Origin of the sequence: Paenibacillus xylanexedens, from assembly GCF_001908275.1 — a bacterium.
GTDB classification, from domain to species: Bacteria; Bacillota; Bacilli; order Paenibacillales; family Paenibacillaceae; genus Paenibacillus; species Paenibacillus xylanexedens_A.
In genome coordinates this window covers 4,902,078-5,132,763 of sequence record NZ_CP018620.1, presented here as the reverse complement: position 1 = coordinate 5,132,763, position 230,686 = coordinate 4,902,078, and the positions used below count along the sequence as shown (strand labels likewise).

Annotated in this window: 180 protein-coding genes, 3 pseudogenes and 1 other annotated feature (1 of these 184 running past the window's edge); of the genes and pseudogenes, 140 read left to right on the top strand and 43 right to left on the bottom strand. The window is 44.4% G+C overall.

Going from position 1 to position 230,686, the window contains the following annotated elements; genetic code table 11:
- The 6 genes from BS614_RS22320 to BS614_RS22295 form a co-directional block, all read left to right on the top strand.
- On the top strand, positions 1 to 668 hold the 3' portion of the coding sequence (locus tag BS614_RS22320) for an acetate/propionate family kinase (RefSeq protein WP_036671987.1). The gene continues 538 nt to the left of window position 1, outside the view; the window shows 668 of its 1,206 coding nt (coding positions 539-1,206); the start codon falls outside the window, past its left edge; it ends in the stop codon at positions 666 to 668.
- Positions 669 to 769: 101 nt separating this feature from the next.
- Positions 770 to 2,065 (top strand): asparagine--tRNA ligase, encoded by a 1,296-nt coding sequence (gene asnS, locus BS614_RS22315; protein WP_074095616.1) that lies wholly within the window; start codon positions 770 to 772, stop codon positions 2,063 to 2,065.
- A gap of 20 nt (positions 2,066 to 2,085) precedes the next feature.
- Positions 2,086 to 2,790: a DnaD domain-containing protein gene (locus BS614_RS22310; RefSeq protein WP_081745877.1), complete on the top strand. Its 705-nt coding sequence runs from the start codon at positions 2,086 to 2,088 to the stop codon at positions 2,788 to 2,790.
- A gap of 247 nt (positions 2,791 to 3,037) precedes the next feature.
- Complete coding sequence (locus tag BS614_RS22305; protein ID WP_235193861.1) at positions 3,038 to 3,538, top strand: RNA polymerase sigma factor; 501 nt, start codon at positions 3,038 to 3,040, stop codon at positions 3,536 to 3,538.
- Positions 3,531 to 3,983: a hypothetical protein gene (locus BS614_RS22300; protein ID WP_047843538.1), complete on the top strand. Its 453-nt coding sequence runs from the start codon at positions 3,531 to 3,533 to the stop codon at positions 3,981 to 3,983. The genes BS614_RS22305 and BS614_RS22300 overlap by 8 nt, the downstream gene beginning before the upstream one ends.
- 28 nt (positions 3,984 to 4,011) lie before the next feature.
- Positions 4,012 to 5,313: a multi-tm2 domain protein gene (locus BS614_RS22295; RefSeq protein WP_084174683.1), complete on the top strand. Its 1,302-nt coding sequence runs from the start codon at positions 4,012 to 4,014 to the stop codon at positions 5,311 to 5,313.
- 301 nt (positions 5,314 to 5,614) lie between these two features.
- Here BS614_RS22295 and BS614_RS22290 read toward each other — a convergent pair whose 3' ends face one another.
- From BS614_RS22290 to BS614_RS22260, 7 genes are all read right to left on the bottom strand, one after another.
- Positions 5,615 to 6,268: a methylthioribulose 1-phosphate dehydratase gene (locus tag BS614_RS22290; protein WP_074095614.1), complete on the bottom strand. Its 654-nt coding sequence runs from the start codon at positions 6,266 to 6,268 to the stop codon at positions 5,615 to 5,617.
- A gap of 3 nt (positions 6,269 to 6,271) precedes the next feature.
- Positions 6,272 to 6,949 (bottom strand): 2-hydroxy-3-keto-5-methylthiopentenyl-1-phosphate phosphatase, encoded by a 678-nt coding sequence (locus BS614_RS22285; protein WP_074095613.1) that lies wholly within the window; start codon positions 6,947 to 6,949, stop codon positions 6,272 to 6,274.
- Positions 6,946 to 8,169, bottom strand: a complete 1,224-nt coding sequence (locus BS614_RS22280) for a 2,3-diketo-5-methylthiopentyl-1-phosphate enolase (protein ID WP_074095612.1) — start codon at positions 8,167 to 8,169, stop codon at positions 6,946 to 6,948. The genes BS614_RS22285 and BS614_RS22280 overlap by 4 nt, the downstream gene beginning before the upstream one ends.
- Positions 8,166 to 9,026: a pyrroline-5-carboxylate reductase gene (gene proC / locus BS614_RS22275; RefSeq protein WP_036671976.1), complete on the bottom strand. Its 861-nt coding sequence runs from the start codon at positions 9,024 to 9,026 to the stop codon at positions 8,166 to 8,168. The genes BS614_RS22280 and proC overlap by 4 nt, the downstream gene beginning before the upstream one ends.
- A gap of 36 nt (positions 9,027 to 9,062) precedes the next feature.
- A complete protein-coding gene (locus BS614_RS22270; protein WP_074095611.1) occupies positions 9,063 to 10,310 on the bottom strand; it encodes a glutamate-5-semialdehyde dehydrogenase in 1,248 nt (415 codons plus the stop codon).
- 238 nt (positions 10,311 to 10,548) lie between these two features.
- Positions 10,549 to 11,652, bottom strand: coding sequence for a glutamate 5-kinase (gene proB, locus BS614_RS22265; protein WP_074095610.1), 1,104 nt, complete (start codon positions 11,650 to 11,652; stop codon positions 10,549 to 10,551).
- Between the two features lie 361 nt (positions 11,653 to 12,013).
- Entirely contained in the window at positions 12,014 to 13,222 is a 1,209-nt protein-coding gene (locus tag BS614_RS22260; protein ID WP_074095609.1) for a pyridoxal phosphate-dependent aminotransferase, read from the bottom strand.
- A gap of 260 nt (positions 13,223 to 13,482) precedes the next feature.
- Between BS614_RS22260 and BS614_RS22255 the strand changes: the two genes are divergently transcribed.
- The 3 genes from BS614_RS22255 to BS614_RS22245 all read left to right on the top strand — a co-directional run bounded on the left by BS614_RS22255 (position 13,483) and on the right by BS614_RS22245 (position 17,198).
- Complete coding sequence (locus tag BS614_RS22255; protein ID WP_074095608.1) at positions 13,483 to 14,478, top strand: ABC transporter substrate-binding protein; 996 nt, start codon at positions 13,483 to 13,485, stop codon at positions 14,476 to 14,478.
- Positions 14,479 to 14,680: 202 nt separating this feature from the next.
- Positions 14,681 to 16,303 carry an ABC transporter substrate-binding protein gene (locus tag BS614_RS22250; protein ID WP_074095607.1) on the top strand — a complete coding sequence of 541 codons (1,623 nt, stop codon included), beginning with the start codon at positions 14,681 to 14,683 and terminating at the stop codon, positions 16,301 to 16,303.
- A gap of 73 nt (positions 16,304 to 16,376) precedes the next feature.
- Positions 16,377 to 17,198, top strand: a complete 822-nt coding sequence (locus BS614_RS22245; RefSeq protein ID WP_074095606.1) for a carbon-nitrogen family hydrolase — start codon at positions 16,377 to 16,379, stop codon at positions 17,196 to 17,198.
- 511 nt (positions 17,199 to 17,709) lie between these two features.
- On the opposite strand, the gene BS614_RS22240 is transcribed toward BS614_RS22245, so the two are convergent.
- Complete coding sequence (locus tag BS614_RS22240) at positions 17,710 to 18,630, bottom strand: LysR family transcriptional regulator (protein WP_074096955.1); 921 nt, start codon at positions 18,628 to 18,630, stop codon at positions 17,710 to 17,712.
- Positions 18,631 to 18,989: 359 nt separating this feature from the next.
- Here BS614_RS22240 and BS614_RS22235 point away from each other — a divergent pair, with 359 nt between their 5' ends.
- The 28 genes from BS614_RS22235 (at position 18,990) to BS614_RS22100 (ending at position 59,455) form a co-directional block, all read left to right on the top strand.
- Positions 18,990 to 20,888: a beta-glucoside-specific PTS transporter subunit IIABC gene (locus BS614_RS22235; RefSeq protein ID WP_074095605.1), complete on the top strand. Its 1,899-nt coding sequence runs from the start codon at positions 18,990 to 18,992 to the stop codon at positions 20,886 to 20,888.
- A 36-nt stretch (positions 20,889 to 20,924) separates the two neighbouring features.
- The gene (gene licT / locus BS614_RS22230; RefSeq protein WP_074095604.1) at positions 20,925 to 21,764 is read left to right on the top strand and encodes a BglG family transcription antiterminator LicT; all 840 of its coding nucleotides are present in this window, start codon (positions 20,925 to 20,927) and stop codon (positions 21,762 to 21,764) included.
- A gap of 45 nt (positions 21,765 to 21,809) precedes the next feature.
- Positions 21,810 to 23,267, top strand: a complete 1,458-nt coding sequence (locus tag BS614_RS22225; protein ID WP_074095603.1) for a glycoside hydrolase family 1 protein — start codon at positions 21,810 to 21,812, stop codon at positions 23,265 to 23,267.
- Positions 23,268 to 23,638: 371 nt separating this feature from the next.
- On the top strand, positions 23,639 to 25,060 hold the full coding sequence (gene leuC, locus BS614_RS22220; RefSeq protein WP_074095602.1) for a 3-isopropylmalate dehydratase large subunit: 1,422 nt from the start codon (positions 23,639 to 23,641) through the stop codon (positions 25,058 to 25,060).
- Positions 25,061 to 25,091: 31 nt separating this feature from the next.
- Complete coding sequence (gene leuD, locus BS614_RS22215) at positions 25,092 to 25,694, top strand: 3-isopropylmalate dehydratase small subunit (protein WP_036607574.1); 603 nt, start codon at positions 25,092 to 25,094, stop codon at positions 25,692 to 25,694.
- 494 nt (positions 25,695 to 26,188) lie between these two features.
- Positions 26,189 to 27,595, top strand: a complete 1,407-nt coding sequence (locus BS614_RS22210; RefSeq protein WP_074095601.1) for an N-acetylmuramoyl-L-alanine amidase family protein — start codon at positions 26,189 to 26,191, stop codon at positions 27,593 to 27,595.
- 258 nt (positions 27,596 to 27,853) lie between these two features.
- Complete coding sequence (locus tag BS614_RS22205; RefSeq protein ID WP_074095600.1) at positions 27,854 to 29,263, top strand: N-acetylmuramoyl-L-alanine amidase family protein; 1,410 nt, start codon at positions 27,854 to 27,856, stop codon at positions 29,261 to 29,263.
- A gap of 35 nt (positions 29,264 to 29,298) precedes the next feature.
- Positions 29,299 to 29,976 carry a GerMN domain-containing protein gene (locus BS614_RS22200; protein WP_074095599.1) on the top strand — a complete coding sequence of 226 codons (678 nt, stop codon included), beginning with the start codon at positions 29,299 to 29,301 and terminating at the stop codon, positions 29,974 to 29,976.
- Positions 29,977 to 30,048: 72 nt separating this feature from the next.
- The gene (locus BS614_RS22195) at positions 30,049 to 32,787 is read left to right on the top strand and encodes an S-layer homology domain-containing protein (protein WP_074095598.1); all 2,739 of its coding nucleotides are present in this window, start codon (positions 30,049 to 30,051) and stop codon (positions 32,785 to 32,787) included.
- Between the two features lie 163 nt (positions 32,788 to 32,950).
- Positions 32,951 to 33,646 carry an endonuclease III gene (gene nth, locus BS614_RS22190; protein ID WP_036607558.1) on the top strand — a complete coding sequence of 232 codons (696 nt, stop codon included), beginning with the start codon at positions 32,951 to 32,953 and terminating at the stop codon, positions 33,644 to 33,646.
- A 23-nt stretch (positions 33,647 to 33,669) separates the two neighbouring features.
- Positions 33,670 to 33,942: a hypothetical protein gene (locus tag BS614_RS22185; RefSeq protein WP_017687779.1), complete on the top strand. Its 273-nt coding sequence runs from the start codon at positions 33,670 to 33,672 to the stop codon at positions 33,940 to 33,942.
- A 308-nt stretch (positions 33,943 to 34,250) separates the two neighbouring features.
- Positions 34,251 to 37,937 (top strand): dynamin family protein, encoded by a 3,687-nt coding sequence (locus BS614_RS22180; RefSeq protein WP_074095597.1) that lies wholly within the window; start codon positions 34,251 to 34,253, stop codon positions 37,935 to 37,937.
- Between the two features lie 324 nt (positions 37,938 to 38,261).
- Positions 38,262 to 40,034: an ABC transporter ATP-binding protein gene (locus tag BS614_RS22175; protein ID WP_074095596.1), complete on the top strand. Its 1,773-nt coding sequence runs from the start codon at positions 38,262 to 38,264 to the stop codon at positions 40,032 to 40,034.
- Complete coding sequence (locus tag BS614_RS22170; protein WP_036613270.1) at positions 40,031 to 41,881, top strand: ABC transporter ATP-binding protein; 1,851 nt, start codon at positions 40,031 to 40,033, stop codon at positions 41,879 to 41,881. Before BS614_RS22175 ends, BS614_RS22170 begins: the two co-directional genes overlap by 4 nt.
- 210 nt (positions 41,882 to 42,091) lie before the next feature.
- A complete protein-coding gene (locus BS614_RS22165) occupies positions 42,092 to 43,732 on the top strand; it encodes an AraC family transcriptional regulator (protein WP_074095595.1) in 1,641 nt (546 codons plus the stop codon).
- Positions 43,733 to 43,863: 131 nt separating this feature from the next.
- Complete coding sequence (locus BS614_RS22160; protein WP_074095594.1) at positions 43,864 to 44,853, top strand: ABC transporter substrate-binding protein; 990 nt, start codon at positions 43,864 to 43,866, stop codon at positions 44,851 to 44,853.
- Positions 44,854 to 44,915: 62 nt separating this feature from the next.
- A complete protein-coding gene (locus BS614_RS22155) occupies positions 44,916 to 45,938 on the top strand; it encodes an NAD(P)/FAD-dependent oxidoreductase (RefSeq protein ID WP_074095593.1) in 1,023 nt (340 codons plus the stop codon).
- A 252-nt stretch (positions 45,939 to 46,190) separates the two neighbouring features.
- Positions 46,191 to 47,378: a formate-dependent phosphoribosylglycinamide formyltransferase gene (gene purT / locus BS614_RS22150; RefSeq protein ID WP_047843517.1), complete on the top strand. Its 1,188-nt coding sequence runs from the start codon at positions 46,191 to 46,193 to the stop codon at positions 47,376 to 47,378.
- Entirely contained in the window at positions 47,368 to 47,826 is a 459-nt protein-coding gene (locus tag BS614_RS22145; protein WP_017687788.1) for a GNAT family N-acetyltransferase, read from the top strand. The genes purT and BS614_RS22145 overlap by 11 nt, the downstream gene beginning before the upstream one ends.
- A 280-nt stretch (positions 47,827 to 48,106) precedes the next feature.
- Positions 48,107 to 48,913: a CAP domain-containing protein gene (locus tag BS614_RS22140; protein WP_084174679.1), complete on the top strand. Its 807-nt coding sequence runs from the start codon at positions 48,107 to 48,109 to the stop codon at positions 48,911 to 48,913.
- Positions 48,914 to 49,205: 292 nt separating this feature from the next.
- Positions 49,206 to 50,078 carry a GDSL-type esterase/lipase family protein gene (locus BS614_RS22135; RefSeq protein ID WP_305955651.1) on the top strand — a complete coding sequence of 291 codons (873 nt, stop codon included), beginning with the start codon at positions 49,206 to 49,208 and terminating at the stop codon, positions 50,076 to 50,078.
- Entirely contained in the window at positions 50,078 to 51,043 is a 966-nt protein-coding gene (locus BS614_RS22130) for an ABC transporter ATP-binding protein (protein ID WP_074095591.1), read from the top strand. Before BS614_RS22135 ends, BS614_RS22130 begins: the two co-directional genes overlap by 1 nt.
- Positions 51,036 to 52,025: an ABC transporter permease gene (locus BS614_RS22125; RefSeq protein ID WP_036613298.1), complete on the top strand. Its 990-nt coding sequence runs from the start codon at positions 51,036 to 51,038 to the stop codon at positions 52,023 to 52,025. The genes BS614_RS22130 and BS614_RS22125 overlap by 8 nt, the downstream gene beginning before the upstream one ends.
- Before the next feature lie 76 nt (positions 52,026 to 52,101).
- Positions 52,102 to 54,081, top strand: a complete 1,980-nt coding sequence (parE, locus tag BS614_RS22120) for a DNA topoisomerase IV subunit B (protein ID WP_036613300.1) — start codon at positions 52,102 to 52,104, stop codon at positions 54,079 to 54,081.
- Between the two features lie 12 nt (positions 54,082 to 54,093).
- Entirely contained in the window at positions 54,094 to 56,556 is a 2,463-nt protein-coding gene (gyrA, locus tag BS614_RS22115) for a DNA gyrase subunit A (RefSeq protein ID WP_047843513.1), read from the top strand.
- Positions 56,557 to 56,784: 228 nt separating this feature from the next.
- Positions 56,785 to 57,225 (top strand): MarR family winged helix-turn-helix transcriptional regulator, encoded by a 441-nt coding sequence (locus BS614_RS22110; protein ID WP_036613306.1) that lies wholly within the window; start codon positions 56,785 to 56,787, stop codon positions 57,223 to 57,225.
- Positions 57,226 to 57,500: 275 nt separating this feature from the next.
- A complete protein-coding gene (locus BS614_RS22105; protein ID WP_036613308.1) occupies positions 57,501 to 57,947 on the top strand; it encodes a MarR family winged helix-turn-helix transcriptional regulator in 447 nt (148 codons plus the stop codon).
- Positions 57,944 to 59,455 (top strand): DHA2 family efflux MFS transporter permease subunit, encoded by a 1,512-nt coding sequence (locus tag BS614_RS22100; RefSeq protein WP_047843512.1) that lies wholly within the window; start codon positions 57,944 to 57,946, stop codon positions 59,453 to 59,455. The genes BS614_RS22105 and BS614_RS22100 overlap by 4 nt, the downstream gene beginning before the upstream one ends.
- A 105-nt stretch (positions 59,456 to 59,560) precedes the next feature.
- Here BS614_RS22100 and BS614_RS22095 read toward each other — a convergent pair whose 3' ends face one another.
- From BS614_RS22095 to BS614_RS22085, 3 genes are all read right to left on the bottom strand, one after another.
- Positions 59,561 to 59,905: an MGMT family protein gene (locus BS614_RS22095; RefSeq protein ID WP_036613313.1), complete on the bottom strand. Its 345-nt coding sequence runs from the start codon at positions 59,903 to 59,905 to the stop codon at positions 59,561 to 59,563.
- A gap of 117 nt (positions 59,906 to 60,022) precedes the next feature.
- Complete coding sequence (locus tag BS614_RS22090) at positions 60,023 to 60,754, bottom strand: RluA family pseudouridine synthase (RefSeq protein WP_074095590.1); 732 nt, start codon at positions 60,752 to 60,754, stop codon at positions 60,023 to 60,025.
- 2 nt (positions 60,755 to 60,756) lie between these two features.
- Entirely contained in the window at positions 60,757 to 61,620 is an 864-nt protein-coding gene (locus BS614_RS22085; RefSeq protein WP_017687801.1) for a class I SAM-dependent methyltransferase, read from the bottom strand.
- Positions 61,621 to 61,913: 293 nt separating this feature from the next.
- Here BS614_RS22085 and BS614_RS22080 point away from each other — a divergent pair, with 293 nt between their 5' ends.
- Genes BS614_RS22080 through BS614_RS22070 form a run of 3 tightly spaced genes read left to right on the top strand, consistent with a single transcriptional unit; the run spans position 61,914 to position 63,797 of the window.
- A complete protein-coding gene (locus tag BS614_RS22080) occupies positions 61,914 to 62,366 on the top strand; it encodes a flavodoxin (protein WP_017687802.1) in 453 nt (150 codons plus the stop codon).
- 5 nt (positions 62,367 to 62,371) lie between these two features.
- The gene (locus BS614_RS22075; protein ID WP_074095589.1) at positions 62,372 to 63,178 is read left to right on the top strand and encodes a hypothetical protein; all 807 of its coding nucleotides are present in this window, start codon (positions 62,372 to 62,374) and stop codon (positions 63,176 to 63,178) included.
- Positions 63,179 to 63,230: 52 nt separating this feature from the next.
- Positions 63,231 to 63,797 carry a nitroreductase family protein gene (locus tag BS614_RS22070; RefSeq protein WP_074095588.1) on the top strand — a complete coding sequence of 189 codons (567 nt, stop codon included), beginning with the start codon at positions 63,231 to 63,233 and terminating at the stop codon, positions 63,795 to 63,797.
- 19 nt (positions 63,798 to 63,816) lie between these two features.
- On the opposite strand, the gene BS614_RS22065 is transcribed toward BS614_RS22070, so the two are convergent.
- Together BS614_RS22065 and BS614_RS22060 are read right to left on the bottom strand one after the other, a co-directional pair.
- A complete protein-coding gene (locus BS614_RS22065; protein WP_074095587.1) occupies positions 63,817 to 65,274 on the bottom strand; it encodes a 4-hydroxyphenylacetate 3-hydroxylase family protein in 1,458 nt (485 codons plus the stop codon).
- 202 nt (positions 65,275 to 65,476) lie between these two features.
- A complete protein-coding gene (locus tag BS614_RS22060; protein WP_074095586.1) occupies positions 65,477 to 65,629 on the bottom strand; it encodes a DUF1540 domain-containing protein in 153 nt (50 codons plus the stop codon).
- Positions 65,630 to 66,191: 562 nt separating this feature from the next.
- Between BS614_RS22060 and BS614_RS22055 the strand changes: the two genes are divergently transcribed.
- The gene (locus tag BS614_RS22055) at positions 66,192 to 67,004 is read left to right on the top strand and encodes an AAA family ATPase (protein WP_074095585.1); all 813 of its coding nucleotides are present in this window, start codon (positions 66,192 to 66,194) and stop codon (positions 67,002 to 67,004) included.
- A 103-nt stretch (positions 67,005 to 67,107) separates the two neighbouring features.
- Here BS614_RS22055 and BS614_RS22050 read toward each other — a convergent pair whose 3' ends face one another.
- Both BS614_RS22050 and BS614_RS22045 read right to left on the bottom strand, forming a co-directional pair.
- Positions 67,108 to 68,574 carry a HAMP domain-containing sensor histidine kinase gene (locus tag BS614_RS22050; RefSeq protein WP_074095584.1) on the bottom strand — a complete coding sequence of 489 codons (1,467 nt, stop codon included), beginning with the start codon at positions 68,572 to 68,574 and terminating at the stop codon, positions 67,108 to 67,110.
- Positions 68,559 to 69,245 carry a response regulator transcription factor gene (locus BS614_RS22045; protein WP_036613325.1) on the bottom strand — a complete coding sequence of 229 codons (687 nt, stop codon included), beginning with the start codon at positions 69,243 to 69,245 and terminating at the stop codon, positions 68,559 to 68,561. Before BS614_RS22045 ends, BS614_RS22050 begins: the two co-directional genes overlap by 16 nt.
- Before the next feature lie 192 nt (positions 69,246 to 69,437).
- Here BS614_RS22045 and BS614_RS22040 point away from each other — a divergent pair, with 192 nt between their 5' ends.
- From BS614_RS22040 to BS614_RS22000, 9 genes are all read left to right on the top strand, one after another.
- The gene (locus BS614_RS22040; protein ID WP_074095583.1) at positions 69,438 to 70,154 is read left to right on the top strand and encodes a YceI family protein; all 717 of its coding nucleotides are present in this window, start codon (positions 69,438 to 69,440) and stop codon (positions 70,152 to 70,154) included.
- 257 nt (positions 70,155 to 70,411) lie between these two features.
- Positions 70,412 to 74,788 (top strand): glycosyl hydrolase 53 family protein, encoded by a 4,377-nt coding sequence (locus tag BS614_RS22035; RefSeq protein ID WP_074095582.1) that lies wholly within the window; start codon positions 70,412 to 70,414, stop codon positions 74,786 to 74,788.
- A gap of 456 nt (positions 74,789 to 75,244) precedes the next feature.
- Positions 75,245 to 76,288, top strand: coding sequence for an SPFH domain-containing protein (locus BS614_RS22030; RefSeq protein ID WP_074095581.1), 1,044 nt, complete (start codon positions 75,245 to 75,247; stop codon positions 76,286 to 76,288).
- 71 nt (positions 76,289 to 76,359) lie between these two features.
- Complete coding sequence (locus tag BS614_RS22025) at positions 76,360 to 77,334, top strand: diacylglycerol kinase catalytic domain-containing protein (RefSeq protein WP_074096952.1); 975 nt, start codon at positions 76,360 to 76,362, stop codon at positions 77,332 to 77,334.
- 83 nt (positions 77,335 to 77,417) lie between these two features.
- Positions 77,418 to 78,131 carry a response regulator transcription factor gene (locus tag BS614_RS22020; protein WP_074095580.1) on the top strand — a complete coding sequence of 238 codons (714 nt, stop codon included), beginning with the start codon at positions 77,418 to 77,420 and terminating at the stop codon, positions 78,129 to 78,131.
- Positions 78,128 to 79,126 (top strand): sensor histidine kinase, encoded by a 999-nt coding sequence (locus tag BS614_RS22015; RefSeq protein WP_074095579.1) that lies wholly within the window; start codon positions 78,128 to 78,130, stop codon positions 79,124 to 79,126. The genes BS614_RS22020 and BS614_RS22015 overlap by 4 nt, the downstream gene beginning before the upstream one ends.
- 189 nt (positions 79,127 to 79,315) lie before the next feature.
- A complete protein-coding gene (locus BS614_RS22010; RefSeq protein WP_017687815.1) occupies positions 79,316 to 80,086 on the top strand; it encodes an ABC transporter ATP-binding protein in 771 nt (256 codons plus the stop codon).
- Positions 80,061 to 82,019, top strand: a complete 1,959-nt coding sequence (locus tag BS614_RS22005; protein ID WP_074095578.1) for an ABC transporter permease — start codon at positions 80,061 to 80,063, stop codon at positions 82,017 to 82,019. The genes BS614_RS22010 and BS614_RS22005 overlap by 26 nt, the downstream gene beginning before the upstream one ends.
- Positions 82,020 to 82,161: 142 nt before the next feature.
- On the top strand, positions 82,162 to 82,503 hold the full coding sequence (locus BS614_RS22000; RefSeq protein WP_074095577.1) for a cupin domain-containing protein: 342 nt from the start codon (positions 82,162 to 82,164) through the stop codon (positions 82,501 to 82,503).
- Between the two features lie 25 nt (positions 82,504 to 82,528).
- On the opposite strand, the gene BS614_RS21995 is transcribed toward BS614_RS22000, so the two are convergent.
- Positions 82,529 to 83,230, bottom strand: coding sequence for a Crp/Fnr family transcriptional regulator (locus BS614_RS21995; RefSeq protein ID WP_074095576.1), 702 nt, complete (start codon positions 83,228 to 83,230; stop codon positions 82,529 to 82,531).
- A gap of 177 nt (positions 83,231 to 83,407) precedes the next feature.
- On the opposite strand from BS614_RS21995, the gene BS614_RS21990 reads away from it, so the two are divergent.
- Entirely contained in the window at positions 83,408 to 84,130 is a 723-nt protein-coding gene (locus BS614_RS21990; protein ID WP_017687819.1) for a ZIP family metal transporter, read from the top strand.
- A 130-nt stretch (positions 84,131 to 84,260) separates the two neighbouring features.
- On the opposite strand, the gene BS614_RS21985 is transcribed toward BS614_RS21990, so the two are convergent.
- Complete coding sequence (locus tag BS614_RS21985; RefSeq protein WP_074095575.1) at positions 84,261 to 84,962, bottom strand: Crp/Fnr family transcriptional regulator; 702 nt, start codon at positions 84,960 to 84,962, stop codon at positions 84,261 to 84,263.
- Between the two features lie 570 nt (positions 84,963 to 85,532).
- On the opposite strand from BS614_RS21985, the gene BS614_RS21980 reads away from it, so the two are divergent.
- The 7 genes from BS614_RS21980 (at position 85,533) to BS614_RS21950 (ending at position 90,449) form a co-directional block, all read left to right on the top strand.
- A complete protein-coding gene (locus BS614_RS21980) occupies positions 85,533 to 85,928 on the top strand; it encodes a hypothetical protein (protein WP_244898180.1) in 396 nt (131 codons plus the stop codon).
- A gap of 128 nt (positions 85,929 to 86,056) precedes the next feature.
- Positions 86,057 to 86,707 (top strand): hypothetical protein, encoded by a 651-nt coding sequence (locus BS614_RS21975; protein WP_074095574.1) that lies wholly within the window; start codon positions 86,057 to 86,059, stop codon positions 86,705 to 86,707.
- Positions 86,704 to 87,264, top strand: coding sequence for a hypothetical protein (locus tag BS614_RS21970; protein WP_074095573.1), 561 nt, complete (start codon positions 86,704 to 86,706; stop codon positions 87,262 to 87,264). The genes BS614_RS21975 and BS614_RS21970 overlap by 4 nt, the downstream gene beginning before the upstream one ends.
- Before the next feature lie 45 nt (positions 87,265 to 87,309).
- Positions 87,310 to 88,044 (top strand): SMI1/KNR4 family protein, encoded by a 735-nt coding sequence (locus BS614_RS21965; protein WP_074095572.1) that lies wholly within the window; start codon positions 87,310 to 87,312, stop codon positions 88,042 to 88,044.
- 21 nt (positions 88,045 to 88,065) lie between these two features.
- Positions 88,066 to 89,367: a hypothetical protein gene (locus BS614_RS21960; protein ID WP_074095571.1), complete on the top strand. Its 1,302-nt coding sequence runs from the start codon at positions 88,066 to 88,068 to the stop codon at positions 89,365 to 89,367.
- Complete coding sequence (locus tag BS614_RS21955) at positions 89,337 to 89,822, top strand: hypothetical protein (RefSeq protein WP_425320260.1); 486 nt, start codon at positions 89,337 to 89,339, stop codon at positions 89,820 to 89,822. The genes BS614_RS21960 and BS614_RS21955 overlap by 31 nt, the downstream gene beginning before the upstream one ends.
- Before the next feature lie 21 nt (positions 89,823 to 89,843).
- A complete protein-coding gene (locus BS614_RS21950; RefSeq protein WP_244898179.1) occupies positions 89,844 to 90,449 on the top strand; it encodes an SMI1/KNR4 family protein in 606 nt (201 codons plus the stop codon).
- A gap of 91 nt (positions 90,450 to 90,540) precedes the next feature.
- Here BS614_RS21950 and BS614_RS21945 read toward each other — a convergent pair whose 3' ends face one another.
- Positions 90,541 to 90,858, bottom strand: coding sequence for a hypothetical protein (locus BS614_RS21945; RefSeq protein WP_074095569.1), 318 nt, complete (start codon positions 90,856 to 90,858; stop codon positions 90,541 to 90,543).
- A gap of 115 nt (positions 90,859 to 90,973) precedes the next feature.
- Between BS614_RS21945 and BS614_RS21940 the strand changes: the two genes are divergently transcribed.
- Together BS614_RS21940 and BS614_RS21935 are read left to right on the top strand one after the other, a co-directional pair.
- Positions 90,974 to 91,960: a leucine-rich repeat domain-containing protein gene (locus tag BS614_RS21940; protein WP_074095568.1), complete on the top strand. Its 987-nt coding sequence runs from the start codon at positions 90,974 to 90,976 to the stop codon at positions 91,958 to 91,960.
- Between the two features lie 215 nt (positions 91,961 to 92,175).
- Complete coding sequence (locus BS614_RS21935; protein ID WP_074095567.1) at positions 92,176 to 92,985, top strand: cupin domain-containing protein; 810 nt, start codon at positions 92,176 to 92,178, stop codon at positions 92,983 to 92,985.
- 696 nt (positions 92,986 to 93,681) lie between these two features.
- Here the strand turns inward: BS614_RS21935 and BS614_RS21930 are convergent.
- Complete coding sequence (locus BS614_RS21930) at positions 93,682 to 94,728, bottom strand: aromatic ring-hydroxylating oxygenase subunit alpha (protein ID WP_084174677.1); 1,047 nt, start codon at positions 94,726 to 94,728, stop codon at positions 93,682 to 93,684.
- Positions 94,729 to 95,136: 408 nt separating this feature from the next.
- Between BS614_RS21930 and BS614_RS21925 the strand changes: the two genes are divergently transcribed.
- Together BS614_RS21925 and BS614_RS21920 are read left to right on the top strand one after the other, a co-directional pair.
- On the top strand, positions 95,137 to 95,583 hold the full coding sequence (locus BS614_RS21925) for a carboxymuconolactone decarboxylase family protein (RefSeq protein ID WP_074095566.1): 447 nt from the start codon (positions 95,137 to 95,139) through the stop codon (positions 95,581 to 95,583).
- A 32-nt stretch (positions 95,584 to 95,615) separates the two neighbouring features.
- Positions 95,616 to 96,551, top strand: a complete 936-nt coding sequence (locus BS614_RS21920; RefSeq protein WP_074095565.1) for a sigma-70 family RNA polymerase sigma factor — start codon at positions 95,616 to 95,618, stop codon at positions 96,549 to 96,551.
- Between the two features lie 100 nt (positions 96,552 to 96,651).
- On the opposite strand, the gene BS614_RS21915 is transcribed toward BS614_RS21920, so the two are convergent.
- On the bottom strand, positions 96,652 to 97,605 hold the full coding sequence (locus BS614_RS21915; protein WP_074095564.1) for a hypothetical protein: 954 nt from the start codon (positions 97,603 to 97,605) through the stop codon (positions 96,652 to 96,654).
- A gap of 241 nt (positions 97,606 to 97,846) precedes the next feature.
- Positions 97,847 to 98,488, bottom strand: a complete 642-nt coding sequence (locus tag BS614_RS21910; protein WP_074096949.1) for a spore coat protein — start codon at positions 98,486 to 98,488, stop codon at positions 97,847 to 97,849.
- A gap of 139 nt (positions 98,489 to 98,627) precedes the next feature.
- Between BS614_RS21910 and BS614_RS21905 the strand changes: the two genes are divergently transcribed.
- The 3 genes from BS614_RS21905 to BS614_RS21895 all read left to right on the top strand — a co-directional run bounded on the left by BS614_RS21905 (position 98,628) and on the right by BS614_RS21895 (position 101,184).
- Positions 98,628 to 99,164, top strand: a complete 537-nt coding sequence (locus tag BS614_RS21905; protein WP_074095563.1) for a hypothetical protein — start codon at positions 98,628 to 98,630, stop codon at positions 99,162 to 99,164.
- 29 nt (positions 99,165 to 99,193) lie between these two features.
- Positions 99,194 to 99,922: a DUF1361 domain-containing protein gene (locus tag BS614_RS21900; RefSeq protein WP_074095562.1), complete on the top strand. Its 729-nt coding sequence runs from the start codon at positions 99,194 to 99,196 to the stop codon at positions 99,920 to 99,922.
- A gap of 389 nt (positions 99,923 to 100,311) precedes the next feature.
- Complete coding sequence (locus BS614_RS21895) at positions 100,312 to 101,184, top strand: serine hydrolase domain-containing protein (RefSeq protein ID WP_244898178.1); 873 nt, start codon at positions 100,312 to 100,314, stop codon at positions 101,182 to 101,184.
- An 83-nt stretch (positions 101,185 to 101,267) separates the two neighbouring features.
- Here the strand turns inward: BS614_RS21895 and BS614_RS21890 are convergent, their stop codons facing one another.
- Positions 101,268 to 102,248 (bottom strand): serine hydrolase domain-containing protein, encoded by a 981-nt coding sequence (locus BS614_RS21890; RefSeq protein WP_074095561.1) that lies wholly within the window; start codon positions 102,246 to 102,248, stop codon positions 101,268 to 101,270.
- Between the two features lie 255 nt (positions 102,249 to 102,503).
- Here BS614_RS21890 and BS614_RS21885 point away from each other — a divergent pair, with 255 nt between their 5' ends.
- The 6 genes from BS614_RS21885 to BS614_RS21860 all read left to right on the top strand — a co-directional run bounded on the left by BS614_RS21885 (position 102,504) and on the right by BS614_RS21860 (position 107,652).
- Positions 102,504 to 102,773: a DUF6809 family protein gene (locus tag BS614_RS21885; RefSeq protein WP_074095560.1), complete on the top strand. Its 270-nt coding sequence runs from the start codon at positions 102,504 to 102,506 to the stop codon at positions 102,771 to 102,773.
- A 284-nt stretch (positions 102,774 to 103,057) separates the two neighbouring features.
- Positions 103,058 to 104,365, top strand: coding sequence for an SPFH domain-containing protein (locus tag BS614_RS21880; RefSeq protein ID WP_074095559.1), 1,308 nt, complete (start codon positions 103,058 to 103,060; stop codon positions 104,363 to 104,365).
- Positions 104,365 to 105,108 carry a hypothetical protein gene (locus BS614_RS21875; RefSeq protein WP_157116169.1) on the top strand — a complete coding sequence of 248 codons (744 nt, stop codon included), beginning with the start codon at positions 104,365 to 104,367 and terminating at the stop codon, positions 105,106 to 105,108. The genes BS614_RS21880 and BS614_RS21875 overlap by 1 nt, the downstream gene beginning before the upstream one ends.
- 18 nt (positions 105,109 to 105,126) lie before the next feature.
- Positions 105,127 to 105,498: a DUF3784 domain-containing protein gene (locus BS614_RS21870; RefSeq protein ID WP_074095557.1), complete on the top strand. Its 372-nt coding sequence runs from the start codon at positions 105,127 to 105,129 to the stop codon at positions 105,496 to 105,498.
- Between the two features lie 20 nt (positions 105,499 to 105,518).
- Positions 105,519 to 106,010, top strand: coding sequence for a hypothetical protein (locus BS614_RS21865; RefSeq protein ID WP_074095556.1), 492 nt, complete (start codon positions 105,519 to 105,521; stop codon positions 106,008 to 106,010).
- 289 nt (positions 106,011 to 106,299) lie between these two features.
- Positions 106,300 to 107,652: a glucoamylase family protein gene (locus tag BS614_RS21860; RefSeq protein ID WP_074095555.1), complete on the top strand. Its 1,353-nt coding sequence runs from the start codon at positions 106,300 to 106,302 to the stop codon at positions 107,650 to 107,652.
- Between the two features lie 181 nt (positions 107,653 to 107,833).
- Here the strand turns inward: BS614_RS21860 and BS614_RS21855 are convergent, their stop codons facing one another.
- Together BS614_RS21855 and BS614_RS21850 are read right to left on the bottom strand one after the other, a co-directional pair.
- Positions 107,834 to 107,986, bottom strand: a complete 153-nt coding sequence (locus BS614_RS21855; protein ID WP_244898352.1) for a TetR family transcriptional regulator C-terminal domain-containing protein — start codon at positions 107,984 to 107,986, stop codon at positions 107,834 to 107,836.
- 319 nt (positions 107,987 to 108,305) lie between these two features.
- Complete coding sequence (locus BS614_RS21850) at positions 108,306 to 109,844, bottom strand: hypothetical protein (protein WP_074095554.1); 1,539 nt, start codon at positions 109,842 to 109,844, stop codon at positions 108,306 to 108,308.
- A gap of 161 nt (positions 109,845 to 110,005) precedes the next feature.
- Between BS614_RS21850 and BS614_RS21845 the strand changes: the two genes are divergently transcribed.
- The 7 genes from BS614_RS21845 (at position 110,006) to BS614_RS21815 (ending at position 118,113) form a co-directional block, all read left to right on the top strand.
- Complete coding sequence (locus BS614_RS21845) at positions 110,006 to 110,812, top strand: helix-turn-helix transcriptional regulator (RefSeq protein WP_074095553.1); 807 nt, start codon at positions 110,006 to 110,008, stop codon at positions 110,810 to 110,812.
- 135 nt (positions 110,813 to 110,947) lie between these two features.
- A complete protein-coding gene (locus BS614_RS21840) occupies positions 110,948 to 111,904 on the top strand; it encodes an aldo/keto reductase (RefSeq protein ID WP_074095552.1) in 957 nt (318 codons plus the stop codon).
- A 137-nt stretch (positions 111,905 to 112,041) separates the two neighbouring features.
- Entirely contained in the window at positions 112,042 to 112,638 is a 597-nt protein-coding gene (locus BS614_RS21835) for a cupin domain-containing protein (protein ID WP_074095551.1), read from the top strand.
- A gap of 177 nt (positions 112,639 to 112,815) precedes the next feature.
- Positions 112,816 to 113,496, top strand: a complete 681-nt coding sequence (locus BS614_RS21830) for a hypothetical protein (protein ID WP_074095550.1) — start codon at positions 112,816 to 112,818, stop codon at positions 113,494 to 113,496.
- Between the two features lie 547 nt (positions 113,497 to 114,043).
- Positions 114,044 to 115,633, top strand: a complete 1,590-nt coding sequence (locus BS614_RS21825) for a methyl-accepting chemotaxis protein (RefSeq protein ID WP_074095549.1) — start codon at positions 114,044 to 114,046, stop codon at positions 115,631 to 115,633.
- 24 nt (positions 115,634 to 115,657) lie between these two features.
- Positions 115,658 to 116,083 carry a chemotaxis protein CheW gene (locus BS614_RS21820; protein WP_017687852.1) on the top strand — a complete coding sequence of 142 codons (426 nt, stop codon included), beginning with the start codon at positions 115,658 to 115,660 and terminating at the stop codon, positions 116,081 to 116,083.
- A 14-nt stretch (positions 116,084 to 116,097) separates the two neighbouring features.
- On the top strand, positions 116,098 to 118,113 hold the full coding sequence (locus BS614_RS21815; protein WP_074095548.1) for a chemotaxis protein CheA: 2,016 nt from the start codon (positions 116,098 to 116,100) through the stop codon (positions 118,111 to 118,113).
- A gap of 98 nt (positions 118,114 to 118,211) precedes the next feature.
- On the opposite strand, the gene BS614_RS21810 is transcribed toward BS614_RS21815, so the two are convergent.
- Positions 118,212 to 119,096, bottom strand: a complete 885-nt coding sequence (locus BS614_RS21810) for a LysR family transcriptional regulator (protein ID WP_036672843.1) — start codon at positions 119,094 to 119,096, stop codon at positions 118,212 to 118,214.
- 112 nt (positions 119,097 to 119,208) lie between these two features.
- Between BS614_RS21810 and zwf the strand changes: the two genes are divergently transcribed.
- The 4 genes from zwf (at position 119,209) to BS614_RS21790 (ending at position 124,263) form a co-directional block, all read left to right on the top strand.
- Complete coding sequence (zwf, locus tag BS614_RS21805; protein WP_074095547.1) at positions 119,209 to 120,732, top strand: glucose-6-phosphate dehydrogenase; 1,524 nt, start codon at positions 119,209 to 119,211, stop codon at positions 120,730 to 120,732.
- 36 nt (positions 120,733 to 120,768) lie between these two features.
- Entirely contained in the window at positions 120,769 to 121,434 is a 666-nt protein-coding gene (fsa, locus tag BS614_RS21800) for a fructose-6-phosphate aldolase (protein ID WP_036613461.1), read from the top strand.
- 60 nt (positions 121,435 to 121,494) lie between these two features.
- Entirely contained in the window at positions 121,495 to 122,913 is a 1,419-nt protein-coding gene (gene gndA, locus BS614_RS21795; RefSeq protein ID WP_036672842.1) for an NADP-dependent phosphogluconate dehydrogenase, read from the top strand.
- A gap of 246 nt (positions 122,914 to 123,159) precedes the next feature.
- Complete coding sequence (locus tag BS614_RS21790; protein ID WP_074095546.1) at positions 123,160 to 124,263, top strand: metallophosphoesterase; 1,104 nt, start codon at positions 123,160 to 123,162, stop codon at positions 124,261 to 124,263.
- A 169-nt stretch (positions 124,264 to 124,432) separates the two neighbouring features.
- Here the strand turns inward: BS614_RS21790 and BS614_RS21785 are convergent, their stop codons facing one another.
- Complete coding sequence (locus BS614_RS21785; protein WP_074095545.1) at positions 124,433 to 125,455, bottom strand: hypothetical protein; 1,023 nt, start codon at positions 125,453 to 125,455, stop codon at positions 124,433 to 124,435.
- A gap of 272 nt (positions 125,456 to 125,727) precedes the next feature.
- Between BS614_RS21785 and licT (BS614_RS21780) the strand changes: the two genes are divergently transcribed.
- The 4 genes from licT (BS614_RS21780) (at position 125,728) to BS614_RS21765 (ending at position 130,885) form a co-directional block, all read left to right on the top strand.
- Positions 125,728 to 126,582, top strand: coding sequence for a BglG family transcription antiterminator LicT (gene licT / locus BS614_RS21780; protein ID WP_036613466.1), 855 nt, complete (start codon positions 125,728 to 125,730; stop codon positions 126,580 to 126,582).
- Between the two features lie 132 nt (positions 126,583 to 126,714).
- Complete coding sequence (locus BS614_RS21775; protein WP_074095544.1) at positions 126,715 to 128,637, top strand: beta-glucoside-specific PTS transporter subunit IIABC; 1,923 nt, start codon at positions 126,715 to 126,717, stop codon at positions 128,635 to 128,637.
- Between the two features lie 49 nt (positions 128,638 to 128,686).
- A complete protein-coding gene (locus BS614_RS21770; protein WP_017687861.1) occupies positions 128,687 to 130,150 on the top strand; it encodes a glycoside hydrolase family 1 protein in 1,464 nt (487 codons plus the stop codon).
- A gap of 168 nt (positions 130,151 to 130,318) precedes the next feature.
- On the top strand, positions 130,319 to 130,885 hold the full coding sequence (locus tag BS614_RS21765; RefSeq protein WP_036613472.1) for a 5' nucleotidase, NT5C type: 567 nt from the start codon (positions 130,319 to 130,321) through the stop codon (positions 130,883 to 130,885).
- Between the two features lie 9 nt (positions 130,886 to 130,894).
- Here the strand turns inward: BS614_RS21765 and BS614_RS21760 are convergent, their stop codons facing one another.
- Positions 130,895 to 131,779 (bottom strand): helix-turn-helix transcriptional regulator, encoded by an 885-nt coding sequence (locus BS614_RS21760; RefSeq protein WP_084174671.1) that lies wholly within the window; start codon positions 131,777 to 131,779, stop codon positions 130,895 to 130,897.
- Positions 131,780 to 131,913: 134 nt separating this feature from the next.
- Here BS614_RS21760 and BS614_RS21755 point away from each other — a divergent pair, with 134 nt between their 5' ends.
- From BS614_RS21755 to BS614_RS21705, 11 genes are all read left to right on the top strand, one after another.
- The gene (locus tag BS614_RS21755) at positions 131,914 to 134,634 is read left to right on the top strand and encodes an alpha-L-rhamnosidase (protein WP_074095543.1); all 2,721 of its coding nucleotides are present in this window, start codon (positions 131,914 to 131,916) and stop codon (positions 134,632 to 134,634) included.
- Positions 134,635 to 134,749: 115 nt separating this feature from the next.
- Positions 134,750 to 135,223: a putative immunity protein gene (locus tag BS614_RS21750; RefSeq protein WP_074095542.1), complete on the top strand. Its 474-nt coding sequence runs from the start codon at positions 134,750 to 134,752 to the stop codon at positions 135,221 to 135,223.
- Positions 135,198 to 135,737 (top strand): GNAT family N-acetyltransferase, encoded by a 540-nt coding sequence (locus BS614_RS21745; RefSeq protein ID WP_074095541.1) that lies wholly within the window; start codon positions 135,198 to 135,200, stop codon positions 135,735 to 135,737. Before BS614_RS21750 ends, BS614_RS21745 begins: the two co-directional genes overlap by 26 nt.
- Positions 135,738 to 135,877: 140 nt before the next feature.
- Complete coding sequence (locus BS614_RS21740; RefSeq protein ID WP_074095540.1) at positions 135,878 to 136,966, top strand: acyltransferase; 1,089 nt, start codon at positions 135,878 to 135,880, stop codon at positions 136,964 to 136,966.
- Between the two features lie 165 nt (positions 136,967 to 137,131).
- Complete coding sequence (locus tag BS614_RS21735; RefSeq protein WP_074095539.1) at positions 137,132 to 137,692, top strand: DEAD/DEAH box helicase family protein; 561 nt, start codon at positions 137,132 to 137,134, stop codon at positions 137,690 to 137,692.
- Between the two features lie 57 nt (positions 137,693 to 137,749).
- Complete coding sequence (locus BS614_RS21730; protein WP_074095538.1) at positions 137,750 to 138,055, top strand: hypothetical protein; 306 nt, start codon at positions 137,750 to 137,752, stop codon at positions 138,053 to 138,055.
- Positions 138,056 to 138,279: 224 nt separating this feature from the next.
- Positions 138,280 to 139,122 (top strand): BglG family transcription antiterminator LicT, encoded by an 843-nt coding sequence (gene licT / locus BS614_RS21725; RefSeq protein WP_074095537.1) that lies wholly within the window; start codon positions 138,280 to 138,282, stop codon positions 139,120 to 139,122.
- A 167-nt stretch (positions 139,123 to 139,289) separates the two neighbouring features.
- Positions 139,290 to 141,227, top strand: a complete 1,938-nt coding sequence (locus BS614_RS21720) for a beta-glucoside-specific PTS transporter subunit IIABC (RefSeq protein ID WP_074095536.1) — start codon at positions 139,290 to 139,292, stop codon at positions 141,225 to 141,227.
- Positions 141,228 to 141,671: 444 nt separating this feature from the next.
- The gene (locus BS614_RS21715) at positions 141,672 to 143,585 is read left to right on the top strand and encodes a beta-glucoside-specific PTS transporter subunit IIABC (RefSeq protein WP_074095535.1); all 1,914 of its coding nucleotides are present in this window, start codon (positions 141,672 to 141,674) and stop codon (positions 143,583 to 143,585) included.
- Between the two features lie 34 nt (positions 143,586 to 143,619).
- Positions 143,620 to 145,062 carry a 6-phospho-beta-glucosidase gene (locus tag BS614_RS21710; RefSeq protein ID WP_074095534.1) on the top strand — a complete coding sequence of 481 codons (1,443 nt, stop codon included), beginning with the start codon at positions 143,620 to 143,622 and terminating at the stop codon, positions 145,060 to 145,062.
- Between the two features lie 314 nt (positions 145,063 to 145,376).
- Positions 145,377 to 145,775, top strand: a complete 399-nt coding sequence (locus BS614_RS21705) for a RidA family protein (protein ID WP_074095533.1) — start codon at positions 145,377 to 145,379, stop codon at positions 145,773 to 145,775.
- Positions 145,776 to 145,896: 121 nt separating this feature from the next.
- Here the strand turns inward: BS614_RS21705 and BS614_RS21700 are convergent, their stop codons facing one another.
- Positions 145,897 to 147,054: a S8 family peptidase gene (locus tag BS614_RS21700; RefSeq protein WP_074095532.1), complete on the bottom strand. Its 1,158-nt coding sequence runs from the start codon at positions 147,052 to 147,054 to the stop codon at positions 145,897 to 145,899.
- 211 nt (positions 147,055 to 147,265) lie between these two features.
- Here BS614_RS21700 and BS614_RS21695 point away from each other — a divergent pair, with 211 nt between their 5' ends.
- The 9 genes from BS614_RS21695 (at position 147,266) to BS614_RS21655 (ending at position 175,218) form a co-directional block, all read left to right on the top strand.
- Positions 147,266 to 147,796, top strand: coding sequence for a GNAT family N-acetyltransferase (locus BS614_RS21695; protein WP_244898177.1), 531 nt, complete (start codon positions 147,266 to 147,268; stop codon positions 147,794 to 147,796).
- A 114-nt stretch (positions 147,797 to 147,910) separates the two neighbouring features.
- Positions 147,911 to 148,768 (top strand): Cof-type HAD-IIB family hydrolase, encoded by an 858-nt coding sequence (locus tag BS614_RS21690; RefSeq protein WP_047843448.1) that lies wholly within the window; start codon positions 147,911 to 147,913, stop codon positions 148,766 to 148,768.
- Positions 148,769 to 148,945: 177 nt separating this feature from the next.
- The gene (locus BS614_RS21685) at positions 148,946 to 150,211 is read left to right on the top strand and encodes a YncE family protein (protein ID WP_074095531.1); all 1,266 of its coding nucleotides are present in this window, start codon (positions 148,946 to 148,948) and stop codon (positions 150,209 to 150,211) included.
- 18 nt (positions 150,212 to 150,229) lie between these two features.
- On the top strand, positions 150,230 to 150,451 hold the full coding sequence (locus BS614_RS21680) for a hypothetical protein (protein ID WP_074095530.1): 222 nt from the start codon (positions 150,230 to 150,232) through the stop codon (positions 150,449 to 150,451).
- A 324-nt stretch (positions 150,452 to 150,775) separates the two neighbouring features.
- Positions 150,776 to 151,981 (top strand): ACP S-malonyltransferase, encoded by a 1,206-nt coding sequence (fabD, locus tag BS614_RS21675; protein WP_074095529.1) that lies wholly within the window; start codon positions 150,776 to 150,778, stop codon positions 151,979 to 151,981.
- Between the two features lie 273 nt (positions 151,982 to 152,254).
- Positions 152,255 to 164,143, top strand: a complete 11,889-nt coding sequence (locus BS614_RS21670; RefSeq protein ID WP_074095528.1) for a non-ribosomal peptide synthetase — start codon at positions 152,255 to 152,257, stop codon at positions 164,141 to 164,143.
- 35 nt (positions 164,144 to 164,178) lie between these two features.
- Positions 164,179 to 174,000 (top strand): non-ribosomal peptide synthetase, encoded by a 9,822-nt coding sequence (locus BS614_RS21665; protein WP_074095527.1) that lies wholly within the window; start codon positions 164,179 to 164,181, stop codon positions 173,998 to 174,000.
- 526 nt (positions 174,001 to 174,526) lie between these two features.
- The gene (locus BS614_RS21660; protein ID WP_084174667.1) at positions 174,527 to 174,925 is read left to right on the top strand and encodes a hypothetical protein; all 399 of its coding nucleotides are present in this window, start codon (positions 174,527 to 174,529) and stop codon (positions 174,923 to 174,925) included.
- A 110-nt stretch (positions 174,926 to 175,035) separates the two neighbouring features.
- Entirely contained in the window at positions 175,036 to 175,218 is a 183-nt protein-coding gene (locus tag BS614_RS21655) for a YjfB family protein (protein WP_017687885.1), read from the top strand.
- 143 nt (positions 175,219 to 175,361) lie between these two features.
- On the opposite strand, the gene BS614_RS21650 is transcribed toward BS614_RS21655, so the two are convergent.
- A complete protein-coding gene (locus tag BS614_RS21650) occupies positions 175,362 to 175,949 on the bottom strand; it encodes an HAD family hydrolase (RefSeq protein ID WP_244898176.1) in 588 nt (195 codons plus the stop codon).
- Between the two features lie 41 nt (positions 175,950 to 175,990).
- Between BS614_RS21650 and BS614_RS21645 the strand changes: the two are divergent.
- Positions 175,991 to 176,560, top strand: a pseudogene (locus BS614_RS21645) (HAD hydrolase family protein); the annotation flags it as partial.
- A gap of 56 nt (positions 176,561 to 176,616) precedes the next feature.
- On the opposite strand, the gene BS614_RS21640 reads toward BS614_RS21645, so the two are convergent.
- The gene (locus BS614_RS21640; protein WP_074095525.1) at positions 176,617 to 177,723 is read right to left on the bottom strand and encodes a hypothetical protein; all 1,107 of its coding nucleotides are present in this window, start codon (positions 177,721 to 177,723) and stop codon (positions 176,617 to 176,619) included.
- 164 nt (positions 177,724 to 177,887) lie between these two features.
- Here BS614_RS21640 and BS614_RS21635 point away from each other — a divergent pair, with 164 nt between their 5' ends.
- Entirely contained in the window at positions 177,888 to 178,070 is a 183-nt protein-coding gene (locus BS614_RS21635) for a YjfB family protein (protein ID WP_036613510.1), read from the top strand.
- Positions 178,071 to 178,213: 143 nt separating this feature from the next.
- Here BS614_RS21635 and BS614_RS21630 read toward each other — a convergent pair whose 3' ends face one another.
- From BS614_RS21630 to BS614_RS21610, 5 genes are all read right to left on the bottom strand, one after another.
- Positions 178,214 to 178,951 (bottom strand): HAD family hydrolase, encoded by a 738-nt coding sequence (locus BS614_RS21630; RefSeq protein ID WP_074095524.1) that lies wholly within the window; start codon positions 178,949 to 178,951, stop codon positions 178,214 to 178,216.
- A gap of 71 nt (positions 178,952 to 179,022) precedes the next feature.
- Complete coding sequence (locus BS614_RS21625) at positions 179,023 to 180,072, bottom strand: zinc-dependent alcohol dehydrogenase (protein ID WP_074095523.1); 1,050 nt, start codon at positions 180,070 to 180,072, stop codon at positions 179,023 to 179,025.
- A gap of 276 nt (positions 180,073 to 180,348) precedes the next feature.
- A complete protein-coding gene (locus tag BS614_RS21620) occupies positions 180,349 to 181,587 on the bottom strand; it encodes an aspartate aminotransferase family protein (RefSeq protein WP_074095522.1) in 1,239 nt (412 codons plus the stop codon).
- 89 nt (positions 181,588 to 181,676) lie between these two features.
- Complete coding sequence (locus tag BS614_RS21615) at positions 181,677 to 182,885, bottom strand: MFS transporter (RefSeq protein WP_074095521.1); 1,209 nt, start codon at positions 182,883 to 182,885, stop codon at positions 181,677 to 181,679.
- Between the two features lie 349 nt (positions 182,886 to 183,234).
- Entirely contained in the window at positions 183,235 to 183,867 is a 633-nt protein-coding gene (locus BS614_RS21610) for a hypothetical protein (RefSeq protein ID WP_074095520.1), read from the bottom strand.
- A gap of 204 nt (positions 183,868 to 184,071) precedes the next feature.
- Here BS614_RS21610 and BS614_RS21605 point away from each other — a divergent pair, with 204 nt between their 5' ends.
- Complete coding sequence (locus tag BS614_RS21605) at positions 184,072 to 184,773, top strand: pseudouridine synthase (RefSeq protein WP_074095519.1); 702 nt, start codon at positions 184,072 to 184,074, stop codon at positions 184,771 to 184,773.
- Between the two features lie 71 nt (positions 184,774 to 184,844).
- Here the strand turns inward: BS614_RS21605 and BS614_RS21600 are convergent, their stop codons facing one another.
- From BS614_RS21600 to BS614_RS21590, 3 genes are all read right to left on the bottom strand, one after another.
- Positions 184,845 to 185,783: a DMT family transporter gene (locus BS614_RS21600; RefSeq protein ID WP_074095518.1), complete on the bottom strand. Its 939-nt coding sequence runs from the start codon at positions 185,781 to 185,783 to the stop codon at positions 184,845 to 184,847.
- On the bottom strand, positions 185,780 to 186,631 hold the full coding sequence (locus tag BS614_RS21595) for an AraC family ligand binding domain-containing protein (RefSeq protein WP_074095517.1): 852 nt from the start codon (positions 186,629 to 186,631) through the stop codon (positions 185,780 to 185,782). Before BS614_RS21595 ends, BS614_RS21600 begins: the two co-directional genes overlap by 4 nt.
- Before the next feature lie 219 nt (positions 186,632 to 186,850).
- Positions 186,851 to 187,981: an NADH:flavin oxidoreductase gene (locus BS614_RS21590; RefSeq protein ID WP_157116162.1), complete on the bottom strand. Its 1,131-nt coding sequence runs from the start codon at positions 187,979 to 187,981 to the stop codon at positions 186,851 to 186,853.
- Positions 187,982 to 188,189: 208 nt separating this feature from the next.
- Between BS614_RS21590 and BS614_RS21585 the strand changes: the two genes are divergently transcribed.
- The 8 genes and pseudogenes from BS614_RS21585 to tyrS all read left to right on the top strand — a co-directional run bounded on the left by BS614_RS21585 (position 188,190) and on the right by tyrS (position 196,142).
- Positions 188,190 to 188,771 (top strand): TetR/AcrR family transcriptional regulator, encoded by a 582-nt coding sequence (locus BS614_RS21585; RefSeq protein WP_074095515.1) that lies wholly within the window; start codon positions 188,190 to 188,192, stop codon positions 188,769 to 188,771.
- Positions 188,772 to 188,826: 55 nt separating this feature from the next.
- Positions 188,827 to 189,126, top strand: coding sequence for a Dabb family protein (locus tag BS614_RS21580; protein WP_074095514.1), 300 nt, complete (start codon positions 188,827 to 188,829; stop codon positions 189,124 to 189,126).
- Between the two features lie 46 nt (positions 189,127 to 189,172).
- Positions 189,173 to 189,951, top strand: a pseudogene (locus tag BS614_RS32625) (NRDE family protein).
- Between the two features lie 312 nt (positions 189,952 to 190,263).
- Positions 190,264 to 191,580 (top strand): nucleobase:cation symporter-2 family protein, encoded by a 1,317-nt coding sequence (locus BS614_RS21570; RefSeq protein WP_074095513.1) that lies wholly within the window; start codon positions 190,264 to 190,266, stop codon positions 191,578 to 191,580.
- Between the two features lie 315 nt (positions 191,581 to 191,895).
- Positions 191,896 to 193,365 carry a protein adenylyltransferase SelO gene (locus BS614_RS21565; protein WP_074095512.1) on the top strand — a complete coding sequence of 490 codons (1,470 nt, stop codon included), beginning with the start codon at positions 191,896 to 191,898 and terminating at the stop codon, positions 193,363 to 193,365.
- Positions 193,366 to 193,524: 159 nt separating this feature from the next.
- Positions 193,525 to 193,977: an Imm63 family immunity protein gene (locus BS614_RS21560; RefSeq protein ID WP_074095511.1), complete on the top strand. Its 453-nt coding sequence runs from the start codon at positions 193,525 to 193,527 to the stop codon at positions 193,975 to 193,977.
- Between the two features lie 10 nt (positions 193,978 to 193,987).
- The gene (locus BS614_RS21555; protein WP_074095510.1) at positions 193,988 to 194,437 is read left to right on the top strand and encodes a DMP19 family protein; all 450 of its coding nucleotides are present in this window, start codon (positions 193,988 to 193,990) and stop codon (positions 194,435 to 194,437) included.
- A 98-nt stretch (positions 194,438 to 194,535) separates the two neighbouring features.
- Positions 194,536 to 194,763, top strand: a binding site (T-box leader).
- 116 nt (positions 194,764 to 194,879) lie between these two features.
- The gene (gene tyrS, locus BS614_RS21550) at positions 194,880 to 196,142 is read left to right on the top strand and encodes a tyrosine--tRNA ligase (protein WP_036613950.1); all 1,263 of its coding nucleotides are present in this window, start codon (positions 194,880 to 194,882) and stop codon (positions 196,140 to 196,142) included.
- A 153-nt stretch (positions 196,143 to 196,295) separates the two neighbouring features.
- On the opposite strand, the gene BS614_RS21545 is transcribed toward tyrS, so the two are convergent.
- From BS614_RS21545 to BS614_RS21530, 4 genes are all read right to left on the bottom strand, one after another.
- Positions 196,296 to 196,574 carry a YxcD family protein gene (locus BS614_RS21545; RefSeq protein WP_017687903.1) on the bottom strand — a complete coding sequence of 93 codons (279 nt, stop codon included), beginning with the start codon at positions 196,572 to 196,574 and terminating at the stop codon, positions 196,296 to 196,298.
- 5 nt (positions 196,575 to 196,579) lie between these two features.
- Positions 196,580 to 197,077: a hypothetical protein gene (locus BS614_RS21540; RefSeq protein WP_036613538.1), complete on the bottom strand. Its 498-nt coding sequence runs from the start codon at positions 197,075 to 197,077 to the stop codon at positions 196,580 to 196,582.
- A gap of 98 nt (positions 197,078 to 197,175) precedes the next feature.
- Positions 197,176 to 197,742: a PadR family transcriptional regulator gene (locus BS614_RS21535; protein ID WP_036613540.1), complete on the bottom strand. Its 567-nt coding sequence runs from the start codon at positions 197,740 to 197,742 to the stop codon at positions 197,176 to 197,178.
- Positions 197,743 to 197,915: 173 nt separating this feature from the next.
- Positions 197,916 to 198,491 (bottom strand): beta-class carbonic anhydrase, encoded by a 576-nt coding sequence (locus tag BS614_RS21530; protein WP_036613541.1) that lies wholly within the window; start codon positions 198,489 to 198,491, stop codon positions 197,916 to 197,918.
- 350 nt (positions 198,492 to 198,841) lie between these two features.
- Here BS614_RS21530 and BS614_RS21525 point away from each other — a divergent pair, with 350 nt between their 5' ends.
- The 20 genes from BS614_RS21525 (at position 198,842) to glnA (ending at position 223,705) form a co-directional block, all read left to right on the top strand.
- Positions 198,842 to 200,356, top strand: coding sequence for a carboxypeptidase M32 (locus tag BS614_RS21525; RefSeq protein WP_074095509.1), 1,515 nt, complete (start codon positions 198,842 to 198,844; stop codon positions 200,354 to 200,356).
- Positions 200,357 to 200,528: 172 nt separating this feature from the next.
- Complete coding sequence (locus tag BS614_RS21520; protein WP_074095508.1) at positions 200,529 to 201,533, top strand: ABC transporter substrate-binding protein; 1,005 nt, start codon at positions 200,529 to 200,531, stop codon at positions 201,531 to 201,533.
- 29 nt (positions 201,534 to 201,562) lie between these two features.
- Entirely contained in the window at positions 201,563 to 202,357 is a 795-nt protein-coding gene (locus BS614_RS21515; RefSeq protein ID WP_074095507.1) for an ABC transporter ATP-binding protein, read from the top strand.
- Between the two features lie 38 nt (positions 202,358 to 202,395).
- Positions 202,396 to 203,187 carry an ABC transporter permease gene (locus BS614_RS21510; protein ID WP_370511416.1) on the top strand — a complete coding sequence of 264 codons (792 nt, stop codon included), beginning with the start codon at positions 202,396 to 202,398 and terminating at the stop codon, positions 203,185 to 203,187.
- Positions 203,188 to 203,254: 67 nt separating this feature from the next.
- Positions 203,255 to 203,404, top strand: a complete 150-nt coding sequence (locus BS614_RS31860) for a hypothetical protein (protein WP_167544411.1) — start codon at positions 203,255 to 203,257, stop codon at positions 203,402 to 203,404.
- Positions 203,405 to 203,536: 132 nt separating this feature from the next.
- Positions 203,537 to 204,514: an aromatic acid exporter family protein gene (locus BS614_RS21505; RefSeq protein ID WP_036613548.1), complete on the top strand. Its 978-nt coding sequence runs from the start codon at positions 203,537 to 203,539 to the stop codon at positions 204,512 to 204,514.
- Between the two features lie 75 nt (positions 204,515 to 204,589).
- Positions 204,590 to 205,150, top strand: coding sequence for an outer spore coat protein CotE (locus BS614_RS21500; RefSeq protein ID WP_017687912.1), 561 nt, complete (start codon positions 204,590 to 204,592; stop codon positions 205,148 to 205,150).
- Between the two features lie 201 nt (positions 205,151 to 205,351).
- Entirely contained in the window at positions 205,352 to 206,602 is a 1,251-nt protein-coding gene (locus tag BS614_RS21495; protein ID WP_244898175.1) for a putative amidoligase domain-containing protein, read from the top strand.
- A gap of 207 nt (positions 206,603 to 206,809) precedes the next feature.
- Positions 206,810 to 209,614, top strand: a complete 2,805-nt coding sequence (gene mutS, locus BS614_RS21490; RefSeq protein WP_157116160.1) for a DNA mismatch repair protein MutS — start codon at positions 206,810 to 206,812, stop codon at positions 209,612 to 209,614.
- Between the two features lie 21 nt (positions 209,615 to 209,635).
- A complete protein-coding gene (gene mutL / locus BS614_RS21485) occupies positions 209,636 to 211,870 on the top strand; it encodes a DNA mismatch repair endonuclease MutL (protein WP_074095505.1) in 2,235 nt (744 codons plus the stop codon).
- A 17-nt stretch (positions 211,871 to 211,887) separates the two neighbouring features.
- Positions 211,888 to 212,673: a class I SAM-dependent methyltransferase gene (locus BS614_RS21480; RefSeq protein WP_036672760.1), complete on the top strand. Its 786-nt coding sequence runs from the start codon at positions 211,888 to 211,890 to the stop codon at positions 212,671 to 212,673.
- On the top strand, positions 212,654 to 213,610 hold the full coding sequence (miaA, locus tag BS614_RS21475; RefSeq protein WP_074095504.1) for a tRNA (adenosine(37)-N6)-dimethylallyltransferase MiaA: 957 nt from the start codon (positions 212,654 to 212,656) through the stop codon (positions 213,608 to 213,610). The genes BS614_RS21480 and miaA overlap by 20 nt, the downstream gene beginning before the upstream one ends.
- A 373-nt stretch (positions 213,611 to 213,983) precedes the next feature.
- On the top strand, positions 213,984 to 214,226 hold the full coding sequence (gene hfq, locus BS614_RS21470) for an RNA chaperone Hfq (protein WP_017687918.1): 243 nt from the start codon (positions 213,984 to 213,986) through the stop codon (positions 214,224 to 214,226).
- A 170-nt stretch (positions 214,227 to 214,396) separates the two neighbouring features.
- On the top strand, positions 214,397 to 217,057 hold the full coding sequence (locus tag BS614_RS21465) for a PBP1A family penicillin-binding protein (protein ID WP_074095503.1): 2,661 nt from the start codon (positions 214,397 to 214,399) through the stop codon (positions 217,055 to 217,057).
- Positions 217,058 to 217,358: 301 nt separating this feature from the next.
- The gene (locus BS614_RS21460) at positions 217,359 to 217,922 is read left to right on the top strand and encodes a ribonuclease FAU-1 family protein (protein ID WP_036672757.1); all 564 of its coding nucleotides are present in this window, start codon (positions 217,359 to 217,361) and stop codon (positions 217,920 to 217,922) included.
- A gap of 109 nt (positions 217,923 to 218,031) precedes the next feature.
- Positions 218,032 to 219,003: an AAA family ATPase gene (locus BS614_RS21455; protein WP_074095502.1), complete on the top strand. Its 972-nt coding sequence runs from the start codon at positions 218,032 to 218,034 to the stop codon at positions 219,001 to 219,003.
- A 124-nt stretch (positions 219,004 to 219,127) separates the two neighbouring features.
- Positions 219,128 to 220,414, top strand: coding sequence for a GTPase HflX (hflX, locus tag BS614_RS21450; RefSeq protein WP_074095501.1), 1,287 nt, complete (start codon positions 219,128 to 219,130; stop codon positions 220,412 to 220,414).
- 83 nt (positions 220,415 to 220,497) lie between these two features.
- Positions 220,498 to 221,751, top strand: coding sequence for a methionine gamma-lyase family protein (locus BS614_RS21445; protein ID WP_074095500.1), 1,254 nt, complete (start codon positions 220,498 to 220,500; stop codon positions 221,749 to 221,751).
- An 82-nt stretch (positions 221,752 to 221,833) separates the two neighbouring features.
- Positions 221,834 to 222,247: a MerR family transcriptional regulator gene (locus BS614_RS21440; protein ID WP_017687924.1), complete on the top strand. Its 414-nt coding sequence runs from the start codon at positions 221,834 to 221,836 to the stop codon at positions 222,245 to 222,247.
- Between the two features lie 129 nt (positions 222,248 to 222,376).
- Entirely contained in the window at positions 222,377 to 223,705 is a 1,329-nt protein-coding gene (gene glnA, locus BS614_RS21435) for a type I glutamate--ammonia ligase (RefSeq protein ID WP_036613569.1), read from the top strand.
- Positions 223,706 to 223,810: 105 nt separating this feature from the next.
- Here the strand turns inward: glnA and BS614_RS21430 are convergent.
- A pseudogene (locus BS614_RS21430) lies at positions 223,811 to 224,906 on the bottom strand (tyrosine-type recombinase/integrase).
- Between the two features lie 1,371 nt (positions 224,907 to 226,277).
- Here BS614_RS21430 and BS614_RS21420 point away from each other — a divergent pair.
- The 3 genes from BS614_RS21420 to BS614_RS32205 all read left to right on the top strand — a co-directional run bounded on the left by BS614_RS21420 (position 226,278) and on the right by BS614_RS32205 (position 229,239).
- Positions 226,278 to 227,297, top strand: a complete 1,020-nt coding sequence (locus tag BS614_RS21420) for a phosphotransferase enzyme family protein (RefSeq protein WP_074095499.1) — start codon at positions 226,278 to 226,280, stop codon at positions 227,295 to 227,297.
- A gap of 613 nt (positions 227,298 to 227,910) precedes the next feature.
- A complete protein-coding gene (locus tag BS614_RS21415; protein ID WP_074095498.1) occupies positions 227,911 to 228,156 on the top strand; it encodes a peptidase G2 autoproteolytic cleavage domain-containing protein in 246 nt (81 codons plus the stop codon).
- Positions 228,157 to 228,993: 837 nt separating this feature from the next.
- Positions 228,994 to 229,239, top strand: a complete 246-nt coding sequence (locus BS614_RS32205; protein WP_074095497.1) for a hypothetical protein — start codon at positions 228,994 to 228,996, stop codon at positions 229,237 to 229,239.
- Positions 229,240 to 230,686: the final 1,447 nt, after the last annotated feature.

Below are 230,686 nucleotides of genomic sequence, written 5' to 3'. Positions count from 1 at the left end.
ATGGTACTTCCCATGATTTCGTAAGCAAGGCAGCTGCTGAATATCTGGATCGTCCAGTGGAAGATCTGAAAATTATCACTTGTCACGTCGGTAACGGCGGTAGTGTAACAGCAGTTAAAGGTGGCGTATCCGTTGATACTTCGATGGGTATGACTCCGCTTGAAGGATTGATGATGGGAACGCGTTCTGGTGACCTTGACCCAGCCATCGTACCTTATGTAATGAACAAGGAAGAACTGAGCGTAAGCGAAGTGAACTCTATGTTGAACAAACACAGTGGATTGCTTGCGATCTCCGGAATCAGCAGTGACATGCGTGAGATTACGGAAGGTATGGAGAATGGCGATGCCAACTCCACGCTTGCTTTTGAAATGTACGAATACCGTCTGCGTAAATACATCGGCTCATATGCAGCTGCAATGAACGGTGTAGACGTGATTGTCTTTACGGCTGGTGTAGGTGAGAACTCCGTTGTACTTCGCCAAAAAGTATGTGAGCAACTCACTTATCTGGGTGTTGAACTGGATGAAGCTTTGAATGCCATTCGTTCTGGTGAACCACGCCGGATTACAACAGCGAACTCCAAAGTGGAAGTTCTCGTTGTGCCAACAAACGAAGAATTGGTAATTGCACGTGATACACACCGAATCGTATTGAATTCTCAGTAATCTAACTGTAAAGTAAATATAGAATGACAAGGAAGTGCAGAGGACAGGCATAAGCCTGCCCGCTGCATTTTCAAATTCAGGAACCAAGGGGAGATATGGGCATGAATACGAATTGTGTAATTCGTAATGTGAACGAGCATGTGGGCGAAACCGTAACAATCGGTGCCTGGATTAACAACAAACGTTCCAGCGGTAAAATTCAGTTTTTGCAGCTACGTGATGGAACCGGATATATCCAAGGGGTTGTTGTGAAAAGTGAAGTTAGTGAAGAGATCTGGAACAATGCCAAGAGCCTGACTCAAGAAAGCTCTTTGTATGTTACAGGTATTATTCGTGAAGAACCTCGCAGTGCGTCCGGTTACGAGATGACTGTTACAGGGGTTGAGATCATTCACCTGACTGAAAACTATCCAATTACGCCTAAAGAGCATGGTGTCGATTTCTTGATGGATCATCGTCATCTGTGGCTTCGTTCTACGAAGCAACGTGCTGTTATGGTGATTCGTGCAGAGATTATTCGCGCTGTTCAGCAGTTCTTTGATGGTAACGGATTCACACAAGTTGATCCTCCGATTTTGACACCATCGTCTGCGGAAGGAACAACGAACCTGTTCCACATCAAATACTTTGATGAAGATGCTTATCTGACACAAAGTGGTCAATTGTATATGGAAGCCGCAGCTATGGCTCTGGGCAAAGTATATTCATTTGGTCCAACATTCCGCGCAGAGAAGTCCAAAACACGTCGTCACTTGATTGAGTTCTGGATGATTGAGCCGGAAATGGCATTTGTAGATCACGAGGAAAGTCTGCGCGTACAAGAGAAATTTATCGCTCATGTCGTTCAATCCGTGGTGAAAAACTGCCGTACTGAACTGGAATCTATCGGTCGTGACGTATCCAAACTCGAAGGCATCGTAGCTCCATTCCCGCGTATTACGTATGATGAAGCGATTGAATTCCTGCATGGACAAGGCTTTGATATTCCTTGGGGAGAAGACTTCGGTGCACCACACGAAACAGCAATTGCTGAGAAGTACAATACACCTGTCTTTATCACGCATTACCCTGCTGGAATCAAGGCATTCTATATGAAACCAGATCCGAATCGTCCAGAAGTTGTTCTCTGTGCTGATATGATTGCACCAGAAGGCTACGGAGAGATTATTGGCGGTTCGCAGCGTATCGATGATCCGGAATTGATGCAACAACGTTTTGAGGAGCACAATCTCTCGGATGAAGCTTACCAATGGTATCTGGATTTGCGTAAATACGGATCGGTTCCTCACTCCGGTTTCGGTCTGGGATTGGAGCGGACGGTAGCATGGATCTGTGGATTGGATCATGTACGTGAAACAATCGCATTCCCACGTATGCTCTATCGTCTGTACCCTTAATGCTTAACCGAGGAGCGTCTATGGAAGACACCACATCCAAAGCTTGGTTGGATGGAGCAGCTTATGGCATGACATCGGGTACAGCCCATCTGCCGTATGCCTTGTTACGTTTTTATCACCAGCTTGGCCTATCAGATGCAGAAGTGCTTCTTCTGATTCAACTGCTAGGGTTCCGTCAGGCAGAGTTCAATGAGTTTCCCACGCTTGAAGAGCTTGCGGCGCGCATGGGACTTGCACCTGAAGGCATTGCCAGAATGTTGCAACGTCTGATGAGGGATGGGTATATTGCTATTGACGAGCACCGTGACGAAGAACGGGACATCCAGTACGAGCGATATGATTTACATGGATTATATGCCAAGCTTGCAGCGTGCACTGCTGAAGAAGTAGCCGCATTCCGTGCGGAGCAGCAGAGTAGCAATACAGCACGTCAAGATTCGAACAGTGTTCAAAAAGAAGAGGAAGAACGGAACATGTTCTCCATCTTTGAAAAAGAATTTGGACGTCCGCTCTCTCCAATGGAGTGCGAGACGATATCCGGCTGGTTGGATCAGGACCGTTATCAAGAGGAATTGATTCTAATGGCTCTGAAGGAAGCGGTTTTTGCAGGCAAAGTACATTTCCGGTATATCGATCGAATTCTGCTTGAGTGGAGTCGCAATCGTGTCAAGACCGTTCAAGACGCGAAGGCGTACACGCAGCGGTTTCGTAATGGTGGACGTTAATTCCAGCGTAGGCAGGGATAAGAAACAGGCCAGAAGTCATTCTGTGCCTGTTTTTTTTGGATTAAAGATTGGATGAGTGATCAGCAACATCAACCTTTCAGGCAATGATTTCATTTTGTTTTACAAAAATTTGATAGATCACGCAGGGGTTAACACACAAGCTGTCGTCTATTGTATTGGAGAGGAGGGGAGAGTTATTGATGAAGCGCGCGTAATCGAACAAATCCGTCAAGGAGATACATCCCAGATGCGTACTCTGATTGATAAGTATAGCCAGCATGTATATCATGTGGCCTATTCCGTACTCAGGAACGATCAGGAAGCACAGGATGCAGCTCAGGAGGCGTTCATACAGATGTATAAATCTCTCCCCGACTACCGTTCTGAAGGTTTCAAAACGTGGTTAACCCGAATTGCCTTTCACAAAGCGATTGATGCCAAACGCAAGCTGGGCAGACGAACTGCTGAGGATCTGGGTGGAGAAGAAAAAATAATCAATATGCCCGGACGGGATGAAGACGTTCTTACCCGTCTCGTTCGTGAAGAACGTCAGGATAAACTTCGCGAACGAATTAATCAGTTGCCTGCTCAGCATCGTGACATTATCACTGCGTATTATCTAAGCGAAAAAAATTATGAGCAGATTGCCAGTGATGCACAGGTAGCTGTGAAGACTGTGGAATCCCGATTGTATCGTGCCCGGCAGTGGATTCGAAAAAATTGGAAGGAGGATGAATGGCGTGAGTAAACAGGAGAAGTATACCGCTGCGCAATGGACTGATTATATTGAAGGCCATATGAGTGAAACTCAAGCGAACCAGATGGAACAGCTTCTGATGGAAGATCCGGATGCGATGGACATCTATCTGGAAGCGCTTGGTATCCACGGAGAACTGCCTCCGCTACATGACCCAACAGGGTTTGCGGATTCAGTCATGCATCGGATTGAGGGCATTCAATCACCCAAGGTACAACGCAAATCCCGTGCTGGACGAAACCGGCGCTGGCTTGATCATAAAGTGTTCCATTACGCGGTAGCGGCCTGTTTGACATTGATCTTCCTCTCGTCTGGACTTTTTGACAAGGTAGCACCATATCACAAGTTCCAGGATGGCGACCACAGAGGGTCATTTACCGAGAAATGGACGGAGGCAGCCACTTCATGGCTGGATAACCTCAAGCCTAAACCATAAATAGTTTCGCATTGCCTGAAAAGAAAGGATGACGACTGTGCACTCAGATCGTAACAAATTACTCGCATTTCTATTAAACCTGATACCAGGTCTTGGTTTCATGTATTGGGGACGGGCTGCAAGGGCTGTGATCTATCCATTGCTTTTCTTCGGAACAGCTGTTGGCTCATTCATGTTAGCCATGGTCACTAATGAACAAGATTTATTGATTTTCGGTGCACTTTTTGCTGCTTTCTTCTGGGGGATCAGCATGCTGGATATGGTTATTGTTCTGCTCCGTACACCTTCTGCCCGAGAAGCACATTATAGGGGATACGGTGCGGCTTATGGAGCACCTCCACACCAAGGGGCAGCCTACCAGGGAGCATACATGGGTCAGCAAGGGCCTATGGAGCAGATGAATGAAGATGAGCTACATCAACATCCAGGTGGTGAATATGGCCATCCTGAGGGGCCCTATGGTCAACCCATGTATCGAAAAGGCAGTGAGGGTGAACGATTCTTCACCATTTTGCTCTCATTTGTTCCAGGATTGGGACATCTTCACCTGGGATTGTTGCATCGTGGGTTGTCCTTCCTGATGGCGTTCTTTGGTTCATTTGCCATGATGGTTTTTGTAGCTTCGATCACCAATGAATCGGTATTTTTAATGTTCTTACTCATTCTGCCTGTAATATGGGTATACTGCATGTTTGATGCGGTGCAGCACGTTCACCGTAAGCAGGCTGGTGAGGTGTTGCAGGATCGGACATTATTCGAAGAATTGGAGATGGGCAGAGTAGCCGGACGACGTAGCAAAGTGCTTGCAACGCTGCTATCCGCTTTTCCAGGTGCAGGTCATCTATATCTTGGATTGCAGAAAAGAGGCATGCAATTGATGTTCCTGTTCTTGGGCAGCATCTATGTTCTGGACCTGCTTCACTTATCTGTGTTTCTGTTCATGATTCCACTGGTCTGGTTCTACAGCTTCTTTGACGGGCTCCAGTGCTCCAGTCGTTATGGACGCGAGCCTTTGGTTGATCAACCAATCTTCAAGGACTGGGCTCGCCATCAGCGTCTGATTGGATTCGGAATTGCCGCGCTGGGTCTATATTACCTGACGATCCGACTTGTCATTCCACAGCTGAATGAGCTCTTCCCAAATGCATTTATGACATACGAGATCCGTTCCTATTTGAACACCGTCATCGTATCCTTGCTGCTCATTTTTGGCGGCTTGAAACTGCTGTTTGGCAAGCAACGGGGGACGGGTATCCAAAGTGCTACTCATCGAAATGATGAGGGAGCAGACAGTCTCTTTTTATTCAAGGATCGGGATGATCGACTGTAGAGTGACCTAAAGATTATTTACACTGACACTACGATGACAGAGCAACCTTCTAATCGCTGTTATCCCCAGATTTTATCGATTCCATTTTCCAAAGGTTAAAATCCGGGGATAAAGGCGAACGCTTCGCTTTTTTAGATTTTCTCTGTCCTCTCCGTTATCGTGTAAATGATTAGTTCAACTTATGTAGCACATACATGTGTGCAAATAAATCATCCCTCAACATAAAAACACGCCAAGGGCTATGTATATCAGCCTCTGGCGTGTTTTTGGTTGTGCAGCTTTGATTTCGAATAAATGTTTGCTATTTCGTAGCACCCTTCAGCAGAAGTTGACGGTACATCACTTCGAACAGGAACTCGAACGCTTCCAGATGACGTTTCGCTTCAAAAGCATCCTTGCCCCACGCATATATGCCGTGGTTACGCAGCAAAATTCCTGGTACGTTGGCATCAAGTACACCTGGCACCAATTCAGCGATAGATGGAATATCTGCAAAGTTAGGCAGGACGGGTACACGAATCTCCGCATTTTCTTCCCAGATGTTGAAAGCCTTGATCAATTCAATTCCTTGAATCGGTACGTGTCCATTTGCTCCAAAGAATTCACTGATCAGGTTGTTAAACACAGTATGCACGTGGAATACAGCACCACAACCGGTCAAACGATAGATTTCACAATGAATCAACGTTTCGGCACTTGGTTTCAACGTTGTTGTCTCAATTGCTTTGCCGAGTTTGTCCACAAAAAGGAAGTCTTCCGGTGTGCGAAGAGATTTGTCTTTGCCTGAGGCGGTAACCGCAAAATAAAATTGCTCCGGGTCAAAGTCTCCTACACGCATCGACAGATTGCCACTTGTTCCGGGGAACCAGTTACGACTGGCAAACAACGCTTTAATATCAGCCAGTTCTTCAAGGACCTGACGTTTGTGTTCCAATGTAATCTTTTCAAAACCCATCGTTTACAGCACTCCTTGTGTTTGCTTCTGTTTCATATCTTCGATGATATCGTAAAAGGTAACGAATGGCACATGGTCCACACCAAGTTCAATACATTTGTCCGTCAAAATGGAGCGAGAGTAGACGAGATCGGCAATTTTGGCACCTTCAAAATCCGTCAAACTGTCTCCAATGAGAATTCGATTATATTGATCTTCCGGGAAGGTACGAATCACGGTTGTTTTGCACATGCCGCAGCCGTTTTCACAAGGAGGCTGGCAGGGATTCGGCCATTCAATCTTAATGGTTTCACCCGAGAAGTCAGCTCCGTTGCAATAGACATGATCCTGCGGGATATGAAATGGTGCGAGTAACGGTTCAATGAAAAAGTCCATACCACCGCTGGTCACATTGAATTCGATCCCTTCGCTGCGAACGTAGTCAAGAAACTCGCTGAATCCTTCACGGATCCCCGCTTGTCCAAGCACAAATTCTACAATTTCATCTTTCTGCGATGCAGGCAACAGAGCAAACATGGCTCCAACACCTTCACGCAGCGAGATTTTTTGCTCAATCGTATCTTTCATAATCGCTTCAATGCCTTCAGGCTTGAAATGTTTCATGATCGCTACGATGTTGTCCGAGAGCGTAATCGTACCGTCAAAGTCACAGAAAATGACTGTTTTTTTATCACTTCTCATCGTTCGCCACCCCATAGGTCCAATGCGCTTTTCAGCTCCGGATGCTCGGTTGCATATTGCGCGAGTGGGATGGAACGCTGAGCTGCCTCAATGGCTTGCAGGAATGCACGTCCGCCTGCCTCAGTGCCCATAGGATGTCCATGAATACCGCCACCAGCATTAACGATGACATCTGTACCAAAGTCGCGCAAAATTAGTGGTACAAGGCCTGGATGGATGCCGGCTGAAGGCACTGGCATACTGGTTCGTACAGGCAGATCAGCTGTCAGTAATTGCTCCGTGATCGCCATGTTTTCTTCCTTCGGCATCGTTACAGATCCATAAGGAGAAGGGAAGAGCACCAGATCGGCACCCGCAAGTCGCATCAGCTGGCCAAGTACAACCGAAGCCGAGATGCCGTAATGTGGTGAAGGATACAGTGCACCTGCAAGAGCAGGGTGAGCCATAATCGGCACATTAATATCTGGATCACTGCTGAGTTCATGCAGGACATCATATCCGTATGACAATACGTTGAACAATAATGCATTTGCTCCAGCGCCAATGGCACGTTCAGCTTGTTGCTTCAGACGAGATGTAGGTCCTGTAAGATTGGTTGCATACAGAAGTTTCTTGCCCGTCTCCTGGCGTGCCTGTTCGGCAGCTTTCATGCAGACCTCGACTCTTTTTTCGATAGGTGTCAATTTATTTTCGAACAGAATCTCATCGTCCTTGATCAGATCAACGCCACCAAGAGCCTGACGAATAAATTGTTCACGCAGTTCATCTGCATTTAGCCCAATAACTGACTTGAAGATACTCATTAACAGTGGACGATCATGAACACCAAGCAGATCACGAACACCATTCAGTCCAAACTTGGGTCCCGGGAATGCGCTGAGGAAGCTATCCGAGAAACCAAGCTTTGTTAATTTGATCCGGCCATCCATTGAGATTTTGCCAAAGACCGTCACGAGCAGGGCAGGGATATCACGACTGAAGTTAACATCAGGATATCCGATAGTAATATCGGCGTAACGCTCACCCGCAGCCATGCCTTCAGCTTCATTTACTTCTACGCTGATTACTTCACCCAGATGTTTTTGCATCGCTTCACGCTGGGCTTGTGGCAACTCAGTCCAGCTACCAACGGTCATGCCGATCGCGATGGACTGAGCTTTCTTGCGAAAGTCTGCATGATCATCATGCAGACGATATGTGGCTGTGCACATGTTATTCATTTTAAATCCCCTTCCAAAGCAGCTCCCATCTCCCGTGAGCGCTCTGCACAGCGGTTGACGGCTGCGATTACATTTTCAAAGAAATCTCCTTCGTCCAGCGTCTTCAGTGCTGCCTGTGTTGCCCCTCCCGGGGATGTCACATCACTACGAAGCTTCATCGGTTCCAAACCGGTTTGTTGTACCATACGTGACGCGCCCAGCACTGTCTGAACAGTGAGATCACGAGATTGCTGGCTGGATAATCCACCGCGAATACCTGCGGCAATCATGGCCTCCATTAAATAGTATACATAAGCAGGGCCGCTTCCGGAAATCCCTGTGAGCACTTCGAGTTTATCTTCAGGTACGATGGTCACGATACCAACCGCTTCAAACATGGTCATCACCGTACTACGCTGTTCATCCGTAATCTCCGCAGAGAAGGCAAGCCCGGTTGCACCGAGTCCAATGGTACTGGATGTGTTCGGCATGGTTCTCGCGATCGGTTGTTTACGACCAAGCAAGGACTGCATCGTGCGGATTGATAATCCGGCAATGACAGATACGATCAGTTGATCAGGTGATAACAGCGGACCAAGCTCGCGTAGCGCTGCGGCAGCATCTTTGGGTTTCATACAGAGTACAATGACCGGAGTGGAGGCAAGGTGATCCAAGGATTGCGAGGCAGTTCCGGTATGTACAGCATAACGGGTGCTGAGCTCCTCCTGACGTTTCTGGTTGCTGCGGTTCAGCATCGTAATATCCTGAGGACGAACGACTAGGCGGGAGATCAGTCCGCGCACGATGGCTTCAGCCATCGCGCCTGCTCCGTGGAAAGTAATCTTCTGTTGTAGTAACGTCTGTTGCTCTTGACTCATATTTATCGTTCCTCCTATATAACTGTTGCTGGGATATTATTGACGAATCTGTCCATTGCCTGTAATCCGATATTTGGTTGATGTCAGTGCTGGTAGTCCCATCGGTCCACGTGCATGCAGTTTCTGGGTACTGATTCCGATTTCGGCTCCATAGCCAAATTCAAACCCGTCGGTGAAACGTGTGGACGCATTGTGATAGACGGCTGCTGCATCCACATCATGCATGAAGCGCTCTGCATGGGCTGTATTCCGGGTAACGATACACTCGGAATGTTTGGTTCCGTAATGTGCGATGTGCTGCATCGCTTCGTCCAGGTTCTCGACCACCCGGATATTTAAAATATAGTCGTTGTACTCGGTCGCATAGTCTTCCTCGGTTGCCTCAAGGGCAGAAGGAACAAGACGGCGCACCGTGTCGCAACCTTTCAAGACCACACTGGCCTCACGGAATTGCTCGGCAAGAGCAGGCAGATGTTCTTCCGCATATGCGGCATGCAACAGCAACGTTTCCATGGAATTACATACGGATGGACGTTGTGCCTTGGCATTGATGGCAATTTCGGCTGCCATAACTGGATCGGCTGATTCATCCACATAGGTATGGCAGATGCCCGCCCCAGTTTCGATGACAGGTACCGTTGCATTGGCAACCACATTACGAATGAGGGAAGCACCGCCGCGTGGAATGATAACGTCCAGCAGTCCGTTCAACTTAAGCATCTCATCTACGGAAGCACGATCTGCATCTTCAACCAGTTGCAAAGCATCAGCAGGCATGTCTGTCGTTGTGAGTGCCTGATGCAGCACCTCCACAATTTTACGATTGGAGGACAGGGCAGAGGAACCGCCGCGCAGAAGCACTGCATTACCTGTTTTGAGACATAATCCGGCTGCGTCTACAGTTACATTAGGACGAGCTTCATAGATGATGCCAATCAGGCCAATCGGCACTCTTAATTTTTCAACATGTAATCCGTTTGGACGGGTAAATGTCTCTAACACTTCGCCGACTGGATCAGGCAGATCTGCAATCTGACGTAACCCTTCAGCAATGCCTGCGATCCGCTCCTTATTAAGGGCGAGTCGATCAAGCATAGATTCCGGCGTGCCTTGTTCTCTGCCGCGTGCCAGATCTTCGGCGTTTGCCGTAATGATGGAATCTGTTTCCTTAATCAAGGCATCTGCCATGACACGCAGGGCCGTATTTTTCTGTTCTGTATTCAATCGGTTCAGCTGTGGAACCGAGGCTTGGGCTTTGCTGGCTTTTTCTCTCACTTCACTCATCGTAATTCCTCCTCATATATATAAAGTTAAAATTTTAACCACATGTTGGACTAAAGATTATTCACACAGACACTACGATGACAGAATAACCTTCCAATCGCTGTTATCCCCAGATTTTTTCGATTCCCTTTTCTAAAGGGAAAATCCGGTGATAAAGGCGAACGCTACGCTTTTTCAGGTTTTTTCTGTCCTCTCCGTTACGTGTAAATGATTAGTTTAACACTATATTGCTTCATGTTTATTTTAACGTAATCCATTCGTCTCTATGAATAACCTCAAGTCTGTGGATGCTAGCGAGTTGTTTCATCACTTCGCCACTGGGAAGTCCGGCAATGAGTCGAAGCTGGTCATCATCATAATTGACAATACCGCGACCGAGCAAGGTTTCATCCATTCCAATGACCTCTACGACGTCTCCTGCATGGAATGTTCCCAGTACCCGCTTGACCCCTACAGGTAGAAGACTGTGCCCCCCATGGACAAGTGCCTCTTCAGCACCATCATCGACAACGACTGTACCCAGCGGAGTAGACATGAAGCCAAGCCACTGCTTTTTACGGGATAACGAGGCGAGTCGTGTCTCAAAGTAAGTTCCTTTGCCCGTGCCATCAACCGCCTGCTGCATATCTCCTGGTTCTTTCACACTTCCCACGAATACAGGTACGCCTCCACGTGTAGCAACCTTGGCTGCATCTACTTTGGATCGCATTCCGCCTGTACCAACCGATGAACCTGAACCACCGGCAAAAGCATAGATCTCCGCCGTTATCTCGGGGATACGGTCGTAACGCACGGCAGAAGGATCTTTACGCGGATCTGCGGTGTACAGGCCGTTGGTATCCGTAAGAATAATTAGATGTTGTGCCTTCACCAGGTTTGCAACCAATGCGGACAACAGATCGTTATCACCAAACTTCAATTCGTCCACCGATACTGTATCATTCTCATTGAAAATCGGAATCACTCGCTGTTTGAGCAGTTCCTCCACGGTCATGCCTGCATTACCCATACGTTTACGACTGTGAAAGTCTGTACGAGTTAACAGAATTTGCGCCGTAGTAACGCGGTGCGCTGCAAAAGCCTGTTGATATGCCTGCATCAATAATGCCTGCCCAACGGCCGCTGCAGCTTGTTTCTCATGCAACTGTTTAGGCCGCTGAGGGTAACCGATCTCCCGGAATCCGGCCGCTACCGCTCCTGAGGTGACCAGAAGTACTTCATGGCCCTGATCAGCCAATGCTGCAATTTCTCCGGCAAAAAAGGTGATCGAACTGCGATCCAGACCGCCTTCTTCCGTTGTAAGCGAGCTGCTTCCAATCTTAACTACAATACGTGAAGTCATGGTTTCACTTCCTTAAACATGATTAATAAGTGCTTCTGGAGCAGGCTTTAGCGGGTACAAAAAAAACTCCCGCCCTTTAGTTAAAAAGGACGAAAGTTCGTTACTTCCGCGGTACCACCTTTATTGATGATTAGATCATCCGGCTTCATGCCCTGTAACAGAAGGCACTGTCCTGCACGTAACAGGCCGCTCAGGGGTAGGTTTCAGAGAAGAGCCGCGGTAAATTCTTTCAGCAGGGTGGAATTTACTCTCTGGGCGCGACTGATATTCTCTTACTGGTCCCGTCATCACGTTTCGTTCAATATTTCTTATAACATACCATGGAAACTTGGCATATGCAAAGGGGTTATCGTCCTGTAAATTACTTGAATAAATTCAGCTTGCCAATCCGCTGGGCAGCTTCGCGTAATCGGTTTTCATCACTTAACAGTCCCGCGCGCACATAGCCTTCGCCATGCGAACCAAAACCAATACCTGGGGCTACGGCTACCTTGGCTTCTCGCAGTAACAAGTCTGCAAATGAAGCGGAGGTATAACCAGCAGGTACAGGTAACCAGCTGAAGAATGAACCCGCTGGTTTCGAAGCTTGCCAGCCTATCGAGGAAAGAGCGTCATAAAATGCATTACGACGCGATTCGTAGCGTGAAACCAGTGAGGCTACACATTCCTGTGAGCCAGTAAGTGCTTCCGTTGCCGCAGCCTGAATTCCACCGAAGAGACTGACATAGATATGATCTTGAAGCAGATTGATTTTAGAGACAATCTCTGCATTACCAAGCGCGAATCCAACACGCCATCCAGCCATATTGTACGTTTTGGATAACGTATAGAACTCAATGCCCACTTCTTTGGCACCAGGGGCTTGCAGGAAACTTACGGGACGATGTCCGTCAAATCCAATCGCACCGTAAGCAAAATCGCTGGCAACAACGATTTGATTTTGAATGGCAAATTCAACCGTATCTTCGTAGAACGAAAGGGGTGCCGTTGCCGACGTTGGGTTGTTGGGATAGTTCAGGAACATCAGCTTGGCTTTCTCCCGATCTTCGGCTGTAACAGCTTCGTAATCCGGCAGGAATGCATTGGACTCGAGCAAAGGCATAAATGACATGTTTGCTTTGGCGAGCGCAACACCAGACCAGTAATCCGGGTAGCCCGGATCTGGAACGAGAACGGTGTCGCCGGGGTTAAGCAGGACCTGAGGTAACTGAACCAATCCGGTTTTGCCCCCGAACAGAATGGCTACTTCAGTCTCGGGGTCCAGATCAACGTTGTAATCTTCCTTATAACGTTTGGCGACAGCTTCCTTCAGGAAAGAGTGCCCTCTAAAAGGGGAGTATTTGTGGTAGAGGGGATTCTCAGCCGACTCCTGCAGTGTTTTCACAATATGAGGTGGTGTAGGTGTATCCGGGTTCCCCTGACCCAGATTGATCACGTCATGTCCACTTGCGATTTCACGATTTACATTTTGAACAAGGGTAGCAAAAAATTGCGTTGGCAGCTGTGTCATCACATCAGAAGTCGGTATCTTAAAAGCTGAACGAGCAGATGTATGGTCTGATTGGGTCATTATATTCATCACTCCGGTTATTAATAATGGCAAATAGTTCTCATTAATTTATCACGTCAATCCCGAGCTGTATAGAGGGAAATCCACTTGAATATACAGTACATAGGAGCAAAGAGCGGAGTATTGTACAAAACTGAAAGTGCTCATTTCGTTTTGTCCATTGAGCTGAGAGAAGCCATGTTTTATGATAATATCCGATAATGATAATCAATATCATTAATTTCTAGCACAACGCACATGATACAGGGGGAGAAATAGAAATGAAAAAAGGCATACGAAATACGGGAGTATTATTAACGATCACATGGTTATCCATCCTGCTACTGGCTTGTGGAAATCAGGCTGCAACACCTGCTGCTGGCGCAGATGATTCCAAAGCAGCCACAGAAACGACAGAGACCACGACTGCAACGGAAGAAACGAATGAGGGCGAGACCCGGATATTCAAAGACTGGACAGGCCATGAAGTTGAGATTCCTGTAAATCCGAAGCGAGTTATCTATCATGGAGAAGTTACAGGGGATCTGCTCGCGCTTGGTGTTGTTCCTGTCGGCATACTTCGTCAAGAGGGAACCGTATTTGATGATCAGGTTGCTCAGGCAGAAGATGTAGGATTTCCGATCAGTGTGGAAAAGGCGTTAGACCTGAATCCCGATCTGATTATTTTTTCCAACAGTGACGAGGCTCAATATGATCAGATCGCAAAGGTCGCACCCACGGTTACATTTGATTCATTTGGTTTAATAGAAGATCGCATGCGTATCCTTGGCGATTTGTTGAATAAGAAGCAAGAAGCGGAGGAATGGGTTACAGCTCATCAAAAAGCGACGGAAGAGATGTGGACGCAACTTCATGAGAACGGATTAAAAGAAGGGGAGACCGCTTCGGTATTCACCATGTATCCCGGGAATCGTCTGTTTGTCATGGCAGGTGCAGGATTGCCACAGTTGTTATACGGAAAAGACGGGCTGAAGCCAACCGCGGAAATCCAGAAAGTATTGGATGAAGACATGGGATTTGTAGAGATTTCGACTGAAAAATTATCTGAATTTGCCGGTGATCGGATATTTATTCTGGATCCTGTGACCGACGATGCGAAGCAATCCACCAAGGAATTGCTGGATAGTACAATCTGGAAGAACCTGCCTGCGGTGAAAGAAGGAAAAGTATATCGTTTTAATATCGTAAAAGCTTCTAGTGATGCCCTTTCCAGGGAGTGGCTGTTACAGGAGCTGCCAAAACAGATGATTCAATAATGGTGATGAGCCAATAAGGCACCAGTAACACCTTTGAGTAATGCAGTTATAAAAAAGTGAAAGGGGCCTTCAACATTTCGTTGAACGCTCTTTTTTGCTGACTAACCTCATATCTGGATTATTAACAATCTCTCGCTTATAATCAGACCATACAGAATGATTGATAATTATTCTCATTTCAGAAAAAACGAGGTGAACCGACATGCAGGCTTTGGATGCCGATGGGGGAGCGTTGTTCTTTTCAGCATTCATGTTTCGGCTGGATCATCTGGTACGTCGAATTGAACCACCTGAACAGGTGATGCTGGAAGTTGCTTGCGAGAAACATGCCTTCCTGATCTGCGAAGAAGGGGATGGGCGTTTATATATAGGGCATGAACAGTTTCCGTTTACTACGGGATGTGTTTATCCGCTTTCTCCGGGAGAGGGGTACCAGATTGAACATCGTAATAACTCGGAATTGAAATATATCATAATGGCTTTTGATGTTATTCATGTGTTGACGGGTGATCCCGAGCTCTTTACCCGCCCTGTATTTGAGCGCAGAAACCAATTGAATGGTTATCCCTATGCTCCGTTAAGTGGGCTGTTGGAGCAGATGTATGTCATTCGGAATTATAAAACAGATGCTGAATACAGTCATCTGAATGCACAGTTCCAAAAATGGATGGAGATGATCATTACCCGGTACACTTCTCCAAAGACGGAACAGAGTATGGAGGCAAGACTACACAGTACGATTCAGTATGTGGACGACCATTATGCTGAAGAAATCACTGTACAGAAACTGGCACGTCTTGCGGAAATCAGACCTGTACAATATACGCTCCTTTTCAGACAACTCACGGGTCACAAGCCGCTCGATTATGTGAATCATGTTCGCATCAAACATGCCAAGGACTGGCTTCGCAAATCAGATGAACCACTTCGGGATATAGCGAGCCGTGTGGGGTTTAAGGATGAGTATTATTTCAGCAGGCGTTTTCGCCAAATGACCGGATTATCTCCTCGTCAATATGACAGATCGATTCAGCAGCAGACGTTAGTACAAGATTGGTTGGGTCATGATGTGAATATTCCAGTAAACCCGAAGCGAATTATGTATTACGGAGATTCCGCTGGGGATCTGCTGGTGCTGGGCATTCAATTGTTGGAAGATCGGACATATGACGCGGTCGCTCCGGTTAATGTGGAAGCAGCTGTTATCATGAAGCCGGATGTGATTATTTTGGATAGCAGCAATGAACAGCAGTACGAACAACTTCACCGGATTGCACCGACGATTGCTTTCAATTCTCATGCCACGTTGGAAGAACGAATGCGCAGATTGGGCAGCTGGTTTGGCAGACAACCGCAGGCTGAACAATGGCTAACCTCTTATGCGGAGCGTACTGAGCAGATGTGGGCGAAGATCCATACTGTGATTGAAGAGGGGGAAACGGCATCCGTATTTACATACCATCGGGGTGCACGATTATTTGTTATGGGCAATATCGGTCTGGCGCCTATGTTATATCATCCAATGGGATTCAGGCCAGTTACCAAAGTGAAGGAAGCACTTGCGGCAGGCAGAGCCTATAAGGAAATTTCGGCTGAAGCGGTATGTCAGTACGCGGGAGATCATGTGTTTGTTATGCTGCCTGAGGAAGTTGTGGCAAGACAGGCTACAGAGATGCTGATGAAAAGTCCCAGTTGGCGGGCCCTTCCGGCTGTGCAGAATGGTCGGGTATACCCTGTGGAGGAGTCAACTTGGAATGTGGGTGATGCACTCACGAGTGATCGATTGTTGACCCTGCTCCCTGAGTTGTTGTGTGCAAGTTCATAATAAAAACAGGCTTGCAGTCCTCAAGAGGATCAAGCTATGATAGCAGGTATTACGGTTCAGAGGAGTGCTTGTCATGACAGAAAAACAACAGGGAGAAATGCGTGTAGCCCTGATTCAGGGCGATATTCAACTCGGAGACCCTGAGGCCAATCATAAACATATGCAGATGTTGCTTAAGCGTGCGGTAGAACAATATCCGGATCTGGGGCTGGCTGTTTTACCTGAGATGTGGAATACCGGATACGCTTTGACTCAAATTCATGAACTCGCTGACCCGGAAGGCCAGAAATCTCGGGAATGGCTGTCTGCTTTTGCTCAAAAACATCAAATTTCCATCGTTGGCGGTTCGATTGCCGAGAAACGGGATGGTCAAATATACAATACAATGTACGCTTATGATCGTGAAGGAAAACAGGTAACACGATACGATAAATTACATTTGTTCCGTCTGATGGACGAGGAGAAATATTTACAGCCTGGTGCGGAACCTGAAATTTTTGAATTGCAGAACGGTCTTACAGCGGGTGCTTCGATCTGTTATGACATCCGGTTCCCGGAGCTTGCCCGCACCCTTGCTTTGAATGGTGCCAAGGCATTGATTGTACCCGCCGAATGGCCGAAACCTCGTCTGCACCACTGGCGTACGTTGCTTACCGCACGAGCGATTGAGAATCAGATGTATGTGATCGCCTGTAACCGTGTAGGTAAAGGGGGAGAGACCGAATTTTTCGGACATTCCCTCATCATTGATCCTTGGGGTGAGATTGTGGCTGAAGGTGGCGAAGGGGAAGAGATCGTGACCGGAATTATTCGTCCATCTCTGGTAGATGAGGTTCGCGGACGGATTCCCGTATTTGAAGACCGTCGACCTGGCGTGTATTTTGGCGGAAAATAAAAACTGAAATAAAATTCTTCAGAAAAAGTGTTTATTCTTCCAGGACGCGGGTAATGATAACTATCCCGTCACCAAGGAGGATGATCAATCAATGGACAACCATGTGAAAGATACGCTCAGGAGACTGGAACAGGATAACACAAGGGAAGATCACTTAAGGGCATTCTTAGAGAATGGAGCAGGAGGGCTATCACCCCCTGATTCAACTGTTCAGGACTAAGGCCGTGTAATGAATCAGCAAAACAGGCTGACAAGCGATCGTAATTTGCGTAAATAAACCGCCAGACATGAAGTTTTCTTATGTACGTTTCTACGTTAACATTATAAATTAGCATTGAAGCTAAACAACTTAACAAGCAACATTGTACTGTAACCAGTTACTGTGATTGCAATGTAAGAACTCTATCCTGCGGATGCGGGAAACGAGTATATGACAAAGGCTTGGCCCATAAGGGTCAAGCCTTTGTTTTGTTTCAGTACGAAATGTACCCATACCCATAGGAGCAATTCCTTAGTCTCCCTTTGACAGTTCGGCCACGGTTTGTTGAAACGTATGGATGAATGCTTCGGCTGCCTTCGACAGCACTCTGCCTTGACGATAAGCCACAACAAGTGTTCTGCTGGGAGTAGGATCAGCAAGTGGCACATACACAGGCACGAACTCACTGCGCGGCGCACGGGCAATAAAGCGTGGAACCAGGGTAATACCCATACCTGTGGCGACCAGCGACTGAACGGTTTCAATATTGGTGCTTTCAAACACAACTTGGGGATCAAAACCAGCCTGCTCACAGAGATCAAATGTAAGTTTGCGGAAACCCTGTCCTTTTTTCAATACAACAAACGGTTCATCACGAAGCTCTTCAATTCGCACAGGAATCGGATGCTCCGGATCTGCCCTGCGTGCCAAAGGGTGATTCGGGGGAACTGCCAGATCAATCTTTTCCTCTCCAATGGCAACGTAGGCGAGACTTGGCTCTTGTAAAGGAAGAGATAACAGACTGAGATCTGCTTTGCCGCTTGCTGTCAATTTCTCAAGCGTAAGCCCGGAGTCTTCCAACAAGGTGACTTCAATCTCGGGATACGCTTGTTGAAACGCAGGAAGCACGTGTGGGAGCAGGTGTGATCCCGTGATCGGCATGCTGCCTACAACGACTTTACCTTTGCGAAGCTGGGAGATATCGGACATTTCCTGACGCAATAGCTCCACGGCATCTACGATCTTCTGGGCTTGCTCGACAAACGTAACACCCGCATGGGTTAACTCCACGGTACTTGTATTACGCTGAAACAGCAGCACACCCAATTCTTTTTCCAATTTGGATAATTGCTGGCTTAATGAAGGCTGGGCAATATGCAGCTTCTCTGCTGCCCGGGAGAAATTGCGTTCGGCCGCAATTTGCAGCGTATATTGAAGTTGTCTGAATTCCATCGTCATTGGTCATTCCTTTCGTTATGCCACCATTATATCATTACAGATGAAGAAATCATTAATTTCGCTTAACCGCTTGCACTCCATCAGAAGAGTTGATATACTGATTTTGAAAACGCTTAATAAGAATCACTTACCCGGGTAAAACAAAATCAACGTTTTCATGTGTAGCAGTTTCAAGTGTTAACAGAACCATTTCAAATGTTCATAGTCTTTTTCGTTCATATAATTGAATAACATTCATCCAACGATGGCGTGTTACTGTTCGGCAGGCAAGACCTAGATTGGGTGGGAAGAGTTTCTCTTTTCCTACCCTTTTTAGGTCTTTTTTTGTTCCCATCAAGAAACGGAGGTGCACCATGAATCACAAACAATTAGCCCAATCGATTATGGAGCTGGTCGGTGGCAATGATAATATCAACACGTTAATTCATTGCTCTACCAGGCTCAGACTTACCCTGAAGAATCCGGATATGGCGAAGACCCAAGAAATTAAGAGCCTTGATGGTGTTATTGGCGCAGTGAATAGCGGCGGACAATATCAGGTTATTATCGGTAATGACGTCGCGTACGTCTACAATGAACTTGCCAAGATGATGGATACTCGGCAATCAAACGAAATTCAGGAGAAACAAAAAGCGGATTATAGCCCCAAAGGTCTGTTTAATACTTTTGCCAGTGTCATTGCAGGCATTTTCCAACCTATTATCCCAGCCATTGCTGCCTCGGGCATGCTTAAGGCACTTTTGCTACTGGCGACCGTGACCGGCCTGATGTCTAAAGAGAGCCAGACATATACCGTTTTGAGTGTCATGTCTGATGCTGCCTTTTACTTTCTTCCGATTCTACTGGCCTATTCCAGTGCAAATAGATTTAAAACAAACCCCTTTGTTGCCGTTCTGTTTGGTGGAATCATGTTACACCCGAATATGATTGGTCTGCTTGGCGGTGAAGATCCGGTGTCCTTTATTGGCATACCTGTTGCATCCGTTCAATATGCGACATCCGTGGTACCAATTATTTTAACGGTCTGGTTCATGTCTTACATTGAAAAGTTCGCCAACAAGATCTCACCAGGACCGGTCAAAATTTTCCTTAAACCTTTGATTGTTATTCTCATTGTTGCTCCAGTTGCCCTGATTGTACTTGGACCTCTGGGGATGTATCTCGGAACGGGAATGTCCAACCTGATCTATTGGATTCAGGATAAGATTGGATGGTTGACCGTTGTCATTATGGCTATACTGATGCCTCTGATTGTCATGTTCGGTATGCATAAAGTATTTTATCCCATTATTTTCGCAGCCTTGGCTTCACCTGGATATGAAACACTGGTGCTGGTCGCGATGCTGGCATCCAATATGGCGCAGGGAGCAGGCGCACTGGCGGTGTCATTCAAAACCAAAGACATCAAGCTGAAACAAGTCGCTTTGTCTGCAGGAATTTCAGGTGTATTCGGTATCACGGAACCTGCTCTGTACGGTGTACATTTAAGGCTCAAGAAAACGCTGTTTGCCTGCATGATCGGCGCCGGAGTCGCTGGGTTGTTCGCAGGTATTGTGAATCTCAAGGCATATGCTGCCGTGGGTCCGGGGATTGCATCTATGCCTATGTTTATCAGTGAAGATCATATGAATATTATCTATGCGATTATTACCATGCTGATCTCTGCCATTGTCGCGTTTGTCGCCGTATATGTCATTGGATTTCAGGATGTTGTTCCAACAGCAGTGTCGATAGCAGGCAGTCCTACAAACAAAGCGAGAGGCGAATCTGAAATCCAGCCATCCACAGGGATCAAATCGAAAAAGATCGTTTTTGCTCCATTGGAAGGTAAAGTTCTGCCATTAAGAGAGGTGAAGGACGAGGCCTTCTCGCAAGAAGCCATGGGACAAGGTATGGCCATTCAGCCAAGTGTTGGCAAGGTGTTTGCTCCGTTCGATGGTACCGTTGAGACGGTGTTCCGTACCAAACATTCCATCGGTCTGAGATCGGTAGAAGGTGTAGAACTTCTGATTCATGTCGGATTGGATACGGTGAAACTGAAAGGCCAGCATTTTGATGTAAAAGTGAACGAAGGAGAACAGATCTCTCATGGTCAGCTCCTGATCGAATTTGATCTTGAAGCTATACAAGCCGCAGGATATGACACGACGACCCCTGTAATTGTGACCAATTCATCAGATTATCTGGAGATACTGGGCAATGAAACTGCGGCGACAACAGGACCGGGGAAACCATTAATTACGGTGTTATAACTCGCTGAAATATGAATGAAAGGCAGGCAGCCTGATATGGAAGTCATAAAAATACTGAATTCGAGCATTGTTCTTGCCAGACGTGTTGAGGATGACAAGGAAATTATTGTGATGGGAAAGGGCATCGGCTACAGGAGCAAACCGGGAGATGTCGTGGGCGAGGATGAGATCGAGAAGATCTATGTCCTTGAAAATGAAACGATCTCTTCGGATCTCACCGCTCTGATGAAGGAAACGCCAAAAGAATATCTGATTCTGGCTGACGAAATCATCTCCCATGCCAAACATACATTGTCCCGCCATCTGAGTGATCATCTCTATGTCGCATTAACGGATCATCTGTATATGGCCATGAAGCGATTCAAGGACAATATGACGATCCAGAACCGAATGTTGTGGGAAGTGAAAAAGTTCTATCCGCAGGAGTTCAGCATCGGGTTGCATGGTCTGTCTCTCATTCAAAAACAGCTTGGACTTTCCCTGCCTGAAGAGGAAGCGGCGAATATTGCCTTTCATCTCGTTAATGCGCAGCAGAATGATGACAATATGAATCAGGTCATGATGATGACCAATACCGTCAAGGATGTACTCAATATTATCAAAATTCACTATCACGTGGAGCTGGATACACACAGCATCAACTATTCACGCTTTTTGACCCATTTGCAGTTTTTCATTCAACGGCTTTTTGAACATAAAACGTTAAACACGCAGGATCATGAGCTCTTTGAGCAGATCGCGAATAAATATCCGCAGGAGGAAGCCTGCGTATTGCTAATCAAGGATTATATTGAAGCTCGGTTTGAACATACGATCTCCAATGAAGAGATGATGTATTTGATTATTCATATCAATCGGGTCATGAGTCGCAATTGAGCAAGAATCAAAGAGTTACAGAGATAATCCAAGGAGGAATACACAATGACCAATACAACAAGAACGTTTCCAGAAGATTTTCTATGGGGAGGAGCGATTGCTGCCAATCAGGCAGAAGGAGCGTGGAATGTGGATGGCAAAGGTCTGTCTACAGCCGACATTGCTATCTATCGAAAAGGTGTGGCTAAGAGTGAGTATAAAAAACATAATGCGATCAATGAAGAACAGATCAAAACTGCGATGGAGTCTACCTCGGACAGAGAATATCCGAAACGCAGAGGCATTGATTTCTACCACCGCTATGAGGAGGATCTGGCCCTGTTTGGGGAGATGGGTCTCAAAACGTTGCGCTTATCTATTGCTTGGACCCGAATTTTCCCGAATGGCAACGAAACAGAGCCGAATGAAGCCGGTTTGCAGTTCTATGACCGCGTTATTGATGGCATGCTGAAACAAGGGATTGAACCATTAATTACGTTGTCGCATTATGAGATGCCGTTGTATCTGGTGAATCACCATGGTGGATGGACGGATCGGAAAGTTGTCGAGTATTTTGTTCACTTTTGTAAAACCGTGTTCACCCGTTATAAGGACAAAGTGAAGTACTGGATTACATTTAATGAAATTGACAGCATTGTTCGTCATCCGTTTACGAGTGGTGGTATTGTGCCGGAGCGTTTCGAAAATGTGGAGCAGGCTGTATATCAGGGGTTGCACCATCAATTTGTAGCGAGTGCGCTCGCAGTGAAATACTGTCATGAGATCATTCCCGGTTCCCAGATCGGATGTATGCTTACCAAACTGACAACGTACGCTCATACATGTAATCCCGAAGACGTACTTGTTGCTTCCCGGGATAATCAATTCAATCTTATGTTCACGGATGTACAGGTGCGTGGAGCGTATCCGTACTTTACGAAGAGATTTTTTGCCGAAAAAGGGATTAACCTGGATATGCTTGAGGGGGATGAAGAGATTCTGAAAGTACACACTGTGGACTTTATCTCATTCAGTTATTATATGTCCCTCGTATCAAGTGTGGATGGCGACCGATTGGAGCAGGTGAGTGGCAATACAACTGGAGGGGTGAAGAACCCGTATCTGCAAACGAATGATTGGGGCTGGCAGATTGACCCGGTAGGTCTGCGTATCTCACTGAATGAACTGTATAGTCGTTACGAGGTGCCTTTGTTTATCGTTGAAAATGGAATTGGAGCGGTAGACACGATTGAAGCGGATGGTAGCATTCAGGATGATTATCGTATTGATTATTTCCGCTCTCACATTGAACAGATGCATGAGGCGATTCTGGACGGTGTTGAACTGCTCGGCTATACCAGTTGGGGAGTAATTGATCTGATTAGTTATTCTTCTTCAGAGATGGAGAAACGATATGGCTTTATTTATGTAGATCAGGATAATGACGGCAATGGAACACTGGAGAGAAAACGCAAGAAGAGTTTCTATTGGTACAAAGATGTGATCGCGAATAACGGTTTGTAATACAGTAGTCGGACAAGCACTCTCATAGAAGGCGTTGATATGATAATTTTCATTTCATAACAGAAACTAGCAAAGCAGCTCTGGATTCAGGGCTGTTTTTTTATGTTCTAGATAAAAAGCATTGACAGCGAAGCAGCGGAAACGTAGTATAAGAATTATCTGATAATGATAATTGTTATCAATTGAAACCTCTGCGATGAGCAGTGGTTTATTTGTCTTTCTCTCATTATAGGTTAAACCTATTACATCTATAGATATTATATCTTGGAACAATGAAGGACAGGGTGATATATTTATGTCATTCAAGAGCTTCACTTTTTAAAGAAAACAGAGGCTCTTCCAAGGACCGAACTTATAATGAGGTGAAAATGATGAGTAAAAAAACGATGTTTGAGAAAATTTGGGAAAATCACGTAATTCATCAAGAAGAAGGAAAACCAAGCATTCTGTATATCGATCTGCATCTGGTGCACGAAGTAACTTCTCCACAGGCATTTGAAGGTCTTCGTCTGAGCGGACGTAAAGTTCGTCGCCCTGAACTGACATTTGCAACAATGGACCACAACGTTCCAACGAAAGACCGTTTCAACATTACAGATCCTATCTCCAAACAACAAATTGATACACTTTCGCAAAACTGCCGTGATTTCGGCGTGAAATTGTATGATCTGGACACGATTGATCAAGGCGTTGTACACGTTATGGGACCTGAACTGGGTCTGACTCACCCGGGTAAAACGATTGTATGTGGTGACAGTCACACGTCCACACACGGTGCGTTTGGCGCACTGGCATTCGGAATCGGAACAAGTGAAGTTGAGCACGTTATGGCAACTCAATGTTTGCAACAAGCAAAAGCCAAAACGATGGAAGTTCGTTTTGTCGGCAAACGTAACCCGGGTGTAACCGCAAAAGACATGATCCTCGCAGTCATCGCCAAATACGGTACAGACTTTGCAACAGGTTATGTTATTGAGTACACAGGCGAATCCATCCGTGAGTTGAGCATGGAAGAGCGTATGACGGTCTGCAACATGTCCATCGAAGGTGGAGCAAGAGCAGGATTGATCGCTCCGGATGAAACAACATTTGAATATCTGCGTGGACGTGAATACGTACCAGCGGATGCCAAATTCGACGAAGCTGTAGCAGGTTGGAAACAACTTGTAACAGATGAAGGTGCCGAGTTCGACCATATGGTTGAAATCGATGTGGAGACATTGATTCCGCAAGTAACTTGGGGAACAAGCCCAGGTATGGGAACCGACATTTCTTCGAAAGTTCCTGTTCCGGCTGAATTGCCTACAGAAAACGAACGCAAAGCGGCTGAAAAAGCGCTTGAATATATGGGACTTGAACCGGGAACACCAATCGCCGAGATTCCAATTGATTATGTATTTATCGGTTCTTGCACCAATGGACGGATCGAAGATCTGCGTGCAGCAGCACAAGTGGCTAAAGGTCACACGGTATCCAGTCAGGTTACAGCAATTGTTGTACCAGGCTCAGGACGTGTTAAAATTCAGGCTGAACAAGAAGGTTTGGATAAAATCTTTACGGAAGCTGGTTTTGAATGGCGTGATGCGGGATGCAGTATGTGTCTGGCAATGAACCCGGATGTATTGAAGCCAGGACAACGTTGTGCTTCGACGTCCAACCGTAACTTTGAAGGACGCCAAGGGCGCGGAGGACGTACGCATCTGGTATCTCCGGCAATGGCAGCAGCAGCAGCGGTTAAGGGTCACTTTGTGGACGTACGGGACTGGAATTTCAAAACAGAAGCAGCGATCTAATCTATAACAGACAGAAGGGAGAACGTTTAATATGGAAGAATTCAAAACATTACAAGGCATCGTTGCACCGGTAGACCGGGTCAATGTAGATACAGACGCAATCATTCCAAAACAGTTCCTGAAACGGATTGAGCGTACCGGATTTGGACAATTTTTGTTCTATGAATGGCGTTTCGATGAAGAGGGCAACAATAATGCTTCCTTCGAAATGAACAAACCTCGTTATGAAGGGGCATCCATCCTGATCTCACGTGCCAACTTTGGCTGTGGATCTTCCCGTGAGCATGCGCCATGGGCGATTTTGGACTATGGATTCCGTTGTGTCATCGCTCCATCTTATGCAGACATCTTCTATAATAACTGCTTTAAGAACGGAATCTTGCCAATCAAGTTGTCAGAAGAGCAAGTTGAAGACTTGTTCCAACGTACAGCGACACATGAAGGCTATGAGATGAATGTAAATCTGGAAAACAAAACGATTACTGATGCATACGGACTGCATATCGATTTTGATCTGGATGAGCACCGTCGTCAATTCCTGTTGCAAGGATTGGATGATATCGGTCTGACTCTTCAACATGATGATGAAATCGCTGCTTACGAACAACGCCACGCGGCAAAACTGTTCGGTTAATCGTTAAATTATTGCATAGCAAAAAGCTTCTGCCTCGCCCAAGGGACCTTGTTCCCATCGGTGAGACAGAAGCTTTTTGTAGTTTCAGAAGCTAAATTAGCTTGATAAGTAGCTATACATAGAACTCCTGAATTTTCTTGGCCGAATACTTCAATAATCCCTGTCATCTTCAGTTCTCTGGATCATTTTTTTTGCAATACTTCCTGTTCCGATATATGTATATTTTGAAGTTGCATTAATAGATGGAATATCGTCAATTTATGACATCATTGATACGGAATCCATATACATTCATGTAAAAGAGATTATGTTCTTGAATGTGATCTGCTTTTTAATCTTATTTCCGACTGAATATGACAACGTTGTAACCGGATGAAGGGACAATATCTGATAAACTGATTAGTAGATTATGGAAGGTTACATATTGTCATTGATGTTACGCTGCAGAGAATCAGGTCGGATGTTCAAAAGACAAAAAGAATGGTGGATGAGGTATGAAAAAATGGTCGGCAGCAGTCGTTTTTCTTCTGTTCCTATGTTTATTCCCAGTCATGGCCCATGCAGACACCACTCCCTCGATTGTACTCGACGGTGTAACCATTAACCAGCAGACGGGTGCACCTGCAGAGAATATCGGGAAAACGGTCATGGTTCCAATTCGAATTGTATCCGAGAACCTGGGTTATAAGGTGAAGTGGGAGAAGGAAACTCAGTCAGTCCAGGTTCAAAAAGGAAACAGTACGATTCAAATGACAGCTGGCAAAGATGCAGCTACAGTGAATGGAAACGTGGTGAACTTGGATTCGCCCCCACTGATCAAACAGGGAACTACGCTTGTTCCGTTACGCTTTGTTGGGGAAGGCATGGGTCTGCGTGTTGGCTGGGACAATGGAACCAAGACAGTAAGCCTATTTAGTATTCCTCCCGTAGTTGAAACGGAAGGTGACAGTGACCCCGTCGAGGCACCTGTCCCGGATGGTTTGACAGAACTTCAAGGCATCAGCTACAGCGGAGATCGCTTGATTGTAGCAACAAACGGTAATATTAGCCCCAAAGTATCCAGTATTAATGGGCCAGACCGAATTATTGTTGATCTGCCTTCAGCGACATTTTCTGAGAAATTCATTCAGGGACAAGCCTCTAACCCGGATGGCAGTGGACAGATTCTCGTTACGGATTCATCAATAGTTTCCAAAGTTCGGTATGCCATGTTCAGTAAATCGCCTTCTACCGTGCGTGTCGTTCTGGATCTGAATCAGACGGCTACAGCCAAATGGTCTGTTGGAGATAATAATGTCTTGCTCGTTGACCTGACAGCCACGAGTGGAGAACCGACAAGCCAACCGGCAGTACCTACCAATGATGGTAAAACGATTGTGGTCATTGATCCGGGACATGGTGGTCGTCAATCGGGTGCAGTGAGCCTGTCAGGAGCTTATGAGAAGGATTTCAATCTGGCTGTAGGGCTGAAGGTACAGGCAATCCTTCAAAAATACTCAAATATTCAAACGGTCATTACACGCCAGGATGATACAGAACTTTCGCTCAAACAGCGTGTGGATATTGCTGAATTGAATCAGGCAGATGTTTTTGTATCCATTCATGGAAACAAATTCACTACACCGGTACCAAACGGCATTGAAACGCTCTACAGTCGTAAAGAAAGCAAAACTTTGGCTGACACTCTTCACAAATATGTGTTACCGGTAACAGGACTCAAGGATCGTGGGGTTAAAACGGCTAGTCTGCATGTGACGCGTGAAACAACCATGCCTGCTGTGTTACTTGAACTTGGTTTTTTAAGTAACCCTACAGATGAAGCAGTCATGCTCACGGAAGAATACCAGGACAAATGTGCACAGGCGATTGTGGACGGAATTGTTGAATTTTTGGGACTGTAAATTGAATTGTGCGCAAATATGAAGGTTAGGGTATTACGTTGTTTAGAGATGTATATTTGATAAATAAGGAAAAAAGAAGACATTAAAATGTAAAAAAAGCTTGATCTGACAACGTTTTTTTTCTGTTATGTTGGAATATATTCGCAACTTTTGAGAGCGAGGGGCGTCTAATAGGTGTCTGGTAATGCCCAAGCGGTCAGTCGGAGTTGGAAAATGACAACATGCGGCAAAAAAATATGAGAATGGTAGGGGTGAAGGATGAAGAAGTTCGGTTTTTTGGTACTGTTATTTGTCTTTGGGCTCGTATTCCCGGGCTATAGTCACGCAGCAACAGACACGAAAATTATCCTAGACGGAAAAGAAATCGTACAGCCATCGGATACAAAAGCGGAAATTATCAACAGCAAGGTGATGGTTCCGATCCGGGTTGTGTCCGAAAATCTTGGATATAGCGTGGAGTGGAAGCAGCAAACTCAAACAGTGACTATTAGCAAAGACAACACTGCCATGCAGATGATTGTTGGACAGAAGACGGCAACGGTGAACGGCAGTAACGTAAACTTGGATGCCCCGCCACTCGTGAAAAATGGTACTACGCTCGTACCTCTCCGATTTATTGGTGAGGAAATGGGTCTTAAGGTGGGTTGGAACAATACCACGAAGACGGTAACATTAGTTACCCAGAATTCAGGTTCCGGAAACGGGACAACCACACCTCCGAACTCTGGCAATGAAGGCGGAGGATCGGATCAAGAAGGTCTTGTACTGGTGAACGGCATCAGCTTCAGCGACAACCGCTTCATGATTGCAACAAGCGGAAGTACGAAGCCGAACGTCTTCACGATGACAGGACCAGATCGAATCGTTATAGACTTGCCGAATACCGCATTTGCTGATTCGTTCAGTGAAGGACAGGCTCTAGACAGCAACCAGAATGGACAACTCGTCGTTAGCGGCTATCCGGATGTGTCGAAGATTCGTTACTCGTTATACAGCAACAGTCCATCTACAATTCGTTTTGTAATCGATCTGTCCAGTTCAAAAGGGTACAGTGTGCAAAATGATTCCGGACTGGTTATGATTAACCTCGACAATCAAAGTGGTACACCTGCCCCTCCAGTTGGTAATAATGGCAAAACAGTTGTCGTTATCGATGCAGGTCACGGAGATCAGGATCCTGGGGCAATCGGTGTAACTGGTAAACGCGAAAAAGACTTCAATCTGGCAATGGCTCTGAAAGTGGAAGCCTTGTTGAAAAAAGAATCCAAAATTGACGTTGTGTTAACGCGCAGCGATGATACATTTTTGGCATTGAAAGAACGTGTGAAGATTGCACAAGACATAAAAGCGGATATTTTCATCTCCATTCATGCTAACAGTGGCCCTGCTGCTGCGAACGGTGTAGAGACATTCTATACACGCTCCAACAGCAAAGCACTTGCTACAGTGATGCACAAGTATCTTTTACAGTCTTCCGGACTGAAAGATCGTGGAGTGAAAACGGCAAGTCTCCATGTGACCCGTGAAACGACAATGCCAGCAGTTCTGCTGGAAGGTGGATTCCTTAGCAATAAGAGCGACGAAGCAGCTCTGTTCACTGAGAGTTTCCAGAACAGTGTTGCCAAAGGGATTGTTGCAGGAATCAAGGAGTATCTGGGAATTAAATAAGGGACAAGCCCTTATGTTGAGGAGGCGGAGTTAGAATGAACAAGAAAATATGGATTGCAGCCTTGCTGGTAACGGTTATGGCAGTTGCTGCTGGATGTGGAAGCAAGCCAACAGCTGCTCCGAATCAGACGCAAGGCGCAGGAACTGAAAACAATGTGACCGAGGTTGAAGGCGAAACAATTACCGAACCGGTAACTGCTGAGCCTGAAGAGAATACAACGCCTACAGAATCGACGGAAGGCAGTTCGGAGGAAGCGACTACAACTACTCCGCCAAGCGAAACGTCTACGGAGAAGCCGGCAACTTCCGAAAGTAATGAAAAGAAAACGATCACTGTATTCTATACGGATGAAGAAGAACTGGAGTTGCACAAAGCTTCGGCAGAGATTTCATACGCATCGGATGATGCCAAATATAAAGCTGCCTTTGAATCACTGCAACAGAGCAAAGACGCTAAACTTGTTCCGCTGTGGTCTAAAGAAATTGAATTGAAGTCTGTTCAGTTCAAGGATGGAGCTCTTACGCTGGATATTCATATGCCAGATACGGCACGTCTTGGAGCAGGTGGAGAATCTTATGCGCTGGATGCTCTAAAACAAACGTTCTTCCAGTTTGATGAAGTAAAATCACTTGATTTACTGGTGGATGGTCAGCAGACAGAGAGTCTGATGGGCCATGTGGATCTTGAACATCCAATGACAAGATCCGAATAGGCTGTACAGCATACTGTTGTACCGTGAATCCACGGAATATGGGTCGTTTTACATGAGAGAGGGGAATCATAGGTGACTTTTAAATATAACCATACATCACACTCTAAAAAAGTAGTATCAGCCGTGCTTGCAGGCATGATGGCCCTTAGCGCCGGCGGAGCTGCCATGGCAGCAGAATCAACAGAAACGGGGCAGGGTCAGACTGCTGCAATAACAAATACGGCTGCACCAACTGGTTTGTTCAGTGACATCAAGGTCGGATACTGGGCTGAGAAACATGTGTACAAACTGGCATATCAAGGCATTCTTCTCGGTAACAACGGCCTGTTCCGTCCAGGAGACGCGGTAACACAGCAAGAAGCTGTAACGATGGCAATCCGTTTTATGAATCAAGAGGGCCAGTTGAATACCGACACGGCTGCGGCATTACCGACAAACATGGAAGTGGGAAATTATTTCAAGCCATATGTCGCGCTGGCACTTCAACTGGGACTGATTGACAAAACGGAAGAATCAACAGTGGATGTATCCAAGACCTCCTGGGGTCAAAAGCCGGCTTCACGGGAATGGATTACGAAATTGTTAATCCGTTCATTGGACAAGGATGCTGAAGCAAAGGCACAAAATAATCAATCTACCGGATTTGCTGATAATGCAAGTATTTCCGAAAGTGGTAAAGGTTATGTCAATCTGGCTGTTAGCCTGGATCTGGCCAAAGGTGTGGAAGGCAACAAATTCAATCCAACTGGTTCCGTAACCCGTGCTCAACTGGCTACCTTCTTCAGTCGTGGTGAATCGTTAACGGATACAAAATACCCGAACACATCCACGGGTTATGTGACAGGATTGAAAGATGGGCAGATCACGCTGGTTGTGGACGGCAAAGCCGTTAACTTCGCAGTGAACAGCAGTACGCCTTACTTTACGAAAGACAGTGAAACTCGTGCTTCCGCCACAGATGTGAAGCTGTATACGAAAGTTATGGTTGTAGGTTCTGCAGGTGGGGCTTCCTATGTGGAAGTTGTTGATGCTACACCGCAGGTGGAAAGTGTTGAAGGTACATTCGCACGTTCATTGTCTGGTAATAAAATTGGTATCTTTGTGGGCGAGAATTACGAAACGTACAGTTATGATGAGGCAACTGCATTCATCGATCAGAATGGTAATGCAATCAAACTGTCCGATATTACGGCAGATAGCATCATCGAAGTACTGCGTGAGACGTTCTCGACTGACAAAAAAACAGTTGCTATTCGTGTGAAATCCGGCATTGTTAACAAGAGTGACAATGGCGTAATCGCTGAAGTGTCTACCTCTGGCAAAACAATTAAGTTTGTTAATGCAGCGGGCAATACAGAGCAATATACGTATAATGACAATCTGATTATTCGTTACCAGGACCGCATTCTCTCTCTGGCAGAGCTTAAAGCAGGCAGTGCCGTGAAATATACCGTGAAAGACAGCATCGTGCAAACGATCGAGTTGTCTCAAGGTGTGGAGCAATCTGTGCGTGGAACACTGGTTGAGATCGGTGGTAACCAATCCACGTTAACGTTCAAACGTGAAGGGGGTTCCCTTGAGGCGAAACTGCTGACTGAAAAGCCGGAAGTCATTATTAATGGCATTCAGGATGCAACGCTGAATGATCTTATCACGGATGCAACGAACGGGGATCAGGTGGAGTTGACATTGAACTCTGACGACCAGGTAACGCGTATTCAGGTGATTGGACGTCAAATGGAACCTATGAACGGGGTAACGGTTGTGTCTTACAACAGTAAAACAAAGTTACTTACCGTGTTAGATAACAACAAAAAACCGTTTGTATTTACATTGGATGAGAAAACCAAGCTGGATTATAATACAACCAAACCTACACTGGCTGGTCTGGAGTCACTCTTAAATGATGGTCGCAAATTGGATCTGACCTATGTGGGAACACGTGCATTGTCCGTTAAAGTGATTTACAAGTATGAAGGTACGATCAGCAACATTGATACTTCTGGCAAGAAAATCAGCTTGTTGTCTGGTAATCAGACAATTACAGTGCCTTATTCTACGGTTCCTACAGTTGAGATTTATAACAAATCCGGCGCAAGTCTGGGAGATTTAAAAATTGGTGACAAAGTTACCGTAACGCTTGGAGCAAATCAGGATGTCGTGCAGAAGGTTGCACTGAACACTGTGGCTCAATTCGAAGTGGTGGCCTTGGAAGCAAATAGTCGTATTCGAGTAAAATCCGATCTGTTGACAAGTCAGTTCTACGTGGATCAAGCGGTACTGACAGGAGAGAGTGGTCAGACGATCACGCCTTCACAACTGACAGCAGGTAACCTGATTAATGTAACGTTTGAAGGAGCTACGCCAAAAGCGGTTCAAGTCGTGAAGCGTACGCTGGCTGAAGTTACAGCAGTGGATGCTTCATCTGTAACGCTCAAACAGTTTAACGGCCAGACTGAAACCGTGCCTGTTAGCGGTTCTGTTAAAGTCGTAAAATCTGGCTCCACATTAACTTCATTGACTAGTCTTACGGTCGGAGATCGTGTGGAAATGACAAAAGATACGGATAATTCCACACGCTTCAGAGTATTAACTGTCATGAGCAAACAATTCTGGTCTTATGATGGCGTTGGTAACCAGATTTTGGTTAAACGGGAAACGACAGCAGACACGAACTATCGTTTTGCACTCGGATCAAGTGTATTTGTTCACCAGGGTGACAATACTTTAAGCGTGCAATCTCTCAGAGATAATGATAATATTGTATTGTATCTCCTGAACAATGTTATTCTGGAGATTCAAAAACAGTAATCGTTTCTTTTCGAGGATCAAAAGAATGACCGTCTTGATACGGGATCTTTCCCGCATCAAGACGTTTTTTTTGCAAGCTTTTTGAGGTCCCCGCAAAGTACTCGGATGAAGCTTCGAAGTAAGGCTCCGCAGCGTGGAGTCATTTTGTGGGAGGTAGCTCTTCATGAATGCAGCGACGGTTAGACATATACTCGAAACTATGGAAGCAATGTTTCCTGATGCACATTGCGAATTAAATCACAGCAATGCATTTGAATTGACGGTAGCTGTCCTTTTGTCTGCCCAGTGCACCGATGAAACGGTTAACAAGGTAACCGCAGATTTGTTCCAGAAGTACAGAAGCCCTGCAGATTATCTGGCAGTTCCTCTCGAAGAGTTGGAACAGGATATTCGGCGAATTGGTTTGTACCGGAACAAGGCCAAGCATATTCAGAACATGTGCCGAATTTTAATAGAGCAGTATGGCGGTGATGTACCGCAGGAACATGATCAGCTTGTGACGCTACCAGGTGTCGGGCGGAAAACCGCGAATGTAGTTGTTTCCAATGCGTTTGGAGTACCGGCAATTGCGGTAGATACTCATGTTGAACGTGTATCCAAGCGGCTGGCGCTTGCAGGTTGGGATGACTCCGTACTTGAAGTCGAAAAGAAACTAATGAAGCGCGTACCCCGGGACGAGTGGACTTTAACTCACCACCGGTTTATATTTTTTGGACGCTACCATTGCAAGGCACAGAACCCTGCGTGTCATATCTGTCCATTGCTGGACATATGCAGGGAAGGGAAAAAACGTATGAAAACGTCCCAAATCAGGAAAGATAAGGAACGTGTCACCACCCGAAAACGAAAAATAAATTAATGAGCAGAAAAGGATGAATAATCATGAAATGCATTTCCGTGTACACTGACAATTTTGAGGCCTTCTCCGATATCTTTGAACAAATCGTTGAACAGGAAATGGCTGAAAATGAAGAAAAAGAAGTAGAAGGCATCACAGTAAGCCACTCTGGCGACGTGCCTGAACATTATCTGGAGCGTATGTCCGTTAAACCAGAAGTTGTTGTTATGAGAGACAAAGGCAGAGACATTACAATTCTGCAACATGGACAAGTATTTGAAATCTTGCTGCCTTCCATGGAGAACGCAGTTTCATAAGAAGTGATTACACTATTGGTTCTGTTGTATTAATGTCATGAGGATCGTTGTGGTTAAGGTGATCGCATCGCATTCATGCAACAGACCCTTGGCGTAAGCATTTGCTAAATACCGAGTATAAAACGTATTACAGATAAAACCGACTTGTTCGGTTTTATTTTTTTTAGATTATAGAACTTATACGTTCATTTATGTATATTCAATTCCAACCGTTCAAATTCAAACTTGATAATGTTAAAATAAATGTTGTAAAAGAGATAGACGTCGAAACGGATGTCAAATTAGAGGAGCCAGGGGGAAGGCCAGTCATGTCCAGAACAGATTACCCAAAAGAAATGGCCAAACCTCTGCTTCCGCTGCGTGAAGCGATGGAGCAGACAGGGGACCATACGGCTGTACAGGCTATAACGGATTTAATCAGCAAGGCGGAAATGAAACATCTGACGATTGCGTTCTGTGGTCATTTCTCTGCAGGCAAATCGAGTCTCATCAACAGTTTATGCGGTAAGCGGGTGCTGCCTTCAAGTCCCGTTCCAACAAGTGCAAATGTGGTATCCATACGTAATGGTAAGCCAAGAGCGCTTATTTATACTACTCCAAACGTAAGCGCTGACAATGGGGCAGGAACACTTGAAGTTTCTCCAGAGGAATTGGAGGCGTATTGCAAAAATGGTGGAGCTTACAGCTCAATTGAGGTATGGGATGATATTCCGCTGCTGAAAGATGATGCTGTCCTGCTGGATACACCAGGTGTGGATTCAACAGATCGCGGACATAGTCTCGCAACCCATTCCGCGCTCCATCTGGCGGATGTGGTGTTCTATGTCATGGACTATAACCATGTCCAGTCCGAGACAAACCTTTCATTTGCCAAGAGTCTGTCGGATTGGGGCAAACCGTTGTTTTTGATCGTGAACCAGATCGACAAGCATCGTGAGCGTGAGCTCTCTTTTGACCAATATACCGAAGGTGTCGAAGCTATATTTGCGGCCTGGGAAGTCAGATATGACGGACTGTTGTTTACTTCCCTACGCGACAAGCAGCATCGCTACAACCAGTGGGATGTGCTTCCGGAACTCATTGGACACATGATGCAAGAGAAGGAAGCGTTAATTACGCACAGTTTGGCAAGTTCGGCCAGTCATGTAACGGAGCAACACCTGACGAGAGAAGCGGAGAAACGTGAAGACGAAGAGAATTCCCTGCTGGATGAGATTGGTGGCAAGGAAGGAATTGAACGCTTGGAACGAGAGCTGGAGCTTCTCGATCAACAAGCAGCAGACATTCGTAACGGGCCTTCGCGAGTGCGTGAGAAATTCCGGGCGGAGCTTGAACCTCTTCTGGCTAATGCAAATCTTACTCCTGCGGATATTCGTGCGTCGGCTGCTGCCTATTTGGAGAGCCGCAAACCAGGTTTCAGGGTAGGTTTATTGTTCTCAGGTGGAAAAACCGAGCAGGAGAAACAACGTCGTGCTTCTGAGCTGGTCAGACTGTTACAGGATCAGGCTTCCGGACAAGTGGAGGTACATATTCGTACGATGCTTAGACAGCTGGGTGAATCCCATCAGCTATGGGGAGCGGAGTGGGAGCAGGCGCTCAATACGGAGCTGCCTGCTGTAGATGAAGCACTATTGGAGATGAAACGCAGTGTCAGTGCAGAGGTATCTCCAGAATATGTGATTCAGTTCAGTAAAGATGTGCGGGGCGAGATTGAGGCCCGCTATCGCAAGTCGGCCATGATGCTGGCCGACCGCATGCTGGAAGCGCTGGGCGCGCGAGGCGAAGCCGCGCTTCAGGCGCTGGACGCCAGCCGCGCAGCGCTGCTGGCGCAATCCGCGGCGGCGGCGCGCTACACGGCGCTCCAGCGCAGCGCCGCCGCCGAGGCAGCAGGGCTGCGCAGCCTGCTGCCCGATGCGGGCCCCCTCCCCTCCGGGCTATTGCCGGAGGTGAAGGGCCCGCACGTGCCCGCGGTGCCTGAACCGGGCGAAGCATCCGGTTCGCATACGGGCACGTCAACGTCTGTGGCTGCGCAGCCACAGACGCCAGAGGCACCGCCGCAGCAGCGGGCAGTCGCAGCGGCGGTGCCTGGGCCATCGGCGGCGGCTGGCGCTGAACGCCGCCGACGCCTGGACGCAGCAGCGGCACGGCTTGAAGCCGCTGCTGCGCTGGTGGAGCCGTACCCCGCCATGGGGTCGGCGGTACGGGATCTGCGTGCACGTGCGGCTTCGCTTGCGGGCGGCACGTTCACTCTGGCACTGTTCGGAGCATTCAGCGCCGGCAAATCCTCCTTCGCCAACGCGTTGCTGGGCGAAGCTGTACTACCGGTCTCGCCGCATCCAACAACAGCGGCGATTAACCGGATCATGGCTCCTGCCGGGGGCGCGGAGCATGGAACAGCCCGGGTCCGGATGAAGACCCGGGACGCCTTCCAGGAAGATCTTGGCTATTCCTTCCGATTGCTCGGACTGGGTGAGCCTGGAGCGGAGTGGCAGAAGCGAGTACGCTCCCTCTCACCACAGGATGTGCATCCGGCGGGGCGCCCGCATTACAGCTTTTTGCAGGCAGCGGCAGCCGGCTGGGAAGAAACAGCGGACCAGCTGGGTCAGGATGTGCTGGTGGATCTGGACGGTTATCGTAACTTTGTCGCTAACGAGAAAAAGTCCTGTTTTGTAGACAGTATCGATCTCTACTACAGTTGCGATGTGACTGAACAAGGCATTGTATTGGTGGACACACCAGGAGCGGACTCCGTGAATGCTCGTCATACGGGTGTAACCTTCAATTATATGAAGAATGCGGATGCCCTCATTTTTGTAACGTATTACAACCATGCTTTCTCACAAGGAGATCGCCAGTTCCTGAATCAGTTGGGACGTGTTAAGGATAGTTCTGCCATGGATCAGATGTTCTTTGTTGTGAATGCCAGTGACTTGTCTTCCTCTGAGGAAGAACTGGAGCAGGTTCTTGATCATGTGAGCACCCAACTGCGCAGTAATGGAATTCGGGCACCACGACTCTTCCCGGTATCCAGCATACTGGCGATGGAAGGCAAGATGGCAGGTGATTCGAAGCTGCTTGAGCAATCTGGTTTTATCCGTTTTGAGGAAGAGTTCAACCAATTTGCAGGCAGAGAATTAGCCGATCTTGCTGTAGGTGGAGCTTCCGAAGAGATGGCACGTGTCATTCAGCGGCTGAAGAAACGCGCGGAAGATGCGGCTCAGGGGGAGGAAGTATTGCAGCAGCGGCGGGATGAACTGGAGACGATCCAGGGACAGTCACGCCAGCGCATACAGCAACTTGCAGCAAGATCCATGAAGGAAGAATTGTCACAGGAAACAGCAGAATTGCTCTTCCATGTGCGGCAGCGACTTGCCTATCGCCTTGGTCTATTCATGGCAGAAGCATTCCATCCATCTGTACTTCGGGAGGATCGGGGCAATCTGAAGATGGCTTTTGCAGCCTGTGGACGTGAACTGTTGCGCATGATTGCGATTGAACTGGAGCAGGAACTGCTTGCTACCACGCTCAGACTTGAACAGGCAGGTCAGACCTGGCTGATGAAGCAAGTTACGGATTGTATAGACGAGGTGAGGCAGTTATCTGGAGGCGTGGATGTGTCACTGCCACTGAACGAACGCTGGAGCACACCTGTGCTTGAAGAAGTTCGTCTGGAAGAACCGTCTGGATGGAAAAGCTATTTGAATTATTTCCGCAATCCGAAACAGTTCTTCGAAAGGGATGGACGTCAGCGGTTACAAGAGGCACTTGATCCTGTCCTCAAACAGATGATCATTGAAGTTCTTCCTGCTGCGCAAGACAAGTTGATTCAGTTTTATGACAACCAGCTCTGTCAATCATTGCAACACCAATCCCGTCAGTTGGAGGAACGTCTGGACGAGGCGGTAAGTGGAATTCAAGATACACTGGAGAGCGGAATTCCGGCGGAGCAATGGACCGGCTTGTCTAACCAACTGGAACAGATTGAACGCAGTTAAAATCACGGCATAACACGTATTCTCTGGAAGTCTTTGTAAAACAAAATGAATGATACAGCAACACATTGAAAATGTTGCGAAAATCAACCCAAAAAGGCCCCTGCCGAAAAGGCATATAGGGAGCCTTTTTTTGGTACGAACAACCTGAAATAAAGAGAATATTCAAACATTTGATTGAAAGGTGGGTATTTACCTTCGTTAATGCGTCAATAAGCTGAAAGCAGGCAGAATATGGTCTGTTATTCGCTTTGCCGCGAATGGGGTACGGTGATAAACTTCATAAATGTTCATAGTATTTTTGAACGACATAAGAGGAGGAGAAACATGGATGTTCTTAGGCAACTGCAAACCTTTTTTTGGGAAAAGCGAACGTATTTATTTGTATCAATCTTGTTCCTCGCCTTAGCGACCGCACTTGGGTTGGTGTATCCGTACATGCTAAGGATACTGATTGATGACATCATTGTTCCGCGAACTTTTGAAGACGTTCCCATAATTGCCTTGACTGTGTTAGGTGTAGTTATTTTGAAAGCGGGAATGCAGTTTTTACACGGCTTTTATGGAGGACGCTTGGGTAACTTCCTGGCGTACAGACTTCGTAATGCTTGTTACGAAAAGCTTCAATTTTTATCCTTCCGTTATTATGATACGGCCAAGACAGGTGATCTGATGTCCCGCCTCACGGGAGATTTGGAAGCCATCCGTAACTTTATCGGATTTGGTTTCGCCCAGATTCTTAACATGGTTTTCATGGTCGTATTCGGCGCAATCATGATGATGACCATGAGTTGGCAGCTTACGCTGTTCACACTCATATGCATCCCATTACTTGCCTTCGTTGCGCTGAGATTCGAATCCAAAATTCACCCTGCGTTTCAGGAGATGCGGCTGGCGCTCAGTTCACTGACAACAGCGGTACAGGAGAATATTACTGGCGTACGTACGGTAAAATCCTTTGCACGTGAGCCTTATGAAGTGGAGAAATTCTCCATACGTAATGAGCGTTACAAGACAAATCAGATTCATGCCGCAACATTGTGGAGTCGTTATTTTCCGATCATGGAGATTCTTGCTTCTGTGAGCATCGTGCTGTTGCTGGTGATCGGTGGAAGAATGGTTATACAGAAGACGCTGACACTCGGTGAACTCGTTGCCTTTTTCAGTTTGATCTGGTACATAATCGGTCCAATGTGGAACCTTGGGTTCCATATCAACAACTATACGCAATCCAAAGCTTCAGGTGAACGGGTGCTCGAACTGCTCAATACGCCAGTGGACGTGGAAGAAACGCAAGATCCGGTCATTGTGGAAGCAGACCAGGTGAACGGTCATGTGACATTTGAATCCGTTACCTTTGCCTACGGCAACAAAATGCCAGCGGTAACCGATATTAATTTTGACGCTGCACCCGGTTCTGTAATCGGTTTCCTCGGGGGAACAGGGTCAGGTAAATCGACCATCATTCAGCTTCTAATGCGTGCATATAACGTGAACTCGGGAACGATCAAGCTGGATGGCAAAAACATCAAAGATATAGGTATTCGCAGTTTGCGGAGTCAGATCGCTTCTGTCTTCCAGGAAACATTCCTGTTCTCATCCAGTATTCGCAATAATATTTCCTACGGACTTAAGAATGTCACCATGGATGAGATTATCCGTGCAGCCAAGCTGGCCAAGGCTCATGACTTCATTATGGAGTTCCCGGATGGATATGACACGGTGGTTGGTGAACGCGGCATGGGATTATCGGGTGGACAGAAACAGCGGATCGCGATTGCAAGGGCTTTGCTGAAAAATCCGAAAATTCTGGTACTTGATGATGCAACCAGCGCCGTGGACATGGAGACGGAACATGAGATTCAGTCCGGTTTCCAGGAAGTTATGCGCGGCAGAACGACATTTATTATTGCACACCGGATATCTTCACTACGACATGCAGATGAGATTCTGGTGCTCGATGAAGGCCGTGTGGTACAACGTGGCAAACATACCGAACTCATTGAAGTGCCTGGACCATATCAGGATGTTTATAAAATTCAATATGCAGATTATATTGCCCGCGGTAAGCGGGAGGCTGGGGAGCAGGTGAATTCATGAGTGCCGAAACGATAGCAGACAGGCGCGAGGCAAAAGTGGCCTCAGAGAAGAAACTGAATGAACGATTTGTGTATCAGGATGATGAAATTATTGAAAAACCGTTTAACTGGAAAGAATTCGGACGTTTATTTGCATACATGAAACCTTATGCAAAACAATTGTTACCACTCGTTATTCTAATGATGATCTTGGGTACCATTACGAAATTGTCCGTACCGTTTCTGATCAGTCTGGCAATTGACCGGGCCATCGCACCGGCAACAGGGTTGCCAAGTATGACTATGCTGTATCTTATCGCAGGCTCCATATTTGTGTTGTATCTCATTCAATGGGCTGCCAATACGTACCGGATCAAACTGACCAACATTATCGGGCAGCGCGTTATTTATGATCTTCGCTCGGATCTGTTCAAGCATATCCAGAAGCTGTCCTTTAACTTTTTTGACAAAAGACCGGCAGGTTCGGTACTGGTTCGTGTTACGAATGACATTAACTCCCTTCAGGATCTATTCACCAACGGTGCAGTTAACGTCATGATCGACTGCGTACAGTTGCTCGGGATCATTGTGATCTTGCTGTTGATTAACTGGAAACTAGGTCTTGCCGTGATCATTACGGTACCGATCATGTTTATCATCTCGACCAAGCTGCGGGTGCTGATCCGCCGTGCTTGGCAGGATGTGCGTATGAAGAACTCTCGGATTAACTCCCACTTGAATGAATCCATTCAAGGGATTCGAGTGACTCAGGCTTACACACAGGAAAAAGAGAACATGAAATATTTTGACAACATGAACCTGTCCAGCAAAAAGTCATGGGATAGAGCATCAGCGATGAACCAGGGCTTTGGACCGCTGATTGAGATTACCGGCGGATTTGGTACATTAATCCTTTTCTGGTTTGGTGCTTACCTGATTCAGGAAGGTCAGTTGACCGTGGGATTACTTGTTGCTTTTGCCAACTATGTCGGCAACTTCTGGGACCCAATCAACCGTCTGGGTCAGATGTACAATCAGTTGCTGGTTGCGATGGCATCATCGGAGCGTATCTTCGAATTCATGGATGAAAAACCAAGTATTGCGGATAAACCAGGTGCCAAGCCACTACCTTCTATTAAGGGAGATATCGCATTCGAAAATGTGGTGTTCGAATACGAGAAGGGCAGACAGGCGCTGAAAGGAATCAGCTTCTCGGCGGCTGCGGGACAATCGATTGCACTTGTTGGTCATACGGGCTCAGGTAAAAGTACGATCATCAATCTGATCAGTCGTTTCTATGATATATCTGGCGGACGTCTCACCATTGACGGACAGGATGTGCGGGATGTAACGGTAGAGAGTTTACGCAGCCAGATCAGCATTGTATTACAGGATACCTTCATCTTCTCGGGGACGATTCGTGACAATATTCGATTTGGACGATTGGATGCAACCAATGAAGAGGTGGAGGACGCAGCCAAAGCAGTTAATGCACATGAGTTCATCATGAAGCTGCCTGGCGGATATGATACTGAAGTAGAGGAACGCGGGAACGTATTATCCATGGGACAGCGACAACTGTTATCCTTTGCCCGTGCGCTGCTTGCTGATCCGCGCATACTGATCCTGGATGAAGCTACAGCCAGTATTGATACGGAGACAGAGCTCAAAATCCAGGAAGCGTTGAAGGTGCTGTTGCAGGGAAGAACGTCCTTTATGGTCGCTCACCGTCTCTCAACGATCCGGAATGCAGATAACATTATCGTCCTGGATCATGGTGAAATTAAAGAAGAGGGCAACCATGAGCAGCTTATCCAAAAACAAGGCGTCTATAATGGATTAATAGAAGCTCAATACAGATTTTTGTGATGAAACCTTCGGACGCCTGTGAAGCGTCTGAACACATATGAACTTATAACACTCTGGCGTTCTATAGCCTGATCCTTCAATAATAAGTGCATCTTATTCATTGAAGACAGGTTAGAGGATAGCCGGAGTGTTTTTTTTATTCGTTAGTGTGGTATGTTATATTTTTGAAGAATGAAATCAATACAATCGTTCATGGCTGGAGGGAGATCAATGCAGATGGACAACAACGAAATAAATTCAAAGCATTTGGATCACCTGGATCATATGAATTTTAGGCTCCTTCACGTGAATTATACGAGTGATCCTGCGACGGAGTGGCTTCTGAGGAAACACTTCATTGAAACATACATGTTATTATTTGTAGCCAGTGGGCAAGGGTGGTTAAAGATAGATGGCAGTTTCATTGAATTAAAGGCGGGCGGACTGTATGTAGGCTTCCCGGGGCAACTGGTTGAGGCAAATGTGCATTCGTTGGATGAACGAGGCGTGTATCACATGAGTTTTGATGTTATGTATGCACGGGAGCAGGAGGGTGGAACAGCCCTGGAAATGATGAAGCAACTTTTACGTAATGAAGTGAATGGCGAGGTCAGCTCATCTTCACCCGTTGCTGTTGGCGTGATCTGTCAGATGATTTACCACCACACGTTGAAGAAGGATGGTTTGCAAAGGTACTATGGTCAGATTCGTTTTCAGGAACTATTGTATACCATGTTTTACGACGTGGCCTTTACCGAAAAAACGGACCTGGCTTCACCAATTGAACATGTCAAAGGTTACATGGAGCAGAATTATTCGAAGAGATTAACCATTGAGGAACTAGCAAATGTGGCACGAATGAGCCCTCGACACTTCATGCGTTTATTCAAGAAAAGGTATGGTTATAGTCCAGTGGACTATTTAACGCTATACCGAATTAAACAAGCCCAGATCTTAATGAGAAATGATCACAGTTATCGACTCAAGGATGTGGCATCGTACGTGGGTTATCAGGATGAGACGTATTTCCGGCGTAAATTCAAGCAAATCTCTGGCATTCCACCAGCAGCGTTTATACGTAATAGCAAACAAAAAATTGCTGCAGTTCATTCTGTGAGCATTGGTATACTGCTTGCATTGCAGATCATTCCCTGTGCAGCGCCGGCAAGTCATCCGTGGACATACTATTACCGACGTAAATATGAAACGGACAAAGTTATGCCACTCCCAGAGAGTGAGACAATCTGGCTGGAACAGCTTCGATTAGTTAAACCTGATTATATTATTACTGTCGGGACGGAGTCTGAGGATTTGCAAAGACAGCTTCATTCCATTGCTCCTGTGTGTGACCTCCCGTGGGAAAAAGGCGATTGGAGAGAACATTTGAGATATGTTGCAAGCTTTTTGGACAGGTCGGATATTGCAGAGGTATGGCTTCAAAGATATGAAGAGAAGGCAACGACCATAAAGGACCAGCTTGAGGATTTCATACGAATAGACAGATTAGTTGTACTCAAAGTTTATGGTGAAGCGTTGCAGATGTTAGGCCCAAGGAGCATTGCTTCCGTTTTTTACGTTGATATGCAAATGGAGGGTCCCGAAGGAGTTGAGACTTATTGGGAACGGGGCACAGTAACCATTAGGGAGTTGTCTGTTCTCAACGTGGAAAGAATATTACTGATTGTGGGTGATGATGAGACATCGAGGCAGACATGGTCTGCTGTGCGTAAGTCTGAAGAATGGCTTGCGTTGTTAGCGGTACAGAATGGCAGAATGGATATGCTTTTGTCGAGCGTCCTGCTGGATTACACTGCGTTCACCCATGAGCTTATGTTGGATGAAATATTAAAGTTATGGCAAGATCGTCCATAGCAAAAAGTCTGAATAGTCAATATCATACCTGAACATATTTTAATATACTTACTCCTATATCAAATGATAATGATAATTATTATTAATTAGACGTTGTCATAACTAAATGCCATATAGGGGGTACATAAAGAATGAGATTCAGATGGTTAACGGTACTATGCACCATGATGTTGGTGCTCATTATTTCGGCTTGCGGTGCAGCAGGCAACGAAGCATCCTCGAGCGAGGGTCAAGAAGCGGGTACCGCCAATTCTTCAACAACAGAAACAAGTCAGGTAAAAAAAGTGACTACGGAAATGGGAGAAGTTGAAATTCCGGCGAACCCACAAAAAATAGTTGGTTTGTCCGTTGTATATCCAGAATTTTTATATTCACTTGGCATCGTACCCATCGCTGTACAGAACTACCATGAGGATTTTCCTTCTTACTTGCAAGAGCCATTCGCAAACACGATGAAAATGGGAATAGGAAGAACGCCTAACTTTGAAGCCCTCATGGAGGCAGATCCGGATTTAATTATCGCTCCTGACTGGTGGTCCAAAAAGGACTATGATCAGCTTACTCTGATTGCACCTACCGTACTTTTGCCACAGCGTGATGATTGGCGCGATGAACTGCGGGATATGGCCAAAATTCTGGACAAAGAAGAACAGGCAGAAAAGGTGATTCAGGATTTGGTGGATAAGGAGAAGGTAGCTGCTGCCAAATTGGATAAGCTGATTGGTGAGGAGACTGTTCTCTACATTAGAGTGATGGAAAAAGAAATCGTACTTCATGGGGAGAACCTTGACCGAGGAAACTTTGTCCATAAACGATTGGGAATGAATCCACTTCCTAATTTCCCGAAAGATCAAACTGCCATGTCCGTATCCTTGGAAGTACTGCCTGAATACGACGCAGATCATCTGATCGTTCAGCTGGATGATGAGACTAATCCGGAAATTAAAAAGAAATTTGAAGATATGTTATCTTCATCGTTATGGAAAAATCTGAAAGCAGTCAAGCAGGACCACGTCTATATGGTGGGTGGCAAGGAATGGTTCAATCTGGGAATGTCTCCACTTGCCGATGAATATGTCATTGATGATATTGTTGCTGCTTTTGAAGCAAAAAACAAATAAAGCAAACGGGTAAAGTTACATGTATCTCGAATTCATAACTAAATTAACAAGGTGTGTTTAAAATGAATGAAGAAGATATCTATGATGTAGCCATCGTCGGAGGAGGACCGGCGGGATTATATGCGGCCTTTTATGCCGGGATGCGTGATATGAGAGTTAAGATCATTGACGGCAAAGACCAACTTGGTGGTTTTCTGCATACCTATTCCGAAAAAACTATTTGGGATGTGGGTGGCCTGCCACCAATGAAGTGTTCAAAGTTGATTGAGTATCTGGTTCAGCAGGCGAATACCTTTAATCCAACGGTTGAATTGAATTGCAAAGTAGATCGGTTCGCTCGACTGGACAACGAGATTTTGGCTCTGTATACTGCTGAAGGCGACATACACTATACGCGTACAATCATTGTTGCAGTGGGCCGCGGTATCGCAGAAATTCAGAAATTGGAGCTTCAGGAGCCGATTCAATGTGAGTATGAAAATCTTCATTACACCGTGCAAAATCCAGAACATTTTTCCGGGAAGCGTGTGCTCATTTCAGGAGGAGGCAACAGTGCAGTAGATTGGGCAATTGAACTTGCTCAACTTGCACGGAGCGTAGTGGTCGTCCACCGAAAAAATGAGTTTCGTGCAATGGAACGCAATGTTAGCGAGATGAACAATGTAACGGATGTCAGAACACCATATAGCATCACACGGCTTCATAATCATGGTGAACGTATCCATCAGGTTGTAATTACGCATATGGAGAGTCAGGAAAATGTATTGTTAGATGTGGATGAAGTCGTAGTTAGTCATGGATATAAAAGCAATTTAAGTGATCTTGCCAGTTGTGGCTTAGAAATGGACGATGGAATGGTTCTAATGAGTCACCATGCACAGACGAGTCTGCCGGGTGTTTTTGCTGCAGGGGATTGTGCAACTCACGATAGCAAAGTCAGACTTATTGCCGGAGCCTTCAACGATGCGATTTTAGCTGTAAATAGTGCGAAACAATATATGACGCCAGACGCACCCAAAATGGCCTATGTTTCTTCCCATAATGAAATCTTCAGAGAAAAAAATCGACAAATCCCAAGTCTTTAAACTTGGGATTTGTTTGCGTATTTCGATTCGTTGGAGTATTGAAGTCTGCTCTTTTAACATTTCCTTAATTTTGGGAGGAATGGAAGGAGTATCGAATCTGTGAGCAGTAATTGTAAAATTTGATCGAAAAAACACAAAAAATCTTGTAAAATTCACAAGAAAAATAGGGAGCACTCTTGCAATCTTTAACCAAAACCCCGAAAATAGAGAGACAGATATAGAAGATTTCTCTTTGGGAGGATTGGAAAGAACATGTGGGGTGCTCCTTTTACGGCTCAAGCCAAAAAAATGCTGCTACTAGGCAGTGGAGAATTGGGAAAAGAGGTCGTTATTGAGGCCCAACGACTGGGAGTAGAGACGATCGCTGTTGATCGTTATGAGAACGCACCTGCAATGCAGGTCGCGCACCGGTCTTACTGCATCGACATGCTGGATGCCGAAGCTTTGAAACAATTGATCCGTAAAGAAAAACCTCATTACATCGTACCTGAGATTGAAGCTATTGCAACAGAAGCTTTACTGGAGCTTGAGGAAGAGGGATTTTGTGTAGTACCTACTGCCCGAGCTGCACGTCTAACGATGGATCGCGAAGGCATCCGTCGGCTTGCAGCCGAACAATTGAAACTTCCGACAGCTGATTACCTTTTTGCGGACAACCTGGAACAACTTCAGGAAGCCGTACGTGAGCTTGGCACACCTTGTGTCATTAAACCATTAATGAGTTCTTCCGGCAAAGGGCAGAGTGTATGCCGAACACCGGGCGACGTGGAGGATTGCTGGAACATTGCTCTTTCGGGGGCTCGTGGCAAATCCGTTCGTGTTATTGTGGAGAGCTTTGTGCAATTTGACAGTGAGATTACATTACTTACCGTTAGGTCTGTATCAGGCACCGTATTTTGTCCTCCGATTGGTCATATTCAGAAGGATGGGGATTATGTCGAATCCTGGCAGCCTCATGCAATGACTCCTGAGCAATGGCAGCAAGCTTGTCATATTGCCAAATCCGTCACGGATGAACTTGGCGGGTATGGACTGTTTGGAGTGGAATTGTTCCTCACATCGGATGGTGTTGTGTTCAGCGAGGTATCTCCTCGTCCACATGACACAGGTATGGTTACAATGGTGACGCAAGACAGTTCCGAGTTTGCGCTGCATGTACGTGCAATTCTTGGTTTTCCGGTCACAGGTGTACATCTGTTGACACCGGGAGCTTCAGCAACGCTGAAGGCTAATGATGAAACATCTGACTTTACTGTAGGCGGGATTGAAGAAGCACTGGCTCTTCCTCGTACTCAGATTCGTGTATTTGGCAAACCTGAGACCAAAGTAGGACGCCGAATGGCTGTAGCTTTAAGTGCTGGTCAAGATGTGGAAGAAGCTCGTAAAACAGCGGTGCAAGCCGCTAATATGCTGAAAGTGGAGGTAAATCATGTCCAATAATGTTGAGGCCCCTGTACTGATGATCCGAGAGTGTGAACTACGAGATGCTGAAGCGGTAACGGGACTGATGCGAGAGGTCAGCTATCCGACAACAACCAATGTCATGAAAGAACGTATTGAATGTTTGGAAACCAATCCAAACGCATGCATGCTTGTTGCCGAAGTGGATGAACAAATTATTGGTGTGATTGGCTTGCAATGTGTGCAAAGTCATGCCTATCCAGAACCTGCCGCACAAATTACTTCCCTGATTGTAGGTCAAGAACATCGTGGTGGTGGGATTGGCCGTCGTCTGATGGCTCGTGCCGAAGATTGGGGCAGACAGCAAGGTGGTAAACAACTGTTTGTCACGGGTGCAAACCGTGAAGTGACTTCAACAACGTACTCTTTTTATGAGCACATTGGTTTTCAGAAAAGAGGTTATCGGTTCAGTAAAGTTCTTCTATAGTATAAAAAAAGTTTCTTCTATTGCATGGAAATTCTCATGATATCCTGATCTGCACAATCTGGTGTGGTGAATGATAAATAGATGTTGAAGCGACATTCGACTAGCATTTTTAGTCCGAATGTCTTTTTTTTATGCTTTTGTAAAATCTGTAACATTCTAAAAAATGACAAAAAAGTTACTTTTCCATATTTTATAGGTTCACAATCTCCTGTCGAATTGATATACTGATAGAGTATTAATTACAAAGTTGTAATAACTAATCTTAAGGAGATGAATGAATTTGAAAAAGAAATGGATGAAAACTGTCGTAACGAGTAGTCTGACAGCCGTACTGGCCGTAGGGGTAATGCTTCCTGCTTCCGCGTCTGCTGCAGATTCAACATATAAGACTATCACAACGTACAAAATTACAAGCACAGACAGCTTGAAAGCTTACATTGAGAAATGGCTCAAACAAAATGGATACACCGTATCCGAGGGGCAAATTGTAGAGAAACCTGCTACGCAGCCTGATCAAACGACGAAACCTGCTGAGCCGACAACAAAACCAACTCAACCAACAACAAAACCTGCTGAGCCTACAACTAAGCCTGAGCAACCGACTAAACCAACACAACCAGCTCAAGAAGAAAAACCGGAAACTACACCGGCTAAAGATCCTTCAAACACGGGTAACACTGGTAACAATACAAGTAATAATGGTAGCGAAAGCACACAATCCGACTTTGCTACTCAAGTTGTAAAACTTGTGAACGCTGAGCGTGCTAAAGCAGGTCTGAACGCACTGACTTCAGATGCACTTCTGGACAAAGTAGCTGTTGCTAAAGTAAAAGATATGAGTAACAACAACTATTTTGATCACCAGTCACCTACGTATGGTTCTCCGTTTGATATGATGAAACAATTCGGAGTAACTTACAGCTATGCAGGTGAGAACATTGCCCAAGGACAAAAAACACCACAGGAAGTGGTTACAGCTTGGATGAATAGTGAAGGTCACCGTGCCAATATTCTGAGCAAAAACTTTACGCATATCGGTGTAGGTTTCTACAACGGATACTGGGCACAAGAGTTTATCGGTAAGTAATCGATTTATAATGAAGAAAGTATGATTTTCTTTTCCACAAGGTTATGCCAGTACACAGTTCATATCTGTGTATGGCATAACCTTTTTTCCGTAAAATGACATATAAAAAATGAATTCTGCGAATGCAGCGCCAAAGTTTGCAAATTAACGACAGAACATTTATGTTATTTAGGAATAGCATCATCAGGGCGTGTCTGAAAACTCCGAAGTAAGCGGATTTTCAGACACGCCTTAATGTAAAGTCATTATAAATTATAAAGCACCCGGACTGGTGTACATGAGTGGAGATGTGATGATGAAAAAGAAAAAAAGCCTGGATTCAGCACCATGGATCTGGAGAACTGTCAGTACAGTATCCATCTTGGCAACTTTGTTGTTGTTATTTGGATTTGGTTACGCCATAAAAGACGTGATTTTCCCCGAGGGAGATTCCGCATTAACTACAGGCCAGGAGGCAACTGCTCCATCTAAGGATATCGAGGGGGAACCGGCTGTCGTGGAAGATGGCAAGATTCGGATGGCCGTCATCGGTGATTCTCTGGCAAGAGGCACGGGCGATGATGAAGGACTCGGTTTTGTGAGACGTGCAGGGAATCTGCTTAAAGATAAAGGATATGACGTTCAGGTTCTTAATAATCTGGGTGTAAACGGTTTGAGAACAGATGCTTTATTGGAAAAACTCGATGAGCAAGGCGTACGTTACGTCTTACAACAATCCAATTTTATCTTGCTCTCGATCGGCGCAAATGATTTGTTCCAGGGAGGACAAGTTCTACAGGGGGAAGATCCGCCAACAGCAGAGCAGCTGGCAGCGGCTTTGCCGGAAACGTCGAAGCGCCTTCAAGAGATATTGAAGAAAGTAAAAGAAATTAATCCCGATGCGCAGATTGCGTACATAGGGTTGTACAATCCATTTGGCGATGTGAAGGAACTGGAGAAGCCAGGTAATGCAGTGGTAGCTGCATGGAACGATGCTGCACTGGCTATTTTGAACAATGAGGACAAGATGACACTGGTCCCTACATTCGATTTGTTTGAAAATCATCTGGGGGAGTATCTCTCGTCAGATCATTTCCATCCCAACGGACAAGGTTATGAGCAAATTGCAGTTCGGATTGCACAGGAATTCCAGGCAGATACACCGGCAGAAGGGAGCGGAAATTAATGACAGAGCAACTGTATGATTCCGTCCTATCCGTACAGAATCTGAAAAAGCGGATCGGACGCAAATGGATCATTAAGGACGTTACATTTGACGTAAAACCTGGTGAAATCTTCGGATTTCTCGGTCCCAACGGTGCCGGCAAAACAACTACGATACGGATGCTGGTCGATCTGATCAAACCAACAGAAGGAAAAATTAAAGTTTGTGGTTATGATGTGAATCGGGACCCTGAGCGTGCTTTGAAGTATGTAGGCTCCATTGTTGAAAATCCGGAGGTATATACATATCTGACAGGGTGGGAGAACCTGGAGCATTTCGCTCGCATGCAACCAGGTGTGGACAATGAACGAATTCAGGAAGTTGTAGATATTGTGCGTCTGGATCAGCGGATTCACGATAAAGTCAGAACGTACTCATTGGGTATGCGTCAACGGCTCGGTATTGCACAAGCGCTGCTTGGGCGACCGCGTCTGCTTATTCTGGATGAACCGACAAATGGTCTTGATCCAAAAGGGATTAAGGAACTTCGTGTCTTTATTAAGCAACTTGCCAGCGAAGGTATGGCTGTATTTGTCAGCAGTCACTTGTTAAGTGAGATCCAGCTTCTCTGTGACAGAGTAGCCATTATCAGTGCTGGGCGTGTGCTTGCCGTTGGAGGTGTAAGCGAACTGATTGAAGATCATTCGAAGTTGGCTATATGGCATGTTTCACCACTGGAGCAAGGCAAAAAAATGTTGCAGGATGCAGGCATTGCTCTGGTAGGTCGACCTGCGGATGTGATGGATGATACCATTGTTGCGGGCCTTGGTCCCAACGCTGTGGTTGCCGAGATGCACGAAGATCGAATTCCTGATATGGTGCAACAGATGGTTCAAGCTGGTATACAGGTTGAAGGGGTACAGCGGATTCAGCCTACGCTTGAACAACTATTCTTAAAAATGACAGAAGGTGAATCCATTGAGTAATATCATGCCGCTGATCCGCAATGAAACGATTAAGATGGTGAAGAAAAAACGGCTTTATATTATATTTATTGTACTTGCGGTCCTCGTACCGATGTTTACGTATGCCCAGATGAAATCTGCGGAGAATAATCGCGACAAGTTTGGCGGCGATTGGCGTCTTGAACTGCAACAGGCCATCACAGACAATCAAAATTCGCTCGGTAGCGATCGGGTACCTGAAGAGTACAAAAAATATAGAACAGTATATATCCAGCAGATGCAGTATTATCTTGAGAATGACATCAATCCCAAAGAACCGGGCGGTGTCACCTTTACGCGGGAGTTCATGAACAACGCGGTTGGATTGTTTATTCCACTGTTAATCATGGCTATTGCTTCAGATCTTGTTTCTGGTGAACGTACGACAGGTACGATTAAAATGCTTTTAACGCGTCCGGTTAGACGCTGGAAAGTGCTTTTGAGTAAATTAATTACGCTGATTATGTTTGTTTCGATCATAGTGGTATCAGCCTACATTATATGTTATGTCATATCGGGTGCGGTCTTTGGTTATAAAGGCTTCAACATGCCAATCTTCACAGGATTCAAAGTTGTGGGAACAGATGTCGATATGTCGGCAGTGCATGCTGTAGACCAGTGGCTGTACATGCTCATGCAGGCAGGACTGATCTGGTTTGTGAGTGTAATTGTGGCTATGCTTGCATTTATGGTATCTGTGCTTGTGCGCAGTACTGCTGCAAGTATTGTTATAATGATGGCCGCTTTGATTGCAGGAACAATCTTGACGAGTATGGCAGCGTCCTGGCAGACCGCGAAGTATTTGTTCATGGTTAACCTCGAACTTCCGAATTATTTGTCTGGCGGGTTACCTCCAATCGAGGGTATGAATTTAGGTTTTTCCCTTATTGTGCTTAGTGTTTGGGGCATTGCTTCACTCATTGTGTCATTCCTTGTCTTTACGAAACGGGATATCTTGAATTAAAATGGACAAGGATAAGAAAACATCTGTTTGCATTTTAGGCATTTTTTTAGTTGCAAGTTAAGAAGGGGGAGCATGAATGGTCGAGCAAATCGATATGTCGGCAGGTTCGACAGGCGGAGGACAGGGGTCTTCAGGCTACGACGCGGACGACATTCAAGTACTTGAAGGGTTGGTAGCGGTACGGAAACGGCCGGGGATGTACATCGGCAGCACCAGCACTTCGGGTCTACATCATTTGGTATGGGAAATTGTCGACAACGCTGTCGACGAACATCTCGCCAAATTCTGCTCCAAAATCGATATCACGCTGCATAAGGACGGTTCTATTACGGTTCAGGATAACGGAAGGGGAATTCCGACAGGTATACATAAAACAGGGATTCCTACTCCCCAGGTCGTGTTTACGATTTTGCACGCAGGCGGAAAGTTCGGTGGATCAGGATACAAAAAATCAGGCGGTTTGCACGGTGTAGGTGCGTCAGTTACTAACGCATTGTCCGAGTGGCTTGAAGTCGAGATTTTCCGTGATGGCAAGATTCATCGTCAGCGATTCGAGTATTGGAAGGACAAAAAAGGGATTGAACATGTCGGTGAACCGGTCTCCGGTCTCGAAGTGTTGGGCAATACCAATCGGACAGGTACAAAAGTTACATTTAAACCGGATATTCGGGTGTTCCAGAGCGGTATTCAATTTAATTATGATACATTGGCAGAACGTCTTCAGGAGATTGCTTTTCTGAATTCGGGTCTGAGAATTGTGCTCAAGGATGAACGTTCGGGCAATCAGGATGAATACATGTATGAAGGTGGAGCAAGCCAGTTTGTTGCTTTTCTTAACGAAAATAAAGATGTGCTGCATGATGTTATTCACTTCTATGCGGAGAAGGATGACATTGAAGTCGAAGTGGCAATCCAGTATAACGCAGGTTATACCGAAACGCTGGCTTCGTTCGTGAACTCGATCTCTACTCGGGGTGGCGGTACACATGAGACCGGATTCAGGGCTGCGTACACTCGTGTAATGAATGACTACGCGCGGCGTACCAGCATGATTAAGGAAAAAGATAAAAACCTCGAAGGCAATGATTTGCGTGAAGGTATGATGGCCGTCATCAGTGTCAAGATGTCAGAGGTTGAGTTCGTAGGTCAGACCAAGGATCAGCTCGGCAGCGCTTCCGCTCGAAGTGCAGTGGATTCGGTCGTGTCCGAGAATATTCAACGTTTCCTGGAAGAAAACCCGCAGGTAGCGCAAACGTTAATTCGCAAAGCGGTTCAAGCCTCCAGAGCCAGAGAAGCAGCCCGCAAAGCACGTGATGATATGCGCACAGGCAAGAAACGTAGTGAAAGTTCCAACCTGAACGGCAAACTAACGCCGGCGCAATCAAAGGATTTTACCCGAAATGAGTTGTTTATTGTTGAAGGGGATTCCGCAGGTGGTTCCGCCAAACAGGGACGTGACTCGAAGATTCAGGCTATTCTGCCGCTCAAGGGAAAACCGCTCAATCCGGAAAAATCAAAGCTGGCCGACATTCTCAAAAATGAAGAATACCGCGCCATTACAGCGGCGATCGGGGCGGGCATAGGAACCGAATTTGCAGTTGAAGACAGCAATTATTCCAAAATTATCATTATGACCGATGCGGATACGGACGGTGCACATATTCAGGTGCTGCTGTTGACCTTCTTTTATCGTTATATGAAGCCTTTAATTGATGCAGGCAAAGTATATATTGCTCAGCCGCCATTGTACAAACTTACTCGTAAGTCTGGTAAGCTTGCGAGTGTTCGATATGCATGGACGGATGAAGAACTGGCGAATTATATGAAGGAATTCGGTAATAATGTTGAGCTTCAACGTTATAAAGGTCTAGGTGAGATGAATCCGGATCAACTGTGGGAGACAACAATGAATCCGGAAACTCGTGCGATGCTGAAGGTACAGATTGTTGATGCAGCAAAAGCAGAACGTCGTGTATCTACGCTCATGGGTGATAAGGTTGATCCGCGAAAACGCTGGATCGTAGAGAACGTCGACTTTACAGAGTACGAAGAATAGAAGGTGCTTGGAATGAGTCCATCAGAACAATTTATGCCGGCCTTTCTCGAAGAGGTCGTTGGAGACCGTTTCGGTCGCTACTCCAAATATATTATTCAGGATCGAGCCATTCCGGATGTCCGGGATGGGTTGAAGCCAGTACAACGGCGTATTCTATACGCCATGTACGATTCAGGCAATACGCCTGACAAGACTTACCGCAAGTCTGCCAAAACCGTTGGGGACGTAATGGGTAATTATCATCCACATGGTGACTCATCCATCTATGAGGGCATGGTACGGATGGCTCAGCCATGGAAAATGGGCCATATGCTCGTGGATGGTCATGGTAACTGGGGATCACAGGATGATGACCCGGCAGCGGCGATGCGGTATACGGAGGCCCGTTTGTCGCCCATCGCGATGGAGATGCTTCGCGATATCGAGAAACGGACGGTTCTGTTTAAGGATAATTTTGATAATACGGCCAAAGAACCGGTTGTATTGCCATCCCGTTATCCGAACTTGCTGGTTAATGGTGTCAGCGGTATTTCCTCCGGATTTGCAACGGAGATTCCTCCACACAATTTACGTGAAGTCATTGATGCTTCGATCGCTGTGATGGAGAAACCGTCGATTGAGCTGGACGAAATCATGATGTTTATGAAGGGTCCTGACTTTCCAACAGGCGGATTGATTATGGGCGGTGACGGCATTCTGGATGCCTATCGCACAGGTAAGGGACGGATCTATATCCGGTCCAAAACCGAGATTGAAAACATGCGCGGTGGCAAACAGCAGATCGTCATTACCGAAATTCCTTATCAGGTCGTGAAGTCTCGTCTGGTTACAGCGATGGAGAACATCCGACTTGAGAAGAAGGTTGAAGGTATTGCCGAAGTGCGTGATGAGAGCGGACGTGAAGGTCTGCGAATCGTGGTTGAGTTGAAAAAAGAAGCGGACGCACAAGGTATTTTGGCTTATTTGCTGAAGAAAACCGACCTGCAGGTCACCTATAATTTCAATATGGTTGCGATTGTGAATAAAGCACCTCACCAATTAGGATTGAAATCGATCCTCGAGGCTTACATTGCCCATCAGCGGGAGGTTGTAACATTCCGTACCCGGTTTGAGCTGGAGAAGGCGCAAGACCGTGCGCATGTGCTCGAGGGCTTGGTAAAAGCACTTAACATCCTTGATGAGGTCATTGCGGCTATCAAAGCGTCGAAGAACCGTCAAGATGCCCAAAACAACCTGATGTGGATGTTTGGATTCACGGAACGCCAAGCGGATTCCATCCTTACATTGCAATTGTACCGTTTGACGAATCTGGAGATCAATTCTCTGGAGAAGGAACTCGGTGAACTGATGAAAAAGATTGCACAATTACAATCCATTCTGGATAGTGACCGCAAGCTCATCGGAGTCATCCGCAAGGAATTGATGGAGATTCGTGAGAAATACGGCATAGACCGTCGTTCTGCGATCCAGGGTGAAGTGGAAGAACTTAAGGTTAATCTCGAAGTACTTGTGAATGCGGAAGATGTATTTGTTACGTTATCCAAAGAGGGATATGTGAAACGTACAGGCATGCAGTCCTTTACACGTTCTGGTGGTGAACGGAGCGGAAGTGGAGTAAAAGATGGCGATTATATCGCTCAGGTTCTGGAAGTAAATACGCTTGAGAACTTGCTTGTCTTTACGAGGAAAGGTCAGTACTTCCTGTTACCTGTTCACCAGGTACCTGAATTCAAGTGGAAAGATCCAGGCACAGCCATTGTGAATGTCATTCCCCTTGCGAAAGATGATCGTATTGCAAGTGTGCTTGCTGTGAAATCCTTTGAAGAGCCAAACCACAGTCTGGTCTTCGTTACGCGAAGAGGACAGGTGAAACGAACGGAGCTGAAGGATTACGTTACCAAGCGTTCCGGTGCAGTTGCGGCTTGTAAAGTGGGCAAGGACGATGAAGTGTTATCTGTACATCTAAGTACAGGTGGTCAAGATATTATGTTGATTACAAAAGAAGCCATGGCGATTCGTTTCCGAGAGGATGAGGTTAATCCAATGGGACGTGTATCCGGTGGTGTTCGTGGTATTCAGTTAAGAGATACAGATGAAGTTGTATCGGCTCTATGGGTAGAAGGAGATGAAGGTGAAGTTGCCGTGTTGTCCGATCTGGGATATGGTAAACGATCATTACTTCTGGATTACGCTATACAGAGCCGTGGAGGCAAGGGGCTTGCCACATTCGAGTTCAAAGAAGGCAAACGTGTGAAACCGAATGGTAGCCGTATTGTTGGAGCGTTTTATTGCAAAGAGCAACGTAAGATCACTGTCATGACTAAAGAAGGCCAAGTGTTCCCGATCTCTTCGGAAGGTGTTCCGATCACAGAGCGCAAACATATTGGCAAACTGATCGTTCATGTGGACAAACAGGACGAGATCGTTGAACTTCTAAGGGACTTCAATGAAAATCAACCAGCATCATCTTCATAAAAACAAACAAACGAGACTTTTCGCAGAACAGCTAATCCTGTCATGCGAGGAGTCTTTTTTTGTTGTTCGAAGGCGGATTAGAAGAGGGCATTCATGCGAAGTTTAACAACCTTCGTCGATTACGGTCGATCGCTAGGAAATTGAAAAAAGGCAGCAGGAATGCGGCTTTGGAGCGCGAAAACTTAAGCAGGTGAAGTGATAACCGGTTGCAGAGAGGAGCGATGGAAGATGTATAATTCCGATTTTGCCAAGTGCTGGTCCAGGTTGACCAAAGATTATAAATTGCATATGGATCAAGAGCTGGCACCCTCATTAACGGAGGCTCAGCTGGCTGTTCTGGAGGTACTTGAAGACCATCAGAAGATGAAACCTTCGGATCTGATTCCTTATCTGTCGACTACGCCAGCTGCTGTAACCATGCTGCTCGATCGAATGGAGAAGAATGATCTGATTCGCAGGAATCGGGATAATCAGGATCGACGCATTGTGTGGGTATCTCTGTCAGAGAAAGGAAGAATGGAGACAGAGCGGGGAATCACCATCCGGAATGAATTCATGAACTCTGTTCTCAGTAACATTTCGATGCACAATCAGCAATTGCTGGTATATCTGTTAGGCAAAATGACAACACCCAAGACCAAAGAGCCTGCCTTATCTACTTCGGTATGATACCATGCTGATTCTTCTGAATAACCATAGGAGTGCCTGCTCGTTTCATGCAGGAGCCCTATGGTTATTTTATTTACAAATTACATATGCTACACACTGTGTCCAGGTTAGTTGGGTAAAGGCATGGATGTAACACAGTTAGTATGTCCTAATATTATTTTTGTGAATTCATATGTAAAGAGTTGACTATGTAAATATTTTTGTTATAATAAATAATTGTTCCCCTGATATTTCGTGTACGAAATATTATATTCCAAAAGTAAAAGGGTGAAACAATGACTGATACGTATGAAGTATTCTATATTATTAATTCGTTCCGCCAAGTGAATCAAATGCTTTTTCGAGCATTTTGGAATGAAAACAAGGAGATCGAGCTGACTTCGATTCAGTTTATGGTGTTATCCATTCTGAGGGAGCGTCCTTCCATTGGCATCAACGAAGTGGCTGAGCTATGCCATATGGGCAGCAGTTCCATGAGTGCTGTTGTGGAGCGGCTCGTCAAAGGCGAGTATATCGTTCGGACACGTTCGGATGCTGACCGCCGATCCGTTAAGCTTCAGATTACGGATAAAGGGGAACAGGCCCAACAGGAAACGCACCATTTGTGGATGGAAAGAGTGTCACCCATTCTGGATATATCGAAGGAAGACCTTGAGCACCTACTTAGAATTCATAGTCAAATGATTGAAAAGTTAGAAGGAAGAGAGATGAACAACATATGAGTACGACTACTGCTGCAGCTCCATCCTCAGCGATGGACAACATCAAGAAAGGCCCTATTGTAGCGGCATTGTTAATTGGTGCCTTTGTGGCATTCCTGAACCAAACCCTGATGAACGTAGCGCTTCCTAAAATCATGGAAGACCTCGCGATCAATGCAAACAAAGCCCAATGGTTAACTACGGGTTATATGCTCGTCAACGGTGTACTGATTCCGGTTACGGCATATCTGATTGCCAAATTTTCAACACGTCAAATTTTCATTACAGCCATGACTCTATTTACCATAGGAACGTTAGTCTGTGGTCTTAGTCCAACCTTCACCATTCTGATGGTAGGTCGTGTTATTCAAGCGGCAGGTGCAGGTATCCTGATGCCTCTCATGACCGTTGTATTCCTGACCATCTTCCCAATCGAGAAGCGTGGTCAGGCCATGGGAACCATGGGGATCGCGATGATTCTGGCCCCTGCGATTGGGCCTACACTTTCAGGTTATGTGGTTGAGCATTATTCCTGGAGATTGTTGTTCTACATCATCTTGCCATTCTCTATAATTGCAACGGCAATTGGTATTGCTTTTGTCAAAAACGTAACACGTCAATCCAGACCTAAACTGGATTATCCAGGCGTTATTTTATCTACACTAGGTTTTGGTAGTTTGCTCTACGGATTCAGTGATGCGGGTACCGATGGATGGGGCAGTGCAATTGTCATTGGATGTCTCGTCGTAGGTGCGATATCCCTGATTCTGTTCGTTATTCGTCAACTGACAACAGATCATCCGCTCCTTGAGTTCCGTATTTTCAAGTACAACATGTATACATTAACAACGATTATCAATATGCTCGTGACAATGGCGATGTTTGCAGGTATGATCCTGCTCCCTATTTTCCTGCAAAACATTCGTGGATTCTCACCAATCGAATCAGGACTTCTGATGATGCCCGGTGCGATATTGATGGGGATTATGTCTCCAATTACAGGTCGCATATTTGATAAAGTGGGCGCACGCTGGCTTTCGGTTGCAGGTCTTGCCATTACGGCAATTACAACTTTTGGACTGAGTCGTCTGGCAATCGATACTACCTACGGCTACATGATGTTTATCTACACGGCTCGTATGTTCGGTATGTCGATGCTGATGATGCCAATCCAGACAGCAGGTCTGAATCAACTGCCTCAACGTCTGAACGCACATGGTACAGCGATGTCCAATACATTGCGTACAGTTGCCGGTGCGATCGGTACAGCCATTCTGGTTACTATCATGAGTAGTAAGCTCAAAACACATCTGGCGGATGCAGTGGCTGCTGGCCAAGTTGACCCTAATAATAAGACAGCGATGTTAGCAGCTACAGCAGATGCAACGATTTACGGCGTTAACTATGCATTCATCGTGGCTACCGGAATGACCGTGGTTGCTTTGATCATGGCGTTCTTTATTCGGAAAACAAAACCAGCTGTTGAGCCTGTTACTGTAGAACAGGAAAAAGCGACGGCTACAGCATAACGAATATCAGATAAAACCAAAAAGAGAACTCTAGCAGTCGAAGGGGTAACCCTAACTGCCTGAGTTCTCTTTTTTTGGTGTGCGCGATAGAGGAGAGTACTTTTATTATTCGGGCTGGATCGTTGGATCGATAAGAAATACAGGATCGGGCTCATGACCGAACTGTTTGAGATTAATGGTTCCGTTCAGTTGAAACTCCACACCTTCGCTAATCAGTTCTGTTTCCTGCATCATGCGCGAGTGTTCGTCCGGTATGGAGATTTCTCCTTTTGCATTGACGACACGGTGCCAGGGCAGACGTTCCTTGCGGCTCATCGAGTGCAGAATACGTACGACTTGTCTCGCGGCTCTTGGACTCCCGGCATGGGCTGCAATCTGACCGTAAGTCATCACTTTACCTTCGGGAATCGCCGCGATGATCGCAACGACTTGTTTGGTAAACGGGGTCATCATAATGTCTCCTCTCTGTATCTTAGGTATATAGCTGAAAATATAAGAAAACGTGTCGTTCAGATACAGAATCTGAACGACACGTTGTATGGACAGATGTAACCTGATCCTGTGCACTTATAGAGGTTGTCCAAAAGCTTTTTGGTACACGGCAGCTGGCCATTCTGCCCAGGGGAATTCTCTTGCAGGCAAAGATTGCAGAATAACTTCTTCCTTAGTAACTGGATGAGGAAAAGCAGCAATCGCAGACCATAGAGCAATCTGCTGGCCGGGTTTATTCACGCTTGCGCCGTACTTCTGATCCCCATACAGAGGGCAGCCGATTTCTTTCATTTGCACCCGAATCTGATGAGATCTGCCGGTGTGCAGTTCGATATGGACGAGGCTGTAACGGTCTGTCTCGCCGATAACACGGTAATCCAGAACGGCATCCTTACCGCCAGCCGTACCTTTAGGTACAACAGTAACGGTATTTGTTCGTGCATCTTTCAGGAGCGTGTGTTTTAACGTTCCCTGCTGTGCAGGCAACTTGCCATGTACAACAGCCGCATATATTTTACGGAAATGACGTCCCCGCACAGTCTCGGACAATCTCGAAGCTGCTTTGGAAGTCTTGGCAAAAATCATTGCCCCTCCAACAGGACGATCAAGTCGGTGTACTAACCCGAGATAAACATTGCCAGGTTTGTTGTATCGTTCTTTCAGATCCTGCTTCAGCAATGTAAGCAAATCCGGATCACCTGATGAATCTTCCTGGGTAGGTACATTGACCGGCTTCGTAATACCTAACAGATGGTTGTCTTCGAACAGAATCGGAATTGCATCGTGATCATGCCGATGTTCTGACATGATTAAGACTCCCAACGGCCCAGAATACCACAAGGCAGATCCAGACCACTGCGTGTGATTGGCAGACCAATCTCACCTGCTGTAATGTCACCACCGTACTGAGCAGACATCGTCATGGTCAACATGTTGCGCAGAACCGTAGAGGAAATGCCCGTAGTGTAGGAGTTAACCAGCATGAATAATGGATTATCCGACAAGATCGTCATACATGACTTCAGGAAAGGATATAGGTTCTCTTCCAGTTTCCATGTCTCTCCATTAGGGCCTCGGCCATATGAAGGAGGGTCCATAATAATGGCGTCGTAACGATTTCCGCGACGTTGTTCCCGTTGTACGAATTTAAATACATCATCTGTAATAAAACGAACAGGGCGATCAGCCAGTCCGGATAATTGAACATTTTCCTTGGCCCATTGAACCATGCCTTTAGCTGCATCCACATGCACAACAGAAGCGCCTGCGTAAGCTGCGGCTACCGTTGCTCCGCCTGTATAGGCAAACAGGTTCAAGACAGAAATAGGGCGTCCTGCATTGGAGATTTTATCCATCATCCAGCTCCAGTTGGCGGCTTGTTCAGGGAACAGACCAGTGTGCTTAAAGCTGGTAGGTTTAATGTGGAATTTCAGGTTTTCGTATCCGATCGTCCAACGCTCGGGAATGGGCTTTTTCATATCCCAGTTACCGCCACCGGAAGAGCTGCGATGATAGTGACCATGCACCTGACGCCATTCATTGGTTTCTTGCTCAAGGGGCCAGATAATCTGTGGATCGGGTCTGCGTAAAATCACATCTCCCCAACGCTCCAGTTTCTCGCCGCCTCCTGTATCGATTACTTCATAGTCCTTCCAATTCTTAGCTACGTACATAATGATTTATCCATCCTTCAAAAGTCATTTGGATACTATTGTACAACAAAAAAGGGCTTGTACGCCAGTTGGGGGACGGGATCATTGGAGGAAGCTATTACATCTGACGTTAAAGGATGAAGTATTTTAGCTGTGTTGATATCCGAGGTGCGCCATATACTGAAAATCAAAGATAACCAAAAATTTAATTTGACAATGATAATCATTATCACATATGATTTTGTTAATCCAAAATTCATTCTTTCTTCATAGAGAGAATATAACATGATCAAATTAAAGTGAGGGAAAAATAGATGGCTAAATTGTTAGTGGCTTATGCGAGCATGACAGGAAATACAGAAGAAATTGCAGAACTGATTGTGGAAGGAATTACACAGGGAGGCCACGAGGCAGACCTGAAATCCGTAACGGATTGTAATGCATCTGATGTATTGGACTATGACGGATTCATGATCGGTGTGTACACCTGGGGAGATGGGGAGTTGCCGGATGAATTCCTTGATTTCTATGAGGAGCTGGATGAGCTTGACCTGAGTGGTAAGAGGGCTGCGGTGTTTGGTAGTGGTGACACCTCGTATGAGCAGTTCTGCGGTGCAGTTGATCTCGCGGCTGCCAAGCTGCAAGAGCGTGGGGCGGAGGTATCTCCAGAGATGTTGAAAATTGAATATAGTCCGCTTGAGCAGGAGAAAGAAACATGCCGTGACTTTGGCAAACGCTTCGCTGCTGCCGGATTACAGGTGTCCTAAAGATCATGTTAAGACATAATGTTCAGGCAGCGATGCCAGTCGGAAGGAATGACCTTCCTGAACGTCTGCTTGAAGATTACAGATTGGAAGAAATGCTGCGCAGCCCACACCGATTCATCCGCCCTGAACCAGTGTCTGAGCAGCGTCTTCCACTGCAATGGAGGCACCGTGTACAATATGCGGTGAGCCATGCGGTCAATGCCTTTTACAGTCTCGACCCCGATGTTCGCAAAGAGGTACCCGTACAGTATTTACTTGAGAAGTGGTGGCCCAGAAAGACGGATGGTTTCGAATCTGTTCTCCATTACTGGGATGTGAAGAACAAGATTACGGATGAATTGTCACTCGCCATTGCAATGAACGATGATCTGAAGCATCCAGCCATTCTTTTTGAACAGTGGAGAACGGAGTTACCTTCATTATCCATGCATTTATCGATGATATTCCAGGCGGCCTGGCAACCAGAAGGCTGGGATTCGCTGCTTATTCAGAAATATATGGTTGTCCATGATCCAAACGTAGTTGAGGCGTTTCAGCATATGGTCAGTGCATTCTGCTGGGAAGCCTTCGGAAAATTACCGGGTATGATCGAGATATACTGCTTGTTGGAAGGACGCAAAATCAGGTACATCCCTGGACGCCAGTCTCTGATACGTTCCATGGACTACATTCGCTTGATACGTGACAGCATGCCGCAAGCAGAGGTGGTGGAGTCAGAACAGTTTACGACGCGTGATAAAGCGCGCATACACGAAGAGGTAGATCGCTGGAGAACGGAAGCCATTGAACCGAAAAAAACATGGTTGATGTGAAGACAGTTGAAGGATAACGATATATCATGCAGATAGAGGAGGGGAAGTTGCCATGTCTACCGGTCTAAGTCAAGATATAAGCAGCAGCAAGAGACGTGCAGGAACTTGCGAATTCAGTCCGTTGCCAGTACCCCAGTCGGTTATACGAAAGTTGCTTGATGAAGCAGATCCTTCATTATATGTAATGAGTTCAGAACCTTGGAGGTTTATGTTGTTTGCAGGCGAAGGACGACAGCTTTATCTGGAAGCGGTCAGACAGAGCTATCCACCCCATCTGGCTGATCGCTACGGCGATTGGGCTACATATCAATACACGGAAGCAATCCCTACCCATCTGGTTGTCGTGGCGCCTAGAAATGCCCGTGAGGATGATCTTCTGCCGGCCAAAGCCTGGAGCAAACGTTTTAGTATTCTGGCTGCGGAACAGGGTTTGAATGCGGTCTGGAAGATCAATGATTATCAACAACATCCTGTGTTTATGAATTTGATGGGTCTGACAAGTGAAGAGAAGGTGCTGGGGGTATTCCATATCGGTTACGGAGACCAGCCTGCATTGCGGGATATGGATGCAAGCAGACCAGCCTCTGAACTGATGACGGTCTATGACCATCTGGTATAAAAATGATTCATTGGTTCTCTTATTTGTTGGTGTTGAATAGAAAATCACGAACGAGCTGACGATTCGTCTGATCTTTGTTGTAGACGGAGAACAACCGATTGGATACCGTAAGGACATTGCCAAAAAAGAATCGTTCGAATTGGGTCTGTCTGCCCCCGAATGATCCAGCCCCAAGCTCCCAGATCAGTCGGAACAGAGCGTTGCGTTCGTGAGAAGCCATATCGTTCCCTTTCAGATATATATTCAGTGAAGGAGCGACATCGGATTGAAACTCTTCTTCCTGAGGGATCATAATCACCCCGCTCGAACCCAAGAGTTGCAAAATTTCAATCATCTCAGGATAAAGTTTCGGAAAAAGGAGATTGGCTGCCATCAATGGTTTGGGTGCAGGTAATACAAATCCTCTTCCGTCTGGTATTGCACCTGCCTCCGCGGCCAAAGCCAATGCTTTTAACGATTCAAGACCTGCGAACACACGTGCAGATTTCTCTATAACATGTGCTTCCGTATTCAGATCCAGCGTATCCGTGAGAAGCTGGATTGTACCGAGAACAAATTCCGTCTTGGCTATATAACGACACAATACCTGATGACCTGCATGAATATGAAAGTTGCTACCACTGAAGAGACGCGAGGACATTTCCTCACTTCCTGCAAAAAATATCCGTTCATGCGGAACGAGCACCCGGTCAAAGATGACGATATTGTCCATTTCTTCATATCTGGAACTCAGAGGATAGTTGGTGTGAGATTCGGCTGCGTAAGTATCCCTGCATACCAGAGTGATTCCCGGAAGATCATTAGGGACAGCAAAAGAGAATGCAAATGGATTTTCGTCATCAAATGGGGCGGGAGAAGGTGACGGATAGACAAAAATCTCATCCGAAGTGGCAGCTTGTGTAGCCATCATGAATGCACCGCTAATAATGAGGCCTTCCTCGGTGCGATCTACGACCTTTGCGGCGATAGCATCCTCAGTAGCATCCAATTGCCCTGAGATTTTGCTGGCATATGGCTGAATGAAGGCATGGGATAACGTGATATCATGATCACGGCAGTATGCATAATAATTTTTGAGATTTTCTGCATATTGGGGAGATAATTCGTTCAGGAGATCGGCACCTGTGTAAAAGGACATTATGGCTGTATTCATGTAATCGGGTGAGCGACCAAGAAAGCCATGATGGACATTTGCCCAGATATTCATCCCTTCCCGTCGTTTACGGAGGTCATCGGCACTCGTTGGAGGCAGGAAGGATATGCCCACAGGTTTGCCGTCTGCCGGGGAGGCATACGTCATCTTTTCCGCAAATTGAGGATCAGATTGTAGATCATACATGTACATCTGAGTCTCCATTAAACCAGCAAATGCTACATGTTCAGAGCGTTTTCCAGTAATAAGATTACCTTTGTACCAGCAAGGGACGGACTGTGCATCAATTCGTTCGCGATACTGTGTGCCACTTTTAACAGGCATTGTTATTCACCTCTTGGTTCTAATCGTTCATGGGCATACTGACTTCTTACGTAGTGTACGTAGGTCATCTGTCCAATGTGCATTGAAGAGGTGAGAAGGATTTTTACAGAATAGGGCTTGATAATAATTATCATTCTTGTTACAATAGACAAAGAAAAAAGGAACCGGTAAGGGCTCCTTTAAGTGGATCAATTGAAATTACTTATTTTACTTCAAAAGTCTTGCAGTCTGTTTCAGCAGACTGACTTGCTTCTTTGGAACTGTGACTCACAATGTAGATCGAAGAAGCGTTACATTTGTTCTCTTGAGCCCAGTGACGACAGGAATTAACTTCACACAATACGTCTTTTGCCATGATTGTTAACCTCACTTTAATTGGATTACAGTCGTTGGTATAAAGAATCCGGATATAACAAGTTGCCGCTTGCGAATCTGGAAAATTTTTGCTCTCGTGAAATTCGGAGGGCTTTTTTGCGTTATACACAACGATGCATACTTAGAATAGCAAATTTAATTGAAGCTTGCAACCAAATGCCCCCATCTGTGGCAAAATAGTGGACGTGCTGTGGTTATCTTTGCAAAAAGACAGTATTATGTTATTATTTAATAGTAATAATTACGATTAAAAGTCTAATTGATTCTATATAAATTGAACTAAACATTTACACGAAAACGGAGAGGACAGAAAGAACCTGAAGGAGCGGAGCTAAAAGCTTTTGGAAAAAAAGCTGCATCGGAAGCATATACTTCGCCTTTATCCCCGGATTTCCCCTCTAGGGAAATAATCAAAAAATCTGGGGATAACAGCGATCGGAAGGTTGATCTGTCAACGAAGTGGTCAGTGTAAATATTCATTAGTTCAACTTATATAACTTGAATCATGGACTGAAACCATAAATGAAGGAGCATGTGAATACATGAGCAAAATGAACCATATGAACCGGATTCCCCGAGCAAAAGGGATCGATATGGCCGCTTTTTACACGCCAAAAGAGTGCAGGCGCAAAGCCCAGCATATTGTATTTTCCGCTGAAAATGAGCGTATCATTAACGAATTCATAACCATTCTGGGCATGAAAGAGAAGTTCAGAGAGCATGATGTATCAATCCCCAACAAAATGGTCATGTTCGGGCCTCCCGGTACAGGGAAAACATTAACGGCATCACATCTAGCGGAGCGCCTTGATCTGCCATTGGTTCTTGTGAGATTAGATGCGATCATTCATAGCCATCTTGGGGAGACGGGGAGTAACGTACGTAAGTTATTCGAATATGCACGAATGAATCCCTGTGTGTTATTTCTGGACGAATTTGATGCCATAGGCCGGACACGTGAGAGCAATGATGAAGTAAAAGAGATGGCGCGTGTCGTCAATACGTTGTTGCAGTGTCTGGACGAATTCGATGGGGACAGCATTCTGGTGGCTGCAACCAATCTGGAGACCCAACTGGATCATGCCATCTGGCGGCGGTTTGATACCAAGATGACCTACGGTATGCCTGATGATTCAAGTCGTAGATTGTATATCAGCAAGTTGGTGGGGGCATTTGAACAGGAGACCCGGCTGGAAGATTACATATGTGAACGCTTGGCAGGGTGCAGTTATGCGGATATAGAGCAGATTGTTTTGAAAGCAAAGCGGAAAGCGATCATTACCAGTAGTGTACTTCATAAGCAACTGATCTCGGATGCTTACGATGAATACAGACCACGTGTATTAGAGTGTTGATTGCTTCGTTTTAAATAGTTTGGATAAAGCAACAAGGAACAACATTGAAATAGCCCAGTCTCCTGAATGGAGTTCTGGGCTATTTCAATGTTAGCGTGATGCGTTATACTTTAACGGTTGCTCCGTATGCTTTTTCTGTATTGATGGCTTCTTGTGTTGCAGTCCAGCGTGGCAGGCTTAATCTGAACATGCTGCCTTCCGGGCTGCTGGAGACAAGTGTCAGTTCACCGCCCTGTTCCTGAGCGAGTAGGCGGCTATATGTTAATCCTAGACCCAGACCACGGTTACGACGTTTTTTGAGTTCTCCACGATAGAACCGTTCGAAGATTTTGGGTTGTTCTTCGGCTGCGATGCCTGTGCCGTGATCCTTAACATCAACGTACAGCATCTGTTCTTCTGCGTGTAGATAAATATCGAAGACAGCCTTTTGTTCAGGAGCTGTGGCATGAAGTGCGTTATTGAGCAGATTAACAATGATCTGCTGAATGCGCAGAGCATCCCCCATGGTAAAGAAGTTGACTGGAGGGGAGTGCAGCTGAACCTCTGGCATTTTGTCCTCATAGGCAATCTTCCACTGATAGATGATCTCACCGACCAACAGTTTCAGATCCGTCCGTTCCTTGCGAACGGCAACACTTCCTGCAGCCATGGCGTTATAGTCAAGCAAATCTGCGACCATTCGCTCCATGCGTTCAGATTCCTTCAAAGCGATATCCAAAAATTCTTTACCTTCCTGTGGACTCACGACATCGTCACGTACTGCCATAACGAGCCCCTTGATGGAAGTTACCGGTGTCTTGAGTTCATGACTTACTCCTGCCAGCGAAAGTGTACGCCATTCTTCGAGTTGTCGGAGACGAGTCGCCATATCTCGGAATGAATTTACAAGTTCATTGATCTCACGTTCTCGTGTATTCAAGTCAAGGCTCACATCATAATTTCCACCTCGAATCTGCTCAGCGGCATAGGCGACCTGACGAATAGGTCTGGATAACTTATTGGACAGGAGATAGATTGTAAGCCATCCACAGAGGATTAGTCCTCCGAGGATTAGAGCCACGAGCCATATCGTCTCTGGACCAAATGTAATGGATTGTTTGGACTGCATGACCCATACTTTACCCAAGGTTTGATCGCCTTCGGATATGTTGACCGTTACACCTGCATATTTGTTGTTTCGCGGTTCAAGATAGTCGTCTGACAGTCGATAATGCACATCTTTTTGCTCCATTTTAGGCTGGGAAAAGATCAATTGATTGTTATTGTCCAAGATCATGACACAAAAATAATGATCTGTATTAAATAGTTTCTCTCGCTTGGTTACCAGTCTGTCAAGATCGGGTGGAACACGAAGTATATTATTTTCACTGGTCACATGATCGGCAATCTCCAGACCAAGCAGTTCTGCGGTTTTGAGGCTTTTCTCAATGGAAGTTGTTCGAATCCAGTAGAGTGCCCCTGCCGCAATAATCGTGAAACCAATGCACAAAATGAGAAAATATCGCAGTGTCCAGTGTGACAGAATGGATATCGTCCGTTTGTTTTTTTTCTGTTTCAGTTGGCGATCCAAAATTGATACCCCATTCCTCGCAACGTCCGAATTTCTCCCGTCTCTGGCGACCAGTGGGAGAGGGCTTGACGAAGTCGTTTAATCGACAGATCCACAGCACGGTCACTGCCATCATAGTCCATCCCCCATACCTGTTCAATAAGATGATCTCTGGTAAATGTACGATTCGGATAATCGGACAGGAAGAACAGTAACGACAGGTCACGAGGTGTGAGTGCAACCTCTGCACCGTTCAGCAGCACCTGCTTGGCAGCAAGATCAATGACGAGATTTCCAAAGGAACGCTTCTCTTCGCCACCAGAGGTCCAATGTGGATTACGGCGCAACACCGCATTAACTCTGGCGACCACTTCTTCCGGTACAAAAGGTTTGCTCATATAATCGTCAGCACCGGCATTTAGTCCGTTGAGACGGTCTGAAATGTCATCCAGTGCAGTAAGCATGATCACGGGACAAGCACTTTTTTCACGAATAATCCGCAGCAGATCCCATCCGTCCATTCCTGGCAGCATCACATCAAGTAATACCAGGGAAGGCGTTACGGTATCAAAAAGGGTAAGTGCAGTCGGTCCATCTGCTGCATGATGAACTTCAAATTCTGCTTTTCTCAGATAAGCAGCCAGTACTCGTGCAATAGCTTGCTCATCCTCGACGATAAGTATGGATTTCAAAAAAAGCGTTCTCCTTTCGCTGAGTAAACTTGTACTGATTTTACATGAGCTAGAGCGTAAAGCCAATCCTGTATTACGGATTTGAAAAAAATATGGGACTTGTCTTATCTTGACTTCTTCCTGACACATTCAATTGATATGATTCACTCCAACAAGCAACCTAAACAATAATATACTGGAGGAAACATACAGATGAACAAGAAAGCAAAAGCATGGCTTATTACAGGTGTGGCGGCGGTTGCCGTAATTGGTGGCGGTGGTTACTATCTCGCAAATAGCTACTTGGGGAACAACGTGGAGATTGAACAGGTGCTTCCTGCCAGCACAGCAACTTCCACAACAACTGTAGATAGCACAGGAACGGCTGTAGCCAATGAAACTGCAGGAGCAGAGCAACTGAACGGAGACTGGAACATCAGCGAAGGTTCCAAAGTATACTTCTCCGTAACCACTTCACAGGAGACGGTTAATTTTGTGGACGAGCAGGTAACAGGGAATTGGACAATTAATGTAGACGATGCTTCTCAGATGAAGGCAGAAGGACAGATCGAGATGGACGGCATTGATTCCGGGAATGGACAGCGTGATGGTCACGTGAAGCAAGCGGATTTCTTCGACATTGCTACGTATCCACAGGCAACTTTTACAGCGACTTCATTTGAAGGGGTACCTGCGGAATGGCCTGTCGGTCAAACGGTTGATATCAAAATGAATGGTACGATTACGGTTAAAGGTATTGAAAAAGAAGTAACTTTTGACGCAAAAGCTGCTTATGAGAATAACGAAGTATTGTTGTCGGCGACATCGATGGTAACGTTTGAAGATTTCGGAATGGAAAATCCACACTCCGTTGTGCTCTCAACTGAAAATGATATCCAGGTACAGCTTGAATTGAAACTTTCTAAATAAGTGTAACAATGATCATATACCTGAAAATCTGTTCTGTTCTGCCTTACGGTAGACGGACAGATTTTTTTGTTTCTCTTGCAAAATAGTGTGATTAATATAGCTCAAATGTAACTGTCACAGGATCATATTGTTAAAATAACTGCTGTTTCCTTTGGATTATGCCGTGTCGCCTATCACTATTAAGCGCTTACAATGAGGAGGATTCATAACATTCATTGATCCATGCACAATCAAACACAAAAAGGGGGAGATCAAGAGTGAACAAAAGGTACATAAGCGGGTGTCTGGTGTTACTGATGCTATTCTGTGATCTGGGACTGATGGTTCGTCCAGCGGCTGCAGAAGATGCAAAAGTCAACGTGGCACTTAACAAGCAGGTTACGGTAAGCACAGAATATTTGGAGTGGGGGAGTAAGAAGGAGCACTTGGTTGATGGTAAAAGTGACACGCATTGGGCTGCTAAGGCTGGAGTGACAACGGAACAACCACAGTGGGTCATGATTGATCTGGGTGAGGCCTACAATCTGTCCGGAGCGGAAATAACGTGGAGAGAAAACACGGTTGTGAAATATATGGTAGAAACATCTGCTGACCAGCAGGCATGGACCAAAGTTGTTGATCAAAGTGAAAATGCCGATCCTAAACAGATCGCTGATCTGACGTTTGAGCAGAATGATGTACGATACATCAGACTGAACATCTCCTTTTACAAGGGTGAGGGAGTTTGGCCGGAAATATTGGAGTTCAAAGTGTGGGGAGAAGCAGAAGGAACTGAACCAGCCAATATTAAAGGATATGATGAGATCGAAGTGAGAACGGTGACCAGAAGTGCGCCAATTCTGCCCAACGAGGTAAAGGCACAGTTCCAGAATGGAAAATCGGGTATGGTACCTGTGACATGGGATAATATCGACCCTTTGGAATACGCCTCTGCGGGCAATTTTACGGTTACAGGGGTTGTATATGGTGCGCCTCCAGAGCCTCAGCTTAAAGCTAAGGTGATCGTTGAGGGGTATCGTGCAGACTATGTTAGAGGTGTCGATATTTCCACGTTGACTGCCATTGAGGACAAAGGTGGCAAATACGTGGACAGCAACGGTACAGAGCGTGATTTGCTCGATATTCTCAAGGATCGCGGTGTCAATTACGTGCGTCTTCGTCTGTGGAATGATCCACAGAAATCAGGGGGATACAACGACAAGGACGATGTCATTCGTTTGGCCAAGCGAGTGAAGAAAAAAGGTATGAAGATCTTGCTGGATTTCCATTACTCCGATGAGTGGGCGCACCCAGGCCAGCAGCTTCGTCCCAAAGCTTGGGAAGGTCTTTCCCCTGAAGAGCTGAAGCAGGCCGTATACAACTATACGTATGAAGTTGTGGGAGACATGAAAGCAGAGGGCGCCATGCCTGATATGGTGCAGATCGGTAACGAGATCAACAGTGGTGTTCTGAACGGCTTGAGCAGCGACGTGGATTTTAAGCAAAATGTTGCGTTGCTGAAAAGCGGAATTGATGCTGTACGTGCAGTAGAAGGAGAAATCACCGATAACGCGGATAAGGTGAAGATTATGATCCATCTGGCTGAAGGTGGCAAGGTGGATACGTTCAAATGGTACTTTAAAGAGTTAAGGGATGGCGGACTGGAATATGACATTATCGGACTATCGTATTACCCGTTCTGGCATGGGACGTTTGCTGATGTACAGAAAACGATGAATAAAGTGTCAGTCGAGTTTGGCAAAGATGTCATTATCGCTGAAACGTCCTATCCGTTTTCCTACAAAAACGGGGACGCTCATGGAAATATCATCGGATCGGACGAAGCGCTTCATGTAGGGGGAGCAGACTTCCCCGCAACCGTTCAAGGTCAATATGATGCCATCGCTGGCATTATGGACATGATTGCGAACGTGCCAGGAAATCATGGCGCAGGTTTCTTCTACTGGGAGCCAGCGTGGATTCCGGCGGGAGTAGGCTGGATTGCATCCGAAGGTAATGCATGGGAGAACCAAGCGATGTTTGACTACGATGAATTTCCGGCCAACGGCGGGCATTCGTATGAAGGCAGAGCGTTATGGTCCCTTGATGTGTACAAACGTGGATTGGGTCTTCTGCCCGCAGACCGCCAGCAACTTGATGCGGCACTTACACGAGCCGAATCATTGGTACAGACTGATTTTACTCCGGGAAGCTGGGTGACTCTGGCTCCGGCAATCTCGACAGCGAATGATGTATACGAACAGGCATACACGCCGGGCGGGGTGACTCAAGCAGATACAGATGCAGCGACAGCAGCATTGGAACGTGTGATGCAGCAGATGCAGGTTATCGCCCCGCAGCTTGACGAGCTCAGAGCTAAAATAGCGGAAGCGCGTACGTATCTGCAGACTGACTGGTCTGCGGCCACTTGGGCGGTATTGACCAAAGCGCTGGAAGGCGCTGATCAGGTCTTGAATGATCCAAGAGCAACACAGACGGATGCGAATACAGCGGTTAAACGTTTGCATGATGCCATTCAAGGTCTATCCAATGTGGACAAAACACAACTGCACCAGTACATTCAACAAATGCAGCAGCAGACTAAATCTTCCTATACACGCCGGAGCTGGTCTGTATTGGAACAGTCTTTGCAGGCAGCGATCCAGGTCCGAGATAACAATGCTGTTGTCCAGTCTGAGGTGAATTCAGCACTGAGTACGTTGAAACAAGCCTTTACTAATCTGGTCTCTCTGGAGGCTTTAACAACGGGGAAAACGGCAACGGCTTCAAGTAGTGCAGGGACTGGAGGCAACCAAGCCAACTCTCCTGAAGGTGCAATTGACAACAATCCGAACACTTCATGGGGAACAGACCAGAGTAAGGATAGCTGGTGGCAAGTGGATTTGGGTCAGGTTGCTAACCTCCGCAAAATCGAAATGTCGATGTGGAGTGGCGGTATCAAATATACGATCGAAGTGTCCAACGATAACAAAAATTTTGTGAAAGTAGTGGACACCACAAGTGATGTTGTTGTATCGACCGCACCTAGCCATGTACTTCCAGAAGGCACGGAGGGACGTTATATTCGAGTAACAATTAAAACAGGTCCCACATGGGTAGGATTCATGGAATTTGAAGCTTACGGTACGTTCCCGGCGGACAAATCTGCACTGCAAACTACTGTAGATACCGCTGAGAAATTAAAACAAACCGAATACACGACATCAAGCTGGAATGTATTCAGTAAGGCACTTTCTGAAGCGAAGGCATTCATTCTGGATGTTGAATCTTCAACGCAAGATGTAAGCAATGCGGATCGTGCGTTACAAGATGCTGTGAGTAAGCTTGTACGTCAAGATGTAACACCTGGCCCTGGCCAGCCATCACAACCAAGTGAACCATCACAACCGTCCAACCCGGGAACAGCCCCTTCAACGGGGAATCCGGCTGTAACAACACCGGCTGAACCTGGTACTGTACCAGAGAAGGGTTCGATCACGGTAAAAGGAACAGCAACCGGGGATGAAAAGTATTCTATTCGTCCAGATGTATCTCAATTAACTCACGCACTGCAATCCATGGATGCAGGAAATCGTACGTTGAAACTGGTTGCAGATGTACCCGACACAGCCAAGACAGTCACATTCCAGTTGGCTGCAAGTCAACTGGCAGCATGGATTCGTTCGGAGGAAGTGAAATCCCTGGATGTAGTCGTAGGACAGACTACCGTTCGTGTTCCTCTAAAATCACTCCCGCTAACTATTGCGGAGAGTGCGGGAACGTTCGACATCGTAGTGGCAAAAGGATCGACAGATACACTGTCCATATCGCAAAAAGCAGCGATCGGTGATCATGCAATTGTTGATGTGAATTTGTTAATGAACAATAAGCCATTGCAATGGACAAACAGAGCGGTTGAAGTTGCTCTATCCAATGTGGAGCAACCTAAAAAGAATGATGTAGTTATGGTTGTACATTCCATATCCACAAGTGGAGAAATGAAACCTGTTACGTATTCCAAGTACGATGACAAGACCAAAACGATGACGTTCAAACCGCTGGAATCCAGCAGTTATGTCATTGCAGAAATTGAAGTGCTGTTACTTGATCTGCAAAATCACAATTGGGCTCTCCAAGAAGTGCAGAACCTATATGGTAAAGGGATTATTACGGGGATGAGCGCAACTCGTTTTGCCCCACAAGGTGAACTGACCAGAGCACAATTTTTGCAAATGATTATTAAAGGTATTGGTGATACACGCCAGCCGGATCCTTCTATTTCGGTCCCAACAGATGTGAAGGAAGGGCAGTGGTATGCCGATTCAGTACGACTTGGAATTGAAATGAACATTATTCAAGGCCGAGCAGATGGAAGCTTTGGAGCGAATGAACGTATTTCACGAGAAGATATGGCCGTTATGCTGAACAGAGCACTGAAGGTTGTGCAGCGTGAGGATGCGACCAATTCTGCACAAGGAAATATGGTGTTTGTAGACAATGCTGAGATCGCCGGATATGCAAAAGAAGCTGTAGCCTCGATGCAACAACTTGGACTGCTAAATGGCATGCCTGATGGCACGTTTGCTCCGAAAGAAACAGCGAACCGTGCACAGGGAGCTGTTGCAGTCGCTAGGCTGATGGAACAACTGTATTAGAGGTAGTTCAAAAAGCCCGCTTTTGATTATGAAGGGTGATGCTTGATGGCATTATCAACACTCATGAATAGAAAATAACGAAGCAGGTAAAGAGATCGGATCATAGGATTCGGTCTCTTTATTTTTTGTGAAAAGAGATTATATAAGTTTAACTATTGATTTACACGATAACGGAGAGGACAGAAAAAACTGAAAAAGCGAAGCGTTCGCCTTTATCACCGGATTTTCCCTTTAGAAAAGGGAATCGAAAAAATATGGGGATAACAGCGATTAGAAGGTTATTCTGTCATCGGAGTGTCAGTGTAAATAATCTTTAGTTCAACTTATATAGAACGGACCCGCTTTCTTTAAATAGGCATATAAACATTTTGTTAATGTCGTATTGACAATATCGAATTCATTTGTTATCATTTCGATAATATCAAAACGACAATATCAAGAAATGGGGAATGAGCCATGTTTGGATTCCGATTTGCGAAATTTCAACCCAGTGAATATGTCATGAAAGTGAAAAATGGTGAGGTACAACGTCAAGGTGTAGGATTGTCCTTCTATTATTATGAGCCGACCACATCGGTAGTGGTTCTACCCGTGTCCTCGGTGGATGTACCATTCATGTTTGAAGAGATTACGGCGGATTATCAGACCGTTACTGTGCAAGGGCAGTTAAGCTATCGAATAGTGGATTATTTGAAAATAACCCAGAGCCTAAATTACACGTACAATTTGCGCAAGAATCGGTATATTTCCGACGACCCCGGCAAGCTGGATCAACGGGTGATCACCACAGCCAAAGTACTGACCAAGAAACATCTGGAACAAATGCCGCTGAAAGAAGCTATTCAATTCAGTGAACGGCTGGCGAGCAGCATGAAACGCGAAGTTGTGCAAAGTGAAGAGTTGGAGAAACTGGGCGTTGAGTTGATGAGTCTATCGATACTTGCCATTCTGCCTAATAAAGAGACGATGCGTGCATTGGAAGCACAAGCGCGGGAAGAGATTTTGCGTCAGGCAGATGAAGCGCTCTATGTGCGTCGCAATGCCTCCATTGAACAGGAAAGACGAGTGAAAGAGAACGAACTGAACACCGAAATTGCCGTAGAGACAAAAAAACAGCAAATTCGTGAGACCCAATTGCAGACAGAACGCTCGGTGAAACAGAAACAAAATGAGATGGAGCAGGAGCAGCTTCAGTTTAATACAGCGATGGAGGAACGTAAGCAGCAACTGATTGAGTTAACCATTGCCAATCACAATGCCGAAGCAGATGCTAAAGCGTATGAGATTGCTGCCGTGATGAACTCATTGCAAAATGTACAGCCAAATGTACTGCAAGCAATGGCAAACATGGGCATGAATTCTGATAAGCTGATCGCACTAGCGTTCCAGGAACTGGCTGAAAATGCAGGCAAGATTGGGCAACTTAATATCTCGCCAGATCTGTTGCAGGGATTGATGTCTCCTGTGCAGGGCAGAGATCAGGGAGGTCGAGCGAGATGAGATTAGGAAGAAGAGAGCAAGCAGAGCAGGCAGGGAAATCTGTACGTCAGCAGACTGCGGCAGATGATCGAATGAGCGAACATAAACTGATTCTGGTGAAGCGCCGGACCAGACTGGAAGAGCTGGTGGTTCGATATAACACGGTGCAACAAGCGCAGTTCTATATTGAACGTCTGGGAGCAGATTTCAGTGATTATATGGAGGAAGACCGTCGTTATCGGTTATCCGTACAGCAGGCGCAGCAGCAACTGGGACAATTGGGTCGTGTACAGACCATTGATCGAGAACATGTGCCCAATTTTATCTTTGGAGAGCAGGATATCGTGGTCGTGGTCGGACAGGATGGGCTTGTAGCCAACACCCTCAAATACGTAACCGAGCAGCCGCTCATTGGTATGAACCCGGACCCGATGCGGTGGGATGGCGTGTTATTACCTTTTACCGTAGAGGATCTCAGCTTCATTGTTCCTGATGTCATTCGAAAGCAACGAACCTTGAAAGAAGTCACTCTCGCCAAAGTAGAACTCAATGATGGACAGTATCTATATGGTGTGAATGATCTGTTCATTGGTCGGAAGACGCATGTATCGGCACGTTATGAAGTGCGTTTGGGTTCATCCGCAGAACAACAATCCTCCAGTGGTATCATTGTATCCACAGGCATGGGATCAACAGGCTGGTTCAAAAGTGTGCTGGCGGGAGCCACCGGGATTGTTGGGTCAGCTGCATGGCAGAACATGAATTCCGAAGCTGAGGTAGCTACAGCATCCGCATCCATTCATGGAAGCAGGCAAGAGTTGAATCATTTTAACTGGGATGCGCCTTACTTATATTTTTCAGTACGTGAACCGTTTCCGAGCCGAACGACAGCGGCCAATCTGGTGTTTGGACAGATTCATTCGAAGCAGCCATTGCACATTGTATCCCAGATGCCAGAGGATGGTGTGATTTTCAGTGATGGGGTCGAGCAGGATTTTCTTGAGTTTAATTCAGGGGTGGAAGCTATCATTGGTTTGGCAGAGAAGAGGGGGCGTCTCGTGGTCTAAACCTTTATTTTCAAGCCGTTTCCGACTAGAATGGGTAACTAGATGTGATACACTGACGTCAGGAAACGGAAAGAGGGTTAACGATGCAGTCGATATTGTTGGTTGAAGATGATGCCAAGTTAGCAGGATTGCTGGCGGCTTATCTGACCCGAAATGGATTCCAGGTACAGGTCACCGATGATTTTCGTCATGTACTGGATGAATTTGTGGAAGTGAAGCCGGACCTTGTGCTGATGGATGTGAATTTGCCTCAATATGATGGATACTATTGGTGCAGGCAGATACGCACACATTCCATATGTCCCATTTTATTCATATCGGCTCGTGATAGTGGTATGGATCAGATTATGGCGTTGGAACATGGAGCGGATGATTATATTACGAAACCTTTTCAATATGAAGTCGTTCTTGCCAAAGTCCGTAGTCAGCTACGCAGAGCCTATGGTTCTTACGCTGCTGTTCAACAGGAAATAACAGTGACGAATGGTCCCATGATCCTTTATCCTGAGCGATTTGTATTGGAATATGAGGAGCGTTCTACCGAGCTGACACAGAAGGAAGCGATACTGGTGGAAGCGCTGATGGCGAAGGCAGGGCGAGTTGTCAGCCGAGAAAAATTGCTAGAACAGATGTGGGAAGATCAGCATTTTATTGATGATAATACGTTGAATGTCTATATTACACGTGTTCGCCGGAAGTTGAAGGAGCTGGGTGCAGAAGAGATTTTGGAGACGGTTCGCGGAGCGGGTTATCGTGTGTTGGATCTGGGTTCATCCGCACAGGGAAAAGGGAAATGAGACTTTTCCTGAAAGACCACCAGATGTTAGTCGGATTTTATGTGTTACAGATGCTGCTGGTTCCGTGTGTCTACTGGCTCTCTGGTGAGGGCCGTCCGATGAAGATTGTTCTCTATGGCATGCTGATCAGTATCGTGGTATTGATGGTTTATCTGGTCACTCGTTACTTCCAGTTGCGAGCATATTACCGTCTACTTCAACAACCACGTAAACTTGTAAACGAGCCTTTCCAAACGCTTGGAAATTCGGTCGTGGCGGAAGCCATCCAGGAATTATTACATGAACTGGAGCGTAATCGGCAGAACGAGATGGGTCAGTTACGTACCAGTAAGGAACAGCAGGTGGTATTCATGAATCGCTGGGTTCATCAGATGAAGACACCCTTGTCCATTATCCAACTGACCTTGGAAGATGTAGAAGATGAGACGGCGGGCAGTATTCAGGATGAGCTGGATAAGCTGCGCAAAGGACTTGAAATGGTCTTGCATTCATCAAGGCTTGAACAGTTTGAAGGGGATTTTCGTGTGGAGCTGTTGTCTTTGCAAGAAGTGCTTCGGAGCAGTATAGCGGAGAACCGACGTTTGTTTATACGCAGAGGCATTACGCCGGATATCCGTATGGAGGGCGACCTTCAGATATACAGTGATTCCAAGTGGCTGCGGTTCATGTTCACCCAGATTTTGACCAATGCCGTGAACTATTCCGATAGCAAATCAGGCAAAAAAGTGATCATTACAGGCTATAAAAAGGAAGAGCGTACAATCCTGGACATTCAGGATGAGGGAATCGGCATCTCGTCCGAGGATATTCATCGCGTGTTTAATCCCTATTTTACAGGTGAACGGGGCAGACAATACCATGAATCTACGGGAATGGGATTATATCTGGTTCGTGAGATCAGTGCCCGCCTGGATAACCGTGTCGAGTTGTTTTCGGAGCCAAATGAGGGAACGTTGGTCAGATTCAGCTGGATTCAATCGAAATATCCGAAGTAAAAAGTGCTTTGCCCATGGGCGAGGTGCTTTTTTTAATGCACAGAAGTGTCATAGAGAAGGCAGGGGAACAGAACCTTAAACGCGTTGTAAGGGAAGTTTAAGGTAATTCGATAGCACCGTTATGGGAGGTCAGTTAGGATAAGAATAGAATTAACGTATAAAGAATGATGAATTAGGAGGGAATTACGCATGGAAATGTTACAGGTATCAGGACTGAACAAAGTATATCAGGGCAAAGTGCAGACTCAAGCCCTTAGTGATATTCATCTGACAATCAAGCAAGGTGAGTTTGTGGGTATTATGGGCCCGTCGGGCAGCGGCAAAACGACATTGTTAAACATGGTCTCCACCATTGATGAACCCAGCTCGGGCAAGGTGCTGATTAATGGCATGAACCCGTTTGATATGAAAAAGAAAGAACTTGCCATGTTCCGGCGTCGGGAACTCGGATTCGTCTTTCAGGATTTCAATCTGTTGGACACACTGACGGTTGCTGAGAATATTGTACTTCCATTGACACTGGACAAGGTCAAACTAAAGGAGATGGAGAGCAGACTACATCGCATTACAGCGAAGCTCGGGATTGATCACATTCTGGATAAACGAGTCTACGAAATTTCGGGCGGACAGCGACAGCGGACAGCTATTGCGAGATCCATGATTAATATGCCTTCGATTGTTTTGGCGGATGAACCAACCGGTGCCCTGGATTCTACGTCATCCCAAGCGGTCATGGAGTCACTTGAACAGATTAACCAGCAGGAGAAAACGACCATTATGTTGGTCACACATGACCCGCTTGCGGCAAGTTATTGCAACCGCATCGTGTTCATCAAGGACGGAAAACTGGCAGCCGAGGTACACCGCGGAGATAATCGACAGACGTTTTTCCAGCGGATCATTGATACTTTATCCTTCTGGGGAGGGAATTCACATGAGCTTTCCTCAGTTCGCGTTTAACAATATTCGCCGGAATGGGCGAGCGTATATTGCTTTTTTTCTAAGTAGTGTGTTTATGGTCATGATCTTCTTCGCTTATGCGGTGTTCATTTATCATCCGTATGTGACAGAGTTGCCAATGGGTGACACAACCGCTACGGGGATGCAGATCGCTTCGGTTATCGTGTATGTGTTTGCATTTTTCTTTGTTATGTATTCCATCAGTGCTTTTCTCAAATCACGGAACAAAGAGTTTGGCATTCTGACCATACTTGGTGCAGAACCCGCACAGATTCGGAGATTGGTCATTTTGGAAAACATGTTGATCGGCTGCCTGTCCATCATTGCCGGTATCGGCGGAGGTATGTTGTTGTCCAAGTTGTTCCTGATGTTAACCACTCGTTTTATCGGGATGGATGATCTGCCCTTTTATTTTCCCGTGAAAGCGATTCTGATTACGATCGGGGCCTTTCTGTTATTATTTTTCTGCATTTCACTTTTCACATTGGTTTTTATCGGAAACAAACGGACGTTAGAACTTCTAACGGGAACCAACAAACCTAAAAAAGAGCCCAAAGCTTCATGGTTCTTCTCACTTTTGGGTTTTGCATTACTTACAGTAGGTTTTGTAGTACTCCGCAGCGGGTTAAATGGCGGAACAATCATGCTTGCAGCAGTAACAGGGATAGCGGGAACGTATTTTTTCTACTCTCAACTGTCTGTTCTGATCATTCGCTTATTGAAACGTAATCGTAAAACCGTATGGCAGGGTACACGTCTGTTATGGATCTCAGAGATGAGTTATAAAATGAAGGATAATGCCCGCATGCTCTTTATGGTGACCGTGGTGATTGCGATTGCTTCAATGAGTGCAGTTGTAATTTTGTCACTGGATCAGGAGAACCGGGAACAATTTACGAACAATGATTTTCCAATTCAATACAACGTATTCAGACCAACAGAACAATTGGATATGAGCGCTATTGATTCGAAACTTGAAGCCGCAGGCTTGGATTATCAACAGATATATCTGGAATATTTGTGGTCCTCTGCAGATCAGAGTGCTGTCTCGGTTATGCCGCTTAGTCACTACAACCAATACAATCTGACACAAGGGAGAAAGATGTTCCAATTGGATACCGGATCCGCCTTATTTGTGGATACCCGCAATGAGAAGGATCAGGGTCAGATCGAGCGCAACAGATTTCGTAATTATGCGAAGGGAGACAAGTTGACGTTGAATCTGAACGATAGCCCACTGGAAGCTCGGGTTACGGATACAGATATCGATCCACAGTTTGGAACCCTACTCTATGCTACAGGTGTAGTTGTCCTCCCGGATGAGAAGTATGAAGAGATTGCTCAACAGATCAAAGAAAATATGATATCTGGTAAATATCTGTATCAGATCCCTGCATGGGGCCATGCTGTACCTGATCGCCACTCTTCGGAAGCCATGGTTAGCGATCAGCTTCTATCCTCCGCGGATTCCATTCGAAGCAGCAACGCTTCAACGGATAACCACTCTGGATATCTGAGTACGCGGTACGGTGATTTTGAAAGATTCAGACAGGCTACAGCACTCTTCACCTTTCTGGGCATATTTATCGGATTAATCTTCTCGATCTCTTCTGCAAGCTTTTTGTATTTCAGACTGCATACCGATCTTGAAGCGGATGGAAAGATGGTGCATTCTCTTTCGAAAATGGGTCTCAGTTTCCAGGAAATGAAACGATCATCCACCGTTCAGATTGCCATCCTGTTCTTCTTACCGATCGGGGTAGCTATCATTGAAACTTTGGTCGTGGTTAAGCCATTTCTTACTGAATTCGGTATTACCAATTATACGATGCCGGTGTTGACTGTTTTTGGTGCCTTTGTCCTTGCACAGACGTTTTATTTCATCATTATACGTTCGAGATATATCGCTTCTCTGCGCAAAATGATGGTGTAACCATCTTAGAAACAAACGGTCATAAGGACCGACCATGATTTGTTCATTGCCCGCATTTCTTGATTCAGATCAAGGAAACGCGGGCTTTCTTGCGATAAGATGAATGTATTCACAGATTATATTATCGAGGAGGACGATTATCATGAGTATTACGTCATTGCAAGAAGTCAAAACATTCAGTGAGGACCGTTTCACGAAACGGGTTTTATTCCAACAGGGTGGTGGAGTGACCTTTGTACTTCATTTTCTGCCAGGTCAGCAGCTTCCCGTTCATAAACATCCGGGCACAGACGTTATTCTGCTGGTAGTCGAAGGTACAGGCACACTTATTCTGGATGAAAAAGAACAAGCGGTGAAACAAGAGGATGTGATCCATTGCGGCGGTGAAGTAGAGTTCGCATTCCATAATACAGGAGATCAGGAGGTTCGTTTGTTCGTGGTGTTAAACAAAGTGCCAGCAGCATCCTATGCAAAGGACATCTAACATCTAATATCGGGGTGCAGGGTGGTCACGTATCCCTTTGTTCCTTCAAAGCTTGCAAATCATGAATGATGATCCGGCTGCGATCCACTTCGAGCAAGTTCTCTTTGGTAAGCTGGTTTAGAAGCCGATTCGCTGTTTCTCTTGTAGTTCCAATGGAATTGGCAAACTCCTGATGTGTCATGGGCAGGTTGATGATAATCTGGTCTCCATGCATTTGTCCGTGCTGATCTGCGAGCATGAGAAGGAAGGAAAGTACACGATTGCGTACATCCTGACCGGAAAGCACCTGCAATTTATCCTGTAATTCTCTTATTTTGTCACCGAGTACACGCATAATTTTGATCGCAATTGAAGGTGTGCTCAGCATTAATCGTTCGAAAAGTCGGACAGGTATGGCTAGTAGTTCGGTAGGGGTAATGGCTTCTGCGGTAGCCGGGTAAGGGTGCGCATTAAAAAAGCCGGTGTGTGGGAACATATCTCCTGTTTTGAGGAAAGAGACAATCTGTTCATGCCCGTTCTCATCTGTTTTATAAGCCTTTACAATGCCGGTACGGATAAAAAAGACAGCTTCTTTTTCGCTTCCTTCGCTGAAAATAACCGATTTCTTCTGAATGCTTCTGGAAATGGCGATATCTTCGACTTGTTTTAATTCCTCGGGGCTAAGGTCCTGAAAGATGGGGAACTGTTGTAGAAACTCTGCTGTTGTATCTTTGTTTACCCTACTCATGAGAATCTTTCCTCTCTGTGTTCATAGATCTTAACGACGACATTATTTCATCATAACGTGATTTTTAAACACATCAGGTGATATAGATCACCGTAAAGCCACATCACTGTTTTTGATTACTCAACCTGGGTTAATGGAATGATAGAATATGATTAAACAAGAGAGGGGTCGGCCCGGATGTGGACTGCATTCATGTGGGGCGGCATCTCTGCCTCAGCGGTTGTCATTGGCGCACTCGCAGCCTTGTTTCTGAAGATTCCCAAACGAGTCATTGGATGGATCATGGCTTTTGGGACAGGAACATTAATTGGTGCAGCGACCTTTGAACTTCTCGGAGATGCGCTGAATGATGGAGGAATAATACCTACCGCCATTGGATTTACGGCGGGTGCCGTCGTGTACACGCTGTTTGACTTGCTCGTTTCTGCAAAGGGAGGGGCGGGGCGTAAACGTTCGGCAAAGTCGGGAGACTCGAACCAAAGCGGGCTTGGGATCTTTGCAGGAACAGTAATGGATGCTATCCCGGAATCCATCATGCTTGGTGCCAGCTTGCTGGCCGGTAACGGTGTCAGTGTGGTCCTGGTAGTATCGATCTTTGTCAGCAACATTCCTGAAGGTCTGTCCAGTACGGTTGGACTACAGGGCAAGTATAGTCGTGGCAAAATCATATTAATGTGGCTTAGTGTACTATTGATCTCCGCGATTGCAGCACTGGGTGGATATCTGTTTCTGGAGCAGCTTCCAGAGGAGATGGGTGCAGCGATTGGTGCATTTGCAGGTGGCGGAATCATTGCCATGATCTGCTCGACGATGATGCCAGAAGCCTTTGAAGAGGGCGGACCTGTTGTAGGTTTAATTGCATCCATGGGATTGCTTGTGTCGCTGTTGTTGGATCTGTAGATGACAGAATAAGCTTCCGATCTATGAGTTGAATTTATATAAAAAGAGTATCCGAACAGCGTGATTTCTGATCGGATACTCTTTTTTTGCCAAAACAGCTTCCTCGCATCCACAAGCTTTCTTACCCAGTTCATTGGCTTCCGGCAGGCGATTCAATTTTTTCCCTAAGCAGCTCCAATTGCAGAATAAGGATACAGTTTCCTGTAACCTGAAGCAGTCCCTGAGTTTGCATCATGGCAAGTTTACGACTAAGTGTTTCGGGTGTGATCCCGAGTAACAGAGCCATATCTTTTTTGAAAACAGGCAAGCGGATCTCATGTTTTGCATGATTTCGGGTATGGAAATACAAAAGCAACTTGGCAATCTTCTGTTCCGTTGTCATCGCACTTAGCGAGCTGTTCCATTCATCTGTTTCACGGAGCAACTTGGTAATGGCAAGCAGGAAATGATAAGCAAGCTTTGGATCATGTTCAAGTAATTGGTCAAAGTCATGCTTACTGATAGAGCAGATGGCTGAAGGCTCCAGAACTTCGGCGTTCGCGGCATGTGGTTTTTGGTGTAACAGGGAATCTTGTCCGAAGAAATCTCCGGGAAACAGAAACCGACTAATATGTTCCTTGCCATTTTCATTGTATTTGGATAACTTCACACATCCCTGATGAACCACATAAAGCGTATCTGAGCGTTCTCCCTCCTTGACGACAACTTCGCCTTTGTTATATATGCGGGTATGCAGAAGGGAGATCAACAAGGCAGCTTCGGATGGATCAAGATGCTGGAACAGAGATACTTTGGAGAAACAGGCATCCTTCGCTTCGTGTGTACAGATCATCGTTTAATCACCTCGAATTGTTCAGGATAGGTATAGCCATTATCTATTGTCATGTCTCATTGAGACATTGGGGTTCCACCGTGATTAGTGCCATCCTTGGTCACACGGAGAACATAGTTGCACAACCTTTACTCAAGTGATGTTTTTCACAATTCACAATTCACAATTCAAAAAGCACATAACCTTTAATCCATTTCGTTGATTAGGGAGTGTCTGAAAACTCCGAAGGAAGCAGATTTTGCTGAATTTTCGTTCCAAGCAAGGAAGTTTTCCGCAGGCGTGCCGGGGCTCGTCAAGGGGAAGTGACGCAGCATGGGGCGAAAAGGCGGTAAAAGATGCCCTTCAGCGAGTTTTGAGACACTTCCTAGTAATAGATTAAGGTATAGAAGCAGGTACGGGTGTGATGAGGCATACACTTGGGTATGTCGTATTAGAGGTATTTCCAACATTGTTCCTTCTATTCTTGTGCTGAGGAACGGAGTTTCATATAATTTTAGAGAGATGGATTGGTAAATGTTGAGTATTCTGACGCGGTGTGTGTCATAGTTTCAGAAGAAGGGTGGATACAGGATGAAACGTTTCGAAGATGAAGGTGCGTATAAGTATAGTTTCTATTCGGTTCTTCGACGGGGAAAGCGGATTGATGTGAAATGTCCCAAATGCGGTGGGCACGCTTCGATTGATCAACGGAATGGTCAAATGGGATGGAAGTGTTTCGAATGTTACGCTCAAGCTTTTGAAGAACTAGTGTATCAATATAACGCCAAGGGGAACTGTGCTATATATGAACGTTGGTTTAACGTGGAAGTCATAGACGAGAAGAAGGCGTCTCACCGATCAACGCATGTGGAATGTCCGCATTGTGGTTCTGTTAATCAGGAGCATCTGAATTATCTCATCGCTTATGTTTCCGCAGATCTGCGTGAGAAACCCTGGAAATATGCCTTTAAGAACAGCTTCACATAGTATTCCGGATTATATTAAGGATGCGAAGAACAGGGATATGGTTGTGCGTACACTGTCGAAGCTTCAGCATAAGATTGGAAGAGACTGAAAGCGAAGATGAAGCACTAAAGCTGCAAGGGAGAGAAGACATGAAACTACGAGTTAAACTTAGTATTTTTGCAATCATTCTGGGTATGTTGATGATTCCGGCTTATTTTATTTTACAGACTTATGGCATATTTCAAAAACAGACAGTCTTATCTGACTATGCTCTCGCCGTTGATGTTAATGGCAAGTCCTACGGAGCCGGGCTGCTTATTAACAGTTATGCAGCGATGGATAAAGAAGAGGATAACCGTCAGTTTTATTACCGGATCGACATGAGTCATATCGAATACCTGTTTAATCTGGCCTATCAGGAGTATGAAGTGAAGCCGGGTGGGGACAATCCGTATCTGGCTGGTACTGTAAACTATCAACATATGGACCATAATTATGTGCAGACCGAGAGACAGTATGAGAACGCCAATGATTTCACAACGGTATTAAATCTGTATGATCAGGATGGGCAGGTGATCTACACCTACGATAATACCGGCAAAGCGGATAACGAACTGGTGAAGTCCATCATTCATCAGGGAATGAGCCGTAATAGTGGCGGTAGTAGCGAAGCTGCCCGCGATCCGTATATCAATATTACGGCGTTATTTCGCGCCAAGCTTAACATTGATGTGAAACTGACGGTGGATGAGGAACACAAAGTGGTTACTATTCGAATGAACAAATCGGAGGCGAGATGATGAATGCGTATGGTGTACAGCACGGACCTTCTTATCTGGAAGGATTAATTAGGAAGGAAGAGGACATAAAGTCCGATGAAGTGGAGTGGAAAGGCAAACTTCAATCGAGTGACGGACATGATAAATTCCATATTTTTTATTATGGTGACTTGACGGAAGATGATCTGATTACCTGGCATGATTCGACACCGTTTCTTGTATATGCGGAGCATACCGTCACGGGTGAACGCTACCTGATCATTGATGCCGCTAAGCACGGATATGATGCCATGTTATGTGAGACTTATTCGGAAGAAGCACTACATGACAGACCCCTTCGTCCTTACCTGGATGTTGAAGGAGAGGATATCTTTGAGGTAGAGTTGACGGCTTACTACAATGTGCCTTGGGATGAAGAGTTTGGCGAAGATGTAGATGAAAATGGTGCATATGAACTGATTACGGGAGAACGCATGCATTTTGATCAGGTCAAGCGTGATGGATACGATGCCTTTGCCATTCGCATTCTGAATCGTAAAGGAGTATGGACTGAAATTGTACAGGAAGAATTGGCTTAGATCCTGAAAATGAATGAACCAAACTGAGATGGGAGATGTCGACTAATGTATATTGTATCCCGTGTACTTAAGCCGGTTCCAACAGAGGAATTGGATCACTTTGAACAACAGCACGCCATCTCGCTACCTTTGTCATACCGGACCTGGATTGAACAATATGGGGAAGGTACATACACGGGATGGATGAATGTGCAGAGACCGGACCCGGAAGTGCTGAAGCCTTTTGTTGAATATGATTTTTGGATACATACGGATGATTCGCCTATAAGTCAGCAGCAACTTGAGCAGTGCATCTCCATCGGCAGTTCTGTAGATGGAGATTTCCTTGCTGTTCATCCGGAAGTTGAGGGGCTGTTGTGGCTACCGCGTCATGATGAGAATATCACCTTATGGACATGCACGGAGACTGAATTTGGCGAAACGCTGGACCGGATCTATTGTGGGTATTACCATCAGGATAAACCGATAACACCACTATTCTTTGAGCCGTGGAATGAGTTGCGGAAACATACGTTTTACCATTTTTCAGGAACAGAACAGGGAAGCTCCATGAAGGAACTCGCCGATATATGCAAAACAGAATTTAAGTGGGATGTTGTGTTGGAGAATGAGTACATGTGCAAGATGTTCATGGTGTCGATGGGAGGATATTTACGATTTAACTATGCAACTGGGAGAGAAGTTGCCCTTTTCTATGAAGAAAAGAATGGTGCGGAGGAGGCGACGGATAACGAAATCAGTTTGTTCTTGCAGGCACATCATTGCACGGCATATGAATAGGGTTAGAGTGGAGGGGAACAGATGAGTTGGTTAAAGGAAGACATTTCGGAACAATGGCGCAATGAAGGCAAGCGTTATGCAAGGGATGTCAATGCATTTGTACGGAAAGGCATGGAGGGAGAGCAACCAGATGAATCCGAGCTGAAGGGAGACTCCAGAAGCGGAATGAGTACTGAAGTATTCCATATGGTGAGACAGGCCAATCTCCACGGTGATGTGGAGGTGCTTCGACATGAGCTACCCGCAGCGACGTGGCCATTGAACGAGGCGTTTCAGGCTTCCATGCAAGCGGTCAAAGTTGTAGGTTATCTGAACGAGGAAACGATTGTATGTCATACGGGGATTTTCACGGAGAATAGTCAGATATATACGATGGATCAGCACGGATGGCAGTTGATCTCTCCATATACTTTTGCAGGTTGTTCATCGGATGGACTTGACTTTGCGCTTGCAGGACGGGATGGGATTCGTATTATTCGTCAGCCAGATCGCAGGTTGGAAGGACAGGAGATAGCGACATATCAATGGGAAGATATTCAAGCCCGGATACAGTCGGCATTACCTCGGATTGAATCACTTGCGGACTGTGAGCATCCCGAACGGACACTTGAAGGACTTATACCTATGGATGAAGGCAGAGCATTACTTATACATTCAAGATACGGGATATATCTCGTCACACAAGCCCAGGTGACCTTGCTTCATCCCGATCTGGCAGAGATCGAAGAGTATGAGCTAGAGGATACACAGATAGATATGGGACATGCAGCTGTATCAAGGGATGGTAGATGGATTGCCTATGGCAGCCAAGGAAGCAATCATATGGTGATGGACCGTCGGCTGAACAAGACATACTCTCTCTATCCAGAATCGAGCTACCCTCATTATGCAGCATTCACCAGTAATAACCAGACCGTCTGGTTTAACGCATGTCATTTCTATAACGGGGTCACGATACAGGTCCCGCTGGAATCAATCGCAGGCAACGAGACGAAGGAAGATTGGCCAGTGATGGATGAGAATGCACGAGTGTATGCAGCGGTGGAAATAGAGGCAGGCATGGTGCTTGGAGATGCATATGGTTATCTGTATTGTGTGAATAACAAGGGAGAGGAAGTATGGCGCCATTTTGTGGGTAGTACGATCTATTCTCTCGCCGTATCACCAGAGCAGTCCAAGCTGACAGTTGGTACATATGGTGGCATGCTGCATGTGCTTGATCTTCGTTCCAAAGAAATGGACGAGTACGGGATCGGTACAGGCACTCTTCGGGAGTTGGAGCGATATGTGTTGTGGCGTGGAGAAGAACCTCTGCGCTGGTAAGTTCGTATTACAACCTGCAAAGGGGTGAAGGAATGGAACGTGAAGAGGCTGTAACGTTATTAAAATGTCATTCCTTTTCCTATGATGATCTGAGTCATCCCAAGATGGAGAACGGTTTTATTGGCAGTCTGCGACCCTTTCGTGGACATTTAATTGAGGAGAATTTTCATGAGTTGATGGAGATACTGCGGGTTCTGGCACCAGAACTTGCACGGCCTTCATTGGATCGGGAAGTCATGGCAGGTCTATGGGGAATTACTCATATGGCACGTGCCTGGGCCGTTGAACCTGAGGGTATGCTTCGCAGCAACAACCTCATTTCCGACGAACAGGTAGCATTGATGGAACAATGGCTTAATTTGTTATCTTACGCAGTCATTATTCTGATTGAAGGCGGCGGTGAGGAAGAAGCGTTTTGGGGATATCATCAATATCTACAAGAAGTGAAGAACTGAGTTAGGGGAGGTGTGGTGAGATTGGAGCCGAATGTGTCATTAAACGTGCTAATGGACGAGCTGAATCGCTTGCTGGGTGAGAAAATTCAGGATCAAGAGATTCGACAATTGTTTGAAAAATATCAACATCGGGAAGGTGCATCCGAGGAAAGTCTGGATCTATTTGAAAAGGAGTATGGCGTCCGGCTGCCTGGCGATTTTCGTGCCTTTTACCAAGGCAAAGACGGCAGTGGTTACGGGTTGCATGTGCTGTACCCGGGTGATGCCGAGAAGGGCCGATGTACACCCTTTTATCTGATGTCATTGGAAGAGATTCGAGAGATCAAACAATACTTCTGTGAAGTGGATGAGAAGCTTGAAGAGTATTATTCTGCCGAAGAGATCAGCCAGCTGGACCCGGAGATCAAACCATACCTTTTCCATAAACCATGGATTCCTTTTGCAACAATTGCAGGTGGTTCACTGTATCTGATGCTCGATTTTGATCCAACGGCGGAAGGCACGTATGGGCAGATTATTATGTACGTGCACGATCCGGACTTTGTTTATTACCTTACACCTACCTTCACGGATCTCCTCAGCATGTCGAACCGTAATCTGAAGATGATGGATGAGATTACCTATTAAAATCCTGCACGATTAGACAATTCCTTCAATAATAAAGAAGCTGCCGAAGCAGCTCCTTTATCTGAACAAGTACTTTGAATGAGTCTAATGATTACCACTGGAAGAAACGATGTCCGTGAAATCCTCCACCTGGAGGTCCTCCGTGTCCACCGGGACCACCCGGCCCGCCTCCATGAGGTCCGCCGGGATAGCCACCTCCTGGGAAATGACCAGGGTGTCCACCGGGGTAACCACCGCCGGGATATCCACCATGCCACCAAGGACCACCGATCGGAAATGGCAGTGGAACAGGAACGATGGGCGGGTATGGATAGGGATAAGGGTAAGGATACGGTGGGGGTGGCGGATAATAAGGGTAAGGATAACCCGCAGGTTGCGGGGATGATACTGAACCAGGGCCGTATGCCATGTAACAAGCCTCCAATAACTGGATTGATGATATCAGCCTATGCCCCAGTGGTTTCAGATGATACAGCAGATTGAAGATTAATGAATAATGAATAATGAGTAATGAGGGGGAACATATGGTAGCCGTAGCTTTTCACACTGATCCAAGAGGAACTGCCTATGAACTGTTGATTGACGAATTGATCGAGAAGGCAGATCGTTTTATGCTGGTTGATAGAAAGTATGCTGAGGAAGCTACACCTGAAAGAGTTACTACAGTGTTACGGAGATTGGATCCGTATTTGATTGAGAACAGTACGATGGAAGAAATGATGATGAAAAGTGGCGCCATGTATTCAGAGGGGATTTATTACATATATCGTTGCACGCCGGAATCAGGGCAGATCCTCAAGGAGGAAGCCAACCGCTTTCATGACTGGTTATATCCCTCAATGCCAGATGATCTTTGTTTTTTGAACGAGGATGGAAGTGACTACTTCTACACTGTTGCTCATGAGAATATGTATGGCATGCATATTACACAAGAAGAAGCAATTGAGCTAATGGAGCGAATCACTGGGTTATTTTTTAGATTAGATCGACATCAAGACATTCATTGCTTACTGGACGATGCGATTAGACATCAGACGGATGTGCTGAATATTAGTTCACATTACTTGAAAGAGATTCCGGAACGAATTCGGGAATTAAAGCACTTGAAACGTTTGACGATTTTTGAGCAGGATGTTTATACGCTTCCTCCAGCCCTTTTCGAACTGACATCATTGGAAGAATTGGAGATCATGACGGCGGATTTGGAAGGTATTCACCAAGACATTGGAAAATTGAAACAACTTCGAGAGCTTAGAATTTATTGCGGCAGTTCTTATCATGTTCCTACCGGGTGGAAGCCAAAGGAGAAGTCGGATCTTGGTCTGAAACATATTCCAGCTGAGATTGGTGAATTAAGTGAACTCGTATCTCTGGATATAGGGTACTCTGGTATTCGTGAGCTTCCGTCTGAACTGGAGAAGTTGAAGAAACTACGTTATTTGAGTGTAACTAATGGTTTAATTGATGGAACGCCAGACATGGTCAAGCGAAAAATTGGCTTCAGAGTGTAAATTTGAACAGTACTCCATTAGGGATTAGTTGGGAGGACATCCCTGACGAAGCAGAACTTTAATAGCCAATGAGCCCTGCTCTCGGGATGTCCGAGTCAGGGATATTTGTTATGCGATGAGAACTTGGCGGAAATGGGCTCACGTATCTGGGCGCTGGGCATAAGCTGGCATATAGGTTATGACCTAAACCGAGAGCGAAGGGCAGGCGTTTTATTTTGGCAACCTCATACATGGATTACACTTTACCAACCACCGAATTTACTTACGATTTGAGCAATAACCCGTTATTCAAGAAGGATGAGAACAACTATATTAACTCTCTTTCCATCAAACAGTTAAACACACTAGGCAATACTTCTTTACTGGATATTTTCCTCAATACAGGAAATGTGGTTGAACCACATACACATCCGAATGCAACCGAGTTGGTATACTGCATCAGCGGTGCGGCAGTTGTTTCCCTCATTAATCCATTTACCAACGAGCTGCTTCATTTCCCGATTACTCCGGGGCAGGTGGCTAACGTTCCTCAAGGCTGGTGGCACTATGAAGTGGCTACTGCAGATCATACGCACTTACTCGCAATCTTTGATGCTCCTGTTCCTGAAGCGATATTTGGCTCAGACACCTTACGTCTTACACCTGCAAAACTTTTGGCTTATACGTACTGTCTGGATGAGAAAAAAGTTCAAGAAGCACTTGCTCCCATTCAAAAAACAGTGATTATTGGCCCGCCGGCAGATTGCCAGCCTTCAACTTCTCCTGCCTCTAACGGTGCTCCAAATATGAATCATCAGCCTTACGTAATGCCTAATGTACAACCAAATGTACAACCAAACATGCAACCCAACACACAACCCAATGTACAACCAAACATGCAGCCCAACAACCAACCAAACATGCAACCTTACGTGAACCGTCTTCCGTACTGGGGCACTTGGGTTGATCCACGTATTATTCATGAGCCGGGCTGTCCGTATTATAGAGAGCTTCCTATGAATACGAATAATCAAGAGGACAGATGACGGTCATGAGGCGAGGTTTATCTAATACACATAAGTATTTCAGTTAAATTAGGTATAGCAAAAGAAGCGTCCGCAAAGGAACGCTTCTTTTGTTGATTAAAGTTGTCTTCAAACCTGCTGAAAGCCGATGCATACCTGAACGTGTCCGGAGCATGGAGTGCTAACGAATCGTAGGCGTCTTAATCAAGGATTTAAGGCGCGCCCAAAAATCTAAAGAATCTGAGACGTGTTATATCAGAATAAACAGCCGTATGAAGTGTTTTTATCGGGGAATTTAGGGAAATAACGAGTCTGAGGTTCCTTACAATTTTAAATGAGGACCTAGAGGCCAAATAAGATGTCCTGAGTTCCTAAGAACATTTTCAACCCATTCCCCAGAGACCGCAGGATAGTACTTCAAGACTTTTTAGGCGCGACATCCATCATCGATAGCTTGCCTGAGATTGAAGAACACCTACATAAGTTCAACTAAACATTTACACGATAGCGGAGAGGGCAGAAATAACTTGAAGAAGCGGAGCGTTCGCCTAAAAGCTTTCTAAAAGAAAGCTACATCGAAAGCATACGCTATCACCGGATTTTCCCTATGAAAAAATGGAATAAAAAAATCTGGGGATAACAGCGATCGTAGAGTTATTCTGCCATCGGAGTGCCAGTGTAAATATATTCATTAGTTGAACTTATATATGATTTAATTTACGATGTGTAATTTCGTCCCAAGCCAAGCTCCGTTAATAATTGACGATAAGCAATCGAAGTACGGTCTGCGGGAATATGGGCCTCGGCATGCAGATCTAGGGGCAGATCCTCCGGTTTCTGTGACTCGACCATCTCGCGGTCTTCTTCAAATACCTGCAAGTTGAACTTGATTGTGTCTTCAATCGGAGCGTCTTTGTCAAAGTTGCGTGTGATTGGACAGAATAAACGTGTATAACGGGCAGAGATTGGCGAAGCACAATTCAGAATATTCAGCTTGTCGTCTCCTGGGAAATGTACCGTAAGAGAAGCCGCAAAAGGTGGGAACACTCGAAACTCGCGCAGCCATTGGAAACCTTCAGGTGCAACAAGATCTTGCCCTTTGCCATAGTTACTTACCGTACTCCAATACTCCGCCAGTAACTCATTACCTTCGCGTTTCACTTTGTATTGGGGGACTTCTGTGTTGTTTCGGTCACCAAACGTTTCGGTATGCACATAGGCAAAATGGGATACATCCAGGAATCCCTCCATTTGTCGTCCAGAGGAACCAGCAATGTCAAAGTTGGGTGGCAGAATATTGATAAAATCCGGATCATCCCATCCAGGGAAGGAGGGGATTTGTTCTTCCGTTCCCGCCAAAGTGGTCCAGATCAAGCCATAACGTTCAACTGCCGGGTACACGATAAGTTTGAGCTTAGGCGAGATCTTGGAGCTTGGGTGCGCAGGAACTACGGTACATTTTCCTTCACAATTATAACGGAAACCGTGATAAGGGCAGACAATCTCGCCATTCTCTACCCAGCCTTTACTAAGTGGAGCCCCGCGGTGAAAACAAAGATCCTTGGCTACCACAATCTGATCATTACTGCGATAGAGAACCAGCTTCACATCGAGTAATTGAGCAGCCAGTGGTTTGTCTGTTACTTCGGTTGCTTGGGCTACCGGGTACCAATATTGGGATAATACATGCCAGTCTTCAGCGGTGAACGTACACCCTCTAGGTAATTCGGAAGTCATTGTATGGTTTGCGTTGGAAGTTATCATAGGAAACACTCCTTGCTGATATGGATAAACGATTCTCTTTTTAATGTCAGAAAAGTTAACTTGATTAGCCGTATGTTACTACTCTTTTGGTCAAAATATCAAGATAGGTAACTTTTTTTTGGTTGAAATCACAAACAGTTCAGTAAAAACCGTACATGGATACGGAAAAAAGCAGATTTTTCTTACGTTAGATGTTAATTGTATAAAAAGAGAACAACCTTTCAGTATGTTTTTCCATTACTGATTATTGACTCCTTGGAGGTTGTCCTGCCATCAGAATCTCAGTGTGAATTTCGTTAGTTGAGCTGACATCCTTGTGGGCATAAAAAGATTTTCGCAAAGAATGTCACAGATCCCTGCGGTCATTTGTCTACAGTATGTAAACCAAATGACGGAGGCGAATGAAAAATGAATTTAAGAACGAACTACAGAGTAGCGAGTCCAGGTGCTTTTAAAGCGATGATGGCAATGGAGCAATATATATCCGGGCAATTTGAAAATAAAGTATTGTATGAGCTGTTAAAAATCCGAGTGTCCCAGATTAATGGTTGCGCCTTTTGTCTAGATATGCATGCCAAAGATCTGATGAAACTGGGAGATTACGCGGATCATATTCTTTTGCTGAGTGTATGGCGTGAAGTGCCTTTCTTCACGGATCAAGAACGTGTTATGCTGGAGCTGGCTGAAGCGGTGACCCGAATCTCGGAACACGGTGTACCACTTGCGTTATACGATAAGGTTCGTGAACAATTCAGTGAATCCGAACTGGTGGATCTGATCCTGGCCATTAACACGATTAATAACTGGAACCGGATTGCGATCACAACTGGGATGTATCCGGGTTGCTTTAACTAAAAATACACGCACCATGCCAGAGGAGGCTTCTTATGAATTCTAATTTCCACGCCAATGAGCCAGAAGTATCTTCTCTGGATGTTGGTGAGTTGTATATTCGTTATAAAAAATATGCATTTTCAATAGCTTACCGCATGCTGGGCAGTGTAGCAGAAGCTGAAGATATTGTGCAGGATTGTTTTGCTGGGATTCAGAGCACGTCTGTTCAGGATATTCGTAATCCCAAGTCCTACATCGCCAGACTGGTTGTGAATCGAAGCTTGAATCTGCTAAATTCCGCCCGTAATCAGCGGGAAAGTTATGTTGGTGAGTGGCTGCCAGAGCCGATGGGTGACAGTGAAGAGGCGAACATGCCAGAGGAAACGATGGAGAAAAAAGAGCTGATATCCTACGCCTATCTGGTCATGTTGGAGCGTCTATCGCCCATGGAACGGGCTGTTTTTGTCCTTCGTGAAGCGTTTCGATATGATTATTCCGAAATAGCGGATTGGCTGGGCAAAACGGAGAGTAACTGCCGTCAAATCTTTAGCCGCGCCAGACGAAATTTGCCCGAAAGACTTCCGCCGATCGAGCAGAGTGATGCGGATATGATAGCCAAAGGTGAATTGCTGAGCCGTTTTACAACGGCTTTCCTTCGTTATGACGTCTCTGCCATGCTTGAGTTACTGGCGGATCAGCCTGTATTTACAGCAGATGGCGGTGGCGTTGTGCATACGGTTATGAGAACAATGAACGTGCACAAAGGTGTGCTTGCACTCCTGACCTCACGGCGAGTCCTTACGCGATTGCGTGAAAGGGAATGGGTACCCATGTGGATCAATGGCGAACTTCAACTTGCGTTGATGAAAGAAGGGCAGTTGTCCGAGGTACTCTGTTTGGAGTTGGACGCTTCCGGAGAGAGGATTGAGGGCGTGTATCTCGTCGTTAATCCGAACAAACTTACATCAATAGACACTTCAACTCTTTGATCAAAATGTAAGGACTTTAAAGGTAAACTTAAAAGCGGCACCCTCTGTCTCGAGGACTGCCGCTTTTTTGGCATTTCACATTTTGCGATTCAGCATCCGATTATTCACGGTCAAATTGTTGTTGAACAGGTTCAATGATTGCTCTGACTTCAGGTGTAAGCTCATCATTGTTCTGATTGAGAACCAGTAAAATCTTTTCCATAGTGTCCAGAAGAACACTCTCCGTATTGGGCTCCCGCTTAGCCAAAGCTTTCTCGTAAGCCTTTTTCACCTCAGGGGCCATGGTGCGGATTTCTTCGTCCGTGTACCAATCATAAGCAGGCGTGTTGTCACTTCCGTAAAACAGATAATCCACAAATAACCCTTGCTTCACTGCTGATGTACGATTGGAATTCGGGAAGTTGTTCAAAAAGGCTTCTTTCTCCAATGCACGCTGGATTAATTCGTTCCAAGAGATGATAATGCCACCATCTGAAGTTGTCATTTGGTTGGACTCGGTAGCCATAATATCAATGTACGCAGCAATATCAGCCTTAACAAAAGGCTTGAACTTTTGATATATCTCATAATTGATGATAGGGTAATACAAGCCTTCACTGGTTTCCAGTTTGAACCCGAGATCAGATGCTTCCTGCAGAAGTTTCTTCGCTGTCGGATCTTTAATTTCTTTGAGCAGACGACTATATGTAAGCTTCTGTTCGTAACCAAGTTGTTCATGGGCTTGAGATATGGCCTGTTGAAATTGTTCCGTATACATTTGGTAGTCCATATTAGCCAATTTCACGTTCTGCATGTTCTCCAGTTGCAGCGTCATTAGTGTGGCCTGCCAAGGGTCGACTTTATCGATATGATTCATCAGGTATTTACGCGCTTTAACCAGACTTTCTGTGGACTTCACTGCTTCTGTTCGATAGGTTTGGAACTGATGATACACCGCTTTGGAAGCGGGAACAGGTGCAGCCAGTGTTGTTGAAGGTGTGATTGTTGCGCCAATGGCAGTACAGCCGAGAGCCATAGCCAGTAAACCAAGTTTAGCAGGTTGCTTCCATCTCATTTGTATACCTCCCCATAATGAAGAAAAAGCCATTTGAATTCTCGTATAACGGCATTTCACCCTATTTTATATGTATGATCCGTAAGTTGAATATGTACGGGTTTGTCTTTGATTAAACCAGTTTCTGGTAAGCGAATCAAGTGTCTTCGGTAGGAAAATGATTACAAATAATGAAAGAACAGCCCCTAAAACCCGAAAGGGTTAAAGAGACTGTTCTGGGGAAGCGGATTTTATTTTCTAATTAATGAAGTGGTTTATTGTTAATAGGCATCTGAGGTGCTCCGGTTGCTGGAATGTATGCCTGAAGCATCTGTTGTGTATCACTTGGAGTGAGTTGAGGTACTTGATAATAGGCGTTTTTATTCTGGAACATGAAAATTTCATAGGCCATCTCGATAAAATGCTGGATCTGAGAAGCGATGACTCGGCGAACCGTTCCATTCGTGATCTCGCTGCAAGACATGCCGAGCAGACTCGCATGTGACTTAATCAGTCCCAACATATGAGCGCTAATCCCGGCATCCTTTACATCAGCCAAGCTCTGGTTTGGCTTTTTCGGTGCTGAGGGCTTAAGGCCATATACCGGTGGTACGATGTTGGGGATCATATAGGTTGCTGTCTCTTGATGAGGTTTCTGTCCGGATGCAAAACACTCTGCTGTCAGATTGTACTGGGATAATATGAAATTATACTGCCGGTCCAGAATGCCAATCAGTTCCTGGCTCTGCACAAATGTACGAAAGATCATGTATTGATCCAGCACGTTAATGGTGGAGGACAGAATCTCATGCACATCGAACATCTCATGGCCACCATGATTCATGTTAGGGGTGACATTTGGATTAGCATTCAATGTGGGTTGTACTAAATTTTGAGGGTGCATCGAATTTGGATTCATTGTAAATTTGATTCTCCTTTGGTAAATGGTATGATTCTAGTATGCTTGGAAAGTAGTAAATTTATGTAATGTGTATGGATAAAAGCGTACGCACAAATAGGAATAGGTATGGTGGTGGTTAAAGATGGAAGAGACCGATTGGGGTGTAGCAAAGGATTGGTTCGTCAAACATTATGGGAGCGCTATACAGATGCATCGAGAAGGCGTATATGCCGACTATAAGCGATGGGACGTACCCCAAGAGTTAGAGGAACAATGGATAGGGGAGCGGATTCAACAATTAAGTTCCGAGCTGTCTATCATGAATTGGGATGCGGTGGATGAACTTGCGGTGATTGCCAAACATCGGACAGAACCAAGTATAATTAAGGCCATTACAGCATTTGCTTCAAGACAATTGAAGAGTGCGGACAGTATGGTTCGTCTCGTGTATGCTGAACGTCTGATTGAGCTGATCAAACGGTATGAATCCTCTCTGCCGATGGACAAGTTACGGGAAACCTATCAATTGACGATGGACTTGCTGGTCGATGTGGCGACGAAACCGTTGGTGCTTGATCCAGGGCATGAATTACAGCAGTATGGATTAAAGGATAAACGTGGATTGAATTTGCGTGTGGAAAAGAATAAGGAAGAAATCATCCGATATTTTCGAAACTAATTGAATTTTATCAAGTGAGGTCAGAATCATTGAGAAAACTGAATTATATTCGCATATTTATTTTCCTTAGTGTGGTTACTATAGTAACGCTTGGCTTGTACTATGTAGCCGCAGATTGGCTGGATCAGCGTTATTTCCGCTTCCTGATCTGGAATCTGTTCTTGGGCTGGATTCCTTTTGTGTTCTCTTATGCATCCTATCTTCTAAGTGATGTGAAATGGAAAGGTGCTGCATGGCTAGCAGTCGCAAGTGGGCTGCTGTGGTTGTTATTTTTCCCGAACTCTTCTTATATTGTTACGGATTTGATTCATCTTACAGCGAGAAGTTCCCGGTATTATGGTGGGAACGGAGTGGACTTCACGTATTGGTACGACTTAAGTGTTGTATTAATGTTTGTCTGGACTGGACTCCTGCTTGGATTCCTGTCGATGTATCAGCTTCAGGAAGTGATCTATCACCGAATTGGACGCTGGGCATCCTGGATCTTTGTACTGGCAGGTTGTGCTTTGGGAAGTTATGGGGTCTTGCTTGGACGTGTATATCGACTGAATAGCTGGGATGCACTGACGAATCGCGAGACGCTGATTGAACTGATGCACGAAAGTGTAAGCCGTCCGTCTCTGGCGTTTTGCCTGTTTTTTGGCACGTTTATCACTACAATCTATGCCACATTGTATTATCTGATCAATACGAGGGCTCCCCGTGAAACGAAGAAGAGTGCAGGAAGTCCCGAGTCGGACCTGCAAGCGTTACGCTAATTCATGTTGCCTCGAGACATACAGCCAGATAGACTTACAGTAAAACGAGTGGAACAAGTGATTGAACAGCATTTGAGCATGTTTTGTCAAACGTAATCTTACGTTGTCTGAAGAAGGGTTATTTCCTTTTATAAGGGAGTAATCCTTCTTTTTATGAAAATATGGCAGGTATGCAGGATATGACGAAGAATTAAGAATGAGAATGTAATGAATACATAGATAAGTAGGTGAACAACAAAATGTTGAATGCAGTAGAGCTGACAACAAAAGTAGAAGAAGTCATGGAACGCGTTAATTTTTCGGGTGTTGTATTACTCCAGCAAGCCGGGAAAACCCTTTTGAATATGAAACGTGGTTAAGCAAATCGCAGTGAAGAACTTGCCAATCAGGTGGATACACGCTTTGGAATTGCATCTGGATGTAAGATCTTCACGGCAGTGAGTATATGCCAACTAATTGAAGCGGGCAAGTTGTCTGCGGATTCCAAGCTTACGGATGTATTGGATGTGGAGTTTCCACTATGGGACGAAGGAGTTACCATTCAGCAGTTGTTAACACACACGTCAGGCATTCCGGATTATTTCGATGAAGAAGTGATGAATGACTTTTCAGAATTATGGAAAGACAGACCCGTCTACGCGATGCGGAGATTAAGTGACTTTCTGCCCATGTTTCAGCATCTGCCGATGAAGTCTGCTCCGGGTGAACGTTTTCATTACAATAATGCGGCTTTCATTGTGCTGGGGCTTATCGTGGAACAACATTCAGGACTGTCGTTTACAGATTATGTGGAAGAGCATATTTTCAAAAGTTGTGGCATGAAGAACTCCGGTTATTTCGTAACAGATCAGCTCCCGCGTAACACAGCTTTAGGGTATATCGATCATGAAGATGGCTCCTGGAACACCAATGCGTTCTCTATTCCTGTCAAAGGTGGATCAGATGGCGGGGCCTATGTTACAGCACCGGATATGATTCGATTTTGGGATGCTTTGCTGGGTCACGAATTGTTGAATGAAGAGACAACACGGCAGTTATTAACTCCACACGCTCATCAAGAGGATGAAGAGCACTATGGGCAGGGGATCTGGATTGACCGCAAGGGGGAAGAGATTTTCAAATTTCATGTCATGGGCTTTGATCCAGGGGTGTCGTTTATGTCTTCCGTGTACCCGGCCTATGATCTACAACTGGTTGTGATCTCTAATCAAGAGTCTGGTCCGTATCCAATAACGATTGCCATCGAAGAAGCTTTGGCATGACAAATAAACCCTCAACCAATGGTCAGGTTATGGCCACAAGGTTGGGGGGCATTGGTCAAACAGGGTAAAAGGACTGCTTGTGTTTATAACATTTTCCATAGCTCAGGGGCAATTAATCGAGGGAAAACATCCAGTGGAGGTTTCTCTTTCTTTCGTTTGTCATTGGTTAACACGGTAACCAGTTCGAGCTCTGGGACAATATATACATACTGACCACCAAATCCTCGCGCGTAATAATAATGGAGATTGGATTTGTCGTCTACAGCAGCAATATTTTCAGTGGCAGACCTTTCATTCGGATAGACATCCTCCCACCAATGCCAAGCATAACTGCCGTGATTCGGTGGAGTGACTGTAATAAAAGGCTGCGTCGAACGAGATACGAGATCACTTGAAATGAGAGACTCCCCCTCCCACATACCTTGCTGTAGAAACAGCTGACCGAATTTCAGCAGATCTACGGGTAACATTTTAAGACCGAATCCGCCAGTATGTACACCTTGAGGGTCGCTTTCCCATTCATAATCCTTAATTCCCAGCGGGCCAAAAAGATAACGTTCCGCGAACTCGGCTACGTTCATACCTGTATTTTGCATCAGGATGGCGGATAGGATCTGTGATACTCCGGAGTTGTACTCCATATATGTACCCGGTTCATGGCTTAGGCGTTGTTCCAACGCAAAATCCACCCAATGATCGGTGCGGGTCATGCGTGGGAATGAATTTTGCCCGCCGAACTCATCCCAATTGAATCCGGCTGTCATGGTAAGCAGATGTTCCAGCGTGATCGAAGGTTTACGCAGGTCAGGATCGGATGTCAACTGTGGGAAAAAGGTGGAGATTGGGGCTGATGCCTCTGGCAACAAGCCTTTATCCATCGCTATACAGATGAGTGCGGATATCACACTCTTGGTACATGAATTGATTTTTGCAATATCGGTCGCAGCCTCTTGGTTGCGGTAGTGTTCGTACATAATCTCACCGCGTACGCTGACGAGGCAGCTTCGCAGATCCAGCGGCGGAATGATTTGTTGTAACTTGGATGACAGTGATGAAGGATTCATAGTGTCCTTTCTGTGCGGTTGATTTGTTATAGGATTTTGTAGCAATCGGTGTCCATTATCTTAGCATACTCCCGAGGTAGGGCTCAACAATCGCTACATTATTATGTCAAAGCAAGCATGCAAAATGCGATAACCTTTGAAAGATATAAGAAATCATATGCGAATATTGCATAATTCCCTAGCATTGTCTGTCAAACTTATATAATTGTCATGAGAAGAGCACAAGACATTTATTAGAGGAAGGAGGGCTGTGATGTGGGAAATATAATAGAAGAAATCTATTATGGTAATCTGAGGCCAGAGGAGAATATTGTTCCTAAAGATTCGGAGTATCGATCTATTCATAAGGAGATTACAGCTTGTATCGAAAAATTTCAGAGAAAGCTTTCGGAGGATGACTTTAAACAACTCGAGGTATTGTTTGATATGATGGATCAAGTCCACTCTATACATTCAAAAGAGGCTTTTGCGAGTGGTTTCAAAATTGGAATGTTGATTATGATCGAGAGTGGATACTCAAGCTAAGATTTTGATTTTTCATAATTTGTGGTTATATAGTTAACCTCTTTCCTATGAACATATGGAAGAGGTTTTTACTAATATGAACATGCCAATATAGGAAAAATATCATATGAAAAATGAACTATGTTAGTGCGTATTAAGGTTAGAAATGGTAAAATATCAATGCCTAAACATGGAACAAGTAGATGAAAGACAATTAAATATAGGAAATAGTGTAGAATCAGTGTTTTAGCAAAAGAACTTTTTAGTAAATTATAGTAATCTAATACTGAATTGAGGAATTGAACATGGCGATTATTGACGTAATTAAGTATGATGGCTCACCTGATGTGTTTGCTTGGAAACATCCCGAGACTGAACTGGGAACATGGACTCAGTTAATTGTGAATCAATCTCAACAAGCAATTCTTTTCAAGGATGGAAGAGCGCTTGATATGTTTGGACCCGGAAGGCATACGCTGAGTACTGCGAATATCCCAATCTTGAACCGTCTCGTTAACCTTCCGTTCGGAGGAAAGTCACCTTTTGCAGCAGAAGTATGGTATGTCAATCAAGTAAGCGCATTGGACGTTAAATGGGGAACGGCGAATCCGATTCAGATCCAGGATCCCAAGTATAATATTATTGTTCCCGTAAGAACATTTGGACAAATGGGAATTAAAATTTCGGATTCACGAAAATTTTTGGTCAAGCTTGTGGGAACACTGCCTGAGTTTAACCAAGCTAATATGATTAATTACTTCCGTGGGTTGATTATCATGAATATTAACTCCATGTTGTCATCATATCTAATACATAGAAAAGTAAGTGTTTTGGAGATCAATGCATATATCGCCGAGATATCACGACATTTTGCAGATACGGTAGCTTCTACTTTTGAAGAATTTGGTATTGAGTTAATCAACCTGTATATTCACAATGTTAATCTGCCTGAAGAAGACCCTTCAGTCATTCGATTAAGAGAAGCGTTGGCACGCAAAGCTGAGATGGATATTATTGGGTACACATATCAGCAAGAACGTTCGTTTGATACGCTTGAAGGTGCAGCGAAGAATGAAGGAAGCATGCAGTCAGACATCATGGGCGCAGGGCTTGGTATGGGCATGGGGGTTGGTCTGGGTGGTTCTTTCAGTGGCGAGATGTCCCAGATGTCTAAAGTGATGTCTACGAAGGAAACGCCTGCAGTAAGTATATGTAAGCAGTGCCATCATCCGAATCAGGAGAACAGCTCTTTTTGCAGCAAATGTGGCAATTCATTAGCCGAAAAATCGGTAGCAACAACAGATTGCAACAATTGTGGACATGCCTTGCCAAAGGGAACCAAATTCTGTCCTAACTGTGGTGACAAATACCATGCATGTCCTTCATGTGGGGCGGATAATGCGGAGAACGTATTGGAATGTATCCAATGTCATCAACCGATGCCTAGCCCATGCCCAAATTGTAACCATATGAATTCCGGTCATACAAAATTCTGTGGCAACTGTGGCACAAGTTTAAGCTTGAAATGTAGTCGATGCCAACATGAAGTAAAACCCGGCCAGAAGTTCTGTCTCGATTGCGGAAACAATCTGCAAGAAGGAGGACAGGCATAGTGATGGCAAAACGGAGCAATCTCTTGATTTTGGATGTCGTCTATTTAATATGCATGTTAGTATCATCAATCGTTTCTTTTACGCTGTTTAATCATGCGCTTCTGTCGTTTTCTTTTTGGATGAATCTCGTTGCTTCTTATGTAGCGATTACGGCTATTTGGATCTACGCGCGGTTCATCATGCAAAATATGGATCGGTTTAAACGGTTTGTTCCAGGTTACACAGCTTTAGGTGTAGTATTAGGTATTTATCTGATTTGTGTGATGATCTACACGTTGTTAACAGGTTCAGCAGATCATGCGCTTCGCTGGTTCGTATTGTTACACACGTTAACGATTGCGATCGCAATTATTTTGTGCGGAATCATTATGATCTATATTCAGAGTGTGCGCCGTCATGAAACAGATGAACATACAAAAATCGCAAACTTACAATTAATCGAAAAAGCCTTACAGCAATTGCTTCATACCATGGTGCAACATTCCGTCCTAACTGTGGAAGAGGAGCGCAAAACCGTTCAGTCATTAATTGAACTTGTAAAGTATAGTGACCCAATCACTCCGGATTCCCTTGAGAAAAATGACCGCCAGATCTTGCTGGACATTGAGTTGATGAACAGTGAGCTTGCAAATCAGTACGAAGCAGGGGAATTGGTAAATAGTGAACGTTTTGCTTCGCAACTATCCCAGTTAAAGTTCCGTTTGAAAGAGCGCAATCAACAGATCATGACAAGCAAATCATAAATTGCAGGAGGAAACGCGGTGAAGAAATTTTTTGGCATTTTATTCATTATCCTTTCGTCCGTGACGATCCTGTTATCTTTAATATTAATATCCGAAGGAACAGAAACGGCCATTATCAGTACAATTATTCTTTTTATCCCTGGGGTTATCGTACTTGTTACAGGCATTAAAATGTGTGGTCGACCTAAATCTCATTCTAACACTAATCCATACCAGCATTATGATTCTAATGATAAGCAAGATCAGGAAGATCAGCATCATGAGAAATATGACGAGACACCTCAAGAATCTGTAGCCGTGAATTGTTCAGGGTGTGGAGCCAAGGTAAAGGTATATCCTACTTTGTCTGCGGATTGTGAGTATTGCGGAACAACGATGAGGATCTCGTAAACTGCATAGGAGGAATCGTGTTGTTAAGGAAGTTATTTGGACTCTTTTTCATGTTTTATGCCATTGCTATACCCATACGATTACTTATGGAAGAGAATATCGTAGATCAATTGAATATAGTTCTTGTAGTTGAAATTATTATCGTTGAATTTTTATTTTTGTTTTTTGGTATTAAATTGCTTAGGAAAAAACGTGTTAGTAAAAAGCGTGTCCCAGAACGAAAGTTTTATGGAGGAGACTATGGAGGTCATCTTGATCGCGAAACTCCGAATCCACGTACTTATTCAAATTACAATAGCAACACCGTGAATTACAGCAGTCATAATACAATTAACTATACAGAGATCAATTTTTCGGATAAGGAAAACACTGAAGAGAAAGTCGATGAAAAAGTTGAAGAGCCACAAAGGCCTATTTCAGTGAGTTGCCCGGGATGTGGGGCGAAGGCAAAAGTATTTCCTAAGCAATCAACGGACTGCGAGTATTGCGGAACAACAGTTGTAGCAAATTAGAACGGTTCAGAATGGATACGTGAAGGGTTAAGCCTGATTCCTATGGAGTCAGGCTTTTTATCTCTTCAATTTTGAATCTAAAAGACCCTCAAACGATCAAATACGTCATATAATTCCACGTGAGTTACCTTAATGTGGTCCCTTTAATGAAACGTTTCGAATTTACATTTATTAATAATCCATATTATATTCAGTATTTGTAAGCGTTCTATTTTCTTGTTTACGGAAATGGGAAAATTATGATAACATATACACGAAACGTTTCGAATCCATTTGAAGGGAGAAAATCATGAAAAAAGTAAAACAATTCAGCTTCATTTTAACTTTTTGTCTGTTAGCTAATCTAGCTTTAACTCCTATGGCTTCAGCAGGTGACTCAAGCAATTTAATTGGATTCCGAGCAGAATTGAAAGCGATTGCATATAAGACCTATACGTTTTTTGAGGACTATACGGATCAGAGCACCGGCTTGACTTACGATGAAGTACGGCACACTGAAAACGGGATAGAAGAAGCTAAACGTACCTCGCCCACAAACATCGCAATGTATATGATGAGTACCGTTTCAGCGCAACAATTGGGCATTATTTCAAAGAAAGAAGCTGTACATCGCCTGCAAACAACTATAAATTCCCTCGAAAAGTTAGAAAAGTGGAACGGTCTATTTTATAACTGGTATAACACAGATGACGGATCAGTGAAGAAAGATTGGGGACAATTTATTTCCCAAGTCGATAATGGCTGGTTATCCGCTGGTTTAATTGTTGTTGGGCAAGCCTATGAAGAACTTCATGGGGAAACAAGCAAGTTAGTTACAAATATGAATTATACTCCGCTATATGATCCTGAAGTCGGCCAATTCCGCGGAGGTTATGATGTGGCTAAAGGCGCGCTGACGGACCACCATTATGGGATGTTTTATACGGAACCACGTGTAGGCAGCTATATTGCCATTGGGAAAGGTGACGTTCCCCAAGATCATTGGTGGAAGATGTATCGCACATTACCCCAAGAATGGGATTGGCAAGCTCAGATTCCTCAAGGCAAATCCGTTAAGTACGATGGAGTGGATGTGTTTGAAGGAAGTTATGTATACAATGATAAAAAGTTCGTACCAAGCTGGGGAGGTAGTATGTTTGAAGCTCTTATGCCCGGTATGGTCATAAAGGAAAAAGACCTGGGTACTCAAGCTTTGGGATTGAACAACCAGCGTCATGTCGAATTGCAAATCGAATATGCCAAAGAAAAAGGGTATGCCGCATGGGGCTTCTCACCTTCTGCCACTCCGACAGGTTACAGTGAGTTTGCAGCAACACCGTTGGGTACCTCAGGTTATAAAGATGGAGCAACGGTAACAGCACACGCATCATTCCTTGCCTTGGAATATGCCCCTGAAGCTGTTCGAAAGAACATTAAAGCTTTAAAGAAATTCAAAATGGTAGGTAAATATGGTCTCTATGACTCAGTCAATGTTGAAACGGGAGAACTTACAAAAGCTTATCTGGCACTGGATCAAGGGATGATTATGGTATCGATCGCCAACTATCTTCAAGATGGCGTTATACGCGATTATTTTCACAGTGATGTGATAGGGCAGACGCCAGAAGAATTATTGAAAAAAGAAGTGTTTTCCATTCAATAAAGAGTTGCTTTAGATTAGAGCAAGTTCACTAACGAAATGGGACGAAGATAAAAAGATGGGCGGAACGAAGCAGGGTATCAGCATGCTTCGTTCCGTTTTTGTGTTTACCACTGATAATGAAGTCGCAGATCGATTAGATTATGGAATTTATTCGGAAAAAAAGGCATTTACAATGGCGATTTTAAGATTTACGTTGTGGGGCATAAGCGCAAAGAAAGACGCGTACGCCTTCGGTGATGATATGTTTAGTTTGTTCCTCCTCTAACGTCCCGATTTTTCCCGGTTGATTGAATACCAATAAAAACGTTAATGCAGCGAAGTGCTTTGCAGCCATTTTAGGATCAATCACATGAAGCAGTCCGTTTGAGCGACCCAAGGTTCTGCCCAAGTCATGTCGAATTGCTTTGAGATGGGCGAGGCCGCGGCAATTCTGGCGGAGAAAGGCTCACGCCAAACACGCTAGTTAGCATATGGGAATAAATCACAATTAAGTTATGCCCACCAGCTCCATAAATTGAGAGAGAGCACTTGTCATGTATGAGTCACGTCGTCTTATTGAAAATAGAGTGCAAGAAATTCTACTCATGCAATAAAAGGGTCCACTAATGTTCATAACAGGACCCTTTTTGTGTAAACAACGGTTTATTGGTGAACTAGAAATCCCTCAAACGATCAAATATCTCATATAATTCCTCGTGATTAACCTTAATCAAATCATCTTGACGCAGTTCCAAATACTGCTGTAATTGATCCAGCAACTCCGTTAGAACAACATAAATCTCTTCCCGCTCAACAGTTTCAATAAAGCCGGACTTGGCATCCATCTTGTTGAAGGTCTGTGTGTAGTTCTCAACCATGGAGACGAGCTGTTTGTGCACAGCTTCCTGATTGTTAAAATCTTGACTTAATTGCCGGATTTCCTTCAAGCACTGCTTGTACAATTGAGCTGCTTTTTTGGCTTGTGCCGCCTTGATGTGGCCCCGCCCATCCCAATCCCGAAATGGATTGTTCAGGTTCTCCGCAAGCCATTCCGGTTTGCGTGCTTTGGTGATCTCCATATCAAGTCCGGCAGCAGCGAATTTTTTATATCTTGTTTTGATCGATTTGGCTGCATCGGCAGGAAGGCTGGTTAGCCACAGCGTAGCCAATTGTGGAAGTTGCTCTGGATCAGGGAATTCTTCACCATTGAAGCCGAACAGGTCATATGTAGTGAAGGTCTGCAAATTTGCCAAATGCTGAATCGATTCTATATGGTATACATTGCCGGGTTTACCCCACAATCGCAACTCTGAAAGCTCAGGATAATACTGAACAAGTGGCTCCAGATTGAGCTCCGTGATATCTCTGATATGCAGACCTTCAAGTCGTGAGATACCCGTAACCTGTGGCAGGCCAGATGGAACATTGAGAGTGACGCATTTACCGTCTTCATAAGCCAAGATACGCAGATCAGGAGACAACTCTCCTGTGAAATTCAGACTTTTCATCTTTGTGTTCAAAATTAACTCCTTCAACCCGCTGACATCCACAATAAGTTTGGTCAGATGGCTGTTGCTGATATCGAGCATCGTTTGACCATGATGTATGATATGAAGTTCATTAATGAACGGGTTGTCCTCTATAAATGGAAAGATTGATTCCGTATATCCATCCATTTCAATATGTGTCAGACAAGGTAGCTTTGCGAGTTCGGCTACATCTTCAGAAGATGTAGGGTTGAAATCGCGGAGTGTACTCGTACTGCGCCGCATTACACGATCGCCAACCATCACATCTTCGTGATCATCCGAAGCTTGTTTGAACTGCGCTCTTCGGATCGCATCGATACCTTCCCATTCACGCTGGAGATAGAGACTTTCTCCGATCGGCCAGCCTCCGCCATACGTATTCGTTTCCTCGGTGTAGAGCGGAGGGATATTGCCTGCAAGCACATACTGTGAAGGAACATTAGCACTCACGAAACTATGGGCAAGTCGATCATTCCAGAAATAAAAATTACAGATCAGTGGTTTCATCTGATGAAGCTGCGTTTCATTAGGCAGTTGATCACCAGTCCAATCCAACTGAAGGACGGAGGCAAGCGTGTCAGAAGTTTTACCCTCTGTTTCTTTCAGTCCAGTTACCTGGCAGGCTGTATATTGTTGTAATTTTTCGACGTACACGCAGTACACATCTCCAACATTGGGAATCATGTTATGCTCCTTTCGCTCTGTATCAATCGATGCTAAGCTACTTGTAAACCAAGTATTCTGTAGAACTAATAATAGATGGATTATATCAGAGTCATTCAGAGACTACCATTTTGGATAGAGTCGAATAGGCTTGAATACTTTTATAAAAAGGAACGATGTCTATGGATACAAGTATGAGCCGTAACAAAAAACTGGGTGAGTTTTTGAAATCGCGGAGAAGCCGCATTCAACCGGAACAAGTTGGATTGTCAGGATCTTATGGACAGCGAAGAACACCTGGTCTACGGCGGGAAGAAGTAGCGGTATTGGCTGGTGTCAGTGCAACGTATTACACGTGGCTCGAACAGGGGAGGGAGTTGGCGGCTTCACGAGAAGTGATGCAGAGTATAGCGAATGCGCTCCGTTTAACCCTGGAAGAGAAGAGTCATCTGTTTGACTTATGGGACCCTAATACGGAACATGAATTCCTTGCTTCGTATTCACAACTGGAGCCAGGGTGGCAGAGCATTATTGGCCAGTTGACTCATCCTTCCTTTATTACCAATGAACGTTCTGAGGTACTTGCCTGGAATGAAGCTGCAGATATGAACCTCTTCAACTTCTCGTCGATGAATATGAATGAGCGTTTAATGATGCGGATTTTATTTCTGGATACAGCGCTCAGGGAGCGTATGCACAACTGGGAGGAATTCGCGCGGCACTCGGTAGCCGTATTCCGTACGTATTATGACAAGTATCCGAGTGACCCCGAGTTTAGCAGAATCGTGAAACAATTGAGTGAAGAAAGTATAGACTTCCGAACGATCTGGAACCTGCACCAAGTTGAACTGAAACAAGTCAATCGTGTCCTGCTTGAAACGACGGATCGGGCAGATGGCGTTGTGCATGCATACGATATCTTTTCCATGAATAATCTGAACAGCCAATCAGGCATTCATTGTTGTATTTACGTTCCTGTTTCCATATAGAAAATTGATCAAACTGGTAATTTCTTTACTAGCATAAACAGAGTGTGGTTGGGACCTCGGGAGTGAAATAGAATGAACTCAAGTTCATACGTATCTAGTTAACGTTTCTATTTCAAGATGAAAAGAGGGAGCCACATGCTCAAAACAAGAACACTGGGAAATGATAAATTACGAATATCTGCGCTCGGCCTGGGTGTGATGATGATGCCGGATAATGACGAATCTGTACATACCATTCAGGGTGCGCTGGATGCAGGAGTCACCATGTTTGATACGGCGGATCTGTACGGAGAGTATGAAAAACAGCGATTTGGAGGGAATGAAAAACTGCTTGGACGCGCGCTTCAAGGTCGAAGATCCAATGCAATCGTTGCCACCAAATTTGGTATAACACACACGCAGGGCCCCAAGGGAGATCCAGCCTACATCAAAAAATCAGTAGATGCGAGTCTCTACAACCTGGGAATGGATTATATCGATCTGTATTATCAACATCGTCCTGATCCGAATACACCCATTGAAGAGACGGTAGGCACGCTTGCCGATCTGGTTCAACAGGGGAAGATTCGATATATTGGTTTGTCCGAAGCGCCAGTAGAGATCATTCGGCGTGCACATGCTGTTCATCCGATTACAGCGTTGCAGACCGAATATTCATTATGGAGTCGAGAGCTTGAGGATGAGATTATGCCTGTCCTGCATGAATTGAACATTGGCTTGGTTCCATACAGTCCATTGGGGCGGGGCTTCCTGACAGGTCAGATCCGTTCCATAGACGATCTGCCGGAAGATGATTATCGTCGTCACTATCCGCGTTTCCAAGGTGAGAACTTTCAGAAAAATCTGGAGGTTGTTGGATTGATCCAAGAGATGGCTAAGCAAAAAGGATGTACAGTCTCTCAACTTGCTCTGGCTTGGTTGCTTGGAAAGGGAGAACATATCGTTCCGATCCCGGGGACTCGCAACCTGGAAAGAGTTCACGAGAACTTAGGGGCGCTACAGGTTTCGCTTACGGATGATGAGATGAACCAGATTGATCACATATCACCCCAAGGCATTGCAGCCGGAGGCAGATTCCCTGGTCAAGTCTAGTTTGTTTATACATGATTCTAAGAAACCTAAAGTTCAGGATCAAAACAATATATAACATGTGTCAACGGTATTATCTTTCTATTCTCCGGCATACAGTACAACAATGAGATGTACGCCCAAGGAGGAGAAATGATCGTATGATGAATCCGATTTTGCAAGCCCCGAATGTTCCGTTAGCTGCCGATTCCAATGCGGTTGTCAACTATCAGAGGGATTCACGCAACTATATAACCCAGTTGTTTGGAGAACAGCTGCCGACCATTGCGAATGGTTTCTTCAACGTGTACTTAAGCAAAGGAATTATTGTGCAGCCGCACTGGCACACCAATGTCACGGAGATGGTTGTGGTTATCACCGGTGAAATTACAGCGTCAGTCTTCAATCCGTTTACACGTGAACGATTGACATATCGTCTGAAACCAGGTCAGGTTGTGGTATTTCCGAAAGGCTGGTTTCACTGGTTTGTGGCTGAGACAGATGATGTATATGTATTAACTATCTTCGATCAACCAACGCCTGATATTGTGTTTGGAGCGGATTTCTTGGCAGCTACACCGCCGGAGGTGGCTCACCGCGCGTACTGTTTGGATGAAGAGGCATATGCGAGAGCTGTTGCTTCCATTAAAAATGATGCCATTCTGGGCCCTCCAATAGGGTGTGATACGCAGGTTTCTGATCAATCGACTTCACCTTCCAAGACGTCCGTGTCACCATCCAATAAGCTGAAATCTTAAGTCAAGATTCCTTATTCATTATCAAAGTACACAGCCTGTAACTGGAGAATATCAGTTGCAGGCTTTTTGATGTGTCAATGTAATAATCGTATGATAAAAATTCAAAATGCCTGAGTCAGTGTGTTACGTTCTCTGTTAGTATAGTATGAACATCCAACCAAAACGGAGGACTCATGAATGAACATGTCAGAAATGAAAACGCTTGAAACTGCAATGAGTTATGCACCTATTTTGATGTTTGACAGAGCCGAACCCTTTTATCCTGATTTTGTTGGCATTTCTGTGTTGCATCAATCTGGGCCTTCACCATCGTTCAGAAGGGACATTAAGTTTCCGACCGAGGTAGTACAATATGTAATTGAATATGCAATCTGGTGGGATTATGAGATTGGACATCTGTATGAAATGGAGCATGTATGGGTTTATGTGGGTCATGACGGAGAGGTAGTGGACTGTGAAGCCAGCTTTCATGGGAAGGTACTGCGCGGATTGTTGAAGGAACGGGTCAATGTGGTTGGACATCATGTATGTCTGTACTCGCAGCCTGGCAAACATGCTTTCTCACCACTTCCGGTTGTATTTGAGTTATTGCCAAACCTGTATAGTGCAGCAGGCGCCGAAGCTGGATGTGATGGGCTACTTGTGAATGAGTTGTTTCAAGATTATTTTGAAACAAATGAACAGATCGATGCTCAGGTGGAGCGTTATCTGCAGACCAAAGCGTTTGTACCTACCATGGAGTTCGAAGATTATTTACTAAAACCGGAGATGTTCATGACGTGGGATAATCTGTTTGGTATTATTCCGCACAGGATTAAGGACCGCTTAATGGAGCTGGAGCAGTTATATAACACATAAGTGATTAGTTTTAAATGGATTTTGTGTTAATTTAAAGTGTATTTTTTCGCTTCAAAACCAAACTTTGTTGATTCGGGTTTGGTTTTTTTATGGGAAAATGGACTCAGTATGAGTAAGGATTTATTAGACTTAAGTCTTGAAATGTTGAGTGTGTACAGCAAAATACATAATTTTTTTGCATCAAAAATGATATTTGTTAGACGTAAGAACTATACAACTTCTTATGTAAATATAAGAAGACCATGTCACATGAAATTTTGTATGGAGATGTATGTGTAAGTCAATGAAGAATATTGATTATACGTATATATGTAAATGGAAAAATCAATTTAATAGGTAAAAAGTATAAATTATATTAAAAAGAAGATTCTTTATATCTGAAATAAAAATTCATAATAGTGCAAATTTATAGAAATAAAAATCTCCTATTCAGTTTTAATATATTTATGTCGAAATAGATCGTAAGTTGTCTGGAGCGCGAACTAGAGAAGGGTTTACCAAGCGTTATATACATAACTGGACACTACGATGCCTAGGAGGAGATTACATGAAGTGGTTTGGAAATTTGAAAACAGCAACAAAGATTATCTCAGCGTTTTTAATTGTGTCGATAATCCTAGCGGGGCTTGGCGTCTACTCTGTAGTAACATTGAGAAGTACGAATGAACGAATGCAAGAGATGTATAACAACAATCTAATCTCTGTCAAAGAATTATCCTCTGCTCAGATTGATTATCAAAGAATGCGTGTGAACGTGCGTGATTTGAGCTTCGAAACCGTAGAAACCGAAAAAATTCGGATCACGGAGAACATCGCTTCGATCCGTCAGAGTGTGAATGATCGCCTGACCATCTATCGTCCGCTTGCAACAACCCCTGAAGAAATAGAGTTACTCCGTAATTTTGATGCGGAATATCCAGGTTATTTAACAATGTTTGAACGAGCAACTAATCTGGCTGTCGCAGATGATCAAAGTGCCTTTAATACCTACCTTAAAATTGAGCTTAAACCACAAGGGGACAAAATTGTTGAGCTCCTTACCAACTTAATCGACCTTAATGAAAGTTTGGCTGAACAGGCGAATATACAATCTCAGGCTGCCTATTCACAAGCATTTAAAGTAACGATAATTCTTGTAGTTCTATCCGTACTCTTCAGTATCCTCATTGGATATATCATCTCTCGCTCCATTTCGAAGCCACTCATGGCCATGCTGGGTCTAGCTACGGAAGTTGCCAACGGAAATCTTACCCTTAAGTCAGACATCTCCAGCAAAGATGAAGTGGGTCAACTAGCCGCGGCACTGAATCGGATGGTCGATAATCTGAAAGAGTTAATTAACAATATCGTGATGAACTCCCAAAGTGTTGCTGCTTCTTCGGAACAGATCTCAGCCAGCACACAGGAAATTGCGAGCACCAGCACAAGCCAATCCAGTGAGGCGGGAAATATCTCCGAATTGTTCAAGGAGCTTTCACTTGCCATTAACTCCGTCGCTGCAAGCGCGGAAGAAGCGGCTGAACTGTCCAACGATACGGTGAAGACTGCTCGTGAAGGTGGACTTGTTGTACAGACTTCATTGGAAGGTATGCAAGCTGTTAATACAAAAATGACCAAGCTTGAAGATGATTCTCGTAAAATTGGTGACATCATTGAAGTGATTGACGATATTGCTGAGCAGACCAATCTGCTTGCGCTGAATGCTGCAATTGAAGCGGCACGTGCGGGAGAACAAGGGCGAGGATTCGCCGTAGTAGCAGATGAAGTCCGGAAGCTTGCCGAACGAAGTGGTGAGGCGACCAAAGAAATTACAGCCATCATCAAAGCAATGCAGGAAAATACGAGACAAAGTGTGCAAGCCGTAGCAGCCAGTGTTGAGCAGTCTTCCATGACTGGACAGGCGTTTGATCAGATTATTGATATGGTCAATAACTCCTCGCAGAAAGTAAACGAAATCGCAGCTGCATGTGAGGAAGAGGCGGCTCAAGCGGCAGAAGTGATGAGTTCTGTTGAATCCATCTCAGCTTCCAGTGAGGAATCTGCGGCTGCGTCAGAAGAGACTGCGGCAACCTGCCAGTCTTTGGCACATCTGGCGGAAGAGCTGGCGAATTCTGCAGCTGCCTTCAAAACAAATTAAAAAAATTGAATTGAGGGTGAATCGATGTCTTCACTTCAGAAGGAACAATATATTGAACTGTCTGTAGGTGCAGAGACTTGCGCCATTCGAATAGAAGAAATTCACGAAATCATTAAAATGCTCAGCATCACAGATATCCCATTCAGCCGCCCAGAGATTAAAGGGGTAGTTAATCTGCGTGGCAAGGTTGTATGTGTGATGAGTCTGCGGAACCTGCTGGGTATGCCGGATGAACCGGACACCAGAGCGACTCGTATTATCGTAGTTCGGCATCAGGAAGAATATATTGGCTTGATCGTGGATCGCGTGAACAAGGTAACCACATATTCGGAAATACATCCGCCAACCGGCGGATATGGTCGTAACCGTGAAGGTTTATTCCATGGTGTGGGTCAACAGGAAGACAAGCTTGTGGGCATTTTGAAACTGGACGAAATATTGGGCGGTTAGGGAGGTATATACGAATGATGGATTTGTCTGCCTACCGTGACATCTTTATCGAAGAACTGAATGATCAACTGGAACGTATGGATCAGTCTTTATTGGCATTGGAGCTTTCGCCTTCTGTAGAACTGGTTCAGACGCTGTTTCGGGCAGCTCATACCATCAAGGGATCGGCATCCACAATGGATTTCCGTGAATTAAGCGACCTCACGCATGAAGTGGAGTATGCTCTTGAATGGGTCCGGGAGAAAAAACCGGAGATGAATTCGGAGCTAATTGATACGTTGTTCCGCTCTTTGGACGCCATGAAGGTGCTTCGTGATCAGTACATCCGTGGGGAAGCCTATGCAGACTTTCGAGCGGTAGTACGAGAAATAAAGGATTTAATTCAGACCCCGACAGTAGTCGGGCAACTTAAAATACCTCAATTGCAACCATTAGAGTCGATTATGGCACAGGTAGCTATTGTGTCAGGCAAGCAGTTAATGTCCATTCATGTTGTGCTGGAGCAGAAGTGCATGATGAAAGCGGCCAGATATCATATTTTACGACAACGCATTGAGGACATCTGTGGTACGGTTGTCGCTACATCGCTCATGGAGAGCCAACCGGGCGCGCAGAATGAAGATGATCATTATGGTCAGTTCATCATCATCGTAGCAACGTCGAAGGACCCACAGCAGCTTAAGGCAGAGCTGTCTTCAGACTCGGATATTCATATGCTGGAGATTGATCCATATCTGCTGGAATCCAATGAGGTTGCAGCGACGTCTGCACCACTTGAATTAATCTCTGAAACAGAGCAAACGAAACCAAGCGTGACTACCGCAGCTACAACTGGTCCGGAAGAGAAAGTGAAAACGGCTCAACCTACGGTTCGTGTGAGTGTTGAACGTCTGGACCATTTGATGAATTTGGTCGGTGAACTGTTAATTGATCAAACATCCCTTGCAGATCTGAGTGGATCGGGTGCGCGTAAGGAGTCTTCAACACTCATCCGGAGTATTAGTGGTGTATCCGATCATATGGGCAGGGTGATCAAGGAACTTCAAGAAGGTGTAATGAAGACACGGATGTTACCCATTGATCAACTATTCAGTCGCTTCCCGAGATTGGTTCGTGACCTATCACAGAAGCTGGGTAAGGATCTGGAACTGGTTATTCAAGGTGGAGAGACCGAGCTTGATCGGATGATTATTGAAGAATTGAGTGACCCGCTGATCCATCTCATCCGCAACAGTGCAGATCATGGCATTGAAAGTGCAGAGGTTCGAGCGGAACTCGGCAAGCCGTCCAAAGGACGTATTACCTTAACTTCATTTCATGAAGAAAATCATGTTGTCATTCGTTATTCGGATGATGGCAAAGGTATCGATGGTGAGAAGATTAAAGCTTCCGCCTTGGGCAAAGGTATCATTAGTGAGGAACAGGCTGCACGCCTAACAACAGAAGAAGCTGTCCATCTCATATTTGAGCCCGGTTTCTCCACAGCTTCTTCTGTCAGTGAAGTATCAGGACGTGGTGTTGGAATGGACATCGTGCGTAGTCAGATTGGGCGACTCAACGGTATCATTGATATTGATACGGAGGTTGGTGTGGGTACCACGTTTACGATTCGTCTACCACTCACATTGGCGATTATTAAAGGTCTGTTAGTCAAAGTATCGGGTCGTGTTCTGATCTTGCCGATGTATAATGTTGCTGAGATTGTTCGAATTTCACCTGAAGATATTCAGATGATTCAGGGGCAACAAGCGATCCTGAATCATGGACGAATTGTACCTTTTCACCGATTGTGCGACAGGCTCAACTATCCACGAACAGACCGTAAATCCAAAACCATTCCACTGGTGATCGTGCGTTCCGTTGATAAAATTGCAGCTTACGCAGTAGATGAGATTATAGGAAATCAGGAAGTCGTTATTAAAACGCTAGGTACGTATCTGGGAGCGATGAACCATCTATCTGGCGCAACGATCCTTGGTAATGGTAAGGTTGCCCTTATATTGGACGCGTCCTATCTGGTGAGTCTTTAATCGTTAAGATATACACAAACATTATGCAGACCAAAGAGCCTCATCATCCATAACTGGATGGTGGGGCTCTTCATTGTACCTTTTGACATTGTGACCACTCAGGATTTGAAAATGAGATCCATAAACCGGTTGGCTGCCAGAGAAATCGGCATATTACGCTTGGTCATAATCCCCACATGGGAAGGGGGGAGCGGGACATCAAGCTGAATTTCGAAGAGAGAACCTTCCTCCAGCTCTTTGGAGATAAACTCACGTGTGACATAGGAAATCCCCAGTCCTCGACGCGCAAACTCAATCAACAGATCAACGCTACCAACCTCAATCTCAGGTTTCAACGTGTAATTATAGCTGTTAAACAACTCGGTTATAGCCATACGAACCCGGCTGTTCCGGGAGAAGAGGATCAGTTGATGCTCCAGAAGCATCTCAAGTGTCATGACTTTACCTTTCAACTGAGCATAACGTTCCCCAGCTACAAAACAGTCCTTCAACTGAATACTTTCCCTGACTTCTAGCTGTGGATCAACAATGGGCATCCGAACAACACCAAGATCAATCTTTCCTTCTTTCAGAAAGGTAATCACTTCCGGCGTAGTTCCATGACTCAGATGTAGCTTGATGTTAGGGTACAAGGTGTGGAATTCCTCTAGATACGCCAGCATGTAATGCTTGAACAGGGAGTCACTGCCACCAATTCTCAATTCACCATTGTCGAGATTCTTCAGTGCGGCCATTTTTTCTTCTGCAAGTGAGATCAGAATCTGGGATTGTTCAATATAGGAGTATAGACTGGCACCTTCCTGTGTCAACGCTACACCCTTGGAATTTCGATAAAACAAGGTCAGACCAAAGCTCTCTTCCAATTGCTTAATGGCATGACTGACGCTGGGTTGAGTGATATACAGTGCTTTCGCAGCCTGTGTCAAACTTCCCGTTTTGGCGGCCCAGTAAAAGACTTTATATAGTTCGTAATTTGTTGTCATAGATGTGGTCTATAGCTCCTGTGAAATATATTAATTACTTGTATAGCTATAAAACGTATTATAGTGTAACTACAACAAAGAAACCAGAGTTACTTGGAAGGAGAACGGTGAGATGGAACCAACTACCATTGTTTTATTTGGTGCTACTGGCGATTTAGCCAAAAGAAAAATATATCCTGCCTTATATAACTTATATCTTGAGCAGAAGCTTCCTGAAACCTTCTCATTGATTGGTCTGGGGCGTAGAGATTGGTCTGATGAATTCTTTCAGGCACAAGTGGAAAAATCATTAAATGAATTTTCCAGACGCCAGGCTGATCCTGAAGTTGTGAAGTCATTTGTGAAAGCTTTCCGCTACAGTGTATTGAATATAAGCCATAAGGAAGATTATATAAAGCTGTTGGGATTAGTTGAACAAAGAGAAGCTGAGCTTGGCATTCCGTCCAATCGCTTATTTTATCTCTCGGTTGGTCCGGAATTCTTCGAACCGATTGCCGAGAACATTCAAGAAAGTGGACTGGGTTCCACAGAGGGCTGGAAACGTCTCGTCATCGAGAAGCCATTTGGTCACGATCTACAATCCGCCCGAGACCTTAATCGCAAATTAAGCGAATCGTTCACGGAGGAAGAGATTTATCGGATTGACCACTATTTGGGTAAACCGATGGTACAGCGTCTGGAGACGTTGCATCAGAGTAACCCAATCATGAAGGCGTTATGGAACAACCGTTACATCTCCAATGTGCAAATTACGGCGAATGAGACTGTAGGTGTCGAAGAACGTGCATCCTATTATGATCATGTTGGTGCAGTGCGAGACATGTTCCAGAATCATATGTTGCAATTGCTCATGATGATGGCGATTCAGCTTCCATACAACAGTACTTCCGAAAAAGTTGGATTGAAGAAAAAGCACATTATGGAATCGATCCAGCCGTTACAAAAACAAACTGTGGGCGCAAACATCATCCGTGGACAGTATGCAGAAGGCAACATTCAAGGTAAACCGGTAAATGCGTATACTGCTGAACCGGGTGTAGCCGAGAATACGATGAATGACACATTCATTGCTGCCAAATTGCAAATTGATGATTTCTTCTGGCGTGGTGTTCCGTTTTACATTCGCACGGGTAAAAGAATGAAGGAGAAATCAACACGTATCGTGATTGAATTCAAAGAACCTTCAGGACAGACAAATGTGCTGAAAAACAAAGGTTCCAAGCCAAACCTGCTCGTCATTGAGATGAGTCCGGATCAGAGCATGACATTGCAACTGAATGCAAGTGATCCTGAGAATAAAGGTGAATTCAAACCGGTTCACATCGATCTTTCTCCGGATAAAGGTGACCTCGCGGAAGCTTACGAGAATCTGATTCGTGATGCTTTGCTGGGTGATCCAACTTTCTTTGCCCACTGGGATGAAGTAGAATTGTCATGGGCGTGGGTGCAACCAATTCTGGATGCATTCCAGGAAAATCTGTTGCCACTTCACCTGTATCCTGCGGGTAGCTATGGACCGGCTGAATCAGATGTTATGCTTGAAGAAGAAGGTCACCACTGGTGGTTTGATGAGCCGGCGGATCAGGAGTCTGTAGTTACAAATAGCATACCTTTGGCGGTTAATGCGAATCTCTAAACCAAAATAAAAAATATATCTGGAGGTAATTTAATCATGAAATTTTTTATCGATACAGCTAACGTGGAAGATATCCAAAAAGCATACAAAATCGGCGTATTATCTGGCGTAACAACAAACCCATCTTTGGTAGCCAAAGAGGGCGTGAAATTCGAAGATCGTATTGAAGAAATCTTGCGTTTGGTACCTGAAGTGGAGTCCGTTTCTGCGGAAGTGACACCAGATGCCCTTACTGCTGAAGAAATGATCGCGCAAGCAGACGAATTGATCAAAATTAACAACAGCGACAAAAACATCACGATTAAATTGCCAATGACACTTGCAGGACTTGAAGCTTGCCGTTACTTGACCAAAAAAGGTGTGAAAACCAACGTAACGTTGATCTTCACTGTGAACCAGGCGCTCCTGGCTGCTCGTGCTGGTGCGACATATGTATCCCCATTCCTGGGACGTCTTGATGATATCTCCGAGGATGGCGTACAATTGGTTACCAAAATTGCTGAATTGTTCCGTACACATAACCTGGATGCACAGATTATTGCGGCTTCTGTAAGACATCCGGATCACGTTACACGTGTAGCGATGGCTGGAGCACATATTGCTACTGTTCCATTCTCCGTCATTGAACAGATCTCCAAACACCCGCTGACAGATCAAGGTATGGACAAATTTGCAGCGGACTGGAAAAAAACAGTACAATAATCTATAACCATTCATTCGTTTCAACTTACTATATAAATAATGGAGTATTGGGAGGACATAATGAGTAAACAACAGATTGGTGTTATTGGATTGGCAGTAATGGGTAAAAACCTGGCTTTGAATATTGAAAGCAAAGGTTTCTCGGTATCGGTATTTAACCGTTCCCCGGAGAAAACGAACGATCTTCTGAAAGAAGCAGAAGGTAAAAACCTGACAGGTGCGTTTACTATTGAAGAATTCGTGGAATCCCTGGAGTCTCCGCGTAAAATTCTGATCATGGTGCAAGCAGGTAAAGCAACAGATGCAACGATCGAGCAACTGCTTCCTCATCTGGATCAAGGCGACATTATTATCGATGGAGGTAATGCTTACTTCCCTGACACACAACGTCGCAGTAAAGAACTGGAAGAAAAAGGTTTCCGGTTCATCGGAGCAGGTGTATCTGGTGGTGAAGAAGGCGCACTGAAAGGCCCGGCAATCATGCCAGGCGGTCAGGAAAGTGCTTATCAGTTGGTAGAACCGATCCTGACAGCGATCTCCGCTAAAGTTGGCGATGACGCTTGCAGCACATATATCGGACCAGACGGTGCCGGACACTATGTGAAAATGGTGCATAACGGTATCGAGTACGGAGACATGCAGTTGATTGGTGAAGCTTACCACTTGCTCAAATCCGTATTGAACGTTTCCGTTGAAGAGTTGCATGAGATCTTCACGGAGTGGAATCAAGGGGAACTGGACAGCTACCTGATCGAGATCACAGCAGATATCTTCTCCAAATACGATCCAGAAACAGGCAAACCAATGGTTGACGTTATTCTGGACGCTGCTGGACAAAAAGGAACAGGTAAATGGACAAGCCAAAGCGCGCTGGATCTCGGCGTACCACTGTCCATGATCACGGAATCCGTATTCTCCCGTTTCCTGTCTGCCATGAAAGACGAGCGTGTAGCAGCTAGCAAAATCCTGAATGGACCAGCAACTGAAGCATTCTCTGGCGACAAAAAAGCGTTCATCGAGAACGTTCGTAAAGCGTTGTTTGCAAGTAAAATCGTATCCTACGCTCAAGGATTTGCACAAATGCGTGCAGCTTCCGATGAATACGGCTGGGATCTGAAATACGGTAACATTGCCATGATCTTCCGTGGTGGTTGCATCATCCGTTCGCAGTTCTTGCAAAACATTAAAGAAGCATATGACAAAGATGCAGAACTCAAAAACCTGCTCTTGGATCCTTACTTCCAAAACATCGTTGAATCTTATCAAGGCGCATGGCGTGAAGTTATAGCGGCTGCTGTAAAACAAGGTATTCCAGTACCTGGATTCTCCAGCGCACTGTCTTACTACGACAGCTACCGCACAGAGCGTTTGCCAGCAAACTTGCTGCAAGCTCAACGTGACTACTTCGGTGCTCACACATTCAAACGTGTGGACAAAGAAGGTTCATTCCACTTCCAGTGGATGGACACTAACGAGTAATTTTAATTCCGAAAATAAAGCATTCCTGCAGTGGTCCTTGAATTTAACTATTCAGGGCGGCAGCGGGAATGCTTTTTCTGGTTAATGGTTCGAATTTGAATATCATTAAATTGTAATAAAATGTACGAATCTGGGTTTGGCAAACAGATGATCTGACTCATCAACTACGTTATACTTGTTCAGACGGACCTGTGTCCGTAATGAAAATTCAGAATACAACTTATTGACGTGGAGGTTAGACCGGGCATGTTTGTATTAGCAGGTATATTGTTTTTGGTCGTATACGGTTTATTAGTGTTCTACATAGGTTGGAGCGGTTGGAGTTGGATGAAACCAGTTGTGTCCGCCAGATTTCGATGGTTTTATATTATAGCGCTTGTATTCCTTGCTGTTTCCTTCATTCTGGCACGGGTATTTGGAAGCATTTCGTTCCTCGGTATCATCGGTTCTTACTGGCTGGCAATCTTCTCGTTGTTATTGTTGATTCTGCCCGTCGTTCACCTCACGATGTGGTTGTTGAGATTAACCCGTATTCCTAGACATCACACACAGAAATGGGCGGGATTCGTTACGCTGGTGCTTTTAGTGTCCACATTGGGTTACGGAATTTTCAACGCCTACAGCCCTGTAGTGAGAACATATAATATCCAGATTGATAAAAAAGTAGAAGGTGTAGACAAGCTCAACATTGTCATGGCAGCCGATATGCACTTTGGACTTCTGTCTGGCCCTGCACATGCGAAACGCATGGTGGAGGAAATTAATGCTCTGAAGCCGGATCTGGTGCTGTATCCTGGAGATATTATTGATGACAATCTGGATATGTACCTCAATAGCGGAATTGCCGATATTATCAGTGACATTCAGGCTCCATACGGCGTCTATGCTTCACTCGGGAATCACGATAAGTTCGATGGCCCGATTGAAGATCTGATTGCTGCGCTGGAGAAGAGCAACATGCAAGTTCTGTACGATGACAAGATCGTACTGGATGACAAGATCACCCTCATTGGTCGGAAAGACCGAACAGAGAAGGATCGGGCAGAAGTATCTACGTTAATGCAAGGTACTGACTTGAGCCAACCGGTACTAATGATGGATCACCAGCCCTATGATCTGGATATTGCGGAGCAGAACAATGTAGATCTGGTCGTATCCGGTCACACCCACCGTGGACAGATTGCACCTGCTCAGTTCATCACACAAGCGATTTACGAGAATGATTGGGGTTATCTGCAAAAGGGCTCTATGCACTCCATTGTAACCTCAGGATTTGGTTTCTGGGGACCTCCAATTCGTACTAGCAGTCGTTCGGAGATTGTACAGATTAATGTGACCTTCCAGCAATGATGAAAGGCCCTTCGAAAGAAGGACTCCTTATAAGCACGTCAAGCGTAGATTGATGATACCGGCTCCGCTTTTATGATGACAAGATCAAATCGACTGTCGTCATAAAGCGGAGTATTTCTTATGCAATTTTAAATCGGCGCTTCAAGCCGCTTGTTTTTTATTATGTAAGTTAGTTTCTTATCCCTTTTGAAGGAATGGCTTCAAACGAATAAAATGCGCCTTTTGTATTGATTTTACCGATAAGCGTCGTGGCTCCTTTTTTCGTGAAGGTGTACTCGTTCTCTTGGATACGAACGGAATAACCTTTTAGCTCAATACCAAATATAGATCTGACTGTAGGTACAGCGATAGATCGTGCTTTGTTTTTGCTGAGCTTGGGCTTGGCAAAAGACTTTTTGAAATCAGCATCATTTTTCCAGTTGATACCTAATTCGTTGGTGACTTTCCATACCTTTCCGGTCTTGCTGCCGATATGTACGTAATTTAGATTGTCGTCATCCCTATACTGCCATAACATATCTTTTCCTTCTACGGTAAATAAGGTGTAATCAAAAGCTTTTACTGAGGGTATTCCAAGTGTTTTGAGTGAATTTCGTGCTATGTTTGTCATCCAGGCATAGGAATCATCGATTTTATATTGCAGAATTGCCGACATTTGATTATCTTTGTCCACATCGATGTAAAGTTGTTGACTTGGTCCAAAGATGACCCAATAGTTTTGGAGTAAATGTCCATGGTCCTGATCATTGGCTTTGAAACGCCAAAAACCACTTTTAATGAAGATATCTTCATCCTCAAATGTTTTTAAGAAGGCATCAAGCTTCAGGCGCAGCGCATTATCCATGACTTTATTGAGATCAGCGGTATCATACATGATAAGGGTGGACGCGACATGATTTGTATCAGGATCGTATCTTTGTGTGAAATCTGCGAATCCAGTTCCATCTATAGTTCCGTTAATGACCCACGGATCAAATGATGTGTCTATTTTGATGAATTGAATGTTCTGTTTCCCCACGAGTTTAACTATTTCATCATTCAAAAGTTTTTGTGTCTTCCGATCCAGCTGGTCAGCGGACATGTAATTCTCTATTAACGAGAGTTCATTGGATTTTGCGGCCAAGGTGGGCGGAACTGATAACAATAGCGAGATGGCAGCAATGACGGCGGTAAACGAAGTGATTTTTTTCAAAGTGAATCCTCCTGATTAGTTTGGGTCATATTATTAAATATCAAAGGTTATATCTCATTTCAAAATAACATAAAAGGTAAATGTTTGATATGATCTAAACAAGTGGAATAGAGCGGTAGTATTTTTAGGTTGACACCGTTTTCAGGTTATGATAAATTATATCCGAGGCTTGTTACCGGTAATGCGGGCAAAACCACTATGGAAATGATTTTATTATTTCTGTTTTGGTTTTGCCCTTTTTTATTCCTCAAAAAAAACCAGGTGGGTCCATAATGATTATTAAACAGATATTTAATAACAATATTGTCAGTACCGTGGATGACAAAAATCAGGAACTACTGATCCTCGGCCGGGGTATCGGATTTAAGTTCAAAGCAGGCGATGAGATTGATGAAGAGCGGATTGAGAAGGTATTTCGTCTTCAGGATGCATCGATTTATGAGAAATTCAAATCCATCGTAGCTGAAGTGCCGATTGAGATTCTGCAGGCAACAGATGATATTGTGACACTGGCACGAACGCAACTGAACAAAACCATCAGTGACGGGATCTACGTCTCGCTATCTGATCACATTCACTTTGCTGTTCAACGCTTGGAAAAAGGAATGATTACTCGTAATCCACTTTCTTGGGAAGTTCAGCACTTCTATAAGGCGGAGTATGATGTGGCCAGAGAAGCACTGACCTTGCTGAAGGAAAGGCTGGATATTGAGTTTCCCAAAGATGAAATCTGTAATATTGCCTTACATTTCATCAATGCGGAAGTCAATGATTCCATGAACGATGTCACCCATCTGATGCAGCTGTTGCAGGAGATCATGAATATTATCAAATATCACTTCAACGTCGAATTGGATGAAGATAGCGTCAACTATTTCCGCTTCATCACCCATTTGAAATATTTCTGTCAGCGTGTCATTACACATTCTTCACATGATGATGCTGAGGAGTATTTATATGAAGTGGTGCGGAAAAACTATCCGGAGACATTCAAATGTATTGGCAAGATTGAGACTTTTATCCATAAGAATTATCAGTATGACATGACTCACTCTGAGCAGTTATATCTAACGCTCCATCTAGAACGTTTGATGAAAACCAAGCGGGACGAGAAGTCCACGCAATAGAATCAAATTACAACTGGATATCCTATGGGCTTGTTACTGTTCAATCAGGCAATACCCGAATGAGATGGCGCCATCAATATGCGCTAGATTCGTTCGGGTATTTTTTATTGGAAAAATGAGGAGGAAAACATCATGAAACATCAGGAAACGGCGCAGGAAATCATCAAAGCCGTTGGGGGAACAAACAATATTAACTCAGTTTATCACTGCGTTACTCGACTACGCTTTGATTTGAAGAATAACGATAAAGTCGATAACGGCTCACTCAAGAAACTGGATAAGGTCATGGGAACGAATGTTTCCGGTGATCAATTCCAGGTCATTATCGGTAATGACGTGTCGAAAGTATTCGACGCTATGGTGAAGGAAAATCCGGCAATCCAGCAAACTACAGAAAACAACAAAGAGCCAAAGTCGGATAAAAAACAAAATGTCGTGCTGAAAATATTTGAAACAATCGCAGGTGTCTTTGCTCCAATGCTTCCAGCGATTACTGCGGCAGGTATGCTCAAGGGATTACTTGCACTGTTCGTGTCCGTAGGTTGGATGTCTGCCGGAACGGATACGTATCGTATTCTTTCAGCCATCGGTGACGGCGTATTCCACTACCTGCCTTTACTGATTGCAGTCAGCGCTGCTCGTAAATTCGGCAGTAACCCGTTTGTTGCGATTGCACTAGGTACGGCACTCATGTATCCAGACATGACAGCATTGTTATCTAGCGGTGAATCGGTTGGATTTTTGGGAATCCCGGTTACAGCAGTAAGTTATGCTTCATCGGTTATTCCGATTCTTCTTGCAGTATGGTTGATGTCTTATGTTGAGAAATGGGTTGACCGTGTTATCCCTGCTGCACTCAAGCTATTGCTTGTGCCGCTGATTACTTTGCTTGTTATGGTTCCAGTGACGCTGATTGCGATCGGTCCATTGGGTACATTTGTAGGTAGCGGATTGTCTGGCGGCATCAACTGGCTGCTGAATGAAGGCGGATTGATTGCAGGTATTGTTCTTGGCGGCGCGATGGCGCTCATTATTATGACAGGAATGCACTATGCACTTGTGCCGATCATTCTGAGTAATATCGCTACACTAGGCTTTGATAAATTCTTGCCGTTGACCTTTATCTCCAATATGGGTCAGGCTGGTGCAACACTCGGCGTATTCTTCCGGGCAAAAGATAAAAAACTCAAAACCGTGGCATTGTCAACGAGCTTCACCGCACTCATGGGTGTAACGGAGCCAGCTATGTACGGGGTTAACATGAAATACAAAAAACCATTTGCCGCAGCGATGATTGGTAGTGCGGTGGGTGGTGGATTCGCCCTTGCTTTTGGCGCGAAAGCGTATGTACTTGCGGGTAACGGTGGTCTCCCAGGACTTCCTTCCCTGATCGGACAAACCTTCTGGTATTCCTTTGGGGGTATGATTTTGGCCTTTATCGTGGGTGCAATCATGTCTACGATATTTGGTATCAAGGAAGAAGAAGGAGACGCAGAGGCGTTGGCTCAATTCTCACCTGGTGCTTCTACAGCACCAGCGAAAGTAACTTCTAACGATGCTGCAACCGTAGATGTAGACGACATGGGCGATCCAACACCAACGAGTGATGCAGTAGCTGTTGCACCGATGACAGGTAAATCCATCCAGCTCAAAGAAGTCAACGATCCAACATTTGGTGATGAATTGATGGGTAAAGGTGTGGCATTTGTTCCAACGGTGGGCGAATTGGTATCTCCAGTGACAGGTACCATCATGAATGTGTTCAAAACAAAACATGCGATCGTTGTCCGCAGTGATAACGGAATGGAATTGTTGATTCATGTTGGAATTAACACAGTGAAGCTGCGTGGACAGTATTTTGATGCACATGTTGCTAATGGAGCACGTGTACAGGCTGGAGACAAGTTACTCACGTTTGAACTGGCTGAAATTGCAAAAGAATACGACATCACAACCGCTATGGTTGTTACCAATACGGCTGATTACAAGCAGGTTCTACCTGTGAAATTGGGTGAAATCACGATGGGTGAAGACGTCTTGAAAGCTGAGATTTAAACTGCCCGTCTTAGGACTAACAATATCAACATAAGAAGGAGAGATACGAATGATTAATCGACAAGGGTTCCCGGAAGGTTTTCTATGGGGCGGCGCTATTGCCGCTAACCAGGCTGAAGGTGGATTTGACGCTGGCGGCAAAGGATGGTCGACAGCCGACATGGTTCCTTATTTTGAGAAAAAGGACTACACCAACCTTAGAGAACTGATGCATGTTACTAGTGCAACGGTTGAGAAAGCAATGGCACATCACAGTGCAGAAGGTTATCCGAAGCGTTACGGGATTGACTTTTACCATCGTTTCAAAGAGGATATTGCGCTCTTCGCCGAGCTGGGCTTCAAGACATTCCGACTGTCCATCAACTGGCCGCGTATTTTCCCGAATGGTTATGATGCCGAGCCAAATGAAGAGGGATTGCGTTTCTATGACGAAGTGTTCGATGAACTCCGGAAATACGATATCGAACCACTTGTAACCCTCTCGCATTATGAGATGCCTATGGCACTTGTTCTGAAATACAACGGCTGGGCTGGGCGCGAAGTGATTGGACATTTTGTAAGATATGCGGAAACCGTGATGAACCGATACAAGGATAAAGTAAAATACTGGTTGACGTTTAATGAGATTAATACAACCATTATTGAACCGTTCACAGGCGGCGGTATTATTGAAGACCGAGTTGAGAACACGATGCAGGCTTCTTATCAAGCACTTCATCATCAATTTGTAGCCAGCAGCCTGGTGACAGAGAAAGCACGTCAGATTAACCCGAACTTCCAGATCGGATGTATGCTTGCACGTATGATCCACTACCCGGCGACATCGAAGCCAGAGGATGTATTGCAAGCACAGATCGATAATCAGTTGAACCTGCTGCATACGGATGTACAAGTTCGTGGTAGTTATCCAACGTTTATGGCTCGGTACTGGGCAGAGAACGGGATTACGATTGCCATGGAACCAGGAGATGAGCAGATCCTGCGTGAGCACACGGTTGATTTCATCTCGTTCAGTTATTACACATCCTTGGTGTCCGCAGTGAACCCAGAGGAATATGGAGTAACTGGAGGAAACCTGTACAGTACGATTAAGAACCCGAATCTGGAGCGTACGGAATGGGGCTGGCAGCTTGACCCGATCGGTCTGCGTGTGGCATTGAAAGAGCTGTATGACCGTTATCAACTGCCATTGTTTGTTGTAGAGAACGGCCTTGGTGCCAAAGATACGGTTGAAGCAGACGGTTCCATCAATGATGATTACCGGATTGATTATCTGAGAAAACATATTACACAAATGAAAGAAGCCGTTATGGATGGTGTGGACCTGATGGGATATACCAACTGGGGAGCAATTGATATCATCAGTGCATCCACTTCGGAAATGTCCAAGCGTTATGGCGTGATCTACGTGGATCAGGATGACAACGGACAAGGCACACTGAATCGGTATAAGAAAAAGAGCTTTGGCTGGTACCAAAAAGTCATTGCCTCAAATGGTGAGAACTTGGAATAGATTAACCTATATAGGCACCCCGGGCGTAGCTGGTATTACGGCGCCGGGGCGCCTTTTTAATATAATCAGGTAGAATTCTCATCAACGCTATTGGCATTTCAAGGTAAAAAAGATGACTACTTAACATTCTGGATGGTATACTGTGATCGTATTGGGGGAGGGATAACCATGAAGAAGCCTATTATTGCTGTAGATATGGATGACACGATATGTCATCTGGTCAAGCGGGCTATATATCACAACAACCTCAACTTCCCGACCCATCCGTTGCGCTACGAGGATATGATTCATTGGGATACATCCCATTTGCGTCATCCAGAGAGCACGCATGATGTATTTTATGGTCGGCCGGGTCTGTTCGAGGAATTGGAATTATACGATGAGTATGTAGTAGATGAGATGCGAAAGCTGAACGATGCTTATGATGTCATTGTTGTGACGGCAGCAGAACCAAGAACAGTTGTTGAGAAGTGGAACTGGCTCCAGCAGCATATGCCTTTTATAACCGCAGAACAGTTTATTACATGCAAAAGAAAAAACTTGCTCGGTTTCGATCTGCTCATTGATGATGGAGCACATAATTTGATTCCCGCGCATGAGGATGGCAAAAAGGTCATCTGTATCCCACATCCATGGAACATACAGGAGCGTGAGCGATACAACTTTCCGTTGATGTCTTCATGGAAAGAGGCCAAGGCATACATAGATGAAGTGTTACAGGTTGTTGGTGTCTGAAAGTTAACCTTATTGTCCAGAGTGCTGTACTCTGGATTTTTTGCGATAGGCGAGAGGTGTTTCGCCTGTTATTTTTTTGAATGCAGCATAGAATGAATCCATATCCCGATATCCGACCAGCTCGGCAATCAGACTGACTTTGTGCTGTGAACTCTTTAGAAGTTCGCAGCTTTTTTGTATACGCAGGTGTTGCAGGTAGCTGCTAAAGGTCTGACCAGTATGTCGCAGAAACATTCGGCCAATCTGTTTTTCGCTCCAGCCCGATACACGGACCAGATCAGACATCCGAATACGATTGCTTACGTGTTGTTTGAGATAATGAAGAATGTAATCAAAACCGGTGGAATGATTCTCTTCATCATGTTCCTTTTGATAAAGTTGTCTGTAGGTCATCAATACCAACTGGCTTACCAAGGTGTATAACATGGTAGACGAACCGATTCCCGGAACGGAGGATTCACGGTACAGCTTCACCATTAGTTCTTCAATCCGGTCGTTGTGATCCACAACGGATATATAAGGAACCTGATTTTGTGCCAGATCCATCAGATGTTGAATGATTTCTTTTTCCTGAATGATTGCTGTCAGCGTGTGGATCAATTCAGCATTAAATAAGCAATTATATATAATTAACGGATGCTCGGTTACGTTGGTGCTGACAGGACGAAAGACATGAGGAACGCCGACAGGAATGACAAACAGCATCCCCTTTGTCACCGGAATGACATCTTCACCGATATGATGAAAGCCCTTTCCTTCGACAACGTAGCTATATTCAATAAAATCATGTGCGTGAAAAGGAAGCACAAAATCTTCAGAGCAACGATTGACAAAAAGTTGCAAATGATTATGCAGAAAGTATTCACTTTTCATGAGTTGTACAGATGAATTCACAAGCAACCTCCTCGCACAGATGGCTGAATCACCGGATGAAATAGTCCTGATTACCGGGTATTTACGACAACAGGATCGATATAATTATATCGCAACCCCGAATGGGAAGCCAAGATGGAAAGGACGATCTGCTAATGTTCAACGTTAGTCACCTTCGCTGTGAGTATAGAATTAATCCGATAGGCCTTGATGTCAAATCACCGAGATTAAGCTGGCAGTTACAGTCTGATCGTCGAAATTGCATGCAATCCGCATACCAGATCCAGCTATCCCTGTCAGAAGATTTTGATGAGATTGCATGGGATTCTGGCAAGATAAGCACGGATCAATCCATACATGTGGAATTAAACCATTTTCAGCCTTCCCCGCAAACGCGATACTATTACCGGATTCAGGCATGGGATGATTCAGGAAATGATTCGGGCTGGTCCGAATCGGCTTATTTCGAGATGGGACTTATGGATAGTCATAACAAGTGGCAAGCAGAATGGATCACAGCTCAACCATCAGATGATGGAGATACGTCATGCCCGCGTATGCGCAAGCAGTTTAATGTGAAACAACCTGTTACTTCTGCCCGCATATATGTTACAGCACTTGGATTATACGAGTTGCATATGAACAACACAAGAGTAGGAGAAGATTATTTTACACCTGGTTGGACCTCTTATTGTAAGCGATTACAATATCAAACCTATGATGTTACCCACCTGCTTCAGGATGGACAGAATATTTTAGGTGCTAATCTGGGAGATGGCTGGTACCGAGGATATCTTGGCTGGAACAAAGAACGGGAGATATTTGGTTCAACGTCCGCATTGCTGCTGGAACTGCATATGAAATACGCAGATGGATCAGAGGAATGTATTATATCCAATAGGGATTGGACCGCTGCTCCTAGTGCCATTCGTATGTCGGACATCTATATGGGGGAGACGTATGATGCACGAATGGAGTCCGACTGGTCGGATTCATCTCAGACGAATTGGTCACCCGTGAACGTACTGGATCATCCCAAAGATATCATCGTTGCTCAGGAGAACGTACCCGTTACCCAAGTAGAACAGCTACAGCCAAATGCCTTGTTAACAACCCCACAGGGAGATCGTGTAATAGACATGGGGCAGAATATGGTGGGATGGGTGAGATTCAGCATTCAAGGTGAGGTAGGTCAGACGGTTGAGCTGCACCATGCTGAGATATTGGATCATGAAGGCAACTTTTACACCGATAATCTTCGCGCCGCCAAGCAGTGTATTCGCTACACGTGCAAGGGGGATGGCGTGGAATCATTTGAACCACATTTTACGTTCCAAGGGTTCCGCTATGTGAAGCTGGTTGGCTTCCCGGAACACATTCGTCTGGATGAATTCACCGGAATAGTGCTGCACTCGAATATGGAGCAAACAGGTCAGTTTTCATGCTCCAGTCCACTGGTGAACCAACTGCATCACAATATATTGTGGGGGCAAAAGGGGAATTTCCTTGATGTGCCGACAGACTGTCCACAGAGGGATGAACGTCTCGGATGGACCGGGGATGCACAGATGTTTGTCCGAACGTCCTCCTATCTGATGAATACGGCTCCCTTTTTTACCAAATGGTTGCGGGATCTGGAAGCGGATCAGGGAGAAGATGGCGGTATTCCATTCTTCGTTCCGGATCTGAGAAATTCCACGTCAGAAGGATGGGGTGACACCAGTCATTCCTCCGCCGCTTGGGGGGATGCAGCCGTCATCTGTCCTTGGGCGATCTATGAGATGTATGGGGATGCCAGATTACTGGATGAGCAATATGGGAGCATGCAACGTTGGATTGAATACATTCACGTGCAGGGTGACAATCCGTATCTGTGGAACACGGGATTCCATTTTGGCGATTGGCTGGGACTGGACTCTAAGCCTGATAGTTATGTCGGCGCAACGGACACGGATTATGTGGCATCTGCCTTCTATGCCTATTCGGTTTCGTTAACTCAAAAAGCGGCTGAGGTCCTTGGAAAGACAGATGATGCTGAATATTACAAGCAGTTGCACACAAACATTGTTCATGCGTTTCGAAATGAATTCGTGACTCCAGCCGGCAAAATTGCTGTTCCTACGCAAACAGCACATGTTCTGGGGCTTCAATTTGACCTGCTGGACGTGACTGCTCGAACTCGTGCTGTCGATCAATTGGCAAAACTCGTGAAAGAGGCGGGCAATCATCTTACTACAGGTTTCGTGGGCACACCTTATCTGAATCCGGTATTGAGTGATGCAGGTCTTCACGACCTGGCATATACATTACTTTTTCAAGAGGATTATCCGTCCTGGCTATATCAGGTGACTCAAGGCGCAACGACCGTCTGGGAACATTGGGATGGGATCAAAGAGGATGGAAGTCTCTGGAGTGCTGATATGAACTCATTTAACCACTATGCATACGGAGCGATTGGAGAATGGTTGTATCGTTACGTTGCCGGCATTCGGTCCGATGAACATCAGCCAGGATTCCGAATGGTGCATATCGAGCCGCAACCCGGACCTGGACTGGATTGGGTGGAAGCGAGTCTGGAGACGATGTATGGTCAAGTTGCTTCAAGCTGGCACCGACTGGCGGAGGGTGAAATGGAGATTCGGGTGCATATTCCCGCCAACACGAGAGGTACGGTACGTCTTCCTGGAGCAGGTGAACAGATCGTTCTGGAACAAGGGAAACCGTTGGATCAGATAAGTGGAGTTCAGGATATTCAAAACATTGGAGACGATGTTGAAGTCACACTTGGATCTGGAAGTTACCAATTTACGTACAAAGACACGGATGCGAAAAAGGATCGGGATGTTCAACAGTCTGTATTGACAAAGTCCGTATAATGATAGAATAAGCGGGAAGATGTACACTTGAAGAGGATCTGCACACACGCAGGTCCTTTTTCGAACTTGTCTGAGAGTGAATTTGTAGTATTTGAACAATGGAAGGAGCATGACCATGGCAAAACCTACATTCAAAGATGCACCTTTACGTAGTGAAATAGAGGATTTGGCTAAGCAACAGGATCACCATACATTGGCCTGTTGGGCTGCGGAGTGTGCGGCACGTGTCTTGTATATATTTGAGAAGAAGACGGAGGATCTTCGCGCCCGTGATGCCATTGACGCAGGAAGAGGTTGGATCTGTGGTGAGATTACCATGGTTGATGCTCGAAAGGCGGCTTTTGCAGCTCATGCTGCTGCACGGGAAGCCGATCATGTCGCTGCCTCTGCTGCATCTCGTGCGGCGGGGCACGCAGCAGCAACGGCACATGTGAAAGGCCATGCGGTGCATGCCGCAACGTATGCAGTGAAAGCTATCTTTTATGACTGTATGATGGAAGAACAAGAACGTCATGTCCTGGAAGAGAGAACGTGGCAATATCAATATCTGTTGGGAGGTTGTAATGATCATGGGGAAAGAACACGTTAGATTAATTAAACCATCAAAAGCCTATAAGGATGCGTATTTGGCATTTTATGAAGACTGGGTCAGAAGTGGAGAATTGATGGTTCCTTGGGTCATTTCCAAAGATCCTTATGCGTTCGATGAGATGTTGGCGTTTTTGCAGCGTAATGAACAAGGGATCGACATCCCGGAGGGCTGGGTCAAAGACAGTACATACTGGCTGGTCACGGAGAGTCAACAAATCGTGGGTGCCGTGAATATAAGACATGAGCTTAACGATAAATTGTTCAACAGTGGAGGGCATATTGGATATGGTATTCGTCCAGGAGAGCGGCACAATGGCTATGGTTCCAAAATTCTCAGGCTTTCTTTGGAGAAAACGAGAAAGCTTGGAATTTCCAAAGTATTGGTCGTATGCGATGCGGTTAATGAGCCTTCCAGAAGGGTTATCCTTCGAAATGGTGGCATTCGGGATGAAGACTATGTGGAGTCCAATGGCAACATTGTTGAACGATTCTGGATAGAAAATGTCGAATAATGCAGAATAATGATGTAATATAACGAAAATAATATGGATTATGATTGTATTACCCTCGTGTGCTGATTAAAATGAAGCATAGAATCTGGATTGCGGCCGGAAACTATCATCCCATATCAGGCACAAGTGAGGTTATCTTTATGAATCAACCGGTTAATCGGCCCCGGCGAATTGAGTATCTGGATCTCTATCGTGCTTTTGCCATCATGGCAGTGGTAGCTATTCATGCAACTTCAACAGCAGTTGCGCATTACCCCAAGCATACATTAGATCATGATGTGTATTATTTCTGGAACACGTTTTTGCAATTTGCCGTTCCAGCGTTTCTGTTCCTGTCCTCCCTGGTCTTGTTCTACAACTACAGCTCCAAGGTGAATGAGAAGGGTTGGATGCTCGCTTTTTATAAGAAGCGTTTATTTAATGTATTTGTACCCTATGTGGTGTGGTCCCTTATCTATTTTGCCATTAAACAGTTGCTTGCGGGCAAAGAACCTTTGACCCATGGTGTTCAATTTGCCAAACAATTAGTGATGGGAACCGCTCATACGCACTTGTACTTTTTTCTGATCATTCTTCAATTCTATATCGTTTTTCCATGGCTTCTGTCCCTTACACGCCACCGTTTGTTTAATCGTTATTTGCCATTATTCTTTATTGCGGGCCAAGCGATCTTCTATGCACTACATTTGCAGTTTCACTTCGAACGGACAGGAAGTTTGTTACCCAGTTATCTGATCGTGATTGGATTTGGCGCATGGGTTGGGTTAAACTTTGAGGGGGCATTGAACAAACTGTATACTCACCGTTATATGCTCATAGCTGCGTTGTTAGGTGGAGGTGCCATTTTTATATATGGTAATGCTTGTATCAAAACCGCTTTTGCTGCATACCCGGTTATTACCTATACCGTGCTGTTCCTGTTCCGTAATCTGTTTACCTTGTCAGCCTGCTTGCTCCTGTTGATCTTTAGTGAACGAATCGGCACAGGAAAACATACCGAGGTTCGTAAAGCTACTCGTATTCTGGACTCCTTGGGTACAGTTGCGTTCGGTGTATTTTTAATGCATCCACTCGTATTGCTCTTCTGGAGACGTGAATTCACAGATGACCTGGCTCGGCACTTCAGCGTAGGTATCATTCTATCTTATGTTGTGGCGCTTCTGATCTCATGGATCTGCGCGATGGGATTGCGCCGGATGAAGTGGGGATGGGTACTGATCGGACGTTAAGTTAAAATAAATTTATTTAATTAAAGATAAGAGTTTTCAAGCCCTCACGCGTTGAGGGAATCACTTGAAACCTCTTTTTTATTTGCCCTAAAGAAGGTATTATAGAGTTTAATGTCCATAAAATTGAATTAATGGAATGAACACCACCTTGTCAGGAGTGATCAAATGAAATTGGTGATTATTTTTGGTCCGCAGGCTGTGGGCAAAATGACGGTTGGGCAAGAACTGGAGAAGATAACAAAGCTTAAATTGTTTCATAACCATATGACGATTGAATTGGTGTCTCCTTTCTTCAGCTATGGCACACCACAAGGCAAAAGACTGGTAAGTCTGTTCCGTCAGGAGATTTTCGAAGAAGTGGCAAAGAGTGACCTGCCGGGTTTAATTTTCACATTTGTGTGGGCTTTGGACGCGGAGTCAGATGGTGAATACATCCGTAAGATCAGTGAGTTGTTTACATCTCAAGGGGGTCAGGTCTGTTATGTGGAACTGGAAGCCGATGCATCGGAAAGATTGGAGCGCAATAAAAGTCCGCATCGCCTGTTACATAAGCCAACAAAGCGAGACATCGCGTGGTCTGAGCGAGATTTGCTTGATACGATGAAGCTTTATCGATTGAATTCGGAACCGGGGGAAATCATGCATGAGCACTACATACGGATTGATAACACACACAAGAGCCCGGATGAAGTGGCAAAGTTAATCCAGGAACGCTTTAATTTGTAATCTGAGAAACGTCTAACTTAGCAAAGTAGATACTTTATATGAGAGGGGCACTACATCATGTACTTTGTTATATTTTTGCTCATAGGACTTGTTTTATGTTATCTGATCCCATTTGGTCCAATAGTGGCCGGGGGCATTATTTTTGCACTTGTTGTAGACCAATACCGTCAGACGATACATATGCGTGAAGATATCCGGGATATCAAAAATCATCTGGGGTTAATGAACAAAGGTGAGGCGAAAGAGTACGAGATGGATAAGCAATTTAAAGATGTCGATCGTTTGAGTTCAGAAGAAATGAACATGATTAATCGAAGAATCGAAGCGGAACTGGAGAAAGAAAGCAAAAACAATAAACCGTGAATTCCTTTAAAATAATTCTTGATTTGCTCACTCCTGTGAGTATATTTACCTAGATCGGGAGTCATGCTAATACGATATTAACTTTTTGTTGCACTGTGTAGAAATTTGTAATAATATGAGGGAAGCGCGTACAACATATCGGGTTGTAACTGTTGAATCAGGCAAAGCCGTATACCTTGAGAAAAGGGATTGGTTTGTCTTTTTCTGTATATTGGAGTGATAAAGTGAAAATCGAGAAGGTGCTGAACAATAATGCTGTAGTTGCAATGAATGACGAACAACAGGAAGTTATTATCATTGGCCGGGGGATTGCTTATCAGAAGCGGGCGGGTGATATGGTTTCCGAGCAGCATATCGACAAGATATTTACTTTACAGAATGAAGATATTCAGGAAAACTTCAAGGCATTAATCTCAAGCATTCCTCTGGAATACATGAAAGTATCCGAGGAAATCATCGCTTATGCCAAGCTAAAACTTGGTAAGAAATTAAATGAGAGCATTTACTTACATCTTACAGATCATATTCACTTTGCTATTGAGCGGTATCGCAAGAATCTGCCCATACGCAACGGTTTAATCTGGGAGACAAAGCAGTTATACAAAGAGGAATATGAAGTCGGAATGGAAGCGCTCAATATGATCTGTGATCAGTTTGGTGTGATCTTGCCCGAGGACGAAGCCGGTTTTATGGCACTTCATTTTGTCAATGCAGCTTTGAACGAAGAAATGCCAAACATCAAGAGTATGACGCAGGTCATGCAGGAAATCTTGACAATCATCAAGTATCATTTCAAGATTGATTTTGATGAAAACTCACTGACTTTTTATCGTTTTGTCACGCATTTGAAGTTTTTCGCCCAACGTTTGGTGAAGGGAAAACATTACAAGAGCAACAACGATGATGAACTGTTCCTGATGATTCAGAAAAAGTATCCAGCAGCGCACAAGTGCTCGGAGAAAATCAAGAAATTCATTGAAAGCAACTACACGTATCAACTAACTGACGAAGAATTAATGTACTTAACGATTCATATTGAGAGAGTTGTGAATGCAACTTCTGAATAATCCCATAGATCAGCTTGCAGGGTTGCAACCACAAGGGCAAAACCTGAACGCTTGAATGACAGAACATACCGTTAACGGGATGTTCCACACATTCAGATGTTCAGGTTTTTTTATTCTCTCCAATATGCTTTGAATCCGTGTCTAGCCAGAAAGGAAGAAAAGACTTCATGAAACACGAGCAATTAGCCAAAGACATTCTGTCTGGCGTTGGTGGAAAACAGAACATTAACAGCGTGGTGCACTGCGCGACCAGACTTCGTTTCAAATTAAAAAATGACAATAATGCCAAAACAGACGAACTCAAAAATCTGCCTGGAGTCATAACGGTAATGCAAAGTGGGGGACAATACCAGGTAGTCGTGGGTAACGAAGTGTCTGATGTGTATAAAGCCTTGTTACAGGTGGGTAATATGAATGCGGATGAACCGGTCTCAAGTGATGATTCAGAATCTTCCGGTAAAAAAGAGAGTCTTCTGGGTCAGTTTATCGACTTGATCTCGGGTGTATTTACACCAATTCTCGGCTTGCTAGCTGCAACAGGGATGATCAAAGGTTTCCTGTCCATGTTTACTTCTCTCGAATGGTTGGACCCGGCTTCAGGAACATATCAATTGTTGAATGCTGCAGGTGACTGTCTGTTCTACTTCTTCCCAATCTTCCTGGGTTACACAGCTATGAAAAAATTCGGTGGATCTCCATTCCTCGGGATGGCCATCGGAGCATCACTTGTATATCCGACCTTATCCGGTCTTAGTGGTGGGGAACCGCTCTATACGCTGTTTGCAGGCACATTGTTTGAATCACCGATTCATATCACGTTCCTGGGTATTCCCGTTATTTTGATGAGTTATTCCTCATCCGTCATTCCGATTATTATTGCTGCTTATTTTGGGGCAAAGGTAGAAGCGTTCTTCAAAAAAATCATTCCTTCTGTTGTGAGAACGTTCCTCACGCCATTCTTCACAATTCTGATTGTTGTACCTGTAACATTCCTCTTGATTGGTCCAATCGCGACATGGGCAAGTCAGCTGATTGGTGCCGGGGTATCGGGCATCTATGACTTGAGTCCGTTGGTAACTGGTATTGTTGTGGGTGGATTGTGGCAAGTATTAGTAATCTTCGGGTTACACTGGGGTATCGTACCAATCATGTTGCTCAATCTGTCAACTCTGAAAGCAGATCCGATTCTGGCGATGATGTTTGCTGCTTCTTTTGCTCAGATTGGTGCTGTTCTTGGCGTTATGCTTAAAACGAAAAATACCAAACTTAAATCACTGGGTGTTCCTGCCTTTGTGTCAGGGATTTTTGGTGTAACTGAGCCTGCTATTTATGGTCTTACTTTGCCATTGAAGAAACCATTTATTATGAGTTGTATTGCTTCTGCAACCGCTGGGGGTATTATTGGATTTGCAGGTTCCAAAATGTTTGTATTTGCTTCAGGCATCTTTGGTGTTCCAGCGCTGATTAGTCCCACAGAGGGGATCAACTATGAATTCTGGATGGCCATGATTGCCACTATCATTGCTTTTGTACTAGGTTTTGTTCTCGTTTATTTTGTAGGATTCAAAGATCCTGCTAATCCAGAGGCTGCCAAACAGGCTCCAGAGCCAGTAAAAGAAGAGAAGGCTGCACTTGAGCCTAATCCAAACAATCGCTACGAAATTGCCAGCCCGATGACGGGTGAGGTAGTTCCTTTGCAAGAAATTAATGATGCTACATTTGCTGGTGAACATATGGGTAAAGGGATTGCTATTCGCCCAACCAGTGGGAGAGTTGTATCCCCGATTAATGGTGTAGTACAGACGATTTATCGTACCAAACATGCAATTGGTCTTGTAGATGATCAAGGTGTAGAGATTTTGATCCATATCGGTCAGGATACAGTACAGCTCAAAGGTCAACATTTCACTGCACATGTGAAAGATGGAGATCGTGTGAGTGTTGGCGATCTGATCGTTGAATTCGATCAGCAGGCCATTATTGAGGCGGGATATGAGACCGTAACACCGATTATTGTAACTAATACGGCTGATTATTTGGACGTGGTTGCTACAACAAGTCGTGAAGTGCAAGAAAAGGATAAATTGGTTACGGTTATTGGTTAATTCTGCTATAATGCGTATTCTATTAATCTGAACATTAGCTTATAGAGACCACTTTGATGTTTTCGAAGAGGTCTCTTTTTTTCATTTTCAGCCACTAAAATGTATTTGTGAAATTAATAAAAATAAGTGTTGCAAACGTAGTTCAGATGTACTATGATGAGTTCAAGAAGTAAGCGCATTCATCAATCGGATTGTAACTGTTCAATCAGGCAATGCCGGCCATCCTCAGTTCAGAGGATATGGAATGTAACTTACTTTCGTTATCCAAATAATTAAATACCAATGTGTACAGCCTTACAGGGTTGCAACCGTTAAGGGCAAAACCTGAATTGCTGAATAACACGACTGATTTCCGGACGATCCGGTATGTTGTGTATGTTCAGTGGTTCAGGTTTTATTTGTTTCAAAAGTCATGGGGAGTCTACTTAGAGAGGGAGAATTACAATGAGCAACTACGATCAATTAGCTAAGGACATTCTGTCACGTGTAGGTGGTCGCGAGAACGTAAATAGTGTATTCCATTGCGTAACAAGACTGCGGTTTAAACTGAAAGATGAAAGCGTAGCCAAAACGGAAGAACTTAAAAATCTGCCAGGTGTTATTACCGTCATGCAAAGTGGTGGACAATATCAAGTTGTTATCGGCAACGAAGTGCCGGATGTATATAAAGCAGTCGTTAAAGTAGGGAATTTCCCAAGTGAAGGACAAGTGGAAGAGGAAACGGACAACTCAGGCAAAAAAGTAGGGTTGTTCAGCCGATTTATCGACATGATCTCCGGTGTGTTCACACCACTACTCGGTTTGCTGGCTGCCACAGGTATGATCAAAGGTTTCACGGCCATGTTTTTATCCTTTGGATGGATTACAGACACTTCTGGAACGTACCAACTGTTGAATGCAACGGGTGACTGTCTGTTCTACTTCTTCCCGATCTTCCTTGGTTACACGGCAATCAAGAAATTTGGCGGTTCACCGTTCCTGGGTATGGCGATAGGTGCTTCATTGGTTTATCCTACGCTGTCCGGCCTGACTGCTGGAGATCCATTGTACACCCTGTTTGCGGGTACGTTAATTGAATCACCGATTCACATTACGTTCCTTGGTATTCCAGTTATTCTGATGAGTTATTCAACATCAGTTATTCCAATCATTATTGCTACATTCTTCGCTGTTAAAATTGAAAGATTCTTTAAAAATATTATTCCTAAAGTCGTTAGCACGTTCCTTGTTCCATTCTTTACTTTGCTCGTTATCGTTCCGGCAACATTCATTCTGATTGGTCCAGTATCCACTTGGGCAGGACAGTTGATTGGTGCAGGAGCAACAGGCATCTACGATTTAAGTCCAGTTGTTACAGGTTTGATTATCGGTGGTTTGTGGCAAGTGTTTGTACTGTTTGGGCTCCACTGGGGACTCGTGCCAGTCATGCTTCTTAACTTGAGTACTTCTGGGGCTGATCCGGTAATTGCCATGTCTTTCGCTGCCTCCTTTGCCCAAATCGGTGCTGTACTTGCGGTTATACTGAAAACCAAAAATACGAAATTGAAATCTTTAGGTATTCCGGCCTTCATCTCTGGGATCTTCGGTGTAACCGAGCCAGCAATTTACGGTCTGACACTTCCACTGAAAAAACCGTTTATCATGAGCTGTATTGCAGGTGGTATCGGTGGTGGTATCTTGGGATTGGCCGGTTCAAAATTATACATCTTTGGTGGACTGGGTGTGTTCGGTTTCCCAAGCTTCATTAATAAGGCAACAGGCGTTGATTCCGGATTCTATATGGCTCTGGTTGCATGTGGTATCGCGTTCATCCTTGGTTTTATTCTGACATACGTGGTTGGATTCAAAGACAAAGTGGAAGCTACACCAGCTCCAGCACCAGTACTTGATCCAAATCCGAACAGCAGATACGAAATTGTCAGCCCAATGGCTGGTGAAGTTGTTGCACTGAATGAAATTAATGACGTAACGTTTGCAGGTGAGCACATGGGTAAAGGGATTGCAATTCGTCCAACCAGTGGTAGAGTGGTATCTCCAATCACAGGTGTTGTTCAAACCGTATATCGTACCAAACACGCCATTGGTCTTGTAAGCGATGATGGTGTAGAGATGCTGATCCATATTGGACAGGATACGGTCAAGCTGAAAGGTCAACATTTTACAACCCATGTGAAAGATGGAGACCGTGTTAACGCAGGTGACCTGATTGTTGAGTTTGATCTGCAAGCCATTAAGGATGCAGGGTATGAGACGGTTACACCGATCATTGTGACTAATACTTCAAATTATCTGGACGTTGTAGGAACAAAAGATGCATCCGTTCATGAGAAAGATAAATTGATCACGGTATTAAGCTAATTGAAACTAAGGATGGTTAAGGAGGAACTCCTCAATGAATGAAAAGTTTACAGCCTTCCCGGAGAATTTTCTCTGGGGAGGAGCAACCGCAGCGAATCAATTGGAAGGTGCTTATCTGGAAGGTGGCAAAGGTTTAACGACAGTAGATCTGATTCCGATTGGTGCCAATCGATGGAATATTGCTCTGGGTAACCTGGATTCGTATGAACCAAAAACAGGGGAATTCTATCCTTCACATGAAGCCATTGACTTCTATCATCGATATAAGGAAGATATTGCGTTATTTGCAGAAATGGGATTTAAGTGCCTCAGGCTTTCCATAGCCTGGGCACGGATTTTCCCTAATGGTGATGAAGCGGAGCCAAACGAAGCAGGCTTGCAATTTTATGATGATGTCTTTGATGAGTTATTAAAATACAACATAGAACCTGTCGTGACGATCTGCCATTTCGATGTACCTGTACATCTGGTCGAGACTTACGGCGGGTGGAAGAACCGTAAGATGATTGGTTTCTTTGAGAAATATGCGGCGACGCTATTCAATCGATACAGTAATAAAGTGAAATACTGGATGACGTTTAATGAGATCAACATGTTGCTGCATCTCCCGTACATTGGAGCGGGTATTGTTCTACAGGATGGTGAAAACAAAGATCAGGTTCTGTATCAGGCAGCACATCATGAATTGGTAGCGAGTGCACTTGCTGTTAAGGCTTGTCATGAGATCATTCCGGGTGCACAGATTGGTTGTATGTTAGCCGCTGGAATGGTGTATCCATACAGCTCTAACCCGGATGACGTGTGGAAGGCTATGGAGAAAGATCGTGAATCGTTCTTCTTCATCGACGTACAATCGAAGGGAGCATATCCGGGTTATACAAAAAGATTTTTCAGAGAAAATGACATTTGGATTGACATGCAACCAGAAGATGCAGAGATCTTGATGCAGAACACAGTCGACTATATCGGTTTTAGCTATTACGCAAGCCGGTGCACCAGTACGGACCCTGAGATTTTGAAAGATTCGACAGAAGGTAATGTATTTGGTTCGGTGAAGAACCCTTATCTGCAAGCTTCCGAGTGGGGATGGACCATTGATCCCAAAGGACTCCGTATTACATGTAATCAGCTTCATGACCGCTATGGCAAACCGTTGTTTATCGTAGAAAATGGACTTGGCGCAACCGATGTGTTGTTAGACAATGACTCCGTTGAGGATGACTATCGCATCGAATATTTGAATAGTCATTTTGCCGAAATGGCTGAAGCGATTCAAGACGGTGTAGAGCTCATAGGTTACACAAGCTGGGGACCGATTGACCTGGTCAGTGCGGGTACCGGAGAGATGAAGAAACGTTATGGCTATATCTATGTAGACCGAAATAATGATGGTACGGGCACACTTCGCAGAGTGAAAAAGAAGAGTTTTCACTGGTACAAAGATGTCATTGCAAGTAATGGCGCACAATATTTCTGATACAAGGTGTCCGACGCTATAAAATAAACAAAGAGCAGTCTCGTTACTACGGGATTGCTCTTTGTTTATAAGGGGATGAATTTGACCCTTGATGTGGCTTTCAGATATAATAAAGAAATGAAGAGAATCTTGTCACTTAAGAAGGGAGGAGCATCCACTCATGAAGAAAAAATCACTTGCGTTTATATCTTCGGGATATGGATACTCCACTGCTGTCTTTTTCTAGAATCTATTCCAAGGGTGAAGTCTGCCCAAAATCGGAAGAAAACTAGGAAATAACGCAGAAAAATCTTAAGAATGATGAGGTAATCCAAATGAATATGGACAAAATTACTAGAAAAAATCCAGAAAATATGCCAGCTCCTGTAGGTCAGTACACGCATATTACAAGAATTCCGAGGAATGCAGAGTTATTTGTGACTTCGGGTCAAATTGGAGCAGATCAGAATGGACTCTTTCCAGAGAGTCTGAATGAGCAAGTCACTAATACATTTAATAATATTAAAACAGTGCTCAAATCTGAGCGCTTAGATGCTGAACATATTATCAAAGTGAACGTATGGGCAACCGAGGAAATCGATTGGGATTTCTTATATGCCGAGTGGGGACAATTATTTAGTACGGATTATCCTGCAATGACGATTGGATATATTACGGCGTTAGGTCTACCAGAGATTAAAATTGAAATTGAGCTTTGGGCAGCAAAAGTGTAACATCGAATACTTTCTAACCAAACGAAGGAGCATCTCACTTACAGATGCCCCTTCGTTTTTTTATTTGTGTAAAAATGGAAAGGATATGCCATGTGTGCAATCATGAGCGATAGTAGGTGTATTATGGCACCTGCAAGCTCTGATAGGCATTCAGTCGACCATATGTCCAGTAGATCCCGGAGCCTGATACCGGATCAGAAGCGAAACACAGCGCATCCCGAATTTGAGCATTTGTTTTCCCTTGCGCAGCGAGAAGTGCAGCCGCTCCAGCCACATGAGGGGCAGCCATGGATGTCCCGCTAAGGTAGGCATAGGAACCACCCAGGTATGTGGATAGAATGGTATCACCCGGTGCAGCCATATCCACCCAAGAGCCATAGTTGGAGAAATTGGATTTGAGATCGGAGGGATTGGTCGAAGCGACAGCAATCACGTTGGGATATGATGCGGGTACGATTGGGAATGAAGTGTTGTCGTTACCAGCTGCGGCAATAATCACAGCTCCACGATCCCAAGCATACTGTACGGCAGCTTGAAGGAAAGCATTTCCCATCGGCCCACCAAGGCTCAGGTTAACAACCTGTACACCGTTATTGGCAGCAAAGACAAGCCCGTTACCGACATTACCTATCGTTCCTTGCCCGTTGTTATCCAGTACCCGGAGAGGAACGATGGATGCGAGCGGTGCAGCGCCTGCGATGCCCACTCCATTGTTGGTAACGGAGGCAGCGATCCCAGCTACATGGGTGCCGTGGCCGTTCCCGTCCTCAGGGATGTTATCATAATCAACATAATCATAACCGGGGAGGAGCTTGGAGGCCAATTCTGGATGGTTTAGCTGTACACCGGTATCGATAATGGCGATTTTGACAGAGCTGTTACTCTGAGTAATATCCCATGCAGCGGGTGCATTGATTTTGGACAGGTTATACTGATAAGGAAAGAAAGGGTCATTAGGAGTGAAAGAAGCCTCAACGAGGTAATTCGGCTCTGCATGTTCAATAAGCTCATGATCTTTGTAATGTTTCAGCATTCTGTGCATTTTTTTGCGGGATTCCACACGGTACCAGCCTAAATCTTCATAGGTCTCAGCGACCTTACATCTCCCTTTTTTGTGAAGGGTGTGCATCTCATCTTCGGTTGTACCTTCCTTGAATTTGACTAAGAGTTGCTTGGGAGCGTGAGGATGAAACTTGCTCTCGGCAAGTTGGTCCAGATAACGATACACGAACCCGATTACTAGCAAAATGAAAGCAAAAACACCTAACCATAACCACATGAGCGTTTATCCCTCCAATATGAATTGTGACACGCCTTATCGTATGCGAACTCTATTAGACTGCGCGGGCACTCTTGCAATTTGGATAGTAGTGTAGATAGATTGATAGGAAGGGATAAATTCGGTAAGATGATATGAAGAGAGCCGCTTTGGCATGAACAAGATTTAAGGCAGGGCCGAGAGTTAGCTCCTAATACAGAGGATAAGGAATGTGGATTTATTGACACAACTTCAGAGTATACCGACAGTCACACCAGTTCAGGCACACCAGATTCATGATGCCATTGATTTTGCCATGCGTGTACGTAGAGAAGTGTTTCCGATGATGGATCATACGAAATTGCCTGTGGACTTCGAGCAGTTCAGAGAACATTATCTGGACTCCGATGGTTCGATCTTTCTTGTTGCAATGATGGAGGGTGGGGGTATCGTCGGTTCTATTGGGATATTACCATATGATGGACGTATCGAAGCTGTGGAAGGTCGATATGCAGCTCGATCGGCTGCCGAAATAGTAAAATGTTATGTGGATCCCGCGTATCGTAGGTTTGGCATTGGTTCGATGTTGATGAACGAACTGGAGAGCGTGGTAAAGGATATGCACTATACGACGCTGTATTTGCATACACATCGCTTCTTGCCAGGAGCCGTAGATTTCTGGAAACGCCAAGGGTTTACGGTTATTGCTGAGCAGGATGATGACTGGCAAACCGTACATATGGACAAGTTGGCATGTGAGTGACCATTGGAAACGGACAAACCTAAAACATTGTGCTATAACAAGTTCCAACAAATAGCGAAATTTGCATTGCGATGGATGGTATAGGAAACAACATACATGATGGGGGCTAGGCAGATGAACGAAACGAAGCGAAAAATTGTTTTTATTGATATTGATGGGACACTGGTAGATGATGACGGAAGTATTCCGTTGTCAGCACAAAAGGCTTGTAAACAGGCCAGAGAGAACGGACATCTGCTCTATTTATGTACAGGCCGATCCAAAGCGGAAATTTATGATTCCATCTGGGATGTCGGATTCGATGGTCTGATTGGTGCAGGTGGGGGTTATGTGGAGTTTGGCAAGGACGTGTTATATCACAAAAGGGTAACAGCGGAAGATGTTCGACATATGGTCGATTTCTTTAATGAAAACGGTATTGACTTCTACCTTGAATCCAATTCGGCATTGTATGCGAGTAGCAATCTTCAACCTCACCTGGAACGCCGTATCTATGGCGATGTGGAGAATGACCCTGTAGCCAGAGAGAAGAAGGAGCTGAAACCGCACCCGTTTATTGCCGGATTAACGTATGGAGAGGCCGACCTGTACAAGGATGATGTGAACAAAGTATGTTTCTTGGAGAGCTCAGCCATCCCGTTTGAGCGGATCAAGCAAGAGTTTGAAGGGAAATTCGAAGTCATTCAGTGCACTGTGCCGATCTTTGGTGAAGGAAGTGGTGAACTGATGATCCCTGGCATTCACAAAGCCATTGCGATCGCTGATCTGCTGAAGCATCTGGGCATGTCCCAAGAAGATACATTTGCCATCGGTGATGGCATGAATGATGCCGAGATGTTGGAATTTTGTAACATCGGAATTGCCATGGGTAATGCAAAGCCAGGTCTGAAAGCCATTGCAGATGATATTACTGGAACAGTCGAGGAAGATGGATTGTATCATAGTTTTGTGAAGTATGGATTGATCACTTGATAAAGAAGACAAGGTGAGAGATAAAAACGGGTAATACGTACACCCTTTGTCCCAAACCTTATTTTAGACCCTGCATATATTATTGCAGGGTCTTTTTTTGGTTTAAACAGATCAATTTATATTTTCACAAAAGGGTTCTAATCAAACCATAACATCTAAGTGAAGGAGAGAATCGAAATGGCCATTCTATCAACCGGACCTATCGAGAATAATGCCGTAAGTGATGTACGGCCAACACAACAAGTTACCGTTAAAATTGATAACAGGAATTCTCTGGATGAATCCGTTGTTTTGATACAAGGGTATAATTTGACCTCTACGAGGACTTTATATGTCAGCGAGCAGATTTCAATTGCTCCGGATCAGGTAGTGACAAGAACTTATTTTGCCAATCTGGATGCGTTTGAATTTGTCTTTACAGTTGAAGGTGTAGCTATAGAGCAGACGGAGATTTCCGTGTGGGGCAAAAATGAAACCGGCCAGCTTGTTGCCGCACATCGATTAGTTTCTTCCGAACTTGAAATAGAGGGGGATAATACGTCAGTCAACCGCATATATGTAGCCAATTTTAATAGTAACGATGTTTCCGTCATTAATGGCGAAACGAATATGGTGATTGCTACCATTCCTGTGGGGACGAATCCTGCAGGGATTGATGTCAATCCATTAACGAGTCGTATTTATGTCGCAAACAGAGGCAGCAATACCATGTCCGTCATTAATAGTTTATCCAACGCAGTGATTGCTTCTGTTCCGGTTGGGAGTGAGCCAAGTGACGTAGGGGTCGATATAGCGACCAATGCTATTTATACGGCAAATTTTAATTCATTGGATACAACTGAAGATGTAACCGTTATTGATGGATTGACCAACACGGTGATTGATACTATCACTATTCCCGGACTCAATTTTCTAACGGGTATAGGCGTCAATTCCTTAACGAATCGGATCTATGCAGTAAATTTTAATTCTGATGCTGTGTCTGTGATCGATGGAGTAACCAATACAGTGATTGCTACGATCCCCGTTCAGGTCAATCCATTCCGTGTAGGTGTCAATCCAGCCACCAACCGTATTTATGTATCGAATTTTACCAGTAATACGGTTTCCGTTATTGATGGATTGACGAATACCGTAATTGATACCATTCCAGTCGGCGTTACGCCAGCTGCAGTAGCGGTTGATACCTCCACAAACGCCATTTACGTACCCAATCGAGACACGGATAATGTTTCAGTAATTAGTGGACTAACCAATACGGTGATTGCAACTGTGCCAGTCGGGGTTAATCCAAACGGAGCGGGGGCAAATCCGTTAACCAATCGAGTTTATATAAGCAATCAAGATGACAATACCATTTCTGTGATCGATGGCGAAACAAATACGGTGATTGCTACTATTCCGGTGGGGGCACGTCCGTTCGCAGTAGGTGTAAATCCGTAGAAAGGTGAGGGGATTCGGATGAAAGAAGTTATAACGGCATCAGACTTAATGGAGCAGCTGATCACCATGAACAAAGAAAATTCTGTATGCCAAGTTAGGATTTCAGGTAAGGGGATGTATGTAATTGTATTACAGGACGATTATTCAACTGTGCCATCTTCAGATCAGATATTGAGTGATACAGAGAAAGAAGTAAGCGAAAAAATCGGATCTGAAATAAAGAGGAATCCGTTTCTCTGAGGATAAGGAGAATCGTGAGTCTTGAATGATCAGATCAGAAAGGAACAGGCATCTCCTTAATGGAGGTGTCTATTTGCATAGTACTCAGACTACAGACAAGATCCAGTAAAGAACAGCACTAAATGTTCCAATACAGAGGCCAACAAGGAGCCCAAAAAGAACCACGAATTTTTTTCCGTTCATAGAAATAGATGACCCTCGTTTTGACTTTATTATTGCATAACTCCTAATGAAAGTTTAATATAAATTTTGCAAACAAGGAATTTATTGGTTTTGGTTTGTCGAAGTGCATGAAGTATAAAGTTGATACATGGAGGATGATGGATGAGTAATGTAGCTCTGTTGTTTCCTGGACAAGGTTCTCAGATGGTTGGGATGGGTAGAGACTTTTGGAATAAATTCGATGTGGCTAAGAAGTTATTTGAAGAAGCCAGTGATGCCATTTCTTTCGATTTGAGAAAGTTATGTTTTGAAGGTAGCATGGCTGATTTGACAATGACGATGAACGCTCAGCCTGCACTTTTGACTGTTAGTGTCATAGCATATCAGGTGTATATGCAAGAAATAGGGATGGAACCCACTTATTTGGCTGGGCATAGTTTGGGAGAATATTCGGCTCTGGTATGCGCAGGTGTTCTCTCATTTCATGACGCCATTAAACTGGTAAGACAACGAGGTATCATTATGCACACTGCAGACCCGGATCAGAAAGGTACCATGGCCGCCATTTCAGGTATTCATTTAGATACACTTCAAAACATATGCGAACAAGTTTCCACGATCGAGCGTCCTGCTTGTGTGGCTTGTATGAACGCTGACCAGCAGTTTGTCATTTCGGGACATCGGTACTCTATACAAGAAATTATTAAAAGGACAGAAACCCTGGGAACGAAACATTCTTATATCAATGTAAGTGGTCCCTATCATTCTCCCATGATGCAAACCGCAGCAGAACAATTCAAAGTTGAATTGGATCAATATCAATATGCCCATGCAAAATACCCGGTTATTTCCAACGTTACAGCAGCACCCTATGAGGCTGATCGATCTGTCACGGATTATTTAACCATGCAGATGACGATGCCTGTAAGATGGTTAGAGTCGATGAACTATTTAATTAAACAGGGAGTCACTGAAGTTATAGAGTTGGGTTCTAAACATGTGTTAGTTAGTCTTATGAGTAAAATAACGAAGCGTATTGTACCTTACTCGCTAAGTCAGCCTTCTGATTTACTAATGCTTACAAATACACAAGAAAGGAAAAATAAACGGTTAACAATTCGTAAAAAGTTGTTATCAGAACTTATAGTAACCGCACTCATTTCACGGAATTATAACCCTAATTCGATATCATACACCCAAACGGTTGAGCCATTATTTAACCAATTACAACGGGCAAAGGAACAAGTAAACAACAATGAATATGAACTTAGTGAAGAAGAGATAAATGATGCTCTACAGGTATGTCATTCCATTATTATAGCAAAAAATATTCCATTGGATGGAACCGCATTGATTGATGCAATCTAGTACCCGATCTGTTCTTTTTGCAAGACTATATTACAGCAACAGACTGCCTTTTTATAAGGTAGTCTTTTTGTCCTTTAATGCATTTGAACTTGTTGAAGCTTCAGATATTTGGTAATAAATATGTCAATAACCCACAAATCAATCTCTATTTTTTTACCATATAGTAACAATAAACTGATTGATTTTACATATATTTCTATGGTAAAATTTTGCTTGAAATATGTGTAAATAATTAGATAAGCATGTTAGAGATGATTCATTTGGAGGAGAGATATGTATACTAATCAGTTTCAAACACTAGTGGATATTATCCGCGACAGAGGTAAAATAACGGACCGCGGTATTCGTTTTATCGATGCGGACAAACGTGAAACTTTTATATCTTATCATCAATTATTTACTGAGGCACAAGGGTATTTAGGTTATCTACAAACCATCGGAATTAAACCTAAACAAGAGATTATTTTTCAGATTCAAGAAAACAAACGGTTTTTAGTCGCATTCTGGGCTTGTATACTCGGTGGAATGATCCCTATCCCTGTAAGTATTGGTGAAGATGAAGAACAAAACTTGAAAGTATGCCGTATTTGGAATTTGCTAAATAACCCTTTCATGATTGCATCTGAGAAGGTGCTGGATAAAATGAAGAGATTTGTTTTGGAACATGACATGCTTGATTTCCATCATCAATTAGAAGTCAGAACGGATCTGATCCAAGATATCATATATCATTATGAATCTATTAATAATATAGTTGAACCTCAGTCTGATGACTTGGCATTTATTCAATTTTCTTCTGGATCAACCGGTGATCCCAAAGGCGTTATGCTCACCCATCGAAACCTGATTTATAATACTTGTGCTGCTATTAATGGCACACAAATTAGTTCAAACGATAGTTTTCTCTCCTGGATGCCCCTTACCCATGATATGGGTTTGATTGGATTTCATCTCGTACCCCTCGTGGCAGGAATTCATCAGTACTTGCTCCCAACGGAATTATTTATTCGCAAACCGATTCTATGGATGAAAAAAGTAAATGAACACAAAGCAACCATACTGTCTTCTCCTAACTTTGGTTATAAATACTTCCTGAATTTCTTTCGCGAAGACAAAGCGGAGGGATGGGATCTGTCATCTGTCAGAGTCATTTATAATGGGGCGGAACCTATATTACCCGAAGTGTGTGATGAATTCCTAAATGTATTGTCAGCATATCACTTAAAGAAAACAGCCATGTTTACCGTATATGGATTAGCAGAGGCCTCTGTTGCCGTCTCCTTTCCCAAGGTAGAAGAAGAATTTACTGCGGTGTACGTTCACCGGGATCATCTGAACTTAGGGGAGCGTGTCATCGAAGTCGAGAAACATGCTGAACATGTAGCATCATTTGTTGCCGTTGGCGAAGCAATTGATTATTGCCATGTTAGAATTTGCGATGAGGAAATGAACAGTGTTCCCGATTTGGTTATTGGAAAAATTCAAATCAAAGGGGATAACGTCACCCAAGGTTATTATAATAATTCACTTGCAACGGAGAAGTTATTAACGCACGACGGATGGGTGAATACAGGAGATCTGGGTTTCATCATGAATGGAAAACTGGTTGTAACAGGGCGGGAAAAAGACATTATCTTTATCAATGGTAAAAATGTATATCCCCATGACATTGAACGTGTCGCCATACAATTAGATGATATTGAACTCGGAAGAGTTGCTGCTTGTGGTGTGTATGATTCGAATAGTCAAAGTGAAGAAATTATTGTGTTTGTCGTGTACAAAAAAAAGATCGAACACTTCTTGACGCTTGTTAAAGAAATCAAAAGACATCTATATAAACATGGGGGATGGAGTGTCAAAGAGGTACTGCCCATCAAAAAATTACCCAAAACAACAAGTGGGAAAATCCAGCGGTATCAGTTAGCCAAGCAGTATGAAGCAGGCAAATTCTCAACAGAATCTGCATTCATCCATGACTGGATCAAGAATGACAATGACAAGGCAAAGGGAAAGGCTGCTGTTTCGGTTCGAGTCATAGAACGTGAATTAACTTCACTATTTTCTGAAGTGCTGGTTGGGAAAAAGGTTGAACTTGAGGATAGCTATTTTGATATGGGTGCAACTTCATTACAGCTGGCCCAAATCGCTGAACGTATAGAACAAAAATACGGAGAAGAGCTTGCTGTTACGGACCTCTTTACCTATCCCTCGATAACTGAATTGGCAGCATATCTGGCTAGAGGTTACAGCGAGACCATGCAAGTCAACAAAACTCAAGAGGATCATACGCCATCCAAAGATATTGCTATTATCGGTATGTCTTTGAATCTCCCTGGTGCATCAAATGCAAGCGATTTTTGGCGTGTTTTGGAAAATGGAACACATAACATTCGGGACTACCCGGAAAGTCGGATAAAAGACGCAGCGGATTATATACAATCCATGCGAAGTGCAATGAGCGAAGTTCAATGGATCAAGGGTGGTTACTTGGATCAAATTGATCAATTCGACTATTCTTTCTTTGGCATAACCCCAAAAACTGCCCAATTTATGGACCCGAATCAAAGGATGTTCTTGCAAACGGCATGGCATACGATTGAAGATGCTGGGTATGCAGGGGAAGGAATCAAAGGAAGAAATGTGGGCGTGTACGTGGGGTATTCCAAAGTTGGGTATGATTACGAACGGCTCGTGACGGCGAGTTACCCCGCAGAACTCAAAAATTATATCATTGGAAATTTACCATCTGTACTGGCGAGCAGAATTGCATATTTCTTGAATTTAAAAGGCCCGGCCTTAACGATTGATACCGCTTGTTCCTCCTCACTTGTTGCTGTTCACATGGCATGTAAAGGATTGCTCGCTGGAGACTGTGAAATGGCAATCGCAGGTGGCATTCGAACGGCATTATTACCGATAAGTATCGGACTGGATATGGAATCTCCAGATGCATTGACGAGAACGTTTAGCGAAGATGCCAACGGCACGGGATTTGGCGAAGGTGTTGGGTCGGTCATGTTGAAGCCAATGCAGCAAGCGATTAAGGACGGGGACCATATCTATGGTGTGATTAAGGGAAGTGCGATTAATCAGGATGGCAAGACGGTAGGAATCACAGCACCTAACCCGGAATCACAGACCAATGTGATCGAACAGGCATGGAAAGAAGCTGGCATTTCTCCTGATACGCTTAACTTTATTGAAGCACATGGAACAGGGACAAAATTAGGTGATCCGGTTGAGTTCAATGCTTTGCGTAAAGCTTTTGAGAAATATACGGATCGGAAACAATTTTGTGCAATCGGATCTGCCAAAGCTAACATTGGACATGGTTTTGAAGCGGCGGGGATTGTTGGATTAATTAAATCTATTCTTATGTTTCAACATAGAAAGATTCCACCATTGGTTCACTTTGACAAGCCTAATCCCCTGCTTAAGTTTGAAGCTTCACCTTTTTATGTGAATCAGGAATTAATGGCTTTTGGTGAAAAAGAGGGTCCATTACGATGCGGGGTTAGTTCTTTTGGTTTCAGTGGCACGAATGCACATGTGGTTCTCGAAGAATATGTTCCTTCCCCAACCGTAGATAAAAGAATGTCCCAAGAGCCTCATCTATTTGTTCTGTCTGCTGCCACGGAACGGGCGCTGGATGAATTGGTTAGAACGTATCATGAATATCTAACCGATCACACGGATGTTTCCATTCAACAAATCTGTTATACAGCCAGTACGGGAAGGGCTAATCTGGATTATCGGCTTGCCATCGTAGTGATGAGTACACAAGAATTACATGAAAAATTGAAACGAATTGCAAGCGGAGAGGGTAAACTGCCAAATGTTTATTTTGGTTATGCAAAAAAAGACAAAACGCTTGTTAGCGATCATATCTATGTTCAGGGAAAGGCAGAATCTTTAAATGAACTCGGTCAGTTATTTACACTAGGGGCAGTGATTGATTGGGAAAGGTTTTATAATCATGAAGTCATTCGGAAAATTCCATTGCCTCTATATCCATTTGAGCAGAAGCGGTGTTGGATTGAAGTCAAACATACGATACCAGCGGGACATAGGTCAGAGAGGAATGAGGTTCAAATGGGGATGAATACAAACGATATTGAATTAAAGATTAAAACAAGCATCAGTCGTGCATCTGGGTTGAAGTTGGAAGAGCTGGATCATCAAGCTCATTTTCTCCAAATGGGATTGGATTCCATCATTCTTGTGCAAATTCAGAAGGAGATCTCAGAGCTGTTCCACTTGAATATCCCGATGGAAATGTTTTTTGAAACCCTTACAAATATTGATTCCTTAGTTAAATATGTGTCAGAGAATATAAAGCATCATGATGTATCTGAAAATATAAACAATCAAACAGTTCAGGAGCATACTGAACAACGAAATCTGGCATCTGTGAACAATATAAACACGGCAAAATCATCAGGGAATGTGTCGGAACAAATTGTGATGTCTGCCATTCAGCTCATGGAGTCCCAATTAAAAAGTTTGAATGTGTTGTTAGGCGAGCAAATGAATGCTTTTCAATCCCCGCTTTTGGAAATGAAACATCATGAAACCAAACCAACCAAAGAGATCCAACCCAATTCGGATTCGAAGGAAGCCAAACCTTTTATACCGTATCAATCGTTGAAAATTCATGAAGAGAGCGGATTATCACCGCTTCAGAACCAGTATGTTGAACAATTTATAGCCAAGTATACCGCAAGAACCAAAGGCTCCAAATTAAAAACAGGCCAAACACGTTTGGTTCATGCGAATAATCGCAATGTATCCGGATTTCGCTCGTATTGGAAGGAAATGGTGTATCCCATCATTTCAACGCGTGCAGAGGGAGCAAAGTTATGGGATATGGATGGGAATGAGTATTTGGATCTGACGATGGGATTTGGTGTAAATCTATTTGGCCATAATCCAGCGTTTATTCAAAATGTAATAGCAGACAGCCTCCAGGAACAATTGCCTCCATTGGGCCCTATGTCAGACTTGGCAGGAGATGTCGCAGCTAAAATTTCCGAGCTGACGGGTGTAGAGCGTGTCGCATTTTATAATTCAGGAACAGAAGCTGTCATGGTTGCACTTCGTTTAGCAAGGGCAGCAACGAGGCGTTCCAAAGTTGTATTATTTTCAGGATCTTACCACGGTACACATGACGGCGTGTTGGGTGTAGCGAATCCTGGGGATGCTTTATCGTCTGCGCTGCCTATGGCTCCTGGTATTGTAAATAGCGCTATGGAAGATTTGATTATTCTTAATTATAACCATCCGCAATCACTGGATATGATTCAGAACCTGGGTGATGAATTGGCTGCTGTGCTTGTAGAGCCGGTGCAAAGTCGAAGACCTGATCTGCAGCCTACACAATTCTTACGGGAACTTAGAGAGATCACGAAACAGTTTGGCATTGCACTTATTTTCGATGAAGTCATCACTGGATTTAGAATTGGTCTGGGTGGAGCACAAGATTGGTTTGGGGTTCAAGCAGATCTGGTTACGTATGGGAAAGTGGTCGGTGGCGGGCTGCCTATTGGCATAGTCGCGGGTAAAGCTGAATTTATGAATCCGGTAGATGGTGGAACCTGGAACTTTGGTGATGATTCTTACCCTTCCGATGCAGATAAGAAAACGTTTGTCGGTGGAACCTTCTGTACACACCCTCTTACGATGAGAGTGATGTTAACGGTACTACAGTATCTTCAATCTGAAGCAGGAACTTTATATAAGGAATTAAATGAAAAAGCAGATTATCTTGTTAAAGAATTAAATGCGTTTTTCAAAACAGCGAATGTACCGATGCAAATGGTGAACTATGGATCTTTATTTCGATTTATATCATTTGGAGATATGGAATTATTCTTCTACCATTTAATCTATAAAGGTTTATATATTTGGGAAGGCCGTAACTGTTTTATATCGACTGTGCATTCCATGGGTGACATGGATACGATAATCAGAATCGTGAAAGAGACGATCCATGAACTACGCGAGTGGGGGTTTATCTTTGGTGAATCGCCTGTTTCGGAATATCCGCTCTCTTTAGAGCAAAAACAATTATTGTTAACTTCATTACATGGGGAAGATGCGAATGCTGCATTAAATCAGAGTGTTATTTTAAAAATGACAGGTGGAATAAAGCCTTCCACACTGGATCAGGCCGTGAATCAGATCGCACAGCGTCATGAGGCCCTGAGAACAGTCATTCATGCCGATCGTGAAACACAACAAATCAGATCCGTAATGGAATTTCAATGTACATGGTTGGATTTCTCGGCATATGCGGGTGAGGATCAAGAACGGGAAATTTCCAATTGGTTATCTGCCGATGCAAATGAAGCATTCGATTTACAGTCTGGGGAACCTCTATTTAGAATCACCTTGCTTAAAAAGGCAACTGATCAATATCTTATGGTGCTGACATTTCATCATATTGTTGCAGATGGCTGGTCGATTGCTGTATTCATTCAAGAGTTGGAACATACCTATTCTGCTCTGGTCCGAGGAGTTCCGGTTCAATTACCTGAAGCCACTCCATTCCGAGCGTATTTAAGCTGGCAACGACTTGAACATGGAAAAGGGTCATTTACCGAAGGAGTCCAGTTCTGGAAAGAACAATTTTCCTTATCCTATCCCAACATTACACTTCCAACGGTGCAGTCCGGTGATGTGCCCAGGGGATATTCTGGTGAAAGGTTTTCCATCAAGCTGGATCATCAATTAACGGAGTCTTTGCGAACGTTAAGTATCAATAATAAGAGCAGTTTGTTTGTAACGATGTTTGCAGCGTTTCATTTATATTTGCATCAACTAACAGGGCAGTCTCACCTTGTCATCGGCGTGCCTACAGCGGGTCAGTCTCATATGCGAAAAAATGCGCTGATTGGCAACTGTGTCAACATTGTACCTGTTCATCATGCCTTGTTAATGAAGCAGTCCGTTGTAGAGCATGTTCTTCAGCTCAAGGAAACGCTGGCTCTTGTCATGAAACATCAGCATGTTCCATTGACCCTCGCATCTGAACAGCTTGCTCATATGACTGCACCGGATACACGGATTTTATTCAATATGGACAGAACCATTCATCATCTCCAATTTGAAAATATCAAGACTGAATTCATGTCGTATCCGACCAAGCATATTTCTTACGATTTGTTTCTTAATATTACGGATGTTAGCCATGAATTGTACCTGGATTTTGATTACAATACCGATCTAATTGGACCTGAGATGATGAAACTGTGGTCTGAAGGATTTAAAGGTTTGCTGCAACATATGGTGAGTCATCCAGAGGCTAAAATTTCGTCTTTGACGTTGTTCTCATCCGAGCAACAGGACCAATTACAGGGAATGTACAATCGGTTTGTTACGGAGCGTCTTCCTCACGTTAATCATGCAGCCATATTCGAGTCTCCAGTCAATGACGTGGAGAAAAAGCTGGCTTTGATCTGGGAGGACGTATTATCCCTCGATCAAGTGGGGAGACATGATCACTTTTTTGATCTCGGAGGTAACTCGCTCAAGGCGACAGTAATGCTATCCAAGGTACATGAGCAGTTTCAACATAAAATTTCAATCGTTCGATTCTTCCAAAACCAACGTCTGAAAGAGCTTGCCAGTCTGATTACAGGCGAGAACGAGGAAACATTCATTCCAATCAAGGCATTGGACGTGAAGGAGTTCTATGAGACGTCAGCTGCACAACAGCGAATCTATTTTCTGGATCAATTTGAGCCTAATAGTGTGTTTCAGAACATGTGCGGCCATATCACGGTCACAGGAAATATCGATGAAGCTAAACTAATTTCGTCATTGGAACAAATCGTGCACCGTCACGAAGCTTTTCGCACCAGTTTCCATCTGATGGATGGAGAGCTTTACCAGCGTATTGCTCCAACGATTGATTTTGAAGTAAAACAATCTCAGGAAAGCTCTGCTTCATTCGAACAACATGTTAAGGCGTTTGCAAAACCATTTGATTGCTCCAAAGCGCCATTAATACGTGCCGAATTTATTCGTATAAACGATGATCATGCAGAGATTCTCATCGAGATGCATCATATTATATCGGACGGATATTCCGTTGGCATTCTTGCGAATGAACTGATCGATGTGTATGACGGAAGAAACATGCCGGAGTTTGAGATTGAATACAAAGACTTTGCAGCTTGGCAGAAAGAATTTCTGGCGGGGGAGTCTTATAAGCAGCAAGAAAAATATTGGCTGGATCAATTCAAAGGAGAACTCCCGAACCTTAATCTGCCTACTGATTTTGTTCGGACACCTCATTTGACTTCGGCAGGTTCTAGATTGTCATTTGTGTTGGACGCACACTTGAAGCAGTCGCTGGAGAAGCTTGCGAAACAAACGGGAACTACGATGTTTATGGTGTTATTGGCAGCGTATAATGTGCTGCTTCATCAATATACGGATCAAGAAGATATGATTGTAGGTACACCAACATCAGGAAGAAACCATCCGGATGTCGAGAATATGATAGGTGTCTTTATCCAGACGGTAGCGATTCGATCACAGCCGGTGTGGAATAAGTCATTTCGATCCTATCTCGAGGAAATTAAAAAACAATCCCTGGATGCATTGGATAACCAGGACTATCTTTTTGACAACCTTGTAGAGAATTTAAACACACATCGGGATACAACCGGGACAGCACTTTTTAATACGATGTATATCTTCTTAAATACTGCGTTGAATCAACGGCAAGAACAGGATTGCAGCTTTAAAGTTAGAGAATTAAATGTCGGTGTATCGTTATATGATCTGATGTTCATCGTTGAGGATGATAATGAGTGTCTGGAAATGCACTTTAATTACAAGACGGAGCTGTTTGAACGGGATACCATCGACAGAATGAAAACACATCTGTTCAACATCCTCAGAGACATTGTGATCGAACCTGATATTGCCTTGTTCGATATTCAAATGCTGTCTGAACATGAGCAGCACGTTCTTTTATATGACTTTAATGATACCAACATAGAATATTCCCGGGATCAGACCATTCAGGAGTTATTCGAAGCACAGGTGGAACGGACACCTGATCAATTGGCTGTTAGTTTTGGAAATGAGCGATGGACGTATCGTCAATTGAATGAACGGGCGAATCAGTTGGCATATACGCTTAGAGCTGAGGGTGTGCAGCAGGATCAATTTGTAGGCATTCTGACAGATCGTTCGATTGATATGATCGTTGGCATCTTTGGCATACTAAAAGCAGGCGGGGCGTATGTACCGATTGATCCGGATTCTCCTGAAGAGCGTATCCGCTTTATCCTGCATGATTCGGGGGCAACGGTGTTAGTCACGCAAAAGCATTTGAAGCAGTTGGTATCATTCAATGGCCAAATCATGGATTTGAACGATGAAGAAACCTATGCAGCTAATCTGTCGAATCTGGAACCGGCAGGGAATTCAGAGCAGTTGGCTTATGTGATCTATACTTCGGGTACAACAGGCATGCCAAAAGGTGTGATGATCGAACATCGTCAGGTTCATCACTTGGTTAAAGCGTTGTACAGTCAAGTTATAGATGATCAGCATAGCGGTTTGCATGTCGCTTTACTTGCGCCTTACTATTTCGATGCATCTGTGAAGCAGATTTTTGGCGCACTGCTGTCAGGTCATGCCTTGTTTATTGTAGACAAGGACACGGTAATGGATGGACAAGATTTAATGAATTATTATCAGCAACACCAAATTGATTTGACGGACGGAACACCTGCGCACCTGAAATTGCTTTCGAAGGCAAAAAACATTCAAGGCATATCGCTAAAATATATGCTCATTGGCGGTGAAGCTCTCTCTCAGCAAAGTGTAAATGAAATCACATCATTATTTGCTCTCAATCATATAACGTCTCCAACCATAATTAATGTGTACGGTCCAACAGAATGTTGTGTGGATGTTGCGACATACCGTGTACTTCCAGAACACCTGGATACGGCGAATCAACGAGCTCACCTACCGATTGGTCGAACATTAGGAAATAATCGCCTGTATGTACTGAACAAACATGGCAAAGTTCAGCCTGTAGGCGTCGTAGGGGAATTATGTATCTCTGGCGATGGGGTTGGTAGAGGATACTTGAATTTACCTGAGCTGACAGCAGAAAAATTTGTACGTGATCCGTTTGTCCAGGGAGCGACAATGTACAAAACGGGAGATTTGGTGAGATGGCTTCCCGATGGCCATATCGAGTATCTGGGAAGAATGGATCACCAAATTAAGATTCGCGGATATCGGATCGAAGTAGGAGAAGTCGAAGCAGCGCTGTTAGATCTAGAGTGTGTGAAAGAAGTTATCGTCATTGCACATGAGGATGATCACGGGGACAAATCGTTATGTGCATACTTTACAGCGGATTCCACGCTGACGGTGGGAGAGTTAAAACAAAGCCTCTCTAAGGTGTTGCCAAATTACATGGTTCCAGCCTACTTTATACAATTGGATCACATGCCTCTGACATCGAACGGGAAAATCGATCGCAAATCGCTTCCGAGTCCAGAAGAAAACATACAAACGGGAAGTGAATATATAGAACCCCAAACTGGGGTGGAAAAACAGTTGCTGCCTATTTGGCAGGATGTGCTTGCCGTGAAAAAAATCAGTGTAAAAGACAGTTTTTTTGATGTAGGAGGCAACTCTTTACGTGCGACCAAGCTGGCCGCCAAAATCAATCAAAAGCTGAATATCCGCATATCGGTAAGAAACGTCTTTGAATGGCAGACCATTGAACAGATGGCTCAATCTATTGAACAAATGGAACAGGAAGTATCAGTGTCCATTCCTCAAGTGGATGAAAAAGAATATTATCCTATTTCTTCAGCGCAAATGAGAATGTATATTATGAGCATCAAAGCCGGCAAGGAACTCATGAACAACATGTCAGGTATGTTTATGTTGGAAGGATCGCTTGATCGGATCCGATTGGAAGAAGCATTTCAACAATTGATTCATCGTCATGAATCGCTTCGGACTGGATTCAAAGTCATACACGGAGAACCGAAACAGATCGTATACCCTAAAGTTAGCTTTGGAATTGAATTGATCGAGTCAACGGAAGAAGAGATCGAAGATCGAATTGAACAGTTTGTTCGCACATTTGATCTCGGGCAAGCACCTCTTATGAGGGTGGGACTTATTGAACTTCAGCAGGAGCGTCATGTATTGCTGGTAGATCTCCACCACATCATTGCAGACGGACTATCCGTGCATCTTCTGATGACTGAACTTAGCCAGTTCTATAAAGGAGAGGAGCTATCTCCTCTTCGAATTCAATATAAGGACTATGCTGAATGGCAGCAAATACAGCTTCATAGTGAGCGGATGAAAAAGCAGGAGAAGTATTGGCTTACTGTGTTTGGTGAGAGTATCCCGCTATTGGATCTGCCAACAGACTATGAAAGACCTGAAACACTAAGCTATGCGGGAGATGTATTGGACATTGTTTTGCAGGAAGACATCCTTCCAGGCTTAAGGAATATGGAAGCACGGACAGGAACAACGTTATACATGATTCTATTAGCCGCCTATACGATTTTATTGTCTAAATACAGCGGACAAGAAGATATCATTGTAGGCACGCCGATTGCAGGCAGGACACATGCTGAGCTGGAGCCGGTCATGGGGATGTTTGTGAATACACTGGCTATTCGAAATTATCCTGCCGCGGATAAAACATTCACGGAGTATCTGCTGGAAGTGAAAGAAAATATGTTGAACGCTTATGAGAATCAGGATTATCCGTTTGAAGAATTGATTGAGAAAGTGAATGTAACCAAAGATGCTCGGCGGAATCCGTTGTTTGACACCATGTTTGTGTTGCAGAATACAGATGCCTCAGAGATTCAGATGGATGGAGTAACCTGTAAGCCTTATGCTCCAAATACGAGAGTATCCAAATTCGATTTAACGTTGTATGTTACCGAATTGCAACACAAGTTAGAAGTGGCCTTTGAATACAGTACGATTTTATTTGAGAAAACAACGATTGAAGCGATGTCGCAAAATCTGTTGGTCATATTAACAACCATTGCCAACGACCCTCATATTGAAATCAACAAGATTCAATTGGTTGAAGAATTAATAGATGGGGATACGCTGGCTGATCTAATTGAAGTAGATTTCTTCTAAGCTAACCTAAAAATATAAAGTGATCGGGGTGCCGTATGTCTATTTTTAAGAAACAGGAATCGTATTGGGCAAGCCGATTTGAAGATGATGATCATCTTGTTCATTTGCCTTATTGCAAGACAACCTCCAAACACCCAGACGAAACGCAGCACCAGAATGATATATATAAGTCTTTATCAGCCGATGTTTCATATAAAATCAAGTCCATGTCAAGAAATGCTCCTATGGCGATATATACGATCTTATTAACGGGAGTTCAGTGTCTGTTATATAAATACACGAATGAAACCAAGATGATTATTGGCATACCAACGATGGAAGAAAAGAACAATGATCTATCCCTCTCGAATAAGGTTCTTATCTTAAAAAATAATTTCAATCATGCGATGTCATTCAAGTCCTTATTTAATCAAGTGAAGATCAGTTTAACCGAAGCCATTCAGCATCAACGAATCCCTTTCAGAAAAATGGTTGAACGTTTAAATGTTCAGTATGATTCGAACCATGTCCCATTAATTCATACCTTGGTTTCGTTGAATGAAATTCATCCCACCCTTGATGAAAATCATGTAAAAGCGGCGACGATGTTCCACTTTGATCTAAAGAACGACTCCATTCAGTTAAGATTAGTTTATGATGATGATCGTTATGATCGCGATTATATGGTTCAAATTGTAGAGCAACTTGACCAATTGTTTTCCGTAGTTCTAAACCAACCTGATCTGGAGTTAAGTTATGTCGATATGTTATCAGAGTTTCATCGAAACAAGCTGTTATATGACTTTAACGATACAAGGGTTGGGTATCCACATAACAAGACGATGCATCAATTATTTGAAGAACAGGTGGAACGAACACCGGACCATCCGGCAGTCGTATTTGAGAATAGACACTTAACGTACAGAGAGTTAAATCAAAAATCCAACCAATTGGCCCGATTGCTTCAAGCTAAGGGGGTGCAAGTGGGTGAATTCGTTGGGATTATGGCAGAGCGCTCACTTGAGATGATCATAGGTTTATTCGGTATTTTAAAAGCTGGCGGGGCATATGTCCCAATCGATCCGGAATATCCGGCAGATCGTATTCACTATATCCTTGAGGATTCAAAAGTGGCTTGGTTGCTGCATCAAGGTCATATACAGAAGCCGGAACATTATGCAGGAACATGTGTCATTCTGGATTCTGAAGTAAATCACTATGAGGATCATTTAAATTTGGTAGATGGAGCGATCTCCAGTGATTTGGCATACATGATCTACACGTCTGGAACAACAGGTCATCCCAAAGGCGTAATGATTGAACATGCCAGCATTGTGAATTCCCTGCAATGGAAATCGGATTTTTATCATTTTACCGGGGATGATCGGGTATTAATGCTGAATCCTTTCGTTTTTGATTCATTTATTACTCATTTCTTTGGTCCGATGATATCTGGCTCGACAGTGTATTTGTTAAACCAGCAACAGTGTAAAGATGCTATAGCCATCAATACGATGGTCAAAAATCAGCAAATCACGCACATCCAAAGTCCACCCAGTTTCTTGATGACTCTATTGGAACAAGTAAGCGCGGAAGATTGGGCATCCATGAAAAATGTGGTGGCTGCGGGAGAGAAGATTGTTCCTGCCTTAATACACAAATTGCAGCGCATCAATCCACGCATCGAAGTGTGTAATGAATACGGTCCAACCGAAAATAGTGTTGTATCCACAGTTCTGTCGATCAAGTCGGCAGATCAAAATATCTCAATCGGGAAGCCTATTGCGAACAATAGAGTCTACATTTTAGGAGAACGGAATGAATTGCAGCCTATTGGAGTTCAGGGAGAATTATGTTTAGCCGGAGCAGGGCTATCCAGAGGTTACTTGAACCGTCCAGATCTGACGGCGGAGAAATTCGTGGATGATCCATTTGTTTCGGGAGCGAAAATGTACAAGACAGGTGACTTCGCAAGATGGCTGCCCGATGGGAACATAGAGTATATAGGAAGGGCGGATCATCAAGAGAAAATTCGTGGACACCGGATTGAACTTGGTGAAGTGGAGACGGCTCTTCTAAATAGTACCCAGATAAAAGAGGCCATCGTCATAGCCAGAGAAGATGAAACGGAAACCAAACAATTATGTGCGTACCTGGTAGGAGAGGATGCAATCACGATCGGGGAACTGCGGGAGGCGCTGTCCCAGCAGCTGCCAAACTACATGATTCCGTCCTATTTTATACAACTGGATCAGATGCCGCTCACGTCAAACGGGAAAATAGATCGCAAAGCTTTGCCTGCTCCCAAAGAACATATGTTGAAGGGCATGGAGTACGAAGCACCCCGAACGATGGTGGAACAACAACTTGTATCTATCTGGGAAGAGGTACTTGGGGTAGAGAACATTGGGATTTTGGATAATTTCTTCGAGCTTGGAGGAGATTCGATTAAATCCATTCAAGTTTCTTCGAGGTTATATCAAGCAGGTTACCAGGTGCAGATGGAGCATCTGTTTAAAAATCCAACCATAGCAAGCTTGATTCCCTATGTTCAACCCATTAGTACGATGTCTGAACAGGGAATCATCACTGGAAAAGTGATGCTGACTCCAATCCAGCATTGGTTTTTTGAGCAATACAAGGTGGACGCCCATCATTATAATCAGTCCGTGATGTTGTATCGGAAAGAAGGTTTTCATGAAGTCACACTTCGGCGTGTATTCGATAAATTGAGTGAGCATCATGATGCACTTCGTACAGTATATCGCCTTACAGAACAGGGGTATGAAGCGTGGAATGAAGGGTTGGCAAGGGAATCCTTATATACACTTGAAGTGATGAACTTCAAGTCATTAGCAGATCCGTCTCAAGAAATCGAGAAGAAGGCAAATGAAATGCAAAGCACGTTCACTTTGGAACGTGGACCCTTGATGAAGCTGGGCGTATTTCAATGTGCAGACGGAGATCATTTACTCATCGTTATTCATCACCTCGTCATCGACGGGGTTTCATGGCGAATTTTGATTGAAGACCTATCGAGAGGATATGAACAATTAAGTGAGGGAGAATCGATTCAACTACCGCAAAAAACGGCTTCATTCCAATTATGGGCAGAACAGCTCCAGTTGTATGCGAACAGTGATGCGATAACGCAAGAGATTGCATATTGGAATGAAATTGAAAAAGCAACTTATAAGCCGTTACCTACAGATTTCGAAGCGGATCATGCATTGGAAAAAGACAGCGAAGAAATCATGATGGAATGGTCAGCGGCAGAAACGGAGCAATTATTAAAACAAGCGAATCGTGCGTATAAAACGGAGATTAGCGATTTGCTGCTCCATGCATTAGGCATGTCTATTCACAAATGGACGGGCATGGATAAAGTGCTGGTCAATCTGGAGGGACATGGAAGAGAACAAATTTTACCGGATCTCGATATTACACGAACGATCGGATGGTTTACGAGCCAGTATCCGGTTGTACTTGATATGGAAGCAAGTTCAAATATGTCTCTTTTCATCAAAACAAACAAAGAAATGATTCGTCAAATCCCTAAAAAAGGAATTGGTTATGGTATTTTACGATATTTAAGTGCACATCAGCAAGAAACGCCCTTTACCTTAAATCCTGAAATTAGTTTTAACTATTTGGGACAATTTGATCAGGATCTTCAGAATAGTGGGATGCAGATCTCTCCCTATCCAGGCGGAGCAACAGCAAGCGACAATCACAGAAGAAATGTTCTTATCGATATGAATGCCTTAATTGTGGAAGGCAAATTGACGTTGTCCCTTCGGTATAGTCGTACACAATATCAAAAAGAAACGATAGAGCGAGTGGGAACATATTTTAGAGATCATCTGCAAGAAATCGTAATGCATTGTGTGACAAAAGAGAAGCCGGAATGTACACCAAGTGATCTAACGTTAAAAGGAATTACGATTGAAGAATTAGAAGGATTTGTTCAAGAATCCGAACACATTGGTGAAATCGAAGATATATATGCTTTGTCACCGATGCAAAATGGGATGTTCTTTCATCATTTGCTTCATTCAAAATCGGAAGCGTATTTCCTTCAAACCACACTGGATCTTCATGGTCCGTTAGACGTGGGAGCTTTTACGAAGAGTTTGGATCAGTTGATGCAGCGTAATTCGATTCTCAGAACAAATTTTCATAGCAAATGGAAGAATGGACCTCTGCAAGTGGTATACCGTCATAAACGGAATGGGCTAATATACGAAGATTTACGTGAGATGAATGAAAAAGATCGTGAAGCATACGTGGCAGAATATACAAGAGCAGATAAAATAAAAGGTTTCGACCTGTCTCAGGATGTGTTAATGCGTATTTCGATCTTGCAAACGCATGACCAAACCTATCGTTTCATTTGGAATTATCATCATATTTTGATGGATGGCTGGTGCCTGTCGCTTGTAATCCAGGAGTTGTTTGATGGATATTTTGCTATTCAGGAACAACGAAAACTGGAGGCAAAGGGTACGATTCCATACAAACACTATATCGAATGGTTGGACAACCAAGATCATGATGCATCCCTGAAATATTGGCGTGACTATCTGGAAGGTTATGATGAGCAGACCACTTTGCCAAAAGAACATTCAATTACGAAGAGTGATGAATATCATTCAGAACATATGATTTGTACACTTAGTCAGGAATTAACCGGACAAATCGCACAAGTGGCCAGTCAGAATCAGGTGACGCTGAATACGTTCATGCAGACAGCATGGGGAATGTTGCTACAGATATATAACGGCAGTGAGGATGTTGTATTCGGAAGCGTGGTGTCGGGCAGACCTGCGGCGATTGTTGGAGTGGAGCGAATCATTGGTTTATTCATCAATACCATTCCTGTACGCATTCAGACTCAAGGTAATGAGACATTTGCAGCGATTATGAAGCGGAATCAGGAACATGCTGTTGCTTCTCATCCACATGACACGTATCCGTTATACGAGATTCAAGCGGAAACATCGCAAAAGCAAAATTTGATTGATCATATCTTGATATTCGAGAATTATCCTGTACAGGGCATTATGGAACAGTTTGGGGATCAGGAGGAGACAGTTCTTCGGATTACGAATGTAGAAGCAGATGAACAAACGAACTATGACTTTAATCTGATTATTAAACCAGGCCAATCCATGAAATGTATGTTCTATTACAATGCTAACGTCTATAGTAGGGCAAACGTAGAACGGATACAAGGTCACTTGATTCGGATACTGGAGCAAGTGGTCAACAATCCGCATATCCCTATCCATGAAATAGACTTGACCACAACACAGGAGAAAACACAAATTTTGGAACAGTTTAATGATTCTATGGCTGAATACCCAATGGACAAAACGATTCATGGACTGTTTGAGGAACAAGCGGCAAGAACTCCTGAACATGTTGCGGTTGTATTTGAGAACCAGGACTTGACCTATCAGGAGCTGAACCGGAAGGCCAATCAATTGGCACGAACACTGAACAGCAAAGGCATTCAAAATGATCAGTTAATCGGGATCATCGCTGATCGTTCGCTGGACATGGTTGTAGGAATCCTTGCGATTTTGAAAGCGGGTGGCGCATACGTGCCGATTGATCCTGAATATCCGGAAGATCGTATAAACTACATGCTTGAGGATTCGGGTGTACATGTACTATTAATGCAAAGTCATTTGCAAGAACGCATCTCTTTTGCAGGAGAGGTCGTTTACCTGGATCTACCTGAGTCCTATCATGAAGATCATTCCGATTTGGGAATGACTGCTGCACCAACAGGCCTGGCATATGTAATTTATACCTCAGGAACGACAGGTAAACCAAAAGGGACATGTATTGAACATAAAAATGTGGTGCGATTGTTGTTCAATAGTAAAAATTTGTTTGATTTTAATGCATCAGATACATGGACATTATTCCATTCCTTTTGTTTTGATTTTTCGGTATGGGAAATGTACGGGGCATTGCTCTATGGCGGAAAACTGGTTATCGTACCTCAAATGACGGCAAAAAGTCCCGAACAATTTCTACAATTGTTAAAAAACGAGCAAGTGACGATATTGAATCAAACGCCAACGTATTTCTATCATCTTCTTCAGGAAGAACTGGCAGGTCATGCAGCAGATCTGAAATTAAGAAAAGTGATTTTTGGAGGAGAAGCCCTCAATCCCGTGTTATTGAAGGAATGGAAGCTGAAATATCCATTTATCCAGTTAATTAATATGTATGGGATAACCGAAACGACGGTTCATGTAACTTATAAGGAAATAACCGACATTGAAATACATGCTGGAAAGAGCAACATTGGAAAACCAATCCCGACGTTGCAGACCTATATTTTGGATCAACATCAACGCATTCAACCGATCGGTGTTCAGGGAGAATTAGTTGTAGCAGGTGAGGGCCTAGCCAGAGGTTATCTGAACCGGCCTGATTTAACCGCAGAGAAATTTGTGGATCATCCCTGGATTACAAAAGGGAAAATGTATCGCACAGGAGATGCCGCAAGATGGCTGCCGGATGGAAATATTGAATATCTGGGACGAATCGATCATCAAGTGAAAATCCGTGGTTACCGAATTGAGCTTGGCGAAGTGGAAACTGCGCTTTTGCAAATAGACTCCATTCAGGAAGCGGTCGTTATTGCCCGTGAACATGAGGATGGTTCGAAGCAGTTGTGTGCGTATTGGAAAGGCGACAGCTCACTGACAGCGAAGAAAATCAGAATGGCATTATCTCATGAAATTCCGGATTATATGATCCCGTCTTATTTTATTCAATTACAGCATATACCGTTAACATCCAATGGAAAGGTTGACCGAAAGGTATTGCCATCTCCACAAGAACATATGCAAAAAGGCACCGAGTATATGGCACCGCAGAACGCTGTAGAACAAGCGATCGTCGCTGCCTGGGAAGCTGTGCTTGGTGTTCAAAAGATTAGCACATCAGATCATTTCTTTGAACTCGGGGGCGATTCGATTAAATGTATTCAAGTTTCCTCACGACTGCTTCAAGCAGGGTATAAAGTGGAAATGAAGCATTTCTTCACCTATCCGACAGTAGCGGAGTTGAGTGAACACGTTACATCTGTGAGCACTATTTCTGACCAAGGGGAAGTTACGGGGCAAGTGATGCTGACACCTGTTCAGCGCTGGTTCTTTGATCAAAATATGGTGGACGCACATCATTACAATCAGGAAATGATGTTCTTTCGTGAAAAAGGGTTTGATGTCCGCTTTATTCACAACATCATGGATAAGATCGTTAAACAGCATGATGCTCTCCGCATCCTTTATCGTCAGGCGCCTGAAGGCGGGTATGAAGCGTGGAATCGAGGGGCAGACGAAGATGGATTATACAGCCTTGAAATCGTTGACCTCAAAACAGAAGCAGATCCTGCATCGTTCATTGAAAATAAAGCAAAAGAAATTCAGAGTGGTATGGATCTGTCTCACGGACCTTTGATCAAACTTGGGTTGTTCCAATGTGCTGAAGGGGATCACCTGCTTATTGCCATTCATCATTTGTTGGTAGACGGGGTATCATGGCGTATTTTATATGAAGATATTCAGACAGGGCAAGACCAGTTCTTAAGAGGTGAAGAAATCCGGCTTCCTCAAAAAACGACCTCGTTTAAACAATGGGCAGAACAATTGTCTACGTTTGCAGACAGCCCGGCGATGAAGCAAGAGAATCCATACTGGAGTCGTGTGGAGCAGGCTCAGCTAAGCCCGCTGCCTAAAGATATGGATTGTGATGAGACGATTGGCAAAGATAGTGAAACGATCACCATTCATTGGACCGCAGCGGAAACCGAGCTTTTATTAAAGCAAACACATCATGCGTACCATACGGAAATTAATGATATATTGCTAACGGCATTGGGAATGGCTGTTCATGATTGGACAGGCATGGGAGAAATCCTCGTAAATCTGGAAGGACACGGTAGAGAAGACATCCTGCCAGAGCTGGACATTACGCGTACAGTGGGATGGTTTACGAGCATGTACCCCGTTATGATTACGATGGAGTCCGGGGCTGACTTATCAAGGAAGATTAAGACCGTCAAGGAAGGACTGCGCCAGATCCCAACTAAGGGCATTGGTTACGGGATTTCGAGGTATTTGTCACATGGACATGAAGGATTCAAGTTAGAGAAAAATCCTGAAATTAGTTTCAACTATATGGGACAGGTGAATCAGGATTCGGGCCAAGATGGCATTAAATTCTCGCATTATTCCAGCGGGCCATCCGTAAGTGAGAACAACAAGAGACCATTTGTGCTTAATATCAATGGCATTGTTGAAGAGGGGCGGTTGTCGCTGTCCATTAACTATAGTTCAAAACAATATCGCCGGGAAACGATGGAGCAATTGGCTTGTCTCTATAAGGAAGGTCTTAATAGAGTCGTTGAACATTGTGTAACGAAGGAACAAACCGAGCTTACGCCAAGTGATATTTCATGCAAGTCATTAACCATTGATCAATTGGATCAAATCGTGGAACAAACTGGGCACATCGGTCGAATCGAAAATGTGTACCCACTTACACCATTACAGAAGGAAATGTTGTACGAAAGTGAACGGAATCCAATTTCCGGCGCTTACTTTGTACAAATCATGTTTGACATGCGTGGTGATTTGGATGTTACCTCTTTTGCGCAAAGTTTGGATCAATTAATGCAAAGGCATGCGATATTAAGAACTAATTTTTACAGTGATTTCGTGGACATCCCTCTTCAAATCGTGTATCAAGAGAAGAAATTTGAATTTAACTATGAAGTTGTAGCTGGCACAAGTGAGCTGCAACGTAAAACGTATGTTGACGAGTATATCGAGCAAGACAAGGCGAGAGGATTTGACTTACAACGAGATTCGCTAATACGTATGTCTGTTTTACGAACAAAGCATGAGGAATACCGCGTCATATGGAGTTTTCACCATATTTTGATGGACGGCTGGTGTATGTCTCTTGTAAGTAAAGAGATATTTGAAAATTATTTTGCGATTCGGGAGAATAGAAAGCCTCAAGTGACCCTATTAACACCTTATAGTCAATTCATTGAATGGTTGGAACAGCAAGATCATCAAGGTGCAATAGCGTATTGGAGTCATTACTTGGATGGTTATGCGGGGCAAACGAAACTGCCTGGAGAAAAAATCAAACCGAAACATGAGAGACAGGATTCCAGAACGCTAAACTGTTATTTGGATGATGTACTAATCGAGCAAATGAAACAGATTGCAGAACAGCAGCATGTAACTCTCCATACGTTAGTGCAGACTGCTTGGGGTGTATTGTTGCAGCAATACAATGAAAGCAATGATGTTGTATTCGGAAGTGTTGTATCGGGCAGACCACCTGTCATTCCTGGGATCGAAAGTATGATTGGATTATTTATTAATGCGATTCCTGTTCGTATCCAGGCTCAGGCCGATGAGTCATTTATATCTCTAATGAAAAGGAATCAGGCACAAGCTGTGGAGTCACATGCATATGATACGTATTCGTTATATGATATTCAAAATCTGACCAAGCAAAAACAATCTCTGATTAACCATGTTGTTGTATATCAGAACTTCCCGGTAGATCATCGAATGGAGAGTCTGGGTCAGAAAGGTGAAATACCGCTTGAGATTATGAATGTTGGGGGTACAGAACACAATAGTTTTGATTTTACTTTGATCGTCAAGCCCCATGAAAATATGAAGATCATATTGATGTACAATGCCAATGTGTATGACCCATCTACCGTTGAACAGATACAAAAACACTTTATTTCCATGATTCAACAGGTGGTAAGTAACCCGGAAGTTAAAATAAACAAACTTGCGTTGAGTACATCGAACAGTTATTAATGGACAAGTAATGGGCCGCTCCAAAAGTGAGTTTTCTCCTCACTCAAAGCGCTAACGAATCTGACGCGTCTTAAGAGGTAGATCGACGTGAATAGCAATCTTTAACGAACCTCAGTAACGTTATTTCATCATATCAGGGTGTCAGATCCTAAAAAACGACCCAATCGATGAAATAACGTCTCTGTGATTCGTTACACCACAGACCTGTGCAAATCAGAGTGAATAGCGTGTGCCAGGTTCATTAGAATAAAATAACTTTAATAAGGGGTGTCCTCAGTCATGCTCATGACTTATGGGACGCCCCTTTTTATTGCTCCGTTTGTTTGGATAGCCTCCGGCTGAGCAACAAAATGAGGCTATTCCCGTCTAGGAGGTATGGAGAACATACTTAAGGGGTGTGGAGATGAAACGATTATGTATAATTTTCATCATAATATTGTGTATCACCAGCGGTTGCAGTTGGAAAACAAATCAGCCTCCTATCGCCAATTCTATGCCCCAAGAAATGCCTGGGGATTTTAATTTCATGGTTCGTTTTGGATATGGTGAAGTGACCAAAAATGAAATAAACAGCTATGAGGATCAGGTTGTTAAGGACCTCATTAATAAAGGAACGGCCACGGCAGATATTACCTTAACCACAGAAGAGATGCACAGCATCTATAAAAAGATGTATGAGATGAACGTGATGGGGATGAAGGATGTCGCTTTTACCGGTTCAAACTGTTCAAAAATACCTTATAATGAAGATAACTGGAAAATTACTGTAGATGGAGAAATGAAGTCTCTTACGTGGTCGGATCAACATTGTGATGTCACAAGCGAGGCAGATCAGCTGTTGAAACTGCGGAAGTTCATTCAACAGATCGTTGAAACGAAAGAAGCCTATAAGGAATTGCCTGAAGCTGAGGGAGGGTATGAATGAATGGAATGGATTCCCGTATACATTTTCATCGTCCTTTTAACAATTCCTCCCTTCTAACCGATATATAATAAGTACATCTATGTAATCAGAAAGTGAAAGGAGTGCAGAACATGGATATTGCAGCATTATCAATGGCGATGAGCCAAGCTTCAGTAGTGCAGTCGGCAAGCTTGCAAGTGATGTCGATTACGAAAGACATGGCACAGCAGCAAGGCCAGCAGATGGCGGAAATGTTGAAGTCAATGCCTGCTCCTCATCCCAATCTGGGTGGAAGTCTCGATCTTTCGGTTTAGTTGAAATTACAGCATGTGTCCTCATGTAACACCCATTGCAGCAAGCAAAACCCAAACGGCTCAATTCGAATGAATTGAAGCCGTTTGGGTTGTTTTTTTCTGAATACTCATTCCGAAATTACGATCTTTTTATTACGATCTTCTCAGCGAATCTTTGACAAGCTTGGCAATCTGCCTTCAAAGGGCAGTGTATCCTTCAATGTCCATAACTCATCGTAACTGGAAATCTGAAGATCGGCTTTGGACAAGTCCTGGTTGCCTGATCCCGGATTACGATATCCGATGCAGCGCATGCCTGCACTTTTGGCGGCCTGAACACCATTGCGCGAGTCCTCGATGACCAGACAATTCGACGGGGATGCACCAATCATCTCAGCTGTGGTCAGGAAAATATCTGGTGCCGGCTTGCCGTTTGTAACTTCCTCACCTGTCATTCGCACCTCAAAGTATTGCCCAAGTCCGGTTTTGTCCATGATCAGATCAATCAGTGCACGTGGAGAGGAAGAAGCAACGGCTATTGGTACGTGTTGCTCATGCAGCCAGCTTAACCAGTTTTCTACGGAAGGCATTGCCGTTAAGTTGGGATGGGCGAGCATCGTTTGCATCACATTATGCTGATGATAAGCAAATACTTCTTCTAGCGTAGCGGTCAGTTGATGTTTGTCCAATACTTGTTGCCACATGGACTTCAGCGTAACGCGAACATAAGTGTGGTGTTCTTCTTCCGTCATCACTGTTCCAAAATGGGCAAAGGAGCTACGCTCAATCTCGAAATAAAAACGGCATTGACTTCTACCTTGAATCCAATTCGGCTCTGTATGCGAGTAGCAATCTTCAACCTCACCTGGAACGCCGCATCTATGGTGATGTGGAAAATGACCCTGTAGCCAGAGAGAAGAAGGAGCTGAAACCGCACCCGTTTATTGCCGGATTAACGTATGGAGAGGCCGACCTGTATAAGGATGATGTGAACAGTGTATGTTTCCTGGAGAGCCTAGCCCTCCCGTTTGAGCGGATCAAACAAGAGTTTGAAGGAAAATTCGAAGTCATTCAGTGCACTGTGCCGATCTTTGGTGAAGGAAGTGGTGAACTGATGATCCCTGGCATTCACAAAGCGATTGCGATCGCCGATCTGCTGAAGTATTTAGGCATGTCCCTAGAAGATACATTCGCCATCGGTGATGGCATGAATGATGCCGAGATGTTGGAATTTTGTAATATCGGAATTGCCATGGGGAATGCAAAGCCTGGACTGAAAGCCATTGCAGATGTTATTACTGGAACAGTAGAGGAAGATGGATTGTATCATAGTTTTGTGAAGTATGGATTGATTGAAGGGTAAGTTGATTCACTAATGAACAGCTAATAAAAAGAGAGCAACCTAGTTGCTCTCGAATTTTAGTAATCGGACCATGAATATATCTGTCCATTGTAGAAGGTTACGTAGGTATTTCCATAGACCCAAATATCAATAGAACCTAATGAACTAGTAGAGTTACTGGTGCTGTTTGGACTCCCCCAAGAAAGTAACACTTGATTAAACGTCATCCCTAATTTGATCTTTTGCTGACTAATAAGTTTCCAGACGTTTGAAGACCAGCCTGGGTAATCTTTTTTAGGGTCACTGTCATAGAACAACCCATTAATAAATTCATTTGGATCGTCTGTAACAGGCAACTTGAACGTAATCGACTTCCCACTAGCTCTTTTGGCTTTCACAATTACATTATTTTTTTTAATATCAACGGAAAGAATTTTTATTTTTTCTAAATGATAAAGCGGATTTGAAGAAGGTAAATTATTTTTGTTAGCCCAATATTCGCCCCCCTTAAAAGCGATATGTATGAAATATTCGTAATCAAAATAATAACAAAAATTCGAAAATCCAATGTCCTTATATATGTATTCTGTGACGGTCTTTCCATTTGCTGATTGTATAGTTACTTCCGTGAGTTGATAAAGTTGGGTCATGCTGACGATCCAGCCAGGTTGATCTAGTGCATATGAGTATACTTTTGATCCAAAAACGGAACGATATGCTTTGGGAACACTAAGGACTCCGTTCATTAATTTCTTAGTCCGTGTTGCTCCGTCCTCGTCTCCCCATATAAATGCTACCATTAAATTATCTTCATTCCTGCCTGAGTAACCGGAAATCTTTAGAAACTTCTCGAATGATATGTAGGTTATTCCTTTGTACAATATGGTATCTTTCTTACTTACTTGTTCTTTCTTTAGTTTGGTTTTGACTTCAAATCCATTTCCTACAGCAATAAGTGAACCGATTTGTTTGAACATTTTGATGGGTATGTATATGGTACCATTATCCGCGAGATATGCTTGATCTTTGGAACTCGCAAGCTTTCCATCAATAAATATAGTGTATTCAATATCACGGTAGGACTCAGTTAGGGGATTACCAGCCGCTAACGTGTAAGGCGGAAGTAATAAGAACAGTAAACTAAAACTAATAAAAATACAGATCAATTCCTTAAAACCCTTCATTACAAGTCTCTCCTTTAATTTTTTTTACCTTAAGACTATAGCATGAAGCTAACAGCCATAACAGGTAATTATTTGCTTGATCTGCTTTGTTCAACATTTTCTCATCACTGTCCGACTTATAATAAGTACATCTATGTGATCAGACAGCGAAAGAAGTGTAGAACTTGGATATTGCAGCATTATCAATGGCGATGAGCCAAGCTTCAGTAGTGCAGTCGGCAAGCTTGCAAGTGATGTCGATTACAAAAGACATGGCACAGCAGCAAGGCCAGCAGATGGCGGAAATGTTGAAGTCAATGCCTGCTCCTCATCCCAATCTGGGTAGAAGTCTCGATCTTTCGGTTTAGTTGAAATTACAGCATGTGTTCTTATGTAACACCCATTGCAGCAAGCAAAACCCAAACAGCTCCAATTCAAATGAATTGAAGCCGTTTGGGTTGTTTTTTTTCTAAATACATTCCGAAATTATGATCTTTTTATTACAATCTTCTCAGCGAAACTTTGACAAGCTTGGCAATCTGCCTTCAAAGGGCAGTGTATCCTTTAATGTCCATAACTCATCGTAACTGGAAATCTGAAGATCGGCTTTGGACAAGTCCTGATTGCCTGATCCCGGATTGCGATATCCGATGCATCGCATGCCTGCACTTTTGGCGGCTTGGACACCATTGCGCGAGTCCTCGATCACCAGACAATTCGAAGGGGATGCACCAATCATCTCAGCAGTGGTCAGGAAAATATCCGGTGCTGGCTTGCCACTCGCGACTTCCTCTCCGGTCATCCGTACCTCAAAGTATCGCCCAAGTCCGGTTTTGTCCATGATCAAATCAATCAGTGCACGTGGAGAGGAAGAAGCAACGGCTATGGGTATATGTTGCTCATGCAGCCAGCTTAACCAGCGTTCCACGGAAGGCATTGCCGTCAGATTCGAATGGGCGAGCATCGTTTGCATCACATTATGCTGATGATAAGCAAATATTTCTTCCAGCGTAGCTGTCAGCTGATGTTTGTCCAATACTTGCTGCCACATGGATTCCAGCGTAACTCCTACATAGTTATGATGTTCTTCATCAGTCACCCTTGCTCCAAAATGGGTAAAAGAGCTGCGCTCAATCTCGAAATAAATCGGTTCGCTGTCAATTAGTACACCATCCATGTCAAAAATGACCGCTTGAATGATGTCATCATTGGGCGCTCCCAGTCCGTTAGATTCTTTGTTTACTGCCATGTTGTATTCCTCCTCCAGGATTGTGTATACATATATCTCTAATGTAGTCCTTTCATGGTTAACCTTCCACTTTAGAAACTGGAACCGCTGGATTGCAGCACAACTTTAATGGCATGTGATGAGGCTTGAAGTGTGCGTCCCTGAATATCGCAGCCAAGTGTGCGGAATGCTTCTTCGTAATCCTCCAACGGGAAGGAGTGGGTGATGATTTTTTTTGCCGGAATAATCCCTTGTTCAATCATATAATGTGCGGTTGCAAATGTTCCCAGAGAATCGATGGAACCAATAATTTTCAGACTGCGGTCCACAACTTCCTTGGGATTGAAGGATGTGTTTCCATCTCTCAGACCAACCAGCATCAGATAACCGCCGCTAGCGAGCTGGGAAAGTACTTGTGTGCCCACAACGCCCGTTGTATCAACAATCATATCTACCTGATGGGTTTCGGGTGACAGTGATTCTATGGCATTTTCGAAGGATGAATGAACTTCCCAACGATCAGGTGCAATGGAACCGGCAATGGCTAATCGCTCTTCGGAGATGTCGACCAGACAGCCGGTAACCCCCTTCGAAGCGAGCGCGTAGCTGTACAGAATGCCAATCGGGCCTGCACCGAGGATGATTGTTCTGAAATTCGGCAGTAGATGAATCTGATTAATCCCGGTCAGCATACAGCTGAGTGGTTCCGTCAAAGTTGCTTCTTCATAGCTCACATGATCCTTCAATTTGTACAAAAAACGATCCTCGGTCACGTAATAATCTGTAAATGTTCCGTCAGCACTTACACCTGTCTCGGTAACAGACTTGTGTGTGCAATGATTTTGTCTGCCTGTTCTGCACATGTCACATTGTCCGCAATAGTAGGTAGGGTCGACTACAACACGGTCGCCCGGTTGTAATGTCGTAACCGCAGAGCCAACTTCAATGACTTCCCCGGCAGACTCATGACCGAGAATGACAGAAGGAACTGCATGATATTTGCCGCTGACAATACCGAGATCGGTACCACATACACCTGTCGCCCGAATACGAACCAACACCTGATTATCTCTTGTAATTTCCGGAACAGGCCGTTCCTCAAGCGCCACATCCCAGGCCGATTTGTATACCAATGCAAGCATGATATAACCTCCTTGTAATTATATAAAATATAAATATAGCGATTCATCTTAAAACAGTTTCAGACAAGATACGAAAGTAGTGAAGGGGACGAAATCGATTCTGGAGAAGCGAAGTGTTCGCCTCAAAGCTTTCTGAAAGAAAGCTGCTTCGGAAGCATATGCTATCAATGGATTTTTCCCTTGGGAAAGGGAAATCAAGAAAATACGTGGATAACAGCGATCATAAGAACGATTCGTAACCGAAACGACCACTTCGAACAGTTGCATTGAAATGTTTTAATTAACGCTGGCGAGCACTGAATCCAGCCGCTCTACAATCTCAACCAGTTCGTCTTCAGTTGTGGTGAGGGAAGGCCGAACCTTAACAACGTTGCCAAATCCATATCTTGAACTTCTCAAGATTAGATGCTCATCTGTAAAAGCACGGTCAACAATGGCATTGGTTTTGAGTGTATCCGGTTCATTACCGTCACCTACAATCTCCAACCCCCACATTAACCCAACACCACGAGCTTCACCGATACTTGGGTATTTCATAGCCAATTCATGCAGCAACTCACCCAAAATTTCACCTTTGCGTTTCACCGCATCCAGAAACCCGGGTTCGGATACCACTTCCAAGGTGGATTTGGCAGCAGTTACGGAGATCAGATTGCTTCCTGAGGTGAAGGAATGTTCGTGCTTTTCGAGCACATTCAGCCGGGATTGCATTAATACCGCAGCAACAGGCACGCCGATCCCACCAAGACCTTTTGCAAGGGTAATCATATCAGGCTGGATATCAAACAGTTCGCTAGCGAACATGGTTCCGGTACGACCGATGCCTGTCTGTACTTCGTCGGCAATAAGAATAATATTGTACTCATCACACAGTTTACGCAGACGTTTGAAATATCCGGCGGGAGGGATGATATTGCCGCCATTCCCGAGAATAGGTTCGATAATCATGCAGGCAACTGAGCCAGAACTTGCATATTCTATCGCATCAGATATAGCTTCAACGCATTGATAGTCGCAGTCTCCATTTGAGGATTTGAATGGGCAGCGATAACAGTATGGGGCAGGTACATGGACAGCGTTAGCCACAGCCGAATTGGGGAAGCGTTTCCGCCGGAAGGCATTCCCCGAAATCCCGGTGGCAAATTGGGTCTGCCCATGATGGGACAGATACAGGCTGATGATGTCTGTTGATTCGGTATACTTCTGTGCAATTTTGGTTGCACATTCGTTGGCAGTTGAACCAGTGATATCCCGCATCCATCCGGCATTAATGTCGTCTGGAGCATATTCGATTAAGTGATCAAGTACTTCATTTACGTACGGTTCGGTGAAGGAGGAAGACATATGCGTCAGATTGCCGACTTGTTCCTGAATTTTGCTGACAACATGTGGGTGATTATAGCCCAGTGACAGATTGAATGTTCCCGACACGCCATCCAGGTATTCAACACCTGAATCGTCAATCAACTTAATCCCTTTTCCGGCTATGAAGCGGTTGTTGGTTAAAGTTTGCATACGATTTCCTCCAATATAATGGTGTACTAGCTCGAACGAAGCTCAACAATCCGGATGATGCGGGCATCACCTCCCTTAAGAAACGATGTTTACATTTCCTTGCTATGTTGTGCGAGAGCAGTACGTACTGCATTATTTTTTACAGTCCATAGATGAGAGACCATCAATGTGAGCAGCAGGATCAGACAGAATCCGGCCAAAATCCAGATTGTATTCACGACAGCCCCTGTACTCATACTCCATCCAGTCACATACTGCAAGATGGCACCTCCAATACCACCCGATGCGATCAGGATACTGGTTGTCCGCTCGGTCATACCGGGAATCAGAACATTTGCGTAGACTAGTGCGATACAGAACAGCCCTGACATAAACAGACCGGTTCCGAAAATGAGTACATACGTTGTCCACTGTCCAGTTACAAATACCATAGCGACCGTAAACAAAAGCGTGCCAACCGTACTCCAGATCAGGAAAGGCATATAGTTGACGGCTTCCGCTATTTTTCCGGAGAAAAGACGACCGATGATCATCGCAATCCACAGGATGGAGACACTAAGCGATGCGACAGATTCCTGAAGGTGCAGTCGTTCTACGAGAATGGAGGGCAGGAAGTTCATCAATCCCAGTTCCAATCCCATGTAGATGAAAAAGAAGATGACGAAGATTGTCAGCAGACCCAGATGTTTTCTCGAATATTGGGCTTTACCTGCTGCATGTGCCACTGTATTCTCGCCAGCCTGTTCCAGATACAGTGCGGCTGGCCGGGGCATAGTGATCCACAGCAGCATGAGAATCAGTGACAACAAGGCCACCGTATAAAAAGTAAGATGCCACAGATCCATCCAGATGAATAAAGCAGCGACAGCCGGGATGAGAAGTGCTCCAAGAGCAAAGAAGACATCCAGCTTGGACATGGCGACCGCCTTTTGATTCTCAGTGAATTCGATCGTGAATGCACCTACAGAGGGTTCGATGATACCTGAACCGAAGCCTACGATAATTGTGAGAAGAAGAACTACAGACCAGGATGGCAGAAAACCGAGTAATATATAAGCAGCTACAATACAGATCAGAGCAAGGGTCAGCATCGCTTTTCTTCCGATACGGGCTGTCAGGGCAGGAGCTACAATTACACCGACAAGAAATCCAAGAAACTGCAGAAATAACAAAAATCCGCCATCACTGTAACCGCGCTCATAATGTGACAATAAAACAGGGAGAAGTGCACCGAGCACAACGCTGGTTATGCCGATTAACAGATAAAAACCGCAGCTTAGAGCGAATATTCTTTTCAAAAGCCCGCCTCCTAGTTGGGTAAAAATTTTATATTATGTAATTAATGTTTATTTCATATATAACTTATACCATAATTGTCCAAATGTACATGCTTTTTGTTGTAAAATAATGTTAAATTTTGATGGAAAGAAATATTTCTCGTGCTAAGTTTTTTCTAAAACGATTTCGTGTCGAAAGGGTAGATATGGGATATGATTCAATCCATATGACTTTTTAACAGTGTTTGGTATCTGTATTGATCGAAGATAGTAACACGTACATATATAAAAAACGTTCCCTGTCTGAGTAGACGGGAAACGTTCTAATTAATTTTTCTATATGATGATACCTGACTTCCACGTATCGCTATTAAGCAGTCTGTACAAAGAAAATTCCATCGAATGGTGCGTGAGCAGACGCGGGACCACTTCGCAAAAATAAATAACCATTTGCATCGGGAAGACCCAATATATCCCGATAAGGCTCAGGAAAATCTCCGGAATATATTTGACACACCAGTTGATGTTCCTCTAGCAAATGATCAATTCCTTTCACACCGTTTGGTACAGTGGGAGAGAAAAATGAAAATGCAGGGAACTCATGATCGTCTAACTCCATTTCAATCAAATGTACGCCGCTTAACGGAATGGGTGGAACGGGACATACGGAAGTGAGTGGATGCGAAGATACCGAGACATAAGTGCATCCGGCAAGAATATTCTCGTTCCATTCCAGCTCATCTCCCGTATAGGTTACCTGATCCAGAAAGTATTCGGAAGCGGAGTAGGTCGAGAAGACCGAGATATATTTATCTTGTGGTAAAGAAGGGATATGGACCTGCTGTGAAAGTGTATTGCAATTGATGGAGAACAGATGTAATAAAGGCTGCCCCTCAGGGTTGAGTGGCCAGTCGGAAACGTATGCAGTTTCTCCACCAATCCACATGCCAGAGTCTTGGTTTGGATCATCGGGGTCAACTGTAAATCGAGTAACTTTGTACATGAGAAACTCCTTCCAGAGTGTATTTTGGCATTCCTATGTAACGTTGTATGTGTTTTTATATAACAATTTATTGCTTCGTTTCAGTATAAATGAGATGATGTGGAATGAAAATCAGTACAAGGTACTAACTCATTGCACGAAGCGAATGAACGTACCAGCACTCTAAGCACCAGTGGCAATACTATAGATGAGAAGCGGTGACACATGTTAATTAACAAATACATAAGTGAAACGGGATTCTGCTCCCGCAGGGAAACGAACCGATTAATTGCAGCCGGACGCATAACGATCAATGGCAGGGTATGTGAAAAAGGGGCCGAAGTTGAACCTCACGATGTGGTACTCATTGATGGGAAGGAGATTCCTCGTAATGACAGCGAACCTGTCTACATTGCTTTGAACAAACCCATCGGTATTGTCTGCACAGCAGCAGAACATGTGAAGGGGAACATCATTCAATATATGAATTATCCTTCTCGCATATTTGCGATAGGCAGGCTGGATAAGGCATCTGAGGGGTTAATTTTGCTTACGAATGACGGAGGTATTGTGAACAAGATGATGCGTTCGGAGCATAATCATGATAAAGAATATATAGTGACTGTAGACAAACCCATAACTGACGAATTCGTAAAGTCCATGTCTGATGGCGTTGAAATTCTGGACGTGGTGACCAAGCCCTGCGAAGTGTATAGTCAAAGTGACAATGTATTTCGTATTATTCTGACACAGGGTCTCAACCTGCAGATCCGCAGAATGTGCAAAGCCTTGGGGTACCGAGTCCTCAAGCTGGAGCGTGTACGAATTATGAATATTACGCTGGATCAACTGGAGCGGGGGCAATGGCGTCATCTGGAGCAAGAGGAACTGGAGATTCTGCTGTCTCAATTGAATGAGATAAAATGAATGACTTCTGCTGCATGTCAACGGTGGTCAACCATGATGTCCAGTTATATCAGTAAAAAATGAAGCAAACACTAACCCCTATGTGGATTAGTGTTTTTGTTGTTAAGCTTGTGTCCTTTTTGTTCTGAAATGTAAGAGCCAAATAGGGTTAAGAACGCACCGAGTACAATCACCCAGGTTATCTGCTCTTGAAGAATCAGTGCAGATGACACAACAGTAATGACAGGCACCAGATAGATATATACGCTCGTTTGGATAGCTCCGAGAAGATTCACGGCCCGGTTCCAGGTCACGAAACACAACGCGGAGGCACCCAGACCGAGGTAGAGAATATTGGAGAGATTGGTCATGTTTGTGAAGCGTCCGAGTTCCAAGTGGAATTCAAACAGGAATAGAGCTGGCAGCATGAAGATCAGGCCATAGAAGAATACCTTGCGAGTCGCGCCAATGGTGTGATAACGAAGCTGGCCAATTTTCCGCATTAACACAGAATAAATTGCCCATACCGCAGGTGCTATGAAAGCAAGCAGATCACCTATCGGATTCAGTTGCAGAATGAAACTACCATTTAGTGCGATGAGTAGGATGCCGCTCAAGGCAATCCCGAATCCGATAATGAAGCGGCGAGTTAACTTCTCACCATCTAAGAAGAAGTGTGCGAGTACGGCAGTGAAGAACGGGGCAATGGAGACAATAACACCCACGTTGGAAGCTGTTGTGTACACCAGAGCAATATTTTCAATAAGAAAATATAACGTCACCCCACATAGTCCTGCTCCGATAAATAACCATTCTTCTCTGAATGAGACGATCCGCAGTGTACGTGGATAGATCAATAACAGTACCAAATACCCGATCAGGAAACGGAAAAATAGAATCTCCACTGGAGTAAAGTCAATCAGCAGAACTTTGGTCGAGACAAAGGTAGTTCCCCAGATCAGTATAGTAAACAAAGCGAGTAAATGTCCGGTAGAGGCTCTAGTGTTTTGATGATCAAGATGACTTGTCATACGATGTTAGTGGTGGTTCGTTTCAACTCTGAATCATGATTGAAGATACGTCTATATTGCTTGGGTGTCAGGCCGATCAGTTTTTTGAAAAAATTCGTGAAATGGCTCTGGTCACTGAATCCTGTCTGTGCGGCTACTTCAATCGGAAGCAGACCTTGTTCCAGCAGACGTTTGGCTTGATTAATGCGAATCGTTTCCAGGTAACGGTAAGGTGATATCCCTTTCTGGCGCGTGAATAAACGCAGCAGGTGGTACTTGCTCATCTCTGTCAAATCGGCTAACTCGTTCAGTGAGATGCTCTCCATGTAATGAGCTTCTATGTAATCACATATGCGTCTGATCTCTGTGGTCACATCCTGTGTGGAAACAGGTGGTTCAGCATCCGAATAATCTCGCAGCAATTGATCCAGTAGTAAGAGTAACAATTCTTCTTTGCAGAAATCCGATTGCTCTTCCAGAATCATCTGATGCAGCTCGTGCAGGGAACCCACAAGTTCACTTTGGTAGAGAACGGGGGATGTAAACCGTGGCAAGTAAGCTTGTCCGGTAATCTCTCTCGCATAATCTAGCATAACCTCAGGTTGGACATTGATACAGCGATAATCGAGGGTTCTGCCATCGACCTGTTCGCAGGCATGAGGATCATGTGGATTAAAAACAATCATGTCACCACTATTCAGAATGTATTCTTCGTTGTTGCAGACGAGGTGTCGTTTGCCTTCCTCAATGAATCCAATGACATAATAGTCATGAAAATGATTGGGAAACTTCTGCATAATGCCTTCAAATTGATAAGCTTCTAGCTGTAGATCGGTATCAAATACGACAGTCCGGACTTCCCGAGTCATGATGCACCTTCTTTCTGGTAAGTTAAGATCATTATAGGTTGCAAAGAAGGAATTTTCTTGAATGATATTGCTCAAAGTGTTTGGTCGGACAGATATCTCTAAAAACAAAATACCCGCAATCCCGGAGGGAAAGCGAGCCCTTTGCTAAGTATAGTTGATTCATGAGTTCAAACCTATATATAGTGGAGAAAAAATCTCTGGAACAATAAGGTATTGTTCTTAGTGTAACGTAGCGAGTACTTCAGGTGTAAAAGGGTGAATTTCAGATACGCGGCCTTCCTGTATTTTAACTGCCCATGCCGGGTCACCAAGAAGCGCACGTCCCACAGCCACCAGATCAAATTCCTGTTGATCGAAACGCTTCATAAGCTCGCTCATACCTGGATGTGTTGCTTTATCTGCTCCTGCTTCAGGCTCATCTGGCATACCCACAGAACCGACGGTAATGGTGGTTTGACCACTTAGCTTTCGCACCCAACCTGCAAATCCAAGCTCAGATCCTTCAAACTCGGGCTCCCAGAAGCGTCGTGTCGAGCAGTGGAAGATATCTACACCTGCGTCAACCAGCAAATGAAGGAATTGTTCAAGTTGTTCGGGGGTGTCGAACAGTCTGGCTTGATAATCATTCATCTTCCATTGGGAAATCCGCATCGCGATAGGGAAATCAGGACCTACCGCAGCACGAACTGCCATTACAACTTCAACCGCGAATTGAGTTCGTTTCTGTAGGTCACCGCCATAGCGGTCTGTTCTCCTATTCGTTGTTTTCCAGAAAAATTGATCGATCAGAAAACCGTGTGCACCGTGAAGCTCAATTCCGTCAAAACCAATGCTTTGTGCATTGGCTGCTGCATCGGCATAAGCTTGAATCACAGTTGCGATCTCTGCCTCCGTCATTGACTCACCTACTTGAGTACCTTCCATATCAACTCCCGATGGACTAAGTGATTCAGCCTCGGGGTGAGGCTGAGATTCGGAAGGGCGAACGATTCCCATGTGTAAAATCTGCGGAAAAATCTTGCCGCCGGCTTCATGGACTTGTTTGACCACTTCAGCCCAGCCTTGAAGAGCTGCTTCTCCATACATATGAGGGATTCTAGGCTCACTTGATGCAGCTGGATGCTCAATGGTCGCACCTTCGGTAATAATGAGTCCAACACCATGCTCAGCACGCCGACGATAATATGCGGCTACATCGGGGCACGGGACACCATCCGGGGAGAAGGCACGAGCCATGGGGGACATGATGATGCGCGAGGACAGGGTTAATTTTTTAACAGTGTATGGTTGAAACAGAAACTCCGTAGAAATAACATTATGTTGTTGATTAATCAAACTAAGCACCTCCATTATTATGCACCTTCAAGCGGGTACGAGTGCAATCTTAACAAGGTGTATAGGCATGCTCAACCAACAATCGGAGCATTTTGTTGCTTAAGCGAAAGACACGGATTATTGTATGGTGTCTTTGTACTTACTTTCACTTGTTGAACAAATAACACTTATCTATAATGAAGGAGTCTAACCAAATATTTTGTATACAAAGGAGGATTGGTACATGTCTGGTGTATTGTCTCCAAACTCGAATGATCCGCGTGTGATTCGCACACGTCAATTAATTCTTGATGCGTTTTTAAACCAATTGAATCTTAAAAATTTCAACAGCATTACGATTCAAAACATTACGGAACAAGCCACAATTAACAGGGCTACATTCTACGCCCATTTTCAGGATAAATATGCACTGCTTGAAGCCTTGTTATCGGATGCATTTATGGAATATGTAACGAAAAGGGTAGACCCGGATGCCCGGTTATCAGCCGAAACCATACAGCAGCTTATATTTTCATTATGTGACTATCACGTCTCAAGTAATGGATGCATCAAAAAATATGAGACGGTTGCACCAATTATTGAAGAGAACATCAAGACTCAACTGGAGCAATTCCTTCTTGAATTAATGAGCAAAGTAGCGGGGGATGTAGATCCCAAAACGCTGAAAATTACGGCAACCATGCTAAGCTGGTCGATCTATGGATTGACCTATCGATGGAATATTGAAGGCGAGCAGGAATCCCCTGCTGAATTAGCCAACAGAGTGGTCCCCTATATGATGGGCGGATTGGAATTGTTGAATTAACTTCATTTAACGAAATTACATTTACTATTCGAATGGACATAGGAGGAATAACAAGATGTTTGAACATTTGGTTGTTTTTAAATTTAACGATAAAATCACATTAGCCAAGCAACAGGACTGGGTGGCTCAATTGCTCGCGTTGAAAGAACAAATCCCGGGAATTGTCGCGTTGACCGCAGGGATCAATGCATCGGAAGAAACGGACCGTATTCAAGGTTATACGATTGGGTTGAGAGTGACGTTTGAAGATCAGGAGGCATTGCGAGCTTATGGCCCACATCCTGCTCATCAGGCATTTGTGGCTTCCCTCGATGGTTGGGTGGAAGATGTCATTGTAGTTGACTATGCTATTTAAAGTCGTGAAATCAGAGGTTTAACCAATATAGGAGTTGAAGATTCCCATGTGTTTAATTTTATTTGCTTACAACATGCATCCAAAGTATTCGCTTATTCTGGGATCAAATAGGGATGAATTCTATCACAGACCTACGGCTCAAGCACACTATTGGGAAGATCATCCTCATATATTGGCTGGCCGGGATTTGTTGAACATGGGAACCTGGATGGGCGTAACCACAGAGGGGCGTCTGGCTGCTATCACGAATTATCGTGATCCGAATGAAGATGTACATGCCAAAGGCTCAAGAGGAGATCTGGTTGCTGATTTTTTGAAGGGAACGTCCACACCCAAGCAATATATGCAACATGCGGAGCAAAGCCGAAATGATTATCCTGGCTACAATTTGTAGTGGGTGATCCTGACGACCTCTATTATTATTCTAATGTAGGTAATGTTGTGATGAAGTTGGAACCGGGAATATACGGGATTAGTAATCACTTGATTAATACGGATTGGCCCAAGGTGAAACGTGGGAAAGAAGGGCTGGAGAAAATCATCCAAGGGGAGGACGAAGCTACCCTGACAGAACAAATATTAGGTTTGCTGCAAATGGCAGACCCTTCAGTAGATGAGCTTCTCCCCCATACAGGTGTTCCATTGGAATGGGAACGTTTGCTTTCTCCCATCTTCGTAAAAAGTGAAAAATTCGACTATGGAACCAGAGCTTCATCCGTTGTTCTGATGAACAGAGAAGAAGTGTTTTTTACGGAGAGGGTTCACCAGAACAGAGAGGTAATGGAGCAACGTTTTAACATTAAACCTCTTAACTCGACAAGCTGAGAATAGGAAAATTTGATGTTCTGACATTATTCATTTACATGAATCACTGAAGTTGAATCCAAAGTTCATGTTTCATTGCTTCTGAGTGTAAAGAGTACTTTCGTTATTCTGTGTTAACTAATATAACACGACATAAGCGGTTTGAGAGTACCTTTTGTATAACACGCCCAATTTTAGTTGGGCTCTTTATCTCTTATCACAATTCTATGTTATGAATCATGGAACTTCCCTGAATAGTTTATATAATGTGAATCAACATAACATGATTTTGCAGCGGTTCTGTTGATTCTAATTTCAGGGGGGCAACGTGGGATGAAAGAAACCAAAAAGATGAGAGTTTTTTCACTGGGGATTCAGCACGTACTCGCGATGTATGCGGGAGCAATTCTGGTGCCTTTGCTTGTGGGCAGAGCACTAAATCTGACTGCAGAGCAGTTGGCGTATCTGGTATCCATTGACCTGTTAACGTGTGGGATTGCAACATGGCTTCAGGCTCGGAAAGGCAAGTACTTGGGTATTGGTCTGCCAGCGGTGCTTGGAAGCTCTTTTGTAGCGGTCACACCGATGATTGCGATTGGATCGCAATACGGAATTCCTGCCATATATGGGTCGATCATCGCAGCGGGGTTATTTATCGTCATCTTTGCCGTATTTTTTAGCAAAATCGTCAAATTGTTTCCGCCAGTTGTGATCGGTACAGTGGTAACCATTATCGGTCTTGCGTTAATTCCAACCGGCATTAAAAACATGGCGGGTGGAGCAAACAGCGAGAATTTCGGAAGTTTGGACAATTTGGCGCTTTCATTTGGTGTATTACTGTTCATTCTAATCCTGAATCGATATGCTCGCGGGTTTGTAAAATCCCTGGCTGTTCTCCTTGGTATTATCGTGGGAACTCTCATCGCAGCCATCATGGGAAAAGTGAATTTTGCCTCTGTACAGGAAGCCTCCTGGTTCCATTTACCTCAACCCTTTTACTTTGGATGGCCTACCTTCGAAATCGGCCCCATTATTACAATGATTATTGTAGGTACGGTGGTTATCATCGAATCAACAGGTGTATTTATGGCTTTGAGCAAAATCTGTGATCAACCGATCAACGAAAAAGATCTGGCACGGGGATATCGCGCAGAAGGTCTCGCGTTTGTTCTGGGCGGCATCTTTAATGCTTTTCCATACAATACATTTGCACAGAATGTTGGTTTGGTTCAGCTCTCCAAAGTGAAAACGACCAATGTTGTTGTTGCAGCCGGAGGTATTCTGGTCTTTCTGGGACTCATTCCGAAAGTAGCTGCTTTTGCAACCATTATTCCAAGTGCTGTCCTCGGAGGAGCGACTGTTGTCCTGTTTGGAATGGTTGTCTCATCCGGGATCAAAATGCTGCAAAACGTCGACTTTGGCAAACAATCCAATCTATTGATCGTGGCTTGCTCCGTTTCACTTGGGCTCGGTGTTACTGCTGTACCCGATCTGTTTGCCCAGCTTCCTCAAAGTATTCGGATTATTGTTAGCGATGGTATTATCACAGGAAGCCTGTCAGCGATCCTGCTTAATGTCTTCTTTAACCTCGCTTTGAAAAAAGGGAGCTTGCCAGTACAGCCTGTACAGGCTCAAGAAGCACACACGTAATCCTTGTAATAACAGACGTGTCATCTGGTAGTAAGTAAGCGGAATAGATCCAAGACGGTTTTCTGGGAAGTGGAGTGAAAGGGAATGACCCCACTTGTCAAAGAAACCTCTTGGATTTTTTTGTGCTTACGATTCATGAGGAATGCAAAAGACATGCAAATATGCTAAAGTTTCATCAAGAACATTTTAGATGTTCGTTTAAGTCAACAACCTCTTGAATTGAATTTCCATGCGACTACATAAATGAGCATTGGTTCACAAGGCTACAATATAACCAAGGGATATCCCTGGTGCAGAAAAGGAGTTGTGATCACCATGCAACAAGAAACGTTGAACAAAGGGTGGAACTTGGAGAATAGTTATGCGCAGTTACCGCAACCCTTTTTCACAAGTCAGGGCGCAGTGCCTGTTGAATCACCAAAGTTGATCATTTTCAATAGATTGCTTGCATCCAGCTTGGGACTGGATGTGGAGTCTCTTGACAGTGATGAAGGAGCGCAAATTTTTGCAGGTAATATGATTCCGGAAGGAGCCGAGCCTTTAGCTCAGGCCTATGCAGGACATCAATTCGGCAATTTTAACATGCTTGGAGATGGACGGGCTCTTCTGCTGGGTGAACAGATTACGCCACAGGGCGAGCGAGTGGATATCCAGCTGAAAGGTTCAGGGAGAACACCGTACTCTCGTGGAGGAGATGGACGTGCTGCTGTAGGGCCCATGTTGCGAGAATATATTATTAGCGAAGCGATGTATGCACTGGGTATCCCAACGACACGCAGTCTGGCTGTGGTGTCTACAGGAGAAAACATTATCCGCGAAACAGAGCGGCCTGGTGCCGTATTGACCCGGGTGGCTTCCAGTCATATCCGGGTAGCAACCTTTCAGTACGCAGCAAGATGGGGGTCTATTGAAGATCTTCGGGCGTTGGCTGATTACACGTTGAATCGACATTTCCCTGAGGTTGCCCAAGCCGAAAATCGCTATCTTGTGTTCCTTCAGGAAATGATTAAACGGCAGGCGGCTCTCATAGCCCAATGGCAGCGTGTTGGTTTCATTCATGGCGTGATGAACACGGATAACATGGCGATCAGTGGTGAGACCATCGATTATGGTCCGTGTGCCTTTATGGATGCTTACAATCCTTCGACCGTATTCAGCTCCATTGACAGGCAAGGTCGCTATGCTTATGGTAATCAACCGTATATTGCCGGGTGGAATTTGGCTCGTTTTGCCGAGACGCTTCTGCCGTTGTTGCATGAAGATGAAGAACAGGCCGTGCAACTCGCTCAGGATGCTATCGCACAATTTTCTGAATTGTACCATCATCATTGGCTCCAGGGAATGCGTGCCAAACTGGGCTTGTTGGATGAAGAGGCCGAAGATGAAGCGTTGATCAAGGAGCTTCTTGAACTAATGGAGAAACATAGTGCAGATTACACCAATACGTTCCTGGCATTGACCTTTGATACATTGGAAGGGACAGCTTTGTTTGGCACGACAGAATTTGCTGAATGGCATGAGCGGTGGCGAGCAAGATTGGACAGACAGCAAGAGGAGAAGGAAGTCTCTCGACAGTTGATGAGAACGAACAATCCAGCCGTCATTCCCCGAAATCATCGGGTCGAGGAAGCCCTTGAGCAAGCGGAGAATCACGGAGACCTTAGCGTGATGGAGAAGCTTTTGGCAGTTCTTTCAGATCCGTTTGCACACTCACCTGAACAGGCTGAATATGCCGAACTACCTGCACAATGTAATACTTCGTATCAGACTTTTTGTGGGACCTGATTGAACAGTAGGAATAAATATGAAGAGGCTGCCTTGGGCAGCTTTTTCATTTTTTTATTCTGTCATGAACGTTAGAATTCAACGTTTTTATTAAATTTGGAGATTATCATGCAATAATCAGAGAAGTAGAGTTTTACTTTTGCAGAGGCAGGTGCATTCATGTCCAACATGTTAAGCAAACAACAATTGGCAGACATCCTTTTACAGCTTTTAGAGCGTACATCTTTTCCCAGGGAACAGATGCAGAACTATGTTAACCGCTTGTTTGAGACCTTTAAATGGGATGGGGTGCCTTATGTAGAGACTGGAGAAGATACGTATATCGTACGAATATACGAACGTGGTCACGTCTCATTGGAGAAACAGGTGAAACAGCCGGATGAAGTCATCTATTGGTTGCTGGAAGATATTATTTTCACCGCGACGCATGTAGGGTTGTTGGAAAGACATGGCGTGGATAATAAAGAGACGCATTTGAACTATACAAATGAAGTGATGAAGGACCTGAACAGGGGTGTCCTGGAAGCCTTCCAGCAGATCGGTAATCCTTATTTACATTGGCATCAGACGGGTAAACGTCAGGAGTTAGAGAGCATGCATAAAGAAAAGTGAGGTGTGTAACGTGAGTGAGCAAGATATTAATGACGTATGGTATGACTATGCTGTGTTATTTGTCGAAAAAAAGAATGAATCTGAACAGGGCTGGGCTTCGTTGACTTCGAACGAGCAGGACATTGTTGCTTTATGGTTGTTAGAGGCGGATATCTTTAATGGCGGTTTTATACAGTTTTTCTGTAACTGGGGGGAAGAGGTGTACCGTTACGCGTTGCGGGCATCACATATCATTGGTGCGACTCAAGTCGTGGAGATTATAACGTCAGCATACGGCTGCATTGAGCATCTGAAAGAGGATGAAAGGCTTACTGAACTGTGGGATATTCCTAAATTACTGACAAAGGAACAAGAGCAACAGTTAGATGCGCTGGATCAGAAGTTTTGGAACAATGAGGATCAGATCGCGGAGAAAGCCTATGGTTATTATCACGGAAAATTGAACATGATGATCATATAATCTGGTTTCAACTATGCATCCGTTGTTCTGTTCGAAGATTAATACTTGGTCTTGCAATGACTGAAACGTTCGGCTATACTTGCTATAAATTGAATACATGAATCACGTTGATAGAGCGCAGTAGCGGCTTTGTCCCTGTTACAGAAAGTCAGGGGTTGATGGAACCTGATACATACAAGGGCTGCGAATTACACTCTGGAGTACTTGGGTAATGCCAAGCGGATGGGCAAACGATATATTGCCAAAAGTGGTATGGATAACGTGTTAAGGTCACGTGTTGTCCATGCAATTTGGGTGGTACCACGGTTATGATAATCGTCCCTGTGTCTAATGAAGACAAGGAGGCGATTTTTTTGTGTCCAAAAAAGCCGTTCCAGCGTGTAATTTCGTAATTTAACGTAGATCATGACTGAATCTTGAGGATAGAAAAGGGGTTATACACATGAATATTATTGATGAACTACAGTGGCGTGACGCCATTAACCAGCAGACGGATGCAGAGGGACTGCGTGAGTTGACTGAAACCAAATCAATCTCACTGTACTGCGGCGTTGACCCTACGGGGGATAGCATGCATATCGGACATCTCATTCCATTCATGATGCTGAAACGTTTTCAACTGGCAGGACACCGTCCAGTCATTCTGATTGGTGGAGCTACAGGAACGATTGGTGACCCAAGTGGTCGGCAGGCAGAACGTTCTTTGCAAACGATGGAGCAAGTGCAGGAGAATGTGGATGCACTGACAGCGCAGATGAAGAAATTGTTCGTAACAGACGGTGATAATCAGGTTCGCATGGTGAACAACTACGATTGGACACACAAAATCAATGTCATTGAATTCTTGCGTGACTACGGCAAAAACTTTAACCTCAACACAATGTTGGCTAAGGATGTCGTTGCGAGCAGACTGGAAGGCGGAATCTCATTCACCGAGTTTTCCTACCAGATCCTTCAATCACTCGACTACCTGCACCTGTTCCAGAACGAAGATGTACAGCTTCAAATCGGCGGTTCGGATCAATGGGGGAATATCACGAGTGGTCTTGATCTGATTCGTAAAAAAGAAGGATCAGAAGCGAAGGCGTACGGTCTGACCATTCCGCTCATGCTCAAATCCGACGGAACCAAATTCGGTAAAACAGCTGGCGGCGCAATCTGGCTTGACCCGAACAAAACGACACCATTTGAGTTCTACCAGTTCTGGGCGAATACAGATGACCGTGATGTGATCAAATACTTGAAATACTTTACCTTCCTGAGCAAAGAAGAAATTGAAGCTTTGGCTGAAAAGGTAGAGACAGAGCCGCACAGACGTGAAGCACAGAAAGCACTCGCGGAAGAAATGACAAAATTCGTTCACGGCGAAGAAATGCTAGAACAGGCTAAACGTATTACAGCGGCGCTGTTCAGTGGTGATATCCGTTCCCTGACAGCAGATGAAATCGAGCAGGGTTTCAAGGAAATGCCAACATTCGAAACGGACGGCGAAGCGAAAAATATCGTCGACTGGCTCGTAGATCTGGGGTTGGAGCCATCCAAACGCCAGGCCCGTGAGGATGTCACTAAAGGCGCTATCTCCATGAACGGTGAGAAAATCACGGAGCTTGAATTCACAGTGTCGGCAGAGCATGCCATTGGCGGTAAATTCATCATTATCCGTAAAGGTAAGAAGAACTACAGCCTGGTTAAACTACAATCGTAGTTTCCAAGAATTAGAACGTAACACAGAGACGTATAGAGACTATAATAGACACACAAATAAAGCTACAAATACAGAAACAAAAGACCGCCTTCCATCTCTGTCAGGACAGAGGGGAGGCGGTCTTTCGTATATCAGGCCAGTGAGTGACCTATCTTATTGATTAACGATCGCTGTGATTTCTTCATCCAGATCAAGTCGTACATTCTCACGGTACGCCCGGATGTTGTATTCACTGTGCAGGTAACGAAGAATCGCTTCAATCATATTGGACTCCACCAGATATTGACTACGGCCTTGAATCCAAACTTCAGCGGAATAACCTGTATCTTCTTCCCAACTCAGTTCTACATTCACATCGGTTGGACGTACACCCTTACGTTCTGCCATATGAATACAGATTGCATTCACAATTTCATCCATGCTCAGAACCATAGAGATTAGTACCGTCCGTTTCTGTTACGGTCATCATCACGATCATTGCGACGGTCATAACGACCATCCGCTGCAGGTTTGCGACGATTGGAGATGGCTCTGAAGAGTGCCATAGCCAGCATAACAATCAACATAATTGCTGCAACGTTCACGAGCAATCCAAGGATGTTACCCAGAGCGCCCATGCCACCGAACAATCCGCCAAACATCATACCAGCAAGACCACCAAGCATCATGCCTTTCATGAATCCGCCGCCACCGCCGAAGAATCCGCCACGGTTCGTTGTAGCTGCTCCATTGCTGGAATTGTTATTCGTATTCGATTTGCTTACATTGCTGTCGGATTTCTTAGGTGTATTGCTATAACTTTTCGTACCGGATTTGAATCCGCCACCACGTCTTGCATCTGCAGAATCCGGATTCGTTACTCCCACTGTTGCGAACAATAATGTAAAGGCCATAAATACCATCATTAGATGTTTAACTCCGAATTTTTTCTTCATTGTAAAGATCGTAACCCCCCGATTAATTTGTTTGAATCGCCCAAAAATGGGCCTTACTCATGTAATACGGTCAACTTGCAGGAACGTTTCAAATTTTATTAAATTTCTGAAACGCTTGGACTCGGGTCTTGAATTGCAGCTTGGCCATCAAGCAATTGGGTAACCCAATGACACCATTCCAGGCCTGTTTGTGCGTGCATTAACCCTTTTTGTACCAGGATGTAGCTTCCAAAATCTCGGTTGCCTACACGAAGATTATCCTGAGGTATACGTGACTTCAGATCCTCGAAATAACGTATGCGTTCCATAAACCAGCTTTTACGCTCGTTAAGAATGCGTCTCATGCTTCCGTCTTCCGCTATGCCAACACACAAAATACGCAAATTAAATTCATCGCGTGTAACCGGTGCGGTAACAGGAGTAATCATCCATTCCAAGAGCTTTTCAATGCCTTTTTCCGTAACTGCGTACATTTTCTTGTCCGGTTTGTCAGACTGTTGTACCCAGCGGGAGGCCAATAACTCATCGTTTTCCATCTTGGACAGGAGTGGATAGATCTGGCTGTGTTTCGCCTGCCAATGTGGCTGGATTTTCAGCATCAGATCATAGCCCGATGACTCCTCGCGGGTAAGCAGCCCGAGTAATCCGTAGGAAAGTATGTTCATGCACATGTCTCCTTAATATTAGGGCTAGGTCAGAGAGAACAATCGTTTTTACTTTCTTTGACCGCTTTCATAAAAAGTGTACACTGAAACTGTATGGTTTGACAACCTGACAGAACAACTGCCTTAATTTAGACAAAAAAAGTGCGAACCATAAGGTCCGCACTCCAAACCATTTAGAGAGATGCCTGTTGTCCATACCCCTCAGCGACAAGATCAAGTTCACCTGTAGCAGAATCGATAACCATGCCGTGGACGGGTACATTGGGAGGAAGTAAAGGATGCTTCTTGATCACTTCCACAGTATGTTTTACCCCTTCTTCGACGCTGTCAAACCCGCGCAACCATTTTTGCAAACGGATGCCAGAGTTCTCCAGAGTAGTCATGACTTCTTCCGATACGCCACGCTCAACCATATGTCCAATCATGGTCTCAGCGTGAAGGGAAGCCATACCACATTCCGTATGCCCCACTACCAGGACTTCATCTGCACCCAGTTCATAGATGGCGACAAGTACACTACGCATTACGCTTCCGAAAGGCTGAGAGATAATTGCGCCTGCGTTTTTGATGATTTTCACATCACCGTTTTTCAGGTTCATGGCCTTGGGCAGCAATTCCACCAGACGTGTATCCATACAAGTGATGATAACCATCTTTTTGGTTGGAAACTTGCCAGCCGTATACTTTTCGTATTCTTTAGTCTCGACAAATGATTTGTTGTAAGTCAAAATCTCTTGAATGTTGTTCATGTCCATTGCCTCCTGTTATCCAATACGACGAGCACGGCCACTTGCATATGATGCAGCTTGTCCTACACGCCTTTGCTTTAAATAGTATTTCACGGTCAGCAGATGGAATTACTCCAACCCTTTAGAGGTTGTTCAAAAAGTCCACTTTTGATTACAAATCATGCCTGAGGGCATCATCAGCATCGAAGTTGAACGCCATTTCTATCTTCGCGGTAATGAAAACCAGACTTTTTGAACACGTATCTTTAGGAGAACAATGCAATTTTCATCTGTTAAAAGTTGATTATACGCAATGCAAAAAGTATCATCAATAGGGTATAACATTTTTTTTGAAGAGGTGAACGATAACAATGGATAAACAAACACAGGAACATTTGGAATCCTTCCGTAATCTGGCTCGTAAAATTAAGAGCTATCATGAAGCCATTGGTTTGCTTCACTGGGATCTGCGCACAGGTGCGCCGAAAAAAGGCGTTCCGACTCGTTCGGAGACGCTGGGTATGTTGTCCACCGAAGCATTCAAGCTGCAAACCTCGGCTGACATGAAGACTTACCTGGATGCATTAACGACTCCAGCAGTATTGGAACAGCTCGAAGATATAGATCGTCGTCTGGTTGAAGATTGCAAGAAAGAATATGATCGCAGTCAATCCGTACCACCTGAGAAAGTACAAGCTTATACCGTGCTAACAGCCAAGTCGGAAACGGCATGGGAAGATGCCAAGCATAACAGTGATTTTGCAGGATTCTCACCTTATCTCACAGATATCGTTAAGCTCAAACAGGAGTTTATTGATTATTGGGGTGTGAAGGATACACGTTATGATACGCTGCTTGATATGTATGAACCGGATCTGACGGTTGAGAAAGTGGACGCTGTGTTCGCCCGCCTCAAAGCACGTTTGGTGCCTTTGCAAGAGAAGATTAATGCTTCAGAAAACAAGCCAAATACAGAGTTCCTGAATCAGTTGTTTGACACCAAACAGCAGGAAAAATTCAGTCTGTTCATCCTGGAACAAATGGGCTATGACTTTGAAGCTGGACGATTGGACGAGAGTGTTCATCCTTTTGCAACGGGTCTTAACCCGGGTGATGTGCGGATCACAACACATTATCTGCAAGATGATGTAGCAAGCGCAGTCTTCAGTTCACTGCATGAGGGCGGACATGCCCTGTACGAGCAAAATATTGATGACAGTCTGGCGGGTACCCTTCTTGCCGAAGGAACGTCCATGGGGATTCATGAGTCCCAGTCCCGTCTTTGGGAAAACATGATTGGTCGCAGCCTGCCATTCTGGACACGCTATTACAAAGATTTGCAACAGCATTTCCCGCAACTGAGCGAGGTTGAACTGGAAGATTTTTATCGTGCAATCAACTGGGTAGAGAGTTCACTCATTCGGATTGAAGCGGATGAACTGACCTATAACCTGCATATTATTATCCGATATGAGATCGAGAAAATGTTATTCAACGATGGTCTGGAAGTGAAAGACCTGCCAGAGACCTGGAATGCAAAATACAAGGAATACCTAGGTATTATGCCAACGAATGATGGAGACGGTGTTCTTCAGGATGTTCACTGGTCTGGTGGTGACTTTGGTTACTTTGCTTCGTATTCTCTGGGTAATATGTATGCAGCTCAAATTCTACATACATTGCGCAAGGAAATGCCGGAGTTTGATACCCTCATTGCCGAAGGAAATCTGATTCCAATTAAGGAATGGCTTACAGACAAGATCTACCGGTATGGTAGAAGTCGCACACCTTCCGAATTAATTGTTGCCATAACGGGTGAAGAATTGAACCCGGATTATCTGGCTGATTATCTGGAAGCCAAATATGCCGAGATTTACAAGCTGTAGGTATCCCCGTAAATAACATACTGAATAACATACTGAATAACATTTCGAAGAGCTGAAGAGTCGGGCAACATTGCCCGGCTCTTTTTTGCATTTAAGTTCTTAACCTTTTGTTGGGCATCGGCATATCCATAATAGAGAGAAACTGCTGAAACCAGTGAAGGAGGGAAACAACATGAAATACACGCCATGGTTCGTCCGGGGCATCGTTATTCTGCTGATTATCATTGTGGCGCTCACCAGCTGTAATAAGGAAGAGAATGAAGCCAAGATTACGATTGGCGAAGTGACTCGTTCGGTATTTTACGCACCGGAGTATGTGGCTGTGGCTCAAGGTTTTTTTGAAGAGCAGGGACTTGAGGTGGATATTCAAACGACTGCTGGTGGTGACAAAACGATGGCGGCATTACTCGCAGGTTCGGTGGATATCGCACTGGTAGGGGCGGAGACGTCCATATATGTCTATCAGCAGGGAGCGGAAGATCCGGTTATTAACTTTGCCCAGCTCACCCAGACGGATGGAACATTTCTGTTCGCTCGTAACACAGAAGGTAGCTTCGATTGGGAGCAACTGAGGGATTCCACATTTCTCGGTCAACGCAAAGGCGGCATGCCGCAAATGGCAGGGGAGTTCGCACTGAACAAACATGGCATTGATCCGCAAAGTGATCTGGAGCTGATTCAAAATGTGGACTTTGCCAACATTGCGTCTGCTTTCGCTTCAGGCACGGGAGATTATGTTCAACTGTTTGAACCCCAGGCATCCATCTTTGAACAAGAAGGTCGGGGTAAGGTTGTTGCATCGTTTGGCACAGAAGGTGGTCTTCTGCCTTACACCGTCTTCATGACGAAACAGAGTTATCTTAACGACAATAAGGATATCGTACAGAAGTTTACGAATGGTCTACACAAAGCGCAGGCATGGGTGGATTCCCATACGGCTGAAGAGATTGCTGAAGTCATTTCTCCTTTTTTTAAAGACATTGATCCAGCCATTCTAGTCAGCAGTGTTAATCGTTATAAGGAACAGGGCAGCTATGCAACGGACCCAATCATCGATGCAGAAGAGTGGAACAATCTGCTTGATGTCATGAGTGCCGCCGGAGAGTTGAAAGAACGTGTGGATTTGAATGCCATTGTGGATAATGCCTATGCGGAAGAGGTTACGAAATCAAAGTAATGGGGTATTCAGGAAAGGAAGTGAGCAGAATGCCTGAATCCGAAAGTGTGATCCGACTGGAGGGGATCTCTCAAGTATACGTCAGCGAGAGGGAAGCTTCCTTGGTGATTGAGGACTTGAGTCTGGAGATCCAAAAAGGAGAGTTCGTCAGTCTGGTTGGACCGAGTGGATGCGGTAAAACGACATTGTTGTCGATCATCGCCGGGCTGCTCACACCCACCCGAGGAGAGGTTAAGGTTAAAGGCAAACTCGTTGGCGGCCCCTCAGCACAGATTGGTTATATGCTGCAACAGGACTATCTGTTTCCGTGGCGGACCATTCTGGATAATGCATTAATCGGTCTTGAACTGACAGGCAGACATGATGAACGGAGCCGTGAGCGTGTACGGGAACTGCTGGTAAGTATGGGGTTGGCCGGAACGGAGAATCAGTACCCTTCAGAGCTTTCAGGAGGAATGAGACAGCGAGTAGCCCTGGTGCGCACGCTGGCAACCGATCCGGGGATTTTATTGTTGGATGAACCATTCTCAGCACTTGATTATCAAACCAAGCTGCAATTGGAGGATCTGGTCTCGGACACGTTAAAACAGTTTGGCAAAACATCCGTTCTCGTCACCCATGATTTGTCTGAAGCCATTGCGGTCAGTGACCGCGTCATTGTACTGGATCGCAATCCGGGCCGCATCCGTCGTGAATTTATCATTCCCGATGGAATTCGTAAATCTCAGCCGTTTCATGCCAGAGAGCAAGAAGGATTTAATGCGTTGTTTCAGGCATTGTGGAGTGAACTGGATCAGTCCGGGGGAGGTGAGGAAGACGCGTGAATCCAATGAATCCGAAGCAGGAAAAGCGTGACGAATGGATGGGGCAGCTGCATCGGAATCATATTCAGCAGGTGGCAAGATGGCGACACCAAGTGCTTGCCGTACAGTTATCTATGCTAGTATGTATGTTTTTGCTATGGGAAGTGGCAGGCAGACTCCGTTGGATTGATGTACTGTTATTCAGTTATCCGAGTAAGGTTTTTGCCCAGATTGGCAAGGACATCGCTAGTGGCGAGTTGTGGGCACATGTTGGGGTAACCGTAGGGGAAACGGCAGTTGGTTTTTTACTGGGGACACTGGTGGGAACCTTGCTTGCGGTTTTAATTTGGTGGTCTCCTTTTTTGTCAAAAGTGTTGGACCCCTATATGGTTGTGTTCAACAGTATGCCAAAGGTAGCACTTGGCCCAATCTTTATTGTGATGTTCGGCGCGGGTTTTACAGCGATTGTCATGACCACATTGTCCATCACGGTCATTATCACGACATTAGTGGTGTATAACAGCTTCAATGAAGTGGATCCCAATTATATTAAAGTCATTCGTACGTTTGGTGGAGACCGTTCCGAGATTTTTACAAAAGTTGTATTACCTGCTTCTTTTCCGGCGATTGTATCCACCTTGAAAGTGAACGTTGGCATGGCTTGGGTGGGTGTAATTGTGGGTGAGTTTTTGGTCGCCAAACAAGGGCTCGGTTATCTCATTATCTACGGATTCCAGGTATTCAACTTCACACTTGTATTATCGAGTCTGTTAATTATTGCTGCAGTTGCAACAGCCATGTACCAACTTGTTGTCTATGCAGAACGCAAAATGCTGGCTGGCCGCAGGTGATTTGGAAGTGTTTTACTCGTAATGTGACCGGGTATGATATGTATACAATTTCACAAGGGGTGTCACGTTGCCCGATACCGTAAAATCAAGTACCATATTTAGTATGATTATTCCGCGCAGATCCGGAATGAATGCGATGATTGGAGAAGAGGGCCTTGAGGTTCTGTCGCAACGATCTAACTTGCCAGCGTCCCTCATTCGGGGCGTGTTGCTGTGACCGGCATGCATGCGCATGTCGGTTGATGTCGTCTAGTTTACATTTGGATGAGACATACTAGTCATGATAAATGAATGAGGCGACGAGCTGGCTAAGAATTTTTTTTGCAGCTTAGAGGAGATGGAATGTTAAATGGGTTTTAGGGTAATTAAAACTGCAATCGCCGCATTAATGGCTGTATTGATTGCAGACTGGTGTCGCTTGCCGGGACCAACATCAGCGGGATTGCTTGCCATTCTTGGTGTGGATGTAACGAGAAAACGAAGTATTCGCACCATATCGGCGCGGTTCTTTGCTTCCGTAGTTGGACTTTTGTTTGCAAGTGTACTTTTTCACTTTCTAGGCTTCCATTATTGGGTGCTGGCGGTATACATATTGATCGCATTCCCGGCTATTGTCCGGGTAGGATTCAAAGAAGGTATTGTTACAGGTTCTGTTGTGGTGTTTCGGGTGTTCGGCGGCGGGGAGATGGACGTGCATGTCGTCCTCGTGCAAATTGCTTTGCTGTTAATTGGTCTTGGTTCCGCAATGGCGGTTAACCTGGCCTATATGCCGGCAGCAGATCCACAGATGCTACGCATTCGCAAACGAATCGATGAACTCTTCTCGAAGATTTTCAAGGAATTTGCGGCCACGCTGCGTAATCCCAATGAAGCATGGGCGGGGAGAGAGCTGATTGAAGCAGATAAAGCGATCCTTGGCGGTATTGATGCTGCCAAGCGGTCTCTGGAGAATCAGGTGATTCATCCGAATGAGGAATGGAGTGTCTACTTCTATATGCGCAAAACGCAGCTGGACTCCATCCAGCACATGATGCATCTGGTGTCCCAGATCTATCAGAAGATGCCACATGCGGAAATGGTATCGGAGCTGTTCGATCAGCTTAGTCAGGATGTACTTACTGAATCCTACACCGGACGAACTGAAAAACTTCTTGCAGATGTGCAAGAAGAATTCAAACGTATGGAGCTGCCGGATACAAGGGAAGAATTCGAGATTCGTTCCGCAATTCTCCAGCTGTGCCGTGAACTCGCGCTGTATCTGAAAGTCGCGAAGAAGGACAAAGCACCGTCCCCAATCTCGGACCGGTCCCAATCTACAAACGAATAATAGAAAATAGTTGTCACCCTAGACGAATGCCCTGCATACACTTGTAGTGAATGATTGTATGGAGGAGGTTTAAAGATGTCATTGAGTCATAAACATCAATGTAGAGAGATTATCACGAAGGCGATCTGCGGCAAAGGTCGTAAGTTCTCTACCGTAACACATACCGTGACTCCGCCAAATGGTCCGACAAGTATTTTGGGGGCTTGGATTATCAACCACCAATATGAAGCCGTATCAGCGGGTGACGGAATTGAAGTTATTGGTACTTACGATATCAACATTTGGTATTCCTACGACAAGAATTCTCAGACGGATGTAGCCAAAGAAACGGTCTCGTATGTAGAACATGTACCTTTGTCCTATCTGGACCCGAAACACCGGACTTCCACAGTGGAGGTATCTGCGGATGCAACGCAGGAACCTAGCTGTGTGGAAGCCACAGTATCAGCAGGTGGAAGCAGTGTAATTATCCGGGTAGAACGGGAATTCGCTGTGGAACTTGTTGCCGAAACCAAAGTTTGTGTGAAGGTCTGCACAGATGGTTGCGGTGACTACGAAGACAAGGACTATGACTTTGGCAGTGCCGATGGAGATTATGACGATCTCGATCCCGATCTGCTCGACGATGAGCTGTGAGTTTGACGCCTGTATTTGATAACCTAAGGTATCATATGCGCCAGAAGGCGCGGTGAAGAGGGCGTAAGCCCTCTTTCTTCTTAAATATTAAAAAATGGGTGGTAACGAGCCTCGCAATGTGCCTGGAATACCTTTCACGGGAAGGCTCCGCATTGCGGGGTTATTTTTATTTTAGTTGCATGATCCGGGAGGGGGCACGTAATGAATGTGATGGAACAAGCGGAGGAAGCGCTGCGCCGATATGAAAGGATGACTTCTGGAGAACGTGCAGAACGGTTGAAACAGGCAGGCATTGAAGTATTGTCACTGCACGATCGGCGCAAACGTGAACCAGGCTTGCGTGTACGCTATGACGTAGAGATAAGTTGTCTGCAGGCGATTCGGATCAAACGCAAGGATACTAGTGGCATGGGAAGGGCACAGGAAACTCCGTTGGAGCGTGAAGCGAGTTCAACCTTATTCAAGCGCATAGAACGACTTGCGATCAAAACGCTGTATACGCTAGGACTGGATCATGGAGCTGTTCGAATGGAATCCTCAGGGAACGGCGGTTGTGCAGTGATTTCGATTGATCCATGTCCCTGGAAAGGGGTGACCAACCTTGCTACTACCTATAGGGAAAGCTGGAAGCAGCATCAGGAACTGCTGGATGAGGAAGTAAGTCACAGACCCATTCCAATACTCGGCATGGACCCGGAGTTTCTTCTGGTGCAGATGCCGGAATCCAAAATCGTACCCGCCTCCAGATTTCTTGAACGTACAGGAATGGCAGGCTGTGATTCCGTGACGATTGGTGGACGGCGCATATATCCGGTTGCCGAACTGCGGCCGGCTCCCAGCTCCGAACCACGAGAACTGCTGGCTCATCTGATGAGGGCATTCGCAGCCGCTTCCCGCAGCATTAGTGATCACTCACTCATCTGGCAGGCAGGCGGGATGCCACAGCGTGGGTTACCTCTAGGCGGTCATATTCATTTTAGCGGGGTGAATCTTACCGGGGAACTGCTTCGTGCACTGGACAATTATCTGGCATTGCCACTGGCATTTCTGCAAGACCCACGAGGATCGGGAAGACGACCCCGTTATGGAGCACTTGGTGATTTTCGCCTGAAATCCTATGGTGGATTTGAGTATCGTACGTTACCCAGCTTTCTTGTATCGCCCCTTGTTGCGAAAGGTGTTGTGGCCTTGGCAGGTCTGATCGCGAGCGGGTATACTCAATTACGGCAGCGTCCGTTAGCGAAAGCTGAGGTTCATGCCGCTTTTTATGAGGGAAAGCGCGAAGTGATTAAGGAACACATCCCAGCACTCGTAGATGATCTGAAGAGGTTGGATGGATATGCACGTTATGAACGATATGCGTCTCCTTTAATCCTTCAATTAAAACTGGGAAGAACTTGGGATGAGAGCCGCGATATTCGCAAACTCTGGAATATTCGGGCAGGTTCATGAAGTACGGACGTTTTTTTGATATAATAAGAAACAAGTCTTTTATGAGTAATAAGCTACTACGGAAGATATGGAGCAGCAACCTTTGAAGGAAGTGGCGATTAGCCAACACATAAGGCGGAGGCGCAAACACAGTGCCTGACCGTCTTATTGTCCTTCCAGGACGCGTTTCTTCCTGACATTATAGGAACGGGATGGAGGATATTCATCATGGCTCAGTATACGCCAATGATTCAACAATATTTGCAAGTGAAGGCCGAAGCACAAGATGCTTTTCTATTTTTTAGACTGGGTGACTTCTATGAACTGTTCTTCGAGGATGCGATTAATGCTTCCCGTGAACTTGAGATCACGCTGACCGCACGCAACGGAGGCACGGATGATAAAATTCCGATGTGTGGTGTACCTTATCATTCGGCTGACAATTACATACAGCGTCTGATTGAAAAAGGCTATAAAGTTGCGATATGCGAACAGATGGAAGATGCAAGTGTAACCAAAGGCATGGTACGACGTGAAATTGTACGTGTGGTTACACCCGGAACGGTGATGGAAGGCAAAACGTTGGGGGACAAATCCAACAACTACATGGTGTGCCTTACAGGTAATCAAAATACGCTGGCGCTGGCGGCCTGTGATCTGTCAACGGGTGAGTTGTATGTGACATCGGTGCCCTATTCCAAGGAATGGCTCAAGGATGAAATCGGCATCTACGAACCATCGGAGCTGGTGGGGGATGCAGCGCTGCTTGAAACGGTAGAAGCCGAGGCGTCTCCAATCGGTCGCCCTGTGGTCTACACGTCGTGGACAAAGAATAAGGAAGATCTGGTCCGTCAGCAGTTTGGCGAGGCTGTCTGGGCAAGATTAGAGCCTGAACGTCAAGCGTGCATTGCACGTCTTTTCTCTTATCTGAGTGAGACACAGAAACGTTCTCTGGGGCAGTTAACTCAAATCTCAACGTATGAGCCCGATCATTACATGATCTTGGACCCGTTTACCCGCCGGAACCTGGAATTGGTGGAAACTGTGCGTGAACGCTCCAAAAAAGGTTCATTACTTTGGTTACTTGATCGAACCGAGACGTCCATGGGTGCAAGAATGCTGCGTCGCTGGGTCGATAAGCCATTGTTGCAAAAAGGGAAGATTAATGAGCGTCTTGAAGCAGTGGATACGCTGTACAACCAGTTTATATTGCGTGAGGACCTGCGGACAGAACTCAAAGACATCTATGATCTGGAGCGTTTGGTAGGCCGGATTGCGTTTGGTAATGCCAATGGTCGTGACCTGAATGCGCTCAAATCATCGCTGGAGAAAATCCCAGGACTTCGTCAACATTGCGCAGGATCATCTTCCGCAACATTGCAGCATATTGCCGAAACGATGGATGATTGCAATGATCTGCGTGAAGCTATCGGGCAAGCCATTGTGGACGAGCCGCCGGTATCGGTAAGGGACGGAGGTCTGATTCGTGAAGGGTATCATGAACGTCTGGATGAATTGCGTGAGGCTTCGGTTAACGGGAAGCAGTGGATTGCGGAGCTGGAAGCGCGAGAGCGTGAGGCGACAGGCATTCGATCGCTGAAGATTGGATATAACAAAGTGTTTGGTTATTATATCGAGATCACCAAGTCCAATCTGTCCTCGCTGCCAGAGGGACGTTATGAACGTAAACAGACACTTGCCAATGCAGAACGTTACATTACGCCGGAGTTGAAGGAAAAAGAGACGCTGATTCTCGAAGCTCAGGACAAAATGGTTGATATTGAGTATGGGCTGTTCGCAGAGCTGCGCGAGCGGCTGAACAAAGAGATTGCAAGATTGCAGAAGCTGGCTGAACAGGTAGCGGAAATTGATGTGTATCAATCTTTTGCGGTGATCAGTGCTGAGCGAAACTTTGTACGTCCTACGTTGACCGACGGTTATGATCTGGTTGTGGAAGAAGGACGCCATCCGGTCGTTGAGGCGGTCATGCGAGATGGCGCATTTATTGCCAATTACACGGCAATGACCAAGGAAGAGGCACGTATTCTGCTGATTACCGGTCCGAATATGGCTGGTAAGAGTACGTATATGCGACAGGTTGCTTTAATCTCCATTTTGGCGCAAGTGGGTTGTTTTGTACCTGCCGGTCAGGCAGAGGTGCCGATCATGGATCGCATTTTCACACGGATCGGTGCCGCGGATGATCTCATTGGCGGACAAAGCACATTCATGGTGGAGATGGCCGACATTCAGGTCATGACGGACAAAGCCACACCACGTAGTCTGATTATTATAGATGAATTGGGACGGGGAACGTCGACCAGTGAAGGTATGGCGATTGCTCAGTCTGTTATTGAATATGTACATGATATTATTGGCTGTAAAGCTCTTGTATCAACTCATTTCCATGAACTTGCTCATCTGGAGGAGAGTCTGGATAAGCTGGCCAACTACTCCATGGCGGTACAAGAGAGCGGTGACAAAGTTAATTTCCTGCGCAAATTGATTGCCGGGGCAGCCAGCAGCAGTTATGGTATCTATTGTGCACGCCTTGCAGGTCTGCCTGATAGCATTATTGAGCGGGCGAATGGACTATTGCATGGGTTCGAACATGCGGCCGCGCAAGTAGCTGTGGGCAGTGAATATATCGGAAACGAGAAGCAGGAAGAAGGCTTGAAATTAAAAGGTGGAGAATTCCAGCACACGGATTCAGCACCGTTGATTCGGGAGCATGAGAATGTGGAAAGTACAGATCACACAGTTTCTATTGAAGATTCGGTTGGGAAGCAACATGCCAAGAAATCAAACAGCAGCAAAGTACAGTCTAGCGCAAGCCAATCGGATGTGGTTCAACTGTCCATCTTTGGGGATGATGAGCCAAGTATGGCAACGAAACCGGATGTAGTTGCGGTGGATAAACCAGCGCGAGAATTCATCCGTACGATGAAAGATATCGATGTCATGAATATGACGCCTCTTCAGGCGATGCAGATATTGAATGATCTCAAATTGAAGGCACAGCAATTATCCTGAGTATAAGGGAGGGGAAAACCTGTGGCGAAAATACATGTGCTTGATGAACATATTGCCAACCAGATCGCGGCGGGTGAAGTGGTCGAACGGCCTGCTTCAGTTGTCAAAGAGTTGCTCGAAAACTCGGTGGATGCAGGCGCCACCAAGATTGAAGTGACGGTGGAAGAGGGGGGCCTCCTCAGTATTCGTGTCAAAGACAATGGTACAGGTATTGAGCCAGAGGACATGGAAACCGCCTTTTATCGTCATGCGACCAGCAAAATAGCCCATGGCCGAGATCTGTTTCAGATCACAAGTCTTGGATTCCGTGGCGAAGCCTTGGCGAGTATTGCCGCCGTGTCCAAGGTAGAGGTATTATCGGCAAGTGGTAATGACGGGCGGGGGCGCCGCATCGCGATTGAAGGCGGGAACCTTGTCTCTCATGAAGATGCAACCTCACCCCAAGGTACAGATTTTGCAGTGAGAGAACTATTTTACAATACACCAGCCAGACTCAAATATATGAAAACGATCCAGACGGAACTGGGACATATTTCAGATGTCCTATACCGGATGGCGATGTCTCACCCAAACATTTCGTTCCGACTGCGCCATAATGAGAATGTGTTGCTTCAGACGTTGGGCAACGGCGATCTGCTGCAAGTGGTTGCAGCGATCTATGGGACAAGTGCAGCGAAAGCGATGCTTCCCATCCAGGGTGAAAGTCTGGATTACCGGGTGAGCGGGCTGATCAGCCTGCCAGAATGGACACGAGCGAATCGTAATGGTATGTCAACGATTGTTAATGGGCGATTTGTTCGCAATTACGGTCTCAATCAGGCGATTCTCAAAGCTTACCATACCTTGCTGCCCATTAATCGCTTCCCACTTGTCGTGGTGCAGTTGGAGATGCACCCCTCTCTTGTGGATGTGAACGTGCATCCGGCCAAGTTGGAGGTTCGCTTCAGCAAGGAACCAGAACTGTATGAATTTATAGAGACGACGTTGCGGGGGATACTCCGGCAGGAGGTATTGATTCCACAGGTCAAAAAACAGCAGATTCGACGTGGGGACGATAGCTCCTTTATTCAGGAGCAATTCCTCTTTCCACGTGGTCCGCTGAAAGATGCATCTGATGCAGAAGGATATGGTCAACAAGGTCCACTCGGGAAACCTACTGCTGAACCGCTGAAGTTGGCTACCGAAGATGATGATCTGGATTTGGATGCTCCGGCTGATGTGACCACAGGAGAGTCAGTATCTGAACAGGGGCAGTCGGTGCCTTTGCCCGAAGCTCCACCTGAGATTACACACCCCCCTGTGCAGTTAGAAAGTTGGAACGGGGATATTTTGCAGAAGGTTGCTAGTCATGACGGGGGGCAGACATCCGTTAACGTGCAAGAAGGCACTAAGGATGTAAGTACAAGTTCAAGTACAAGTACAAGTTCTACCGAAACTGTTCCCAAATCTGACCTCTCTTCTCAAGATGGTGGGGATCGTGGAGCAACAGAAAAACCGTTGGCTGAAGGTAAACCAGCTACGTATCGCTCCGAATCCGTAAATTCACCGGTTAGGGAAGCTCGGTCAACCTACAACCCGTCTTCGATTGCAAGAGGTGAACGGACGTGGAAAACCTCAGGTCTGCCTGATGCCACTAAACTTGCTGCTGCCATTAAATCAGATGCATCCATGCCTGAATTTCCGGAGCTGAGTCTGATCGGACAGCATCATGGTACGTATTTGATCGCGCAAAATGACCAAGGTTTGTACTTAATTGATCAACATGCTGCTCATGAACGCGTAAATTATGAGTACTATTACGAGAAATTTGGTAACCCTGCCCAGGCCTCACAAGAGTTACTGCTGCCTATTACGCTGGAGTTTACACCTTCAGAGACGGAAAAGCTGAAAACAAGGCTGGCCTGGTTCGAACAGGCGGGTGTATATTTGGAGCATTTCGGTGGACAGACGTTCCGTGTGCGCTCCCATCCATTCTGGTTCCCCAAAGGGGACGAGAAAGACATTATCGAAGAAATGTCCGAGTGGGTGTTGAGTGAACGCAGCATAGATGTCGCCAAGATGCGAGAAGCTGCATCGATCATGTGCTCCTGCAAGGCGTCCATCAAAGCGAACCAAAAGCTGACGGATCAGGAAGCAGAAGTGCTAATTCAGCGTCTGGGTTCATGTCGTCAGCCCTACACTTGTCCACATGGGCGCCCGATTGTGATTTCATTTTCAATATATGATCTGGAAAAATTGTTCAAACGTGTTATGTAGCTATTTAGGAGGAATCTATGTATATTACAACCGGTGAAAAGGAAGCGGCTTTACTTGTGGAGCGGGCCCGAAACCTTGCTGAAACAACAGGGGGTACTTACGTGCGCCGTAATAAAATGTCTCTGCCCATGATGATTGAACACTATGAGGCGGAGGAGGTTCTGGTTGTACTCCAGGGTAAAGTGCGTCTATTTCGGAAGGATTCACCGTTGCTGGAGTTCCACCCCAGCATGGGATTTGTTCGTGCCAAACGTATATTGCGAGGAGAACCTGATCCACTGCTGGAGGCGGGGGCGGTGAATGAAGGGGATACCATCATCGATTGTACAGCCGGACTGGGCACGGATGCACTGGTGTTCTCGGTTGCAGTGGGCAAAAGTGGACGGGTGATTGCATGTGAGAGTTCTCTTCCGCTATATACACTATTAGTGGAGGGGATGTCTCAATATGAGACGATCAAGCCAGCGGTAAATGAAGCTTTCCGGCGTATTGAGCTGCATCATGCAAATCATCTTGAGTTGCTGCGTTCCATGCCGGATCGAAGCTGTGACACCGTATATTTTGACCCCATGTTCCGTGAGCCAATGATGGATTCAAGTGCTATACAGCCCTTGCGAGATTATGCAAATGCTCACGCGCTGGATGAACAGAGCATTATGGAAGCGAAACGGGTTGCCCGTAAACGTGTAGTCATGAAAGAAAAGCGCGGCAGCGCGGAGTTTGACAGGCTCGGATTTGAAATACTTGATCGGGCGAATGCAAAAACCCTGTACGGAGTGATTAATGTTGAAAGTGGAAGTTAAACCAAAACCTAAACTGCTTGTGTTGGTTGGACCAACAGCAGTAGGTAAAACAAGAATGAGCATTGAGCTTGCACAAGCTTTCAATTGTGAGATTATCTCAGGCGATTCGATGCAGGTATATCGTGAAATGGATATCGGAACAGCCAAGATTACCTCTGAAGAAATGAAGGGTGTACCTCATCATCTCATTGATATCCATGAACCGGAGTATCCGTATTCTGTGGCCGAGTTTCAGGAGAGTTGTACTCGATTGATTAGTGAAATCCATGAACGCGGTAAAATGCCTTTTATTGTTGGTGGCACCGGTCTGTATGTGGAATCGGTATGTTACGGCTTTCAGTTTTCCGATAGTGGTTCGGACGAAGCGTTCAGGGAGCAACAATTCAGCTATGCTGAGCTAAATGGAGCTCAGGCCCTTCATGATCGACTGAGGGAAGTTGATCCCGTTAGTGCGGATCGTTTGCATCCGAATGACCAGCGGCGAATTGTACGTGCGCTTGAGATCCATCACCTCACTGGAGAGAAGTGGTCTGATCAGCTGGCAGTACAGAAGAAAGAGTCGCCTTATGACCTTCTTATTGTTGGTTTGACAATGGATCGGCAGAAGTTGTACGCCCGGGTAGAAGAGCGGATTGATCTGATGATCGAACAAGGTCTGGTAGATGAGGTGAAATCCTTGTTGGAACGCGGAGTGGACAGAGGTCATATTTCCATGCAAGGGTTGGGATATAAGGAGATTGCAGCGTTCCTGCAAGGGGAAGTGAGTTGGGAAGCTGCGGTTGAGTGGTTGAAGAGGGATACGCGTCGGTTTGCCAAACGCCAGCTTTCCTGGTTCCGCCATATGAAGGATATTGAATGGGTGGACATGACGGATACCCAAGATTTTGAAGGGAAATACAAGCAGATTAGTGAATTGATTACACAAAAATTTGATTGATTTGAGCGATTGTTAGTATTCTTCTGACAGGCATCGATTAGATCAAGATATGTAAACCTCTACCTTCTGGTCATCAAAAGGATAGAGGTTTTTATTTATCACTAGAACAGATGGTAGAGATTAAGTATTCAGCAAACAACGAATAAATGTGCTTTAAAATGAAGAATTTGTCCCTCTTTTGCAAAACAGACAAGCGGTGTATAATGGATAAGTCTTCTATTTGTTCACCTCGCTAAGAATGGGGGTAAAATAGCAGACAAGGGGTTTTTGTGGATTATATGAAACTGTTCATGATATAATAGCACGAAAGCTACTCAGCGATATTGAATATTAACTGAACACGAATTCAAATGAACCAATGGGGGTACGGCTAATGAACAAGTCCATCAACATCCAAGATACGTTCTTGAACCAACTGCGGAAAGAAAATATTCCTGCTACGGTCTATCTGACCAACGGCTTCCAAATCCGCGGGACGATCAAGGCATTTGACAATTTTACGATCGTCATTGACAGCGACGGACGCCAGCAAATGGTCTACAAGCATGCCATCTCCACGTTCACGCCGCAACGCAGCGTATCGCTGATGCAGCAAGATAACAGCGGCGAAGCTTAAAAAAATTACGAAACCTTTTCACCAACCATTTCGTCTACAAGTATAGGTATTGAAACAGAGCAACCTGAATAAAGGGTTGTTCTTTTCATTCCGGGCAAAATATGTTTAATATATGCCTGAGCCTACAGACGATTAGAAATTATGCAACCGAAAGGGAGTCAGGAGGTAACATGCCAAACGATCCGTTGTCGAGGTCTAACAATCGCAACAACAATAATAAGTCACCCAAAAAAGCGAAGCCAAAGACCTCTAAAAAGAAAAAAATTACGGGTAAACGCGTTGGATGGACACTATTTTTCACAATGGCAATCGCCATATTCTGTGCACTAGGCGGATATTTATTTATTATGGTGAGTGGTGAAAATCTGCTCAAAGCCAATAAGGACAAAACCACAATTAATGAAACTTCAAAAGTATATGATCGCAATGGCCAATTAATGGGGGAGCTATCCATTCAGAAGCTGGACCCCGTCAAAGAAGACGATATTCCTGAGCTGGTGAAGCAAGCCTTTGTTGCGACGGAGGATAAACGCTTCTATGATCACCAAGGTGTGGATATCTGGTCCATTGGGCGTGCGGCGGTTAAGGACGTCATGGCTCGTTCCATGGTGGAAGGTGGTAGTACACTAACCCAACAGCTTGCCAAGAACATGTTCTTATCCCGTGACAAAACGTTCTTCCGTAAAGCAACGGAAGTATCGATTGCCATGGCATTAGAGCGCAAGTACACAAAAGACGAAATCCTGACGATGTACCTGAACCGGATTTTCTTCGGTCATCAGCGTTACGGGATTAAAGCGGCATCTGAATTTTATTTTGGAAAAAAAGATCTGAATAATCTTGAATTGTGGGAAATTGCCACACTCGCCGCGATGCCCAAGGGGCCTTCTGCCTACAATCCGGTGAGCAATCCGAACGATTCCAAGGCACGTCGTGGTGTTGTACTCCAGCTAATGTATGAACAAGGCTACATCACGAAGGAAGAGATGGATAAAGCTAAAGAGGTAGATTATAACTACAAGCGACCAGAAAAAGATCAGAAATATCAAGCCTTTATTGATTATGTGCTCCGTGAAGCTGAACGTGTAACAGGCAAAACGGAAGATGATCTGAATATCGGTGGATACAAAATCTATACAACCATGGATGCTCAGGCTCAAACAGCCATGGAAACTGCCTTCACGGATGATAGTCTGTTCGAGGCAAGCAAAGATGATCAACAGGTCCAAGGCTCCATGGTTATCATGAACCACGAGAATGGCAGTCTCGTTGCCCTCCTGGGTGGACGGGATTATCAGACTAAAGGTTATAGCCGTGTAACGCAGAGTCGAAGACAACCAGGTTCAGCTTTTAAACCGATTGTGTCTTATGCACCTGCGCTTGAATCAGGAAATTACAGTGCCAATTCGTCGCTGAGTAATGCGAAGCAATGTTTTGGTAACTACTGTCCTGGTAACTTGCATGGATATTCTTCAACGATCAGTATGACGGAAGCCATTACGAAGTCGGAGAATATTCCTGCGGTTTGGTTGCTTGATAAAATAGGCGTTAACACAGGCATTAATTTTGCCAAGAGTGTAGGCATACAGCTGACAGATGAAGACAAAAACTTGGCGATTGCCCTCGGTGGCCTAAGTAAAGGTACAAATACACTGGAAATGGCGCAAGCCTATAGTGCATTTGCCAACCTCGGAGAATACCGTCAAGCCTATTCGATTAAGGAAATTAAGGATAGCGCAGGCAAAACCACGTACAAACACGATAACTCGGACACAACGCGTGTCATGAGTGAGCAAAATGCGTATCAGCTTACACAGATGCTACAGAACGTTGTTAATGACGGTACGGGACGTTCAGCGCGTCTGGATCGTCCGGTAGCGGGTAAAACAGGAACTGTTCAAAGTGGTATCTCTGGCAACAGTGCCAACCGTGATGTATGGTTTGTTGGATACACCCCGGAATGGACTGCCGCAGTCTGGATGGGCTATGACAATCCGGATGCTAATCATATGCTTAAGAACAGCAGTAAGCTGTCAGCAGCTTTCTTTGCCAAAGTCATGGGAGATGCATTAAAAGGTGTTCCAGTGAAGCAATTCAAAGCACCAGCTGGAGGGCAGGCACCTCCGCCAGTAGAAGAACCGGAAAAGCCGGCTCTGTCCGTTAGTGGGCTGAGTGGATCATACGATCCAAATGCACAAACCGTCTCCCTGAGTTGGACTGGAACGGGTGACGCGAGTACGCAATATCGGATTTATCGGAAAGAAACATCTGAAGCCCAGTTCACTCATCTCATTGATGCAATAGGAGCGACCAATGCACAAGATTTAAGTGCGTTGCCTGGTCTAACCTATGAGTACTATGTGACAGCTTACGACTTGGCATCAGGACTTGAGACGGATCCTTCCAACACCATCTCCTTGATGATTGAAGCGCAGGAAGTGCCGCCGGAGGAACCTGATCCTGGTATAGACCCTGGAACAGAGATAGATCCTGAGCAGCCAGGTACGGAGAATCCGGACAATGGTTCACCGGATAATGGCAACTCGAACGGTAATAACGGTAATGGAAATGAAAATGGCAACAACGGAAATGGTAATGGTAATAACGGAAACAATGGCAACGGTGGTAATAACGGCGGAAACGGTCAACCTGGGGAAGGCAATACGACCCCACCTGGTCAGGGCACAACAGATCCTGGCGGAAATGGTGAAGGTCCCGATGATGGGGCCGTAACAACGCCAGGCGAGGTTGTAACTCCGGACAGCGGAACAAGTGGGGATACTGGAGGGACAGATGCACCTGCAGATTCCCAAGCTGGAACCGGCGGCTAAGCCAATGAATCACTAAATAGCTACATTATAGCTACATTGAAAAAACTGCTTCCCGGGAAACCGGTGAAGCAGTTTTTTTGTGTTATACAGAACCAACTGTAATGGAAGCTGATTTGATGAATAGGTGTGACAAAGCTTGATTTTGAGTGTAAACCTTAAATATGGTAAGCTGTAACTATTCGTAATACGTTGTGCAAGGGCGGGCCCAGAGCGCTGGAATCCATCAGGCGGACGTTATTACATTGTTCACCAATAACATCAGAGCAGGTCACGGACCTGTAGTCGGCAAAGAGGGGTTCGTATGAAACGGAAATTCGGGGATCGCGCGAACTGGCGCCGGATTACGAACCGACAATTCACATGCCGGTTCGTTCAATCCAAAATTTTCACAGGTTATATTACGTTGTACACCATACAGGATTTGAAAGAACCTCTGTGGAAAACTTATGGAGGCAGTACCTTCTGTATCGCAGATAAAGGTTATTCCTGGCTGCAATACTATCCGAAGGGAGAGCACTTTGTTGTTACGGCGATGTTTGACGATCAGGAACGGATTGTAGAGTGGTACATTGATACATGTCGTAGTCAGGGGATAACCGATCAGGGTGTTCCTTGGTTTGATGACCTGTATCTGGATGTCGTTGTACTGAAAGATGGAGAAGTATTTTTGCTGGATGAAGATGAGCTTGAAGACGCACTGTCACGGAAGCATATTACAACGGGTGATTATGACTTGGCTAACAAGACGGCTAAGGAACTGCTGCATGCCATTGATGCACATGTATTCCCATACTTTCAGTTATCACTGAAGCATAGGCCGAGTTTGTTTGAGAACGGAGAGTTTCGAAAAAACATTCAGATTTGAGACATCTAATTTCCGTAGAATTCTTCATGATCCTTCTAATATTGGAGCACCTGATAGAATACATTAATAATCAGGAGAGTTCAGCCCGATAAAATAGAGGTGATGGCGAATGAACGGACGGGTCATGGCTGCAGGAGAGCAACCAGGAGGCAGACCATCCAGACAAATTAATATTGTGTTGCGTAACCAGGAACCTCAGATGTTGGTCAAAGATGAAGCAGCGGCAGTACAGGCAGCCAAGAGTATAACCAAACATGCTCACTTCCAGGAGATACAGGGTGAATTGGAGCAACTGGTTGGACTTGAAAATATCAAAGACTTGGTGTTTGAGATCTATGCTTTCCTACAGATTGCTCAGATGCGTACCGAAGCAGGCTTAATTAGTGGTGCGCACGTGTATCATATGATCTTCAAAGGTAATCCGGGAACCGGTAAGACCACCGTGGCGAGGATCGTTGCCAAACTCTTTCAGAAGATGGGTGTGTTGAGTAAAGGTCATCTTATTGAAGTAGAGCGTGCAGATCTGGTTGGAGAATATATCGGTCACACGGCGCAGAAAACAAGAGATCTGGTTAAGAAGGCACTCGGTGGGATATTGTTCATTGATGAAGCTTACAGTTTGGCCCGCGGGGGAGAGAAGGATTTTGGCAAGGAAGCTATTGATACGCTTGTAAAATCAATGGAAGATAACAAAAATCAGTTTATTCTCATATTGGCTGGTTATTCAGATGAGATTGATTTTTTTCTTCAGACCAATCCCGGATTACCTTCCCGCTTTCCCATTCAAGTGGAGTTTCCAGACTATAGCATTGATCAGTTGATTCAAATCTCTGAGATTATGGCCAAAGAGCGTGACTATATTCTAATGCCGCAGACCATACTCAAGCTAAAACAACATTTGCTTCAGGAAAAAAATGATTCGCTGCATGCGTTCAGTAACGCCAGATACGTTCGTAATGCCATTGAGCGTTCGATCAGGCATCAGGCGGTTCGTTTGTTGGAACAATACTCGGAAGGCAGTCCAGGAAAACTGGAGCTGATGACAATCCGAACAGAGGATTTGAACTTTGAGCGAAAGTAAGCGATAATATAGTTTTTACACCAGCCGGCCGGGCCAACCGGTTCGGCTTAAGGCATGCCATGGCATATTCGTGGCAATGTATATCAATGGATTAATTTAGTAATTAGAGGGAGTGAACATATACATGACAAATGGTACACATGATACAGATACGGTCAAAAAAGATCGCGCCGTCTTGGTGAGTCTTGTTACGGATGATGTAAAACGTACAGGTATTAACCCTGAGTACTCTTTAGAGGAACTGGTGAAACTTGCTGAGACAGCTGGAGTGGAAGTGCTAAGTGTACTTTCTCAGAACAGGGAAAAACGTGATACCAAATGGTTCATTGGTAAAGGTAAGGTGGAAGAACTCCGTGCAATCGCGGAGGAGCTCGGAGCAACTACGGCTATTTTTGATCAGGAATTGTCAGGTGCACAGGTTCGTAATCTGGAAGAAACCCTCGATCTCAAAATTATTGATCGTACCCAATTGATTTTGGACATCTTTGCACAACGGGCCAATACTAGAGAAGGTATCATTCAAGTGGAATTGGCTCAACATAGCTATTTGCTGCCACGGTTGTCGGGTCATGGCAAGAACCTGTCCAGACTCGGGGGCGGAATCGGAACAAGAGGCCCAGGTGAAAGCAAACTGGAGACAGACCGCCGTCACATTCGTGGTCGTATCGATGATCTGAAACGTCATCTGGAAGAATTGACACGTCATCGTAAGTTGCATCGTGAACGCCGTAAAAAAACAGGTATTGTCCAGGTAGCCCTTGTTGGTTATACCAATGCTGGCAAATCAACTTTGCTTAAGCAGTTGACGGCTGCAGATGTGTATATTCAAGATCAGCTATTCGCTACATTGGATCCTACATCACGTACGATGGAACTTCCGAGTGGAAAAGAAATCGTACTTACCGACACGGTTGGATTTATTCAAAATCTACCGCATGATCTGATTGCAGCATTCCGTGCAACGTTGGAGGAAGTGAATGAGGCAGATCTGATCCTGCATGTTGTGGACGCCTCATCAGCTATGCGTGAAGATCAGATGCGGACGGTTAATACGATTCTGCAAGAACTTGGTTCAGGGGACAAGCCGCAGTTAGTCCTGTATAACAAAAAAGATGCGTGCACACCAGAGCAGCTTGAGATGCTTCCATTGGATAAAGACCATATTAAAGTAAGCGCATTAGACTCGGAGGATCTGCTTAAAATCCGTGAATTCATTCAGACAGAGCTGACAGGTGATACGAAGCGCTTCCGTATTCCGGCAGAACGTGGTGATCTTACGTCAGTACTCTATAAAATTGGTGATGTAGTGGAGACCAGCTTTGAAGAGAATGATGTCATTTATGAAGTTGAATTGCAAAAAGGTGAATATGAGAAATTTGGTTATATGCTTGAAGAATTCATTGAATTGTAATATTCATGACATATTGATGTGATAAGTTACACGATAATGGATATTCGACGTCAGATTCGTGCTATGAAGGGGAATGAAGTAAGATGGTAAGCTTTGATTCAGAAATATCTGAACTTCAACGTCAAGTGGAGCGTCAGATTGAAGGACAACTGCAACAGATTGATCGGATCACAGATCACAATCAATGGAAGGTGATTAATGCTTTCCAACAGCGAAAAGTAAGTGATTTTCACTTTGCAGGTTCAACAGGTTATGCCTATAACGATCGTGGCCGTGAAGTGCTTGATGAAGTATATGCTGATGTTTTCGGCGCGGAAGCCGCGTTGGTGCGTCCTCATTTTGCTTCAGGTACTCATACGATTAGTACAGCTCTCTTTGGAGTTTTGCGTCCAGGTGACGAATTATTGTACATCACGGGTAAGCCTTACGACACATTGCATAAAGTTATTGGCGAACCCGGTGATGGTACAGGTTCATTACGCGATTTTGGCATCGGTTACCGTGAGACGGCCTTAGCTGATGAAGGTGGAGTGGATTGGGCAGCAGTTGAAAAAAGCATTACACCGGCTACAAAAGTCATTGGGATTCAACGTTCACGTGGTTATGACTGGCGCTCATCCTTCTGTGTTGCTGAGATTGCTGACATGGTTACGCGTGTTAAAGCGCTGAAGGAGGATGTCATCGTATTCGTAGATAATTGTTACGGTGAATTCACAGAGGAACGTGAACCGACAGAAGTTGGAGTTGATCTGATGGCCGGATCACTGATCAAGAATCCTGGTGGAGGCATTGCGGAAACCGGTGGATACATATGTGGGAAGGAACAATACGTACAGCTGGCAGCTTATCGTCTAACAGCCCCTGGAATTGGGGGAGAGGTTGGAGCCATGCTGGGGACAACACGTGGCATCTACCAAGGACTTTACATGGCACCGACAATTGTAGGACAAGCTATCAAAGGAAGTACGTTTGCTGCTGCGATGTTTGCTGAATCCGGATTTGTAACCAAACCCGCCTGGAATGAAGCTCGCACAGATCTGATCCAGGCTGTTAAGCTTAGCTCTGCCGAGCATCTGATCGCCTTCGTACAGGGGATTCAGCGTGCAGCAGCTGTGGATAGCCATGTGGTTCCTGAACCGTGGGATATGCCTGGTTATGAGCACCCTGTCATTATGGCGGCAGGTACGTTCATCCAGGGTGGAAGTCTGGAATTATCAGCCGACGCGCCTATTCGGGAGCCGTATATCGGGTATATGCAAGGCGGATTAACGTACTCTCATGTCAAATATGGCGTTTTGATGGCGTTACAGACTATGAAAGATCGTAAATTATTGTGAGTTTATCTAACACGTCATTGACACTTGGTAATAACTAAATGTACAATAGGGTGAAGAATAGATGACTGGAAGGTTGATGAACATGGGTGATGAAATCCGCAGAAATATGGCCTTATTCCCAATTGGTATTGTAATGAAACTTACGGATCTATCTGCACGTCAGATTCGTTACTATGAGCAGCACAGCTTGATCGTTCCTGCGAGAACGTCAGGTAATCAACGGTTATTCTCTTTTAATGACGTAGAGAGATTGTTAGAGATCAAGGCTTTGATTGAAAAAGGAGTTAACATCGCGGGCATCAAACAAGTGATGAATCCTGTTTCAAAAGAATCCGAGGAAGCTACAGTTATCACGCCAGATACTGAAGTTAAACGCAGAGAGCTGTCCGATACGCAGTTGCATCGCTTGCTGAAGCAGCAGCTTGTATCAGGTAAGAGACCAGGACAAGTATCTCTCATTCAGGGAGAGCTTTCCCGATTCTTTAATAAAAACTAAATTCGCATAACTTGGCGAGTGAGGGGAAAACATGCACTTTTCGTGTGAGACTCCTTGACCCGTGGAACTTTCTAATGTACAAATATAACAGGCAAGCCAAATACGCAGATAAGAAAGGGAGAGGTTATAGTGAGTTATACAAAAGAAGACATTCTCCGCATTTCGAAAGAAGAAAACGTACGATTCATTCGATTGCAATTTACTGATTTGCTTGGAGCTATCAAAAACGTTGAGATTCCTGTGAGTCAGTTGACTAAGGCTCTGGATAACAAAATGATGTTCGATGGATCTTCCATTGAAGGTTATGTACGTATTGAAGAGTCCGACATGTACCTCTATCCAGATCTAGATTCTTGGCTTATTTTCCCATGGGTTGCAGAGAACCGTGTTGCACGTCTGATTTGCGACGTATATCTTCCGGATGGTAATCCGTTCCCAGGAGATCCACGTGGCATCTTGAAACGAAACCTGAAGGAAGCCCAAGATATGGGATTCACTTCCTTTAACGTTGGTCCTGAACCCGAGTTCTTCTTGTTCAAAACAGACGAAAAAGGAAACCCAACTAACGAACTGAATGACCAAGGTGGTTATTTCGATCTTGCGCCTACGGATCTTGGTGAAAACTGTCGTCGTGACATCGTTATCACACTTGAAGAAATGGGCTTTGAGATCGAAGCTTCCCACCATGAGGTAGCTCCAGGTCAGCATGAGATTGACTTTAAATATGCTGATGCTCTGAAAGCTGCTGACCAGATCCAAACGTTCAAACTCGTTGTTAAAACGATTGCACGTCAGCATGGTTTACATGCTACATTCATGCCGAAACCGCTGTTTGGTATGAACGGATCCGGTATGCACTGTAACCAATCCTTGTTCAAAGGCAATGAGAACGCATTTGTTGATGAGTCGGACGAGTTGGGTCTGAGCAAAACTGCTCGTCACTTCATGGCTGGAACTCTGAAGCACGCACGTGCGTTTGCAGCAATTACTAACCCAACTGTGAACTCATACAAACGTCTTGTACCAGGTTATGAAGCACCTTGTTATGTAGCATGGTCTGCTAGTAACCGTAGCCCAATGATTCGTATTCCAGCTTCCCGTGGTCTGAGTACACGTGTTGAGGTTCGTAACCCGGATCCGGCTGCTAACCCTTACCTGGCTTTGTCTGTTCTGTTAAAAGCAGGTCTGGACGGAATCAAACGTGAGCTTTCCTTACCAACTCCAATTGACCGTAACATCTACATCATGTCAGAAGAAGAGCGTGTGGAAGAAGGCATTCCAAGCTTGCCAGCTGACCTGAAAGAAGCATTGAATGAATTGATCCGCAGCGAAGTCATCTGTGATGCTCTCGGCGACCACGCCTTGGCTCACTTCTATGAGCTGAAAGAAATTGAGTGGGATATGTATAGAACACAAGTCCACCAATGGGAACGCGATCAATATATCACGTTGTACTAATCCCCGAATCCCTTGCGCCACATGGCGTGAGGGGTTTTTCTTTTTGTGGGCAAAACATTATGAATTCAAATAAAACGAGAGTGCCCACAAAATGCCCACAAAAATTTAATCTTGAAGAATACCTTTAGTAAATACTTCGAACTTATCCATGTTGTTTTTCTGGATTTTAGAAGAAATGTGGGCATATACATCCGACTTAATTTGAATGCTGCCGTGGCCCAGTTGCTCTTTTACAAATTTCATATCAGCTTCAGCCTCAAGTAACAGCACAGCACAAGTATGTCTCAAAGAATGAATTGTTAAATCCTCACTTAAACCCGCTTTTCTCAAATTCTCTTCGAAGCATAAAAAGACTGGATTTAGGCATCGGACTACCATCATTCCTGCACAAGACGAGATCTAAATCGTGTCTGTACATGGACTCCCCTAAATTGATCTTATTTTGATTCTGCCATGAAGCATGATACCTCAAATCATTTATGATTCCGTTACTTACACTAATGGTGCGGGTAGAATTTCCGGTTTTTGTATCTCCGAAAAGTTCGTCCTCGTCTCCGGCTTGAAAATCGAGTGTTTCATCCACGCGGATCGTCTTTTCTTTGAAATTGATATCCGACCACCTGAGAGCGGCAGCTTCACCTTTTCGTAAACCCGTTTCAATAAGAAATTTGAAGAAAATCCAATAAATGTACCCATACCCTCGGGCCGTGTGAAGGAATTTGGGAATGTCTTCAGAATCAATGAATTGGATCGTCTTCTTTTTGTGCTCTCCTTTAATAATTGAACCTTTACATGGATTGCGTAATATCTTCCCTTGAATCAATGCATGCTCCGTGGCTGAGTATACAGTAGAGTTGATGATCTCGACCGTACGTTTACTGAGTCCCTTTTTAAACAGAGAGTCCAAAAAGACCTGATACATATCTGGTTTTAAATCTTTGAGCATCAGACGCTTAAAATAAGGTTTAATATGGGTGTTTAAGTTGTTTTCATGTAGTTTGATTGTATTCTTTCGTACAACTCCTTTTTTGTAGTTATTTATCCAATTTCGAATGTAATCTACCAAAGGAATGTCGGATTGTTCGAACCCTTGTTTGAGCTGCCTTAAAAATTCAGCAGCAGCCAGTTCAGCCTCTGGTTTAGTTCGAAAACCAGCCTCAGATTTCTCTTTTTGTTGTTGAGTGAACGGATCGGTGTACATTAACCGATACCTCCAGCTTCCTACTAATAGAAACGTTAGTTCCTTTTTTGTGTATGTAAAACCGCCTCACGGCGATGTAAGCGTAAGTTAAACAAATTATTAAACAGAGCAGTAAAATGTTGTTGTTGAAAGATGTAAGAAGAAAAAGCTTTGAATTAGAATTGGAAAGATATTTTACAATGATGCATCAAAAAACGAGCCTTCGGTAACTAAGGCTCGTTTGTGCAGGAGTCATATTTGGCTCCAATAACTATGTTTAAATTAGTGCAGAGGTTTCTTGCGGAAAAGCAACTAAAACAATTCTACCCTATTTCACAGGATTTGATCATACTTTAGCTTTAAAGTTCTTGTCCTTGGTTCGAGACCAGAACTTGTACCGATTGCCGAAAAGGAAATGATCTGATTACCGATTAGATAAGTATTTAACTACTTGTCACTGCTCTAATTCATTAAGCTGGCGGGCAGTTTAGTTTAAGATTAACTGAGGTGAACCATATCATCGCTAGTGATAAAGCAGAGAATTGAACTGGATATCGCATCGGCAACGCTGAGTTTGCAGGAAGGAGCTTAAAGTATTCACGTACTCGATACATGTGGAGTATCTAATATTGATGGTTCGTAAGGAATAGATGAGATATGACAGTTTAGCTCAAACGACTTAATTGTATAGTGTTGACACTTCGCCCACTTGAAGTAATATCTTACTATTGAGATAGCATTCTATTTCCGATGAAGACATATTTTAGTTTGAATGTTATTTAGGAAGGAGAGACACTATGACAATGTTCGAGATATGTTCTATGCAAAGTCTATTTTATGAACAACGGCGGTTGTTTGTATAGAGCTAATAATATAAGTAACCGTTTAAATCTGGATAGTGATAATTGTTATAGTGTAGACTTTGCTACATTAAAATTCAACTATTTTAAGGAGCGGCTATCATGAGATATGTAAATGCCGACAGCATCTTTCCGGAAGAATTACTAAATGAAATACAAAAGTATATGAACGGTGGATTGGTTTGCGTCCCTAAATCAAAAGGTTTGCGTTAAAAATCGGGGTGAAAATTCAGGCAGCAGAAAAATTATAATCTTAGAAATGATGGAATCCGGCGAAAGTTTCTCGATGGTGACACTATCGAGAAACTTTCAGATCGATTTTTCCTTTCAAGCGATACTATTAAAAAGATCGTTTATACAAAATAATAGCTTAACAAAAGTCGCATTGGAAGAAATCCTAATGTGACTTTTTTGTGTATAGTATAGTTTAAATTGTTTATTACATATTTTCAAGCTTTTACTATCGTTATAATAACATATAAGAGAAGTAGTTGATTTACTTCATAAAATAAAAACTGCAGGGGGATAACAAATGAATGATTTTTTTAGATTTGATACTGATGAAGAACGGCTGGCGTTATTAATCAGAGCAAGGAAAGTCGCTTTATCTGCAATTCGAAAGTATAACTTAGAATGGGATAACATCCAGTTTATTCAACTATCCGATACGATCACGTATAAAATTGAAACCAGTACAGATAACAATTATTTACTTCGCATTCATTCGGACCGATTAAGCAGAGAGGAAATTCGTTCGGAGCTGCTACTGTTACAAGCCCTGAACAAATCGAAAGATCTAAATGTACCAGAAGGGATGGCAAATTGTGATGGTATTTATGTATTGGACATCGAAACAGAGACAGGATATAGGCGCCCTTATATAACGATGATGCGATGGATAGAGGGTGAAAAAGTAGCAGGTGAATTTACAGATAGTCAAGCATATAATATGGGTGTATTGATGAGCAGGCTCCATGAAGCAGCAAAGGATTTCAATCCACCTTCTGATTTTGTAAGACCTACTTGGGGAGTAGAAAGTTTTAAACGTGAAATGGCTAAGTTGGAACGTTACTATGAGCGTTTTTTATCCGAAGAGGGATGGAAGCTGTATCAAGATGCAGCTGAGAAGGTTGTATCCCAACTTACCACGATGCATCCAAGTGAACATAACTATGGGCTCATTCATGCTGATTTACATACCGGTAATATGGTATTTGAGGATAATCAACCCTATCCGATTGATTTTGGAAGATGTGGGTACGGATATTATCTCTACGATATGGCAGGCACCATATTGGAGCTTTGGCCAAAGCATCGATGGATGCTTATCCAAGGTTATGAGAGTATTAGGAAGTTGGAAACGGACTATATTCGGGATCTGGAATGTTTTTTTGTCATGTTCATGATCGAGAACTCCTGCCATCACTCCTCTGATCCAAGAGAAACAACCAGTTTAATCGATGAACAAAAGTATGCCCAAGCATACATTAGAGAATATTTAAATGGTAATCCATTTTTATTCGAAGTGATCGAGCCTGTAAATGTGGATTAATACTAACCGATACCGGGCTAAAATAATGATATCTTATGGTGATGATTTACAATAGGTCGCTGTTTAGAGTGTTTGTTCGTATCATCAAGTTTTAAAAACGTGAGCTATGACTTCGAGTTTATATAAGATCTACTTGTGTACTTAGCGCTGAAACTTTTCTGTTTATTATGAAGATTTATGCTTATTCATGAAGTTTGTCCGATCCAATTGTTCTTCAGCTTCTCTAGTTCCCCTTCATTTTCGGGGTGTATTTTGACGGAGCTGTTTGGGTCGTTTCGTGATTTTTTAAACTGGCATTGAGTTGGAATGAAGGCGACTCGAATTGGTGGGTCGTCTTTTTTCTTTTCTAGGGGCTTGATGGTTTGCGCCGGAGAGATTTTAATGTTTTTGGAAGTATGGAGAAGGCAGAGCTGCATCAAACCATTGATTATGTGAAGCTTTAAACTTCATATTCTGCAGAATTAGCATAATGTATTTATTAAGAACCCCTTTTATGTTTTTAAAGCCTCCTAATCCAATTGGACACTCTAAGCCGCCTCAGATACACTAAATGAAATGAGGAGAGCGTCCATGAAAAGATGGAAACGGGGAGGTTACAGTCCCATCACACACGTTGAAAACAGCATTAATCAATCCTCAGTATGATCCTTTACAGACTTACGTTTCTCGGTTGGAGCGTCCAGAATGGGTAGCTGTAGGAATGATGGGAAAACTTCTGATAAGAGATGATGGCACATGTCGAGAGAACGGGTACTGTATAGAACGTTATTTCTTTTTTTGTGTATGCAAAACCGCCTTACAGCGGTGTAAGCGCAAGTTAATCAAAGTATCGAACAGAGCAGTAAAATGTTGTTGTTGAAAGATGTAAAAAGGAAAATCTTCGAATTAGTAACGGAAAAGATATTTTACAAGATACATCAAAAAACGAGCCTTTGTATATAAGGCTCGTTTGTGCAGGAGTCATATTTGGCTCCGAAAGTTATGTTTAGTCTACTACATTTGTTTTATCGCTGAGAAAGTAACTATAACAATTCTACCCTATTTCAGAGAATTTGACCATACTTTGGATTTATAGTTCATGTCCTTAGTTCGAGACCAGAACTTGTACCTTGTACCAAGTGTCGGAATAGAGATGTGTCTAATCATTGTGCATTTAACTGAAAATATCATTTAGTATCCTAGCGCATGAGAAGTTACATATTATTATATAGCAACTGAAACGCTGAGATAGGGAGTCAGATATTAAAAAACGAAATATAGTACTGAAAATAGCTGTTGAGCAAAGGGAATTATACTGGTTAAAGCTATCATCATAAATATTATTTAAAAACTTTAAGGTATATAAGAGAAATTATACCAAATTTATATCATAATATTTTTGAATTGGAAATACAATACTTGATTCTGTGAACAAGAGGTGAGAGCAACTATGAAAAATAGAAACATAACAGGTATTGTATTGGCTATAATCTATTGCATTGTTCTTTACTTTATTTTAACAGATTCTCCGCCTGGCGAAGCTCCAAATAATCCGTTCTGGGTTTATTTGTTTATTCCAATTGGGGCTATTGTGATTACATCTTTGTTTGATTACGTAATCAAATTCGATTTTTTTAGAAAAAAGAAAGATTAGAATTGAATGGAGGACTAAAATGATACAAACAATGAAAATTGCTAAAACATTTTAGCCGGAGTCATGCTATCTACATCTATCTCAATTCCAGCATTCGCTCAAGATCAGGCAAATTCTTTACCAGCACTTCAAGTGGAAAATAGCCTTTTAGAACTAGTCGAAAGTACAACCGATAATTCCATCACTTTTAAAGACGGTTCTACATTAATTCAATATGACAGCTATTATATTGCAACAGATTTAAATGGTAAAGATGAGTTAAAAATTACAAAAGTTGATGAGACTAAAGTAAAGTATGAAAATCTTTAAACTGGCGAAGTGAATTATGCTACAAACGAAATAAAACCTATTCACGAAGATCTCAGATTCTCGCCACAAGCATTAGCAGACGGTTATGTATAAAAGGCAAAGTAGAAAATTCCACAGAGATAATATATGCAACTGCTTCTGCAATAGCAGGTATACTTGCTTCCTTTATAGGAGGACCTGTAGGTGGTAGAATAGCGGGCATACTTGTAAGCATCGGTGGTTATTCTTTCTAAGGATGCACCCAGAGCCTACTGGGTAACAAAAACATACACTAAAGATGTTAGGCATAGTGATTTTAGTGCGACATTATTCATCAGGAAGGACCATCACTATTATAAATATCATGATTATACAGGTTTCATTGAAACAGCATCGACAATCCAGACTTGCCAACCTTTTGGTTGTGGTCCAGTAAACGAGTATTAATTCTTTTATGTTGTGGGATAGAAAAAGCCGATTAAAGTCGCTATTATAGCGGCTTTTTTTTGTTTTATTCGTACAAGTTCATTTTTCGATTACCGATTAGATAAATATTTAACTACTTAACAGAAACTAAATAAATTGTTAGAGTGGTCTTACGAAAAAGCAAAGCTCAACCGATAAAGCAATTGATGCTTTAATCCGTTGGCAAAATATTAAAGGAGTAACAAGCAGGTTTCTAACTGGCGTAGGTGTTGTTGTCACTCTTCCAGTAGCTAAACCAGCTGATTAATGTACGTGTAAATACGAGTGATAGCTGCCATTGCTCACATGCGTGGTTATAATCCAAAAGATGATGAAGTTAAAATGTTGTTTTTTTCGTGTCTTACCAGACAAGCTGCTACAGATATTTTGAAGGCTGGTATAAAACCGGGCAGTATACCTGTAAAGAATGCGATTAAAAAGATTCCAAACGTAGCAACTAAGACTATAAATCATGTTTGGTGAAAAAGGTATTATGTTTTCTTTCCAATTAAGTGTAGCTCAGCTGAATTAGACTTAAAAATAGTTTTAAGATAACGGACAGGATAGTGTAATTATTACGCGAATTATCCTAGGGAGTTGCATAAAGAAGGAAAAACGTATCTAGAAAAACAAAAAAACTTCTTAGTGAGACTGGTGGAAAGTGTGCAAACCCGGGATGTTTAAGAATAGAGCCTGTTGATTACCATCAAATCAAGGTATGGGCAATTCATAAAAAACACGAAACTAGGCACATGATTGCGTGGAAAACTTAAAATAACTGATGATGAGTTATATAGATGGAAGCAGATAAAAGGGTCCCCAAAGAAGCCTATGTTTGTCTGTAACCATGGCTTACTTTTAACATGATGCATTCGTTCACTGATAGATAATCGTAAAGCTCTCTTTTTATTAATGAAAGGGGAGTATTTTTGTATGGTAACTAAACCTCTCCATCTGATGAATTGTATCACTTCATGTTTGTTTTAGCACAAAACGATCATCA

Bases quoted from the DNA above. Each gene is read 5' to 3' on its own strand.
- BS614_RS22200 (WP_074095599.1), top strand. From the start codon at position 29,299: ATGAACAAGAAAATATGGATTGCAGCCTTGCTGGTAACGGTTATGGCA.
- BS614_RS22155 (WP_074095593.1), top strand. From the start codon at position 44,916: ATGAATGAAGAAGATATCTATGATGTAGCCATCGTCGGAGGAGGACCG.
- BS614_RS22060 (WP_074095586.1), bottom strand. From the start codon at position 65,629: ATGGCAAAAGACGTATTGTGTGAAGTTAATTCCTGTCGTCACTGGGCT.
- BS614_RS21770 (WP_017687861.1), top strand. From the start codon at position 128,687: ATGATTAATCGACAAGGGTTCCCGGAAGGTTTTCTATGGGGCGGCGCT.
- BS614_RS21665 (WP_074095527.1), top strand. From the start codon at position 164,179: ATGTCTATTTTTAAGAAACAGGAATCGTATTGGGCAAGCCGATTTGAA.
- BS614_RS22030 (WP_074095581.1), top strand. From the start codon at position 75,245: ATGTTTGGATTCCGATTTGCGAAATTTCAACCCAGTGAATATGTCATG.
- BS614_RS21700 (WP_074095532.1), bottom strand. From the start codon at position 147,054: ATGTGGTTATGGTTAGGTGTTTTTGCTTTCATTTTGCTAGTAATCGGG.
- BS614_RS21775 (WP_074095544.1), top strand. From the start codon at position 126,715: ATGAAACATCAGGAAACGGCGCAGGAAATCATCAAAGCCGTTGGGGGA.
- BS614_RS22240 (WP_074096955.1), bottom strand. From the start codon at position 18,630: ATGGAATTCAGACAACTTCAATATACGCTGCAAATTGCGGCCGAACGC.
- parE (WP_036613300.1), top strand. From the start codon at position 52,102: ATGGTCGAGCAAATCGATATGTCGGCAGGTTCGACAGGCGGAGGACAG.
- BS614_RS22285 (WP_074095613.1), bottom strand. From the start codon at position 6,949: ATGAGAAGTGATAAAAAAACAGTCATTTTCTGTGACTTTGACGGTACG.
- BS614_RS21765 (WP_036613472.1), top strand. From the start codon at position 130,319: ATGAAGAAGCCTATTATTGCTGTAGATATGGATGACACGATATGTCAT.
- leuD (WP_036607574.1), top strand. From the start codon at position 25,092: ATGGAAGAATTCAAAACATTACAAGGCATCGTTGCACCGGTAGACCGG.
- BS614_RS21455 (WP_074095502.1), top strand. From the start codon at position 218,032: ATGAACGGACGGGTCATGGCTGCAGGAGAGCAACCAGGAGGCAGACCA.
- BS614_RS21715 (WP_074095535.1), top strand. From the start codon at position 141,672: ATGAGCAACTACGATCAATTAGCTAAGGACATTCTGTCACGTGTAGGT.
- BS614_RS21970 (WP_074095573.1), top strand. From the start codon at position 86,704: ATGATGAATGCGTATGGTGTACAGCACGGACCTTCTTATCTGGAAGGA.
- BS614_RS21655 (WP_017687885.1), top strand. From the start codon at position 175,036: ATGGATATTGCAGCATTATCAATGGCGATGAGCCAAGCTTCAGTAGTG.
- BS614_RS21705 (WP_074095533.1), top strand. From the start codon at position 145,377: ATGAATATGGACAAAATTACTAGAAAAAATCCAGAAAATATGCCAGCT.
- BS614_RS22310 (WP_081745877.1), top strand. From the start codon at position 2,086: ATGGAAGACACCACATCCAAAGCTTGGTTGGATGGAGCAGCTTATGGC.
- BS614_RS21535 (WP_036613540.1), bottom strand. From the start codon at position 197,742: ATGAACATACTTTCCTACGGATTACTCGGGCTGCTTACCCGCGAGGAG.
- BS614_RS22160 (WP_074095594.1), top strand. From the start codon at position 43,864: ATGAGATTCAGATGGTTAACGGTACTATGCACCATGATGTTGGTGCTC.
- proB (WP_074095610.1), bottom strand. From the start codon at position 11,652: ATGACTTCACGTATTGTAGTTAAGATTGGAAGCAGCTCGCTTACAACG.
- BS614_RS21595 (WP_074095517.1), bottom strand. From the start codon at position 186,631: ATGACTCGGGAAGTCCGGACTGTCGTATTTGATACCGATCTACAGCTA.
- BS614_RS21985 (WP_074095575.1), bottom strand. From the start codon at position 84,962: ATGATCTGTACACACGAAGCGAAGGATGCCTGTTTCTCCAAAGTATCT.
- BS614_RS21820 (WP_017687852.1), top strand. From the start codon at position 115,658: ATGTCTTCACTTCAGAAGGAACAATATATTGAACTGTCTGTAGGTGCA.
- BS614_RS22025 (WP_074096952.1), top strand. From the start codon at position 76,360: ATGAGCGAACATAAACTGATTCTGGTGAAGCGCCGGACCAGACTGGAA.
- BS614_RS21680 (WP_074095530.1), top strand. From the start codon at position 150,230: ATGAAAGAAGTTATAACGGCATCAGACTTAATGGAGCAGCTGATCACC.
- BS614_RS21845 (WP_074095553.1), top strand. From the start codon at position 110,006: ATGGATACAAGTATGAGCCGTAACAAAAAACTGGGTGAGTTTTTGAAA.
- BS614_RS21495 (WP_244898175.1), top strand. From the start codon at position 205,352: ATGAATGTGATGGAACAAGCGGAGGAAGCGCTGCGCCGATATGAAAGG.
- BS614_RS21560 (WP_074095511.1), top strand. From the start codon at position 193,525: ATGTCCAACATGTTAAGCAAACAACAATTGGCAGACATCCTTTTACAG.
- BS614_RS21940 (WP_074095568.1), top strand. From the start codon at position 90,974: ATGGTAGCCGTAGCTTTTCACACTGATCCAAGAGGAACTGCCTATGAA.
- BS614_RS21685 (WP_074095531.1), top strand. From the start codon at position 148,946: ATGGCCATTCTATCAACCGGACCTATCGAGAATAATGCCGTAAGTGAT.
- BS614_RS22170 (WP_036613270.1), top strand. From the start codon at position 40,031: ATGAGTGCCGAAACGATAGCAGACAGGCGCGAGGCAAAAGTGGCCTCA.
- BS614_RS21460 (WP_036672757.1), top strand. From the start codon at position 217,359: ATGAAACGGAAATTCGGGGATCGCGCGAACTGGCGCCGGATTACGAAC.
- BS614_RS21650 (WP_244898176.1), bottom strand. From the start codon at position 175,949: ATGACGGAAGAAGAACACCACACTTATGTTCGCGTTACGCTGAAGTCC.
- hfq (WP_017687918.1), top strand. From the start codon at position 213,984: ATGAACAAGTCCATCAACATCCAAGATACGTTCTTGAACCAACTGCGG.
- fabD (WP_074095529.1), top strand. From the start codon at position 150,776: ATGAGTAATGTAGCTCTGTTGTTTCCTGGACAAGGTTCTCAGATGGTT.
- BS614_RS21790 (WP_074095546.1), top strand. From the start codon at position 123,160: ATGTTTGTATTAGCAGGTATATTGTTTTTGGTCGTATACGGTTTATTA.
- BS614_RS22085 (WP_017687801.1), bottom strand. From the start codon at position 61,620: ATGTACGTAGCTAAGAATTGGAAGGACTATGAAGTAATCGATACAGGA.
- BS614_RS21515 (WP_074095507.1), top strand. From the start codon at position 201,563: ATGCCTGAATCCGAAAGTGTGATCCGACTGGAGGGGATCTCTCAAGTA.
- licT (WP_074095604.1), top strand. From the start codon at position 20,925: ATGGAAGTCATAAAAATACTGAATTCGAGCATTGTTCTTGCCAGACGT.
- BS614_RS21815 (WP_074095548.1), top strand. From the start codon at position 116,098: ATGATGGATTTGTCTGCCTACCGTGACATCTTTATCGAAGAACTGAAT.
- BS614_RS21990 (WP_017687819.1), top strand. From the start codon at position 83,408: ATGTGGACTGCATTCATGTGGGGCGGCATCTCTGCCTCAGCGGTTGTC.
- BS614_RS21565 (WP_074095512.1), top strand. From the start codon at position 191,896: ATGCAACAAGAAACGTTGAACAAAGGGTGGAACTTGGAGAATAGTTAT.
- BS614_RS22055 (WP_074095585.1), top strand. From the start codon at position 66,192: ATGAGCAAAATGAACCATATGAACCGGATTCCCCGAGCAAAAGGGATC.
- BS614_RS21945 (WP_074095569.1), bottom strand. From the start codon at position 90,858: ATGGCATACGGCCCTGGTTCAGTATCATCCCCGCAACCTGCGGGTTAT.
- miaA (WP_074095504.1), top strand. From the start codon at position 212,654: ATGTTGAAAGTGGAAGTTAAACCAAAACCTAAACTGCTTGTGTTGGTT.
- nth (WP_036607558.1), top strand. From the start codon at position 32,951: ATGAATGCAGCGACGGTTAGACATATACTCGAAACTATGGAAGCAATG.
- BS614_RS22305 (WP_235193861.1), top strand. From the start codon at position 3,038: ATGCGTACTCTGATTGATAAGTATAGCCAGCATGTATATCATGTGGCC.
- hflX (WP_074095501.1), top strand. From the start codon at position 219,128: ATGACAAATGGTACACATGATACAGATACGGTCAAAAAAGATCGCGCC.
- BS614_RS21440 (WP_017687924.1), top strand. From the start codon at position 221,834: ATGGGTGATGAAATCCGCAGAAATATGGCCTTATTCCCAATTGGTATT.
- BS614_RS22180 (WP_074095597.1), top strand. From the start codon at position 34,251: ATGTCCAGAACAGATTACCCAAAAGAAATGGCCAAACCTCTGCTTCCG.
- BS614_RS22175 (WP_074095596.1), top strand. From the start codon at position 38,262: ATGGATGTTCTTAGGCAACTGCAAACCTTTTTTTGGGAAAAGCGAACG.
- BS614_RS21960 (WP_074095571.1), top strand. From the start codon at position 88,066: ATGAGTTGGTTAAAGGAAGACATTTCGGAACAATGGCGCAATGAAGGC.
- BS614_RS21855 (WP_244898352.1), bottom strand. From the start codon at position 107,986: ATGGCTGCAAAGCACTTCGCTGCATTAACGTTTTTATTGGTATTCAAT.
- BS614_RS22135 (WP_305955651.1), top strand. From the start codon at position 49,206: ATGATGAAAAAGAAAAAAAGCCTGGATTCAGCACCATGGATCTGGAGA.
- proC (WP_036671976.1), bottom strand. From the start codon at position 9,026: ATGAGTCAAGAGCAACAGACGTTACTACAACAGAAGATTACTTTCCAC.
- BS614_RS22070 (WP_074095588.1), top strand. From the start codon at position 63,231: ATGTCTACCGGTCTAAGTCAAGATATAAGCAGCAGCAAGAGACGTGCA.
- BS614_RS21520 (WP_074095508.1), top strand. From the start codon at position 200,529: ATGAAATACACGCCATGGTTCGTCCGGGGCATCGTTATTCTGCTGATT.
- BS614_RS22110 (WP_036613306.1), top strand. From the start codon at position 56,785: ATGTATAATTCCGATTTTGCCAAGTGCTGGTCCAGGTTGACCAAAGAT.
- BS614_RS21850 (WP_074095554.1), bottom strand. From the start codon at position 109,844: ATGATTCCCAATGTTGGAGATGTGTACTGCGTGTACGTCGAAAAATTA.
- BS614_RS21890 (WP_074095561.1), bottom strand. From the start codon at position 102,248: ATGAATCCTTCATCACTGTCATCCAAGTTACAACAAATCATTCCGCCG.
- BS614_RS21995 (WP_074095576.1), bottom strand. From the start codon at position 83,230: ATGAGTAGGGTAAACAAAGATACAACAGCAGAGTTTCTACAACAGTTC.
- BS614_RS21740 (WP_074095540.1), top strand. From the start codon at position 135,878: ATGAATCAACCGGTTAATCGGCCCCGGCGAATTGAGTATCTGGATCTC.
- BS614_RS21750 (WP_074095542.1), top strand. From the start codon at position 134,750: ATGGCAAAACCTACATTCAAAGATGCACCTTTACGTAGTGAAATAGAG.
- purT (WP_047843517.1), top strand. From the start codon at position 46,191: ATGTGGGGTGCTCCTTTTACGGCTCAAGCCAAAAAAATGCTGCTACTA.
- BS614_RS21610 (WP_074095520.1), bottom strand. From the start codon at position 183,867: ATGTACAAAGTTACTCGATTTACAGTTGACCCCGATGATCCAAACCAA.
- BS614_RS21480 (WP_036672760.1), top strand. From the start codon at position 211,888: ATGTATATTACAACCGGTGAAAAGGAAGCGGCTTTACTTGTGGAGCGG.
- BS614_RS21835 (WP_074095551.1), top strand. From the start codon at position 112,042: ATGATGAATCCGATTTTGCAAGCCCCGAATGTTCCGTTAGCTGCCGAT.
- BS614_RS21525 (WP_074095509.1), top strand. From the start codon at position 198,842: ATGGATAAACAAACACAGGAACATTTGGAATCCTTCCGTAATCTGGCT.
- BS614_RS22270 (WP_074095611.1), bottom strand. From the start codon at position 10,310: ATGAGTGAAGTGAGAGAAAAAGCCAGCAAAGCCCAAGCCTCGGTTCCA.
- BS614_RS21445 (WP_074095500.1), top strand. From the start codon at position 220,498: ATGGTAAGCTTTGATTCAGAAATATCTGAACTTCAACGTCAAGTGGAG.
- BS614_RS22145 (WP_017687788.1), top strand. From the start codon at position 47,368: ATGTCCAATAATGTTGAGGCCCCTGTACTGATGATCCGAGAGTGTGAA.
- BS614_RS21825 (WP_074095549.1), top strand. From the start codon at position 114,044: ATGAAGTGGTTTGGAAATTTGAAAACAGCAACAAAGATTATCTCAGCG.
- BS614_RS21925 (WP_074095566.1), top strand. From the start codon at position 95,137: ATGAATTTAAGAACGAACTACAGAGTAGCGAGTCCAGGTGCTTTTAAA.
- BS614_RS22295 (WP_084174683.1), top strand. From the start codon at position 4,012: ATGACGACTGTGCACTCAGATCGTAACAAATTACTCGCATTTCTATTA.
- BS614_RS22040 (WP_074095583.1), top strand. From the start codon at position 69,438: ATGAACAAGAAAGCAAAAGCATGGCTTATTACAGGTGTGGCGGCGGTT.
- BS614_RS21420 (WP_074095499.1), top strand. From the start codon at position 226,278: ATGAATGATTTTTTTAGATTTGATACTGATGAAGAACGGCTGGCGTTA.
- BS614_RS22005 (WP_074095578.1), top strand. From the start codon at position 80,061: ATGAGCTTTCCTCAGTTCGCGTTTAACAATATTCGCCGGAATGGGCGA.
- BS614_RS21980 (WP_244898180.1), top strand. From the start codon at position 85,533: ATGAAACGTTTCGAAGATGAAGGTGCGTATAAGTATAGTTTCTATTCG.
- BS614_RS21830 (WP_074095550.1), top strand. From the start codon at position 112,816: ATGAACATGTCAGAAATGAAAACGCTTGAAACTGCAATGAGTTATGCA.
- BS614_RS21505 (WP_036613548.1), top strand. From the start codon at position 203,537: ATGGGTTTTAGGGTAATTAAAACTGCAATCGCCGCATTAATGGCTGTA.
- BS614_RS21630 (WP_074095524.1), bottom strand. From the start codon at position 178,951: ATGGCAGTAAACAAAGAATCTAACGGACTGGGAGCGCCCAATGATGAC.
- BS614_RS21965 (WP_074095572.1), top strand. From the start codon at position 87,310: ATGTATATTGTATCCCGTGTACTTAAGCCGGTTCCAACAGAGGAATTG.
- leuC (WP_074095602.1), top strand. From the start codon at position 23,639: ATGAGTAAAAAAACGATGTTTGAGAAAATTTGGGAAAATCACGTAATT.
- BS614_RS21465 (WP_074095503.1), top strand. From the start codon at position 214,397: ATGCCAAACGATCCGTTGTCGAGGTCTAACAATCGCAACAACAATAAT.
- BS614_RS22185 (WP_017687779.1), top strand. From the start codon at position 33,670: ATGAAATGCATTTCCGTGTACACTGACAATTTTGAGGCCTTCTCCGAT.
- BS614_RS21915 (WP_074095564.1), bottom strand. From the start codon at position 97,605: ATGAGATGGAAGCAACCTGCTAAACTTGGTTTACTGGCTATGGCTCTC.
- asnS (WP_074095616.1), top strand. From the start codon at position 770: ATGAATACGAATTGTGTAATTCGTAATGTGAACGAGCATGTGGGCGAA.
- BS614_RS21660 (WP_084174667.1), top strand. From the start codon at position 174,527: ATGGTTCGTTTTGGATATGGTGAAGTGACCAAAAATGAAATAAACAGC.
- BS614_RS22100 (WP_047843512.1), top strand. From the start codon at position 57,944: ATGAGTACGACTACTGCTGCAGCTCCATCCTCAGCGATGGACAACATC.
- BS614_RS32205 (WP_074095497.1), top strand. From the start codon at position 228,994: ATGCTATCTACATCTATCTCAATTCCAGCATTCGCTCAAGATCAGGCA.
- BS614_RS21755 (WP_074095543.1), top strand. From the start codon at position 131,914: ATGTTCAACGTTAGTCACCTTCGCTGTGAGTATAGAATTAATCCGATA.
- BS614_RS21590 (WP_157116162.1), bottom strand. From the start codon at position 187,981: ATGGAGGTGCTTAGTTTGATTAATCAACAACATAATGTTATTTCTACG.
- BS614_RS21640 (WP_074095525.1), bottom strand. From the start codon at position 177,723: ATGAAGGGTTTTAAGGAATTGATCTGTATTTTTATTAGTTTTAGTTTA.
- BS614_RS22225 (WP_074095603.1), top strand. From the start codon at position 21,810: ATGACCAATACAACAAGAACGTTTCCAGAAGATTTTCTATGGGGAGGA.
- fsa (WP_036613461.1), top strand. From the start codon at position 120,769: ATGAAATTTTTTATCGATACAGCTAACGTGGAAGATATCCAAAAAGCA.
- BS614_RS21975 (WP_074095574.1), top strand. From the start codon at position 86,057: ATGAAACTACGAGTTAAACTTAGTATTTTTGCAATCATTCTGGGTATG.
- BS614_RS22260 (WP_074095609.1), bottom strand. From the start codon at position 13,222: ATGACCCAATCAGACCATACATCTGCTCGTTCAGCTTTTAAGATACCG.
- BS614_RS21585 (WP_074095515.1), top strand. From the start codon at position 188,190: ATGTCTGGTGTATTGTCTCCAAACTCGAATGATCCGCGTGTGATTCGC.
- BS614_RS21670 (WP_074095528.1), top strand. From the start codon at position 152,255: ATGTATACTAATCAGTTTCAAACACTAGTGGATATTATCCGCGACAGA.
- BS614_RS21605 (WP_074095519.1), top strand. From the start codon at position 184,072: ATGTTAATTAACAAATACATAAGTGAAACGGGATTCTGCTCCCGCAGG.
- BS614_RS22000 (WP_074095577.1), top strand. From the start codon at position 82,162: ATGAGTATTACGTCATTGCAAGAAGTCAAAACATTCAGTGAGGACCGT.
- mutS (WP_157116160.1), top strand. From the start codon at position 206,810: ATGGCTCAGTATACGCCAATGATTCAACAATATTTGCAAGTGAAGGCC.
- BS614_RS22245 (WP_074095606.1), top strand. From the start codon at position 16,377: ATGACAGAAAAACAACAGGGAGAAATGCGTGTAGCCCTGATTCAGGGC.
- BS614_RS21540 (WP_036613538.1), bottom strand. From the start codon at position 197,077: ATGAAGAAAAAATTCGGAGTTAAACATCTAATGATGGTATTTATGGCC.
- BS614_RS21530 (WP_036613541.1), bottom strand. From the start codon at position 198,491: ATGAACAACATTCAAGAGATTTTGACTTACAACAAATCATTTGTCGAG.
- BS614_RS21735 (WP_074095539.1), top strand. From the start codon at position 137,132: ATGAAATTGGTGATTATTTTTGGTCCGCAGGCTGTGGGCAAAATGACG.
- BS614_RS22090 (WP_074095590.1), bottom strand. From the start codon at position 60,754: ATGTCAGAACATCGGCATGATCACGATGCAATTCCGATTCTGTTCGAA.
- BS614_RS21930 (WP_084174677.1), bottom strand. From the start codon at position 94,728: ATGATAACTTCCAACGCAAACCATACAATGACTTCCGAATTACCTAGA.
- BS614_RS21570 (WP_074095513.1), top strand. From the start codon at position 190,264: ATGAAAGAAACCAAAAAGATGAGAGTTTTTTCACTGGGGATTCAGCAC.
- BS614_RS22280 (WP_074095612.1), bottom strand. From the start codon at position 8,169: ATGAATAACATGTGCACAGCCACATATCGTCTGCATGATGATCATGCA.
- BS614_RS21920 (WP_074095565.1), top strand. From the start codon at position 95,616: ATGAATTCTAATTTCCACGCCAATGAGCCAGAAGTATCTTCTCTGGAT.
- BS614_RS22235 (WP_074095605.1), top strand. From the start codon at position 18,990: ATGAATCACAAACAATTAGCCCAATCGATTATGGAGCTGGTCGGTGGC.
- BS614_RS21510 (WP_370511416.1), top strand. From the start codon at position 202,396: ATGGGGCAGCTGCATCGGAATCATATTCAGCAGGTGGCAAGATGGCGA.
- BS614_RS21690 (WP_047843448.1), top strand. From the start codon at position 147,911: ATGAACGAAACGAAGCGAAAAATTGTTTTTATTGATATTGATGGGACA.
- BS614_RS21840 (WP_074095552.1), top strand. From the start codon at position 110,948: ATGCTCAAAACAAGAACACTGGGAAATGATAAATTACGAATATCTGCG.
- BS614_RS22165 (WP_074095595.1), top strand. From the start codon at position 42,092: ATGCAGATGGACAACAACGAAATAAATTCAAAGCATTTGGATCACCTG.
- gndA (WP_036672842.1), top strand. From the start codon at position 121,495: ATGAGTAAACAACAGATTGGTGTTATTGGATTGGCAGTAATGGGTAAA.
- BS614_RS22290 (WP_074095614.1), bottom strand. From the start codon at position 6,268: ATGGGTTTTGAAAAGATTACATTGGAACACAAACGTCAGGTCCTTGAA.
- BS614_RS21880 (WP_074095559.1), top strand. From the start codon at position 103,058: ATGGCGATTATTGACGTAATTAAGTATGATGGCTCACCTGATGTGTTT.
- BS614_RS21620 (WP_074095522.1), bottom strand. From the start codon at position 181,587: ATGCAAACTTTAACCAACAACCGCTTCATAGCCGGAAAAGGGATTAAG.
- BS614_RS21745 (WP_074095541.1), top strand. From the start codon at position 135,198: ATGATCATGGGGAAAGAACACGTTAGATTAATTAAACCATCAAAAGCC.
- BS614_RS21810 (WP_036672843.1), bottom strand. From the start codon at position 119,096: ATGACAACAAATTACGAACTATATAAAGTCTTTTACTGGGCCGCCAAA.
- BS614_RS22095 (WP_036613313.1), bottom strand. From the start codon at position 59,905: ATGACCCCGTTTACCAAACAAGTCGTTGCGATCATCGCGGCGATTCCC.
- BS614_RS21500 (WP_017687912.1), top strand. From the start codon at position 204,590: ATGTCATTGAGTCATAAACATCAATGTAGAGAGATTATCACGAAGGCG.
- BS614_RS22210 (WP_074095601.1), top strand. From the start codon at position 26,189: ATGAAAAAATGGTCGGCAGCAGTCGTTTTTCTTCTGTTCCTATGTTTA.
- BS614_RS22205 (WP_074095600.1), top strand. From the start codon at position 27,854: ATGAAGAAGTTCGGTTTTTTGGTACTGTTATTTGTCTTTGGGCTCGTA.
- BS614_RS22105 (WP_036613308.1), top strand. From the start codon at position 57,501: ATGACTGATACGTATGAAGTATTCTATATTATTAATTCGTTCCGCCAA.
- zwf (WP_074095547.1), top strand. From the start codon at position 119,209: ATGGAACCAACTACCATTGTTTTATTTGGTGCTACTGGCGATTTAGCC.
- BS614_RS21905 (WP_074095563.1), top strand. From the start codon at position 98,628: ATGGAAGAGACCGATTGGGGTGTAGCAAAGGATTGGTTCGTCAAACAT.
- BS614_RS21720 (WP_074095536.1), top strand. From the start codon at position 139,290: ATGAAACACGAGCAATTAGCCAAAGACATTCTGTCTGGCGTTGGTGGA.
- BS614_RS22255 (WP_074095608.1), top strand. From the start codon at position 13,483: ATGAAAAAAGGCATACGAAATACGGGAGTATTATTAACGATCACATGG.
- BS614_RS21730 (WP_074095538.1), top strand. From the start codon at position 137,750: ATGTACTTTGTTATATTTTTGCTCATAGGACTTGTTTTATGTTATCTG.
- BS614_RS21580 (WP_074095514.1), top strand. From the start codon at position 188,827: ATGTTTGAACATTTGGTTGTTTTTAAATTTAACGATAAAATCACATTA.
- BS614_RS22015 (WP_074095579.1), top strand. From the start codon at position 78,128: ATGAGACTTTTCCTGAAAGACCACCAGATGTTAGTCGGATTTTATGTG.
- tyrS (WP_036613950.1), top strand. From the start codon at position 194,880: ATGAATATTATTGATGAACTACAGTGGCGTGACGCCATTAACCAGCAG.
- BS614_RS22065 (WP_074095587.1), bottom strand. From the start codon at position 65,274: ATGCCTGTTAAAAGTGGCACACAGTATCGCGAACGAATTGATGCACAG.
- BS614_RS21910 (WP_074096949.1), bottom strand. From the start codon at position 98,488: ATGCACCCTCAAAATTTAGTACAACCCACATTGAATGCTAATCCAAAT.
- BS614_RS21600 (WP_074095518.1), bottom strand. From the start codon at position 185,783: ATGACAAGTCATCTTGATCATCAAAACACTAGAGCCTCTACCGGACAT.
- BS614_RS22130 (WP_074095591.1), top strand. From the start codon at position 50,078: ATGACAGAGCAACTGTATGATTCCGTCCTATCCGTACAGAATCTGAAA.
- BS614_RS21545 (WP_017687903.1), bottom strand. From the start codon at position 196,574: ATGGTTCTGAGCATGGATGAAATTGTGAATGCAATCTGTATTCATATG.
- BS614_RS22080 (WP_017687802.1), top strand. From the start codon at position 61,914: ATGGCTAAATTGTTAGTGGCTTATGCGAGCATGACAGGAAATACAGAA.
- BS614_RS22250 (WP_074095607.1), top strand. From the start codon at position 14,681: ATGCAGGCTTTGGATGCCGATGGGGGAGCGTTGTTCTTTTCAGCATTC.
- BS614_RS21710 (WP_074095534.1), top strand. From the start codon at position 143,620: ATGAATGAAAAGTTTACAGCCTTCCCGGAGAATTTTCTCTGGGGAGGA.
- licT (WP_036613466.1), top strand. From the start codon at position 125,728: ATGATTATTAAACAGATATTTAATAACAATATTGTCAGTACCGTGGAT.
- gyrA (WP_047843513.1), top strand. From the start codon at position 54,094: ATGAGTCCATCAGAACAATTTATGCCGGCCTTTCTCGAAGAGGTCGTT.
- BS614_RS22075 (WP_074095589.1), top strand. From the start codon at position 62,372: ATGTTAAGACATAATGTTCAGGCAGCGATGCCAGTCGGAAGGAATGAC.
- BS614_RS22010 (WP_017687815.1), top strand. From the start codon at position 79,316: ATGGAAATGTTACAGGTATCAGGACTGAACAAAGTATATCAGGGCAAA.
- BS614_RS22020 (WP_074095580.1), top strand. From the start codon at position 77,418: ATGCAGTCGATATTGTTGGTTGAAGATGATGCCAAGTTAGCAGGATTG.
- BS614_RS21625 (WP_074095523.1), bottom strand. From the start codon at position 180,072: ATGCTTGCATTGGTATACAAATCGGCCTGGGATGTGGCGCTTGAGGAA.
- BS614_RS21860 (WP_074095555.1), top strand. From the start codon at position 106,300: ATGAAAAAAGTAAAACAATTCAGCTTCATTTTAACTTTTTGTCTGTTA.